The sequence below is a fragment of the Chitinophaga hostae genome (genome assembly GCF_018224885.1).
In the GTDB taxonomy this organism is placed as follows: domain Bacteria; phylum Bacteroidota; class Bacteroidia; order Chitinophagales; family Chitinophagaceae; genus Chitinophaga; species Chitinophaga hostae.
This window is the reverse complement of sequence record NZ_JAGTXB010000001.1, coordinates 230,686-461,371: the sequence shown is the minus strand read 5'-3', so window position 1 is coordinate 461,371 and position 230,686 is coordinate 230,686. Positions and strand designations below refer to the sequence as shown.

Here is a 230,686-nt window from a genome sequence, read left to right as displayed (position 1 = left end):
AGGAATGGTGCTGCCGGGGGTGAACAGGTTATTAAACCGGCCTGCCTTAAACAAAATTTGTTGCGCATCTATATAATCACTGGTGCTCATCAGGTGCAGCTGGCTGTAGTCCGGCTTTCTTCCAAAAACAATATTTGTTCTTGCCTCCACCGAAGGGCGCTGGTTGAATTTGCCCTGGCGGGTAGTGATCACAATTACGCCATTGGCTGCACGAACACCCCAAATAGACGCCGCTGCTGCATCTTTCAGGATCGTGATGCTCTCCACATCATCCGGATCGATGCTGTTCAGATCACCCTCTATCGGGAAACCGTTTACCACGATCAGGGGCTGATCTTCAGAGAAGAGCGTACTGCGGCCACGCAGGCTCAGCTTAGGTTTATCGGAAGTAACACTTCTTAAAAAAGATAAACCTGTACTAAGACCTTCCAGCTTATCGAGTATATTGGTGGAGATGCGTTTATCCAGCTGGGACTTGTCGACCTGCGAAAAAGAGCCGGTAGCGCGTTCCTTCGGCAGTGTGATATAGCCTGTAGTAACCACTACTTCGCTGAGTTTTTTCTTATCTTCCTCCAGATAAATAACCATGTCATCTTCTGCTCTGACTTCCTTACTAACATACCCCAGAAATGACACCTGCAACAGCGGATGCTGTACGCCTGTGGTGATCGAAAACGCACCGCTGCCATTACTGGCGGCGCCTTTATCGGTCCCTTTCACACGAATAGTAGCGCCCACAAGCGGCTGCCTGCTGTCGGAAGACAATACCCACCCGCTGATAGTATACTCTGCCGTTGCCGATACCGGCCGGGGACTCACCACAATCGTTTTATCCACCACCTTCCAGGTAAAAGGGATCTGGCTGAAACACTGCTGTAAAGCCGCTTCCAGCGTTGCCTGTTTTACCGACAGATTTATAGTGCCCGCCTTTCTTACCGACTCGTTATTATATAAAAACTCGTACCCGGTTTGTTGTTGAATAACGGCGAATGCTTTCTCTGCAGGCACATTCTGCAGACTCGCGGTGACTGACTGCGCACACAGCGGCACTATATACTGCATACAAAGCAGTAATATGAACAATCGTTTCATTGACTACAAGGGATTTTGGTTCAGCGAGCCTGACAATCATCTACCCGTAACGCTCCGGGTATCATTCTGGCATCACACTGGTTGGTTGTTGATTAAAATGCTACATTTATTTGTCGGCCACTCAGTTTAAAACTGGCGCCTCCAGTTTGATTTAACATCTCCAGTACCTGTTCTATATTATCGTAACGCTTAATAGCGCCGGTGAAATGCGGGTTACCTGCTTTTCCCGTTGGGTATACCGCCGTTACATCATACCAGCGCTCCAGCTGGTGCAAAACAGTACTCATATCATCGTTTCTAAATACAAACATGCCTCTTTTCCAGCCCGTCAATGCAGCAATATCCATTTGCTGCGTAGTGGTATTCCCGTTACGGCTAATACCTACCCATCCTGGCTGCAGCAGGGTTTCTTTCCCCCCCGTCTTTATTTTCACGCTGCCACTGACTAAAGCCGTTTGTATTGCCGGCTCATTGTCGTAGGCCATGATGTTAAACTCCGTTCCCAATACCGCCACCTCTATTTGTCCGGCAGTTACGCTGAAAGGCTTTGCTGCATTAGCCGCCACCGCAAAGTAAGCTTCTCCCGTAAGATATACTTTACGACTGCCTTCCGTAAAATGTACCGGGAAACGCAGAGATGATTCCGCATTCAGCCATACCTGGGTACCATCGCTCAACGTAAGACTGTAATCCGTACCCCGCGGTATTTGCAGGGTATTATATACCAGTGGCCCGCCAGCATCTTTATATGCCAGCTTATTGCCCTGCTGCCGGATTTCCGCGCCGCCCTGCTCCGTTAACAGCGTATCTTTAGCTTCATTAAGCACGACTTCCTCTCCATTACCCATGATCAACACCGGTTTACCCTTTGTTTGCTGCGTTTTGGCGATTACCGGCGTCAATTGCTCCATCCTGCTCGTATACCACCACTTCGCACCGATAGCCAGTATGATCAACGCCATGGCCGCTGCCACGCGCCCCCAGGGCACCATCCTCTTCACCATCACTTCTCCCTCAATACGATCCCAGGCCCGCTGCGGATGATACTTCCCCATCTCCCGCATCTCCTCCTTTAACACCTCTTCCTTACTCAATTCCTCAAACAACAACCTGTTACCCTCACTCGCAGCCGCCCATGCCTCCAGCTCCACGCGCTCTTCTTCAGATAACGTATTATCCCAATATTTCACTATTAACCGGGACGTGTGATACAGGTGGTTATATGATTCCATGTGCTGCTATATCTATAAACAATCTACTGATTGCAAATGGGTGAAAGACCTAAAAATATTTTTCTGAAACAAGGAGACATAATAGCAGGAAGGCCTCCGGCTTCAACCGGAGCTTTAATAACTCCAGCGCCCGGGCTTTCTGCGTTTTTACCGTATTAATGGAAATCTTCAGTTCATCAGCAATTTCCTGGTTTTTCAGTCCTTCCAGGTAGCTGAGCTTGAAAACATTACGGCAGCCTTCAGGCAAAGAAGCGATGGCCCGGTACACCTCTCCCCATACCTCCGCTTTGAGTACCGCCGCTTCCTCCGCCACCTCCGTTTGTGTTTGCGCGAATTTTTCCACCACCTTCCGGTGCTTAAGGTGGTTGAAGCAGGCGTTTCTCACCATTACATAGAGCAATGTTTTAATGGCTTGCAGGTCGGTGATATCAGCGTTACGTTGCCAGTATTTGATGAAGGCTTCCTGAACGATATCCTCTGCAGCAGCGGAATCAGCGATGATTTGGTCTGCAAAACGGCATAGGCGCAGGTATAGCAGGTCAAATAATGACTTTAGCTGGTGGTTGGAGTGGTGTGAATCGCCGGTATGCATGTGGGGTAAATTTAGGGAGAATAGGGGGGATTTGGAAATGTGGGCGAGAGCACAAGGAAATATGTATTATACTATCTAATCTACCTATATCTATCATAGTCGGGATCATCATAAAGCTTCATCTGATACGTATAGGCTAAATCATGAATTGGTTTCAATGACTGATTCAATTCAAGAAAAAAAGTAGGGGACTCTTCTAAGAATCTCATTGTTTCCATTCCCAATGCGATACAGGAATTGAAGCTATCACTTAACAATTTGATATAATGTCCAAATATCGCGATACTTTGTGCAACTTCTGGCCTCTGTTCCCGTTCTTTAATAATAAGAATACCTGTTTCGTCACCATGAGCAACATGACTAGCCATCCTATAAGAATGCAAAATCCCCACAATATGAGGTGCAGGGAGGCCATTGTAGCTTCCCATAAGCGAGGTTACAATCTCCGAGAAAGACCATTTTTGTTCCAATAAACCTCGCCTGCTTTTCGGCCATTTGCTTCGTAAAATACTTTCTTCTGTCTCGGTCAGTACTAATGGAGAAAATGCAAGTTTAATCATTTCATTATCTCTATACTGCCGGAGGTTCTTCTTGGCCTGGTCGGATTGTTTTAACCTGTTTATTTCAGATAAGTCATTCCAGTACTCATTAATTTTAATCAATCTTTCATCTGGAGTACTTGAAGTAATATAAATTAGTTTCAAAAGGGCTTCTAATACGGTTCTATAAACAATCTCTGCATCCCATACACTTTGCTGAATAGTTAATTCAGTAACTGTCGACATTCTGGCTAAAATAAACTCTATCAACGGCAAAATTGGTCTGACCTTATCAATATGAGGTTTCATTCTTCCAAATAATTCAATATTTGAAACATTAATCCCATCGAAATAAGCTTCTGTTATAATTCTTTTATCTTCAATAATATTCATATATCGGTTTATGATATTACTACCAGAATTACTTAATCCCTAATTATATTCTTACCCATTCAAAAGTGAAACATATACTGATGCATGTTTTAATTGTTGTATGGTTGGAAGTTGCCCTGCGCGAAGCATTTTACCAATTTCATCATAGACGGCCGTGTTGCTGGCTCCTTTTGCTGCCGCAAGCTGCCTTACTCCACTAAATTCTCCAATTATGTCTTGTCCATTCTCAATTGCTGTGTTGTATTTCGCAACAATAAAATCCAGCGTATCTTTTAGCAAAGATCCTGATTCAAATATGGTGGTATCAAAAAATTCGGGACTATCTACACGAATTTTATCCAGCAAAAAATGCTCAAAATCAATATGTTGCGGTTGTATATCCTGCCCTGAATTCACAGACCCGATGAGTTGTTCTAGTTTATAAATTTCGCCCGGCTTTAATGCATTGAAGAACTTTAAGTGTATCTGCTTGTAAAACTCAGGAGTGTTAGAATAAATCCGTACCATTTCATACAGCGGCCCAAAGCTAATTTCGTTCTTAAGTGACTTACGTCTTTGAGCAAGCTTAGCGTCCTCTCTGGATTGGGCATATTTCTTCAAAACTTTTTTGAAATTATCACTATCAACAAATTCTTTAATCTCCAGACACTCTTTTATCGCATTCCATAACTCAGCTCTTTTAGAATATTCCCCATAATCATCACTTGAAGCATACTTTTTAATAATGTTATTCATAAGTGTCATCAATGAAACCATTACTTGCGAAAGCTCCTCACTCAAACCTTCTTTCTTCCAGATCTCAAGCAGATTAAACGTATCTGTTCCCTTTGCACCGGCCGCTGATTTAAATAAAATTGAGATCGAGTAAGGTACGACGGCCGATCTTATCTGGCCGATTGCATTATTTCCGTTACCATATAGCTTCTCAAGCGACCTAAACAAAATTACCCTGGCAATCAATTCTTCATAGAATCCCCTGTCTATTGTGACAGGCTTTTTATTCTTGCCATCTCCGGAAATATTCTCAATAAATAAACGAAAGACCTTTTCTCCACCTTTTTTAACCAGGAAAGGGACATCTCCCCATGAAGTATAATACTTCGCAAGATCTTCTTTTGTAAACCTCCGTTCTTTAGGAAATTCCTTATTGATACTCGTCTTCTTATTCGGAGATTTACGAATAAGAGTATTAAATTCCCCCTTAGCTCTCTCAAAAAACCATTTTTTACCACTAGGAGTTATAATACTTTCTGTTAAGGATTTCAATTTTACCAGCTGCAAATTTCTTGACCGTAGATCAACAGGAGAAACTCGCGATTGAGCATTCGAAAATGCGCTTATATCGGAAATCAACTCATCAAGCTCGTCTTCAGAAGCATTCTTTGCTACGTTAATTTTAGCCATTACTTTTACTTTCCCAATATCAAGACCTGCCTTATGTGAGAAATAAATAGTCGCCGTTGTCTGGCCACCGTTTACAATCTGAAAATCGGAGAGGTTTTTAATATACAGTTTACCTTCTTCTTCAATAATTTCGCTACTTGTGGCCGTTATGGTCAGCCCATTATTGTAAGCGATAAATTTTTCAGGAGCTTTCCTTATTGTATCCTGTATACCTTTATTTACACTATTCTTAAGCTGTAAAAAGGATCTTACATTCTTCTCTAACATTCGAGAGCTATAATACTTATATAGATCTGAAATCAATACCGCAGGTAAAACACATAAATACGACTCATAGTTATCCTCAGAAGCAGCCTGTATACAATTTATTCTATAGTTGCTGAAATCGACTGTTAATGGCGCCCTGTTTCCTTGAGAAACGGTGACATTATATAAAAAATTAAGATCAATTAATTTCTTCAATACTACAATAGACTTTTGCTCTCTTACTTTACCCTCCGTCCATGTAACATCTAATTTCTCTTCCTCAAACTCAATACGTTTCGACTGAGGTTGTTCCCCTCTTGTTTCAATAGTAGCCGTGGGTGAAATAAGTAACACCTCTATTACATCTATTTGCTTAAGTCCCTCCACGGTACTCAATAAAGTATTCAATATCTTAGCGGGGCTTGAATCCTGGATATAGTCACCTAATTGCTTTTTGGATGATTTCTTGGCAAAATTAACTGCCCGTGCAAAAAGCTTATCATAAATTGCCTTTTGTGAGATCATTAACTGTTCATCAGACGCTGATGGAGATAATGCGTCCTCATTAATAACCAGCAACTGTAACCGCTCACCTGATTCGTTTATTATATACCCGTTTACTTTTACCTGCTGGCTCTCTATAAAACAATAGCATTCATTACATTCATCAGTATCAATTAGCTTAGTATCATTCAAATAAGGTAAACACGTCCCCAAAAAAGATGAATCAGAAATAAAGCCATCTTCATCTTTACTGTCATCCAGCAAATAGGATCTATGCAGCAAAAACTCCTTAATCTCCATTTATAGTAAAGATTTTAGAACCGATAATAAAGTCTTCAAGACCAGTAAGTACAAGATGATATTGCACATGGTTTAATAATCGGGAGATTCCAGAATAAATAATTCTGGGAAATCCATCTGCACAGCAATTATAATAATGAATTGACTCCGCTTTATACATAAACTGATTATAATCCCCCGCATTAAGTGCGTTGAGTCCCATACGATTCAATGCTTTCAATATGATAGTAAAATCTCCGAGCTTGGACGTTACCAGGTTCCTTGTGATAATAATTAAATCCTGGAGTGACAAACCTTGACTATCCCTTGATATGCTAACAACTGCAAGTTCCAGAGATTTTCCTGTAAGTTCTTCCAATTGGTATTCACTGGAAATTTTTACATATATCGAGGCAGCTTCCTTTGTTTTAACTTCGATACTTTTCTGTTGCATCTCAAAGTCATGGCGGTTATTATAGGGACCGTTCCATGAAGTTAACAGATCATTAATTTCAGCCGCCGCAGTACCTTCTATAAACTCGTTTAACACAACAAGCTCTCCAAATATCCCTTTTACTGCTTCTTCAGACAAATGTGCTGCTGATCGTTCCTCGAAAAACTCACTCCACTTATAAAACGTTTGTACAAATTCGTTACCGTATTCCTTTACATCACTCTTATAATGTATCTTGTTATATAGCGATAAAATGAGATTATTAAATAGATCACTAAAGCGATTATCAAGCAATTTTAAAATAATCCATCCTGGATCCGGATAAAGCTGAATTGATAAATTAATTTTTTCTATCGGTTGAAAATCGATTAAATGATGACTAGGTAACTTTAAAATCAGGCTTCGGGCTCTATTCTCCTGTAAACCAACAAACAAATCAGGCAAACATTCACCATCTATTCTTAGCGACGGATACTGTGTCTTAAGTTCTGTTAGATGAAGCCATTTTGTTTCAAGTGTCTGAATATTCATAACTGGGATTCTTCGTTTACTAATTCTTCATCAAACTCTTCGTCTTCGTCTTCATCAAGGTCATATCTACCCACAACATAAGTTTCACCCGGATCAGGATCAATCGGAGGAAAACCAAAGGCATAGCCTACTAATGGGATATCCAAATTGAACTTCTCCGCCATTTGCTTTATGTCTTCGTTCCCATCTTGTCCATCTAAAAAGACATATTTCAGATCAAGTAAATAAACAAGTAACAGTCCGTCTTGGTCCGACATTTTTTCTCTATAAATTCTTTCGGGAAATGTATCCGGAACTTTTACTTTTTCCTTAGCCTCCTCCACTGATATTTTCTCCTTCCTCATTAAAGCCTCTATTTTCTCCTTTCTAAACTCTTCTTTTGCATCAATTTTCTCTTTATCAGTTAGAAGAACAGATAAATCTGCTCCACCAGAAATTATATTAGCCGAACCTCCTGAGACGGAAAATATACCCTCATTAATGAAGTCATGTCGGTATTTATTAAATATCCCAGAATTAGTTTTGTCTTTACCCGGACCACTTCTTATAGTCATGCTAAGAGGTTTTAAGGGGAAATCACTTTGAGACCTAAGAACCTCTACCTTTCTGGCTCTTCCTGTAGCCTTAATCGCAATTGACCAATTTATAAGCTTATTGACATTGATAGCTTTTTCTATAAATTTTCTAATAGGGGTTAGGCTGAAGTCTTTATCATGAAAGGTGTTTTCAACCGATAATAATTCCTCTAGCATATCATAGCCTCCCTTCAAAACAAAAAAATCATCATTTCCACGAAATTTATGCTCATACTTTTTGATAAAGGACTTAAAGCCATTCCACGATCTTTCAATTTTTTCCGTATCCAGACGAAACTTCGTGGTTTGGACAAGCTTGTCCTGATATGACCACTTCACCTCGTTTGTATTTTTTAAAATAGCAGGTCTTGTAATCTTAAGTGTACCTGGGTCCTTACGTACTCTCAGTATAAAGTCCTGAGGCGTTTTACCAAGTCGTCCCATTTTAACAAATTCCGTTTCCAGTTCCTCTATCGTCCTAGTAGTTGAATCGAACTTTTCAATTGCGTCAGAAGTTGTAAATAGTTTGCAGCAGTCAAGAAATCCGGGGCGATAACCAAACCACCGGCCCATTTGCAGTAACGTGTCCGAGAAGTTTGTATTTCTAATAAAATAATTGATAGTTAATCCCTCCAATGTAAAGCCTCGTGAAAGGCGATTACCTCCAACTGCAATGAACTTCTTACCGTTTCCTCCAGAGTCTACAGAATAACTAAGTTTATCCTTTGCATCACTATTAACAGCTTTTACCTCAATCCCTTTAACTGCTTCCGTAATTAAAGACTTAATGTCAGTAAACCGAATTGCTGTCAAATATTCATCAACGTAACCCTGGGGAAGATAAGATCTAATATCAGTAACTATTGCAGCGTAATATCTGTCCCATGTACGTTCCAAAATTTTATGAATCGAATTCATACTCTCAGGAAAATCGTTCCCAATGCTTTCTGTAAGACTCGTAACATACTCGAGTATAAGAGCCTTAGTCCTATTTTGCCATGGAATAAATCGCGAAACGTGAATCAGCATTGTATGATGCGGATTATACAATCTGGAATTAACCATTGCTGGTTTACGGGATAACCGAACGGCGATGCTTAATATAAAACATTGTACCGCTTCTTTCAAAGAATCAGGTAATGCTAGAGGGAATAAATCTCCTCTGGTTGCGGATCTTGTATGTTCCTTCTCTATTTCTATTTTTGTCGCAGCACGCTCTGTTCCGTCATCCAATGTAATTAAACGTGTTGGGAAAGCTTCATCTGTATCCGTAACTTGAACTACCAGAGGAATTTTCCGTACATTCTCTTCTAAAACGGTTTCAAAAATTTGTTTGGCACCGATATAATTGGACGGCGGCACAAGCAATTCCAGAAAATCATCGGGAAAAATATTATCTACCTGGTCAAATTCCTTTTCAACAGGAACGCCATTTAGCTTGTAGGTTATTCTCCACTTTCCTTCTGCTGGCTCATTTCTGTCCTGTAATACATTCGCAAATGGAGTGGCTGTATATCCTAAATATGTTTTCCTGGAAAAAAGGTTAAGTAGGGCGCGAATATGACCATTTATCGTACTTGAATATTCTCTTCCCTTAAAGCCTAAGTTATTTAACGAAGCATTATCTGCTTCATCATCAATGATCAACAATGGAATATCGTGTTGCTCTCTGTTTTCACTTAAATAATCATTCAACCATATTAACAAGTTTTTTAAAACACCAGTATTCTTCTTACATACGAGAATATTTTTATTGTTAAGTGAAAAATCAGATTCCTTAACAGATTTTTTAAAATCCGACTTGTAAGAAGTTATTGAAATAACCTGTCGTACCGTCGTATCCCCACGCTCCCCAAATCGTCTAACAAGGCCTACTCCTTTCTCTCCTTTTTTATCCCTGTCTCTATCGATAACACCTTCACCGACAACATCCTCTTCTATTCTCTCCTGAGTCTGACTTCTTAAATCCTCCATAATTCCGGACAGAACAATAATCAAGCTATATCCGGCATCAATTGCTTTATTAATTACAGCATTAAAGTTACCTGTCTTTCCTGATTGTACATTTCCAACGACAAGGCCTTTAGAATAAAATTTAGTTGTCGATCTAGGATCTCCCAATTTCTCCAATATTTCTTCACTTGATTTATTAATCTCATCAACTACCTTTTCTGCACGCCCTTTCAATCTGAGGAAGGCCAAATATCTTTCTGTATAATCCCTCTGCATGGACTTCCTTCTCTCTTCGGTGAGCCAAACTTTATGCCCATTTTTAACAAGCGAACTTGCAGGATTGACGTCAATTGCATTTATCGAAAGAAATTCATTCTTTGCAGTTGTATAATAATTATTTAATGTTACCCCATCCAATTCCGTAGTTTCAGGAAGTACTATTCTTAATGTTGTTAATATCGCCTCTTTGTTGACATCAAAGAATTCATAAGTAAGGGCAGTTCCTTTTAACCTTGAACTAATTAATAACTTTATAGCTGATATGATGTCATAATTATTCATACAATTAATTTAACATTTCAAGAATCCGGGGGGGTATAGTGTCAATGCGAACTCCTAATGCTGGGAGTACATTATTCTTTATATACTCAGGTTTTATTCCTGCCTGTCTCAACGCCAAAATTGAAACAGTTAACTCGCTTAGCGAACTGTTATTATCTGTCAATATCAAATTATCATCTTCATGCACCTGCCTTATTTTATTGACCGATGCATTTATCATCCTCAACAATAATCGAAATAGATTCAATTGTTCCGCTGTTAGTTCTTTTTTGAGTAATTCAATAATAGCAAAATTCTCATTTAACTTCAATAGCATCCCCTTAGAAGAGGGAGTTCGTAGAAAAAGTGATTCTGTTGTTTTTTTCTTTCCTTCAGTTGAAATGTCTTTGATGCCACGGTTAAAATATTCTTTTTCGGCATTCGATTTTAGCACGCTCACATATCTCAGAAATGCCATCCTTAGCTCATAAGGAATTACAATTGACGACTTAGCAACATTCAGGTGAAAATAATCATCAATACTATTACCAATATCTACTTTTAATCTCGCCAGCTGTAATCTGGGCGATCTTTTAATAATTCCGTTCCATCCACCATATAAAATAATTCTATTCGCCCTATAAATATAAATGCCTTCCATATCCATGAGGCTTTTGTTTGGTAAAGTCCATTCCGTATTTCCGCTTTTACTTTCATCAATACTTCTGGCAGGTAGTATATAGCCCTCAATCTTTAATGAATCCGTTCTAAACTGTTTCTGACTGGTTTCCAATCTTCTGAAATCCGGTTGATTACTAGGAAACGGATTAAATGGAGAAATCCTATTATTGTTTATTCTTATTTTCAAAGGATTGATCTGTCCCTCCAGATACCTGTGGAATACAAGCGATAAATACTCAGATGTAATTTCAGTTATTTCCTTCTGTAACGCAGCTTGCTTATTATTATCGAGGTAATTTTCAAATTTATATAACCCTTTCCAGACAACTATCGTGTTTGGTATATAGTTATTATAATCGTTTAAAAATCCTTTACTGAGATGGCAGTATTGTTCAACCAGGCTATCAATTTCTTCTTTGGTGTTGCGGATAACCAGCCATCTCTTCTCCTTTTTTAAATATTCAACATCCCATGTCCTGGCGGAAAACTGCTGCGAACCTTTCTCCCGGGAGATCACTGTAAAAGCTCTTGTCTGAGAAAAGGAGGCCGTTTTCATTCCCAGTCCAAAACGCCCAAGGTCGTCAGTATTTCTTGCGTGCGTGACTGAAGAACTTGGAAACTTCATGTTCTTCTTCAGCACATCTTCGCTCATCCCATTCCCATTGTCTGCAAGAAACAGCACAAATGGCTCACTTGAGGTATCAATCAGAATCTCAACTTCAGTTGCCTCCGCGGTAATCGAATTATCAATAAGGTCCGCAAGAGAAGTTTCCAATGTATAACCTTGCTCTGCAATGGAAGTAATCAGGAATTCGGGGTCAGGAGTTGCATCTTCTGTCAATTCATGATTCTCGGTTTCGTTTTCATTTTCATTATTTTCATCGGACATTATAGAACACTTTTTAAAGCAATTGCGATCTTTTCAGCCATCAAAGGAGGTACCGCATTCCCAATTTGTTTAAAAGCAGCTGTTCGGCTTCCGCTTTCCTTGACACCTTCAAAATAGTAATCATCGGGAAATGATTGAAGGCGCGCCGCTTCTCTTACAGTAATAGAGCGATTTTGTTCAATACTGGGGTGAATATAGTAATGGCCATCTTTCGCAATATGAGCTACTACAGTATGAGAATAACATAAATCTTGCGCTACAACCTTGAATCGATCAAAAAAAGATCTACGGTTAGAATGAGTTTTTAGTCTTTCAGGTAAATCATTGTAATCCAAACGTTGTTGTCCATTATTCCATTTATTTACTGCAATTCTATATATTTCCATGTCCTGGCGGGTATGGGGGCGCGATACATGTTGAGTCAAAACATTAAGACTGTTACGTATATTATTATCCACCAAATACTTGCTTGGCAATCTTTCATAACGCTGATATTTATCTGTTCCTTCACCGGCATTCAGGAATGGTAAATCTCCTAATAGAGAACTAACTTTATATCTGCTCGTTTCGTCAATCTTTAAAAGATCGGGGATACTTGGGACAAAATCGTCTTTCCATCCTACTAAAATTATTCTTTTCCTATTCTGTAGTACGCCAAACTTATCTGCTTCTACCTTAAACAATTCCATTTTATAGCCTTTTTTTTCAAAAAGGTTTTTCATATTCCTCAGATAAAGCCCGTCCTTAGCTGATTCTAGCCCCCAAACATTTTCAAACACAAACATCTTAGGTTGATACTTCTCAAGATATTTTCCGTATTGTACATATAGATAATTCCTCGGATCTCCATTCATGTTGTTAGCACTTCTCGCTCGTCCAACCAGAGAATAAGCCTGACAGGGAGGACCACCTATTATCAGGTCGACTTCTCTGCTTTGCAAATGTTTATGTATTTCCTTATGAATTTTGTCATTATTTTCCCCTCCTATAGAGAGATTAATCGCACTATTAAGTAACTCCTCCGGAACTAAACCATATAATTCAGTTCTGGATATTTCTCCCTTTAAATAAGACAAGTACTCATCATATTGATTGTTACTTTTCAAATAATGACATGCAATTCTCGTTTTGAGAGAATAACAGGCCGCCTCATCCATTTCAACATGCGCCACAGGAGTATACCCTGCCCGAATAAATCCTTCCGATAAACCGCCAGCTCCTGCAAAGAGATCAATATAAATCATAATTCTTAAGACTCTAAAATACTAAGCAATTTAGTAAGAGTTTTGCTAAGAGCCTCACCTTTTAATTCACATTCCCAAAGAACAAGTACTTTCCATCCCATTTTTTGCAATAAATCGACTGATTTTATATCATTATTACGATTGATTAAAATTTTGTTCATCCACCATTCAGTTCTTGTCTTCGGAACAACGAAATATTTACAATTTTCATGACCGTGCCAAAAGCAGCCATGAATAAAAATTGCAGCGTGATATTTGGGCAATACGATATCAGGCTTACCAGGCAATTTTTTATCGTGAAGTCTAAATCTGAAACCGTGAGAGAACAAAAATTTTCTGACAATTATTTCAGGCTTAGTGTCTTTCGACTTAATCCTGCTCATATTGTAACTTCTAGTCTCTTTTGAATGCACATCAGCCATAATCACAAATATGGATACACAAAAACAATGCAACGACATACGGTTTAAACAATATACGAATTAATTCTCTCTCTTTATATGTTGCTGATATTTAAAGTATTACTAAGTAGCTATTTTTAATTATATATATAATTAAAATATTTTTATAAGATTAAAATCAAACAAAATAGCTACAGCGACACAAGTACGAACAACTTATAAAACGTGTATTAATCTAATTTATCAAGTCCCATTCTCAAGAGCTTAAACTGTTATAATGAGAGAATTATCACCCTTTGCCAGAAATTCGGCGACAGTTCGATATCTATTGGATCAACTATCCAGTAGTGCGACTTCTTCTGACGATTATAGGAGTGCCTTTTATAGCTTAGGTGCGATATTATCAACGGCCATTAATGAGGCGTTTGATCTGTCTACTTCTAAAGTAACCATTGCCTGTTCCTCTGAAGATGCCGATTGGCTAACAAAGGGAATCTTGGACAACCTCACAACGGCGCATACTTCATTGGCAGTTTTCTGGAATTTGCGCGCCAATCCATTTGATCAGGAAGACATCTCAATTGCACCCATAACTAAATCCTACATTGAAGAAATAGCTAATCCAGCATATCTAATTATTACAAAATCGATTATTTATACTTCTTGTGTAGTGCGAACCAATTTAACTTATCTTATCGAACATCTTAATCCGGAAAAGATCATCATCGCATCGCCAGTTATGTTTGCTAATGCAGAAGAAACACTTAAAGCGGAATTTTCACCTGAGATCAGCGACAAGTTTAACTTTTTATATTTCGCAACTGATAATGAGGTTAATGCAGAAGGAAAGGTGATGCCAGTGATTGGTGGATCGGTTTATGAACGACTGGGAATAGGAAATAGCGAGACGAAGAATAAATATATCCCTGATATTGTGAAGGCACGGAGAGCAACTCTCTAACCACCTACGAAAACTGCTCAATATTATTCACTACCAAATCATAAAGTCTATCTATAACAACCGGCCGGATTTTCCTAAATCCATCCTTACTGCTTATGTAAACTGGATTCTCATTCAATAATTTTGATACTATTGGAAATTTCTTCGCAGCGCTTTTTCTTTTATGTTGCTCAAACAATTCATTGCTTATCTTTCTCGCTGCCCGTAATCCATTAGCCAATTCTGGTAGTAGCAATTGCTCTTCAATTTGCTGAGCAGCAATATCTAAGTAGAAATAAACAGCACAGGAAAATCCTTCATAGTCTTCATAATCCAGCCATTCCTTTACCGCTAAAAGGCAATACTGTACTGGTGACAGCTGTTCAAGCTCATCCAACTTCAACCAATACTTCCGCTCTATTTTCTTTGCATCTTCGAGATTGTGCCCTATTAAATCTAAGGCTTTTTCTTTGTTATCCTTTGCTTTCCGCAATATTCGTTCTGATAATGTAAATCGTTCTTCATCAATACCAGCAATTGTTCTGGCAATATCATACTCACATGCCAATAAGTGTTTTTGGGCAACTTCCGGTGAAACGGAAGTTTTATGAATGATAACCTGGATCATCTCCTCTTCAAACCAACGACGGGCTTCATTTATATTACCATTGGATTTACTAAGTAGATTAAGCCCGTGACGAATAACAATGGGGATTTGTTGACGAAGGAGATCGAATTCTTCTTTGTATTGCATGTTGGGTTAATAATTTCGATAAGGGGTTATTTGTTTTTTCTTAGTACAAGAAGTTCTCTCGCTTCTACATCCAGGGCCTCAGCAATCTCGAACAATGTTTCCACTGAAGGCTGTATTTTATTAGTACACCATTTGGATACTGTGTTAATATTTACGTCCACGGCCTCAGCTAACCACTTATTAGCCCTCCCCTTTTCTGCCAATACTGCCTTTATTCTGTTGAATACTTTATCGCTCATAAAAACGCTTTTAAAGCATATTTTTCATCAATTTAGGCAGAATTGATTTCATAAATATTTTAAAAAGTATCCCTAATAAAGATATTTATATGCATATTATAGAGTTAAATATCCCTAATATGCATATTTTTATGTAAATTTATACTATAACCAAAACCTATTGTTATGCAAACCTCACAACCATTTTTCCACCACACTCACCTCTCTGAACAGGAATCCCTCGACCCTATGCTCGCCATTGATCGCTTCTGCGAGCTATTCCCTCCGGCCACAGCTCGGCAAACCCTCTGGCTTTGGCTTTCTGAAACCCTTGCTGCGGAAGACACGCAATACGAAGATGCGCAGCATCGTGCAGATCTTCTGTTGTTATACAATGAACTATTAAGACTCCTCGACGCCAATTACCTTCTCAGCCTTTCAAAATTATCCAGTCAGCAGTTAGCAACTCAAGCAGTAATTAGTATAGCCTCCTGATATCAATTCCACTTCAAAATGAGTAATGAATAAGCGTTGACCATTTAGGAAAGGCATTGGTCAATGCTTATCCATTCTATTATGGAATGGAGCCTATATACTCGCATCATAAATTTTACTATCTTATCTAAAAAAACAGGTGCCTATGCTATCTGACCTACCTGAAATAAAAGAAAATCTCCGCCTCACCCAACGCTATTGCAACATGCAAATGGCCAATTCTACGCAGGGCCCGGAAGCCATATTCCGTAGCATCAATCCAATATACGAAGGGCAGGAACTATTTTATTATGTGACCACTAGTGGAACACGGCTGGTACAATGGCGCAAAGATCCATACGACCAGGTAAATAAAGAACTGATAAACGATCTGTTTAACTATCAGATAAATTTCAAAATAACGGAAAAGGATAAACTCGATTCAAAATTCGCCGGATCAGAAGGTAAAATACTTGCCTTCCTCGTCGACTGGACACTATTTGACGGCGCCACCATAGGCGAATCTCACGGATTACTCGATGACTACGACTGTCCTCCCGTTGATACCTGGTTTCACCTATTGTCCGATTCACGGGGACCTATAATACTGGCCTGGATTCCGGCTCCCTTTATTCCATATATAAAAGAAGCCATCGCTGTGAATATGGCTAAGTGCATTCAATGGTTGGAGCATTCTCATCCTGACATCAATACCAACCTAACCGCATAACCTATGAAAAAACGCCTCCTCGAACTCCTCATTATCTACTTCATCTACTTCGCCACCTTACTCCTCTACATCCACGTCCATGTAGGTACTATCCGCATCGCGCTTGGCTCCGTCATCATCTGGCTTATTCCGTTGATAGCTATACTCCCCACCCAATTCATCGCTTTCATCATCGGAGTGGGATGGCCGGTGAATACCGATAAAATAGATACGCGTATTTACCGGATCACGCACCTGGTAGTTTACCTCCTCATTGTATTTTTCGCTTTTAAATAAAAAAGCCCGACAACCAAATGTCAGGCCCCGCCAGTAAACCCTTTTTATAATATTAAATGATCTTGTACCAGGGCAATGCATCCAGGCCTTTCGGATGGTGAATTGACGGGGTTATATTGTTTTCTTTAATTTCAAACCAGTGGAACGAGCTCCGGCCTTGCGGATGATGCATGGTAGGGTATAGCTTGTTCTCCCGTACTTCGTACCATGGCAGGGAACTGGAGCCTTTTGCATGGTGTATGGTTGTAAAAACATTATTTTCTCTGATTTCATATTCTGCTAACGAACGCCCACCATCAGGATGATGTAATGTTCTGTGGAGTTTCATGGTAATTGCTTTTTGGATTTTTAAAATATGGTTAACGTTTCTTCTTTTGGGTCTACTAAACAGTCACCGAATATAAGGAAATATTTAATCAGGAAAGCAAACTAACATTAAAAATAACGGACACATTCTTTTGGTGCTGTTAAGCAATAACCAATGCCTTGTATAGTTAGAATTTCCACGAAGGAGCTATCTCTGAAGTGGGCCCGCAAAATGGCAACAGATGGGTATAAGGAGCTTTCTTTTCCACCGCCGGCAATAAGTTGTTTCAGCTCGTCTCTGCTGACCGTTTTATTAAGCCGGCCAACCAATTCCTTCAACACTTTTACCTCGTTCAATTTCATAGAAAATGATACGCCGTCGTAGGTAAGGGTACAATCGCGTGTATTAAAAATGTATTTATCTAATGCTATTATATCAGATGCAGCTTTCTGTTCGTTGGCTCTTCTCACCAGTGCTTGTATTTTCGGCACCAGGACCGGTATTTGTATAGGTTTCTCGCAGTAGTCGTCGGCCTTTCCGATATCAAACCCTTTTATTTTTGTTTCCAGCTGTATGTCTGCCGAAATATATACAATCGGCACCACGGCATTTATGGTACGTATTTTTGCCGCCAGTTCCACACCATCCAGCTCCGGCATATGTACATCCAGCAAGCAAGCATCAAAATACCTGGCGTTAAAATATTCCCATGCTTCCTGACCATCGGCGGCAACAACTACCTCAAAATTACCCGCCCGCTCCAGGGATAATTTCAGCGTTCTGGCCGATAAAGCATCATCGTCTGCATAAAGGATGGTTACTGCGTTTCTCCTGCTGATAATCATTGCTATAGTTTTAAATATGATAAAACCGGTTTTTCATGGAGGCGTAAGCTTATCTGCCAGGGGAATAATTAGCTAATAAACCAGGACATATCCTTTTCCATATTTGCTCTCTATCGATAATGTTCCGTCAACTGCGCCAAGAATTCTCCGGAGCCGTGAAATATAAACGTATAGCTGGTTCTTATCTCCGGAAATCACGACCAGCTTCTCTTTTGAAACCAATGCGTTTGGCGTCTCCTGTAAACACATCAATAACAGGTGAATGTCCGGCGCCAGCTTCCGCTTCTTTCTTTCCGGACCAACTAATTCATGTGTAATAGGGTCATATCTGGATTTGCCTATAGGAATCATCATATATTTTTATTGGGTGAACATTAAAATATTGTAACAAACAGTCAGACAATTTTCTGATATTAAATGTCTTGTTAAAATATGCAGTACCTCCGCCACGACCAAACACCGCTGCCTGTACCAGGGCAGGTTCTTCTCCGGATAAATAATAAATGGGCATTTGACTGTTTGCATTCCGGATGCGCTCCCCCAAATCAATTCCATTTAGCCCGGGCATCATAATATCCAACAGGCAGTAGTCAAACTTCATTTCATTGAAAAGTAACCATGCATCCTTGCCATTGTATGCATTACTAACCTCAAAACCTTGCTGATGGAGAAGTTTCCTTACAATGGCAGCGAAAAACATATCATCTTCAGCATGAAGTATTCGAATTTTCATAGTCATTTTATTTTGATTAACACTTTTTACGATGAGAGAGGGGAATATTGATGGTGAGAAGGATGAAATATTGCCGTTCAGCGATTTTTTCAACATCATACGATGAGCAATAAAATTCATTTTCACGCTAAAATTTTAATTCTCCAAAGAAAAAAACTATTCCGGAAGATACCCGAAATCTTAACAGAAATATTTTAATATAATTCTCAAATTGAGATCAAATACACAATACCCCAAGCATCAGTACTATGCTGATTCAGCTATTAACAAAACACATGTTAATACGGTATTAACATATATTCGTTAACGTTAGTTAGATCATTGCTAATGAGCACTAATTAATGACTCAGCTTTCATTCCGAAATATCCTCACCTGCATCACAATACCAAACATTAAAAATCATCGCTCACTTATCTAGCCTAAAAATATTTTTGAAAAAAATTTGGAGATATTAAAAAATTATATCCATCTTTGCAGTGTTAAAAAAATCACAAAACATGTACCGCTCAATTTTAAACATACAAACAAAACGCTGGTTTAGTCACCTGGAGGACTATACAGTTGCGGGGCGTGTTATGCTAAAGAATAGTTGAAAAAACGAATTCGATATAACGTAAGCCCCGCAAGAGATTGCGGGGCTTTTTATTTGTATTTATAACGAAAAAACAAGCATGCAGAAACATATTCTTAACATACGATTTAGTGCGGATCATAACAAACCACTGTTATCGATATGTCCTGCCTATCAAAATATTTATCAACGACCGGCGTGTCAACGAACATAAGTTATTGCTTATGCACAACGTAAAACCGGTCGTTATAAACGCCCGGTTTTTTTGTGCAAAAAACTGGCCGGTAGCTCAACTGGTAGAGCGCCTGCCTTATATGCAGTAGGTTATCGGTTCGAATCCGGTCCGGCCAACTTTGTAAAAATGGTGCCTGTAGTTCAATGGTGAGAATATCCGGCTGTGAACCGGAAGATCAGGGTTCGAGCCCCGCCTGCACCCGAGAACCAATATGCGTTAACCCCAATTTTTGTTAACCCGTTTGTTCATCCATCGCGTTCACCAAAAGGGTGTTCACGAAAATTGTTAACCCGTTTTTTTCATCCCGGCGGCGCGCCAAAAGGGCGCCCTACCAGGATTTGTTGACCCAAATGTATTCATTCAAAAACAGCAGGTATCAAAAGGATATTTGCACTGGTTGTACCCAAAAGGCCTTCATCCCAAGTTGTTAACCTTATTTCCAAAACCATTGAACATCAAAATGGTGTTCATTAAAACTGTCAACCCCAAAGCAAGTGAGTACGGCGAAGCGGGAGTGTCGCAATGGTCTGTAAAACCATCGCCTTAACAGGCTTAGCAGGTTCAAATCCTGCTACTCACACCAAAAATGGTCGAATAGCTCCAATGGTAGAGCAGCGGCTTGAAGCACCGCCAGTGCAGGTTCGAGTCCTGCTTCGTCCACCAGGTAAATGGAAACATTTACTAAAGAACTTCCTCAACAGGAAGACGAGGAGCGATGTTCCTGATAGCAAACCAGGCGCGGGTTTCATAAAGCCCCGCAGTGCAGTCGTAGTAACGTCCTGTATGCTGTTGCATCGAAACACACTTCTCGCACAACCCATAGGTAATAGGTTCGAATCCTATCCGTCTATATAGATGGTAGCTCATTGGTAGAGCAATGGAAACTCCCTTTCAAGGAGCCAAACAAACAAGGACTGAAAATCCTTACAGTATGCTACGTTGAAAATAGCAACAAACAAACAAAAGCCAGGGCTGTAGGCCCGGCCGCATCATCAAAAGGACGACAGCGGCAGTTGGGTAAACACCAGCAAACAGGAATAAACATGCTACTATTACCATCACTTAGCACTTCCGCCCTAACTGATGACTAACGGTGAATTGACAACTGTTTCCGTGTATACCCGATGGACAACATCACTGGCTTTTTTTCATCAACAACCCCAAAAGAAAAATGACATGAAAAGAGTAACCATCAACGCCTACGAAAGAGGCCTGGTTTTTAAGAACGGCGTATATCAGCGCATGCTGCAGGAAGGCAGATATTGGCTGATCAATGAAGACGTGCAGATCTACGACATCAACAAACCTTTTATTGCTCCCATCGAGCTCAATATATTGCTGCAGGACGCCAATGTTACCGCTGCCTTGCACGTAGTGGAAGTAAGCGAAACAGAAATTGTTTTGCATTATGAAAACGGCTTGCTGAAGCAGGTACTGACCCCGGGAAGATATACCTTCTGGAAAAACATGATCGACTATAAGTTCGTGCGGGCCGATATCTCCAAGATAGCCATCACCGAAAATATAGACCGGTCCACCCTGTGCCACCGGCTGGTAGCCCCTTACGTGAGAACCTTCAACATAGAAAACTACGAACAGGCCATCATGCTCGTGGATGGAAAATATTCCATGACACTGTACCCGGGTATATACACCTGGTGGAGAAATAACATCTCCATCGCTATCAGTAAAATCGATACCAGGCAATTGCAGGCAGAAATCAATGGCCAGGAAATCCTGACCAAAGACAAAGCCGCGCTGAGAATCAACGCATGGGCACAGTATCGCATTGCGGATATCAATAAGGCCGTGTTGCAAAATAAGGACTACGAACGACAGCTACACATCCTATTTCAGCTGGCTTTGAGAGAATACATAGCCGTGCTGACCTTTGATGAATTGCTGGAAAAGAAGGAGTCTTTGGCGCCTTTTATCATGCAAACTGTTAGCCCGAAGGCCGAAAGCCTGGGTATCACCATCGCCGGCTTTGGTATCCGCGATATCATCCTGCCGGGTGATGTGAAGGAAATCATGAACCAGGTACTGGTAGCCGAAAAAAAGGCACAGGCCAATATCATCATGCGGAGAGAAGAAACCGCCAGCACCAGGAGTTTGCTGAACACGGCCAAGCTCATGGAAGACAACCCCATGCTGTTTAAGCTGAAAGAAATGGAGTATGTCGAAAAAATCGCGGAAAAGATCAACAGCATCAGCGTAAGCGGAAACGGTGTACTGATAGATCAATTGAGGCAAATATTTATCCCTAAATAGAAAAGGAAGGCTGTGCCAGGTTTTTGGTACGGCCTTTCCTGATTATTTCTATAAATCACTAGCTTTGCATATAGCTTCACCAAGCATATAAACATGGACGGACAATACAGAAAAGATATATACCCTGGCCTGGAAGTGGCCATCATACTGAAAAAGGACCAACGCAGCGGCAAAAAAACCTATGGCATTGTGAAAGATTTACTCACCTCTGCCGCTTTTCACTCCCGCGGTATTAAAGTACGTTTGGAAGACGGACAGGTAGGAAGGGTAGTAGAAACAGATGTAGTAGGAGATGAAGATTAAAGCAGCTTCAGGTCTTTTGTAATCCGGTCTATTTCCTCGTTTAAATTAGGCCCTATGGCGCAACAGGTTTTAGTAGGCACACCGCCAAACTCTGTTAACCCCGAGTCAGTGATCAGCGTGGCATTCAGCCCATCCTGCACCGCCTGCTGGTAAATACGGTCCAGGTCTTCCTCCGAATCTACCGACAAACAGATCTTTGTAAACCCTTTCGTCATCCATTCCGTTACTTCCTCCGGATTCCTCAGCTGCGTTTGCAACGTATGCCCTTCAATGGTAGCATGTCGCGTAAGGAATGCGATGGAAGCATGTGCTCCCTGTGCAATCATTTTTCCCTTGCGCATGTTCAGATCCTTGCGCATCACTATTACCTGCTTAATTATCCTGGATGACATATTTCTCCGTTTAAGCAGCAAATCTACAACATTACCAAATCACATATCCCACCTGCAAACGTGCCACAAGCGCGTTTACCGCACCCGTATTGTAGCTCCTGGGACTAAACATCCAGCCAAAACGGCCTTCAAAACTAAAATGCTTCCCCCAGCTACGTTGCATACCCCACGCCGGAATAATATAACCGTATGCACTTTCATAATAATCCTTTGCAACAATAGGCAGCGTTCTGTAACCAACCGCCACACTGAAAAAATTTCCGGCATTATTATCAATCCGCTTCCCCCTGGCCTCGCGGCGGGCGATACCATAATACTGTCTTGCTTCTCCCGAAAAATCAGGTAACATAGCATATGCCCAACGGGAACCCATATAGTCACTATAGGAATAGGCTAACCCCATATCAATACCCGCTTCCAGGTTAAGCGTTGCGTATTTTAACAATCGCAATTCGTAATTTGCATTCAATCCAAGCAGGGAAACATTTGCTTTTAGTTGACTCGGCTTTCTCGCGAGTTCATCCTGGGCATTAACATGCAAAAAGGCAGCTAACAACAGTGCACTTAGTACGTGCATTTTTTTAAACATAGTATACAGTGTATAGGTTATAATTGGAACCAATATAACGAAATATTATTGCCTTTAGGATGAAGCAGAAAAAGTCGTACTTTAATCTTTTCAAGTGTCCGGATAAGAATGCGAAACATACCCACACTAAATGATGTACATCAACAATTTGCCGAGTATTTCGATATACCGGCGCTGAAACCGTATGCTTATCTACTATCAAAAAAAGGGAGCGAAGGACACATCTGTATTCATCTCAATAAGATAAAAGAAGAACTGGATAACCTCCCGGAATCTTATCAGAAAATAGCAACCAGCAATAGCATCCTGGAAACAATACCACTCGTAGGGCTACACGGTAACGACCGCCAACCTTTCGTGGTTTACCAGGACCGGCTGTACCTGCAACGCTATTTCAGGTATGAAACCAATTTCTTAACCGGCATCAAACGCTTCCTGGCAACAGAAGCTGCGCTGTTGCCCGAAAGAATGGCGTTGCTGCAAAGCCAGCAACCGCTGATCAGTAAACTGTTTAACAGCCCCCTGGCTATCGACGGAAATGATCCGGCGGATTGGCAACTGGCTGCCGCCATTACAGGCGTGTTAAATAATTTTACCATCATCACCGGTGGACCCGGTACCGGTAAAACCACCACCGTAGCCAAAATACTCGCCATCCTGTTTGCTACCGATCCTACGCTGAAAGTAGCGCTGGCCGCTCCAACCGGTAAAGCCGCCGCCCGCATGGCAGAAAGTTTACGCAACACCACCATAGAAGTCGATGCCGCTACCACTGAAAAATTCCGGCTGCTGCAACCGGCTACCATACACCGTTTGCTGAAACCCATTAACGGAAGCCCTTATTTCAGACATCATAAAGACAATCCGCTCAACTACGACGTAGTAATCGTTGATGAGTGCTCCATGATAGATGTGGCCCTTTTTGCCAAATTGCTGGATGCCATCCATCCCAATACCCGCCTTATTTTGCTGGGGGATAAAGATCAGCTGGCTTCCGTAGAAGCAGGCAGCTTGTTTGGTGACCTCTGCCAGGCACAGGAACACCTGAATAACTTTACCGGCGACCGTCGCCGGTTTATCAATAGTTTTATTGCAGATGAACAACGCCATATTCCTTCCTCTCAGGAACGGGATAACGATCATCATCCGCTTTTCCAACACCTGGTGGAATTGAGGCGCAGTCACCGTTTCACCGGCAACACCGGTATCGGTAAATTCAGTAAGGCCATTATCGCCAATAATGTACCCGTTATCCAGTCTTTTTTTCCGCCTTCGGCAGATGAAGAGGTAGTCATTGACCCTGCCGCATCCGAAAAATTATTCGAAGACTTTATTGCCGGCTACGCGGCTTTCATTGCCGAAAAAGATATCGCCACCGCCTTAAAGCTGCTGAATGCACAACGTGTACTCACGGCCGTGAGAGAAGGGCCACAGGGCCTATATACCGTTAACAAACAAATTGAAAAATACTTACACGATAAACGGCTGATTACCGCCAACACGGAATTTTATCAAAACCGTCCGGTAATACTTACCCGTAACTATTATGAGCATGGCTTATTTAATGGCGACACCGGTATCATCCGCACAGATGCAAACGGCGTACTCATGGCCTGGTTTGAAGACAGCACCGGGGCCCTGAAATCAGTGCTGCCCGGTTACCTTACCCAGGCAGAAACCGCCTTCGCCATGACCATCCATAAAAGCCAGGGCTCTGAGTTCGGACAAGTACTGGTACTTTTGCCGGATACCACAGACGTACCCATTCTTACCCGCGAACTACTATATACCGCAGTAAGCCGCGCTAAACAGAAAGTGTACGTGCAAGGCACACCGGAAGTAATACTAATGGCAGCAGAACGATTTGTAGAAAGAGCATCGGGCATAGCCTCCCGGTTCAGAGAAGCAAATGCGCATGAACATTAATAACATGCTTCGGGAATGGCGGAGTGTAAACAAAGGAACTATCAATGGCATTGTTTTTAAAAGTCTCGAATTCACTTAACAGCTTATCATCCGGACTGGCCCAAAACCTACAGGATGCCGGCAATAGTGTGTTCCAGCCTCACTATATTATTACCCAAACGGAAGGCATGAACAACTGGCTCAAACTCCAGCTGGCAGACCGTTTGGGGATTGCAGCCAATTGCCGCTTCCTGAAGCCCAACGACCTGCTCTACCAGCTGTATGTACTCCTGGGCGGCCCCTTTTCAGAAGTACTCTCCCCTCAAAACCTTAGCTGGCTCGTATTTAAACTGTTGGGACAGGAGGAGTTTATGGCCAAATTTCCAAAGGTAGCTGCCTACTATACCGGCCAACACGCGGAAAGTGACCTGAAACGTATGGCACTGGCTGAAAAAGTAGCGGATCTGTTTGACCAATACCAGGTATACCGCCCGGAAATGATCCAGGCATGGACGCATACCAACACACCAGAACTGGCTTCCGCCGGCTGGCAACACTGGCTCTGGGTAAAAGTAAAACAACTCTCCGGTGGCTCCCTGCCGGATAAAACCATCGTTGGTAACTACATCCTCGATACCCTGCGTAATCCCGGGCATAACAAAGCAGGACTGGCATCCCGCATGCCCGTGATCCACTTGTTCGGATTATCGATCATCACCGCCTACCACGTAAAGATCCTGCATGAACTGTCTTCTTTTATAGATGTACATTTTCATATCATCAACCCGGCCCCGGTCATGTTCTGGTTCGACGACCGCAATGAAAAACAACTGGCCCGCTGGCGGCAAAAAGGACTCAAAGACCTGGAAGATGCCAAAGCCGGCAATGCCCTGCTAACCGGCTGGGGCAGGGTAATACAGGACAGCTTCGGCCTCTTCTTTGCCTACGACACATTTATTAATGCCTACGAAGAAATTGAAACAGTAGAACCGGATACCGACAGCCTGCTGCATAAAATCCAGCACGATATATTCATGGCCGCCACCACAGCCGACAGGGAGCACCTGTCTGCACAGGATATCAACGACGGATCTGTTACCATCAATGCCTGCTACACCATTGCCCGCGAAGTGGAAGTGCTCTACAACTACCTCGTACACCTGGTAGCCCGGCACCGCGAACAGTTATCTCCCCGCGATATAGTGGTAATGGTCAGCGACATCGATGCATATGCACCTTATATCAAGGCCGTATTCAACAACGCACCATATACCTTCCGGTACACCATCGCCGACGAAAGCTATACCGACAACGACAATCTCTTCAATGCCCTTCATGCCATCCTCACTATGAATGAGGAAAACTTCAAGGCCGAAGCAGTGATGCAGTTGCTGGACTTCTCCTATATCCGTAAACGTTTCAACCTGCAGGACCCGGTACTCATCCGCCGCATTATTGAAGCGGCCAATATCCGCTTCGGCATCAGCGGTCACAAGAAGGACGAAACACATTTTGTTAGCTGGCAATACGGCATTCAAAGGATCATGTACGGTATCTGTATGAGTGGAGAAGAAGAATATGGCAATGGGGAAGACAGCTTCTTCCCGCTCGATATCACCGAGGGCAGCGATGCCCATGACGTAATCCGCTTTTGTCATTTTGCCGAAGTGCTGATGTCATCCATCCTCGACAGACGCCGCCCGCGCACCATCGTAGAATGGGTAGCCTACACCGAAAGAGTATTGCATAACCTGGTGTTCGAACCCGTAGAAGACGTGGATGAAGATTACAACACCCTCATCAAACAACTCACCGCCTACAATGCGCTGAATGAATTTATGAGCGAAAAAGTAAGCTTCGAAGTATTTGGCCACAGCTTCCTCGATACCCTCACCGGCAGCACCCGCGCCGGCCTGTTTGTAAACGGCGGAATTACCTTCTGCTCGCTCATTCCCATGCGCAGTATCCCTTTCAAGGTAGTAGCGCTGATGGGATTGAACTATGACAAATTTCCCCGCCGGGAAAATAAATCCAGCTTTAATATCATGGAAGAAAACCGGCAAAAGGGCGATCGTAATGTGAAGGAAAACGACAAACACCTCTTCCTGGAAACGCTGCTTTCCGCCAGGGAATATTTATATATCAGCTATCTTGGTAAAAATGCTAAAGACAATGCCGACCTGCCACCATCTGCGCTGGTAGATGAACTGATAGACTATATTGAAGCCGGCGCCAGCGAACCGGAAAACGTACGTACACAACTGGTAACCCTGCAACCGCTGCAAAGCTTCAGCAGGAAATATGCAGGAACGGATGAGCGTCTTTTTTCCTACCTCAGCACAAGAGAAGCCTCCACCGCATCTTTTCTCAACGAAAATAAAATCACCACACCTTTAACCTTCGAGGAAATTTCCCTTGAAGAACTGATCAGCTTCTTCAAAAATCCTTTCCGGGCATACTATAATAAAGTATTAGGCATCCGCTATAACGACAGCCAGCTGCTGCTCAGCGAAACAGAAATTTTTGACCTGAATAAATTACAGCAATGGTCCGTTAAAAATGATTTGTTGCCGGTGCCCGCCGCGGAACAATCTTCCCTTCAAACCACCCTGGTGAAAAAAGGCCGCCTGCCGCTACGTAATATGGCCACAGTAGCCCTTCACCGCATGGAAGACCTGGTAGTACCCGTACGCAACCTGTATGAAGCCTGTACCCAGGGCACCACTGAAAGGAGGATACCGGTGGAGATAAGTGTGGATAACAGTATGCTCAAAGGTCATCTCCGGGTGTTTGACCATACCCTGTTACACGTGTCCTGGTCAAAACGGGAAAGCAAGTACCTGTTGGAAGCTTATATCCGCTACCTCGCCGGAAGAGCTGCCGGCCTGGTTACTAACCTCTGCTTTATTTCAGGTACTAAAAAAGAAGATGCATTCCAGGCTATTCCGTTAACACCTGCGGAAGCCGCCCAGCGGTTAACAGAAATCGTGCAAGTGTATAAAGCAGGATTTGACCAGATCATTTCTTTTTATCCGGACCTGGAGGTTACGGAGAAAGACGTGCTCACCATGGATCTGAAGAAATTCAAAAACAAATTTACGGTGATGATTGACCGGCAGGAATCGCCGGATCCTTATATCGCACAAGTATTTGAACAGGGATTTTTTGACAGGGAAGCAGCGCTGACCAGTTTCCTCGACATATACGAACTGCTGATAGCGCCATTGACAGCCTTACTGCCGGCGTATTTTGAAAAACCAGACAAGGAGAAATGATCGATAGCATTACATATAAACAATTCGATGCCGCCACAGTTCCGCTGGAAGGCAGCAACCTGATTGAAGCCAGCGCCGGAACGGGGAAAACCTATTCCATCGCTATTCTCGTGCTCCGGCTTATACTGGAGCAAAAGCTATCCGTCAAAGAAATACTGATGGTGACTTTCACCCGGGCTGCGGTGGCAGAACTGGAAGAAAGAATCCGGCTTTTTATCCGCCAGGCATACAAAGCCAGCATGGGTAAAGATATTCCCGATGAAAAAATACTTGACCTGGTGCTGGAAGTGATAGATCCGGAAGATCCGGCGCCGGTACAACAACGCCTGCGCGACGCCATCCTGTTACTGGACGAAACCTCCGTACTTACCATTCACGGATTTTGCCAGCAAACCCTTAATGAATACGCATTTGAAACCAACCAGCTGTTTGGTGCGCAAATGGTGCCCGACCTCACCCCGGTGGTGGAAAATGAACTGAATAAGTTCTGGCGCAGAAATATTACCACCCTGAAAACCACCTTGCTGGAAAATATATGGGAGGAAAAAATGAAAACCGATCTGCAACAGGTCATACAGGATCATCTCAGCGGCAAAAGATATATAGGGTACCTGGAAGATACGCCCGAGGTGATCGGCGAAGAGCTGCAGGACAGTTGGATACAGGAAATGGATCAGCTGCACGCCAATATCCAGTCGGCCATTGAAAAGCTGTATGAAGATATTGCTACCAACAGCGATCAGATTATTGCTGCCTGCACAGCCAATCGCTACACCAAAAAAGACTGGCCCGAACTGGTTTCCCAGCCCGAACTGTTGGTAAAAAGAATACTCGCTAAAAGAAAAGACGCTAAATACATTGAGGCCGTATTTCCGGGCATCGTGGAGGAATTGGATAAGGTAGAAGCAATCCGCGACCAGCTTACGGAGTATCAGCAATCTGTGCGCCGGCAGATCTTTTATACCGCCATCCGCCAGGTAGGAGAGCAGGTGCGCCTGTTCAAAGAACGGAGCAATATGATGGGGTATGATGACCTGATTAACAACCTGCATACGGCTGTGGTGAAAACGGAAAACCCGGAGCTTATTACCCGTTTGCAACAAAAATACAAGGCCGTGTTCGTGGATGAATTCCAGGATACCGACCGTGAACAATATGAAATATTTAACCGCGCCTTCGGCGAAAACACCATACTTTTTTATATCGGCGACCCCAAGCAAAGTATTTATGCCTGGCGGAAAGCGGATATCTTCACTTATTTCAACGCCAGAAATGGAGTACAGCAGGTGTATGACATGAACCAGAATTTCCGCTCCGCGGAAAACCTGATCCGTGCCATGAATATCTTCTTTGAACCCAGTCCGGGCTTTGATACATTCGATTTCAGCGGGGAAAGCGACAGCATTGATTATATCCAGGTAAACAGCCCGGAAAATAATACCAAAGGCTACCTGTTTAAAGAAGGGAGAAAGGAAGTACCGATCGAAATTATTGGCTGTGATAAAAAAGAAACGATCTGTGAAAGCGTGGCCGCTCAAATAGCGCAGCTGCTGCTCGATAAATCTTACCAGATAGAAAACAGCAGGGACAACCGGTCCATAAGGCCATCGGATATTGGGATACTGGTGCGCACAGGGCAGGAAGGAAAAGATATTAAACATGCTTTAGCCAAACTGGGCATTCCTGCCGTTACCATCGATGAAGCCAGGGTGCTGCGATCAGGCGAAGCCCAGCAATTGCTGCACCTGCTGGAAGCTATGGAAACACCGGACCGTTCCTCTATTAACCGTGCGTTGCTTGGTTCTTTCACAGGTTACAACACCCACACCATCCTGAAACTGGATGATGAAACCATGCTCGACCTGTTTGGCAAATACCGCAACCTGTGGCAGCGCGACGGCGCCTACACCGCCCTCATGGAGTTTATCACCGACTTCGGCGTACGCCAGGTACTGCTCGACGGACATACCGAAAACGGCGAGCGTATTATCACCAACCTGTACCAGCTCTCCGAACTGGTACACCAGGTGCAAAGCCGGAAAAACCTCTCGATGCGTGATCTTATTTCCTGGCTCAAACGTGGCATCGACGGCATGACCACTGAAGGCGACGAATATGCACAGCGCGTGGAAAGTGATGAAGAAGCCGTAAATATTGTCACCATCCATAAAAGTAAAGGGCTGGAGTATAAAATTGTACTGGCGCCATTTCTCGATTTCGTAGAACAACAAAACATCGATTTTGTCAGCTTCCGCGACCCGGCTACCGGCGATTACCTGAATACACAGCGTTCCCGTCTTTCGGAAGATCAGTTAAACGCTTACCGGCAACAACAGGAGCAGGAAAACCGCCGCCTTATTTATGTGGCGATCACCCGCGCAGTATATAAGTGCTACCTGTTTAAAAACAACTATTCCAAATTCAGGGATTCCTCGCTGGCAGTATTTCTGAAGGAGCTGGCGGTCACCCATCCCGATGCTTCACTGATACAGCTGCAGGGCAGTATCCCTGAGGCGCCGGAGCAAACTTACCGGCAACAAATAACCCAGGGTAAACTGGCGGTAAACCGCGGCCCTGTTGATTTTCGCCTGCGGGAACAAAACTGGCGGAAAATGAGCTATACCATGCTGGCCGCTAAAGCAGAACACAAGCCAAGGGTACGTTCATTTCAGCAAGCAGATCCCTACGATAATTTTATTTTCACCACGCTGCGCCGTGGCGCCAAAACCGGGAACCTCCTGCACTTCATTTTTGAAAGCATCAATTTTTCCGATAGCAGCAAATGGGAACACTGGCTGGAAGAATCTATCCGGCGCTTTGTGCCCGGTCAACGCGAAGCTTATCTCGAACGGCTAAACGAAATGCTGCAACATGTGATGTATACTACTATTCACATCGACGGCCACAGTTTTCAGCTGGCATCGGTAGGGCGTCATCAGCGGCTGGCCGAGTTTGAATTCGACTTCCCGGTACCGGTGTTTCAGTCCAACCTGCTCAACAATCTTTCGGACGACGAAGTCAGCGTAAGTGTAAAACGCTTCTCCGAATACAGCAGCCAGGAACTGGAAGGGATCATGAATGGAAAAGTAGACCTGTTCTTTGAATACCAGGGCAAGTACTATATACTTGACTGGAAATCGAACTACCTCGGCAACAGCGTTGCCGATTACGATAAGGCAGGTCTGGCCGCCGCCATGAATGAAAACAACTACCATCTTCAATATTTCATTTATACCGTAGCCGTAAAAAAATACCTGGAAAGCCGCATCCCCGGCTTCGACTACAATACCCAATTTGGCGGCATCATCTATTGCTTTGTTCGCGGGGTACGCAATACCAGCGGACAGGGCATTTTCACTACCAAACCCGATTTAAAGAAGGTGCAACTACTCGAATCATTGCTGACAAAATAAATATAGCCGTTAGTGCTATCACTAACGGCCAGGAATACACTAAATAAACCCGATACTTCCACAGCTAAAAAGCCAACAAGTTCCGCACTAAAAGCTAATGGCTAATAGCTAAAAGCTCCATTCATCATCGCTACACCGCAGGTAGTTTCAAAAGAGTTTACATAATTATCGGGGGTTCTGTGCCACCATTGTCCCCACATGAGGCCGTTGGAGTTCCTGTAGTTCCAGGCTTCGGCGGCGTTATAGTTCAACCAGGCGGCATAGGTACCCTGATAGCTGTGATCGTGCACAAATTTACAAGCCCAGCGGGCAAAAATGGCTTTGAAGCCCTGGCAATCGTCGTTATCATATTCATCCGGCAACAGGCCCTGGGCATTGCACATATTGTTTTTCGTATAGTCCATGGCTTTAGCGCCCATTGTTTTATACCCGGCAGAAGGATAGGCGTTGTGCAGCATACCGCAGGCGCCGATAAAGGTGCCCTGGGTATAGGTACGTGCCCCTTCTGTGATAACGCCGGCGGCGTTCATGGCCCCTTTTACTTCTCCACTGCCGGGGGTATACAGTTTGCTGACCATCCAGTCCACAATCAGTTTGGCCTTATCGCGATAACCAACATCGCCGGTAGCCTGGTACAGGTACATGGCGCAAATGGCTGCCGGGGCGTTTACACAGGCATTTTTGGTGTTGTTGGCGGTGGTCCACCAGAGGCCTCCGCCCAGGTTGGTATCCCAGGCGCGGTTCCACACCAGGTCAAAATTATTTTTGGCCATATCTTTCATGCCGCCATCGTTTGTGATAGCAAAAGCGCGGATACACATCAGCGCGCCCCAGATCACATCATCGTTATAGATGTTGGACGTCCACAGCAGCCCATAGTTATCCCGCATCCCGTTGTACAGGTATACCATTTTATTCTTCAGGTCTGCATCGTTGTTGATGCTATAGGCATCGATCAGTGTTTCGATGGCTTCCGCCTGGCGCCAGAAGTCCATACGACCGCTGTGAGTTACATCGGAATAATAATAGGCCTTGAAAGAAGGACCATAGGTGCCGTATTGATGGTAAAACGCGTTGTTATAGCACTGCATAGCCAGCAAGGCTTCTGCCTTTACCGGTTGCACTGAATTGATAGTAACAGCGGCAGACTTTATGCCGGTTAACGAGGTACTGTCTTTTGCGGTCATTTCGTTTTTCCGGCATCCGGAAAGTATCAATGCCAGGAAAAGAACCGCCATACCAGTGATGTGGGAAAACGCTTTTGCGCAGCGTGGAGTTTTCATGTTTTTCAATTTTTGTGGAATCAGGATTTTTCAATGCGCTCGGTCTGGACCAGTCTTTCTTTAAAGCCTTATCATTTACTAAGGGGGCTGCTGTTGCCTGCTGAGGCAATCATGCTAACTCAAAGCAGTGGAACCGGGTTTACGTGGGTATCCTATTTATGGGGACAGGTAAAACAGTGAGAATTCCTTACAAGGAATAAAAATATTTTTGTGGAGAAGGTATGGGAGGTGATCTCCCGGTGAAGACTAAACGACAAACCCGTTTTTCATCTCACTAAAAAAATAAAAAAGAGGGAGTGGAATCACTCCCCCTATATTCTTTTAAAACTTATAAGTATAATTGATATTAACGCGTGCACCTGATCCTTTTATAAAATTTTCGTTCCGGGCATTCCATTGGGAAGTTACGGTGTAGTAATCTTTGTTAAACAGATTGTCCACTCCGAGTTGCACGCTGCTATGGCCATCTATGTTATAATCTGAGAAGAAGCTAAACACGGTAAATTGTTTTACGGGTCCTTTTCCGTAGGTGTATAATCCCGTGGCAGCATCGGGTGCAAACCGGTCACGGGCGCCGGCCTGTAACATTTGTATGCGCAGGTTCAGCTGTTTTACTGGCTGATAGCGGATATAGGCGGTTAACTTGGGAGGTGCGATTTTGTCGCCCAGGATATAGGCGTCTTCTTTATCGTTATACTGCCCGTTTTTGTTAGCATCTATTTTTCCTTCTATGTAAGAATAGGAGGCACCGGCTCCCAGGTTTTTGAGGATACGGGCATCGGCAGCTATTTCAAATCCATGGATTTTGATAGGTTCCCGGGCTATTTCAAACCGGCCTTCTACCAGTGTATAGTTTGCGCCCAGTTTGGAGGTGCTGATATAATAGCTTCCTTCCAGGTCTATCCGCCCTAATGTGCTGTTGAAGCCTGCTTCATAGTTATTGGCGATGATTGCTTTTGTTTTCAGCAGGGATACCGTGCTTTCGTTAGCGCTGCGGAGCGTACGGCCCAACTCATTCACAGAAAAGCTCTGGGAGTAACTGATAAATGGTTTAAAATATTTCAGTTCGTTATAGCGTAAGCCTGCATTAAATACCAGCGCATTGTAATCGATAGTACCACCTTTTACATTTTTACCACCTTCCGTATACAGGCCTGTTTTATTATTCATAGAAATAATAGTGGTATAATCGGGTACGTCTATACTGATATTTTCGTAGCCTGCGCCGGCTTTGAATACCAGGTGTTTAAAGAAAGTTGTTTTCAGCTGTGCATAAGGGGCAAGGTTGCGCATACTCATTTCCGGGGCCCAGATCCTGCCATCGGTCAGCTTTTGAGCGGTTTTGTCGTTCAATATATCCAATCCATATACGAGGTCGCCGGCGATGTTATTGCCTGCCCGAAAGGAGGAAGATAAGTTGATACGAACACCTTTTTTATCGGAAGAAATGGTGGATTGTCCGCCGTCTTTAAAAGAATCTCCCCAGGAGAATACGGTATAAAATTGCTGGTAGTAAACGTTGACATCCAGGTCGGTATTACCGATAATTTTCTGGCTGCTGTAGTGTACGTTCACGTTGTGATTATAGGGTGTTCCTTCCGGATCGCCGGGGCGGGTACCGAAAACGCCGATAGCAGCGGTATCGGGATAGCGGCCTTTTTTAAGGATATAATCACTGCGTTGCTGGCTGCCAAAGAAGTTATACATTACTTCCACCCGGTTATTGGTGTTAATGCTGTATCCTGCTTTTGCATAGGCATTCCAGAGCTGTGTTTCGCCAAGACCATAATCGGGGGAGAGAACAACGCCTTTGGCATCTTTATATACACCGGTTTGTTCGTAGTGGCCGGAAACCACATAATCGATTTTTTTATAGGAACCGGATAGCAGCTGTCCTACCTGCCAGCCACCGGTATGCTGGGCATTTTTCAGCTGTGTATTGGCGCCAATGGTGGTTTGACCACTTAATGGCTGTCCTGGTGTGGCTTTCTTTGTAATATAGTTGATTAATCCTCCGTCGGAGCCGTTACCATAAATGGCAGTGGCGCCTTTGATTACTTCCACCCTTTCAATGGCGGAAGGGTCAATACTGCGGATATCACGACCTCCATTTCTCAGTGGGGTGGATTGGGGTACCCCATCAATCATGACCAGTACTTCCCTGCCCCTCAACGTTTGGCCTGCGTTACCGGTGGTATTGCTGCTAAAGCCCAAACCCGGTACGGCATTGGCGAGAATATTTGAAATATTATTGCTGATGCCCTGCTGGATAGCCAAATCTTTGGCGCCCACAATGGTAATAGAGGAGGGGACTTCATCAAGCGTTTCCCGTTTACGGCTTGCTGACACCACGAACTCCTGCAGGTCGCCGTTGCCCGTCAGCGTTATATCCTGGCGGGTGGTATCGTTAGGTAGCAGCGTGATCGTTTGCTCTGTTCCTTTGTAACCAACACTGGTTACTTTTATCTTGTAGGTACCCGCCTGGGCAAGTTTCAGGATAAAAGCACCTGTTCTGTCGGCTACGGCGCCTGTTTTGGCTCCTGCAACACTAATATTTGCGAAGGGAAGCTGATCACCTGTTTCGGTCTTTACTGAGCCTTTCAGTACAGCCTGCTGGGCGCTGGCGGTTAGTGCCATCCCTATTAAAGCAGGGGCTAAGAATATAATACTGCGCATATATAGGTCGATAAATGAGCCGCAAAGCTAATTTACACGCATTTGCCCCGATTACGCAAACGGGAAATATAATGATCGAAAGCGGAAATTCCGGTAATGGTTATAACTGCAGCCTGCTGTTGACCAGCTGCACAATTTCTGTATGAATTTCATCCATGGGCCTCATGTTTCCGGCCTCATTAAAACAGGCGATCCTGTTAATGCTGTCGTCGGCGGCCACCATGGCTTCATACTGTTTCTTTACTGCCTGTTGCAGCGAGGTATCTTTTTCGTGGATGTCATCTTTCCCCTGCAGGTAGTCGCGGTCTTCGTTGGCGCGTCTTCTCTCCAGTGCTGATGTTACAAAAGAAAAAGGCACATCCAGGTATATAGAAAATGTTGGCTTGGGGATCTGGTTGTAGTTATATTCGAAATCGAGTATCCAGTTTCTCAGGTATTCTTTTTCTTCTTCGTTGTTAAGTTTCGCGCATTGAAAGGCGATGTTGGAGAGTACATACCTGTCTACCAGCACAAAATAGCCATCGTGCAGCCATTCATTGATGGTGGCGGCAAATGCTTTCCGGTCTTCCGCAAACAATAAGGCCACCAGCTGGGGATGCACATTTTTCACCTCTCCAAATTCGCCGCGGAGAAATTTAGCAATGAGTTCTCCAAACACCCCCTCGTTGCTGCGTGGGAAGTGTACGAATTTGGTTTTCTCATTTTTTGATTCCAGGTATTTTGTCAGCAGTTCTATCTGCGTGGACTTCCCGGCGCCATCTAAACCTTCAACCGCTATAAATTTTGTCATTATGCTGCCTGAATTAAAGCTTGGAAATTAATAAAAATCTCCAGTTCTTTTTGGAGATCCTTGCTGGTAAATGCAAAAAGCCTGCTGTTATGCAGACTTTTTACCATTATGCCGGCGAAGTTAGTAAAGTTTTCTCAAATTCAGACCCGGCCTGCTGTGAGCGTTTCACCGAGGAAAATGGGCTCTTCAGAGAAGTTGCGGTATACGGTACCCTGGCCAAAACCGCTGCCATTGACCTCATTTCCTTTGGCTTTGTTATCGGAGAAGATTTTCTTTCCGACGTAAATGGCTCTTTTCAGCAGGAAGTTTTCCTTCAGCAGATGTGAAGTGACCCGGTTGAAATCCTGGTGGTCAGCTGTTACCAGCCGGTCTTTGCCCTGGTATCGAAGCGTCAGCAACAGGATCCCGTTTTCTTTATAAAGACGGAGTTCATCGCCCTCCTGCCTGAAGTGCCCGGTGTAGCGCTTTTTAGGCTGCAGTATACAATCGCTCAATTTTTCACTCACCAATGAATCGCCGGTTACATAAAATATCTCAAAGGCGTTGCTTTCCTGCAGATAAATGATTTGGGTTAACGGCGTATCTCCGGCGGAAATAAACAGGTCTTTTGTATTCCTTGACGAAAAGCCATCAGCGATACGAAGACTATCGTCGTGCTTAATGGCATTTAAAAATACCGGGTCGCCGATGACCGTCTTTTTGCGGCCGTAAGCCTCCAGCCTGGTTTTAAAGTCTTTATCCTCATAACCGTAGTCCATTACTTTTTCATCATATCCCCTTAAGGTATAAAAGTCTTTCTTTTTTACGCATACCCGTCCCTGCACATCCCACCATTTTTTATTAACGCCGACGCGGGGAGGCATCATGAAAATATCGGGATCCCTGTTGAAGATCTCGTTGATATAGGTTGCAAACCCCGGCCCGGTATAATTATCCGCATCAATGCTGCACAGGATATCGCCGGTGGCGAGCCGGAAGGCCATGTTCTTGGAATGGCTCATATGGAAAAAGGGGGGATCTGTAGTGCGATAGTAAACGAGAACACCGGTATCGATATGGTGTTGCAGCTCAGATTGCACCCAATCGTACAGGTCATCCCGGGAATTATAATCGAGTAATACGATTTCAAGGTTATTATACCCGGCATTATCTAGGATATTACGTTCCAGGGTTTGTTTCAGATGTATGGCCCTGTTCATACAAACGGTACAGAAGGATATGTGGTGTTGCATGCGTAGTTTTCGTTAATGGTGTTGAGAGGGTCTTGGGAGGAATAACAATGAAGGGGGAATATTGTTTGAAGCGGGGAATATTTGAGATGTACGGGGCCTGTTCCGGGTACTTAGGAACATGGGGCGTTCTTAACGTCAGGTTGGGGCTAAAAAAAATAAGATAATCAACTACGTCAACAAAGCTTGTATTTATTAAATACTATATTATTATAATATGATTATTAATGATAGTGAATGATAATTTTGGCATTTAAAAAATAAGATTCTTTACAACACAACTATTATTTGTTAATCAACTGTTATTCTCTGCTTGTTTGATTAATAGGTTATTAAGAATTTAGTTTTGTGTTGCACTTTCGCGTCAGTAACCGTTACATACTGAACCATCAGGTATAAACTTGACGAATAAACGAAATTGAGATAAATAACCAAAGCAAATAACGCCATTCAAGTCACACATAAAAACTTCATCCAGGTGGATCACCTTTAACCCCTAAAATGGCTGCAAATAATATTGTCTGAAAGTCTGGGCAGGCATCTGTCGGTTTTTTTATTGCGTTATATATTTTGGGGGCCGGGTCATCTTATCTGTTTTATAATACCATAAAAACGGGCATGCCCCATGATGTTGGAATCCATCAAAGGGCATGTTTAAATACAGGCAATTAAATTCAACTAAAAAATTACTTCCTGCGACTAAATAGAATAATAATTAGTTGAGCTATCAAGTGAATTGCAACAGTCCATTTTACCAGCAACTCCAGTGTGTGATTGATTTGGTCAAAGTTTTCCATCCGTTTAAGATTTTTCTTTTTTTAAATTGGTCCGTTCTGTCGAGCAAGGCAGGCGGATCTTTTATGATCCTCAAATTTATCGCTACCTGTGAGCGCATAGGATAGCATCAACCGAAATAAAATATGAATAACACACGGTTAACATATTGAAAACCTAAAACTCAATCTGAGAGGGGAGTCGCGAAAAAATGAAACGGCGGGAAATCTGTGATGTTAAAAAAAATTTTAACAACACATCAGGAATAATCGAAAATGCAAACGAGTGCAAAACATAGAAGAACAAAAACCTCTAGAGCCGTTATGGCCCGGAATAATACTGTAAAAAAACCGCCACACCTGTAATGGCACTAATTAACATCAGGACATATCCACTTCATTACCCGCCATTTTTTTAAAACAACGGGTAATTAAAGTGTCGATCATTATACATTAACCGGTATCTTTTGCCCAAACCGGCGCTCCTGCAGCTGATCATACTCCTTTACATAATCCGGGTGCTCGGTTCCCATCACCCTATCCCATACACGAAAATAGAGTCCGTAATTTCCCCTGAATTTTTTATGATGAAGATTATGATGTACAGAGGTATTCAGCACTTCAAACGCCCAGGTATTGCGGAAGCCCTTTGGCGCCAACTCATATCCCAGGTGCCCATACACATTAATCATAAAGCCGGTGACGGTGAATAACAGTATTGTTAATGGGTGCATCGGCATCAGCATAGTAATCACCACCAGTACACCACCTTCGGCGATGGCTTCGAGAAAATGAAAACTATAGGAGGTCCATGGCGACGGATTAACGCTCTGGTGATGCACCAGGTGGGTATGCTTGAAAAGTTTCTTGTGATGCAGCAACCGGTGCATCCAATAGAAATAGGTATCGTGTACAATAAGACTGAGCACCAGGCTGACGCCAATATACCATACCGGGAAATCCTGGATACCGGTGTAAATCATGGTATACTGCCTGATGGGGGTGAACAACAATACTATTGTAATCGCAGTAAATACCAGGGTACTTTGCATAGAGTACCAGATTTCTCGGAAAAAATCCTTCCTGGAAGCCAGCTTCTCCTGGATTTTAAACTGCTTAAACCTGGCAGGTAACAACAGGTAAAATAATGTAAACGGAACGCCTGCCAGCAAAAAATACCGGAGGACTGTCATGCTGAAAATCTTTACTGCCGCATCTATCATCGGTTCCATAGCTTTGAAATTTTATTCCCAAAACTAAGACCACCGTATCGCAGATATGATTAACAAAAGATAATTTCGCACATTAACAAAGGATAATTTCGTAGGTTAACAACGGCTCTTTTCAGCTTTTTCCCTTAGCATGCATCCGTTTCCGTATACGGCTCAATGATACCGGTGTAATGCCCAGCATGGAGGCAATATATTTATCCGGGACGCGGTTCACTATGTTAAAACGCTCTGCCAGCAGGCTGCGGTACCGCTCTTCCGGCGATAGCGTCACAAACGATTCGATCATAGCCAGCGACTCAGACAACATCCGCATCAGGAAAAAATTCCGCAACGGCTCGTATTCAGGGTGGGTTTTAAGCACGTCTTCCAGCACATCATAGTCTATTTCCATGAGGGTAGTGGGTTCCAGCGCCCTGTAAATAAAACGGGAAGGCTTCCGTTGTATGATCGTTTCATGGGAAGCGATAAACTGGTTTTCCCATCTCAGAAACAACGTTGCCTCATCTCCGTTAGGCTTTACCATATAGGCCCGCATAATGCCCTGTTCAATAAAAGCCAGCCGGCGCTCCCGGTCGCCCTCCCGGATATAGATGCCATTGGCATCGAGCTTTACCTGCCGCGTCATGGCAAATAAGGGAGCCGTATTGGCCGGTAATACACCCGCCAGGTCGAAGAGTAATTGTTGCAGTATGGTTACAGAGCCAGTCATATGATGTATTTGCCGGGAAGGGCAGGGGCTAATTTAAAGCTTATTATTTATTTGGAGAGCACTGGGGGCAGGAATTGTATAGCCAGCCAGTATGCAGCATAAACATGTAACCGACCAGGTTTTCAAGGACAATGTAAATGGCACCAACAACAAAGCATATGCAGCTGTTGTACTCCTTTGATTTCACAACTATTTAATCAAACCAGGAAGACTTGATTGCTTTTCGCAAGTTACCAGGCATAACCCTCCGTTAGAATACGGCTGTGGCGGCAACAGCACCTGGCCCCTGAGGCACAATCTTTGATTCACACACAAACATGAGCAGGCAAATTTTTAACAGAACAATTAAGGTTGATGGTATCGATATTTTTTATCGTGAGGCCGGAGAAAGGGAAAATCCATCCGTATTGCTCCTGCCGGGTTTTCCAACCTCGTCCATAATGTTTAAAAATCTGATGACCGCCTTATCAGACAGGCTTCACCTGGTTGCCCCCGATTTTCCCGGATTCGGATTCAGCGGTTTTCCCGCTAAAGATCAATTTGAATATACATTCCGTAATATATCGGCGTGTATAAACAAATTTACGGACGAGATAAACCTCAAGGCATTCACTATCTATCTTCACGATTATGGAGCTCCTGTTGGTCTTCAACTGTGCGTAAACCACCCTGAAAAGATCGAAGGAATAATTGTCCAGAATGGTAATGCATACGAAGAAGGTGTTTATAAGATATGGGATGAAATGAGAGCGTATTGGGATAACCCTACCCCTGAAAAAAAGAAAGAACTTTATGCATTCCTGAGCGAAGAAGGCGTGAAGTGGCAATATACCGCAGGCGTACCGGAAGAATTGCTACCAACAATAAGTCCTGAATTATGGATACTTGATTGGGACAGTATGAAAAGGCCTGGTAATATCGAGATCCAATATGAACTGAATTGTGATTATAAGCATCACATGAAAATGTTCCCTGTCTTCCAGGAATATTTCCGGGTTCATCAACCCCGTGCCCTCGTTATATGGGGAAAATATGACCCGTTTTTTAATCTGGAAGAGGCTGCATGTTATAAGAGGGACTTACCTGATGCGCAGGTTCATATTATCGATGGGAGCCATTGGGTGCTTGAAACAAATTTTGACGAAGTGTTGAAACTTATTGGTGATTTTTTACGGCAAGCATAATTTATCCATTGATCCAGGCAACCCCATACAATCTGATCCTCGTAAGAGAATTTGTTCTTCTATCTTTGATCACCTGTATTAGTTGCTACCTCAAGGATTTTATTCTTGATAGCCCCCCAATCTTTATTTTTATAACAAATCGGATCTGGCATTTGCTCTGCTTTTTTACGCCCGCCTCTCGAAATCGTATCCAGCTTCATTACTGCAATATCTTCAACAGTAGCCAGGCGTATTCCATCCTCTTACTATAGGCGGGAACAAAAATGGTGCATCCCAATAAAGTATATCTGTTTTAATTGCCGTTTCTTCATCTTCTCCTATAAACAGATTGAATCCACGATTATTAATCTGGTCAGTAGGGCCAATAAATGGATTCATCTCTTCAACATATCGGAATTTCAATTTTAGAACTTCCAATATATGATCAAAGGGAATCGTTCCATAAGGTCCGTCACAAAACAAATCTATGTCCACAGACTCTCTGTGTCCTCTTAACAAACTAAGAGCTGTTCCTCCAACTAACCTAAATTCAGATAGTTCAGGTAAGCTCATTAACCGACTTAAAACATTGAATAGTTCTTCGCTCGTTGTGTTCCGGTAGAGCATTTAAAATCACTATTGTGGAGGTGGAAAAGTCTGCGGGAAATTACTTGTGCTCGTGGCAGAAGACGTTCTGAGTTAGTAAGTACAGATTTTACTTTGTCTTTACCATAATAGCGAATAATCTCTCTGATATCATTTAAGTTACCCCTCTCCATTGCCCTGACAACAGTAAATTCCGGATAACGATCAAAATCTAATCGTTTCAGGTCTACATCCCAGAAAGCTCTCCTGGATAAAGATGGTTTCGCTATGTTAGCATCATTTTGCACATGCCAAATATACTAAAAACAGCGCATTCTAAAAACACAAAAGGCCTGCATTGCTGCAAGCCTTCTTTTTTCGCTCCCCCTGTTGGACTTGAACCAACGACCCTCTGATTAACAGTCAGATGCTCTAACCAACTGAGCTAAGGAGGAGTGTTTCCCGTATCGTTTGTGCGATTTGGGATTGCAAAAATAGGTAAATTTTTATTTTTGCAAAATCTTATTCCATTTTTTTTCAAAAAAACGAGCACGGCAAAAAAGACACTCTCTTAAAACCACCCACCACAAAGAATTTCCTTCAAAATAAAAAATTTCATTTTTTTACTTCAAGCAGTAATCTTTCACTCAAAGCACTTGCCCTCGTCACCTTCCGGACAAATGGCAAATCCAGTTTGCTCACGTAAAAATGCGGGAATGATTTGATCAACGTACAGCTGCGGCCCTGCTTTTCCAACATCGCCCGTCCTTCAGGCGTGGTAAAAACCACTGCCGGCGCCTGTAACGAGGCCGAATCGTAACGCAGCACCGGCGCTTTTAAGTAAAAATCGAACCCGTATGAATTGGCCTCATAAAAGCCAATGCGCTGGCCGGGAAGATGGGTATTGGCATAGGCTGCCGCCTCGCTCCCGCTCTGGTACTGCATCATATCGGGGTAAAGGATTGTATTGAGGTATAGGTTTAACAGGATGCTGATAGCAATAGTGCGATAAAACACCGCCTGCCGGCTGGATTTATCCAGCCAGTAGTGGAGCAGGAGATACAGGAGACAAAGGGCACCGGCCAGCAGCAGCCAGGCATAATGCATGGCGGGCTTATAAAGCAGGTCTATTACCACGCCAGCCACCGCCAGCAGTATAATGATCGTGTATTGTGTATTGCGGAAAAACTTCAATCCCTTTTCCGATTGCAGTGATAAAATATACTGTGCAGTGAGGATGGCAAAAAAAGGAAAGATGATATTCAGGTAATGTGGCAGCTGGAAACGGGAAAGCGAAAACAACGCAAAAGTGGCCAGGGCTGCGCTGATACAGTAGTATTCCTTTTGTTGCTTCCATTTTTTTATGAAGATGATAACTGCCGCATACAGCATCACGGACCAGGGCAGAAAGGCCCATAGCAGCGTATGAAAAAAGAAAAACGGGTCGCCGGCGCCTTTGATAGGTCCGGTGTTCATAAAGCGCCCAAACTGGCTGTCCCAGAAGAAAAAGCGCAACCCGGATACGCCGGTGGTGCCGAAAACAATTTTTTCGGGATGCTGGTCAAATTGCCGGTATAAGGCATATAGTTCCGGCGTAATGAACAGGGCCGTTAAAACCAGGGCCAGCAGCCAGCGGGGATGGAATAGTTCTTTCCAGTTGCGGGTAAACAGCAAATGCCCCCCTATAGCGGCCCCAATAGGCACCAGGGCAAACAAACCCTTGGTCATGATGGCGCAGGCCGTAAAAATGGCTCCTGCGAGGATATTGCGCCGGTAGAAATAGTATACCGCTGCAATGATCAGCCCCGTGAGATAAGGCTCTGCCCGTACGTCGTTGTTGGAAATTACCAGGTGTTCAGCGGTGAGTAAGATGCAAACTGCCCAGCAGGCAACCTTTTCGTCGTATAGCTGCAAGGCCAGCCGGTAAGTATACCAGGCGCCCATCAGCAAAAAAAGAATGGCAGGCAGTTTATAAGACCAGGTGTGGATACCGAAGAGCTGGAAGCTGATAGCGGCCATCCAGAAAGGGAAGTGGGGCTTGTCCAGCCAGTCATGACCATCGGCATAAAGGTTCCAGTAGTCGTGTTTGATCACCATGGTTTTGGCGATCCCGGCGTAAAGGGCGCCATCAGGCTCCAGGATTGGGACGAACAGGGCGCTGAATTGTAACAGTATTACCATGGCTGTTATCAGCAGCCATACCTGTTCTTCTGCCAGTATAAATCTGCGTGTTGTAGGTGTAGTCAGCATGACGAAAAGTTACAGGCATATACCGGTTACTTCAAATACACATCGCACTCTTAACAGAAAGATAATTGCCTACCAGAACCAGCCGCTTTTCTCCATTCCCAGCCATGGGCCGTCTTCGCGCTGTTCTATGGGGTAGGTTTTGAGGTAGTAGCCTTCCCCGCTGCTGTTGTAGCCGTTTTTAAGACTGAATTTATAACGGTGAAGCGGGCAAACCACGTTACCGGTGGCATCTATTACTCCATCGGCCATAATGCCACCGGCATGCGGACATTTATAGGCGAAGGCGAAAAGCTGCCCCTGGTGCAGGGTACAGCAAATCTTTTTCCCGTTTACCTCCATTACGCTGATTTCCTTCTCCACAAACGGCAAACGGCCTTCTTCCAGTTTATACCAGGAATATTCTTTGGCCATTAGTAGAAGAATTCGGTTTTGTAAGGAAAACGTTCCCTATAAAGCTGCGCCACCTTGTCCAGGATTGTTTTACGCAGTTCTTCGATATTCCGTTTTTCCAGCGCGGAAATGAATACGCAGTTGCCTTGGGTCTTTGTTTCCCAGTGCAGCTTCAGGTTGTTCAGGATATCCTGTTTTACCTCGGGCTCCAGCCACTGATCAAAGGTGTTGGCTTCATACAGATCCATTTTATTAAAGATCATGATGATGGGTTTCTCAAAGGCTTTCAGCTCCTGCAGCGTGCGGTTCACCACTTCAATCTGCTCTTCATACTGCGGATGCGAAACATCTACTACGTGGATCAGGATGTCGCTTTCACGTACCTCGTCCAGTGTGGATTTGAAGCTTTCCACGAGATGGTGGGGCAGCTTACGGATAAAACCTACCGTATCGCTGAGCAGGAAAGGAGTTTGGTCAAATACCACTTTACGCGTGGTGGTGTCGAGGGTGGCAAACAACTTATTTTCGGCAAATACCTCGCTTTTGCTGAGCAAATTCATGATGGTGCTTTTGCCTACGTTGGTATAACCTACCAGCGCCACGCGGATAAATTCGCCCCGTTCCTTACGCTGGGTAAGGGATTGACGGTCGATGTCCTCCAGCCTTTTACGTAACAGGGCTATCTTGTCTTTTACGATACGACGGTCCGTTTCAATTTCCGTTTCCCCCGGGCCCCTGCTACCAATACCGCCTCCCTGTCTTTCCAGGTGACTCCACATACCACGCAGGCGTGGCAGAATGTATTGGTACTGCGCCAGCTCTACCTGCACTCTTGCCTGGGCTGTACGGGCGCGGCGGGCAAAGATATCCAGGATAAGATCACTCCGGTCTATCACTTTTACCTTCAGCACTTTTTCAATATTGGCGATCTGTGAGCCGGTCAGCTCATCATCAAATATAACCAGTGATATATCCCTGCCTGCAATGAACTGATGTATTTCTTCCAGCTTTCCCTTACCCACAAAGGTGGCCCTGTCGGGATGCGCCAGTCGCTGTGTAAAACGCTTTACCGCCAGCGCCCCTGCTGTTTCTGCCAGGAACGTGAGCTCATCCAGGAACTCATTCACCTGGCGCTCGGTCTGGTCTTTGGTGATAACACCAACGATAACAGCTCTTTCCTCTTTCTTTTGTACTACTACTTGTTTTTTCTCAATCAAGCTATTCTGAATTTGCAGCAAATTTACAGAGAATTTACTCGCTATGCTCGTATAGATTTTCTTGAGTGGGATTTTTTCTTGCCCAGGATTTCAATGATTTTCAGGATTTACAGGATTTTTCCTGTGATGATTTTTAAAGATTAGGAAAGATAAAAGCAGATATATTTTTATCTCCTCCAATCTTTTAAATCAAAAAAATAAAAAATCCTGTAAATCCTGAAAATCATTGAAATCCTGGGCAAGAAAAAATCCCGCTCAAGAAAATTTACACCACCAAAGCGGGCACTCCTCATTTCTTCCTACATTTACCCGATCCAAAACAACCTTTCGATATCATGTATAAACCTTTTTTACTGACAGGACTATTAATATCAACTATGGCAGTAGCCCAGGATAAGATGACTCCCGAATTGCTATGGCAACTGGGGCGGGTGAGCGGGGAAGCTATCAGCGCTGACGGCAAAACCGTTATCTATGGCGTTTCCCAGATAAATATGACGGAAAACAAGGGAGAAAAAAACCTCTACGCTATTCCGCTGGCAGGTGGAACGCCCAGGCAACTCACCCAAACACCGGGCGCAGAAGGCGATGTAGCCGTATTACCCGGTAATAAAATTGGCTTCTCCCTGAAAGGACAATGGTATGAAATGAATGCCGATGGTTCCGATCCGGTACAAAAAACCAATGTGGAAGGCGGTATGCAAAACATCCGTATTTCCCCCGATGGAAAGCATATCCTGTTTTCGAAAGAAGTAAAAATAAAAAAGATCTCCGGCGCCGATCATTACACCGATCTCCCGAAATCCAACGTACAGATCTATGATAACCTGAACTACCGCCACTGGGATACCTGGGAAGACGGCAATTTCTCGCACGTTTTCTATGCTACCTACAACAATGGCGAAGTAGGCACCCCCGTGGATATTATGGCGGAAGAACCGCACGACTGTCCGCAGATGCCCTCCGGTGGCCCTGAAGACATGATCTGGAGCACGGATGGAAAAAGTATCCTGTATGTTTGTAAGAAGAAATTCGGGAAAGAATACGCCATCAGCACTAATACCGACATCTACGAATACCAGCTCGACACCAAAGCCACCCGCAACCTGTCTCAGGGCATGATGGGCTACGATGTGGCACCAGCCTTTAGCCAGGACGGCAAATACATCACCTGGTTAAGCATGGCCCGCGATGGCTACGAAGCAGATAAAAATGATGTGATCATCATGGATCGCACTACCGGCACCATCACCAATCTCACCAAAGGCTGGGACGGCACCGCCGGCGCCACCCGCTTCAGCAATGATGGCAAAAAAATATATTTCCTGGCCGTTATAAAAGGAACCGAACAACTGCTGGAAATTACCCTGCAGAAAAATATCGCCCAAACTACGGAAAAGCATATACGCCAGGTAACCACCGGCGATTTTGATATCAACGATATGCTGTCTCAAAGCGGCAACACCATGGTGGTAGCCCGTACTGATATGAACCATGCAGCGGAACTGTTTACCATAGACCTGCAAAAAGGCGCCATTACCGCCCTCACCAGCGTCAACAAAGCCGCCTATGATAAAATAGGCATGTGCAAAATCGAAAAACGCTGGGTAAAAACTACAGATGGTAAGGACATGCTTACCTGGGTCATCTTCCCGCCAGATTTCGATCCCGCCAAAAAATATCCAACCCTGCTGTATTGCCAGGGCGGTCCTCAATCGGCGGTATCCCAGTTTTACTCCTATCGCTGGAACTTCCAGCTGATGGCCTCACAGGGATATATCGTGGTAGCTCCCAACAGAAGAGGCATGCCTGGTCATGGAGTAGAGTGGAATGCCAGCATCAGTAAGGACTGGGGCGGACAACCCATCAAAGACTACCTCAGCGCCATTGATGATGTAAGCAAGGAAAGTTATGTAGACAAAGCCCGTTTAGGCGCCGTGGGTGCCAGTTACGGCGGCTATTCCGTATACATGCTGGCAGGCGTACACGAAAACCGCTTCAAATCCTTTATTGCGCACGATGGTTTATTTGATCTGAAAAGCTGGTATGGCACCACCGAAGAACTCTGGTTTGCCAACTGGGATATAGGCGCCTACTGGGATCCGGCAAATGCCAATGGTTACAAACATTTCAACCCCAGTGAATACGCCAACAAGTGGAATACGCCCATCCTCATTATACAGGGTGGTATCGACTTCCGCGTACCCATTGAGCAGGGCTTACAGGCGTTCCAGCTGGCACAGCTGAAAGGAATCAAGAGTAAATTGCTCTACTTCCCCGAAGAAAATCACTGGGTACTGAAACCGCAAAATGCCATTGCATGGCAACGCGAATTCTTTAACTGGCTGAAGGAAACCCTCTAAATAACCCATCAATACAGATATCATGGCTGCTTTATTAATGGATATCCAGGATGGTATTGCTACCATCACACTCAACAGACCTGAAGTATACAATGCCTTCAACGATCCGCTCAGCTATGAGTTGCAGGACGCGTTAAAAAAGGCCGAAAAGGATACATCCGTAAGGGTAGTGGTACTAACCGGCGCAGGCAAGGCATTCAGCAGTGGCCAGGACCTCAAAGCCTCTATGGAGTCAGGAAAACGCGATTTAAGCGAATCACTGCATAAACGCTATAATCCCATTATACGCGCCATCCGTAATATGCCTAAACCGGTCATCTGCCGGCTTAATGGTGTTGCGGCCGGCGCAGGCTGCTCCCTGGCGCTGGCCTGCGATCTGATCATTGCCAGCGAAGACGCTACCATGATCGAAATATTCGTGAACATAGCGCTGGTACTGGACTCCGGCTCTTCTTATTTCCTGCCCCGCACCGTAGGCTACCACCGCGCATTTGAACTGGCCACCAAAGCCACAAAAGTCACCGCTGCGGAAGCACTGCAAATGGGGCTGGTCAACAAAGTAGTGCCCGCTGCTGAACTGGATGCCGCCGTACAGGCCGAAGCCGCCTACTACGCTTCCGCACCTACGAAAGCCATAGCACTCATGAAAAAAATGCTGACAAAAGGCATGACGGAAGACCTCGATGCCGTACTCGACTACGAAGCCTACTGCCAGGAAATAGCCGGTAACTCGGCCGATAACGCAGAAGGGATACAGGCCTTCCTCGAAAAAAGAAAGCCCGTATTCAAGGGAGCGTAAAGCAGAAGGCATAAAGCATAAAGCTATAAAAGCGAATGACCAGAGCAAGTGGACTAATATCCGCTCTGGTCATTCGCTTTTATAGCTTTATGCTTTATGCCTTCTGCTTTATGCCTTCTGCTTTATGCGCTATTACAGTCCACTCAAACAGATACCGATAGAATACGGTCTGATATCAAGATTATTGGCGCTGTTGTCTTTCAGCAACGGATTCAGGGAGTAAGCGCCAAACAAGGCAAAGTTACCGTAACCTACGCGCGCAGTAGCTGAAAAGCGCCATGGGTTAAAGAATCCGCGGTTGGCATCCTTGTCAATATCCTTGCTGCCATTGGCGCCGGTATACTTGGCTTTGGTATGTGCATCCACCAGCGCACCCACTTTCACACCAATAGCTGCTTTGAAGCCTTTATTGGCATTATCCGGTACACTGCGATATCTTAATTCAATCGGAATTTCCAGGTAAGTAGTCGCTACCTTGTTCTTTTTGGCAGTAGAGGAAGGGAATGAAACCTGGTTCTTATTCAGCTTTCCCTGTATGTCCATGCTATGATCTTTCAGATATACCCCGCTGGTACTTACCCCTAAACCTGCTGCCAGGCTCATTTTGGATTTCTTAAACGGGAAATCATACATCAGGGCAATGTTAAAACCCCTGTTCAGGCCGGTCTTAATACTGTCTGGCGCACCTGCCCAGCCATCGTATGACAACTGTATCATCAAAAAGTCGTTGGAATGGGTAACTTTATTAACCGCCTTATTCATCGGTGAGCCGCCATCCTGCGCAAAAACTCCAATAGAAACAGCTATCAGACCAAGGGTAAAAATTATTTTCTTCATATAATATACATACTTAGGAAAAAGAATATTAGGCAAATATAATGGAATGATTGTAACACAATTGGTTAAAATATTGCAAAAACATGTTCCATATTATATCCGGCCACGCCGAAAGTTACAGAAAAAGTTATACCGACCATCATATTCTTTTCCTGATCGCCCGCCAGGATTGAACAAGATGAACAACAATATTGCCCCAAAAATCCCTAATTTGAATAAATAATCCATCACTAAGGTCATAACCCCTGCCAATGCTATTAATGAGTCGTTGAAAAACTACCCATGAAAAAAATAGTAAATACAGTTATGGTACTTGTACTGGTGGTGCTGATGGCACTCACCGGATTTAGTTACTATGCCTGGATAGTGCAGAAAAGGAGTAAAAGCGGCGCGGAAATGATGGTACAAACCAATCTTCTCATCGACCAGCTCAGAACCGTGGCCTCGCTGGACAATACCTATACCACCGCCATCCGCGATATGCTGCTCACCGATCAACCCAGCCTCGCACCCGCCAACTACAGTTTACCCGACAGCATGAAAAGTTTAATGACGGGTATCTATAACGTCTCCCGCACAGATACTCCCTCCCTGGGCATCCTGGCCCGCATCGACAGCGTTATCCGGGAAAAAACAGCCTATAATCAACAGGTGCTCTCCCTGGCAGCCACGCAACCCGCCCTCGCCAAACAACTCATTACAGCAGAAAAGGGAAACAAATTGCGGAACAGCCTACGGGAACTGCTCAATGACTATATCCGGATAAACCGCTCCAAACTGGCCGCCAGGGTAGACAAAGACAATCAATATACCTGGTACTCCTTCTGGACAGTTATCGTTATCAGCATCTTTACCCTTATCCTGTTATTAGGAGAATCACGCTACCTGTACCGCCTCTTCAGGAAACTAAAAAACAGCTCCAACCGCCTCTACAAACGCGAACAGTCGTTTATGCGCCTGGCAGAAGAAACTGAACTGATCCTGTTCAAATCACAGACCAACGGCATCTTTACTTCTGTCAGCAAACGCGCAGCCGACATGACCGGCTACACCAGCGCAGAGCTGATCGGCAGACACTACTCCCTTTTCCTCGATGAAGATACCCACAAACACCTGGAGGAATTTTATCAAAACCAGTTGAAAAACGGCGACGACTACACCTTCCAGGAGTTTGAAATCATCACTAAATCAGGCGCAAAAAAATGGGTGGAACAACTCGTATCACTTATCTATGGCGACGATGGTAAAGTGAAAGAATATCAATGCATCGTTCGCGATATCGATAAAGAAAAAAGAGAAATTGATCAGCCTTCCTATTTACAGGAACGCCTTGATGCAATTGTGGATTACATGCCCTCCATGATGTTCATAAAAGATATGCCAGGCAAATACCTGCTGGTCAATAACCGCTTTTCTGAAACCATGGGCATCAGTAAAAGAGATATCATCGGCAAAACAGATGCAGAACTGCCCTACGATTGGGTAAAGCGTTATGCAGCCCTCGATCGCCAGGTGATCGCTACCAAAACACGGGTAAAAGCAGAAGATATTATCATCGTAAACGGCACAGAAAATCATTTCCTGATCACAAAATTTCCATTACGCAACAAAGACGGCGAAATGATCGGCATCTGCGGCATAGGACAGGATTTCACCGAAAAAGCAAATTATATCAAAGCGGTTGAAAATGCCAGCAAACTGGCGCAGGAAGCCACCAACGCCCAGGAAATGTTTCTCGCCAACATGAGCCACGAAATTCGTACGCCCATGAACGGTATCATTGGCATGACCAACCTCCTCATGCAACAAAACCAGCTAACACCGTCCCAGCTGGAATATACCAGCGCCATCAAAACCTCCGCCAACCACCTGCTGGTGATCATCAACGAAATACTTGACTTCTCAAAAATAAAAGCCGGCAAATTACATCTGCAACATGAACCCTTCGATGTATACGAGGTGATCGACAACTCCCTGTTCCCGCTTAAACTGCAGGCACAACAAAAAGGGTTGTCTTTCTTTGATGAAATAGACAGCGCCGTTCCTACCTACCTGCTCGGCGATGAAATACGACTGAACCAGATACTGACCAACCTGGTGGAAAATGCCATCAAATTCACCCACCACGGAAAGGTAATGGTAAAAGTAGGCCTGGTGGAAGAAAATAAAGAACAAGGCACCCTGAAACTCGGCTTTGAAATAAAAGATACCGGCGTAGGTATCGCCCCAGAACAACACGATCTTATCTTCAAAAGCTTCTCCCAGACACATACCGATAACGCCCGAAAATTCGGCGGCACCGGCCTGGGACTAGCCATCAGCAAAGAACTGATAGAACTGCAGCATGGTACCATACGGGTAGACAGCCAGCTGGATGAAGGCGCCTGCTTCTATTTTGAACTTCCCTTTACCAGGAATAATGCGGCGCCCACCCATAAAAATGAGAAAGGACAATTGTCGCAGATCGATAAACCCCTGCACGGTAAAACCATGCTGGTGGTGGAAGACAATGAAATCAACCAGCAGGTGGTATTTCATACCCTGCGAAATGCCGGCGCCAGAACAGATGTGGTAAACAGCGGCAAAGCCGCGCTGGAAATGGTAGACTATAAACCCTACGATTGTATCATCATGGATATCCAGATGCCCGGTATGGATGGCTATCAAACCACCCAGGCCATCCGCCAGAAAGGTATTCAAACCTGCATCATCGCTATGACTGCATCCGCACTTAAAGGAGAAAAAGAGCGATGCCTGGAGGCCGGCATGAATGACTACGTATCCAAACCCTTTGACAGAGCCGATCTCTTTCATAAAATCCTGAAAGGGCTGGGAGAGGAGCTCCCGGAAAACAACGCGAAAGAGGACACGGCAGCAGCAACAGCCAATGCATTGAATTTCTCTACTGTTTATAAAATGATGTCCGGAGAAAGCGGACATGTAAAAATAATGCTGGAAGAACTACTTAACAGTATTCCTCAGAAATTCTCAGAAATGAATCGGTTAATCGAGGAAAAAAACTGGCAGCCGCTATACATGCTGGCACACCAGATGAAATTCAATCTTAATATGGCCGGTCTGCAGCAGGCCTCTGATATCGCCTATACTATAGAAAGAGATGCCCGCCTGGAAGAAAACCTGGATAGTGTTTTATCCCGGCTCACAGATATTATGACCATCTATTACAAACATGTTCACCTGATAAAAGAACATGTGGCGCAATGTTAAACAATGGCTTCAGGTAATGTAAAATAAAAACGGCTCCCTTTTCCCTCTTCACTTTCCACCCCGATAATACCGCCCTGCGCTTCAATAAACTCCTTTGAAATCGCCAGACCCAAACCGTTGCCCTTATGTCCTTTCATACCGGGCACCTGGAAGAAACGTTCAAAGATCTTGCTCCGGAATGCCTCCGGAATACCTTTCCCGTAATCCTGTACCATAAAAGAAACCATCTCTGTGCCGGTAGATGATACCAACAGGTCTATGGCGCCGCCATGATTGGAATACCGGATCGCATTGGTCAGCAGGTTCACCAATACCCAGGCCGTTTTTTCCACATCTGCCAGCACCCTGGGGAGCGTATCAGGTACGGATGTACGAATAGATATTTGTCGTTGTGCGGCCTGCTTCTGCACCGTATCCATGGCATATTGAACAATATTTACCGCGGTAACCGGTTGCGGTTGCAGCTGTATATTCCCGCTTTCTACCTGCGACAGGTCCAGCAGCTCGCTCACAATCTTGATCATGCGGCGGTTGTCTTGCTTCAGACTGTCGACCAGCTCTTTTTGTTCGGCACTCAATGTGCCGGTCCGTTCGTCTTCCAGCAGCTTAATACTGAAGTCAGATGCAGCCAGCGGCGTTTTCAGCTCATGCGAAATAGTGGCAATAAAATGCGTTTTGGCAATATCCTGCTCCTTGAAAGTGGTAATATTCCGGAGTATAACTACGTAGCCTATACGTTTTTCCTCATGTTGTATATCAGTTGTTTCCCTGGTAAAAAAGCATTCCTTCCCGTCTACCACAATTTTAAGCGGCGCATTTTCCTGGTTGTTCACCAGGAAGCGCAACAGGTCGTTCCGTTTTGATATAGCTTCTGCAGGCTGCCCCACCACTTCACGTTCCGGCAAATTCAGCAGCTGCAATGCCTGCGTATTGGCAAACAGGATAACGCTGTTCGTATCAAAACCAATAGTGGCATCCTTTAAACTTCCGATCACTGCTTCCGCGCGCTGTTTTTCAAACATAATACGCGCCAGGTTGCTGTGCTCATATTCATCGAGGCGCTGCGCCATAGTATTAAAAGCGGTGGCCAACTCCCCGAATTCATCGCCGGAAGTAAAGTAGAGCCGTTTGCTGTATTGCTTGTTGGCAATGCCTTTAATCCCTTCTGTTAAAGCATGAATAGGGTTGGCAATATATCCCGGGAAGTTATACACAAAAGTGAAGCCCAGTAAAAAACATACACCGCTGATAATGGCGATATACATCAGCGCATTGTCGGCGGTTTTCTTCACCTTCTCATTTTTCCCTACAATGGCCGCCATGTTGACATCCATGATGGTGTAAATACTTTTCTTAATGGCACGGGCGTCAACGGTAGAGTCTTTCCGGAGCAATTCAAATATCCGGGCCACCTCTGCGGTGGCATCTCTCTCACCCCTTTCTGTTACATTGGCCTGTTGCTTTTTCAGGTTGGCAGAAAATACTTCCATAGCGGCGGCACGATGTTGTTGCATATCTTCCAGTGCCACCAGCATATTTTTTGAGTACTCCAGCGATTCGTAATTATCTTTCAGGATAAATTTCGCCTTTTCGTTCAGCCGGTTCAGATAATAGTAGCCTAGTATGCTCACCAGCAGCAGCATAATGTAGAGAAACAATACCCCGAGCGTAATTTTCGTCTTTAATCTGAACGTACTCATGATAATATAATGATATCGATATCGTTGGATGAAAGCGTTTTCAGCAACTGGTTAAACAGGTTCGTACGCAATATGATCCGGAAAAGATTGATATGCGGCTTTCCCATACAAATCGTGGTAACCTGCTTCTGTAATGCAATGTTAATGATAGCTTCCGATACTTTGGCATTGTGTTCCTGTATTACTTCTGCACCGAGCTCTGTAGCCAGTTTCAGGTTATTTATAAGATGACGCTGGGCAGCCAGCGCTATTTTATCCGAGCTTTCGCCAGGTACCTGTACATATAACACAAACCAATCTGCATGATAATAAGCAGCCAACCTCGCCGTTTTACGGATTACCTTACGCGCTACTTCATCATTGGTGGATATACATGCCAGGAAGCTTTCATGCCGCATTTGCAGGTTGCGTGGTATTTCCGTTTCCACCTTTCTTTCCACCTGCGTGGTTACTTCTTTCAGGGCCAGTTCCCGCAGCTGCAGGATTTTATCGGCCTGGAAAAAATTGCTGAGCGCACTCTCTACTTTGGAGCGGTCGTAAATCTTCCCTTCTTTCAAACGGGTAATTAACTCGTCGGCGGTGAGATCGATGTTCACCACTTCATCGGCCATTTGCAGTACCAGGTCGGGGATGCGTTCCATTACTTCCACGCCGGTAATGGATTTCACTTCCTGGTTAATGCTTTCAATGTGCTGGATGTTTACGGCCGACAGTACATTAATACCTGCGTTCAGAAGGTCTACCACATCCTGCCAGCGCTTTTCATTTTTGGAACCGGGAATATTGCTATGCGCCAGTTCATCCACTACCACCCATTCCGGCGCCAGCAACAGGATCGTGGAAAGATCCATTTCATCCAGCATTTTTCCTTTGTAGAATACCTGCCGCCGCGGAATTTGCGGTACACCATCCAACAGCGCATGCGTTTCCGCACGCCCATGGGTTTCTATATAACCAATCTGGATATTTACTCCATTTCTTAACATAGCATGTGCCTCCTGCAGCATGCGGTACGTTTTTCCCACACCGGCACTCATGCCAATGTATATCTTAAACTTACCTCTGCCGGCGCGGTTTGCCAGGCTAAGAAAATGACGTACGGATTGTTCTTTTGAGTCCATTGTTTGAAATTAGAATGACGAATTGTGAATGACGAATTGCGGATTTGTGGGTAGATAGCTTTGGCCAGCCGTTGGGTTTATCTACCCACAAATCCGTAATTCGTCATTCACAATTCGTCATTTCATTAAAACCATACTGCTAAAGAAGCAGTCACTGATGTGTTGGTATTTTTCATATCAGTTCCTTTCATAAATATTTTGTTCTTCCCATCAAATGTTCTGCCTTCCAGTCGGAACATTACATTATTCACCGGGGTAAAATCAAGGTTAAGCGAGTAGCCGGTGGTCTGAAATCCATCAGGGGTACCTGTGCTTATAATAACGCCATGCTGATCATTGTAGTGCTCTACACGGCCTGCCATGGCGAATTTATCTGTAAATGCGTACCTGGCTATTACAACGGGACTGTACCAGCTATTCAGGTCCGAAGATCCTTTAGCCTTTTGCTGTAATCCAAAGTCAAATCCGGCTATGAAACTGAACTTTTCCGTAATACTAAAGGTACCATAAACATTATTAAAATAGCGCATCTGGCGAACACTATCCGGGAGATCATTACCTACATAAGTGCTCCAGTTCAGCAATATTTTATCGGAGGGCTTAAAGGTAATTTGTGTGCCAAAGGCCGGTGTCTGATTACCATCCACCTTCTTAATACGTTGCCAGCCGTTGAGATACATCGCAGCAAAAGACCATTTATCATTTGGCGTCCAGGTTACTTTGGCGCCGGTTTCATAATAAGGTGAATTTTCTGCCAGGATACTGCGGGTAAGCGTAGGACAATCTTTACCGATAGCGCTTTCAAAGCCTATATGCGCGGGCATTACGCCTGCATCAATCCAAACGTTTTTACCCACCCTGATACCTACATTGGCCTCGTATACATATTGCATCAACGTAGGCTCCGAAGCAAGATTGTACTGCGGATAGGTGCCAGCCATCAAACCTACGTTAGCACGCACACGATCCGATGTATAATTTGCTTTCACCATTGCCAGGTTAAGATTCAACTCATTATGACGATTGTAGTTATACAGGAAACCGGGCTTGGTATGATTAGCCGGCTGATTCAGATCATAACTGTAATAGGCCTCCGCATAACCGGAGAACGTAATTTTCCCCTTCTCCTTTTCTTTCTCCGTTTTCGGCGCATCCTGCGCAAACATCGTAATAGCCGCTGCCAGCGCACCCGCTAATAATAAAATTTTCTTCATTTTCAAATTGACTTTAATATAGGTAGTTGGTAGTCTAAATACTGGCAGTCTGTTTCGGCAGACTGCCAGTCAACAGGTTTTTCATGAGATATCCACAGGTCAAAGGAATAATAGGACTGCGCTCTACTTCAACTCATCGAGCGCTATGTTTAGTTTTAACACATTTACTGTAGCAACGCCCAGCATACCCAGCACCGGGCCTTTGGTATTGGCATCCACCAATTGTTTCAGGCGATCTGCTGCGATACCTCTGTGCTTAGCTACACGTGGTATCTGCGCATATGCTGCTTCCGGCGTAAGGTGCGGGTCAAGACCGCTTGCGGAAGCAGTAACCAGTTCTGCCGGGATATTTTCCTTCTTTATATCCGGGTTATGCACCATAAAAGTGTCGATTCTTTCCTGCACCGTTTTCAGGTAGTCAGGGTTAGCGGCGGCTTTATTGGAACCACCGGAACCGGCAGCATTATAGTCGACCGTAGAAGGGCGGGGTTGGAAATATTTATCATCAGAAAATTTCTGCGCAATATTTTCATAGCCTACCACTTTCCCATTGCGCATCACTTTTACACCGTCTCCTTTACCAGGAGCCATTTTAGCTACACCAGCCAGGAACAAAGGATATATACCGCCCAGCAATACCACCAGCAACAGGGTGAGTTTTACAGAAGGCCAAAGATATTTTTTCATCTCTTTAAAATTTTATTATTCAGAATTACATAAAAAGAGCTATCAGCATATCAATCAGCTTGATGCCTATAAAAGGTGCTATGATGCCACCCACACCGTATATCAATAAATTTCTGCGGAGCAGGGCGCTGGCGCCGATAGGTTTATAAGCTACACCGCGTAACGCCAGCGGTATCAGCATGGGTATGATGATAGCGTTGAAAATAACCGCACTCAGGATGGCCGTTTCAGGACTATGCAGTTTCATGATATTGATACCTTGCAATGCGGGTATAGAAGCCACAAACAAGGCAGGCACAATAGCGAAATACTTGGCTACGTCGTTGGCAATAGAGAAGGTGGTGAGCGTACCGCGTGTCATCAGCAACTGCTTACCGATTTCCACAATTTCAATCAGCTTGGTAGGATCGTTGTCAAGGTCCACCATGTTACCGGCTTCCTTCGCGGCCTGGGTACCACTGTTCATGGCCACGCCTACATCGGCCTGCGCCAGGGCAGGGGCATCGTTAGTACCATCTCCCATCATGGCAACCAGCCGGCCTTCGTTTTGTTCCTTGCGGATGTAACTCATTTTATCTTCCGGCTTGGCTTCTGCAATGAAGTCATCCACACCGGCCTTATTGGCAATATATTTCGCAGTGAGCGGGTTATCACCGGTCACCATCACTGTTTTTACCCCCATTTTACGCAGGCGGTCGAAACGCTCGCTGATACCGGGTTTAATGATATCCTGCAGTTCAATAACGCCCTGCACTTTGCTGTTAAGTGATACTACCAGCGGTGTACCGCCGTCATTGGAAATGGCTTCTACTTTTGCCAGCGTTTCTGCCGGGAAAGAAAACCCTTCTCTTTCAGCCAGCCGTTTGATGGCATCGTAGGCACCTTTGCGGATGCGGTTACCATCGGGCAGGTCGATACCGCTGCTACGGGTTTCGGCGGTAAACTTCACCATGCTGGCGCCGCTTACGGATAATTTATTAACGATGTCTTTACCGGCCAGTTCCACGATAGACTTACCTTCCGGTGTTTCATCGGATAAGGAGCTCAGTGCGCAGAGCCGGATAAACTCTTCGCTGGAGATACCATTGGTAGCGTAGAAATTGGTGGCTTTACGGTTACCGATAGTAATAGTACCAGTTTTATCCAGTAACAACACATCTATATCACCGGCGGTTTCCACGGCCTTACCTGATTTGGTAATAACGTTGGCGCGCAATGCCCGGTCCATACCCGCAATACCAATGGCCGATAACAAACCGCCGATGGTAGTGGGGATCAGGCATACGAACAGGGAAATAAATGCGGCAATGGTGATCGGCGTTTGTGCGTAGTCTGCAAAAGGTTTCAGTGTTACGCATACGATAATGAACACCAGGGTGAAGCTGGCCAGCAGGATGGTAAGCGCAATTTCATTAGGCGTTTTCTGTCTGCTGGCGCCTTCTACGAGGGCAATCATTTTGTCCAGGAAAGATTCACCAGGTTCTGTGCTTACCCGTACTTTAATATGATCGGACAATACCTTGGTACCGCCTACCACACTGGATTTATCGCCGCCGGCTTCACGGATCACCGGGGCGCTTTCTCCGGTGATGGCAGATTCATCGATGCTGGCCAGCCCCTGTACGATTTCTCCATCGGCGGGAATGATATCGCCCGGATCACATACAAAGATGTCACCTTTTCGCAGCGTTGCGGAAGAAACGATCTTTATTTCGTTGGTGAATATTTCACCGATCAGCTCTACTTTTTTAGCAGGGGTTTCTTCTCTTGTTTTACGCAAACTCTCTGCCTGGGCCTTACCTCTTGCTTCTGCAATCGCTTCTGCGAAGTTGGCAAAAAGTACAGTGAGGAAAAGGATCACGAATACGGCTATGTTATAGGCTGCGCTGCCCTGTTCCCGGTTGCCGGTAAAGAGCGCATACAATGCTACAATCAGCATTACGGCGGTGCCTATTTCCACGGTGAACATCACCGGATTTTTGATCATCAGTTTTGGATTCAGCTTCACGAAAGATTGCTTCAGGCTCTCCATCACCAGTTCTTTCGGAAACAATTTATTATCATGCTTCATGGTAGTCAGTCATTAAAAATTACAGGGAAAAATACTCTGCGATAGGACCCAGTGCCAGCGCCGGGAAATAAGACAGGGCAGTGAGTATAACGATCACGGCAAATGTCATGACGCCAAAAGTGAGTGAATCAGTTTTCAGCGTACCGGCAGATTCAGGAATGTATTTCTTGGATGCCATCAAACCTGCAATCGCCACTGGTCCGATAATAGGCAGGAACCTGCCCAGGATCAGTACAAAGCCGGTAGATACATTCCAGAACACATTTCCATCTCCCAAACCTTCAAAACCGGAACCGTTGTTAGCGTTAGCAGAGGTATACTCATACAGCATTTCAGAGAAGCCGTGGTAACCCGGGTTGTTGAGCCAGGCGGTGGGCTTCACTGCCCAGTTGGCGTCCGGATGATGTGTGAGTACCCACGATGACAATGCAGTGCCCGCCAGGATCAGGAAGGGCGACAGCAGTGTGATGATGGCCGCAATCTTTACTTCCCTTGCTTCCAGTTTATGACCCATGAATTCCGGGGTACGGCCTACCATGAGTCCTGATATAAATACGGCAATGATAATGTAGATGTAATAGTTGAGGATACCCACACCGCAACCGCCATATAAACAGTTCAGCATCATACCCAGCAACTGCATTAATCCTGTCATAGGCATGGTGCTGTCGTGCCAGCCACAAACCGAACCCGTGGAGATGATAGTGGTCACCGTACTCCAGTACCCGGTAGCAGCCGCTCCAAATCTCACCTCCTTACCTTCCATGGCCCCTGTGGCCTGTTGTATACCCATGTGCGCAATGGCCGGATTACCCGCTATTTCTGCCTGCATGGATGGGATCAGTAAACCAATCATCCCTATCGTCATGATCCCGAATATGACGTAGGCGAATTTCTTACGTTGTATAAACATGCCCAATGCAAATACCATGGCAATAGGTATCACTACCTGGGCTACCATTTCCGTCATCCAGGTAACATAGTTTGGATTTTCCAGCGGGTGGGCAGAGTTAGCCCCAAAGAAGCCACCACCGTTTGTTCCGAGGTGCTTGATGGCTACAAATCCAGCTACCGGACCACGGGATACATTAATAGTATCGCCCTGCATGGTTACAACAGTATCCTTGCCGGCAAAACTGGCGGGCATACCATTGAATATAAAGATGAGTGCAATAACAATACTGAGCGGTAAGAGGATACGGGTAATTGTTTTCAGGAAAATGTCCCAGAAGTTACCCAGCCTGGTTGTAGTTTTTTCCTTCATGGCCTTAAACACTACAATCAGTGCAGCAATACCGGTGGCGGCGCTCACAAACTGCAGGAAAGCCAGTACAAACAACTGTGTAAAATAAGTGACGCCTGTTTCGCCGGAATAGTGTTGCAGGTTACAGTTCACTACAAAACTAATGGCGGTATTAAACGCCAGATCAGCCGACTGGCCCGGGTTTCCATCCGGGTTCAGCGGCAGTTTATCCTGGAACATCAATGCAAAGAAGGCATATACAAACCAAACAAGATTGATGGTCAGCAATGCTTTCATATGCTGCTTCCAGTCCATTTCCTCTTTAGGATTGATCCCGGAAATTTTAAAGAAAAGGCGTTCCAGCGGCGCCATAAAATCGGACCAGGTCCGCTCGCCCCGGAATACTTTTACAATATACCTGGACAAGGGCCAGGCCAGTAGCAGCGTGATGCCGTAGGTGGCAATTACACCTGAAATTTCTGTTGTCATTTCTATAGTCAGTTAAAAAAGCTTTGCGTATAGGCGTGGGAGATAGTACTCCGATCAAAATTTCTCAGGTTTTAACAGTACATATATCATGTAGCCGAAAACGAAAAGTGATAAAACAAATAATGCGTTCATAATAAAGGATTAAATCTTTTCGAAATAGTCTACCGATTTAAAAAACACGGCAAAGCAGGCCAGTCCTGCGAGTACCAATAAAATAGTCATCATCATAAAAGGTTGTTTTATATAGCAATTGTTTGTAAATGCTGAATCCTTACGTTCCTTAGTGATAAAGGCAGTAACTCCTTATGCTTTCCGCAGATCAGGGGAGATAATGTGTACATAAACGCACTTTCGATAGCGTTACGCAGGGCACTGCTTCCATTATGATACAATACCCCTGCTATGGTAAAGCAACGTTTCACTTCATGTAATTGTTCGCTACGGATCATGCGACCGGTATAATCTGCAAACGTGTGAATCACTTTGCTAACGGATCCTTTGACAGGTGCGGGGACCTCAGCGGGAAATATAAACCCGGGGATCTGTAAACCGATTAGCTGGGAGATTTTTGAGTCTGGTAGCATATGGATCAATTGTTTTGATACAAAAGAGGTGATGCCATAGGAATGCCAGTATGCTCAAAAGGAGATTATTTACATTTGAATATATTGATAATCAATTATTTAATTAACGGTTCCGGGAGAAAGGGTATGCAGTGGGGTTACGCATACCATGCAGAAATGGTAGGGTGTGTGCAGAAATGAAAGGATATCATAGGGATTAAAGCACTAAATCGCGGCCAAAGCCTACGGTATTACGAAACATTTGCGGGGAAATATCCGTATTGGTTTTAAAGAAACGGCTGAAATAAAACTCATCTTCATAACCCAGTTCATATGCTATCTCTTTCACTGATTTATTGGTCATATACAGCTCCCGTTTAGCTTCCACGATGATACGTTCTGCAATGAGGTGGGTAATGGTTTTATTAAAATGAATTTTTGCAATACGGCCTAATGCTTTGGTAGAAATATTCAGCAGGGCTGCATAGTCGCCGGCGCTGTGCTTTATCTTGTAATTATTCTCAATGGCGTCCTTGAGATGTTGTAAAACAAGCGGTTCCTTATACTGACTTTCTGACAAAGCGTTTAATGCTTCCTGTTGCTGTATCTTCAGCCGGGAAGCCGTTACCAGGAATATCTTGAGGTAAGAAATCAGCGCGTCATACTGTGCCAGTTCCTTCTGCCTCATCTCCATTTTCATCTGCTCAATAATCATACGGAAAGTGACCGCACTGCTATCATCTACTTTTACATAAGGCGCCTGGTAAATATTATTAAACAACACCCCATTGCACGATACTTCCTTATGATGCATATGAATACAGAAAAAATCAGGGTGAAACTGCAGCGCCACGCCGCTCAACTGTGAGGAAGCACACAACATAAAAGGCTGATAGGGGGCAAAAGCCAACAGGTTATTATCGTCAAAATCATAGGAAGAAAAATCAGACTTTAATTTGCCGCTGCCCTGGTGCAGCCAGATCACTGAATAATAATTATTATGCTGTATATGGTCAAAATGATTATTATTCTCAAACGAGAATAGCTTCAGCGACAGGTTACCTGTAGCCGGATCTGTAAGTGTATAAGCAGAAGAGATGTCCATAAGGCTTATAATAATTTGTATATAAACAGGTGTGTGCACGTACACCTGTTTATATTCCCGTAAAATTAAGCTATTGTGGCGTTTGCTGTTACTACTGGAAAATCAATTGTTGTTTCAGCAGTATGATTAAAATAATTGGTGAGAATATTCAGCCCTACATGCCCTATTACTTCCCCGATTTCACCTTCCGTTAACCCTGCTGCTTTTGCGCTGTTAATATCCTCGTTACTCACATGGCCCTGTTTACTCACTAATGCTTTGGCGAATGTGAGGATAGCCTGTGTTTTAGGGTCTCCTGCATTACCTTCCCTGGCTGCGGCAATCGTGCCGGCGTCAATTTTTACGAGATTAGCGCCAATATAGGTATGGGCCGACAAACAATAATCGCAGCTATTACTTTCCGCTACAGCTAAGGCTATCAACTCGCCCACCTTTGCGCCAAGGCTACCGCCGCCAAGGGCTCCACTCAGATTAAGATATCCGCTCAGCAGGGCAGGAGAATTACCCATGGTGCGCATCATATTGGGAACTACCCCCAGCTTGCCTTGTATGGCATTAAACAGTTCTTTGGTTTTACCTGAAACGTTGTCGGGATTCAATGCAGTTAATCGTGCCATGTTATTAAGTTTTAAAAGTTTAAGAGGGTGATTGTTGATAGCACAAAATTGGCGCAAAGCTGCCGGCCAGGCCATGCAGAATTAACGCTTCTGCATGGACAATTTTCCCTACAGCAACATTTAGGCGCAAAAAAAGAGGTTACCGTAATGGCAACCTCTTTTAACTTATTTATAAACAGCTTGTTAGCTGAACAAATACAATACATCTTCCTTCGTCAGTTTCTTCACAAAACCACTGTCATCAGAAATAATCTCCTTCACCAACGATTTCTTGCGTTCCTGCAGCTGCAATATTTTTTCTTCCACAGTATCCTTACAGATCATGCGGTAAGCAAAAATGTTTTTCGTTTGCCCGATACGGTGAGTACGGTCAATCGCCTGTTGCTCTACAGCGGGGTTCCACCATGGATCCACGATGTACACATAATCTGCTGCAGTAAGGTTCAATCCCACACCACCGGCTTTCAGCGAAATGAGGAACACGCGGCATTCATCGTTATGCTGGAAATTCTGAATGGCTTTTTCACGATCTACGGTAGAAGTGCTGCCATCAAAATACTCGTAAGGAATTTTCAGGTGTTGCATCCGGTCGCGGATCAGGCCCAGCATTCCCAGGAACTGGGAGAAGATCAGCACCTTGTGGTTGCCGATGTTCTCGGATATTTCTCGGGTAAGTTCATGCAGTTTCACGGAGTGATTCGGGTACTGTTCCGTATCGTTGAGAATAGCAGGCGAGTCACAGATCTGCCGCAGCTTCATCAACCCTTGCAGGATGGTGAGCTGAGAACGTTCCATACCCTGATCTTCAATAACACCCAGGATCTTAGAGCGATAGGTGTTGCGGTAAGCATCATAAATATGCCGTTGTTCCGCATCCATTTCGCAGAAGATCACCGTTTCTATTTTCTCCGGCAGGTCTTTCGCCACCTGTTCTTTGGTACGGCGAAGAATAAACGGGTAGATCAGTTTACGCAGGTGTTCTTTTCTTTCTTCATCCTGGAATTTGTCGATCGGTGTGGCAAATTCATTGCGGAAAAAGTCAACGCTGCCCAGCATGCCCGGGTTCAGGAAGTTCATCTGCGCATAGATGTCAAACGTATTATTCTGCATCGGCGTACCGCTCAGGGCCAGCCTGTTTTTGGTTTGCAGCAGCTGTGCCGCCTTGGTTACTTTGGATTGCGGATTTTTGATCGCCTGTGATTCATCGAGAATAACATAGTCAAACTCCAGTTTCATCAGCAATTGAATATCGCTGCGCAAAGTACCGTAGGTGGTAATGATGGCATCAAATTTCCCCAGCTCTTCAGACGATTTCAGTCGTGCAGGGCCGTGGTGGATATGATGCCTGATATCCGGTGTGAATTTCTTTATTTCATTTTCCCAGTTGTAAATCAGCGTGGTAGGACAAACTATCAACGCCATGGTTTTACCACCGTTCTTGTTTTTGTAGTATTGCAGGAAGGTGAGGGCCTGGATGGTTTTACCCAAACCCATGTCATCCGCCAGGATACCGCCCCATTTGATATCGTCGAGATAGTTAAGCCACTGGAAACCGCTTTCCTGGTAAGGTCGTAAGGTAGCCTGCAGATTTTCAGGCAGTGCAATGTTACGGATCTCGTCAAACTGCAGGAGCTTGCGGCGCTTTTGTTCCAACTCCAGTACTACGGCTTCATCGTCTATAAACTCATACAGTTCATCAATTACGCTGAAGTTGTATTTGCTGAGCTTAAGCCCTTTATCGCGTTCTTCACCAACTTTAAAGAGCAGGGAATATTTACGCAGCCATTCTTCCGGCAACAGGCCCAGGGAGCCATCTGCCAGCTGCACATAGTTCTGTTTGTTGGCCAGCGCGTTTTTAATATCCTTGATGCTTACTTTCTGGTCGCCATACAATACTTCGATCTGTGCATCGAACCAGTCGATGCCGGAGCTGATCTGTAAGTTGGTAACCGGTTTATGCGAGCTGAATTTAAAGTTGCGCAGGTTATCGAATCCGAATACACGCACATTCATTTCTTTCAGCGCATCAAAGAAAAGGAAGAACCAATTGTTTTTCAGTGCTTCTTTGGCGCGCAGATAAAAATAGTTGTGGTTATCGTGTTGTGCAAAATTGGTATGCAGGGTGCGGAGTTTGGCCACAAATGCTTCTTCCGCCTCTTTATTACGATGAATGATGAGCACTTTATTTTCTTCCTGCACGGTGATCTTGCCTTCATCATTCCACTCTACTTCCTGGCCCCGGTATGCAAACCCTGGTTGTATGATAAATGTTTCGCCCAGTTCTTTCAGGAATACGCGGGGTTCAGGCATGATATCGTCTATCTCTGCCAGTAATCCTTTATCAAACTGTATATCGTACTGACGGCTTAACGGCAGGAGGTAATCTTTCAGGTAAGCCGGCCATTCCTTATTAACGATGCGCAGTTTACCGCTTTGTTTGAAAAGTTCTACGTGGAGGGCATCCTGCGGACTTTCAAACAGGTAAATTACCTGTTTATAGAGGAATAACAACGGGCTTTCCCATTCGTTATCTGCTACATCTATAAGTTCGCCTTCAATATTTACATAGCAGTTTACTTCCACATGGGTATCACCGGTGTGGGTTTTGATTACCAGCTTCAGGCGATCGGCGCCTATCTGGATCTGCTGTAAATTTTTTGTTTTGAAGGCCTGTCTGTTGAGCAGTTCAAACACCAATCCGTGTTCTGCCAGTTGCGGGAACAATTTGGCGAGTTTAGGATGCAGGTATTCCAGCATCAGCTCTTTTGTTTCCGTAGGCAGTTCTTCTGCATTTTCGTGGGTGATGTTCTCCCAGATACCGGCAAACGGAGAGTTTTTGCTAAGGAATTTGCTCACTTCAGAGCCTTGTACTTTTCGTACAGGCGCTATGAGTTCCCTGTCTTTTTCCTTGTACTGGTAAAAGTCTACGTATTTGGTAAGATCCAGTTTGCTGGCGAGTGAAACGAAGGCTGTTTGTTCTTCGTTTATTTCTCCGCTAACCAGGTCTACTTTAAAGTAAGGATACAGGTTTTCGTTGGCATTGAAAACCGCTGCCAGTCGTTGTGTAATGGTAATGGTTTCTTCCGGCGGCGGGGGAGCGGTAACGGGTTGTCTGCCGGCGGCGGCGCCGTCGACCCGTTTAATGCTCGGATCCAGTACCCGGAGAAACGGTTTGCCATCCATGTACGAAAAGGCAAATTTCCCGTTCAGGTCATCTGTCAGGGAGTAGCCGTATAACGACAACAGCTTATTTTTCTCTTTATCCCAATTGCGGAGGGTATCAAAATAAAACGGACCGTTTTTCTGCAGGAGTTGCAGGAACAGGGCTGTTTTATGTACACACAGGGCATGCTCTGTTTCATCGCAGGTGCAATGCGTATCGAAAAAGCGTTCTTCATTCCGTTGAATGATCAGCGGAAACTCGTCGCCATCCACCTTTAGCAGGGCTTCTACCTTTTCATCTTTGGCCAGTTTTATTTTGGCGGGATGTTTTTTGGCAATTTCTTCTGCTTGAGCGAGAATAGCGCCGGAAGTCAGCAGCTTGATTGATTTGATATCGATAGACTTCATTTTAATCAGCGTGTGTTGCTGATCAAACTGTGTGTCGAAGCTCTCGAAATGGTTTTTATCCAGCATTTCCTGCAGCTGGAAAAGTGCGGCTGCTTCGTGCCGGCAGATGTCGCCCAGGTTGTATGGGCATTGACACCGGATAGACATACCGGTTGTTTCTCCATACTTGCTGATGGAAACGCGGTAATAGTTGGCATGTGTGTCGCTCTTTACGCGGAAGGTAGCTGATTTCAGTACCGGGTCTGCCTCGATGAGTTCAACGCCCCCGGCAGAAAAAATACGCTTCCCCCTGCGGATCACTTCATCAGTGCCGTTGTTGTAAACATATTTTAGCAAATGGGGTAGCGACATACTATACGTTGTTGCCTGCTTTTATTATCAACAAAAGGGTTAATAGATATATCAAAAAAACTTAACAGCTGATAAAAAGGCAATCCACAAAAGTAAGCAGAAAATCTCTAATAACCTGCACGCAGCAGATTAAGAAGCGGCGAACAGCTCACCTTTTCCCATGGCGGGGTAGGGCGAATTTTTCAACTTATTTTTTTTCAAATATAGATGCCTGTTTATCAACCATTTAAAAAAGGATTAACGAATCCGCTGTAAGTATCTTTCAAAAGAAAAATCTACCGCGGCCTGCGCACCTGTTTTGATATATTTTCCAAAAGCGCCATACATCGAATCGTATGCAAGGGGTTTTACTGCGGCATGTAACACATTTATTTCCCGGGCAGATAACGGGATGTTATTAGGATAGCTGTACATCGCCGACACGGTTTTACGGTCGGCCGATACCTGTATTACATCGCCCACCAGCAGCATACCCTTACCGGCGGGGGAGTAGAGCACATTGCCACCTGGAAAATGCCCGCCACAAAGCACCAGTTTGATACCATCCCATAGCGGTAATTCGTTGCCCGGCCATAATTTGATCACGTCATCACGGCGTTGCAACCACTCTGCATCCAGCTGATGCACGTATACCGGCGCATTTCCAAACGCATGGCTCCATTCCACGATAGTGGAAAAATAATGCGGATGGGAGAGGGCAATGGCTTTGATACCTCCCAGTTGCTTAATAATATTAATCGTAGAGGCGTCGAGGTTAGCAATACAATCCCACAGGATATTGCCACCGGGAGTGATCAGCAAATGCGCCCGCTGTCCGATAGCAAAATCAGGAGTGGTATAGATAGCATATAAATTGGGCGCTACCAGCTCTATAATATTCCTGTGTGTATTTTGTACCTGCTCCAGCGTAGTCCAGCTTTGTCCGCCGGCGTTTACATACTGGCGGTCGTCTTCGCAAATCGGGCAATGTGCCGGCGCCTCAGCGCTGGCTTCATATTGCACCCCACAGGTGGTGCATAAATAGTGTGTCATAGCAGCAGCTTTATCGTTAACCGGCAGAATATAAGAATTTCTAAACAGGATTTTGTTTTTGCCCGGGAGTTTTTCTTGCCCAGGATTAAACTGATTTTGATGATTTTCAGGATTTTTACATTGATGATTAGAAAAGATTAGCGGAGACAGGAGCAGATGTTATTTTTAAAAAGATTAGGGAAGATAAAAGCGGATACCCGATTTTATCTTCCCTAATCTTTTTAAATCACTACAGAAAAATCCTGAAAATCATCAAAATCAGTTTAATCCTGGGCAAGAAAAACTCCCGGGCAAAAACGCCATCAACCAGCAATCAATTCCCCGTCTCTGAACAACGGCAATACATTAGCCCCATCCGGCGTCAGGCAGTAGTGAATATCTTTTTCCAGCCCATACCTGGCTAAGCGCTGGTAGTGGGAAGCCTGTTTCATGAAAGTATAGATATCATGTTTGGCGGATTCGTAAAGCGTTTCCGCTGCGATGGCCGAATCGCAGTTTACGTCAAAATGCTGTTTGATACGGCTTACCACGGCGCCGGCAAACAGGGTATCTTCCATGTTTATACGGTCTTTCCAGGCAGCACAGCCCAGTATTACATTTTGATTTTGGGAGATAAGATACTCGCACACTGCGCTGATATTCGGGAAAGAGCCGGTGATGATCTGAATGGCATCTTTGGCCATATGCAGCAACTTGGTGCCATTGGTAGTGGTGAGCACCAGCGTTTTATTTTCCACAAAATCACGGGGGTATTCAAAAGGCGAATTACCGTACGCCAGGCCTTCTGCTATTTTTCCATCACGTTCGCCGGCGGTGATGCCGCCTATAGCGCGACCAATGTTCACACATTCTTCCACACTGGACACCGGTATTACCCGGGAAGCACCATTGTAAAGGGCGGTGCAAATGGTAGAAGTAGCGCGCAATACGTCAATAATAACGACGATGCTGTTCTTTACATCAAATAAATGTAATAATGCCGGAGATAAACATACTTCCAGGCTGGGTTTGTTGCTTGCTGTCATTCAAATGCTTTTTACTTTAATCAAGGATTACTCTCCACTTTTCACTCTCTGCATAATCCTTAATAGTGCGATTACGCTCCTGCAGGAGTTTGGTCATATATTTATACAGATAAAATCTTTCAAATACCCGTCCGAACCAGCCATAGGGGGTGCCAAAATCCATGATATCAATCATCACCGTGCCGTTATCTATTTCTTTAAAATGATGCTCATGGTTCATATGCGTAAAATCGCCGGCAGTCATTTCATCACTGAAAAACTCGTTCTGGCGCATGGCGGTGATCTTTGTTGTCAGCTCCCTCATTTTCCCCAAATGCTTTGCTCTCCAGGTCACTGTTTCATTATAAGATATCAACCCGTTGGTACGGCCTTTTATGGCGTCTTCCTGTCGGTGCGACATACTTCGCTTATGCAGCGTAATGCTCCTGCTCAGGTCGAAGACCCGGTCCAGCGGGGCATGGATAACGGTAGTTAAATGAATAGTAGGCATAGATATGGTTATAAATATAAAAATTCCGGTGCTCAGAAAACCTTCCGGGCACCGAAATTAACAACTTTAACCGGCTATTCATATATACTAGCTCAGGAAAGGCACTTTTACCACTTTTGCTTTCAGCGCTTTGTCTCTTACGGCAATAAATATTTCGGTATCCTGTGCGGCAAAGGCAGTATTTACGTAGCCGAGACCAATAGCTTTCTGCATAGAAGGCGACTGGGTACCGGAAGTTACCCTGCCAATTACATTGCCTGCTGCATCTTTAATTTCGTAATCGTGACGGGGAATACCTTTATCCACCATTTCAAAACCTACCAATTTTTTGGTAACGCCTTCCGCTTTTTGTTTTGCAAATAACTCGCTGGATGTAAATGGCTTGGTAAATTTGGTGATCCAGCCCAAACCGGCTTCCAGTGGGGAAGTGGTGTCGTCGATATCGTTACCGTACAGGCAAAAACCCATTTCCAGGCGGAGTGTATCACGGGCGCCCAGACCGATAGGCTTCAGGCCTTTAGGACCGCCTTCTGCAAAAATCGCATCCCAGATCTTGTTCGCTGCGCCGTCCACATCTTCAAAATATATTTCTATGCCACCGGCGCCGGTGTAGCCGGTAGCGCTGATCACTACGTTAGGTACGCCTGCAAAGGTTCCTTTGGCAAAGGTGTAGTACTTCATGTTTACCAGGTCCACTTCCGTGAGAGGTTGGAGGATGCTGGTAGCATTGGGTCCCTGGATGGCCAGGAGACAGGTTTTATCGGAAATGTTGTGCATCTCCACGTTGTTGGTATTGAACTGGCTGATCCAATTCCAGTCTTTTTCAATATTGCTGGCATTTACCACCAGCATATATACCTTATTTTCTTCGATACAATATACCAGCAGATCGTCTACTATGCCACCTTCCTTATTGGGGAGACAGCTGTACTGAGCTTTGCCCGCAGTGAGTTTGGAGGCATCATTGCTGGTAACGCGCTGGATCAGGTCCAGTGCATGTTCGCCCTTTAAGATGAATTCGCCCATATGGCTTACATCAAACACACCGGCGTTGGTACGTACGGCCTGATGTTCATCGTTAATACCGGTGTAGGAAATAGGCATGTTGTAACCCGCAAAGGCAGCCATCTTGGCACCCAGCGCAATGTGTTTCTCTGTAAAAGGCGTGTTTTTCATACTTTGTTTTTAAAACGGGGCAAAAATAGCGATTTGAGAATTACGAACGGCCAACCACATTTGGCGAATGACTATTCTAAGACGAAAGCATTACATTACAAATAGTTGAAATACAACATAATCGTCAAAAGAACTTCCATCAATTTGACCATTCGCCCGCTGTAATTCGTAATTTTGCCGTAACACCCAAAAAACAGATTGCTGTGAAAAAGATAACCTGGCTGTTACCATTGGTATTTGTAACCATATACGTTCACGCACAGCGGAAAGAGGACAGAAAAACCATCGGTAACCTACAATTGCACATCGGCTACCTGAACAGCGATAAGCTGGCAGGCCGCAGTACCGGGGCTCCCGGCGAACAACTGGCCGCCGCCTATATTGCTAAACAGCTACAGCAAAGCGGATTAACCCCCATGGGAGAAGACGGCTTCCTGCAAACATTTACCGTAAAAGAAACCCGCGAACCGGCAGCCTCCTGCCACATGATCCTTAATGAAGACAAGCTGCAGGCCGGCAAACAATTTCTTCCCTTACCCTTCAGCGCAGAGGAACCCGTTAAAGGCGATGTTATACCAAACGTAAATGAACCAGACAATATCTGGCTCATCAATGTGGCTGAAATGGATACAGACAACCACAAAAGCATGCTGGAACAGTACCTGCAGCAAACACGGATAGCCGAAAAATCAGGCGCTTCCGGCGTAGTATTTTATAATGGGAAAGAATCTATCGCCGAAGTGAACCTGTGGCTCGAGCAACACCCAACGCCTGCCGGCATCCCGGCCGTTTGGGTGAGCAACGACATCAGCAAAAAACTGAATGCAGAAGACGCCGGCACCTTCACCATCAACCTGCAGGTAAGCTTTAAAGCCATCAAACGAAGCGGCACCAACGTGATCGGCTATATTGATAATAAAGCCCCCCGCACCATCATCATCGGCGCCCATTACGACTACCCCGGTTGGGAAACCACGGCCAAAGCGGAAGACAATGCCAGCGGCACGGCAGCCCTGCTGGAAGTAGCCCGCTTACTGGCGGCCTCCCGTCTCCATAACAATAACTATATTATTATCGCCTTTTCCGGTAAGGAACAGGGACTATCCGGCTCTAAATATTTTGCCGCCCACAGCACGGTGAACCTTTCACAGGTAAACTATATGATCAATATGGACGGCATCGGGCAACTCGATCCCGGCGCCTCCCTACAGATAGGCGGCACCGGTACCTCACCGGGATGGTCGGCCATTTTACAACAGGCCACCACCAAAGAGCTGCCACTGGTATATGATTCCACCGGCATCAGCAACTCTGATCACGCATCTTTCTACAAAAAAAATATACCCGTCCTGTATTTCTCCACCAGCAACACCAGCAGCAGCAACAAGATAAATTATAACGGTACCCTCAACGTGCTGAAACTGGTGTACAATATCATTGATAAAACAAATGATAAGGACAAGCTCGCCTTTACTACAATTACGAATTAAAAATTACGAATTACGGGATTTGCAGGTAGATGATAACCGATAATCTCCCCGGCAAATCCCGTAATTCGTAATTCTTAATTCGTAATTCTATATTTTCGTGCCAACACATGACTAATTTATCCCTATAAATGGACGAGAAACTGGCGCTTATATACCGGTATTTCCAGCTGCTGGAAAGCTTTTCAGCAGACCCAGTTGAATTTGCCAGGGTTTTTCATCCCAATATCATCCAGACTGAATATCCCAATCAGCTCTCGAATGAGATCAAACAACGAAACTTTGACATCATGCTGGAAAGCATGGCCACGAATAAAATAATTCTAAAATCCCAGCATTTCAGCGTGCTGAAAGTGGTGGAATCCGGCAATACCCTCGTGGTAGAAGCCAAATGGACCGGCGAAATAGGCGTGGATGCCGGACAGTTCCGCCGCGGACAAATAATGAAAGCATTCATTTGCACCATCATAGAATTCCGCGATGGCAAAATTTACCGCCAGCGCAACTATGATTGTTACGAACATTAAAGCAACAAGATCATGAATAAAATATTATCACTCCTTACCATTGCCGTGCTGCTGTTTGCGTGTAACCATACCCGTAATGAAGAACGCAGTACCGACAGATCGGCCTATGATGTGATCAGCGAAAAATGTTACGTTTACCGCGAATTCAAGCCAGCGGCCGGTCCGCTCACCGACTCGGTACTGGCGCTGAGAAAACAACTGACCGATTACCTGGATCAACACCAGTTTAAAGGACATATCGCCGGGAAAGACAGTCTCCTGTTTCACCGCGCCAACGGCCAGGAAGTGATCATAGAACTGCCCACACCCCAGGATATATGGGAACAAAGCACTATTATCGTTTTTGATCCGGTAAAAAATCCTTTGTTCGTAAATTTACACAAGGGAACCGCCCAGCTAGAACAATACATTCAAGTAAAATAATCAGATAAGAGTTTGCCCATAAAACAGAACATCAGACTAACCGTAGATGCGGTTGTATTTGGATATATTCCCAAAGAAGGTATTGTGGTACTGCTTATCAAGCGTACCATTCAACCCTATCTGCACAGCTGGGCCCTGCCCGGCGGCTTTGTACTCGACGAAGAATCGCTCGAAGAGGCCGTTACCCGCGAACTGCTGACAGAAGCCGGCGTGAATATCAATTACCTGGAACAACTGTATACTTTTGGGCTCCCGGGCCGCGATCCCCGCGGCAGGGTAGTGTCTATTGCCCACTTTGGCCTCGTAAACCCCACCAACTTCAAGCTGGCAGCCAGCTCCGATGCAGAAGACGCCAGTTGGTTCAATATCAAAGACCTGCCCGCGCTGGCCTTTGACCACGCCACTATTATCGATGTAGCGGTACAACGTCTGCGTAACAAAATCCGCTACGAACCCATCGGCTTCGAACTGCTCGACAAAAAATTCCCCATCGCCGACCTGGAAAAACTCTACGAAACCTTACTGGACCGGCCCATTGACCGTCGCAACTTCCAGAAAAAGATTAGTCACCTGGGAATATTGATTGCCCATAATGAAAAGCAGAAACAGGTGTCGCAGGGAAGACCGGCGAATTTGTTCAGTTTCGATGAGACCAGGTATTTTAAACTGAAGAAAGAAGGGATGACGTTTGAGATATAGGGGAGTAGGAGATCCCGCCGACTTTAGAGATCAAAGAAAACGCCTGGATGCACATCCAATATCTTTGCAATAGCCTTTAATGTAGAGTACGTCGGATTAACCTGCCCATCCAACAACCTCCAAACCTGTGCGTAGCCAATTTCCGCTCTGTCAGCAAAGTCTCTATCAGTAAGCCCCTTCGCTTCCTTTAATTCGCGGATTTTAGCCCCTAACTTTATTAAAGTATTTTCATCCCGATTACTTGCCATTGGATGAAATTCAATCAAAACAATAAAAAATTTGACATCATTTATGATGTCAAATAAAAATGATTCCATATCTTTGTAGCCAACCATCTTTGTTAAGCCTTAATTCTACATCATGCAAGCAATTCAAAAAAGACAAACAAATTCCTTGCGCAGCCTGTTTGAAGGCTTCGCCAACAGTGGGATAAAATTCCGTGAAAAAGTATGTGAAGAATGTGGTTGGAGCGAATCGACATTTTATAGAAAAATGAGACAAGAAAAAATTAACGATCCTGCTAATCCGGGTCACATGATCAATTCTCTCAGCAGGGCTGAAAGAGAAAAGATCAAAGACCTGGCCTGGGAGGTACAACAGGATTTAAAAGATCTGCTTTAAAATTACTAAGGGCTGGCTGCATAAAATGAGCAAATGAGCACCGCATCTTAAATTCTACCTTAGTTCATCTTTAGCCGGCCCTTTCCATTTCCCCCTACCAAAGCATCCTCGCTATAACCCACCACCGGTATACAACTTTCGGCTTTACTCCCTACATTTATCCCATCTCAGCCGCTTTCATATCGCGCTGAGTCTAATTTTCCGGTACTTTCTTTTTTAATTTGTGTATTTTTTACAAGAAATATTTTGCGGTTAAAAAATGGCGGCATATATTTGTGTAACAATTACACAAAATAGCTCGGATTATGCAAAACACAAAGCCCACAGGAGTTATTATAGCCCGCTTCCAAACGCCTTCCTTACATGAAGGCCACCTGGAACTGATCCGGCAGGTGAAACAGAAACACAACCGGGTGCTGATCATACTGGGCGTAAGCCCGGTACGCGGCAGCCGCAAAAACCCGCTCGACTATTACACCCGCGAGCGGATGATAAAGCAACAGTTCCCGGAAATCATTGTATTGCCGCTCAGCGATCAGAAAAGCGACGCCGTATGGTCACAAAAGATGGATGAACTGCTGTACAACAACTTTCCCCATGAAACCTTCCTGCTGTACGGCAGCCGCGATAGCTTTATGGGCGTTTACACCGGCCGGTATAAAACCGAAGCATTGCCACCGGTAAAGGACTATAACGCTACCGCTATGCGGGAAGCCTTATCAGACAAGGTATTTGATACAGAGGAATTCAGAGCCGGCATTATATATAATACCTACAACCTGTTCCCATCCGTATACGCTACCGTAGACATAGCGCTGTTCAGAAATAATAAACAAGAGCTGCTGTTAGGTCGCAAGCCGAATGAAAACGCATGGAGATTGCCTGGCGGATTTTCCGACCCAACAGACGATAACTTCGAGATGGCCGCTGCCAGAGAGTTACAGGAAGAATGTGGCCCGCTGGAAATAGGACCACTGGAGTACGTTGCCTCCATGCGGGTAGACGATTGGCGCTACCGCTCCGAAGTCAATAAAATTATCACCACCCTGTTCAGCATAGACCTGGTAGACGGCGAACCCGCAGCAGGCGATGATCTGGCAGAAGTGAAATGGGTAACGGTAAAGGATATACCGGGTATGATTACCCGGGAAGAAATTGTAGACACACATCTCCCTTTACTCGCCAAACTCATGAAAAAATATTCCAAATAAGATTAAAATATTGAGATATGACAAAGGAAAACCTCATCCTCCTGGCCGATGCTTACAAATACTCCCACCACAAACTTTATATTCCCGGCACCCAATACATCTACTCTTACCTCGAAAGCAGGGGCGGCAAATTTGACGAAACCGTTTTTTACGGGTTGCAATATTTCCTGAAAGAATATCTATCCGGAGTAGTATTCACCAAAGAAAAACTGGATGAAGCGGAAACCATGCTCGCTGAAGTATTTGGCCGCAAAGATGTATTTGACCGCAGTCGCTTTGAATACATCATCGAAAAACACGGCGGTAAATTACCTATCCGCATTAAAGCAGTGGCAGAAGGCACGGTAGTGCCTGTACGAAATGTGCTGATGACCATCGAAAACACCGACCCCGAATGCTTCTGGCTCACCAACTTCCTGGAAACGCTGCTTATGCAGGTGTGGTACCCTTGTACCGTAGCCTCCGTATCCCGGGAAATAAAAAAGGTGGTAAAAAAATATTATGAAGATACCGCCAGCGCAGCAGCTTTTGCCGGAATCGATTTTGTACTCAATGACTTTGGCTTCCGCGGCGCCAGCTCAGTAGAAAGTGCAGGTATTGGTGGCAGTGCCCACCTGGTCAGCTTCGCCGGCAGCGACACCATTCCCGGCTCCCTGTTTGCCAAAAGATATTATGACGCACCCACGGCACCGGGTTTATCGATCCCTGCTACCGAGCACTCCGTAGTCACCCTGCTGGGCGAGGCGGGAGAACTGGAAATTTTCAAACACATTCTCAATACTTACCCCACCGGCACCATTGCCTGTGTGTCCGACTCCTACAATATTTTCCGGGCCTGTGAAGAATACTGGGGCACTGCGCTGAAAGAACAGATACTTAAGAGAGATGGCACCCTCGTAATTCGCCCCGACAGCGGCGATCCGGTACAAACCCTCCTGAAAATCTTCAGCATCCTCATGGATAAATTCGGGTATACCACCAATGAAAAAGGTTTTAAGGTATTGCCTCCGCAGGTACGCGTTATCCAGGGCGATGGCATCAGCTACTCTTCTATACCCGGCATATTCGAAGCCTTAAAACAAGCCGGCATCAGCGCCGAAAACCTGGTGCTGGGTATGGGCGGCGCCCTCCTGCAACGCGTAAACCGCGATACACAGGAATTTGCACTGAAATGCGCCTTTGCCGTAGTAAACGGAGAAGCCATCAACGTACAAAAAATGCCGGTAGAACTGGATGCCACCGGCCAGCTACGGACTTCTTTCAAAAAATCAAAAGCCGGTAAACTCAGGCTCATAAAAGACAATAACACTTTTAAAACAGTGGGAGCCGGCGAAGCGACCGACACTGCAGACCTGCTGCATACCGTATTCGAAAACGGCGAAGTAACCCTCAGCTACACATTTGACGAGGTACGCAAAACCGCCGCGCTGTAAACTATTCCTATTTCTTCCAACAACGTTACCTCCATCTCAGGCCGTTTCACAAGCAGTGAAACGGCTTTCTTATACATCCTAAAACGGGAAAGGCGCCCCGCTAACGGAACGCCCTTCAAATTTATAACAAGCGATATTAGTCTCTGTCGTGTCCATGGCCATGGCCCTTATCTCCTTTATCCTTATAGCCCTTGTTCTTATACTTGCCATTACCGTTGTTGTCATCACCATAGTATTTCTTCTGATTACCCCTTCCATTCATAGGATGACCTTTTACCACATAATATCTTTCATCCCTGCTATCCCGGATTATCCGCTGCTGACCATACCTGCCCTTGTATTTGGCATACTTAACACGGTATACGTCCGGATGCAAATAAGGCCTTGGCTCATTAATAACCACCTTGTAACTCCTGTACGGATCGTAGTGATATCTCGCCGGTAAAGCAGGAGCAAATATCCAGCGTCCTGCATCCAGGTAAATGTATTGGTGCTCGGGCACATAATAGTAGGCATCTGCATCCGGCAAATAATAGTACTCTGCATAATCATAACCTACCGGTCCCCATACCGGTTGACTACCGATATTTACATTCACATTCACTCTCACCTGCGCGCTTGTCACATTTCCGTAAAGGAAGCCGCTAATAACTAAGCCGGTGATCAACAATATCTTTTTCATATGATTTTGTTTTTAATAACAGTGAAACAAAGGTTCGCGTACACTGCCGTTCACCCATATAAAAACAACAATCATGCTAACTCCGTATATCCCCGCCCAACAGGGCTTTTCCTCCCGGGAGGACAGCCGGCCATCTTATTTTTTTAACATATTTAGTGCTATGATAATTCATTGCATTCCTTAACTTCACCCTATGTACTTACTTATACCCGGTCGCCACCATCTTTTAACAGATTTCCAGTTCAAATACCTGAACCGCCTTATCAAATGCAAACTGGAAGGCGAAAAAGATGTATACGGCCACCCGTTACCCACACAGGAAATAGCCGGCGTTATTTTCGCCGTTACTTCGGCCAACCACCTGGGCACCAAGCGAAACCCGGTACCTTTCTATCTCCGGGCCATGATCATCCAGGAATTTTCCAACTCACTGGATGTACCTGCATTTGTGTATGGCATCGACGACGTAGGCGTTATCAATGATTTCACAGAATATACCATCAAAACCATCCGTCACTCCAGCGAAGGCGTACATGCGCTCAGCCCGGAAAACACCCTCGTTATCTGCTCTACGGCCGTAAAAGAAATGTACCTCCGGCACGGCTTTAAAGTACTACCCGCCGAATGGGATCCCATCAGCAAACAGTTTACGCAACCCATGCCATGGGATATTGTAAAACTGATTGCCCAAACCGACCAATGGCGTAAAAACAAAACCATCCTCGATCAGATGCACCCGGCCTCTTTCAAGATCTGGTCGCTGTATGGAGTGGGAGAGAAGGTACAGCATATCCTGAAAGACCCTATTATCGGGGCTGATGGTGATCTTACCGCTACGCGCGACTACAATGTGTATGTGAAACAAATGGATGATATCGCGGCCGACAAATACCGGGAAACCGCCCCCTACATCCAGCCCGGCAATATTGGCGACATCGGTTGCGCCGTTGGTTCCTGGATAAAAATGGCCTGTGAAGATGACCGCCTCCATGAGTGCGATTTCTACGGCATTGAAGTATCCAGGCATTTATACGATATTTGCCTGCAACGGAAACATAATGGCGAATTCGCCAACCCCTCCGTTTTTTTCTCACAAAAAAATGCCGTCACCAGCCTCGTATTTGAAGCCGGCAGCATGAATACCATTCATACTTCCTCGCTTACCCATGAAATAGAATCATATGGCAGCAGGAAAGATTTAATAGCGTTTATTCATAACCGTTATAACGAACTTGTTCCCGGCGGCGTGTGGATTAACCGTGATGTAGTAGGACCTGAAAATAAAGAGGAAATAATTTTACTCTGGCTCAACGATACCGACGGCGAAAACAATTTACCCATGCCGGAAAATGCCGGCACTCACGACCTTGCCACCTGGCTGGGCAAACTCTCCACCATGGCGCTGTTTAAACAATTCGCTAAAGACTTTCGCCACCAGGAAGGATTTCAACTGCCTCATGAATGGCTAACCATTGCGGGAAAAACCTATGCAAAATTGTCAATGCAAAACGCCTGCGAGTTCCTTTTCAAAAAAGATTATCACGATAACTGGCTCAGCGAAATGCATGAAACTTTTTGTTTCTGGAATTATAACGATTGGAAATCCGCACTGGAAGAAGCGGGGCTAAGATTAGATAATCTTTCCAACACCTGGCGCAACGAGTGGATTGTGAAAAACAGGCTGGAAGGAAAAGTACAGCTGTTGCGCGCAGGCGATGATCATACGCCTGTTCCCATCCCGTTTCCGGTATCGCATATGTTATTAATGGCAAGGAAATAATCCGGGGAAACATCAAAACAAAAAACAGGTTGGAAGGAAAGGTACAGCTGATGCGCCCGTGCAATAATGATGTACCCTTACCTATCCCACCCCGTTTTGATTGGCCGGTAACAATAATGCAGCAACCCGCTGCCGGCCGCAGCGCATTGCTACGTCCTGTCTTACAATCCTAATTTCTTCAGTGGTATAATAGCCAGTCTGTTATCCAGCAGTTGGGGAACCAGTAAACTATGCTTCCTTGTATCCAATGCTATATCTGCAGGAGCACGCTCCGTTGTTATTGTTTTGTATTGCTTTTTATCAAGGTCATAAACAAATAAATTCCCTGTTGCCGGATCCTTGATCTTTATCCAGTCAGACACCAATAAACGGTGGTCGTCTAATAAAACGATACCATCCAAAACCCCGGCAGGAGAACCTTCCAGCGGCTCAAAAGCGGCATTGTCGTCATGCAGCTTTTTGGCAAATAGTTTACCGGTACCGTCTAAATCAGGCCCCATAGAGCAAACATATACCTCGTCGTTATGCGCGTTGTATACTATCCCATTAGGCACTTTCATCTCTCCCTTTAATACTGACCATTTCCCGGTATGTACATTTACCATCAGCGCATGATCTTTAAAGGAATCCGTTACTACCAGCGAGCTATCATCTACCCGGCTCAAGTCGTTCAGCAGCACCGCTTTCCCCTCCAGGTTCAGATCAAATACTTTTTTGCGCGTAGTGATATTATACCCTTTCAGGTGGTCAATATCTGCTACGTATAAAATATTGCCGATGATATCCAGCCCCTTCGGCGCATTCAGTGTATCATCAAAATACCTGAGCGCTTCCAGTTTACCGCCATTGATATAAGAGATGGCGCCATCACCATCTTTGGCGACGGCATCGAGCTGAACGCCGATATCTGATACAAAATAGCCGCCTTTGTAAGCAACGGCACTCTCCGGCAAAGCGAGACCAGTAATGGTTTGCTGGGCCTGTGTAACAAATGGCGTAAATAACAAGGATAAAATGGGGATATACTTTTTCATAAGATGATATTATATCCGCAAAAGTAATACGCCGCAACACAGGATGGAATGTGAAAACGAAAGAATCACTTGTTAATTTCAAAGAAATAAGAAAGCCGGGATAGGATTATCCCGGCTATTACCTAAACCTACAACTGTTACACTGTTAGTAACATATCTTTAATTCGTATGAATTTCGTTTAACGGGACTTCCTCGTAAGAAGCCACCATACGCTGCCTGATATAGCGTTTGGTCGATAATTTACCGATCCCCAACTTCGCCATCACCTTATCCACCACCATGTATACCACCGGTACCACAATAAGTGTCAGGAACATGGAGCTGATCAAACCACCGATGATCGCCCAGGCCAAACCATTTTTGATGGCGCCTACACCACCCGTTGCCAACGCAATAGGCAACATACCAATCACCATGGCGATGGTCGTCATCAGGATCGGACGCAAACGCGCATTGTTGGCATGTATCAATGCATGATACGTGCTCTGGCCCTGCTCTTTCATCTGGTTGGTAAAGTCCACCAGGATGATCGCATTCTTCGCTACCAGGCCAATCAGCATAATGATACCCAATATCGTAAAGATGTTCAGCGTATTGTTGGTGAGTGCCAGTGCCAGCAGGGCGCCGATAATCGCCAACGGAATAGAGAACAGTACCACAAACGGATATATATAATTATCGTACAACGCCACCATGATCAGGTACACCAGCACAATGGAAATCAGCAACGCCGCTCCCAGTGTACCAAAGGAATCACCCTGGTTTTCGGCATCTCCGCCAAACACGTAACTGATGCCCGTCGGTTTACCCATTTTTGCCAGCTTGTCGGTAAACTCCTGTGTTACTGTACCGGAAGGACGGCCCATTACCTGCGCCTGTACAGATACGGATGTATTTTTATCCCTTCTTTCCAGGTGACTTGGACCGGACCCTTCTGTTATCGCAGCAAACTGCGACAGTTTAATCAGCTGGCCTTTGTCGTTGATGAATTGTATATTGGATACATCTTCCAGGTTCTTCCGGTTGAAATCATCAAAACGGATATTGATATCATATTCATAATCTCCCTGGCGGAATTTAACTTTAGAGTCGTCGGCAGTACCGCTGAATGCAGTTTGCATGGTTCCACCCACTGCATCGAGCGTAAGCCCCAGTGCCGCCATCTTATCACGATCTACCTGTACGTTGATTTCCGGGTTTCCGTCTTCCACCGACAGTTTTACTTCCGTAGCACCGCTGATGGTTTTAAGGGTATCCATAGCTCTCTTGGCGTAGTTCATTACGCTGTCCAACTCCGTACCCATAACAATCAGTTCTACCGGCGCTCTTTCAGCAGTACCCATAATACTTACCGCCGTTGTTTTCACTTTAACACCCGGTAAAATGTTTTTCAGTTCCTTTTTGATCTTCGCTGCATAAATATCTGAAGCGTCCGCCCGTTTCTCAGGATCCACCAGCATTACCGTGATCTCTGATTTATAAGCGGTAGACTGGGAGTTACCAAATCCATCTTCACTGGTTTGGCCTACCGTCGTGATCAGGCGGGTGATCTCCGGTTTTTTATTCAAATATTTTTCAGCCGTTCTGGTAGCCAGGTTTGTTTGTTCTACAGACGCATCTTTCGGCATTTCCAGCATCACGATAAACTGTCCGCGGTCGCCTTTGGGAATAAACTCGCCTCCAATATAACCTTTACCCAACAGCATGAAGGAGGCAAATAATAAACCTACCGCTGCGATCAGCGTAATAGCTTTATGCGCCAACGCCCATTTGAGGAGCCCTGTCATCCAGTTGGTGAACTTTGTGAGCTGCGCCTCAAACCAGAGGATAAATTTCCCGAACACATTCTTACCAGTGATATGTTCCAGTTTACCAAAACGGGACGATAGCAGTGGTACTATCATGAAGGACGACAACAAGCTCAACATGGTTGATATCATTACCACCACACAGAATTCACGCAGGATCTTCGATACCAGCTCGTTCGTTAAAGAGATCGGCAGGAACACCACCACAATTACCAGTGTAATGGAAGTAACAGTGAACCCGATTTCTTTTACGCCATCAAATGCAGCACGCACACGGTTTTTACCCATCTCCATATGGCGATAGATATTCTCCAGTACCACGATGGCATCATCCACCAGGATACCCACCACCAGTGATAAACCTAACAATGACATGAGGTTGAGAGAGAATCCCATCAGTTTCATACCAATGAAAGTAGCGATCAGGGAAGCCGGAATGGAGATCATTACGAACAAAGCGCTTCGAACGCTGTGCAGGAACAACAACATCACCACTGCCACCAGCACTACTGCAAGGATAAGGTCATGTATTACGGAATCAGCAGATTCCAGCGTAAAGTCGGACGAGTCATTTGCCACTAATATCTTGAGGTCGTTAACCGCGTAATCTTTTTCTATTTTGGCAATAGATTTTTTCATTTCCTCACTCACGGTTACGGCGTTCGCATCTGTTTGTTTCTGCACCTGCAAAGCAATGGCGCTTACTCCGTCCACACGGGCAATACGGTCCGCATCTTTCTGAGCATCCTGTACATCGGCTACGTCTGTAAGACGCACCTGTGTACCATCTTCCGTTGTTTTCAGTACCAGGTTACGGAGCTGATCAACATTCTTATACTTACCTGCCAAACGGATCAGGATCTGTTCGTTGGCCGTTTTCACTTTACCGGTAGGGAAATCCAGGTTGGCATTGGTGATCAGCTGGCGCAGCTGCAGAATAGATAAATTAAATGCCTGCAGTTTCTTTGGGTCTACGTTTACCTGTATTTCACGTTCCTGGCCACCAATCAGTGACACCTGGGCAACGCCCGGCAAACGGGATAATAAAGGCTGCAGTTTCTTATCTACCAGGTCATAAAACTGTTTGTCGTCCATTTTGGCGGTGGCCGACAGTGTCATGATCGGTAAGTCATCCAGCGAAAATTTATTAAGGGATGGCGGCTTTGCATCAGTCGGCAGGTCTGCCAGAATGGCATTTACCTTACGCTGTGCATCCTGCAGGGCAATATCCACATCGGCGTCGTTATTCAGCTCAACGGTAATAACAGACAGGCTTTCGGATGATTTGGAAGTGATCTTTTTGATCTTTTCCATAGAGGCCACCGCGTCTTCAATCTTCTTGGTAATACTGCTTTCCACCTCGTTAGGAGAGGCTCCCGGGTAAATGGTAGCAATAGTTACGATGGGGGAGCTGAACTTTGGCAACAGCTCATAGTTCAGCGATTTATAACTCATCACGCCCAACAGGGTGAGGATGGTAAACACCACCACCACGATCGTAGGTCGCTTAATCGATACTTCAGTAATCTTCATGTTGCAAAAATTTGTTCAGACACCAGATACATTTCCCGCTTACTTGGCGGCATTTTGAACCGTTACAGCGGCACCTTCTGTCAGGTTAATCTGGCCACTGGTGATAACGGTATCTCCTTCGTTCAGCCCTTCCCGTACTTCTACCTGGTCGCCCGCGATGCGGCCGGCTACCACTTTACGTTTCTTTGCTACGTTGCCTTCCATAACATATATTTCGTTGCTGTTTACACCCCCAATGAAAGCGGTGCGGGCAATGAAAATAGTTTTATCTGCTTTTGGATCTGTAAAGTGTGCAGTTCCGTACATGCCTGCTTTCAGGTCTTTTCCGGCTACATTGTTTACCTCCATTTCTACCGGGTAGTTGAGCGAGTTATCGCCTTTTGCCGCGATAAAAGTGATCGTCCCTTCATAATTTGTTTCCGGGAAAACGTTGCTGGTTACCGCTACCTTCTGACCCGTTTTCAGTGTTACCACCTGTCCTTCCGGAACAGATACCGCCAGTTTCAGCCTGGATACATCCACGATGTCAAACATTTTATTACCTACAGAGAGGTAGGCGCCCTGTTCAATGTATTTTTTATTGATGATACCGGAGATAGGCGCTTTCACATAAGTGTCACTTACACGGCGGCTGGCAGCCTCATAGCGTGTTTTCGCAACATCGTACTGCAGGCGGGCATCGTCCATTTGTTTCTGGGTAACGCCACCTGTCTGGAAAGCGCTTTCATATCTTTCCTTATCTACTTTCAGCTGGTTGAGGTTCGCCTTTGCAGATTCGAGGTCGGTGTTTACAATTTGGGCATCTATATAAGCGATAGGCTGTCCTTGTCTTACTACACTACCTTCATCTACCAGTAACCTGGTAATGCGGCCGGCAGTTTCCGCCAGGTAAGATAATTCACGCACAGGCGCAAAGTTTCCGTTTGCCAGGAAGCCCTGTGAGAAATCGTTGCGGGTTACTTTCTGTACCAGCACCGGGATATCGCCGATATTGCTTTGTTTTACGAATTCAGTTTTGGCCTCATTTGCCTTTTTATTTGCGTTGAGTTTCCACATGATCAGTACCACTGCACCTATTGTCACCACGCCCCAGATTATAAACTTTTTCATCTGCAAAATAGTTTGATTGTCTATCGTTATTTTCGTTTATACGTTTAGTTTAGAAGGTCCTTCAGACTTCCTTTGCTTTTTATAATTTCCAGCTCTGCCAGCTTATATTGCAGCAGTGCCTCGTTATAGCTGTTTTGTGCATCCGCCAGGGAGGTTTCTGCATTGAGCAGATCCGTTAAACCTGCCAGGCCGAGTTTGTAGTTATTCTGTGTAGAATAATATACTTCGTTGGCCAGGTCCATGTTCTCCTTTTGAGTGCTGATGGTAGACAGATTGCTGCGCACCATCAGTTTCGCATTTTCATAATCTACGTTGAGCGTTTGCTCTGTGTCTTCCATTTGTTTGCTCAGCTGGCGCAGGGTAACATTCTGTTGATTTACCTTGGAACGGCGGCCAAAACCATCGAAGATGGGCACTTTCAGTGTTATACCTACAGCGGCTGCACCGAACCAGCTGGTAGCGTTAGAAGGGTCTTTTGAGAAAGCGAACTGCTGACTCATCCCGTTGTAGGAATATCTTCCGAACAACGACAGTGATGGATAATATTCTGCGAGGTAGGCCTTTTTCTGGAACAGCTGCAGTTCCTGTTGTTTCTTCAGCAATTTATATTCTGTTCTGTTGGCGATGTTCATATCATCATACTGTAATACGCCTGCAGCTTTGTTTTCAATCTCTTTCAAAGAGGCAGGAGGGAGCAGGAACGCAGACTGCAATGGCATGCCCATTACCTTTTTCAGGTTATTGGTTTGCGTAGCATACTGGTTCATCAGCTGTGTGCGTTGGGTGAGATAGTTGGTAAGATTTACCCGGATACGGTCGAGGTCAATCTTTTTGGCAAGACCATTATCAAACTGTGATTTGGTAGCGCTCACCAGTTGGGTGAGTTTTTCAATATTACTGTTGATGGTAATAATTTTTTCCTGTGTAACCAGCAATTGATAATAGAGCTGAGATACGTTGTAGATCACATTTTCGACAGATTGCTCTGTTTGTATTTTATAATACTCTTCGCCGGATTTCGCCGCTTTCAGGCCGGTAAATACCGCCTGGTTAAAGATTTGCTGACTGAGTTCCGCGCCTACGGTAGCATTGTATTTTACACCAAAGGCCACGAGAATGGAGCTATCCGGTTTACCGAATACGGCACCCGGAATGAGTGATTTTTGCAGCATCAGGTTATCAGTATAAGATGCGTTACCATTCAGCTGTGGCAAAGCCTGGGAGCGGACTTCCTGGGTTTTGTATTTACCCATTTCCTCGTCCATCTTTGTCCGGGCCAGTTGTTTGTTGTTGTTCAATGCAAACTTCAGCGCTTCCTGTAAGGTCAGCTGCGTTTGGGCATAGCCGTTGTATACCCCTATCCCCAGCAGGAGGATAAGCGTTAACTTTAATCGCTTCATAAATTAAATCAGTTAGCGTAGTAGTTTATTCGTCTTCTTTTATTTGCAGGTACTGGTTAGCCAGTTTATGACCTTTAATGGTGGCAATTCCCAGTATAAAGTGGGCGGTTACCTGTTCCATTACTTCAGGCATCTCAAATTGATTTGCCGGGTACTGCATCTGGTCAAATGGTGCTTCCAGCTGCAGCTGGCGCATACGTGCTACGATATCGATGTGGAGGTTCTGACGATATAGGCCTTCCGTCATGCCCCTCTTTAAATTTTTCTTGATGTTACACAGCACCCCGTCTTCCTTAAAACTCTCAATGCTTTTCCAGGTATCCGGATGATACTTCTGGATTTCATACAACATCACCGGGTTCAGTGTTTTTGCCAGGTTGGTAACATATTTCATGTTACGCACCATTTCTTCAATAGCATTGTCTGTGGTTTGCAGACATTCTGTGAAATAGTTAATATGATTAGTTAACAACTGCTGCATCCCTTCGTCTATCAACGCCTGTTTGTCTACAAAATGCTCGTATACTGTTTTCTTTGAGATCCCGCAATCACGTGCTATGTCGAACATAGTTACTCCCTTCACACCGTAGGTTCTGAACATTTTCAGGGCCGTTTCCAGTATCCGTTCTCTCACCAGCATGGTTTCCGTTTGTTAAGCCTTTATTCCTTTAATGAAGATCTCCAGCAGTTGTTTTTGTTTGTCTATTACGTCATCCATCATTGCTTCGTCCATGTCCGTGTCTTCGCGGATATGATCCGGAACTGAAAAGCGCAGGCCCATGGTGGACAGTACTAACAGTTCTGCGGTATGTGCGGGATCTTTCACGATGAATTCTCCCAGGGCAATACCTGCTTCAATGATGCGTGTATGAATGGCTATATCCCTTTCTCTTGCTTTCTTTTTCTCTTCGAGAAATACCGCGGAGTTGTCCTGTAATATTTTGAATATTTCCAGCCGGCAAAATTTGCTGATAAATTCTCTTCTGAGCTCTATAATATTATACAATGCTTGGGCAGCTGATTCCGGTTGCAGGGCTTCTTTTTCCATTTGCTGGAAATAGATCTCCGCAATTTTTTGCAGCACCGCCATGTGCATGGCTTTCTTATCCGGGAAGTAGTAATACAAGGATGCTTTCGAGCAGTGAAGATCATCTGCTATTTCGTTCATCGTTGTTTTAGAAGCGCCATAATGAGTAAAACGCTTCAGAGCTGCTTCCAGGATTTTATCCCTCATTTCGTCTTTTGCTTCTGTGTGCATTAACTTTCTGACTTTTTTAGTTTCAAGGTCAAAATTAGGTACTTTTTTCGAAATAGTAACAATAGTTGACCTTTTAACAAGTATTTAACTTTTCGAAGGCAAAAGTCAAAAAGTCAAATGTCTTACCCGGGATTAGGATGATTATCCATGATTTAGATGATTTTTTCCGTTTCTATGAATATTATTAGGTTTTGGGAAGATAAGAAGAGAGGCTATAGCATAAAAAGATGAGCGAAGAAGGTAGCGTTACCGCTTCCATCTTCGCTCATCATATAAAATCAAAAAAAATAAAATCAGGACAATCAATTAAATCAGTCTAATCCTGGGCAAAACAATCCGGAATAAAACTATTTTAATTTTTCAAGAGCTGCCTGCAGTTTTTCAAACATAGCAGGGATCTCTTCTTTCACGCAGGTACCTACGCTAAGACGATACCAGGGTGAGTTTTTAGCAGATCCGAAAGCGTAAAACGGCACCAGGGCCAGTTTCGCCTCATTCAGGATGTAGGACGTAACAGCAGCCTGATCTGCCAGCGCAGTGCCATCAGCTGTCTTTTTACCTGTCAGGTCAAATTTAACGGTCAGGTAAATAGCGGCCTGCGGAGCAATGGCTTCTACCTGGTGACCTGCTTTTTTCAGTTTATCAAAGCCTTCGTAGATTTTCACCAGTCTTTCTTCGATTTCGCCTTTGAAGTGTTTCAGGTACTTATCCACATTTTCTTTCTGTGCGAGGTAGCGGGCAGCGGCTTTTTGTTCAGCCATTGGGCTCCAGGCGCCTACGTGAGAAAGGATGGATTTCATTTTTCCGATAACATGAGCAGGTCCTAAAGCCCAACCAACTCTTACGCCGGTAGCAGCAAAGGCTTTACTCATACCATCGATGAAAACGGTATAATTTCTCATTTCCGGACGGAGTGTAACCGGGTTATGGTGGTGAGTTTCACCAAAGGTCAACACCCAGTACATCTGGTCGAATAATACATAGAGCGGCTTTTCGTCGGCACCCCTGCTTTTATTTTCTGCCAGTACCAGGTCGCAGATCTCTTCCAGTTGTTGCTTACCAAAAGCGGTACCGGTTGGGTTTTGCGGGGAGCAAAGCGCCAGGAGGGTAGCACCTTTCAGGAGCGGTTTTAATTCTGCCGCAGTTGGCATGAAATCGTTTTCAGGCTTCGTTTCCAGCACTACGTGTTCCGCTTCCAGGAAGTGGGTGTAGTGGTTATTGTTCCAGGAGGGGGTAGCGTACACTACTTTTTCGCCGCGATCCAGGATGGTTCTGAAGGTAGCGTAAATGATCGGGCGACCACCGCAGGAAATCACGATTTCCTTGGCAGGATCGTAAGTGATGCCCTCACGTTCAGCTATAAAACCACCTACTTCCTGTCTTAACTCTGCGATACCATCGGCAGGAGGATAGTTGGTCAGGTGCTCCTTATAGGCTGTTATGATTTCCTGTTCAAATTCAACCGGGATAGGAAATACCTTCGGGTCAAAATCGCCAATCGTGAAATTATATATCTTCTCACCCTTGGCCTGTTTCTCCTTTATTTCAGCTGCTAACTTAATGATTTCGGATCCAATCAGTGTTTCGGCTAAATGAGACAGTTTCATAACCTGCTTTTTTTTGTTGGTTTGGAATAATTTTTCAGCGCGGCAAAAGTAACCGATTCGGGGATAATTTAAAAGAATAGGCTAATTCTTTTCACATTCATCAATAATAGCGGGCCGATATTACATCTCATCTAATTAAAAGGGACTTTTCACTCTTTCTGTTCAGTATTACATTAAAAACAAATGTATGAAAGCCTGCAAATCGTTGTGTAAAACCATGTTATCTTAGTGTATAAGATGTGATGAAATTAGAGAGAATGTCAAAACTTTCTATCTTTGTTTACAGTACATTTGAGCTTTTATGGGAGGTAACGATGGACATCGGGCGGCAGTCCCAGGTGGTTACCCAACAACAAAAAACGATAAGCAAACATTTATAGATCATGAAATTTATTGTTTCTTCCTCTACTTTATTAAAACAATTACAACAGATCAGCGGGGTTATCAATTCGAACACAGTATTGCCTATACTGGAGGATTTTCTATTCCTGATTGACAAAAACGAACTGACTGTAGTTGCTACTGACCTGGAAACTGTAATGCGGGTGAAGCTGGAGGTGGAAGCCAAGGAAAGCGGAAGAATCTGCATCCCGGCAAAGATCCTGATGGATTCCCTCAAAAATCTGCCTGACCAGCCACTTACTTTCCACATTGACCTGAACTCCTACGCTGTAGAGATTACTTCAGACAATGGTAAGTACAAGGTAATGGGTGAAAATCCAGAGAATTTTCCGAAGGAGCCAGCCGCCGACGATACTACTTCCTTTACCATGTCCGCTACCGGCCTGGTAACCGCTATCAACAAAACGCTGTTTGCCGTGAGCAACGATGACCTGCGCCCCGCTATGACCGGCGTATTCTTCGAAATCGCCCCGGAAAGCCTCACATTCGTAGCCACCGATGCACATCGCCTGGTGAAATATGTAAGAACAGACGTACAATGCCCGCAGGCCGATACTTTCATCGTGCCTAAAAAGCCGCTGAACCTGCTCAAAACAGCCCTGCCGGACAACGATACCCAGATCAAAATAGCTTATAGCCAGAACCACTTCTTCGTGCAGCACGAAGGCGCCCAGATGATCTGCCGCCTTATTGATGCCCGTTTCCCTGACTATAAGGTAGTAATACCAAAAGATAATCCATACCGCCTCACCGTTGTGAAAAGCGATTTCCAGAACGCCCTGAAACGCGTAGGCGTATTTGCCAACAAAAGCACCAACCAGGTAGCGCTGAGCATTACCGGCAGTGAACTACAGCTCTCCGCCCAGGATGTGGACTTCTCTTTTGAAGGTAATGAACGCATGAGTTGCCAGTATACCGGCGATGATATGCAGATTGCTTTTAATGCAAAGTTCCTGATCGAAATGCTGAACGCAGCAGAAGGCGACGAAATTTCCATTGACCTGGCTACTGCCACCAAAGCAGGTATCCTCAGACCTTCTGAAAAAGAAGAAAATGAAGATCTCCTGATGCTGGTCATGCCGCTGATGCTGAATAACTAGTTGACAGCTGTTAGCTAAATGCTAAAAGAAAAATACTTATATTTTAAAACTTATACATAAAGCAATCTCCCACAAAGAGGTTGCTTTTTTCTTTACCCATGGCCCAAAGAGGGCTTTATTTATTCCCCAAATAGTTGTAAATTTTACGTGGAATTATTTCCCCCCATATCCACTGCAGAGATTTTGTTGGCCTGGTTTGAAGAACCATGATAGCGCAGCATAAAATGAACTCTATATAATATATTACCATCATATGGTAACATTTTTTGAACATATTCCATCTGCGTACCGTACAATCATTTTAATGAGCGGACTCTTGCTTCTATGGATCATTGAGGGCATGGCGCCCCGGTTCCGTTTTCGCAACAACCGTTATAAACATGCCGGTACCAACCTGTTTTTCACACTTACCACGATAATTGTGAATACCGGGCTGGCATTCCTGATTGTAAAAGCATCGCGGTGGACCAGCGACCAGCAGTTTGGACTTCTCTACCTGGTGAAACTTCCATTATGGCTGCATACCCTCCTGGCACTGCTCATGCTGGATTTCATCGGCGCCTGGCTCATACACTGGGTACAGCACAAAACCGCCTGGATGTGGCAATTCCATAAAATTCATCATATAGATACGCAGATAGATGCTACCACCGCCCTTCGGCATCATCCGGTGGAAAGCCTGCTGCGGGTGATTGCCCTCTTCGTGGCCATTGTTACCATGGGAGTGCCTTTCTGGATGGTGATGTTTTACCAGAGCCTGTCGGCTTTTATGTCGCAGTTTAATCATGCTAATATCCACCTGCCCAAATGGCTCGATAATGCGCTTAGCTGGGTGATTGTGTCGCCAGATATGCACAAAGTGCATCATAGCCATTACCAACCTGAAACAGACGCTAATTATGCGAATATATTCTCTATCTGGGACCGGCTCTTCGGCACTTTTGTAAAAGTGCCCGATACGCTGGCCCTGCGTTATGGACTGGATGAATACCAGGATCCCCGATACCAGGAAATAGGCTCCCTGTTAAAGGTTCCCTGGCAAAATACAGTGATCAAAGAAAATCAGCAGTCAGCATAACACCTATAAGCAAACAATTATTCCTTCACCTGTTTTCAAAAACAACGAATATATATGCAACACTCAACAGCCTTAACAAAAACAGCCTGTATATCAGCGCTCATCATTGGTGTAATATCAGCAGCCTTTGCTTTTAGCACCAAAACGCCCAGCTATGCAGTCACCGCCGGTGCTGTAGCAATTGTAATTGGTCTGATATCCTTATTTATAGGAAGGAAAAATATCGACGATATGCAACTCGCCGCGGCCGGGGTATTCATGGCTGTAGTAGCCTGCCTGGTAGGCCTCTGGCAGCTGTATAACTGATGGATCTAGTTTTGCCTGCGGTACTTTTCCACATAGCCCTCGGCGGCTTTCACCGGGAACAGTACCAGTGAGGTGTCCGATAATTCTTTGATGATCGTAGTATCCACAATAGTGGAAGTATCTTTTACACCTTCGGAATGATTCCATAGTAACAAGGTGTCGTGCGTCAGCTTCCATTTCTCATACACCAGCGTGTACATGTTAATGGATTTGGCGGTTCCGTTCTTTCTGAGTTGAAAACCCTGCGTTTCTTTATCCAGGCCCGCTACGGGCTGTATCCACCTACCTATGAGTTTAGCTGCATCTACGTGCAGTGTATCCGCAACAGCAGCGATGCTGTCAGTAATGCCGGCATTACTGCTGTCTGCGATACTAACCAGGCTGCTGTCGTCCAGCACCACCTCCTCTTCTTTCACCACCTCCCGATGCTTTGCCCCATTACAGGCAACGGCCAGTATCAATAAACACACTAAATTGAATCTTACCATGATTTAAAATTACGAATTACGAATTATGAATTGCGGATTTGTGGGAAGATAATAACAGACAATCTTCCCACAAATCCGCAATTCATAATTCGTAATTCGTATTTCTTAAAAAATGTATTACTTTTATACCCACACTTTAGGGGTGTTTATTCCCTGTTTACAGGAGAATAAACTGAGATGATACCCTCAGTACCTGAAGCAGCTCATACTGCCGTAGGGAAAAGTAACTGAACCTTTCTCATCTTTCCACATCCTTAAAGTTTATTGTTTCACCAAAATTCCAATTTATTATGGAAGTGCATGTAAACAATAAACTTTATGCGGTGCAGCCAGGAACAACCATCGCTGCACTCTTACAGTTTATTCAGATCTCAGCTCAAAAAGGCATTGCTGTTGCCGTTAACAACCAGGTGATACCCAAAATACATTGGGAAAAACAATCCCTGTCGGCAGCAGATAACATTACCATTATCCGGGCAACCCAGGGTGGTTAATTCCTGTTTCACAAAATTCGTATAGCCTTTTCCGTAGCAACAGCTCCGGAACCAATATTTCTATCTGTAAAAATCCAGACATCATGCAACAACAGCCTGCGGCCATCAGCCGCACACCATTTCCTGCATCAGAAAAAATCTATGTAGACGGCAGCATACATCCTATCAGAGTAGCCATGCGCAAAATAACGCTCACGGATACACGTATGCACGGTAAAAACGGCGCGTCCGTTCCCAATGCACCGGTAATTACCTACGATACCAGCGGCGCATTCTCCGATCCCAACATCGCCATCGACGTAAGCACCGGCATTCCCCGCATCCGTGAAGAATGGATCAGCTCACGGAAAGATGTAGAACAGTTACCGGAATATAGCAGCCCTTTTGTGAGATCGCTGATGAAGGAAGGAGGCAAAATGCCGCTGATGAGCCATACACATAAACCCCTACGCGCAAAAGCCGGACAAAATGTAACGCAACTGTACTACGCCCAACAGGGTATTATCACCCCGGAAATGGAATACATTGCCATCCGTGAAAATCAATGCGCAGATAAATTATTTGAAGAAAATAACCCGCTGTGGGATCAACATAAAGGGCACAGCTTTGGCGCCAACACCCCGGTAAAATACATCACCCCGGAATTTGTTCGCCAGGAAGTGGCCGCCGGCAGAGCAATCATCCCTTCCAATATCAATCACCCGGAAAGCGAACCCATGATCATTGGCCGCAACTTCCTGGTAAAAATAAATGCTAACATCGGTAACTCAGCCGTAAGTTCCAGCATTGAAGAAGAAGTGGAAAAAGCCGTATGGTCATGCCGCTGGGGCGCCGATACCATCATGGACCTGAGCACCGGTAAAAATATCCACGAAACAAGAGAATGGATCATCCGCAACTCACCCGTGCCCATCGGTACCGTTCCCATTTACCAGGCCCTCGAAAAAGTAAACGGTAAAGCAGAAGCCCTGACCTGGGAAATTTTCAGGGATACACTCATAGAGCAGGCCCAGCAAGGCGTTGATTACTTTACCATCCACGCCGGCGTGTTATTAAGATATATACCGCTAACAGCTAAACGGGTAACCGGCATCGTTTCCCGCGGTGGCTCCATCATGGCAAAGTGGTGCCTGGCGCATCATAAGGAGAATTTTCTATATACCCATTTTGAAGAAATCTGTGAAATCATGAAAGCCTACGATGTAGCATTTTCATTGGGAGATGGATTACGCCCCGGCAGCATCGCCGATGCAAACGATGCCGCACAGTTTGCAGAACTCGAAACCCTGGGCGAACTTACCAAAATAGCCTGGAAACACCAGGTACAGGTGATGATAGAAGGTCCGGGCCACGTACCCATGCATCTCATCAAAACCAATATGGACAAGCAACTGGAACACTGCCACGAAGCGCCGTTTTATACGCTTGGTCCCTTAACCACCGACATTGCCCCCGGCTATGACCATATTACCTCCGGCATAGGCGCCGCCATGATAGGCTGGTTTGGTTGTGCTATGCTCTGTTATGTAACCCCTAAAGAGCACCTGGGATTACCCGATAAGGAAGACGTACGACAAGGCGTTATCACCTATAAAATAGCCGCTCACGCTGCCGATCTGGCTAAAGGGCATCCCGGTGCACAACACCGCGACAATGCTCTCAGCAAAGCCAGGTTTGAGTTCCGCTGGGAAGATCAGTTCAACCTGGCACTCGATCCGGAAACAGCCAGGTCCTATCATGATGAAACACTACCCGCCGAAGGCGCAAAAATTGCTCACTTCTGCTCCATGTGCGGACCGAATTTCTGTTCCATGAAAATCACACAGGAGGTAAGGGACTTTGCCGCGCAACAGGGACTGGAAGCCGATGAAGCAATGAATGCCGGCATGCAGGAAAAAGCCGCTGCCTTTGCAGAACAAGGCGGAGAGATATATTTATGATCTGGATTATCACATCACCTGAACGGATACACGAAGAAGAGCGGATAATAGCAGCGCTGCTATCTGCAGGCGCTTCGCGTGTGCTGCTGAGAAAGCCGGGCTGGAATACGGAAGCGTATGTTTCGCTGCTGGATAAAATAAATCCCGATTGCTACCGTCATATCCTGATCCGTGATCAACCCACGCTGGCAAACCAATACAGGCTTGCCGGCGTACACTGGAGTGGTGAGGCAAAAACATCAGGAGAAGCAGAACAGCATTCCCGTAGCAATTCAGCATCGCATCTTTACAGCGAAAGCAGCACCGGGATCCACTCATCGGCAGAAATACCGTCAACGCCTAAACGCTTTAGTACATTGCTGCTAAGCCCTGTGTTTGACAGCATCTCCAAACCAGGCTATCATGGCCTGTATGGAGGCCAGTTGGCAAATAAAGACGATCGGCCAGTGCTCGCTTTAGGTGGTGTGGACCACACTAATATCATCTTCCTGAAACAATGGCATTTTGATGGCGCCGCTTTACTCGGCGCCATCTGGAAAACACCGGCAAAGGCCATTGAAAATTATAATCGTATACAGCAATTATGGAACAAGAGCGACCATATGTAATGAGCTTTGCAGGACTGGACCCCAGTGGGGGAGCGGGTTTACTGGCAGATATAAAAACATTTGAACAGCACCGGGTATACGGGATGGGAGTGTGTACAGCCATTACGATACAAACACCCAACCAGTTTGTATCAGTGGAATGGCTACCGGTAACGCATATACTGGCGCAGGCAAAACCGTTATTGACCGCCTGTCAGCTGAAGTATTGCAAAATTGGTATCGTGGCGGATTTACAATCCTTACTGGAACTCGTGCGGCAAATAAAACTGCTGTCGCCCGGTATCCGCATTATCCTCGACCCCGTGCTGAAAGCATCTGCCGGATACACGTTTCATAATACCATACAGCTGCAGTCGTGGAAAGAACTGTTGTCTGAAATATACCTGCTCACGCCCAATTACGATGAGGCGCTGCTATTGGCCGGCGGCGCCGACGGCGAAGCCGCCGCCAGGCAATTATCCGACCACTGCGCCGTATTGCTCAAAGGAGGTCATCATAAAAGCAAACCAGGCTACGACACTTTATACACCGGCGATGTGATACATACTTTTGAGCCGGTACTGCGTAACGTGTATCCCAAGCATGGCTCCGGCTGTGTATTATCTGCCGCTGTTACCGCCGGCCTGGCACAAGGCCAGTCGCTCGAAGAGGCTTGTGCTAACGGAAAGGCATATACGGAAAAACTATTGGCCAGTCATTCATCTTTAACAGGTTATCATCACTTATGATCAGCACATTACATTATATATCGCAACCTCACCATACCGACAACATCCTTGCTGCCTGCGATGCCGGCTGTAAATGGATACAGCTGCGCATCAAAAATGAACCAGCGGAAACCATTTTACCGGTTGCGGAAGCAGTCAAAAAAATATGCGACCGTTACCAGGCTTCCCTGATCATCAACGATCACCCGCAAATAGCGGTTGCTGTAGGCGCAGCGGGCGTGCATGTAGGTAAACTGGATATGTCGGTAGCCGAAGCCCGGGTTATTACCGGTCCGGAAATGATAGTGGGAGGTACTGCCAACACCCTGGAAGATATCCTGCAACATGTTGCCGACGGCGCGAGTTATGTAGGTGTGGGGCCGTTCCGGTTTACCACCACCAAACAAAACCTTAGTCCCATTCTGGGATTGAGTGGCTACCAGTCTATTATTCAGGCTCTGCAGAAAAAAAATATAGCCATTCCCGTTATTGCCATCGGCGGTATTTTGCTGGAAGATATTCCGGCGTTGCTGGCAGCCGGGGTATACGGTGTGGCTGTAAGCGGGTTAATTACCCATGCGGCAAACAGGCAAACAGTGGTACATCATATTCATCAACAGTTAAATCAAACACCCACATGGAACCTTTAATCATAGCCGGCAGACAGTTCTCCTCCCGGTTGTTTACCGGTACCGGAAAATTTTCCTCTACCGCTGTCATGGAAAGCGCTTTACTGGCCTCCGGCAGCGAGCTCGTAACGGTAGCATTGAAGCGGGTAGAAATGGATAACAAGGCAGATGATATGCTGCAACACCTGGCGCATCCGCGGATACACCTGTTGCCCAATACTTCCGGTGTGCGTACCGCCAAAGAAGCCGTGTATGCGGCGCAACTGGCCCGGGAAGCCCTGGAAACCAACTGGATAAAACTCGAAATCCATCCGGATCCGCGCTACCTGATGCCGGATCCCATAGAAACCTTACAGGCCGCTGCCGAACTGGTGAAACTGGGCTTCGTGGTACTGCCTTATGTACATGCCGACCCGGTTTTATGCAAACGCCTGGAAGAAACAGGTACTGCGGCAGTGATGCCACTTGGATCACCCATTGGCAGCAATAAAGGTTTGAAAACATTCGACTTCCTGGAAATCATTATCGCACAAAGCAATATTCCGGTGATTGTAGACGCCGGTATTGGCAGCCCGTCCCATGCGGCACAAGCCATGGAAATGGGCGCCAGCGCCGTATTGGTAAATACCGCCATCGCGGTGGCCCGCAACCCGGTTCAAATGGCAGCAGCCTTCAAGGCAGGCGTAGAAGCCGGCAGGATGGCATATGAGGCCGGTTTACCCGGCAGCAGCCAGCAGGCAGTTGCTTCCAGCCCGCTGATTGCCTTTCTCGATGAGGCCTGATCATTTTATCATCTAACTAATTCTTCATCATGTTTAAAAGCATATTTGATCAGTATGAGTGGAATGAGGTAAAAACCGGTATTTATGCTAAAACATCCCGGGATGTGGAGCAGGCCCTGCATCAGCAGCGCCGCACGCTGGACGATTTTGCCGCCCTTATTTCACCTGCTGCAGCACCCTACCTCGGTCAAATGGCCGCTATCAGCAATGCCCTTACCCGGCAGCGATTTGGCAATACCATGCAGATGTATATCCCCATGTATTTGTCGAACGAATGTCAGAACATCTGCACCTATTGCGGGTTTAGTCTCGATAACAAAATCCGTCGCAAAACCCTGACCCCGGCAGAAATATTAATGGAAACAGCCGCTATCAAGGAAATGGGATTTGATCATGTACTGCTGGTAACCGGTGAGGCCCATCAGCAGGTGGGAACAGACTATTTCAAAAAGGTGCTGCAACTGCTGCGACCGCATTTCTCAAATATCTCCATGGAGGTGCAGCCCATGGATGAGCAGGACTACCGGGAGCTGACGGAAGAAGGACTACATGCCGTACTGGTATACCAGGAAACCTATCACCAGGACGACTATAAAAAGCATCACCCCAAAGGGCGCAAGTCAAATTTTGACTACCGGCTGGAAACGCCGGACCGCCTGGGCCGCGCAGGGATTCATAAAATGGGGCTGGGGGTATTGATAGGGCTGGAGGACTGGAGGACCGACAGCTTTTTCACAGCTCTGCACCTGTCTTACCTGGAAAAAACATACTGGCAAACAAAATACAGCATTTCATTCCCCCGGTTGCGTCCATTTTCCGGCGGACTAACCCCTAAAGTTGTCATGAGCGACCGCGAGCTGGTGCAACTGATCTGTGCCTACCGGCTATTTAACCAGGAAGTGGAGCTGAGTATTTCTACCCGGGAAGAAGAGAAATTCAGGGATCATATTGTTCACCTGGGCATCACAGCCATGAGTGCCGCCTCCAAAACCAACCCCGGAGGGTATACGGTAGATTTGCAGTCGCTGGAACAATTTGAAATTTCTGACGACAGAAGCGCGGCTGCGATTGCCGCTATGCTGAAAGGTCAGGGATACGAACCGGTTTGGAAAGATTGGGATCCTGCTTTTTCGGGACATTAAAAAAGGTGGCTGGTTAGGCCACCTGGTTCTTATTATTGTTTTTCATGGGGGAGGTTAAAAGGTATATATACAGAGTTACTTCTCTCAATCCAGATAAAGATAGTACAGCAGATAGACATTAGAAAGGGCAAAACTAAACTGAACAAAATGAACAGAATCCCCGACAATGAACAGCAACTAATTTATCCAGGTAATTTCAGGCACTGAACAGGTCGTTTCCAGGCTGTTTTTAACGGGCATAAAAAGGGCTGCTTCGTATCCGGGAAGCAGCCCTGTACCGAAAATCCCGTAGTTGCCATATTACTTATCAATATAAGTATGATTGGAATTTCATTACTTCAAAAATAACATGGCCATTGTGAATAACCCGCTTCTACCCCTATTTGAACAAAAAGAACAGACGAGGGCCGAATGCACGGAATATTGTTATTGGCTCACCACATCCCGATAGCTTTTGATAGTGTTATGCGCCTCTTTAAGATTGGCCTGTTGACGGGCAATCAATTCCCGCACACTGTACGGCATGGGGGTGTCGCTACCCAACGCATCTGCATAGGCGCGTTGTACCGCATCTTCCCGATACTCACAGGACGAAAAGAGCGTATACCTGTCGGTACCTGTAAAGATGGTTTTTATAGCCATCCAGGTACGATATAGTTTGCCGCTGATAGTTGTATCTGCTTCCACATCTGCGCCCTGCGCCACTAACAGCTTATTCAGTTCTGTCACATACTTTTCACTATCGTTGATCATATGCTGAAACAGTGCTTTGATATCCTGATCTTCCGTTGCCGCCTTTGCACTCGTATATCCTTCTATCCGGTCATTGTTAATTTTCACGAGATCGCTTAAAAGGGTTACCAATTTTTCTTCCTGTAGCATAATCAAAAATTTATGGTTAAAAAAATAGTCGCTGTTGCATACTAAATCTATTTTCAAAAATGCCTCCATTTTACTAAACCCTTTATGATAAAGTATTTCGGGAAGGTGAGCACGCTTAATCCCGTCCTTTTTTTTCACGGATGGTGGAGAAGCTTCCACACCAGCGCCATGTTTGCAACGCCGGGATAACTATAAACCGGGCTGTTAGCTGATTGGCATAAATTTTTTAGTACAATAAATGAATCAAATCCTTGAAATATGAACAGCCTACTTTATTTAATCGCCGTAATTCTCATTATAGGGTGGATACTAGGATTCTTTGTGTACTCAGCAGGAGGATTAATACATGCATTGCTTGTGTTAGCTATTATTGCTATTCTTGTTAATATAATCAGAGGCCGGTCCATATAGGATTGCACAGCTTCTTATTCCCTGTTTAGCGGGTTTTACTCACCTGCTAAGCGGGGAATTTTTATTTTTTTCAACCTCCACTTTTTGATTGAAATTATTTTACTCTTTTTGAAACCGCTTTTTACAACACCCCGTATATGACGATCAGGTGTCTGCGCGAGCGTACCTGCCGGCACTAATGAAAACCGCAGGGAATGTACAAAGCAATGCCACCATGTTAACTGCCGCCCTGGCGATTCATTCAGTAGAAGCACGGCATGCGTCGCATATCCGGTCCATGCGTCGCGCCATCGGGCAGTTCGGCGCCACCAATGCATTGAAGCCCTGGATCACGCTTAATCAGAGCGGTATTACCACAACGGCGGTGAACCCTGTATATGCAGGGGAGGAAGTCACTTCACAGGCGAATGCAGATATTGCCGCATTGGGTAACATTGGCGCCAACAGCGCTTCTGAATCTTTCGATGAACCTTTGACCATGGACCAGGTACTGGCCATCGCCAAATTATTTATAAAAGCTTAGTACGCTTATAGTTGGTCAGATGGAAATAAGGCTGGTTCTTCAGGACCGGCCTTCCCATGTTGTATGCAGGAGATTTCCTAACTTGGCGCCATGAAAAAATACCCGCTTTTTCTGGGCATACTTATGCTGTTTTTCATTTTCAGTTGCAGTACTACCCGTAAAACCGCCAATACCGGAAAGGATTTTGGCCAGCTGAAATTGATAGGTCAATATAATGTTCCGTTTAATTTTCCATACAAAGGCACGCTTACCGGTGGCCTATCCGGTATAGATTATGACGCGGCTGCCGGACAATATTATCTTATTTGTGATGACCGCTCCGCGTTGAACCCGGCACGTTTTTATACGGCTAAACTCTATTTTTCCGATAAATCGTTCGACAGTGTACAATTCACTGCGGTGACCACCCTGTTACAACCTAACGGCAACGCCTATCCTAATAGTAAAACCAATGCTGCACTTACCCCCGACCCGGAAGCATTAAGATATAATGCAAAAAAACATTGCCTCGTATGGAGCAGCGAAGGAGAGCGGATAGTGAATGAAAAAGATACCATCGTTACCAACCCCGGCGTATATGAAATCACGACTGACGGCCGGTATATTGACGCTTTTTCATTACCGGCACAGTTCCGGATGCAGGCCACAGAGAATGGCCCGCGGCGCAACGGTGTGTTTGAAGGACTTGGATTTACGCCCGGCTATAAATATACCTATGTGAGTTTGGAAGAACCCCGTTATGAAGATGGCCCCCGGGCAGATATTCGCGATACCACCGCCTATACCCGCATCATAAAATATAATAGCGCTACCCGGCAACCGGTGGCCCAATACGCTTACAAGCTGGAACCCGTAGCGTTCCCCGCTACACCACCCAATGCATTTAAGGTAAACGGCATCTCCGATATCATGGTGTTATCCGACAAAAAAATGCTGACAATAGAACGCTCTTTTTCCACCGGCGTAAAAGATTGCACCATTAAAGTATTTATAACAGACCTGACCGGGGCTACTGATATCAGTAGGGTTAATTCACTGCAAACAGATACCCACTTTAAACCGGCTACCAAATCGTTACTGCTGGATTTCAGCAGCCTGGGAAAATATATAGATAATATTGAGGGGGTTACTTTTGGTCCTGTTTTGCCCAACGGGCATCAAAGCCTGGTGTTTGTGGCCGACAATAATTTTTCGCCGCTGGAAGAAAACCAGTTTTTCGTATTTGAGATTGTTCCGTAAAAAAACAATAGAGAGCGTTTATTGTTATGAAACAGAAAACCTGCTTCATGAAATACCTGCCGCTATTGTTAATATGCACAGTGCTTGCCGCCTGCCAACATAAAGGATCTTCCGGTGTTGCCGATAACCCGGACAACGTTGCCGGAACCGATACTGCCACCTGGGTTACTTATTCGGGCACCTTACCCTGTGCAGACTGTGAGGGCATCATTACGGAGCTTTCCTTACACCGGCCACCGGATACCCAATTTAAAATGACAGAAACCTACCAGGGAAAAAACCAGACCTTGCGCAGTGAAGGCACTTACTCCATCGTACATGGCATTCCGTCCGATCCCGGAGCGACCATGATCCTGATCAATCCCGAAAAAGACAAAAACCTGCAACGTTACCTGCAGCAGGTAGATGAGCATGAGTTAAAGCTGCTTGATTCGGACCAGAAAACGATAGAGAGTAATCTTAATTACACCCTAAAAAAGGTTTTATAGCATTTTTACAACAAAATTGAATGATAAATAAGCGCCGGTTTAAAATAAACCGGCGCTTTGTGTTATATCAAAAAAGTCGCTTAAATTTAGCGCTGACCTGTGATCTTTTATCATTTCAATCATGCTATGAATCGAATTCTGGGCTATTGGTTTTTATTTTTACTATTTACAATCCAGGCCTCCGGCAAAACTCCTACAGACAGTTTATTGAAGGAGTTAAATAAGGCGATGGAGAAATCGGCTGTTTACGATTCTATTAAGTTAAGGGGTATTGAACGCATCAAGCAGGGTTTACCGGCTGCGGCCAATAACCCGGTGTTGCGGTTTAACATCTACCACCAGCTATATGATGCCTACAAGGTTTTTAATTTCGATTCCGCCTTTATATATGCACAACAGCTGGAGCTGTTAGCCGAACAGCTGCGCGATCCTGTGAAGATCACTGACTCAAAGGTAAAACTGGGTTATGTACTGTTGTCGTCCGGTATGTTTACGGAAACGATGGCTTTTGTCAATACCATTGATGCCACCGATGCGCCGGACAGTATAAAAATTGAGTTTTACCTGATGAAAAGCCGCCTTTATTTTGATCTGGCAGACTATAACCAGGATAAATATTATTCGCCTGCTTATATTAAACAGGCCAGCACTTATATTGACTCAGCGCTGCAGCTGATACCGGTTAATTCCTTTGAATACAGGTACAACAAGGGTTTGCAGCTGTTTAAGATGGGCGACATTCCCGGAGCGCTGGCGATATACCCCAACCTGGACCAGCCGGGTATCAGCGACCGAAAACTGGCGATATCTGCCTGTACACTGGGATCCATTTACGAAGCGATACACAATACAGACACAGCCATTGTACTGATGACGCGGTCCGCCATTGCCGATATCCATTCGTCCACCAAAGAAACGATGGCCAGCTACAGTTTGGCCACGCTATTATTTGAAAGGGGCGATATTAAAAATGCCTCTCACTGTATTGAACGGGCTATAGGGGAAGCGGTATTCTATGGCGCCCGGCAGCGGAAGGTGATGGTGAGCAGTATTTTACCGATTATTGAACATGAAAGAATTAATACGGCAGAAGAAAGAACCAAATCGTTGCTCATTTATGCCGCTATCGTTACCCTGTTGCTGGTTGCCCTGGTGGTGCTGGCCATTACGGTATTCCGGCAGGTACAAAAACTGAAAACCGCCCAACGCATAATAACGGCAGCCCATCTTAAACAACAGGAGATCAATAACCAGTTGCTGGAAGCCAATAAAATAAAGGAGGAGTATGTGGGCTATTGTTTTAATATCAATGCCACCTACATCGGGAAAATAGAAAAATTAAAACAAGGCCTGGAACAGAAATTATCGGATGGAAAGCCCGCAGAAGTAAGGTTTCTTGTTAATAATATCAATATCCGGCAGGAGCGGGAAGAACTCTTTACCAATTTTGACCGGGTGTTCCTTAAAATATTCCCCCATTTCGTGGGGGAGTTTAATGCCTTGTTTGATAAAGAGAACCAGGTGATGCTGAAAGAAAATGAGTTGTTGAATACCGATATCCGGATCTTTGCCCTGATCAGGATAGGGATCAGCGATAACGAGAAAATTGCCCGGATCCTCGAGTATTCCGTGAACACTATTTACGCCTATAAAACCAAGATCAAAAAGCGCTCTTTAGTTCCCAGTGAAGAGTTCGAAAACCATATTATGAGCATCAAAGCACTGTAAGAACCCTGCATTTTTTCTTTCATTCTATTAATATATAAATATTTTATATATAACAGTAATCGATTGATTACCAATATTGCCAGAAAGATAATTTTGGATTATTACCCTTTATTTTCTATATTTTAACTGTAATAGTTGTTGCCCTGCTGATAGTGTTTTTACTTTGATTTATCAGTAGAAAAGAGAAAACCAAATTCTAAATTCTAACTAACTAAAAAACCATTCAAGAAGACAAACGACACCGGTCGTTTCCAAAAAGCAATTTAATCCACGTTGATAAACTGCCGGGGTATCCTCTGCAAACAACGCCTTATTTCCGTTCACATAAATAATGAAAAACATTTAATCCACGTTGCAGGTCGTTACTGCACAAAAATCCACTTTATGTCTAAAACAAGATCCATCACGCATCTTTTTCTGTGCATGCTATTGTTCGCCTTCCAGGGCGTTGTCAACGCACAGACTAAGACCATTACAGGGAAAGTCACTGACAAAAGCGGCGTCGCAATCCCTGGCGCCACCGTTCAGATAAAAGGCACGCAAAGCGGTACCACCGCAGATGCCGACGGGGCTTTTAAGGTTACTGTCGGTTCCGGAGCTTCTGCGCTGATCATAAGCTTTATTGGTTATACTCCCCAGGAAGTAAGTATAGCCGGCAAAACAAGTGTAAACGTACAACTGGCGCAGGAAAACACGAACCTCACCGACGTGGTGGTAGTAGGTTACGGCACCTCGCGTAAAAAAGACCTTACCGGCGCCATTGCCCAGGTAAAGGCGGCTGATTTTAATAAAGGGATCACTTCAGCCCCTGACCAACTGATACAGGGTAAGGTATCCGGTTTGATGATATTGAATAATAACGGTGCACCGGGCGCCTCCGCCACGGTTAGGATCAGGGGGGTGTCTTCTGTTCGCACCGGCAACCAGCCACTGTATGTGGTTGATGGAGTTCCCCTCGATGGCCGTGTAGCACGTCCATCGCTGAGCCTCACCGGGCTGGGACAAACTCCCGATGCCAACCCCATGAACTTTATTAACAGCAACGATATTGCTACCATGGAGGTATTAAAAGATGCTTCCGCAACAGCGATCTATGGTTCCCGCGGTTCCAATGGTGTGATCATTATCAACACCAAAAAAGGATCAGTAGGCCCAACCGTGGTAGATGTTAACTACTCCGTAGGCATGAGCAACATCATGAGAAAACTGGATGTTTTGAATGCCGACGAATACCGTGCAGCCTTAAAAGAATACAATCTTGGCGGCGACGGCGGTGGTAGTGCCGATGGCCTGGGCTCTATCCTCAGAACAGGTGTTAGTCAGAACGTTCAGGTAGCCATGAGCGGTGGAAATGAAACCAGCCGTTACAGAGCCTCCTTTGGCTTACAGGACCAGCAGGGTATCGTAAAGAAAACCGGGATGAAGAAATATACCGCTGCCCTCAGCGGCCAGAATAAATTCCTGGAAAGCAAACAACTGGGTATCGACTATAACATTATGGCGGCACAAACCAGCGAACAGCTGGCGCCCATTTCCAACAACGCCGGATTTACCGGTAGCTTAATTGGCCAGGCCTTACAGTGGAACCCGACCGTACCTCTCTACAAGCCGGACGGATCGCTGAATATATTCCAGAAAAACCAGGCGATTAATCCCATCAACATGTCGCAGGGATACAACGACAAGGCCAATATCACCTACATCCTCGCCAGCATCTCGCCTTATTTCAAGTTCAACGACAACTGGGAATACCGCATGATGTACAGCGTAAATCACCAGGTAGGACAAAGACGGGCCAGCCTCGATTCCTCCATCAACATTGACCAGGTAATGGGCGTAGGTATCGCAGCTTACAATACCGCTGAGCTGAATACACAGTTATTCAACAACACCTTAAGCTACAACAAACAGCTCTCCGCCGGCTGGAACCTCAGCGCCATGGTGGGATATGAATACCAGAAGTTTGCCTACTCCGGCATCGGCATCGGCGCCAAAGGCTTTCCGACCAACGCCGTAGATTATACAGACATCTTACAAACACCTACCCAGGTAAACACCAACATCAGCTCTTTCCGTAATCCGAGTTCCGAACTGCAATCTTTCTTTGGCAGGGTAACCGTAAACGCAAAGGACAAATATATCCTCACTGCTACCATGAGAGCAGATGGCTCCAGTAAATTTGGCTCCAACAACCGCTATGGCTATTTCCCTTCCTTTGCCGCGAAATGGAATATTTCCAGCGAAGAATTCATGAAGAGTGGCTCGTTCTTCAATAACCTGGCATTAAGAGCTGGCTACGGTATCACCGGTAACCAGGAATTCCCTGCCGGCGCGGCCCAGGCACAATATGGGCTGGCTTCCGGCGGCAAAGCCAGCCTGATCAATGTGCCCAACCCGGATCTGAAATGGGAAGAATCCAAACAACTGAACGTAGGTATTGACTTCGCCATCCTGAAAAACAGGTTGAGCGGTACAGTAGACTACTTCCTGAAAAACACCACCAACCTGTTATTCAGCTTCCCGGCCATCCAGCCGGCGCCGGCATCCAGCTACTGGATCAACTTACCGGGTAAGGTAATGAACACCGGTGTGGAACTGTCGCTCAAAGGAAATATCGTTCAAACCAAAGACTGGCTGTGGGCACTGGGTGTAAACGGTACCTGGCTGAAAAACGAAATGTCCGGCTATTCCGGACCAACCGTGAATACCGGCTCCATCGACGGACAGGGCGTATCTGGTGTAACCTCCCAGCGCCTGGCCAACGGCTATCCGCTGAACACTTTCTACCTGCGTAAATTTGAAGGATTTGATGATAAAGGCATCAGCATTTATGCAGACGAAGGAAGGACCCTCTACTACATGACCAACCCGAATCCGAAAGTATTACTGGGTATCAATACAGAAGTAGTGTATAAAAAATGGAGCCTCACCGCCAGCTCCCATGGCGCCTTCGGTTTCCAGGTGTACAACAATACCGCCAACACTGTGTTGCCTATCGGTAACCTGGGCTCCGCCAATATCGCCAAAGCACTGGTGGGTAACGGAGAAGCGCAAACGAATTCACCCGCAGCATCTTCCCGTTATCTCGAAAATGGCAGCTTCCTGAAACTGGACAACCTGACCATCGGCTACAACTTCGGCGCCGTAGGAAAAGTATTCAGAGCCGCCAATGTATATGTAACCGGCCAGAACCTGTTTGTGATTACCAAGTATACAGGATTTGATCCGGAAGTAAATACAGACAAAAACATCAATGGTGTAAGCTCCTTCGGTATCGAGTACTCTCCATATCCGACTGCCAGAACCTTCATGCTTGGCGTACAGTTTACCTTATAATCTATTGCTAAAAAAAGATCACAATGACGACTCAACATATATTTAAAACAGCATTGGTAATCGCCTGCAGCCTGGGTTTTACGGCCTGCAGTCTGAAAGAAGACCTCGGCAGTAACCTGAACCAGTCGCAGGCAGATTCACTCATCAAAGCCTCCCAGCTGCTGGGAACAGCTTATGATAACCTGCAGAATGCCTACCAGGACTTTTCCCAAACCTGGGGTATGTGCGAAATCACTACCGACGAAGCGCTCGGCCCCACACGTGGTAAAGACTGGGATGATAACGGTGTATGGCGCGCCCTGCACCAGCACCAATGGACAGCCGACCACGCGCATATACAGAATACTTTCAGCGCACTGCTGCTGGAACAATTCAGCGCCACCAACGTACTGGCCTTTCATCCAACGCCAAGACAAGAAGCTGAAGCCCGTTTTCTGCGTGCATTTTCCATGTTTGCCGTAATTGATCTTTATGGCCAGGTACCTTTCCGTCAGCCAGGCGATAACCTGCTGGAAGCACCAAAAGTTTATAAAGCTGCCGAAGGCCTGGATTTCATCGTATCCGAACTGAACGCCATTATGGCCAACCTCCCGGATAGAGTAACCGCCAAGGACGCATTTGTAGCCAGCAAAGATGCTGCACGCTTCCTGCTGATGAAAATATATCTTAATAAAGGCGCCTTCCTTAACAGGAAAGCACCCACCTTTGATGCAGCCGACATGCAAAAAGTAATTTCGCTGGCAGATGAACTGACCGCCAGTGGTTACAGCATCCAGACGAATTACTTTGAGAACTTCGCAAAAGATAATGACGCAAAATCTCACGAAAACATTTTCACGCAGCAGAATGGACCTGGCATCAGCAACATCCGCAACGGCAACAACGTATACTGCCGCTGGATGTGTACTCTGCACTACAGCCAGAACCCAAGCGGATGGAATGGCTTCACCACTTTATCTAATTTTTATAATTCATTCGAAGCCACGGATACCCGCAAAGGCGGCGCTTACCCCGGTGTTACCAACGTTTCCGGTTTAAGAGTAGGTTTCCTGGTTGGGCAACAGTTTGATCAAAATGGTAACAAGATCCTGGACAGAAGCAAACGTCCCCTGATCTTTACGCCGGAAGTGGAGCTGAGAGCCACCGGCGACCAGGTGGAAATGTCCGGCATCAGGGTAGTAAAATATCCGCCTGATATGGGTTCCGCAGGTAGCGAAGCCACCAATGACTTTGTATTTTTCCGTTATGCAGATGCGTTGCTGATGAAAGCAGAAGCGCAGATCAGGACAAGCAACACCGCCGGCGCATTACTCATCGTAAACGACCTTCGTGCCAAACGTGGGGCCACTCCGCTCCCCAGCATAGACCTCACCAAAATGCTGGCAGAAAGAGGCCGCGAATTGTATTGGGAAGGCTGGAGAAGACAAGACCTGATCCGCTTTGGTAAATTCCTGGATGCATGGCAGCTGAAAGATGCCAGCGATCCGAAATATCTGTTATTTCCGATTCCTACCAGCGATCTCGCTGTAAATAAAAACCTGGTACAGAACCCGGGCTACTAATACTTTTCTTTTTGTCGCAGGCAGGATCTACGGATCCTGCTATTGCGGCTAACCCATCTCCCTGACCACCTACTTTTCCAGGTTACGCACCAGGCAACTGATGCGACAGGGGAGCCTTTTGCGTAGACAATCAATCATTCATATGAATACAAAAGCTTTGCTGAGGCCCACAGGATGGCTGTTATTGCTGTTCTGTCTGCCGGCCGCGGCACAAAACCAGGTAAAAACGATTGGTAAAATAAATACCGTGAAAATTTCGGGACAACAGGTCAGTATCGGTGCTGAAAATGCGTTCGCAGAAATTACGGTCTACAGTCCTGCCGTGATCCGTGTAAGAGTGGACCAGCATCCGCTCAATACCAGTTTTTCCTATGCGGTTGTTGCCAAACCCATAGCCACCAAAGTGCAGACTACACAAAACAGCAACGAAATCAACATTGTTACCGATTCACTGCAACTGCGCATCACCAAAAATCCTTTTTCCATCCGCTTCCTTACACCTGGCGGAGAGGTGATCAACGAAGATGAAACCGGCCTCACCACTTCCTGGATCGGAGACGAAGTAACCACCTATAAAAAAATGCAGGAAGGCGAACGGTTTATTGGTCTCGGGGAAAAAACCGGTAACCTCGATCGTAAAGGTGAGGGCTATACGAACTGGAATTCGGATAAATTCGGCTATGCCGCCAACCAGGACCCCATTTATGCTACCATCCCTTTTTACGTAGGCATCCATCATCATATCAACTACGGCATTTTCTTCGATAATACCTTCCAGAGCGATTTTAATTTCGGCGCCAGCAATAACCGGTTTTCTTCCTTTGGCGCCAAAGGAGGGGAGATGAATTACTATTTCATCTATCATCCGCAAATGGCAGATATCATTGCTTCTTATACTACCCTGACCGGTCGCATGCCGATGCCGCCGCTATGGAGCCTGGGATATCAGCAAAACCGCTACAGCTACTACCCCGATACAGAAGTGCTGCGTATTGGGCAAACCTTACGCGAGAAAAAAATACCGACAGATGGCATTACGCTCGACATCCACTACATGGATGCTTACAAACTTTTTACCTGGAACAAAAATCGTTTTCCCAACCCCGCCCAGCTCAGTAAACAGCTGGATAACATGGGATTCAAACTCACCGTGATCGTAGATCCCGGCATTAAGGTAGAAGAAGGTTATGCGGCCTATGAAAATGGGAAAAAGGAAAACATCTTTATCAAATACAGCGATGGGCAAAATTATACCGGACAGGTATGGCCCGGCTGGTGCCACTTTCCGGACTTTACCAGTGTAAAGGGCCGCGACTGGTGGAAAGGGCAAATCAAATCGTATATGCGTGACGGTATCCGCGGCATATGGAACGATATGAATGAAATTGCCACCTGGGGACAAAAGATGCCCAACAATGTCATCTTTGACTTTGAGGGCCATCCGGTTACACACCAGCAGGCGCACAACATATACGGACTGGAAATGGTAAGGGCCAGTTATGAAGGCAGCCGCGAAGAACTGAAGAAACGTCCCTTCCTGTTAACCAGGGCAGCTTATGCAGGCTCGCAGCGTTACAGCGCCATCTGGACCGGCGATAACCGCGCCGAAGAGGATCATATGCTGCTGGGAGTAAGGCTGCTGAATAGTTTAGGCATTAGCGGCATGCCCTTCGCCGGCATGGATATTGGCGGCTTCACCGGCAATCCTACGGTAAGCCTGTATGCCCGCTGGATGCAGATAGGTGCCTTTATTCCCTACTTCCGTAATCATACCGGCGTTAACACCAAATCATCCGAGCCATGGGCCTATGGAGAAGAAGTACTGGAAATTACCCGCAATTACGTGAACCTGCGCTACCGGCTGCTTCCCTACCTGTATAGTTCCATGTATGAAGCAACGCGTACGGGCATGCCCGTTATGCGCACATTGGCGCTCGATCATACCTTTGATTCCAATGTATACGATACCCGGTTTCAGAATCAATATGGTTACGGCAGCGCCTTTATGATAGCCCCCCTCGAGAGTACTAAAGAATTTGGCTCCATTTATTTTCCCGAAGGAAAATGGTATAATCTCTATAACGATACGGTGATCAACGGCAACCAGGAGGTAATTACCCCGCTGAATCTGAAAACATTACCGGTGTATGTAAAAGAAAGCAGCATCATACCCATGCAATCGCTTATACAATCTACCGCAGAAAAGCCATCAGACACCCTGTTTCTCCATATCTACAAAGGAAACAAAGCACATTCCTTTGTTTATTATGAAGATGACGGAGAAAGCTTCGATAATGAAAAGGGTGTTTTCTACCAACGCACCATCAGCTACGATCCTGCAGGTAAGAAAATTGTACTGGAAAAAAGCAACGGCAGTTATGCTTCCAAATTTCACCACATACAGCTATTACTTCACGGTTTTAATGAGCAAAAAAGTATAACCGTTAACGGTAGTCCGCTATCGTTACAAACAGACGGCTATGCTTTCCTTTCACCTATTTCCCGTTTTGACCCGCAAGGGTTTTCGATTCCGGCAGAGCGTTGCTCCGTCCGGCGGGCAACCTTCAACAATGGTAACGAGCTCATTAACGTGGATTTGTAATAAAAGAACGGCCCCCCTTGGATTTTCCGGGGGGTCTTCTTTATATTTGGCAGATGAAACGCTTATCCCTTATCCTGTTAACCGGATTATCTGCCTGCCACTTTTCTTCCGGCAACAATAACATAAAGGCTACCACACCAGATACAATGGCAACAGCTGTCAACAGGATAGACGATCTTTTAAAGCTCTACACGGAATTAAAACATGATACCGTAGAGATAGCAACAGCCGGAAATGACAGCACCAATACCTGGCAATATCAAGGCACACTGATCGACACCTCCCTGTTACATTTACTAACACCTGATTACATAGATCGTGATCCGCTCTATTATGCCTGTTATAAATTTTACCTGGATAACAATACCATTGGACTGATTACACGAACACCCGCCGAATATGAGTCCTCATCCATCAAACTATTTGCCTATCACAAAAAAACGAATACTGTCACTTTTGAAACTGAACTGGCCGATCATTGGGGCGATGCCGGCGATGCCCTCACTAAAAGTTCCTGGTTGTTCCGTTCCGCCGGCAGCAATTGGCTGGGAATTACCGAACAATATAATTACAGTGAAGATCCGGAAGATTCGACCGTTCCCATTACTGAAACTTATGACTACTACCACTTTAAGTGGAGTGGCAGCAAAATAGATACTACCAGCACAGATAGTTCCGCGCTGGTGGAAATCTTCAAAAAAATGGCGCCCGTAAGGATAAAGCCGAAAGCATAAAGCAAAAAGCTATTGTGGCGAATGACCTACGCGGATAAAAATATTCCGCATTAATTATTCGCCACAATAGCTTTTTGCTTTATGCCTTCAGCTTATTCTTTTTTACATCCTTATTAACTTGGCGCTGCCTATTTTCCTTGTTTTCTGACTGGTTACCCTGATAATCCAGGTACCGGTATGTACTTTACCGATGTTAACGGTAACCTGCTGTATTCCTTTGCCTGATGGCATATACATCTGCTGTATAACAGGTGCATTTCCCTGCAGGTCCATTATCTCAATCAGCAACTTATCGCCCGGATTTCCGTCTACCCGCAACTGGATTTCGTTGCCGTTTACCGGGTTGGGATAGGTAAACAAAGCAGCCGGCACTGGTGATGTAGCTGTCAGCGCCATCTCTGCTGCAGCTGCGCCGGTACAGTCTCTTACATATTCCCATGGCTTGCCGGAGCCGGTATTTTGATCCGGCTGATTACCTTGTGTCCACCATTTGGCTTTATATACTTTACCGCCATATACCGCCTGATCGCCGGCTACAAAAATACCGGAGCTGGTCCAGGCAGGGATACCGTTACAGCTGCCGCCGCCGGAGGTATTTACCGATACATTAATGGCTGCGGAAGTAGCAGATGCGCCACCATTATCCGTTGCCTTAGCCGTGATCACGTAGCTGCCAGTGGCTACATTGTTCCAATTGTAAGTATAAGGCGCGCTGCTGTCAACGTTTAATACGCTGGCGCCATTATAGAATGTAACATAGGCGATACTGCCGTCCGCATCGGATGCTGTAACGGCAACGGCTATATTAGCCGGAGCAGTAAATGTGGCATTGTTAGCAGGAGCAGTGATACTTACAACAGGAGGAGTGTTACCACTGCCGCTGCAATCTCTCACATATTCCCATGGCTTGCCGGAGCCGGTATTCAGATCGGGTTGGTCGCCTTGCGTCCACCATTTGGCATTATATACTTTGCCTGCATATACCACCTGGGCGCCGCCGCTATAAGCAGTGGCAGATACCCATGCGGCAATACCATCGCAACCGCCGCCACCAGCGGGGTTTACAATAATGTTTACTACTGCGGAAGTGGTAGACGCACCGCCATTGTCTGTTGCTTTGGCTGTAATAGCGTAATTACCTGCCGCCACATTGGTCCAATTATAACCATAGGGCGCAACAGAATCTATTGCCAGCAAGGCTGCGCCGTTGTAGAATTCAACCTTCACAATGCTGCCTGCGCTATCGGTGGCAGTAGCGGTAATATTCACTGCGGCAGGGGCAGTATAAGTAGTATTGTTAGCCGGAGCAGTAATGTTTACCACCGGTGGCTTATTACCCGGTGTGTTTACTTTTACCGTAACAACAACAGACCTGGTGCTATCGCCCTTATTATCTTTTGCCAACGCGGTGAGATTATATGTTCCGGCAGGCACATTATTCCAGGTAAAGCTATAAGGTGCAACGGTGTCCGTAGCCAGCAAAGCATTACCGTTGTAAAACTTAACAAAGGACACCGTACCATCTGCATCAGTAGCGGTAGCCTGTATATTAATACTGGCCGGGGCATTATAACTGGCATTATTGGCCGGAGCAGTAATGTTCACTACGGGTGGGATATTTACCGGCGCGGTGCCAAAGAAATATTCATAATAGTTGTTGGCAAACTCATCGCCATGTACTTTATCCCAGTTAACCGACCAGGTCATGATGCCTCTGAAATTTGGATACCCGGCGGGTTTTCGCAACGTATAGGCGCCACCGTATGCTTGTCCTTTTATCAGGTAGTCCAGTGCTTTTTTCACATTGGCAGGCGTGGTATATCCTCCGCCGGCCGCACTGGCTGATGCCGGTACGCCAAATGCAACCTGGTCTTCCCGGAGGGCCGGGAACACTTTTCCGGTGCCGGATACCGGGAATCCCTGCAACAGGATTTCCGACATTGCTACAATGAAATCGGAGGTCGCCTGGTTGTAAACACCATTATCCAGCCCCATTACGGAACCGGTGTTATAATATTGCGGATGGATGAAAGTCAGCTCGGATCGCAATCCGTAGATCACCGGTAAATACGCACCTACCAGCGGGCCGTAGGCCGAGCCATAGGCTGTTTGGACATAATAGGTTTCGGGGGCCATGGTGAGCCAGCAATCCTTACCCAGTCCTTTGCGATAATTGATCACCTCTTTAATAGCAGCAACCAGGTTTATCACTTTCGGGGTAGTAGGATTGGTGAAATCATTGTCACCACTGTTGAGCTGTAAATTGGCGCCGCCTTCTATATCTATGTCAAATCCATCAAAATTATACTGATCCAGCAAAGCTTTCATCGATGTAACAAACGCCTGTTTTTGTGTAGTGGTAGTCAGATCCAGCGTACCGGTTTCGCCGCCGATCGACAACAACACCTTTCGGCCTTGCGACTGCAAATAAGCTACATCGGAGGCAAATGCCGCCGGGGTGGTATTTTCCGGAACAAAGCTCATCGTAGCCTTATCTGTTCCGCTCATGGCAAACGCAATTTCAATAACATTATATTTCGGGTTCACATTACGGAGAGGGATATACGGAGATGCATCCGTAGGAGTGCCCCAGTTTTGCCAGTAGCCTACAATCACTTTGCCGGTGTTTACCACCGGTCCGCTGCTCACAACCACATTGGCGATGGCAGATGTGGTGCTGGCGCCTTTATCATCCGTAGCAATTGCTTTGATAGCATAGGTGCCCGCGGCGGCGCTGGTCCAGCTGTAACTATACGGGGCGGTACTGTCAATCACCAGCAGCGTTGTATCTCTATAAAAGGCCACGCGCTTTACTACACCATCTGTATCACTGGCGCTTGCCTGGATATTGATAGTAGCGGGTAAAGTATAGGTAGTATTATTAACCGGCGCGATCAGATTTATCCGGGGAGGAATGTTGCCTGCTACATTACCGGCAAATACAGCGTTGATCTTGTTGACTAGGGGAGAGGTAGTATTGGGGCAATAGATCAGCTTTCCCTTGGCTTGTGTGGAAGCGGTCATATTTAACATATCTCCGAATACCTGCCAGATAATAACGCCGGCCAGTCCGTTATCTTTAATATACTGTGCCTTTTCACCAATGGAGCGTTCGTTGTCATAGCTCAGGAAAAAGCTGCCATTGGTTTTATAAGGCACTTTGGCTACATCATCCCAATGGTCCGTCCAGCCCGACCCTGCACCTGTTTTATTGAGTATGAAACTGTAGTTAGGAGTGCCGTCCCACTGATCTTTCGGCCAGTTGGTATAATCCGCGCAGGTTTGAATAGGCCCATCGGGCTGTACTGTTTCCGCGCGTTTAACCGTAGCGCCATTTAATGCGGCAGCACCGCTGGTGATTACGCCCCGGCCATAAAAAGGAGCACCCAGGTTTACCTTACTCATATTTACACCGAGTGCACGCAACGCCTTTGTGGTGGCATCGAGGGAGAAACCGCTGTATTCTGCGCCGGGGTAATCATACAATGGCGCGTTATGTCCTGCTTTGTTGGACCATCCGCCATTATAGTCGTAGGTCATCATATCAAAGTAGTTCATAGAATTGTTGAGTCTTGCCCAGTCGAAGCCTTGCAGTTTAGCGGGAGCGGCAGCAAAGCAGGAGGTAATGAGTTTATTAGGTCCGATGGCGGCTCTCAGCTGTTCTATCAGCGTAGCGAAGTTGGCAAAATCAGCCGGGCCATAGTGTTCTATATTCATACCGGGATCGTTGGGGTATTCCCAGTCAAAATCAATTCCATCAAACCCCATACTGATCAGCTCCTGGCAGCCGGCGATGAAGCGGGCCCTTTTAGTAGCATCTGCGGCCATTTCCGGGTAATGTTTACACATGCTCCAGCCACCGATGGAAGCCAATACCTTTACCCCTTTCTGATGGGCCAGGTCAATTACGCCCGGGGCGCCGCCCTGTTTCGGAACAGATAAAGGAAAGGAGCCGGTTTTACCGGTATTTACATTACTCCAGCCACCGCCTGCATTACGATAGCCGAGGGAGTAGGCGTAGCTGCCATCCGATATATTATAAAGAATATCGAGTTCGCCGTAGAGAAGATACATATCCCAGCTGCTGTATATGTCGGTGTTTACCAGGGCAGCAGGGGCTTGCGTGGCGCCTGCCTGGTAAATATTTTTGTTCCGGTAGTCGCCACTGTGCAGGGAGCCGTCTACCGCCACGCCAAAGAAGGAAAAATTAAGAATGGTGTACTGGGAGTAGTCCACATTTAAATGATTATAACCTCCGGCGGGGACAACGCCTGCTATATTTTTCCAGGCATCCCATTGGGTGATATAACCTATCACCTGCTTATTGTGCTGTTGGGTGGTGGCGGTTACAGGCGGGTTTACCTGCGCCATGAGCTGGCTGTGCAGAAGGCCTGGCAGCAGCCAGCATGCAAGCAGCACCCGGCATAATATGCCGTTTTTTAATGTAAAGAGGGAATTCATACTATTGCTTTTATTGGTTGAAAAAAAATTACCAGAATGATATGGTTATCAGGTACACGCTACAGGTATATCTATGCTCTTCGGACGGCCCGGGTATTATTACAGGTTCAACAACATTGCTTTTCAATCGGCGGAATTAAATAACGGTACGCACGCCTACAGCTGCTCTCAAAAACGATGTCGGAAAGGCGTCAGGATAGTACCATCGTAAGAGATAAAATATTTTTATCCCCGGGCACTCTTCCCGCGATGGCTGGAATCATCAAATATTTGGCTTATTAAGGAAAATGACCCAGCCGGAGTGGTGATACCTTTGCGTTCAAATAAAACATGCAGTATAGCCGGAGATGATTATGTGTTATTGGTGTTTTTGCTCTGAGAATCAATAATTTAACGGTACCAAACAAACCAGACGCCACCATCGTAACATTATCCCTACGTGAAATCCGGCAAAGACAGATGCCTCCAGTCTATAGGGTATCAGCGTATTTCGGCGTTTAGTAATACGTTTTATCAGTTTACTGATTTCCGGCCATCGGATTTCAGGCATCATAAAGATTAGGAGAAAATAAAGAGGCATTGAAGAAATGTTGTGGGCCCTTTACATCCCGCGAGTGAGAACGATTTCGGGAATTTTCCGAAAACGAGTGCTCTTTTTTTAGGTTTAACTACAAGATTTCCATCGCATTGTTCTCTACATTGTATACCTGAAGACCTTTTATGCACGCGTATCTGTCGGCTCCCGACAGGTAGTTCTGCTGCCCGTTTTTATCCCTGCTTTCCCTGAAATGGGACATTACATATCCTTCTTCAGCACTAACTGCTTTCAGGGCGCCCAGTCGTTCTTTTTTAACAAAGTAGGCATTGTTTCCATAGGAGTTTGAACCTACAAAGTAGTATCCTTTTTCTTCTGCCAGCGCACACAATGCCTTTAGGGAAGCGCCAAAATAAAGGTGGCTGTAGTGTTCTTTTTCCCTGACAAAATCGGCTTTATAAGGTACGGTAACAGCCCGGTCTTTCCCCATGACGCTGTTATATTCAATCACTACGATAACAGGTTGCACGACCTGGATTGCTTTCCAGATCCAGTAATCGTTACCGTCTATGTCAATCGATAACAGGCCGATTTCCCCGGATAATCCGCCTGCGGTGATCAGGTTGTTGATATTTTCTGCGGTGATAAATGAATGTGCCACTTCCAGTTGGTGCTGGTAATAGATGTCATCGGATTTAATATAGTCAATGCTTCTAAGGTCACCATCGATCAGTAACCCGCTCCAGTTATCATTTTGAAGCAGGAACCTGGTGTTCGATTCAACATAATTTTCCACGCCAAACTCTATAAATGTTTTGTTGGAAATTTCTACTTTATGAATGAGATATTGAATAATCCCATCATCTCCTGCCTGGGAAAATATTTTAAATTCAGCCTCCGCAAGATCATTCAGAATGGGTAATTGTTTGTTCTGCCGTGCAAGCAGCTTTCCGAGGAGCAGGATGTCTGTTTGCTGGGTTTTCCTTGTTGTATATAAAGAATGGTATAAAACATTTGCGAGTTTCCTTAGTCGTTTCATCAGGACTGGTATGAGTTAGTAGGTATTCGTTAAAAAATCCCCGGTTCTCCTTCTCAACATAATAATATAAATTATTGTTCATTTTATCACATACACATAATCTGCAATGTGAATTTACCATTACAGCTGCTGCTATCTTTTTAGTTTTGCTAATAATGTCAATTTTTATTAACTTTCTATAGGTTAAACTTATTGGCAATTAATGAGTTCTACCCCTCTTTTTCTCTGGTATATTTCCCATTTTATTGACCTGAATAATATCCTATGACCCCTAACACGTCGGTCCCTAAATATTTTTTCAGCCTGGATGCAATCAGGGGCTTTGCTGCGCTTATTGTTGTTTTATGTCACTGGCAATTCTTTTTTTATAAGGATTACACCGTAATGACCTCCACCATAGCGGAGATGCCGTTACCGCTGTATTCCTGGTTGTCTATGTTTTACAATCATGCTTTTTTTGCGGTAGACCTGTTCTTCCTTCTTTCCGGTTTTATTTTTTTCTGGTTTTATGCAGATAAGATAAGCAGCCGGGAAACATCCTTCAATAATTTCATCTGTTACCGGGTAACGAGGTTATACCCCGTGCATTTTATCACGTTGGTAGCGCTTGTTTTCCTGCAGGCAATGATGATAAAGGTAAATGGCCGCCCTTTTATTATACAGAATAACGATGCCTGGCACTTCGTGCTAAACCTGCTGATGATCCATAGCTGGGGATTTGAAAGCCATCCTATGTTTAATGGATTCAATGGTCCGTCCTGGTCTGTATCGGTAGAGTTTCTTCTTTACCTGCTGTTTTTTATTGTCAGCTTTAAGCGGCTGCAACATAAGAAAGTATGGCTGATCGGCTTTGTTATAGCCGGCGCTGTGTTACAACATTTCTATTCCATGATTGGCCAGGGTATCTATTCTTTCTTCCTCGGCGGACTGGTATTTCATTTATACAAATGGCTGATTACCCGGAAAAATACCGGCAGGATCACAATGATTGTTACAGGTATTGCCGTATTCATCTGGTTGATTGTGTTAACAGAGTATGCATTTTCGTATATCCGTAATGCCAGCATGGTTGTATTTCAACATTTGCTGCCGGGAAAAAGTGTCGCTTTTGATACCGCCCTTTTCGATCTTTCCAGGAACACCTTCTTCCGTACCTTCGTTTCCCCGGCCACCGTTCTTTCGCTGGCCATGCTGGAAACCACCAAAGGAAGTTTAAAAATAAAGTGGCTACAGGTATTGGGCAACGCCAGCTATGCCATATACCTCATTCACTTCCCGCTGATGGTACTTTTTGCATTGGTGACCTCCGTGCTTGGTATTGACCGGCACGTATTCCAATCGCCCTTTATGTTACTGCTTTTTAATGCTATCCTGATTCCGGTGAGTATTGCTACACACTATTATTTTGAACTGCCTGTTCAGAAATTATTCAGGGGCCGGCTGCTTAAAAAAACGCAGCCGGTTACGGTGGTGTTAAAAGATTTGTAGGAAGGATTTTTACTATTTGGATTTCCTTCGCTTTGTAGTATTCTCTTTCAGAAGATCCACCTGGTGTTGTAGGTCAATAATATAGAGTGTCAATTCCTCTATCTTCTGGAGGTATAATCTATTGATTTCTCCCAGATCGGTACCTTTTCGATTACTTCTTTTTCTGATGGAATATCCGGCAGATGCCCGTTGTCTTTAATAAATTGTTCTACAGTGGCCAGTGACGGGAGTTTATAATTAGGGTGAAATACATAATCAGCCCATTGCTCCTGGGTAACCTTCACCCGTCTTGCTCCGATAGTTCCGTTAACTGCAAGTTTATACGTTGGATTATCCACACCGATGCCCACATTTTTATTACCGTCAATTACCATAGAAGATCCTATCGATGTACCTGTTCTTCCATTCTCGAAAATAATACTACTGCCGATATTTGCAGCCCCTATATGGAGATCCCTGTAGCTTTCGATGATATTGGCACTCCGTTGTGAAGTTACAATGTAACTGGAAGATGTATTTCCGATATAAAGTTGAGTGTTTGGCCAACCACTGTGGTTAATCGCCATTATATTTGAGTAAGTAGTGTCACTTCCCGCAAGCACCAGGCGACTGGAGCTGGCTGCATTCTTTATCACCACTGTTCCCTGGATTCCGACTTCTTCTGAAGCGTTGAAGATGTTTACATCTGTAACCTCATCACCCCGCACTAGTTTAAATGCATCATTTTGAGCGTATCCGGTAAAAGAGAAATTGAAAAGAGTTGATGCCTTGGGAATGGAAACTGCCAGGTATTGGATAGAATTATATGTAAGCGACACCAGCGTAGCTCGATCACTAAAAGATACCAGGTTACCGGTATTTCTATTGTATGCAGAGGCTGTGTTTACATCAACGATCCATTTCCTGTTTGATCCAACCTGGCTGCCCCGCACAGCACTAAAACGTCCCATTACATTATAATCGGTTGGCAGAGTAGTACCTACATACATAACATGGAGCAGAATGTAATTTTCAGTTATATTATCGTCTGACTGTCCCGGAATCCCTCTGTCCACATAATAGTTTCGATTATTATCCAGTACATGAAGGCGACTCGTGGGAGTAGAAGTTCCGATGCCTACATAGCCATTGGCAGCTGGCAGGGCATTTTGGGCTGTTACGATACTACTGGCTAACACGCAAAAAAGGGCTACAAATAATGATTTCATAAATAATAGTTAGGTATGGGTGAAAATAATATCTTTTGCTTAAAGATAGAAAAACAGGGATTTTCTTATGATATTCTCATTCATCTCCATAGTAGCTATGGATTTACGCTCCGGTTTTACTAATAAAAAGGACGAACGCCTTACAAACATTGGATACTGATAAGGCGTTGTTATTTTATGTTCACAATCCTGGAGGCAGAGCATAGATAAATTATGATCAAATCATGTTTACAACTTTGGCTGTTATCCAAAAACCAGTGGAGATATTCCTGGCAAGCTGAATATTTCCATCGGGGGTAACACTATAGGTATTCACGACATTTGCATAACTATTGCTATCGTTGAGTAGCGACTTCACCTTCACGATCCCGCTGGTCCGAGACCTTGATATTACCAGATAATCGATAAAATAAGAGGTACCATCTACCTGTGAAAAACCCCGCACAGCAATCATGCAAGAAGCACGTGTGGTTGGGATGGTTAAAATTGTAACCGGAGCTATACCAACAACTGAGGTAACTAAGCCATTTACCTCCATGGCATCGAAATGTATGCTGTTATAATTCCTATTCAGCAGATGTACCTGAGAGGGTTGTATTGAATTAGATAAATTTATCTGCGACCTCTTATTGGTGACATCATCCCCGTCCAGCAGATTACTGAGGGTAATAATATAAACAGGCGTATTGTCTGCAGAACCAATGTGATTGTCGTTATAGGTGCCAAAATTAAAAACGCCTCCGCCAAATAAAAGAAACCAGGCACCGGCTGCTGTCGGCCCACCGCAGTTCATAAACGATTCCAGTATTATCACGTTTTTAATATCGAGAAAACCAGTGCTGTTAATCCGGAATGGAGCCACGAGATTATTGGCATTTAGGGTATTGGTCAAGGCTTCGCTGTGAAATCCATCAATATGAACATTTTTTGAGAATATATCCATCACCTGACCATTTTGAGTCAGCTGGATGGTTGTATCCAGATAACCATCATAGGAAGAGTCAACAATATAAACATCCGTGGAATAGTAAATTCTATATCCCTTGTAACCAATGCGTTTCGGATAAAGGGATTCGCCCTGGCTGTTTTTTCTGCCGACCATAAAGCTTTGAACACAACATTTTGAAATCCTTATTGTGGTACTGCCACCCTGATTAAAGCCACTGGCAATATCGAACCCTATTGCCTGTGTTGAGGCAACTCCTTCATAAAGATCGAAGTAAATAGATTTGAAATCCAATTGCCATATCAGGCCAGTATCCGGTACTGATTTGATGCCAGTATGAGCACCAATAATAGAAAAACACTCAAAAGTGGTGTTATTCACCTGATCTTGTGCGGAGTGCCCATCTTTATGAAGCCAGATAGCAACACAGTTCTCATTGATCTCATCACGCGTCAAGGATTCAAAGCTAATATTCAATCCAGTATATGTGGATCGGCTGCCTTGTATATTGATAGCTGTAATAGCTTTATCAGGAGCAATAGTTGCACCTTCACCAATAATTTGCCAAAAAAGGAGATTGGTCATATTCAGCGTTTCGGAAATGCGATAACGCCCGCGGGGAAACGCCAATTTCCCTCCGTTAGTAAATAACTCTCTGGCGTAGTCAAGGCACTTATTGATTGCAGGCCCATCATCAACAGAATTATCACCTTTTGCCCCGAACCACTTCACATTTAATTCTCCATCATACAATCTTTTCCAGCAGCCCGTAGAGGCGATAAAAATGGTACCTCCGTTTTCCGGTGCGGTATTAACGTTGTCCCAATAGAACTCTCCACCGCCACCGTCGTTGGCTGTTTTATAACCTAAAACACGATAAATGGTGTTTGTTTGAGGACTGGTCAGGCTTTTAAGGTCATTAATGGACGTAACTGTCATTAAATAATGTTTATGGTTAACAAGAAGATTTAGTTGAATTAAAATACGAAGGGAGTACGCTCTCTATTTGCGCAATAAATGCCGATAAAAAATACTAATGAAGTTGTGTAATATTTGGGAAGAGCCAATAAATTAGCGGCTAGTCCTGAAAGCGTTATTGAAGGGGATTAACTTCGTTCAACGGGGAGTATATTCTTCTCTTCTCAATAAATACTTATCTCCGTATCGGTTTGAGAGGCGGGAGTTATTTCAAAATAATATAAAATCCCTTCTGGTAACAGCACCTCGATCAAAAGGTTGAAATTCCTGGCGGCTGTAAATAATTCAATTGGATGCAAATCAACTATTTTTCATCCATTCCCGCCAACGTTTCAACTTGATCCAAAGCAACATGTATCAAAACATGTATCAAATGAAAAAAGGCTTTCCGCGTCAGTCCGCTGAAAGCCTTTACTGTCTTGTGGTCCCACCAGGGCATGATCCTGGGACCCCCTGATTATGAGTCAGGTGCTCTAACCAACTGAGCTATAGGACCCGTTCCGAAGAACAAAATTCCCCTTTTCAAGGGACGGCAAAAGTAATTATTTTCTCGAATTAACCTAAAAAAATTTTTTAATCCCAACGCTTACGCCTACACTTTAATAAATTTGCACTCAACATCTGACCATATGCAAGGCATCAAAAATATCATTTTCGACCTGGGTGGCGTAATCCTGAATATTAACTACCAGTTGACCAACGACGCGTTTACCAGCCTGGGCGTCCGGAATTTCAATGAACTGTATTCACAGTTTCATGGCTCCAGCTTATTCAATGGACTGGAAACCGGTCATGTGTCTACAGAGGAGTTCCTGGCGGAAATGCATAAACACGTTCCGGAAAACGTAACTGACAAACAGATAGTGGCTGCCTGGAATGCCATGTTGCTGGACTTCCCCGTGCAACGGCTGCAGCTATTACAGCAATTGCGTCAGCATTACAATCTCTATTTACTCAGTAATACCAATGCTATTCACCTGGACGAATTTAACAGGTTATTGCAGGAAAGCCGTGGCATCCCTTCCCTCGGCACTTTTTTCGACAGGGCGTATTATTCCCATGAAATGGGACAGCGCAAGCCGGATAAGGAATGTTACCAGATGGTATTGGATGAAAACGGGCTGAATGCCGGGGAAACACTGTTTATTGATGATTTATTGCAGAATATAGAAGGAGCTAAAGCGGTGGGCTTACAAACCATTCACCTACAGGCGCCAAAAACGATTCTCGATATTTTTCGTCCTGCGAATGCAGTATAAAAAAGGCCGGTTAATAAACCGGCCCCTTTTTATTTAATTTCTTCGAAGTCAAGATAGTCTCCTTTATCCACCTTTTTGGATTCGGGAGGAGATGACGGACCCTGAGGTTGTCCCTGCTGCGCACCTTGCTGGCTTTCATACTGTTGACGCATATGCTCCTGCATATCGCTCATCTGTCTGCGTACCTGCTTGGTTACTTTATAACCCGGTATGAGCAGATCAAACACCAGTTTGTACAGCAGCCATGCAATAAATATGGAAAAGAGAAATTTCAACATAATGGTGCGAAGTTAGCGGAATATCCTTTCCGACGTCTTGAAAATCACCTCATTTTAGGTTTTTTTTAACGTTCCATAGGAATTAAAGTCCCAGTAGTGCGGCGGAGGCAAGGGCTTCCTTTTTGTTGTATTGCCAGGTCATTTTGCGGTAGTTAACGGCATCGATGATGGTGCCTACAAAGCAAAAGCCCAGTGTTACCACGTATACGATACCCATCGCGATCTGGTTCAGCAGGAAACGCTGAACGCCGGCTACTGCTACAAATCCAATCAGGCTGCAAATAAGGATTGTCTGCGGATCTTTGCGCCGGCTCTGGTATACAGAGAGAAAGCGCTGTTTATTCTCTGCCGAGTAGCTTTTGGTAAGTTCCTGTAACCAGATCATTTCCTCTGTTTCGATACCGGGAAGCATGGCAAATGAAAAATCACTCATAGTTATTGGGTTTATGGTTGTTTATAGTCAGCGTATTGAAGCCGGGCCAGCTGGACAGTGCGATAGAGCAGTACAACTGCCACCAGCGGCGATAACCAGTGATGCTGGATGGCAGCGGACCATTGTCCATGTAAAAAATAATGAATACCGTGGCCTAGTCCGCAACCGGGGCAAAAGGGGATGCCTATTTTTTTTAGTAAACATAAGCTGCCTGCCTTTTCATCGGGGTTCATCATATATAAGAGGATAAGCCCCAGGGGCCAGGCAATCAGTTCTATATTTATTTTTCGCAGGAAAGCGGTGCTCACGTCAAATATTTTAAAAATACATATGAATGATGGCAGAGCTTCTCACATAAATATTTATATACAAGTTAAAGAAATAGTTTTTCAATCAAAATAAAATCATAATTTTGTGTGAGGAAAAAATGATTCAACGAAGGGGACGAGATATTGTCCCCTTCGCGCTTTTTGTATGGCAAACGAACACGTGATAAAAGCTATCCGGGAAATAGCAGAAGGACTGCTGGCTAACGATCCCGACAATTTTTTGGTAGACATCAGAATTAAGCCCACTAACAATATTAAGCTCTTTCTGGACGGAGATAAAGGAGTACCGGTGGCTACGCTGGTGTCATTTAACCGTCAGTTATATCCTTTGCTGGAAGCGGCAGAACTGTTCCCTAACAACGATTTCTCGCTTGAAGTCTCGTCCCCGGGCCTGGATGAACCGCTCAAACTGCACAGACAATACCTTAAAAATATTGGACGCAAAGTGGAAGTAACCCTGCTGGATGGCTCCGTAAAGGAAGGCACCCTGCAATCGGTCACCGAAGAAGGGATTAACATTGAAGAGCTGGTAGGCAAGAAGAAAGAAAAAAAAGCAACCGATTTAAAACTTAATGAAATAAAGCACACAAAGGTGTGCATCGTGTTTTAAAATATAACAACTAAACATGGCTAGTATTAACTTGATTGAGTCATTTACCGAGTTCAAGGAGGCGGAAAACATTGACCGTCCTACATTGATGAAGGTCCTGGAGGATGTGTTCAAAACACTGCTGCGGAAAAAATATGGCTCAGATGAGAATTTTGACGTGATTGTAAATACCGAAAAAGGTGACCTTGAAATATTACGCCGTCGCACCATCGTTAATGATGGGGAAGTAGAAGATGACAATGCCCAGATCGCCTATTCTGAAGCAATCCTGGTTGAACCGGATTATCAGGTGGGAGAAGATTTATATGAAGAGGTAGAGATCATGGACTTCGGTCGCAGGGCCATCCTGGCGGCTAAGCAGACTTTATCAGCCCGTATCGGCGACCTGAAAAAGAATATCCTGGTAAAGAAATATGCTGACAAAGCCGGTGAAATTGTAAATGGTGAAGTATACCAGGTTTGGAAAAAAGAAGTTTTATTGCTTGATGATGAAGGGAATGAGTTAATTTTGCCTAAATCTGAACAAATCCCCACTGATTATTTCAAAAAAGGGGAGAACGTAAGAGCGGTGGTGAAGAAAGTGGAAATGAAAAACAATGCACCACTCATCATTCTCTCCCGCACACATCCATCCTTCCTGGCTAAATTGCTGGAAATTGAGGTGCCTGAGATCTTTGACGGGCTTATTGTTATCAAGAAAATTGTTCGCGAACCAGGTGAAAGAGCCAAAGTGGCTGTTGAATCCTACGATGACCGTATAGATCCGGTAGGTGCCTGCGTTGGTATGAAAGGTAGCCGTATACATGGCATCGTACGCGAATTGAGAAATGAAAATATCGATATCATTAACTTTACCACCAACATTCAACTGTTGATTCAGCGTTCCTTAACACCCGCCAGGATCAGCCGCATGGAAGTGGATAACGAAAACAAATACGCTTCCGTTTACCTCAACCCTGACCAGGTATCACTGGCCATCGGTAAAAAAGGTGTAAACATTAAGCTGGCTTGCGAACTGACTGGTTACGAGATCGATGTATTCCGTGATGAAGCACAGGAACAGTCTGAATTTGATATCGATCTGGAAGAATTCTCGGATGAAATCGAAGAATGGATAATAGATGAACTGAAGCGAATAGGTTGTGACACTGCCCGCAGCGTATTGGAGCTGACTGTTGAAGAACTGGTACGCCGTTCTGATCTGGAAGAAGAGACAGTGCAGGATGTAAGAAGAATATTACAGGAAGAGTTTGACAAAGAATAAAGCCGAGCCACAACCCTTCCCAGGTAAAGGCCTTATTAGAAAGGGAATTGATTTTTTCGAGTTATTGTTTAAACGTAAAAAAACATCCCGTTTTGAAGAAACGGGAAACAGGGGAGGCCCGAAATACGATATGCCTGAAACAACAAACAACACACCACGATTGCTGGCTGCAGCCAAGGAGTTTAATATTGGTAAGGAAACCCTCATCGATTTCCTTGGCAATAAAGGCTTTGACATGGGTGGCTTTGGTTCTCCCAATGCCCGCCTTACGGCTGTTATGTACGCAGCACTGCAGTCGGAATTCCAGCAGGACAAGGCTAATAAGCGCAAAAGCGACCAGATAGCCCTGCCTAAAGGAAGCGTGTTAGAAACGATGAAGAAGAAAGAAAAAGAGGAAGCGGAAGCGGCGGCTAAAAAGAATACCAATAAAGAAAATGAGGCATCTCCAACTCCGGCAGCGGAAACTCCTAAACAGGAAGAAAAAAGAGAACCTCAACCGGAACCAGTGAAGGAAGCCCCTAAACCGGAACCACAACCACAGGCGAATGTTGCTCCGGCAACTCCTCCGCCTCCCGCAAAGGAAAAAGCTGAACCGAAGCCTGAACCACCCGTTGTTACAGCTCCCCCTGTTGCGGAAGTTCCTAAAGCGCCGGCAACGCCTCCTCCGGCTGATCCAGAAGTAGTGAAAACCGAATCACCGAAAATCAACGGTCCTAAAGTAATTACTACCATCGATCTGGATGCACTAAACCGCAATAAAAAACCAGTTGCAAAGAAAGCAGACCAGGAAGAAACCCCGGCTCCGCAACCAGAAGCAGTTAAACCACCGGTGAAGGAAGAAAAACCCACCCCGGTTACCCCTGCTCCTCCCGTTGCCGAAAAACAACCGGAACCTAAACCTGTTCCCGCTCCTCCCGTACAGGAAGCAACTACAACACCAACTGAAAAACCAGTTGAAAAAGCTGATAAAACCGAAAAAGTGGAACAAGCCCCTAAAGCTGAAACCACCCCACCGGTAGAGAAAGTAGCGAAAACAGAAAAAACCGATACGACAGAACAAACGGAAAAAGCCGCACCGGTTGAAGATAAACCTGTAGTTAAAAAAGTGGAAGAAGTATTACAAGAGGCAAAACCGGCTGCAGTCAAAGAACCGGCGCACATTCCTGTTAAACATGTCGTAAAGACTGAAAATCGCAAACCCACTACTGCCGAAAACACGCCACCAACACCTCCTCCCGCTGCCACACAGGCACAGGATGATGTCGCAGGTCCGGCTGTAATCGAAAATATCCAGGCCGAAAAATTAACCGGCCCTAAAGTAATCGGCAAAATTGAGCTGCCAGTTCAATCTGACAGACGCGATAACAATAAGAACAACAACTTTAGCAGGGACGAGAAACGCAAACGCAAGCGTATCATCGTTGAAAAGAAACCTGAACCTGTTCAGCCTAAAGACTTTAAGGAAGGTGATCGCAAAGAAGGCGGCGCTCCGGGCGAACACCGTCCGCATCAGCATGGCGGACAAGGCGGCAATCGTCCCCACCATAACGATAACCGCGGTGGACACCAGGGTCAGGGACATCAGGGCAATCGCCAGCAAGGCGATAACCGCAATAACAACCGTCCAGGCGGCGGCACCAACACCGGAACCGGTGGCGGTGGCTACAACAGAGCCGGCGGACAAGGTCAGGGCGGTGGCTATAACAGGCCAGCCGGACAAGGCGGTACTGGTGCCGGTGGCAACAGACCAGCTGGACAAGGTGGCGGTTATAACCGTCAGGGCGGCGGCCAGGGCCAGGGTGGTAACAGACCCGGTCAGGGCGGTGGCTACAACAGGCCAGGCCAGGGCGGTGGTTATAACAGACCAGGCCAGGGTAACCGTGGTGAAGATAAACGCACTACCGAAGAGAAAGAAATCGATAAGAACGAGATCCAAAATAAGATCAAGGAAACAATGGCCAAACTCGGTGGCGGTCGCGGTAAAAACGTGAAAGCTAAACACCGTAGAGATAAACGTGAAGAAAGAGCCCAACAGAAAGCAAAAGAAGGAGATGGAGACAACAAACTCCAGGTAACAGAATTCGTTTCTGTTTCCGAACTGGCTAACCTGATGGACGTAAGCTTCGCAGAAGTGATCTCTAAATGTATGGGCCTCGGTATCATGGTATCTATCAACCAACGCCTCGATGCGGAAGTAATAGAACTGGTAGCCGGCGAATTTGGATACGAAGTGGAATTCATCGGTCTGGAAGATGCTGAAGAAACCGATGAGGATGATGAAGTAGATGATCCTGCAGACCTGGTGCCACGTGCACCGATTGTGACCATCATGGGTCACGTCGATCACGGTAAAACCTCCCTGCTCGATTATATCCGCAGTGCAAACGTGGTAGCCGGTGAAGCCGGTGGTATCACCCAGCATATCGGTGCTTACCAGGTAACCACCGCCAGTGGTAAGAAAATCACCTTCCTCGATACGCCTGGTCACGAAGCGTTTACCGCGATGCGTGCCCGTGGTGCCAAAGCAGCGGATATCGCTGTTATCGTGGTAGCCGCTGATGATGCCATCATGCCACAAACAAGGGAAGCGATCTCCCACTCACAGGCCGCTGGTCTGCCAATGGTATTCGCCATCAATAAGGTGGATAAAGAAGGCGCCAACCCTGAAAAAATTAAAGAACAACTGGCTGGCATGAACCTCCTGGTAGAAGACTGGGGCGGTAAATACCAAAGCCAGGAAATATCTGCCAAAAACGGGTTAAACATAGACGTCCTCCTCGAAAAAATACTGCTGGAAGCGGAACTGCTGGAATTGAAAGCAAATCCTGACCGCGAAGCATCCGGTAGCATCGTGGAAGCGACACTGGACAAAGGCCGCGGTTACGTAGCCTCCCTGCTGGTACAAAATGGTACTCTCCGTCAGGGCGATACCATCGTATCCGGCTCCTTCTTCGGTAAAATCAAAGCCATGTTTAACGAACGTGGTCAGAAAATGGAAGAAGCAGGTCCTTCTATGCCGGTTCAGGTGCTCGGCTTAAACGGTGCTCCACAGGCTGGTGAGAAATTCAAAATGTTCGAAGACGAATCTGAAGCAAAAGATGTGGCTAACCGCAGAGCACAGATCGTTCGTGAACAAGGTATCCGTACGAAGAAACATATCACACTGGATGAAATCGGCCGTCGTTTGGCACTGGGTAACTTCAAACAGCTGAACCTGATCATCAAAGCCGACTTTGATGGTTCCGTGGAAGCATTGAGCGACTCCCTGCAAAAACTCTCTACCGAAGAAATTGTCATCAGTATCGTTCACAAAGCAGTAGGTCAGATTACAGAATCCGACGTATTGCTGGCTACCGCTTCTGATGCCATCATCCTCGGATTCCAGGTACGTCCTTCTTCCCAGGCTGCTAAGCTGGCGGAAAAAGAAAATATTGAAATCCGTAACTACTCCATCATCTATGACGCGATCGATGAAATCAAGAGCGCCATGGAAGGTATGTTGGAACCAAAAATCGAAAAGAAAGTGGTGTGCAACGTTCAGGTGCGCGAAACTTACAAATTCGAAAAAGTTACCGTGGCAGGTTGCTTCGTTACCGATGGCAAGCTGACAAGAAACACCCGTATCAATGTGGTACGCGACGGTATCGTGGTATTCACCGGCGAACTCGGCTCCCTGAAACGTTATAAAGATGACGTGAAGGAAGTTGCCGCCAACATGGAGTGCGGTTTGAGTGTAAGAGGCTATAGCGACCTCAGACCTAATGATAACATCGAAGGGTTTGAAGAAGTAGAAGTTAAAAGAACACTTTAAGAAAGCTTAAAGCGTAATACATAAAGCAAAAAGCTATCGTAGCGAATGACCCGGCATAATTTTTAAAGTCGCTTGGATCATTCATCACGATAGCTTTTTGCTTTCTATTTTATCGCTTTAGCTTCAAAAAAACGGCACTGGCGCCGATTCATCTAAACTTTTGTTAAATCCATCGACTTTCCCTATGCTGCTCACTTTTAAATGGTTATTTTTGGTTTTTACCGCTTTTGTATGAAGAAACTTTTAGCATTATCCGCAGGGGCTTTGCTGTTATGGCAAGCCTCTTCGGCCCAGCAAAAACTGATTGCAGACAAGATTATCGGCGTTGTAGGGGATAAAATTATCCTCAAATCCGATATGGACGGGGCGCTCAGCGATCAGCAGCATAACTCGCCCGACGGCAACCTGATGCCCGACGCAGCCTGCAAAACCCTGGAAATGCTGATTTCCCAGAAGGTAATGGTGTTACAAGCGGAAAGAGACAGCTTACCCGTAAGCGACGGCGACGTGGAAGCCCAAATGGAAAACCGTATCCGCTACTTTGAGCAGATGTATGGCAGCAAGGAAAAAATGAAGGAAGTAACCGGATACTCCATTTACCAGCTCCGCGAACGCTTCCGCCAACCAATCAAAGAAGGATTGCTTGCACAGGCAATGCGTAATAAAATCATCGAACCGGTAAAAGTAACCCCCTCAGAAGTAAAACGCTTCTTCGACGCTATCCCAAAAGATAGCCTCAAATTCTACGAGTCAGAACTGGAAATAGGTACCCTCGTACTAACGCCCAAAGCGACCCGCGAAATGGACCAATATGCCATTGACCGCCTCCTCGACTTCAAAAAACGCGTGCTCAACAAGGAATCAGACTTTAGCTCCCTGGCTATACTCTACTCCGAAGATCCAAGCGTAAAAGATAACAAAGGTATTTTATCACTCAACCGCAACGATAAGAACTCCTGGGACCCCGACTTCGTGGCAGCCGCCTTCCGTTTAAAAGAAGGTGAAATCTCCTCACCGGTGAAATCCCAGTTCGGCTATCATATTATCCAGATGCTGAAACGTTCCGGCGATAATATCACCGTTCAACACATCATCCTCAGGGCAGCTGTAACCAAGTCCGACCTGGCAAGCAATATCGCCAAACTGGACTCCATTCGCACCAGCATCTTGTCCGGCAGAATCAACTTTGCAGAAGCCGTTGCCAAATACAGCGACGCGCCAAGCGCCAAATTTGATGGCGGTATGCTCCAGTCCAAAACCGGCGACGGCAGCACCCTCATCACCATCGACCAACTCGATGATCCGGGCGAACGAGAAATCGTAATGATGCTCGATACCCTGAAAGCAGGCCAGATATCCGCTCCGGCACAATTTACCGATGAAAGCGGCCGCACATCCGTACGCATCGTTTACCTGAAAACACGCTCACAACCACATAGGGAAAATCTTACTGACGACTACTCCCGTATACAACAACGTACACTGGATATCAAACGCGCAGAAGCCATCAACAAATGGTTAATCGAAAAGATCCCAACTTTCTATGTACACGTGGATGATGAGTACAAAAACTGTAATCGTATCAGCCAGTGGATGTCGTCCCTGGCGAAACAGTGATATAGCTGTTAGCTTTTAGCTTTTAGCAGTTAGTGAAGCGGAGATAGGAGCGATGTGCTTTTATCTCCGCTTTTTTTACGCCCACCGGTGAAATATGGTCGCAGCTTTCAGCTTGATTTCGGGACATTTATCTCCCCGCTGCTAAAGGCTAACAGCCAAAAGCTAATAGCTAAACCGCGTTTCCTGATCCTATTACCTCCTGCTGACTGGTTTTCTCCTTTTTTGGCGTACCTTTGCGACTTCAATTTTCTGCCATGAGTGATGCGATCAAACATGAATGCGGTCTGGCATTTATAAGATTAAGAAAACCGTTTTCCTACTACCAACAAAAATATGGGAGCGTTTTCTATGGGCTAAACAAACTGTACCTGCTCATGGAAAAACAACATAACAGGGGCCAGGATGGCGCCGGTTTGGCTACCGTAAAACTGAATACCGAACCCGGTGTTCCCTTTATGCACCGCATCCGCAGTGCCGCCCCGCAGGCGATTGGTGATATTTTCGCAAAAGTACGTGACGAGATACAGGAGATAGAAAAATATCAGCCGGAAATTACCAAATATCCCGGGCTGATGAAAGGCCATGTACGCTTCCTCGGAGAACTCATGATGGGACATATCCGTTATGCAACCCAGGGTAAAAACAACGTGGAACTGTGCCACCCTTTTGTGCGCTACAATACCATTCCTGCCCGTAACCTCGCGATGGCAGGCAACTTCAACCTGATCAACACCGACGAACTGTTTGAGTTCTCCAAGGCACAGCCAGGTGAGGTTCACAAAAACAGCGATCTCGCCGCCATGCTGGAAGTGGTACACCATTTCCTGGCAAAAGAAGATAATGAAGGCAGCAACGAACTTGATATAAAAAAGATCCTGCAACAGGCCTTTTCTATGTTCGACGGAGGATACCATACCTGCGGCCTTATCGGCTCCGGAGATGCCTTCGTTATCCGTGATGCACACGGTATCCGTCCTTCTTATTACTACATTAACGATGATGTAATTGTAGCCGCTTCTGAAAGAGCCGCTATCCGCACCACCTTTAACGTTGGAGAAAATGAAGTACTGGAACTGATGCCAGGTAATGCGCTGATCGTTAAAAACAACGGCGATTACTCCATCGAACAAATTCTCGAACCTAAGGAACGCAAAGCCTGCAGCTTTGAAAGAATCTACTTCTCCCGTGGTAACGACGAAAAAATATACAAGGAACGTACTGACCTGGGCCGTAACTTATCCGGCACCGTATTAAAGGCCATTGATAATGACCTGCGTAATACCATCTTCTCCTTTATTCCAAATACCGCTGAAGTAGCCTTCTACGGCCTGTTAAAAGGACTGGAAGAATATCTCAACAAAATAAAAGTAGAACGCATTCTCTCCTGGGGGAAAGACTTCGACGAGGAAAAGCTCACTGAAATGGTGAATCGCCGCATCCGCATCGATAAAATTGCCACCAAAGATGTGAAAATGCGTACGTTCATTACGGAAGATTCCAGCCGCAATGAAATGGTACAACACGTATACGATATTACCTATGGAAAGGTAAGACCCGGAATCGACTCTCTTGTGGTGATCGACGACTCCATTGTACGCGGTACCACCCTGAAAGAAAGTATCGTGAAGATGCTGGATCGTCTGGGTCCTAAAAAGATCATCATCGTATCTTCCGCCCCGCAGATCCGCTACCCGGACTGCTATGGTATCGATATGAGCAAAATGGGCGACTTCGTAGCCTTCCAGGCGGCTATTGCCCTTCTGAAAGACCATGGCAAAGAGCACATCCTACACGAAGCCTATGGCCTCTGCAAGGAACTGTCGCGTACCAATACCCTCCACGCACAAAACGTGGTGAAAAACATCTATAAACCGTTTACACCGGAACAGATTTCTGCAAAAATCGCTGAAATCCTCAACCCCGGCGGTATCAAGGCTGAAATAGAAGTTATCTACCAATCTATCGAAAACCTGCATGCTGCCTGTCCCAATAACCTGGGCGACTGGTACTTTACCGGTAATTACCCCACTCCGGGTGGCAACCGCGTAGTAAATAAAGCATTTATGAACTACATGGAAGGCAAAAACGAAAGAGGATATTAATATAGCTTTTAGCTGTTAGCTATTAGCTGTTAATAAAGCGGAGATAGGAGCGAAGTGCTTTTATCTCCGCTTTATTAACAGCTAATAGCTAAAAGCTATATCAACCCATGTTAATTTTATCTTAAATAACCAGGCCCCCGCTGACTGTATAAGTCTAACAAGTTAACTTCCTGTAAAATCAGTATTTTCGTTACAGTTAACTATTGGTTTTCAGCCCATGAAAACATTACTCCTCATACGTCATGCTAAATCCAGCTGGACCGATCCGGACATGGATGACTTTGACCGGCCACTCAACAAAAGGGGGAAACAAAACGCCCCGGAAATGGCACAACGCCTTATTACACGCGGTATGGTGCCTGAGCTAATCATTTCCAGCCCGGCAAAAAGAGCAAGAACAACCGCTAAAATGATGGCCGGCGAATGGAAATATCCGAAACAGGCAATTCTCCTGGAAGAAGAACTCTATCTCTGCTATGCCGCTACCTTCCTCAAAGTAATCACCAAAATTGACGACGATTTTGGCGCTGTAGCCATATTTGCCCACAATCCCGGTATTACCGATTTCGCCAATTACCTCACCGAAGAAATAAGGATCGATAACGTCCCCACCACCGGTATTTTTGGCATACAGGCAGATACAGACAGCTGGAAAGATTTTGACCTGGCAAAGAAAAAGTTCCTCTTCTTCGAATATCCCCGGAAAGACTAGTCTTTTACTATTTTGTCGTAAGACGCAGTAATCCCCTTTATCAGTGAAGAACTGAAACCCTGATGTTCCATTTCATTCAAGCCCGCAATCGTGCAGCCCTTGGGGGTGGTTACCTTGTCAATTTCTTCCTCCGGATGCCGGTTTTCACGGATCAGCAGCTCAGCAGCACCTTTTACAGTTTGGGCCGCAATAAGACTGGCTGTACGTACGTCAAAGCCAATTTCAATACCACCCTGGATATTGGCGCGGATGTAACGCAGTGCAAACGCAATACCACAGGCGCCCAGTACCGTAGCGGCATCCATCAGCTTTTCATCAATACTCACCGTGGCGCCCAGCTGGTCAAACATGGTTTTGATATACCGGACCTGCTCTTCCGTAGCATGTTTATGCGAAATACAGGTAATAGACTCCTGGATGGCAATGGCCGTATTGGGCATGGCACGCACTACCGGCATCCCGGGCACCACGTGCTCCAGGTCATCGATACTTACACCGGTTACAACGCTGATCAGGATATGCTTCCCGGGGTCAAACGACGATTTGAACTCCTGCAATACTTCCCGCACATTGTAGGGTTTTAAAGCCACCACAATCACTTCCGATTCACGGATCGCTACCGCGTTGTCCGTTTCTATCCGTACTCCTGCCTCCTTCAAACCAGCTAACGTGCTGGTATTACGCTTGGTAATAGTGATATCACCGGCCTTCGAAAAACCGCTCTTCAGCAATCCCTGGGCAATGGCCGATCCCAGATTTCCTCCACCTATAATGGCTATTTTTTTGGCTGACATAAGAAAATTATGTTTACACTATAAATCCTACGGAAGGTATAACAAATGCTGCAACCATGCAAGCAGCAGAAGGCATAAAGCGGAAAGCACAAAGCTATTTAAGCGGATGACCGAAGCGACCCGGTGTTGAATACTTGCTAATAACATTCGCTTAAATAGCTTTCCGCTTTATGCTTTCCGCTTTATGCTTTCCGCTTTATGCTTACCTTGCAGCAATGCTCGTATCACATACCGCTGCTGCGTTTTACGCCAGGATTAAGGAAGCTCACAGCATTGAACATACGGAAGAAAAAACCCGTCACTACAAACAGATACTGGAAATCCTCTTCCGGGAATTAACCAGGAAAGAAACCCGCTCATTCGGGAACCTGTTTGCACGCATGCAGTTCTTTTTTGACCGGCAAACAGTCCCCCCGGATATTCATCAGCAACTTACCGCTCTCCGCATACTAACGAACAAGGCTACACGTGGAATGTTCCCGTTGCAGGAAACAGAACACCTCCTGTGTATCAAAGCACTCACCGAATCTGTATCCTGGTGCTACCAGGCAACACCTCCGGCCGACCTCACCAACATATACGCCCCCTCCGGCGTGCATAAACTATCGCTGGCCTACCAGCACCGCCCTGGCAGCCTGAGCCTGCTGAAATGTATGGTAACGGCCGTAGGGCCTCTCACTACCGGCGCTCAGGGAAAATATACCCTGCAGCTGGAGGTGAAAAACGATGAGCAGGGCGACTTCAGTTTACAACTGGAACACATGGAATCCATGGCGGTTGTATCGCTGCATGGCCTGCTGCGCCCTTATGATACCATCAATGTATTGCATTGCCGCCAGGGCGCCGAAGGACACGAATACGCCACCACCAGCGAAAGCCAGGTGGTATTGGAACCCGACCTCCTCATTGACATCAGCGACCTGGCAGAGTGCTTTACCCATAAAGGACCCAACAGGTTATTATATCTCGTTAAAAAACTAACACCCCAGCAATCCAGCCCCGCCGCGTTCAAAGGAAACCTGGTCAATGCCCTGCTCGACGAAATGTTGCGCAACCGGGACATCGATTTCAAAAGCTCCTTTGTGGAAGCCGTGGCCGACAATGTACTGCAGGCCGCTGCCTATGGCCGGGAAAAGATCAACGAAATGTTCCGCGATATCCGGCAGCAGCACTGGGGCAATCTCCATCATACTGTAAAAGAACTGCAAAACAAGCCGGTACGTATTGAACCGACTTTCCTTTCTGCCCAATACGGACTGCAGGGGCGCCTGGACCTGATGGCAGAAGACGATACCGACGAGTCGCGCAAAGAAATATTCGAGCTGAAAAGCGGAAAATGCCCGGACTTCAACACCTGGAAAAACCATGAAATGCAGGTAGTAGGGTACAATCTGTTGCTACGCTCTGCTTTTGGCCGCCACCGAAAAGGCAGCTCTGCCATCCTGTATTCCGCCGCTGCTGCCGACCCATTGAGGAATGTAAGCAGTACACATCTCACAGAAAATGATTTACTGTTACTCCGCAATGAAGTAGTGGCCATGCTGCTCCGGCTGGCCGGCGGCGAATCTGAAGTACTTTCCACTATTACTGCCGCTGCCGCTATCGGCCTGCCCTCCTTCAGCGCTGCACATTTTACCGCATTTGAACAGGCCTGGCAAACGGCGCCACCGGTGGCAAAAGCCTACTACCATGAGTTCCTGGCATTTATGCTGCGCGAATACCTGCAGGCAAAATGTGGTATGTTTTCAGAAATTAACCGGGAAGACGATGCCGACGGCTTTGCCGGGCTATGGCTGCAACAGGAAAAAGACAAGCTTTCCCGCTTCAATATTATACCGGGACTGCGTTTCCGTGAATTCGACACCGTAAACAGCTCTGTGTTATTTGATATAGTCGTGCCCGTTAGCCATAACTTCCGCCGGGGCGATACCGCTATCATCTATCCCCGCACCAGCACAGAACTGCAGCCCATGCAGCAACAGCTGCTGAAGGGCAGGATAGAAGACCTCGGAAAAGACCAGCTGAGCTTTTCGCTGAACAACCGGCAGATGACCCTGGATTTTTTCCGGCAGTTCGACGAATGGATCATTGAACATGATATCTATGAATCCAATTACTGGATCGCCACAGCCTCCCTGTTTCATGTAATATCTCCCCGCTACCGGGAGCGTACCAATATGCTGCTGGGACTGGCCACTCCGCGTTGGTATCCATTACAGTGCACCACGCCTGCAATGTTTAATCCCAACCAGGAACAGATTGTAAAACAGGCCCTGGAAGCGCAGGACTACTACCTGTTACAGGGGCCTCCCGGCACCGGTAAAACTTCTTCCATGCTCACCACCATCGTGGGGGAAATGGTTAAGCAGGATACCTATGTAATTATTGTGGCCTTTACCAATAAGGCTGTCGATGAAATATGCCATAAACTCGCCGCCAAAAACATTACCCATCTGCGCATGGGAGGCCGCAGCTCAGAAGCTTCGCTGACCCTGAAACAATATTGCCTCGAGGGCTCGCTCGATGAGGCCAGGAACTACGTTACCGGCCACCGCGTATTTGTAGCTACGGTAGCTACAATGGCTACCCGTTTGGAGCAATTGGTAATGATGGGGATTCCTACCGATACCCTGATCGTGGATGAAGCCTCCCAGCTTACAGAACCCCAGCTGCTGGGGCTATTGATGCCTTTCCGCAAATTTATCCTGATAGGCGACCAGAACCAGTTACCACCCGTGGTAGCGCAGGAAGAATATTTCTGCCGCGTAAAAGCGCCTTGTTTGCTGGATCTGGGTATCCGGGACTTACGTACTTCTATATTTGAACGCCTGATACACCGCTGCAAAACCAGCCACTGGCGCCATGCCTGGGGCATGCTAAACACCCATTTCCGGATGCACGACAGCATCGCCGCCATGGTAAACCACTATTACGCCGGCCAGCTTTGCTCCGGAAGAACAGCGCAAAAGGAGGACTTTGATCTTTACCGGGATCATGAAAATGTAGGGTGGGAGCGGATCCTCTCTTTGGGGAGAAAGGTTTTTGTAGCCAGTCCGTATGAGGCTACTTCTAAAATGAACAAAACAGAGGCACAGTGGGTGGTATCATTGTTACAACACCTGAAAAGTCGTTATGGCGCCAACTTCAGCAAAGACACTGTAGGCGTGGTTACGCCCTGGCGTACACAAATCAGTCTTATCCGGGAGCTGATAGCAGAAGATCCTGTTTTACAGGACATCAATATAGATACGGTGGAACGCTTTCAGGGCTCCGAAAATGATATTATCATCGTTTCCCTGGCGGTGTACCATGCGGCACAGGTACAAACCTTACAATGCCTGGGGCAGTTTAACTGGGAAGAGGAGGAGATAGAGGTAGACCGTAAGCTGCTGGTAACGTTATCGCGTGCACGAAAACAGGTAATTATCCTGGGGCATGAGCCTGTGTTGCAGGACAGTGCCCACTACCGGAAGATGCTGGGGGCAATGGCCAGGGGCGTGTTATAGTACCGGCTATAAACAACTATGGCCATACTGGTAGTATGGCCACAGTTCAGACAACATCATATATGATCAGTCCTGGGAAACCAGGCTTTAATCCAATGTTACATGCCCCCAGTTTTCACCGCTTTTGATGCGGTAAAGCTGCATTTCGCTGATATCAAACTGTTCGGCAATCTGCTTCATAGTTTTCTTACCAGGCTTGTTCAGCAGGCGCTTGATACTCTTTACTTTGGTAACATTCAGCTTCAGGCCTTTTACACGATTACGCTGCTTTTCCTTATAAGCCAGCTTTGCAGGGCTTTTTTGCTGATGCTCTTCCATTTCCTCTTTGGTAGCCCATTGAAGGTTGGAAGCTTTATTATTCTTCTTATCGTAGTCCAGGTGAATCACATACTTATGTGCCCGGCCTCCTTTTTTACTGAAAAGTTTGGCCACCTCACGGTGCAGGTAGAGTGACTGGTAGCTGTCGGCCGGCTTTACGTTTAATACCGTATAGCCTTCTACGGTAGACCCTGTGAGCAGCTTACCATCTTCGGTACTTTCATGATAACTGATCACTCTCCCCATGTTTGATACAGCGTATTTTTTACGCAGGGCAGATTTGTTTTTAATCTGTAAGTCTTTCCAGACTTCATTTTTCAGATTTTTAATTGTGGTCATGTGAAAGCAATTTTTGTTTTTTTATACTCTGGGGTTTATCCGTTTATCCGTAAACGTTACAACCGGCCATTTCAGTATCAGCCGGCAGAAAATCGTGTGCAGCTAATTGGGGAGCAGCCCTTTCGAATATATGGTCCTTATATTGTAACACTACCGCGTCTAGTACTTCCTCTATTTCAGCTAATGTATTGTAAGTTACTAATTGTTGTCTGAATTCTTTTATATGCGGTAACCCTTTGAGATAATTTGTGTAATGACGGCGCATTTCCAATATACCTACTACTTCTCCTTTCCAGGCAACTGATTGGCGAAGGTGTTTTTTACAAACCTCCACTCTTTCTAAAACAGTTGGTAGCGGCAAATGTTCGCCAGTCTTCATAAAATGCTTAATCTCCCTGAAAATCCAGGGGTAGCCAATGGCGGCGCGGCCAATCATCACGCCATCCACGCCATATTTCTGTCTTGCAGCAATTACCTGCTCCGGCGTACATATGTCACCGTTACCAAAGATAGGAATTTGTATGCGTGGATTGTTTTTTACTTTTCCGATCAGCGTCCAGTCGGCACTGCCTTTATACATTTGTGTACGGGTACGGCCGTGGATGGTAAGCGCTTTGATGCCTACATCCTGCAACCTTTCCGCTACGTCTTCAATATTCTTGGTGTTGTCGTCCCAACCCAGGCGGGTTTTAATGGTTACCGGCAGCCTGGTGGCTTTTACTACGGCTGCTGTAAGCTTCACCATTTTGGGTATATCTTTCAGGATGCCTGCGCCGGCGCCTTTACAGGCGACTTTCTTTACCGGGCAACCGAAATTGATATCCAGCAGGTCGGGGTTGGTAGTTTCCACAATCTGCGCAGCCAGCGATAAAGACTCCTCATCACCTCCGAAGATCTGTATGCCTACCGGGCGCTCATACTCGAAAATATCCAGCTTTTTGCGGCTTTTGATGGCATCGCGTATCAGTCCCTCCGAAGATATGAACTCTGTATACATGAGGTCTGCTCCATTATCCTTGCACACCGCGCGGAATGGCGGATCGCTCACATCTTCCATGGGCGCCAGTAACAAAGGGAATTCTCCCAATTCAATATTTCCTATCTTCACCATAATTTACATAACCACAGCAGGTTTTGCCGCAGTTATTATTTTAATATTTTATATACTATTTCTTTTACAAGCAGGATTTCTTTGCAGTGACAGCTATAAATAACGCAGCTGTGATGATTATAAAGCAACTGCAAAAACTGATTTTCGCGCTGTAAATTTACGCAAAATTTAATACAGTATTTTCTTATGACCGGTTATCTGAAGCAGTCCTCTACTTTATTACAATTTGTTACCTTCCTTGGCTTTTTCTTTGGGTTCTTCGCGGTATACATAGCAGCGCTGCAGATGATCACGCCTGCCATGACGGGCCAGAGCCTGGAGGCTATTCAGAATGGCGCCTTTAGCGATCCTAACCTCGTCGGCTATCTGAAAATAACACAATTCTTTTATACCATCGTCGCATTCTTTGTGCCATCTGCAATTTTTGCCTACCTGTGGCAGCCTTATCCTGCCACTTATCTTGGTTTGAAACCGGCGCCTAAGGGCTTACAGATCCTGATTGCCCTGCTGGCAATGTATGGTACCTTTCCCCTGGCAGGTTTGATGGGCGAATGGAATCAACACTTTCCGATCTCACAGTCGGCAAGAGATATGCAGGCCCTCGCGGAGAAACTGCTCACTGTAATGCTGCGCATGCCTGCTATCAAAGATCTTTTAATCAATCTCGTGCTGGTAGCCATTGTACCTGCTATCGGTGAAGAGCTTTTTTTCAGGGGCATCCTCCAGCGCCTGATCATCAAAAGCACCCGCAAGGTTTGGTTAAGCGTATTTATCACCGCTATTTTGTTCAGCGCCATCCATGGTGAAATGCTGGGATTTTTACCCCGGGTGGTACTGGGATTTGCACTGGGCGCTATCTATGTTATCAGCGGCAACCTCTGGTTAAGTATCTTCGCACATATACTGAACAATGGCGCACAGATCATTATGCTCTACCTTTTCCAGCACGGCATGGTAAAGGACGATCCGATGAAAGACACGCCGGTAGCCTGGTATCTGATCGCTTTGAGCATTCCCGTAACCATTGGACTGTTTTGGGCGTTAAGTAAAAAATCAACCCCCATGCAAATGATTGATCCGGTGGAACCCAAAAAAGATAAAGATGGGATAGACGACATCGGAGTGGACGAAAATTTGTAATCTTGACAAGACATTAAAGCGATAATTATGGAAAAAGACTGGGTAAAAATCTTTTCGAGCGACAGGCCATTTGAGGCGGAAATTGTGAAAGGCATGCTGCTGGATAACGGGATAGAGGCTGTATTACTGAACAGGCAATCTTCTTCCTACAATATTACCCTGCCAGGTCAGGCAGAACTATATGTTCATCAAACACAGGAAGAAATGGCCAAAAGCCTGGTGCATCATCACAACAATCTGCCCACCGGCGATCCAAATGAGGTAGATCCGGCATAGGGGTATGAATCCTGTAAGGCGTCTTTCCATCAGTAACACCTGACAGGAATTTGCTCCACAAGGTTATTTTATCCACTTTTGCGGGCAGAATTTAATCACCAGATTTAAGCATAATGAAGACTTTTTTCACCCGCACTGCCTCTGCGCTTGTGTTTGTGGCAGTAATGCTGGGAGGTATCCTGTGGACGGACTATACCTTTTTCCTGCTTTTCTTCCTGATAGGCTGTTTTGCCCTGCAGGAATACTTTAAGCTCATCCGCCACATCGATCCCGACTACGCTGGTGTACCTACCCCGCATAAATGGGGCGCCACTATTGCCGGGGCAGCCATACTGCTCACTTTTACCGGCAGCAACTTCCAGGTGGCACATATCCCCACAGGCCTTATTGGCTGGTGGGTAGCGGTTATTTTCCTGCTGGTAATGCCATTGGGAGAAGTGTTAATGAGCAAGGACTTTTCTTTAAAAAACATAGGTTATTCGGCCATCGGACTGCTATACATTACCATTCCCTTCGGCTTACTGATACATATCCGGCTTAATGCCATCGATATCCAGTATACACCCGGTAATGTAGGTACTGCACCGGGATGGCTGATACCGTTACTGCTCATCATTTTTATCTGGATTAACGATACTATGGCCTACATTGTGGGCTCTCTCATTGGACGGACTCCCTTTGCACCGGCTATTTCCCCGAAAAAAACCATCGAAGGCACTGTTGGCGGCATGATCCTCGCCGTTGCCACTGCCGGTATTTATGGCCATTTCTGGGGATACCAGTACCTTGCTCTCCAGCATTGGATCGCATTGGCCCTGATCGCTGCCGTATTTGGCACTATCGGCGACCTGATCGAATCCAAACTGAAAAGGATGGCAGGAGTGAAGGACTCCGGCAACATCATGCCCGGCCACGGCGGATTCATGGACCGTTTCGACTCATTGCTCCTGGCCGCTCCTTTCGCCTGGATCTATGTTCAATTCTTTATGATGGCTTAATGATAATTTCGTATGCCAAAAAAATTGAATTGAAGTACCTTTGCACAACGATTAAATAATAAATCAAACAACTAATAAAAAAACAATGAAGATCCATCGTGAAGGATTTGCTACCATTTCCCTTGTATTCCTGGTACTGGCGTTAATTAACGGAGCCGTCGTTTATTGGTTCGGCTGCGCATCCGGTCTCTGCTGGACCGTATCCATTATATCCCTGGCCTTCTTCCTGTTCATCGTATCATTCTTCCGGATTCCGGCCAGACAATATACAACAGGCGACTCACTGGTGATTTCTCCCTGCGATGGTAAGGTAGTGGTAATTGAAGAAGTATATGAGCCTGAATACTTTAAAGACAAACGTTTACAGGTGTCTATCTTTATGAGCCCTGCCAATGTACACGTAAACCGCAATCCTATTAGTGGGGTGGTTAAGCTGTCGCAATACCATGCCGGTAAATACCTGGTGGCCTGGCACCCGAAATCATCTACTGAAAACGAAAGACATTCTGTTGTTATAGGCAACGGCAAAACCGATATCCTGGTAAGACAAATCGCCGGCGCCCTCGCCCGCAGAATTGTCAACTACCTGAAACCCGGCATGGACGTGAAACAGAATGACGAAATGGGCTTTATCAAATTCGGCTCCCGCGTTGACCTCTATCTTCCCATCGGCACAGAAGTGGCCGTGAAACTGGAAGAAGTGGTAAAAGGCGGCGTTTCCGTAATTGCTAAAATCTAGTATCTTTAGAAGCTAAACGGCATTTTTATGATAAAGAAAGCTTTTACCGGCGCAGCAGCCATCCTGTTACTGGCAGGCGTTGCTTTTGCCCAGGAAAAAACAACCGGTAAAGCAACAGATAAATCCGCTAAAAAGGAATGTTCTGCTGCTACCTGTAAAACAGCTGCAAAAGGTAAAAGCTGCTGTCAGCAGCCATCTAAAACCGGCAGCCTGAGATTGGCAGCCGCTAAAACGAAAGCTAAAGGCTAAACGCATAAAGCATAAAGCTATTGAGGCGAATGATCTAAGCGAGTATTACACTATGCTTAAATCATTCGCCTCAATAGCTTTATGCTTTATGCGTTTTGCTTTATGCTATCTACAGTATGCTTCTCAGCTCCTTCAGGTGATGGATAACATACGTAGGTTGAAAATCGACGGGAGGCTTAGCAGGGTTAAAATAAACCTGGTCCATGCCCACACCATGCGCCCCTTTGATATCCAGCTCCATCGCGTCACCGATCATAATGCTTTCCGTGGCGCTGGTACCGGCTTTACTGATAGCATAATCAAAGATTTCCCGGTAAGGCTTTAAGCTGCCTGCCACTTCCGACGTAACAATATGTGTGAAGTAATGGTCAATACCGGCATTTTTCATTTTCAGCAACTGGGTTTCCTCAAAACCGTTGGTGATCATATGCATCGGGTATTCCTTTGTGGCCAAGTATTCCAGCGTTTCCTTGGTTTCCGGGAACAGGCCTGTTTTGTAAGGCAGTATTTCCAGGAATTCTTCGCTGATCTTTTGGGTCAGCTTTTCGTCGCCGATCTTGAAGTCAACCAGCGTAAGACGGAAACGCTTATCCCTCAACTCACGGCGGGTTATAAATCCGCGGCGGAAACGATCCCACAAACGCTCATTATGATCCACATAAGACACGGAAAACGCCTCAAAAGACGGTATTCCTCTGCTCTCCAAAGCATGGCTGTTGTACAGCTCGCGCAAGGTTTCCTGTTCATTTGTTTCAAAGTCCCAGAGTGTATGATCCAGGTCAAAGAAAAGATGTTTGTATTTCATGACTGCGCAAAGGTACAAAATACCACAGAGATGGGTTTGCAGATACCTGTCCATTCAAAGTAAATTCCTTATTTTACTGCATCAATAAAAGAAACTATGAACGCAGTTATTACGGGCGCCAGCAAAGGCATTGGAAAGGCCATTGCTGAAAAACTGGCGCTGGAAGGCTTTAATGTAGCGATTTGTGCCAGAAATGCAGATCCGCTGGCCACGGCAAAAGCGGCCATACAGCAAAAGAACCCGGCAGTAACAGTACTGGCAGAAATGGTAGATATGGGAGATAAAGCGCAGGTACTGGCTTTCGGCGAAAAAATCAAATCTGCCTTTGCCCGTGTAGATATACTGGTAAATAATGCCGGGATATTTATTCCGGGCGCCCTCTATGAAGAAGAAGATGGGCTACTGGAGAAGTTGATGGCAGTAAATGTTTACAGCGCCTATCATCTCACCCGGAACCTGTTACCCGCCATGATCCCACATCGTAACGGGCATATATTTAACCTGTGCTCTACCGCCAGCTACAAGGCTTACCCTAACGGCGGATCCTATGGCATTACCAAACATGCCCTGCTGGGCTTCAGCAAAAATCTGCGGGAAGAGTTACAACCCCATCATATCAGGGTTACATCGGTAAGTCCCGGCCCCACCTTAACCGCCTCCTGGGATGGCTTTGAAGCGGCCCCAGACAGGATGATGCCCCCGGAAGATATCGCTGCGGTGGTGTGGTCCGCCTGGACAATGGCCAAACAAACCGTGGTCGAGGAAATCATACTCCGGCCCATGCTGGGCGACATCTGACGCATCGGCGCTGTTGCCGGTCAACAATCCGGGAAATGGTCGCCGGCATAGATTAGCCAAATAACTAAATTAGAACATATTAGAATGTTTTAACTAACTTTTAACGGGGCCTTACAGCGCTTCCAGTGCGGCTTTGGTTAAATTTGTTGACATAATTATGAAGTACAGAATTTGCATAAGGAAGTGTATTTACTCCGTTTTGTTTTGTTTAGGACTGGTAGCCTGTGCCTCCGCACAGGAGTTCCGCTTTACTACTACTGTGAGCAATAACACCGTGACGCAGGATGAACCTTTCCAGATTCAGTTTATGCTGGAAAACGGGGTGAATGTGGCCAGCTTTACGCCTCCCAGTTTCAAAGACTTTGAAGTGTTGCAGGGCCCCTCACAAATGCAGGGACAATCTATTTTCAACGGCAAACGATCCGAATACATTGCACTCAGCTATCTGCTGCAGGCAAAACATGTAGGCAACTTTACCATCGCCGGCGCACAGGCCCGCGTAAATGGCAACATCGTCAAATCAAACCCGGTTTTAATCGAAGTAAGAAAAGGTAATGCCCAGCAACAGCAACAGCAGGCGGCGCCGCCTTCGGCCGGCGTTCCTTCACACCGCGGACAAGGCGGCGAAGACCTCCCCGAAGGATTCCTCAAAAAAGGAGAAGACATCAATGAAAAACTGAAGAAAAATATTTTCCTCAAAGTAGATGTGGACAAAACCTCCATGTACGAGGGAGAACAACTAACGGCCACGTATAAACTTTATACACGCCTCCCAACAAATTCCAGTGTTACCAAAGTCCCTGCTTTCAAAGGATTTTCCGCTAAAGATATAGAACTGCCCAACCCTCCGCAAGCCACGGAAGAAAGAGTGAACGGCGTTCCCTATAAAGTATTTACCATTCGTAAAACACTGCTGTTCCCTCTGCAATCCGGCGCGCTGGAACTTGACCCCGTGGAGGTCGACAACCAGGTACGGCTTGTAAAAATGGTTGCCAACAAACGTGGAGGCGCCAACCGGAACAAAGATCCGTTTGAAGATTTTTTTAACGACCCTGCGTTTAAAGATCCTTTCTTTGACGACTTTTTTAACCGGCCGGAAGTAGAGTACCAGGACGTTCCATACAAAATACAAAGCAACCCGATCAAAATAAATGTAAAGCCCGTACCGGTTGACGGACGACCTATCAGCTATAATGGCGCAGTAGGTAAATTTAACATGACGGCCGTTTTGGATAAAAAGAAAATCACTACCGACGATGCGCTTACGCTCAAAGTAACCATCAGCGGCCAGGGTAACGTAAACCTGCTGAACTCCCCTAAAATAGAGGTCCCCACCGGGTTTGACAGGTATGATCCTAAAGTGACCGACGACATAGAAAAGAACAGCAATCCGCTTTCCGGCAGCAGAACCTTTGAATATGTACTAATGCCGCAGGAAGCAGGCGACCATACCATACCCGCCGTTGAGTTTTCCTACTTTGATCCTGCCGCCAACAGCTTTAAAACATTACGTTCCGAACCGTTCAGTGTACACATTGAGCAAGGCAAACATATTAAACAGGATAAGCAGGACTATGGCACCGGCAAAAATGACCTGGTGAAAAATGAAACCGGCATTCTCAACTGGACGCGGAACCACAGCTGGTTTATAGTAAGCGCGTGGTTCTATATACTGTTGTTACTGCCTTTGCTGATAGCCGCCGGCATTATTTTCTACAAACGCAAAAAGGATTATAATACCACCAACGCCGCTGTACTCAAACACCGCTATGCTAATAAAGTAGCCTTGAAACGGCTCGAACTCGCGGCCCGCTATCTGAAAGAAGGAAAGGATAAAGCGTTTTATGAAGAAACTTCCCGTGCGGTATGGGGCTATCTCAGCTCTAAGCTGAAAATACCAATGGCCGATCTGAGTAAGCAACTGGTGCAGGATAAACTGAGCGCCCGCAGCATAAACGGCAGCAATACGCACGAGCTGTTTAACCTGATTGATAACTGCGAAGTAGCATTGTATGCACCCGGTCAGGATGACCGGAAAATGCAGGGCACCTACGAAAAAGCAGTCACCATTATCAGTAACCTGGAAGACGCATTGAAGAACTAACCATTAACGAAAGGCGAAAATGCTGAACAACAGAAATATTAAACTGGTCTTTTTTGCAATAGCATGGTTGCTGCCGGCGTTTACTACCGCCAACGCACAAACGCCGCAAAGCAATCCGCAGCAGCGGTTTGAACAGGCGAATGTTCTTTTTAGTCAAAGCAAATACACAGAAGCTGCCAGGACTTACCAGCAGCTGCTGGATGAAGGTCATACGCAAAAAGCACTCTTCTTTAATGCAGGCAATGCCTGGTACAAAGCAGGTAAAACAGGACAGGCAATATATAGTTATGAAAAAGCATTACAGCTGTCTCCTAACGATGCTGCGATAAAACATAACCTCGCCATTGCTAATCAGAAAGTAAGTGGCTTTGTAGAAGAATTGCCGTTGGTATTTTTTCAGCAGTGGTGGTTACAGCTGCAGCATCTTCATAAAGCAAATGGCTGGGCAGTGGGTACAGTGGTGCTTTTCTGGTTGCTGATAGCAGGTATATTAGTAAATAGCTTTCTGCCGGGATGGAAAAATAAATTTCTTCGCTGGGGCAACTATGTCATCGGCGCATTATGCGTGTTATACCTGCTGATGGCGATAGATACCTATCTGTCTTCCAACAATCATCAATCAGGCATTGTGATGAACAGCAATATCAAGGCAAAAACATCTCCGGATGAAAATAGCCGCGATGCGTTTGAGATAGGAGAGGGCATGAAAGTACATATTGTGGATGCTACTGCAGAATTCTGCAAAGTAGAACTGGCCGATGGTAAAAATGGCTGGATCAGTTGTGCCTATATCAAGCGGCTATAAGCGTTCTATACGAAGGAGAAAATCATGTTTCTTTTCACGTGCTACCGGTACGCTGTTACCATCACACATGATAATTTCGCCGCCATCTCCTTTAATATATTTCTCCATAAAAGACAGGTTAATCAGGAAGCTGTTGTGTACCCGGAAGAAGCCTTTATCAGTAAGCCATTCTTCCATTTCAAGGAGTGTGCGGTATACCACCACCGGCTTTTCCGGTTCCTGCAAATGCAGCCTGGTTTGGATACCCGCCGATTTGCAATAGATAATGTTTTTGGCGGTCACCATACGCAGTCCTTCCAGGGTAGGCAGCGCCATGCGCTCGTCCTGGTAAAGATGCTGCTGCAGGAATAACAACAGGTTATCTACCTTTTCGTTCATATCAGCCCTGGACTGCGATCCGGCTTTTTCCACGGCATCGCGCAGTTCCTTTATATCAATAGGCTTGAGCAGGTAGTCCAATGCGCTGTGATGAATAGCCTGAAGGGCGTATTGGTCGTAGGCGGTAATAAAAATAACGACAAAATCGCGGTGGCCGCAGGCTTCGAGCACTTCGAAACCATCCATTCCCGGCATTTCCACATCCAGGAAGATCAGTTGAGGATGAAATTCATTTATAGCATTAAGGGCATCCCTTCCGTTACCACAAACGGCCTGTACAGTAACTTGCGGGCAATACCTCTCCAACATCATTTGCAGTGCATCCCGACTATGTTTCTCGTCGTCCACTATAATGGTACGCATTAGTTCAGATTGTTTTGTAAAGTCCGGGTGTTACAGGTTGCTGTGAGATTTGTGAAATATGGTCGTCGATTCAAAAAATCCATGTAGAAATTAAGCTATTTATGGCATATTTCCAATAAAAGACTCAGCCTGCCAGTGATTGACGGGTGCCTATATGTTGCATGCTGATAATGAGGCGGTTACCCGTAGGGAGCTGTTCCGCATCGTATACTTGCAGCGCTTTTATGCTGGCCTGCATATGGTATTTTTCACTCATCATATATAATCGTTCGGAAGCGATGTCGATGCCGGTGGCCTGGCGCTCACCGGTACCATCCAGCACTTCGGTGATCAGTACGCCATTATCTTCCAGTTGTATAAACAGCCGGTCTTTTTCCTTACAGATCGTAATCAGCAGCTGGCCGCCGGATTTTTGCGGCCTCAGCAGTATCCGGTGCCAGATGGCATATTGCACATATGGCTGGATGATCAGGGGAGGAACCAGGGTGAACTGCTTGTTTACCTCGGGCAGCACCTTCAGCTGGTAGTCGAACTGCTCGTCAAAACGGAGCTGTTCCAGCTGTATATATAATTCCAGGGCGTCCAGCTCGTCCTGCAGTGAAATCCATTCCTTATTGAAGTTGCCTATCATGAGCCGCATTAAACGGGAGAAGCGGGTGAGGTACAGGGAGGCCATATCTGTACTTGTAGTAAGAATATAATGGTGAATAGCATTGAGGCTATTAAAAATAAAATGAGGGTCCATTTGCGCCTGGAAAGCATGGAGCTCCAGGTTAATTTGCGTATGGTGCTTGGTTATTTCTTTCGCCGAGACTCTCCTGATTTTTCTTTCCCGCAGGGTAAAAAATACTATTAGGGTAACGAGACTTAACAAAAAAAACAGCCAGAAGGGCCACTCCGCAGCAAAGACTATTTCTGTGTAATAATGTGCCACATATTAGGTTTACAGGAGGATGTTCTTCATCTCTTATAAGCGAAATAAATATCGGCTAATTAATCACTACAGGAAAGTGAGATTTATTATGAGGTCGAATTTTAACGGAAAACGGAGAGAATGGGGTGAAAAGTGGCGAACCGGCTCTTAGTCATTAGCAGTTAGCTTTTAACCAATGCAGCGAACCAGCTGTTAGCCTTTAGCTACCAGCTGTTAGCGAATGCAGCACCGGGTGATGGGTGGGGCTGAGACAATCAGGCTTTCAGCCATTGGCTGCCGGCAGTTAGTTAAGGGCTAACCGCTCACCCAGCCAATCGCTTACGCTTCAGTAAATTTATAGCCTACTCCTCTTACTGAATGGAAGTAACGGGAGTTACGGCTGTCTTCCTCAAAGTATTTACGGAAATTGAGTATAAAGTTATCGATGGTACGGGTGGTAGGATATACGTTATACCCCCAAACTACCTGTAATATCTTTTCCCGGGTAACTACCTCTCCTTTGTTTTCGATGAGTAGTTTGAGCAGCATGGCTTCTTTCTTACTCAGCTCATAATGTTTACCATCTTTCCCTACGCATTCCTGTGCCGCAAAGTCGATCATGTTTTCTCCGAAGCGGTATACATTGGGAACGCTGTCTTTATCCTGGATCTTTTTGTTTTTTACGATGAGCTTCTCTACCCGCAGCAACAGTTCTTCCAGGTTAAAGGGTTTGGTCATGTAGTCGTCGCCGCCCTTTTTGAGGCCCAGTACGCGATCCGCGCTGCTATTTTTAGCACTCAGGAAAAGAATCGGTATCTCGTTGTTCTGAATACGGATGTTTTCGCATACCGCGATGCCATCCATTTCGGGCAACATGATATCCAGTATAATGAGATCGAAATATTCGTTTTTTACTGCTTTCAGCGCAGCTGTGCCGTTGTCCACTGCGGTAACCTCATATCCTTCCAGCTCCAGGTTCAGCTTCAGCGCTTCCTGGAGATTTTCTTCGTCTTCCACCAGCAGTATTGATGCCTTTGTCGCTTCCTTCATGTGTTATTGTTTGATTTTACATCGAATCCGGATCCTGGTATTCATCAATCCGTTATCTAATTTACGCCGTTTGCACGGAATATTCAGGGAAGGTTATTTCAAAGCAGCTACCGGAAGGTATATTATCTCTTACTTCTATTTCTCCTCCGTGTTGTTCCACAATTTTGGCGGTCAGGAACAAACCGAGGCCGGAGCCTTTTGCTTTGCGGGTGTTTTCGTTCCCTACGCGGTAAAATTTCAGGAAGATCCTGCCTTTCTCCTCCTGGGGAATCCCGGGCCCCTGGTCAATTACCTGGAGCTTCAGTTCCTCATCCTGTTCAAATAGTTTTACAAAGATGGTGGTATTCTTTGGTGCATATTTGGCGGCGTTTTCCACCAGGTTGCTCAGTACAATCTGCAAGGTTAGCTTATCGCCGTCCAGCCATACATCCGGCAACAGGTCGGCTTCAATCTGGTGGGTGCCTATGCGGCCATCCAGTTCCCGGATGCTGCCTGATATCAATGCTGAAAAATCCAGCGGTTCTTTATACAGCTGATATTTATGTGTTTCCAGTTGCGCAGCCAGGAGTATGTTGTTACACAGCTGGTCCAGGCGATTGGTTTCACGAATGGTATTGTTAATCAGCTTCAACTGCTTCTCCTCATCCAGCCGGTGTTTACGGATGGTTTCGAGATTTAGTTTGGCGGCGGCAATAGGAGATTTCAATTCATGGGTAACCGCCATCATAAAATTCTGCTGCTGCCTGCTGAGCTTCATATATTTCCACACCGCCCTGTATACAAAGAGTGCGCCGAGTAAAATGATTCCTAAAAAAATGAGGCCTTCGCCCAGGTATTTAAAAGAGCGCATATGCTCTTCTTTGTTGATCCGCTGCAATTCCAGCTGATGCGCCACCGGCTGTGCAAGGCTATCTACACGTAAATAAAGATTTTGCCGTTCAAAGCCGCTGATCTGCTCACTTTGTCTGAACAGCAGAATGCCCCACCACACGAGCGCTGCTATCGTATATCCCAGTACTAAAAAATAAACGAAGGAAACAGATTTTCCTTCCTGCATTTTATTGAAAATCTTTTTCATCATTGCCTGGTACCGGCTTTCTCAATCCGCAAGCCAACATTCATCACATGGGGTAGCGGATTTTGCCGCATATTTTGTTCGAAGGTGAATTTATAGGTACCGGGTTTATCAAAGGTGGCGCGCTGCTGGATAAAGATACGGTGCTCATAAATATCATCCAGCCCGGAACCAGACCATTTGCCCGTTACATCGGCAAGCGGCAGTTCTACCCGTTGTTCCCTGGAGGTACTGTCGCCGGGCGACTGTGTTCCTATCAGCAACCAGATATTGCTGTAAGGGTAAGCATCTGTATGCCGTACGTTTACGCAGATATTATACAGATACGCGGTATCTTCCGGTTGTATTTTTACTTCAAAAGATGGTTTATAATCATAAGCCCACTCATGCCCCGGGATCTCCAGGTTCTTCTCGTAAGTGTCTAATTTAGGTGGCTTGCAGGCTGCAGCCAACAATAAAAAGCCTGCTGTTGCCAGGAAAATTCTCTTCATACGGTATGCGCCTTACTATAAAACGTTTAAAACTTGTTCTTTAGCTTTTTCCAGTTCATCCTTCATCAATACCACCCATTGCTGAATACCGGCATCATTGGCTTTGGAGCCGGTTGTATTTATTTCGCGGCCTATTTCCTGTAACACAAATCCCAGTTTCTTGCCTTTGGCCGAATCAGTATCTTTCAGTATTTCCATGAAATAACGCAGGTGATTCTCCAGGCGGGACAGTTCTTCGGAGATATCCAGTTTTTCCAGGTAGAAAATCAGTTCCTGTTCCAACCGGTTACTATCTACATTTTCCTTTCCAACATGTTCGGCGAGCAAACCTTCAAGGCGCTGACGGATACGGTCTTTACGCAACGGATCCAGTTCGCGTACCTTTTGCATGGAGGCGTCAATATTTTCTATCCGCTGCTGCAGATCTGCTTCCAGCATTTGTCCTTCGTCGATACGATGTGTATCCAGGTCGATCAATGCCTCGCGCAGCGTGTCTTCTACGTCTTTCCATTCTTCATCTGTCATTTGCTCTGTAGCCGGACTTACCACCTCGGGCAGTTTCATCAGCACATTGAGCATATCGCCCTGCGGCAGCTCCAGCTGGTTGGCCAGCATGGTGATTGACTGGTAATAATATTTTGCGAGATCTGTGTTAATTACAACCGGTCGGGTAGCGCCATTCTGGCGGATATTGATGGTTGCATCAAGCGTTCCCCGTTGCAAGGTTTGCTGCATAAGGGTACGGATGTCGAACTCATAGGGTCTTAACAAAGGAGAAAACTTCAGATTCACTTCAAACTGCTTACCATTCAGCGATTTGATCTCCACTACGATACTAGTTTCGCCTCTTGTGCTTTCTGCCCTTCCGAAGCCGGTCATTGATTTCAGCATAATAGAAATTTGTAGGTGACAAACCTAGTTAAAAAAGCTGAAAGCATAAAGCATAAAGCAAAAAGCCGTTGGCTGCTTACCAGGGCTGAGGGCCAACAACCATCAGCGCCTGTTTGCCACCGCTGGACCTTGTACCGCCAAAGCGTTAGCAGCACGAACAAAGCGCCGTAGTGCCGCAACCGGGACCAGTGCCATCACGCAACGTTATCATGGTACCAGTTTCAGCTTCCGGTACAGTTCCTCCCTGCCCAGCTGCAATAATTCTCCTGATTGCATACCGGCTACGGTAATATCCTCCAGCCGGTAACGGACAAGCCTCAACGTAGGAAACCCTACCGCGGCAGTCATGCGTCTTACCTGCCGGTTCTTTCCTTCGGTCAGGATCATCCTGATCCACGGCGCCGGGATACTTTTACGGAAACGGATAGGAGGGTTCCGCAGAGGCAGCAGGGGTTCTTCCGTGAATAACTCCGCCTTACAGCGTCTCGTCCGGTATAATTTGCCATCTACATTGATCTGTACACCTGCCTGTAACTGCTGCACAGCTTGGGGGGTCACGGCGCCGTCCACCTGTACCCAGTACTCCCGCTCATGCGCATGCTGCGGTAACAACAGTTTTTGATTCAGCGCCTTATCGTTGGTTAATATCAGCAACCCCTCACTATCATAGTCCAGCCTGCCAACAGGATATACGTCCGGCGGCACTTTAAAATAATCCGCCAAACAGGCTTTGTTGCCCTCCGGAGTAAAGCGGGTCAACACCTCATATGGTTTATAAATAATATAATAATTAAGCGCCACGAATACTTTTGCTTTGGTTAAGGAGCCGTAAATTAGTACTTTTGCAAATTGATTATGGCTACATCGTTCCACAATCCTTCGTGCCAACACTGTAAGGATCGCTTCTCTTCAATATTCTGCAAGGCGGAACAATGCAATCTTGAACAGATTTCAGATGCAAAAGTGTGCTCCGTATATAAAAAAGGACAGGTGATTTTCCATGAAGGCGCCTACCCATTCGGTGTATACTGCATCAACGATGGTAAAATAAAGCTTTCCCATAGCGGCGACGATGGCCGCGAACAAATCATTCGCCTCGTTAAAGCCGGCGATATCATGGGCTATAAAGCCCTCCTGAGCAATGAACGGTATACCGCCACCGCTACCGCACTGGAAGATTCTTCGATTTGCTTTATACCTAAAGACCTGTTTCTCAGCATTCTGCAAAAAGATGCAGCGCTTTCTTTTGAAATGATGCGCATCTTGTCAAGCGAACTTCGTAAAGCCGAACTCAAAATTACCCACCTGGCCCAAAAGCCGGTAAGAGAACGGCTCGCGGAAACATTACTCTTTATCAAAGAAACCTATGGCCTCGAAGAAGATGGTCATACCCTCAGCGTACGCCTCTCCCGGGAAGAAATTGCCAACCTCGTAGGCACCGCCACCGAATCTGCTATACGCCTGCTTTCCGAATTCAAGAAAGACGGCATGATTGAACTCGAAGGCAAAAAGATCCGCCTCCTCGACCTCACCGAAATTATCCGGACCGCCAACCTGCAGGACTAAATCCTGATAATAATCATATTCTGCCTTGATACATGTCATTGCCCCCCGGCAACACTACCGGTACTTTTGCCCTGTATCAAACAATCGGTTCATGTTCGCGTATTCCATCATTAATTTTCATGAATTAACACCCGGGAACCTCTGTAACGTTATTTCCAACAAATTCCATCTCCCAATCCAACATACAATGGAACAGGTAATGTCCTATTTTAACCTGGACCTGCAGGAAGACCGCAGCGCCCCGGCTGTGGCCGATCTCCAACACCTCCTGTTCGGGAGAATGCAAACGGAAACCATACAACTGATCCGCAGAGAATCCAACCTGCTGTTTCCCGTTATCAGGAATACCTCCGCGCGCAATAAAGCTCTGAAGCCGGCAGCTTACGACAGCGTACAGCAATCGTTTCAGAAAATACAACTGCTGCTCCAGAAAGTCCGGCAGGTATCCGGTAACTACCAGCTACAGGAACAATGGAGCGCCGAATACAAACTGTGCACCGGCGATCTGTTTATAACAGAACAGCTGCTGCAGCAATGGATATATGTAGCGCAGAATATTCTTTACCCAGCTGTCATACCCGGTCACACGGCCATCATCTCCCAAGATGATATTGATAACGTAATTATTGACTAATGCCCGTTTCTTCGCACGCCAACACCCATACTGCCTGCTACCATTGCGGGGAAGACTGTACTGACAATGACATTGTCCTGCAGGATAAAATATTTTGTTGCCAGGGCTGCAAAATGGTATACGAAATACTCCATCAATATGACCTCTGTGAGTATTATCACCTTAACACCCAACCTGGCATTAACCAGCGGATCACCGTGCGGAGCGACAAGTTCGCTTTTCTTGAAGATGAAAAAATTGCACAGCAGCTGCACCGGTACAAAGACGATGCACAAACGCATGTGAACTTCTATATTCCGCAAATTCACTGTAGCTCCTGCTTATGGCTGCTCGAAAACCTGCACCGGCTGGAAAAAGGCATACAACGTGTAACCGTTAACTTTAGCAGGAAAGAGGTGTTGGTCATCTTCTCACATCATGAAACCGACTTAAGAAGAGTAGCTGAAATATTGACTGCCATTGGGTATGAACCTTATATCAGCCTGCAGGACCTACAATATAAAAAACCACGCGCCAACCGTAAACTCATCTACCAGCTGGGCGTTGCCGGGTTCTGTTTTGGCAACATCATGCTGCTTAGCTTCCCGGATTATTTTGCCGGCGCCGGCGCGCTCGACGAAACATTCAACCGCCTGTTCCGCTACATGAACCTCATACTGGCATTGCCCGTACTTTTCTATAGCGCACAGGCCTTTTATAAATCCGCCTGGAGTGGGCTGAAACATGGATTTCTGAATATAGACGTACCTATTGTGCTCGCCATTGTTGTTACATTTATCCGCAGTTTCGCAGAAGTAATGCAGGGCCATGCAGGATATTTCGATTCCATGACCGGCATCGTTTTCTTTATGCTGACAGGAAGAATACTGCAAGACAAAACCTACCAGGGGCTTTCATTTGACCGTGACTATACCGCCTACTTCCCTATAGCCGTAAGCGTTATCAAAGAAGATAAAGAGGTGCCCACAGCACTGCCCGACATTAAAACCGGCGATACCATCCGCATTCATAATAATGAACTGATCCCGGCAGACGGCATCATTGTTAGAGGCAAAGCGCTGATCGACTATAGCTTTGTTACCGGCGAATCAGCACCGGTAAGCAAAGCCACCGGCGAAATTATTTATGCCGGCGGACGGCAGCTCGACGGCAACCTGGAAATCCTTACCGTGAAAGAAGTAGCACAAAGCTACCTCACCAGCTTGTGGAATAGAGATGAGCTAAAAAACAAGGCGCCTGAAAAGGTATCTTTTGTGCATTTGTTAAGCCGCTATTTTACATGGGGGGTATTAGGCATTGCCGCTATCACTGCGGGTTACTGGGCATTACACGAACCTGCCCGCATATGGCCTGCCGTTACTGCTATCCTGATCATTGCCTGCCCATGTGCCCTGTTACTGGCATCTTCCTTTACCAACGGACATATACTCCGTATCCTCAGCAGGCATCAGCTATACCTGCGCAACGCCCAGGCTATTGAAAACATGGCCGACGCCACACATATTGTGTTTGATAAAACAGGTACGCTCACCGGTAAAACCGGCAGCTCCGTTATTTATTATGGCACCGTTTTAACACCGCGGCAGGAAGTGCTGATAGCGGCCCTGGCGGCCCAATCCACACATCCGCTCAGCAGGGCCATTGTGCAATACTGCGGCAGCCCGGCTCCGCAGGGCGTTCACGATTTCCAGCATTTCGCCGGCAAAGGCGTATGCGGATGGGTAGACGGACTTTTTATCCGGTTAGGCAACGCGGACTTCACTGGCGCCCATCGCAAAAATGAACAAACAGGAAGCGTGGTGTATGTATCGATCAACGAAAAACTGAGCGGCCTTTTTACCATCCGGAATACCTACCGCAATGGGTTAAGACCATTGATGCAACAGCTGCAAACGCATTATCCGCTGTCCGTACTTTCGGGCGATAACAACCACACCGCCACACAACTCCGCAAACTCATGGGCAGTGATGCCACCTTACTATTTGATCAGCAACCAGCCGATAAACTCGCTTATATCATTTCCCTGCAACAACAAGGGAAAAAAGTAATGATGATAGGTGATGGGCTGAATGATGCAGGCGCACTGAAACAAAGTGATATCGGCATTTCCCTGACGGAAGACAGTAACAATTTTACACCCGCCAGTGACGGTATCATGGCTGCGCAACAACTGCACCTGTTGTTTCGGTTCATACAATTGTGTAAAGCAAACAAACGCATCATCCTGGTTAGTTTTGCATTGTCGCTGCTGTATAATATTACCGGTTTATATTTCGCTGTGCAGGGAATTTTATCGCCATTGGTTGCCGCCATACTGATGCCGGCAAGTTCCATCAGTATTATACTAATCACATTTGGCTGCAGCGAATGGCAGGGCAAAAAGCTTTACTACAAAGCATTACAGCAAATGACTGATAAAAATCATATTCCTGATTGAGTAATGTCATTGTAGCCACAGCACAGTGATGCTATCTTTGCTATCACACGAAACATACATAGCATCATCTAAGCAAACCTCTATTTAAGTCCGCATGAAATGAGCGTGTAAACAGTCGCAAAAAACTGTTTACACGCAGCGGGTGAGGCATGCCTGAAATGCAGCATCGTATTACATCTCAACAAAGAGCAAATGAAAGGTATGAACGTAATGCAGGTAACAGGGAATGAAAGAGTGAAGAGCTGGTCTATCCTGAAAACCAAACGCTTTGATGCCACGCTGCTTATCATGCAGCAGGGACAACAGATTCCGCCACATACATCACCGGCAAACGCGATGGTACTGATACTGGAAGGAAGGATCGCGTTTATGCTGAACGAAGAAATAACGATCCTGGAAACGGGAGACGTTTTTTCTTTTGGTGCTAATGAAATACACGCTTTACAAGCATTGGAAACAGCAAGATTTATTCTCATTAAATAACTATCCGCATGGGGGTGATCATCATTTTACTCGGAGCAAGTTTACTGGTAGCCATCGGCTTCCTGGTGGCATTTATCTGGTCCGTGAAAAACGGGCAGTTTGAAGACGATTTTTCCCCGGCACACCGCATCCTGTTTGATGAACAGCACGATAACGTAAAAGATTAAACGCATTTATCAACACCTTTAAATACCACTATGTCACTCGAAAAATTTTATTACGACAACCGCACGGTAAAATGGTTTGCTTACGCTTGTGTATTCTGGGGGCTGATAGGCATGCTGGCCGGTTTGTGGGCAGCCCTGGAGCTGGTGCTCCCCGGTCTTAACAATGGTTTTGCACCCATTACTTTTGGCAGGTTAAGGCCCGTGCATACCAATGCAGTCATCTTCGCTTTTGTGGGCAATGGTATCTTCATGGGTGTTTACTATTCGCTGCAACGCCTCTGTAAGGCCAGGATGTTCAGTGACCTGCTGAGTAAAATACATTTCTGGGGTTGGCAGGCCATTATCGCCGGCGGTGCATTGACCCTGTTTATGGGCTACACCACCGGTAAAGAATATGCAGAGCTGGAATGGCCTTTTGATATTGCGATTACGGTTATCTGGGTGGTATTTGGCGCCAATATGCTGGGAACTATCCTGCGCCGGCGCGAGTCTCATTTATATGTAGCCATCTGGTTTTACATCGGTACATGGGTGGCCATTGCCATGTTACACATTATTAACTCTTTCGAATTCCCTTTATCCCTGTTCAAAAGTTACAGCTGGTATGCGGGCGTGCAGGATGCACTGGTACAGTGGTGGTACGGACATAACGCCGTAGCATTTTTCCTTACCACCCCGTACCTCGGACTGATGTATTATTTTGTTCCCAAAGCGGCGAACAGACCGGTTTATTCCTATCGCTGGTCTATTATCCACTTCTGGTCACTGATCTTTATTTACATCTGGGCCGGTCCGCATCACCTGCTGTATACAGCATTACCGGAATGGGCACAGTCGCTGGGAACAGCCTTTAGTATTATGCTCATAGCTCCTTCCTGGGGAGGTATGCTCAACGGCCTGCTAACCCTTCGTGGTGCGTGGGACCGGGTAAGGGAAGACGCTATCCTTAAATTTTTTGTAGTAGCGCTGACCTGTTATGGCATGGCCACTTTTGAAGGCCCTATGTTATCATTAAAAAACGTAAATGCCATCAGTCATTATACCGACTGGACCATTGCCCATGTGCATATTGGCGCGCTGGGCTGGAACGGCTTCCTCACTTTTGGTATCCTGTACTGGCTGATTCCACGCCTGTTCGACACGCAGCTATATTCCCGCAAATGGGCTAATACGCATTTCTGGATTGGTACACTGGGTATTATCTTTTATGTAATTCCGCTTTACTGGGCCGCTTTCACCCAGAGCATGATGTGGAAACAGTTTACCGAAGAAGGGCAACTGAAATACCAGTTCCTGGAAACAGTTACCACCATAGTGCCTATGTATGCGCTGCGTGCGGTAGGAGGATTATTATACATCAGCGGTTTAATACTGGCCATCGTTAATCTCACCAAAACAATCCGCCAGGGTTCATTTATTGCCAATGAAGCAGCAGAAGCCCCGCCACTTCCAACCGTGATCGCCACTCACGGAAAAGCGCACTGGCATAACTGGATAGAGCGCAGACCCATACAGCTGGTGGTGTTCAGCCTGGTAGTAGTAGCTATCGGTGGGTTGCTCGAAATGATGCCGACCTTCCTGATACGGAGTAATATTCCCACTATCAGTAGTGTAAAACCTTATACGCCGCTTGAATTACATGGCCGCGATATCTATCTCAGGGAAGGTTGCTATACCTGTCATTCCCAGATGATCCGTCCTTTCCGCGATGAAGTAGCGCGCTATGGAGAATACTCCAAAGCCGGAGAATTTGTATACGATCATCCTTTCCAGTGGGGCTCAAAACGTACAGGCCCGGACCTGGCGCGTATAGGCGGCAAATACCCTGACTCCTGGCACTTCAATCATATGCTGGACCCTACGTCTATGTCGCCGGGATCCATCATGCCTGCTTACCCCTGGTTATTTGAGGAACGGGTCGATAAAAGTAAAACGCCGGCAATGATCAACGTAATGCGTAAGCTGGGAGTGCCCTATGCGATGGGATATGAAAGACAGGCTAACGCCGATCTTGAAAAACAGGCACAGGATATTGCCGCTTCACTCCAAAAAGACAAACTGCCCATTAAGCCTGACCGGGAAATCATTGCCCTGATAGCTTATCTGCAAAGAATGGGAAAAGATATTAAATCGGCGCCTAAACCAGCACCGGAAACTGGTAAAGCAGCATTTTAAATAACACATCATGAAGTTCATTAATTACCTCGAATCCATCGCCGGCATCAGTGTTTATCCAATGGCAGCGCTGCTGTTGTTATTCACCTTCTTTATCGGCGCTTCGCTATGGGCTTTTAAAGCGGATAAAAAACTGATGGATCATATCAGCCGGATTCCTTTAGACAATGATGAAACTAATCCCCTGTAAAAGAAAAACGATGAATAAACAGTTTATACGGCTACTTACCGGCAGCTTACTATGCAGCCTCCCTGCCTTCGCGGATAGTGGCGCGAACGGACCTTCGGAACTATACGATCCGGCGGCGCTGCTGCTACTGGCTGTAACAGGAGGGTTATTGCTGGCCATCATTATTCTTGGCAATGCTGTAATTGGCGCCATGGATATTTTCAGAGAGAAGATGAAGAAAGATGCCGGCAAAGCCGCGGCCATCATAGTAATTGTTTCACTGACACTTTCCGGCAGCCGCTCCTTTGCAACAACAATAGACGACACTCACTCGCCTTACTATACCCACTTGTCACAAACATCTTTTTACCTGCTGATATCCGTGATCCTAGTGGAAATTGCCGTTATCATCAGCCTGTTGTTTGTACTGCGGTTCCTGGCAGGTATTAAGCGCAAGCGCAAACCGGCCAAAATACCTGTACCTGGTAAACCGCGTGTGTCATGGCTGGAAAAGATCAACAATACCAAAACGGTGGATGCTTCCGCAGAAGCGGAAGAAGACATGGGCCACGATTTTGACGGTATCCATGAGCTGAACAATCCAACGCCGCCCTGGTGGAAATGGGGATTTGTTTTCACGGTGTGCTTCGGCATCGTATACTTCTGGCGTACAGAAATATCCCATTCTGCTCCCGGCCAGCTGGAAGAGCTGGCGGATGCTGAACAAAAAGCAGCGGTGGCCAAACAGGAATACCTGAAAAAGGCTGCCGGCAATATCGATGAAAACAACGTGACACTGCTCACAGATCCAAACGATATCGCCGCCGGGCAAAAGATGTTTATCTCCAACTGCGCACCCTGTCACGGGCCGCAGGGACAGGGTGTGGTAGGACCCAATCTTACAGACGACTACTGGCTCCACGGCGGCAAAGTAGACGAGGTATTTAAAACCATTAAATATGGCGTTGCCGATAAAGGAATGAAAGCCTGGCAGGAAGATTTTTCTCCCAAACAACTGGCCCAGCTGGCCAGCTTCATTAAATCGATACACGGCAGTAATCCACCCAACGCCAAAGAAGCACAGGGACAAAAGGAGTAACCGTATCGCCTAAATAATACATCATGACCAACAGCACATTCAGAGATACAATAGCCACAGTTGACAAACAGGGCAAGCGCAACTGGATTTTTGCAAAGCAGCCAAAAGGTCGCTGGTACAATATCCGCAGTTGGGTAAGCCTCTTTTATTTTAGTGTTTTTTTCAGCCTGCCGTTTATTTCTATAAATGGCAGGCCTTTATTCATGCTGAATGTATTGGAGGGTAAGTTTATATTATTTGGCGCCATCTTCTGGCCGCAGGACTTCTTCATTTTCGGTCTGGCCATGCTGGCCTTCATTCTTTTCATCGTAGTTTTCACCATGGCTTTCGGACGGCTCTTCTGCGGATGGATGTGTCCACAAACCATTTTTATGGAAATGTTGTTCCGCCGGCTGGAGTACTGGATAGAAGGCGATGCCGCCGCTCAGAAAATGTTGCAGCAGGCGCCATGGAATACCAATAAAATAGTACGTAAAACAGGAAAGCACCTTGCTTTTTATGCCCTGTCTTTTTTGATTGCCAATATATTCCTGGCATATATCATCGGCGCCAAAGCGTTGGGAGAAATTATTACTGCGCCATTATCCGAACATACCGGGGGATTTATTGCCATCCTGGTATTTTCCGGGGTATTCTATGGCGTATTCGCTTTTATGCGGGAGCAGATCTGTACGATTGTATGTCCGTATGGCCGCTTACAGGGCGTATTACTGGATAAAAACTCCATCCTGGTAGCATATGATTACGAAAGGGGAGAGCCCCGTGGAAAGTTCCGTAAAGACGAATCCCGGGCACATGGCGACTGTATTGACTGTATGCAATGCGTAAAGGTTTGCCCCACGGGAATAGATATACGGAATGGCACCCAGCTGGAATGCGTAAACTGCACCGCCTGTATCGATGCCTGCGACTTCATGATGGAGCAAACCGGTCGCCCGAAAGGACTCATACGCTATGCTTCTGAAAACGGCATTGCCCAAAAACAAAAATTACGTTTTACACCCCGCCTCAAAGTTTACGCTTCCCTACTGGCGCTGCTGCTCACCGCCATCAGCTTTATGCTGGGCAGCCGCAAACCGGTAAGCGGTACTATTATGCGTACAGCAGGCATGTTGTACCAGGAACGGGGAACCGATAGCGTGTCTAACCTGTACCGGATAAAACTGGTCAATAAAACCGGCAGAAATATTCCGCTCGAGCTGAAGCTGGAAAATGAAGCCGGAGTATTATCTATGATCGGGAATGGTGTAATACATGTAAAGGCAGAAGGACAGGGAGAAGGTACCTTCTTTATTGTACTCCCCAAAACGATGGTGCACCAGCGCAAGTCGGCACTGTATGTTGGCCTGTATGAACACAATAAAAGAATCTCCCGCTTACGCACCACTTTTTTAGGTCCGGTGCAGTAAACGGGGTTTGCTATATACATCTTTTAAAAAGATTATCATGAACTGGGGACACAAGATTATTATTGTATTTGCTGTGTTTGCTGCCGGCATGCTTACACTCGTCACCAAAAGCATGCGTACCAAAATAGATATGGTAACGCAGGACTATTACGGCGAGGAATTAAAATATCAGCAGGTAATTGATGGGAAACAAAATGCAGCAGGACTTTCTGCTCCCATCATGGTGGCGCAACCGGAAGAAGGCATCATGATCACTTATCCAAGGGAACTGCTGGGCAAAACAATTAACGGCAGACTCACCTTTTACCGCCCTTCCGATGCAGGAAAGGATATCCACTTATCGCTGCAGCCGGATCCATCCGGTCATCAGCTGATAAACAGGCAGTTATTCATCAAAGGACAATACCGGATGAAGGTGCAGTGGACTATAAATGATCAGCCCTTTTACCAGGAACAACCCATCCATATCCATTAATAATGGGATTATCTGACATCAAAACCAAGGAATCATGATCGCTTCATTTATGCTGGGCTTCGTAGGAAGCTTTCATTGCATTGGCATGTGCGGCCCCATTGCCTTAACGCTGCCTGTACAACATCTGGGCGGCAGTAAAAAGATGGCGGGCATACTACTGTATAATGCAGGACGCATTACTGCTTACGCGATACTGGGACTCATTTTTGGATGGCTGGGTAAACAACTTTACCTCGGCGGATTACAACAATGGTTGTCGATTATTACCGGCAGCTTATTACTACTGGTAATGATGTTGAAGTACCTGGGCATCCGGTGGACAAAAGGCGGGCATCTCCCCAATGCATTTACCACAAAAATAAAATCCATGCTGGGCAGGTTATTACAACAACAGCGCTTCCGTACGTTATATGCCATTGGCTTTCTGAACGGACTCCTGCCATGCGGACTTGTATACCTGGGTGTAGCAGGCGCTGTTGCCACCGGCGATGTAATAAAAGGCATGCTGTTCATGGCGGCCTTTGGCGCCGGTACGCTTCCTGCCATGGCAGGCGTTACCTGGTTCAGTCACCTGATCAACCTCTCCCTGCGAAACAAAATGCGCCGGATGATACCTGTTGTTGTAAGCATCATGGGGGTATTACTGATTCTCCGGGGCCTTAACCTGGGGATTCCTTATGTGAGTCCTGTGTTGGTTCCACACAGTGAACATGTCGTTGAAAATTGTTGTCATAAACCATAAACTATCATGAGTCTTATCACTAAATATAACGTTGCCGCTCCACGGTATACCAGCTATCCTACCGTTCCTTACTGGGAAGAAGCGGGCTTTAACCCGGACAGCTGGAAAACATTGCTCAAAAAATCTTTCACCGCATCCAACAGCAGGGAAGGCATCAGTATCTACATCCATCTGCCTTTCTGTGAAAGCATGTGTACCTATTGCGGGTGTAATAAGTACATCACCGTTAACCATGGGGTGGAAGGCCCCTACATCAATGCACTGCTGAAAGAGTGGGAGCTATATGTAAATACGTTTGGCAGCAAACCCCGGATCCGTGAATTACATCTCGGCGGAGGGACTCCTACTTTTTTCAGCGCCGAAAACTTAACTGCGTTGCTGAAAGGGATATACAGCCAGGCCGAACTGTTGCCTGATGCCAGCCTGAGTTTTGAAGGTCATCCGGGAAATACCACACCGGAGCACCTGCAAACATTATACAATCTCGGCTTCCGCAGGATCAGTTTAGGAATACAGGATTTCGACAGGCGGGTACAGGAAATCATCAACCGCCTCCAGCCATTTGAAATGGTAGCCTCAGTAGTAGAGAACGCCAGGAAAACAGGTTTTACATCTATCAACTTTGACCTGATCTATGGTTTACCGCTGCAAACAACCGGTAGCATGCAAAACACCATCGACAAGGTGGTGAGATTACGTCCCGACAGGATCTCTTTTTACAGTTATGCACATGTTCCCTGGATCAAAGGCACCGGTCAGCGTCGTTATACCGAAGCAGACCTCCCCGGCGATGAAGAGAAAAGACAGCTGTATGAACTGGGCAAGTTGCTGTTCGACAGCAATGGCTATACTGAAATAGGAATGGATCATTTTGCATTGCCCGGAGAAGCCCTCCATACTGCTTTTCTGCAGGGCAGGTTACACCGGAACTTTATGGGTTATACCGTTTCACATACCTCGTTGCTGGTAGGCCTGGGCGCCTCTTCCATCGGCGACAGCTGGTATGCCTATGCGCAAAATGAGAAACAGATCAGTGTATACCAGGAGCTGGTAAACAAAGGAGAATTTCCGTTGGTGCGCGGACATATCCTCAGTGAAGAAGACCTGTTGCTGAGGAAACATATTCACGACCTGATGTGCCACTTTGAAACCACCTGGCATAAGGCAGACACACAATGTGATGCAGTGATAGAAGGACTACAGCGATTGCAGGAGCTGGAGCGTGATGAACTGGTGCAGGTACTTCCTCAAAAAGTGTTGGTGACAACCAAAGGAAAGCCTTTTATACGCAATATATGTATGGCATTTGATGCCCGTCTATGGCGACAAGTGCCACATTCACAATTATTTAGCAAAAGTATCTGAACTATGATGCGTGTGATTATTTTTGATTCACCTGATGGGCGAAGATAATCGTGCAGACAGATGGTGATCTTTCAAGAATATCTTCGCCCATCAGGTGAATCAAAAATAATCTCGCTAATCACAGTTTTTTTTCCTCTTTGAGGGGTATAATTTCCTAAAAACACAAAAAATGAGGGGAGCACCCGTTTCTCCTTCCTGCCGGAAAAAAGGTAAAAAAGTAATGAGGCAGTAGCAGGAGTTTTTAGTGATGTAAAATAGCGATCAGCTGTAACGCTTTATTCATGCGGGTTTCGAAGGCAATAAAAAAAGTCTGACCGTTTAAACAATCAGACTTTCTTGTTATGTGAATGGGTTAGTAAGTACAGGGAAACAAAATTCCCTACACAATATTAAAAAGAATTTCATCACAAAAGAAAAAATTTACAAAAAATTTTATTCACACTACTAAAATAATTGTGGATAACAGCAGATTGAAACTTTCTTATCGTTGTTTTCAACCCGGCATATTTTGATTATTGCAATCGTTGATTTACTACCTTTGTTACTCTTTAACATTATTTAATAATTCAGAGTATATGAAGTTCGAAGCACCTGTTGCAGTAACTGAAATAGCAGCATATATAGGCGCAGAGCTGGTTGGCAACAGTCAATTGATGGCCACCGGCATCAATGAAATACATAAGGTAACGCCGGGAGATATTTCCTTTGTTGACTTTGAGAAATACTATAACGCCAGTCTGCAATCGGCAGCTACAATTATCATCATTAACAAAAAGGTGGATTGTCCGGAAGGAAAGGCGCTTTTAGTACTCGACGACCCGTTTAGTGCCTATGTAAAACTGGTAAAAAGGTTCAGACCATTTGAGCCGGCAACCAAAGCCATCAGCGACAGCGCTGTTATCGGAGAAGGCACCGTTATTCAGCCCAACGTATTCATTGGCAACCATGTGCGTATTGGCAGCAATTGCGTCATTCATCCTAACGTAACCATCTACGATCATTGCATCATCGGCAACAACGTGGTGATACATGCAGGTACAGTACTTGGTGCAGACGCTTTCTACTTTAAGAAAAGAGCAGAGCGGGAAGTAATGTATGATAAGTTACTCAGCTGCGGCAGGGTGATCATAGAAGACGATGTGGAACTCGGCGCCGGCTGTACCATCGACAAAGGCGTAAGCGGCGATACCATCATTGGTCGCGGCACCAAACTGGATAACATGATCCACGTAGGTCACGGCACCGTTATTGGCAAAAATGTACTGATTGCCGCACAGGTAGGTATTGCCGGTAAAGCCCACATTGAAGACAATGTAATCCTCTGGGGCCAGGTAGGAGTGAATAAAGATCTAACCATCGGTAAAGGAGCTGTAGTACTCGCACAAAGCGGAGTACCCGGCAACCTGGAAGCGGGTAAAGTATACTTCGGCACACCTTCGGAAGAAGCCCGGAACCGCAAGAAAGAAATTACCTGGATCAAACGTATTCCGGAAATCTGGGAAAAGGTAAAAGATCTTAAATAAGATTTTCAACAGCGGTTTGTTATGCTGCTGTAGCCTGCAGCATAACAAACCGCTTTCTTAAAAGCCTCTCTGTTCAAAAAACCCGCTTCATGAAGCAAATACTTGCCGCTTTAATCCCCCTGCTGCTATGGAGTTGCAGCACCCCAAAAAAGACACAGACATCCGCTTCTCTTTATACCAACGACCAGGAACTGGCCGCAAAGGTGAAAGATGGCTGGCTTACCGCAAAAACTGTCTCTTTTGGCCCTTATTCCACCTCTTCCCGCAAAAACGGAGTAGCGGAGACCACCTTCATCAAAGACCCTAAAAACGCCTTTAATTTCTTTCTGAACGGCAATAATGAGCATCTGTTGATTCAAACCATGAACACAACAGCCATTGCCTTTGCCAATCGTAATTTACCGTCTTATTTAAGCAGCCTGGCAGGTGCTACGGATCTTCGCTACACGCTCATCAACGGCACGCAAAATGAGCCCCTTAAACGCTGGGAAATGATCGTTAAATCGCCCCACTACCTGGAGCTGAACGACAATAAACCGGTAGGCGTACTCAGGTCTACGGATACAGATATACGCATAACCGCGCATAACCGCTTCGGTAAAGTTAATTCCTACGAAAATATTTGCTATGAATTCCAGTATCGCGGACAACCGGTAGCGGCTGTGGTACCGGGCGATAAACCCAAAGTGTGGGTGAGCAGGGAAGCAGATCCCGAAATGTCGAAGACATTATCTGCAGCCATCGCCGCTTTTTTATTATAGAAAAAGCAATGAGGGGGGTAATATCGTCCATGGCATAACGTCCCTAACGCTTTTCGCCACGCTCCTCAAGGAAGGCGCCTGCAATCCGTTGTATAGTCTGTTCCAGCGGCCGGAACTGAAATTGCGGCAAAGCTGTCAACAGCTTCCTGTTTTCGTAATAAACTTTCATCTGGGCAGTACGGGCAGTTTCTTTGGTTACCAAAGGACGTTTTCCCGTTATCATTCCCTTCACCTTTTCCAGGCGCCATACTACCTCGGCCATCCAGGGCTTCGCGGCAATATGTGGCGGCTTCTTACTCAGGGCTGTTGCCATCGTGGTAAAAAGGCGCTGGTAATCCCAGTTGTCGGCCGACAGAATGAACCGCTCAGCATTGATATCACTGTCCATCAGTTGTATCATGGCAAGTACCACATCTTCCACATCCACAAAACCATTTACGCCCTGGGTATAATAAGGGAATTCCTTCCAGGCATTTTTTAACAGGGCGCCTGACCCGTCGTCCCAGAAACCAGCACCCAGGATGATAGACGGATTTACAATCACCGCATCCAGTCCTTCTGCAATGCCCCGCCAAACTTCCATTTCGCTCTGGAATTTACTGACGCTGTAGCGGGAATTATTTTTGCTGTCTTCCCACTCACACTCCTCGTTCACCGCAGCATTTTCCCTCGCCCTTCCAATAGCAGCCACCGAGCTTACATACAGTAATTTCTTAACGCCGGCATCGAGCGACATGTTCACCACATTAGCTGTTCCTTCCACATTGATCTTGAGTAACCGGTTCCGGTCTTCCGCCTGAAAAGAAACAATGGCTGCACAATGGTACACCTGGGTAACACCCACCAGGGCATCTTCCAGGCTGAAGATATCCATGATGTCGCCGGGAACCCATTCTATTTTATCGGAAATGTCCTGCAACCGGGGAGAAGGCTGTTGACGGTATAGTGCCCTCACGGGTTTCCCCGCTGCAACTAATGCGCGAATTAAATGACTACCCAAAAAACCTGTACCACCGGTTACTAAAATCATGAAGACTAAATTCTTTAACTATAGGGCAAAAATAACTAAAACTATTGTTCGTACCGGTAAAAACCCAATCCTGTTTTGCGTCCCAGCTTACCATCCTTTACCCTTTGTTCCTGGAGTATGTTAGGTTTAAAACGGGGAGCATGGCCAAATGCGTCGTATAAGGATTGTGTTACCGCCAGGTTTACATCATTGCCGATGAGGTCCATTAAAGCGAAAGGTCCCATTTTGAAACCAGCGCTTTCCAGCAGCTGGTCTATGGTGCTGAAGTCGGCCTGGCCTTGTTCCGCTATCTGCATTGCTTCGAGGTAGTAATGCCGCGCTACCCTGTTAACAATAAAACCTGGCGAATCTTTTACCCTTACCGGTACCTTGTTCATTTTCTGCGCCAGCGCGTACACTGCTTCTGCCACTTCCGGCGCGGTATCTTTTCCGCTTACCACTTCCACCAGTTTCATCAGGTGCGCCGGGTTAAAAAAATGCATACCCACCACCCGGTCAGAACGGCTGCTTACCGCTGCTGCTATTTCAGAAACAGACAAAGAGGAGGTGTTGGTGGCAAAAATGGTTTCGGACGGATTGATGCCCGCCAGTTGATTAAACAAGGCTGTTTTGGCGGCAATTTTCTCTACAATAGCCTCGATCACTACGTCGGCTATACAGTCTTCTATTTCAGCGGTAAAACGGATCCGCTGCAGGATAAGATCCTTTTCTTCAGCAGTCAGCTTCCCTTTTTCCACCGCTACGGCCAGACTCTTCTCAATTTGTGCTTTCGCCCTATCCAAACCATCCTGCCGTATATCGAACAACAGTGTATTGAATCCGCTATAGGCCGCTATCTGTGCTATTCCGGCACCCATGGTACCTGCGCCGCATACGGCGATAGATTGAATCACTATTTGAGGATTTTTCAGGATAATTAATAAGCTAAAGGCGGAAAGCGGAAAGTAAAAAGCTATTGCAGCGAATGATAACAGCGTCCAACTATACTCTTCCGCTATTATCATTCGCTGCAATAGCTTTTTGCTTTCTGCTTTTTGCTTTGAGCCCCATACAGCTATACCGCATCTTCAAACTGCTCCAGGAAACGTGTATCGTTTTCAGAGAACAGCCGTAAATCTTTAATCTGGTATTTCAGCATGGTAATACGTTCTATTCCCATACCAAAGGCGAAGCCGGTATATTTTTCCGGGTCAATACCACAGTTGGCGAGTACTTTCGGATGTACCATTCCACAACCCAGAATTTCTACCCAACCGGTTTGTTTACATACCGGGCAACCGGTGCCCCCGCAAATGAAACAAACGATGTCCATTTCAGCGCTGGGCTCTGTAAACGGGAAATAGGAGGGACGGAAACGGATCCCGGTGTTTTCGCCAAACATCTCCTTCACAAAATGATACAGTGTTTGCTTCAGATCTGCAAACGATACGTTTTCGTCAATATACAACCCTTCTACCTGGTGGAAGAAGCAGTGTGCACGGGCGGAAATAGTTTCGTTGCGGTATACCCTTCCCGGGCTGATGATACGGATAGGCAGCTTACCTTCTTCCATCACCCTTACCTGGGCGGAGGAGGTTTGGGTACGCAGCAACCAGTCAGGATTTTTGCTGATGAAAAAGGTATCCTGCATATCACGGGCCGGGTGGTTTTCCGGCAAATTCAATGCAGTAAAGTTGTGCCAGTCGTCTTCGATTTCAGGCCCCTCAGCGATAGCAAAGCCCAGTCGTTCAAATATGCTGATGATTTTATTCCGCACCAGACTGATGGGGTGGCGGGTACCCAGCCGGTGAGGCGCTGCAGGAAGCGTATAGTCGATATCGCCGGTAGCCGCGCCGCCAGCATCCTTCAGCTCACTGAACTGCTCGTAACGGGATTCCGCGAGTTGTTTAAATTCGTTTAATATCTGCCCAAATTCTTTCTTACGGTCATTCGGTACCTGCTTCATCTCCCCGAAAAGAGCTTTCACGATACCCTTTGTACCCAGGAATTTTATGCGGTACTGTTCCAGATCCGCTGCGCCGGCAGGCGTAAAAGCCGCTATTTCTTCTTTGTAGGCTGCTATTTGCTGTACTAACTGTTCCATAAACGACAAAGATAAGCGATTAGGAGTAATAAACTGTGGTGGCGAAACACCGTGTATATTTCCGGAAAATGACGTATATTTTCATCAGCAAATCAGAGGGGGTATGACTGTAACGATACACAATACTTCGCTGTTATTCGCCACAGCCGGGTCTATCGCATTTTTCCTGCTTTTCCTCCATTACAGATCCCGCTACCTTGTACTTAAAAACAATGAAGCGGTGATGACCCGCCATAGTAATCTACAGGAAAAAGAACTCCTGCTGTTGCGCAAACAATTTTCCGAGCTGAAGCTGGGTACGCTTAAATCTCAGATCAATCCGCATTTCCAGTTCAATTGCCTGAACGGAATTTATACGGCCCTGCTTACCGGGGAAACAGCCCTTGCCCAGCAATATGTGTCAGGGTTTGCCCTGCTGCTACGGAAGGTATTAACCCTGTCCGATAAAAATTTCGTTTCCCTTCAGGAAGAGTCAGATATGCTGGAACTATACCTTAAACTGGAGCAACTCCGCACCAATAACGGGTTCGAATATACCCTCACCACAGATCCGCGTATCTCGCCACGCGCATTGCAGGTTCCCTGTATGCTGGTACAACCTTTTGTGGAAAATGCTATCTGGCACGGATTGATGCATAAGACTGCCGACAGGCAGCTGCATATCGGGTGGACACAGCTTTCCCCGCAGCTTTATGCCTGCGAGGTGACCGACAACGGCATAGGCCGTGTACAAGCCCTACAGTACCATCACGATGGATTAAAAAGCAATAACCATCATTCAAGGGGCATGGAAATATGCATGGAAAGGGCCTCACTTTACAGAGCCATGTATCATACCCAGTTTAACATAGAAATTACAGACCTGCCGGGAGCAGAAAATACGGTACTGGGCACACGTGTATATATCACTTTTGAGGTAGCAGCAGCCATGGGCAGCACCGGCTAAAAAATCAGTTTATAACCCACCCCCCTGATGTTTACGATCTGTACCCTGGAATCATCTTTCAGGTACCGGCGAAGTTTGGTGATAAATACGTCCATACTGCGGGCATTAAAAAAGTTATCATCTCCCCAAAGATCCAGCAATACTGTTTTCCGCTCCATTACTTCATTCTTGTTATCGTACAACCGGCGTAAAATAGCGGCCTCGCGGTGAGAAAGAAACTCAATGGTATTGTTACGGGCAAGGGTTTGCTTGGTGTAATTAAAAATATATTGCCCGATAGACACCGCTCCTTCTTCCATTTCACGGGTACCGGGATGGTCGCTGAAGCGTTTCAGTAAGGCCGTAATACGGACAATCAGCTCGTCCATACTAAACGGTTTCTTCAGGTAGTCGTTGCCGCCGAGCTCAAACCCCTTCACCACATCCGCCGTCTGGGATTTGGCGGTAAGGAAAATGATCGGCGTAAATTTATCCTGTTTACGGATCTCTGCGGTGACGGTAAACCCGTCCATATTGGGCATCATTATATCCAGTACCACTACATCCGGATGCTCCTGCTGATACAAACGTAATCCCTCCCTGCCATCGGCAGCATACAGCATTTCAAAGCCACGCATTTCAAGGCTGTCTTTCACAATCTGCCCAAGCTGTACTTCATCTTCTATCAATAATACTTTTGCCATAAATCGCTTTATTTATTGTTCCTAAGCGGAAGGGATGATAATAGTAAATTCGCTGCCTTTGTCCGGCTCACTCTGCACCTGTATGGTGCCTCCATGCATTTCCACAATCTTCTGCACATAACTTAATCCTAAACCAAATCCCTTCACATTATGCAGGTTGCCGGTGGGCACCCTGAAAAACTTATCAAAGATACTTCCCTGGTATACTTTGGGAATACCGATGCCATTGTCTTTCACCCGGATCTTTAAGATGCCGTTTTCCAGGCTGGTTTGAATATATAACTGTACCTGCTCGCCGGAATACTTGATGGCATTATCCACCAGGTTGTTAATGGCATTGGCCAGGTGGGTTTTATCCACATACACTGTTTTGCCCGCCAGGTTATTGTCGTAGCGGAGCTGCAGCTGTTTGCCCGCCTTCAGCTGATGGTTGGAAAGAATGTTATCTATTACTTCATTCAGGTCCGTTTCTTCCCGGAATAACTCAATATCCTCTTTTTCTTCGGCAGCAATATGCAGTACTTTTTCCACCAGGTCGGATAGACGCTGCAATTCATTTTTGGAGATATCGAGATAGGTTTGTGTTTTCCGCTGGTCATTCAGCGCATTAAAATTCTGCAATGCCTCCACCGCCGCAGACACAGTAGCAATGGGTGTTTTAAGCTCATGCGTCATGTTGTTGATGAAATCATTTTTTACTTCCGACAGCTTCTTTTGTTTGAGAATAGTTCTCAGCATGTACACAAAAGACAAGGTTGTTAACACCAGTAACACCAGGGAGCTGAGCAGGGTCCAGATCATTTTCTGCAAAATAAATTGCAGCGGCGAATCAAAACTGGCCTGCACAAAAAGATTGCTGGCGGGGTTAAAAGGAATTTTGGCCGTTTGCCTTGGTTCGCGGCGACGGATACTATCCCTGAAACTCTCGCGGTCAAACCCGCTGTAGCTGAGATGAATGGTATCCAGCCGGTAAGGGGTGGCAATTTGCCGGTTAGCTAGTTCCACTTTAAATACGGAATCCAGTTTTACAAGATTGGTGCTATCGTTATGTAAGTTGCTGGTAATGAGGAATTCAGAGATCTGCCGGGCCAAAGTATCCACGTAAACGTGAGAAGGAGAGTCCCCCCGGGTATACTCCGGCGGAGGCGGACCAGGATAGTGGTCAAACTCACGCTGCCCCCGGAATTTCCTTCCCTTCGGCATCCCTATTTCTTCCAGCTGGTTTGCCAACCCACGCCTGGATTGATTCAGGGAGTCTTTATCTTTTCCGTAATACCGGATGTACCTGCGCACATCGGAAAACTGTTTATTGAAAACCGCCATCCTCAGCGATTCATTGATTTCCTTGCTGAATTGCTCCTCCCTTAGCTTGTAGGAATTATACAGCCAGTAGCCCTGGAATAGAAATATACCCAGTATACAAACAGACATGAGGATGAGGATATTTCTGATTCGTTGTCTCATGGAAGATTTTAAGGTCCTTACAAAACTATCTATTCCCGCCCTAATACCCGTCAATCCCTTAACAGTAATTAACAGTAAATAAGGAAGATTAACGCTTACCGACAGCCCTTAACAGTAAATAACAGTAAATAAAGCTTTTTAACCCAAATAATGAAAGCTAAACGGGACTTTTGTGCTAACAAAAACAACCAGGTATGAATCGAACTATCCGCATCTTCTTTGCAGCTGCTGCACTGCTGTCGGCTACCAGTCCGCTATTTGCACAACAATCCGGTGTTATCGAATATGAAGTAACTGCTAAAACAGACCCCGAGCGCATGCGCGGCTTTCAGCGCGGAGGCGGGGATGATGCCCCTGAAATTCCGGACGTTATCACCTTTAAACAAACCTTTACCTTCAGTAACAACATGGGCAAAATTACCACCGAACGCCCGGATTTCGGCGGAGCCAGAAGACAACGCCCTGAAGGAGACACCAGCAACCGCAATCAACGCAGACCGGGAATGGGCGGTGGTTTCGGAGGACGCGGCAATAACGCGCAATATGTAGACCTGGCCAACAAAAAATATGACCAGGTATTCAGCACCTTTGGCGACGATAAGAAAACATACTACACAGAAGAAGCCTTTATCTTTACCGCTAGTACCAAACAGTCTGACAAGACAAAGAAAATTGCCGGATACAACTGTAAAAAGGCCACCATTCAGCTGAAAGACGATACCTATACCGTTTGGTATACCACAGAGTTACCCTTCACCTTTTCCCCGTTAAATGGCTTATTCCCCGATAGCAGCAACGTTGTAGTACTGTCGGCAGAAGGCAGCAGGCGCTCTTTCACTGCTAAAAGCGTAAACCTGAAAGCTATAACAGACACGGATCTCAGCATTCCTGCCGGCGCAGAAAAAGTAAGCCAGGAACAAATGAGAGAAATCAGGAAACAGGAGATGGATAAATTACGTAAGCGGCAACAACAATAATAAATTTCATCCTAACTTTCCCCTTCCTGTTAAATTCATTTATGAAGAAACTTTTACAACTCTTGCTGATACTGGGTTTGGGCATGTTGCATGCTCAAGCCCAGGCACAACAAGGAAAGATTAAAGGCCAGCTGACCGATTCCACCACCAGGGAAGCCATGCCGGCTGCCACCGTAGTGCTGCTCAACGCAAAAGACTCCAGCGTTGCCTCCACCACGATGACAGATACCAAAGGTAATTTTGAACTCACCAGTGTGGCAGATGGCGCCTACCGCCTCTATGTAAGCTTTCTCGGCTATAAACCCCTCAACAAAGCATTACAGGTAAATCCTGAACACCGGGAAATTGCACTGGGAAACATCCTGATGGGCCATAAGGGAGTAGATCTTAATACCGTAGAAATAATAGATGAAAAACCACCGATTGTGGTAAAAAAAGATACCCTTGAATTTAATGCTGACGCCTTCAAAACCCGTGAAAATGCGGTAGTGGAAGACCTGTTAAAAAAACTGCCGGGCGTTACCGTAGATAAAGACGGCGCCATTACCGCGCAGGGAGAAACCGTTACCAAAGTGTTGGTAGATGGCAAACCATTTTTTGGCAACGACCCTAAACTGGCCACCAAAAACCTGCCTGCCAATATAATCGATAAAGTACAGCTGATAGATAAGAAGTCCGACCAGGCGCAATTCACCGGGATTGACGACGGACAAACAGAAAAAACGATCAATATCACCATTAAAAAAGATAAGAAAAAAGGCATGTTCGGCCGCGCTACCGCCGGATATGGAACAGATGACCGGTATGGTATGTCGCTCAGCTTAAACCGCTTCCGCGAAAACCAACAGATGTCATTACTGGGTGGCGGTAACAACGTTAACAACATGGGCTATACGCAACAGGACCAGATGAGCTTTAGTTCTGCCGGTGGCGGAAGAGGCGGTGGTGGTCGTGGTGGCGGCGGCGGCATGCGGGGCGTTTCTATGAACCAGGGTGGCGGCAATAACGCCGGCATTACCCGTAACTGGAATACTGGTTTAAACTTTAACCAGGATTTTGGTAAGAAGCTGATCGTAAACGGCAGCTACTTTTTTAACGATACAAAAAAAGATGTAGAACAGAAGCAGGAAACACAATCGTTCGCACAGGATATAGATAAAAATCCTACCACCAACTACACCAACTCAGATTCCAAATCACAAACAGACAACAGCAACAACCGCTTTGCTGCGCGTATTGAGTATACGATCGATTCCATGCATTCCCTGATCTTTTCTCCTTCGCTTTCCCTCACTAATGGTAACAGCTACAGCGTTACCAACAACGTGTCGCTGAATACAACGAGAGACACGATCAACAAAGGTGTTACCGTTAACGACGGAGCAGGCAATAATACAAATATTGGCGGCTCCCTGTTGTTCCGCAAAAGATTTAAAAAACAAGGCCGTTCCCTGAGTGCCAATTTCAATTACAGCAACAGTAATAACGACCAGCAAAATTATGTGAAGTCCAGCTTCTTTTACTTCAAGGAAGACAGCCTCAACGCGTTTAACCAACGCAACCAGATTAATACCGACAGCCGCAATGAAGGCGTGAACCTCACCTACACCGAGCCTGTAGGGAGAGACCGCTACCTTGAAGCAAACTATGGTGTCACCAAGTACAACAGCACCAGCACCAAGTATACCTACGATTATGATGATGGCAAGGGCGAGTATAATATTATGAACGATTCGCTGAGTAATATTTTTTCCAACAGCACGCTCAATCAACAGGCAGGGCTGTCGCTCCGTACTACGAAACTGAAATATGATTACTCCTTCGGGTTGAATGTGCTGTTCAATCATCTCGATAATACCACGCATTCCTTCCTAACGGGAAAGGATACACTAATTCAGCAACGTACCGTAAACTTTGCGCCACAGGCGTCTTTCAACTACATGTTTTCAAAAAGCAAGCGGTTACGTATCAACTATAACGGAAGTACTCAACAGCCAACCGTACAGCAACTGGCGCCTGTGCCGGACAACAGTAACCAGCTGTATGTGCAACTGGGTAATCCTGATCTGAAGCCATCGTTCAACAATAATCTGAACATTAATTTCAACCAGTTTAACAATATCACCTTCCGTGGTATGTTTGCTTCGCTGAACGGGTCGTATTCCATTAATAAAATCATCAACGCCACCACACTGGATAATACCACCGGTAAACAAACGGTGCGGCCTGTCAATGTGAATGGCTTTTACAATTTGCGGGGGATGGTGCATAACTCTATCCCGTTATCGAAAACACCCGGACAAAACCTGAACACCGGTACTACCGTAGGTTACAGCCGGGATGTGATTATGGTAAATGGCAACACCAGTTACTCAGGTACACTTCAGTTATCACAATCAGCCAACGTAAACTACATGTACAAAGAGTTGCTGGATGTATCGGTGGGAGGTAGTGTGAACTATAACGCCGTGCATTATACGCAGGCTACCAATGCAAACCAGACAGATACCCGGTACCTGGATTACAACATCAATACAGACTTTAATATCAACCTGCCGCTGGGCTTTATGATAGGCAGTGATATTACCTGCACCATGAACCGTGGCCGGCCGGTTGGCTATAACCTTACCTCTACCATGTGGAATGCCAACGTTTCCAAGTATGTATTCCCTAAAAAGCAGGGGATGATCAAGGTACAGGGTTTTGATCTGCTGAGGCAGTATGTGAGCATATCCCGCTCTGTGGCCGACAACTACATACAGGATACGCAAAGCAACGTACTACAACAATATTTCATGGTGAGCTTCACCTACTTCCTGAACAGGTTTGGTGGCAACACCAAGGGGGGAGAGCGGGGTAACCGTATGGGCTTCCCCGGTGGCCGGGGTGGCGGAGGCGGATTCCGCCCGGGAAGAGGGTTTTAAGGGCTCCGGAGGTTTTCCGGCAAACCACCTCATCTTACTAAAAAGACTAAACGCTTTTGTTCAGCAAAATGACTGCCGAACAAAAGCGTTTAGTCTTTAAATATAGTTATACAGATACTGTGCTTCTTCTTCCGGCCATCACCCGTTTCAATACCCAGGAAAGTGTAAAGGTGGGAATGAAATCTGTTCCGGGAAATAACTCTTCCATGAAGTTAAAAACACTGCCAAAAGTGCCGAGGGTACCGCCAAACATACGATAAAAGATGAGGGCGGAAACGGGGGCCCAGATAAAATCACTGACCTCTCCTAAAACTGGCACGGCGTAACTGGCGCATCCTATCACGTCCATCAGGATGCAGATCCATAAACTGGGGGTATATTTTTTTTCCATATCAACCTCCGCTTTTCAATACTTAAACAAATTACTTACCAAATTTGGAATACTAACTGCAAGTTACAATATAAACGAAGCTGGAGCGCAGATAGATCTACGTGAAAGATAAAATCCGTATTTCCACGCCTTTTTTTCGCCCCAACAAATGGCGGGATCTTGCAAGTAAGCATAATTTCAACTACATTGATCTCTGTTTAAAGCAAACTATTTTATGCATCAGGAAAACTCACGCCGCGATATGATCAAAAAAGTAGCCACTATGGCCCTGGCATCCACAGCGCTATCTTCTCTTACCAATAGGGTTTCTGCACATGAAGCCGCAGTAGACCAGCCTTTGAAGGGCAAAATTAACCACTCGGTATGCGCCTGGTGTTATAATATGCCCCTGGATGAACTGTGCAAGGCCTCAAAAGCTATCGGGATTCCATCTATTGACCTGGTAGATCCGAAAGATTTCTCCATACTGAAGAAACACGACATGATCACTGCCATGGTGGCCAGCAACGGACCAGAGTGGGGTATCTCCAAAGGATTCAATACCGTAGCCCACCACGATAAACTGGAAGAATATTTCAAACACTATATAGACGAAACCGCCAAAGCCGGCTTCACGAACCTCATCTGCTTTTCCGGTAACCGCAACGGTATGAGCGACCAGGAAGGAATTGACAACTGTACCAAGGGCCTGCAACGCATTATCGGCTACGCAGAAAAGAAAAAAGTAACCCTGGTAATGGAACTGCTGAACAGTAAGGTAGACCACCACGACTATCAGTGCGACCACACTGCCTGGGGCGTAGAACTCTGTAAATCAGTTGGTTCTTCCAACTTCAAGCTACTGTATGATATCTACCATATGCAGATTATGGAGGGAGATGTAATCCGCAACATCCGTGATCATCACGAATATATAGCACATTACCACACTGGTGGTGTTCCGGGCCGTCATGAAATCGATGAAACCCAGGAATTATTCTACCCGGCTATTATGAAAGCGATCTTTGACATCGGCTTTAAAGGCCATGTGGCTCAGGAGTTTATACCTGCCCACAAAGATCAGATCGCCTCTCTCACACAAGCCATCGGTATTTGCGATATCGCTTAAATTCATAAATATATCCTACTTTCGCACACTAGTCCACAAAAACAGTAGGGTATACTAATGAAGCAATATTACAAAAAGCCTTTATCATGGCTGCTGAACGAGTCGGCCGATGAAAACAAGCATACCCTAAAACGTACGCTGAATGGCTTTCAACTCCTCATGCTGGGTCTGGGCGTTATTATCGGCGCAGGTTTATTTTCCTTAACAGGACCTGCGGCCGGCAATAATGCCGGACCCGCTGTTACACTTTCCTTTATCGTAGCGGGTGTGGGCTGTGCCTTTGCAGGGCTTTGCTACGCCGAATTTGCCTCCATGATACCCGTGGCAGGGAGCGCGTATACCTACGCCTATACTACCATGGGAGAGCAGCTGGCCTGGATCATAGGCTGGGACCTGGTGCTGGAGTTTTCCGTTGGTGCGGCCACGGTAGCCATCAGCTGGTCCAACTACCTGGTAGAGTTCCTCGCCGGTTATAAAATATACATTCCCGCACAATTTGTGCATTCCCCTTTTGAAACCGTTACCCTGGCCAATGGCGTTACTACGCATGGTTACTTTAATCTGCCTGCCGCACTGGTAATTGTGCTGATGTCGGCTATATTGATGCGCGGTACCAAAGGATCGGCCCTCTGGAACGCAGTGGTGGTATCCCTGAAAGTAGGCGTGGTGCTCGTTTTCATTGCCCTTGGCTGGAAGTACATACAGCCGGCCAATCTCACGCCATATATCCCAAAAAATACAGGCACTTTCGGCGAATATGGTATATCCGGTATTCTCCGGGGAGCCGGCGTTATTTTCTTTGTGTACCTGGGCTTTGATATTGTAAGCACGGCAGCGCAGGAAACCAAAAATCCCCGCCGTAACATGCCTATCGGCATATTGGGGTCCCTGGCGGTATGTACGGTATTATTCATCCTTTTTTCGCACGTATTAACAGGGCTGGCGCCTTACCAGGAGTTGAAAAACAGCGCTGCGCCGGTGGCCATTGCCATTGCACACACGCCTTATCAGTGGCTGGGACAAATGATTATACTGGCCATCATCGTAGGTTACACCTCGGTGATCCTCGTGGACCTATGGGGGCAGTCGAGGGTATTTTACGCTATGTCGAAAGACGGCCTGCTGCCAAAAATATTTTCGGATGTACATCCCCGTTACCGTACCCCCTGGAAAAGTAATATCCTGTTTTGTGTATTCGTAAGCCTGTTTGCGGCTTTGGTACCGATAAGGGTGGTAGGGGAGATGACCAGCATAGGTACCCTGCTGGCCTTCGTAATTGTGTGCGCAGGCGTATGGATGATGCGGCATTCTATGCCGGATGCTCCCCGGGCATTTAGAACCCCCTGGGTCCCGTTTGTTCCCATCATGGGCATTATTACCTGCGCTGTTATGATGGCCTTTCTGCCATGGGATACCTGGCTTCGCCTTATCGTTTGGATGGGGATAGGTATGCTGATCTATCAGTTCTATGGTAAAAAACACAGTAAGGTCAGGAAAACATTACAAAACTAATGTTTCCAGTCCTGCCGCAATATTCCCATCACCACCATATCCACATATTGCCCGTGTAGTTTGGCGCTATGGCGCAACGTACCTTCCCTGGCAAATCCCAGCTTAATCGGGATTTGCCCGCTCCGTTCATTCTGCAATACAAAGCGGATCTCTATCTTATTCAGGTGTAATTTCTTAAATGCAAAGGAGATAAGGCCTTTACAGGCCGCGGTAGCAATGCCTCTCCGCTGAAAAGACTCGCCAATCCAATAGCCTATTTCTGCCTTCTGTAACTGGTGATCCCAGCCATGCAGGTCAATAACACCACAAAACTGCTGCTGGTACCATACGCCTAGTGCAATGGCCTCCTGCTCTTCGGCTTTACGTAACATCAATTGTATAAAACGCAGGGAATGTTCCTCATTGGTATTGTAGTCTACCCAGGGAAGAAATTTTCGCAGGCTCTTTCGTGATACGTCCAGCTGTTTATAAACCAGTGGTGCATCCTGCACCTGTAACTGTCGCAGGTATATGTTTTCATTAACGGTTATCTCAAACATCAACTGGATTTAAAAGGGCGTTAAACTTACATCGATTTCACGTAAAATCCAACCGACCCTCTTAAAGGATTGAACCAGCAGTTTGCTATTAGCATTTAGCAAAAAATGCAGGGAAGATCACATCATCTCCCCTGCATTTTTATAATCGCTTGCTAAAAGCTAACGGCTAAAAGCCAAAAGCTGATGTTTCGCCATATCTTTCACTACCTGTTGCGCATATAAAACGGCCATTCTTTCTGTTGTTGGGGGATCAAAAGATTGTGACTGCACAGAGTACAACATCTGTCCGCTCTTCAGATCATACAAATTACCTTCCCATTGATACTTCGTATTGTAGGTATAGTATCCGGGAGCATACATCCGGGAAGACCACATAGAGTAATAAGGCCAGAAACCATAATAGCCATAGGGTGAATAATTAGGTACAAAGTTCCTTTCCCTGCCTTTATCCAGCATTACAATGGTCATTACCTGGTTTACATCACTACCCTGTAGCTGTTTTACCACCTGCTTTTCCGTCATTTTTCCAAACTCCTGAGGTCCATACGTCTGCAGCGCAGACACGGCATTATATCCCTTTTTTCTCAGCTCTGATACTGTATAATTCTCCATCTGGCTGCGCAGTGTACGATCTTTCTGAGGTACGAGCGCCATCACCATTATTTTGTTATCCTTTTGCAGCTGTTGTGCATCGTTAGAACGCCAGGAAGACGTTACCTTGGTGCTTGAACAGGCTGCCATGGCTATGATTGCAAATCCTGCCATGATAAGACCCAGCTTTTTCATATTCCCTCCTTTAGTTTAATTAGTTTGTACCTGTTAGACGTAGGAACGGGCATTTTGTAACATGTACCAGGCAGTTTTAACAATTCTTTCTCACTTGTTAATGATTTGCTAATGAATGATTTATGCACAATAAAAAAGGCATTCCGAAAAACCGGAATGCCCTTATCTATCGTGATTATCTTTCTTAGTAATTGATCACCTGTTCTTCTATGCTGGCAGGTAATTCCCTGAATCTATAAAGCTGTGTACGCAGCTGTGGTTCAAAACCAGCTTCGCGGATAGCTTCCTGCATAGACAGGTAGGTAAAACGATGCGGAGCACCGGCAGCGCTTACCACATTTTCTTCGATCATGATGGAGCCGAAGTCGTTGGCGCCGGCATGTAAACAAAGCTGCGCCACCTGCTTACCAACAGTCAACCAGGATGCCTGGATATTTTTAACATTCGGCAGCATGATACGGCTCATGGCAATCATGCGGATATACTCTTCGGCGGTAGTCATGTTATGCACGCCACGGATCTTTGCCAGCAGGGTATCCACGTCCTGGAAAGTCCAGGGTATAAATGCCGTGAAACCATAGTGACCTTCCGGTTTTTCGCTCTGTACCTGGCGGATATCCACGAGGTGTTCAAAGCGTTCCAGCACTGTTTCCACATGACCAAACATCATGGTGGCAGACGATGCGATGTTGAGCTTATGTGCTGCGCGCATTACATCCAGCCATTCCTGTGCACCACATTTTCCTTTGGAGATGAGGCGGCGAACCCGATCGTTCAGGATTTCAGCACCAGCGCCGGGAAGGCTGTCCATACCAGCTTCCTGCAGCGCGCGTAATACTTCAATATGCGTGCTTTTTTCCAGCTTGGTAATATGCGCTACTTCGGGGGGACCGAGGGTATGCAGTCTTAATTCAGGATATAATTGCTTCAGCTCCCGGAAGAGGTTTACATAAAAGCTGAGGCCCAGCTCCGGATGGTGACCACCCTGTAACAGCAGCTGATCGCCGCCATACTTCAGCGTTTCGTCGATTTTCCGTTTATATTCTTCTATCGGCGTAATGTAGGCCTCTTTGTGACCGGGGATGCGGTAAAAATTGCAGAACTTACAGTTGGCTGTACACACATTCGTTGTGTTCACATTTCTGTCTATCTGCCAGGTCACCTTTCCATGGGGTACCTGTTGCTTTCTTAACTCGTTGGCTATTTCCATTAATTCCGCCAGCGGTGCATTCTCAAACAGGTAAACACCCTCTGCCGCTGTCAGAAATCCGAAATCCTGCGCCTTTTTGTATAAATCCTGAAGTTCCATTTGCTATGTTTCTAACCGGGAATAAACTTAGGCAAAGGTAGTATTTAGCTAATTAACCGCCTGTAATAAAAATATTTTATACGAACGCTTTTTAATGTTAAATTTAGATTCATATACATCCCTGCATCCTCAGTATGCTCAGTATGCTTAGACCAATTCTGTTACAAGTTATGCTGCTCCTGGCAGCCATAGCCGGTACATCAACCAGAGCACAAGCCGAAAACGCCACGTCCTACACTGATAGTACCAGAGAAGCTATGCTCGTTACCCGTTTCCACTTTAAACAGTACTACGGCGGGGTAGTGATCATCCAGGCGCTTGTAGGCGACTACCCGGATACGCTGCAGTTTATCCTCGATACCGGCAGCGCAGGTATTTCCCTCGATACCACCACCTGTTTGAGACTGGGTATCAAAATGGAACCTTCGGACCGGATCATTAAAGGACTTGGCAGCTCTAAACCTGTATCATTTGCCCGCAATCATCCGCTGAAATTACCGGGGCTTACGGTAGACAGTCTCGATTTTCACATCAATGACTATGAGCTGATCAGCCAGGTATATGGTATACAGGTAGATGGTATTATCGGATACAGCCTGCTAAGCAGGTTTATTGTAACGATAGACTATGATACAGAAGATATCATTATTTATTCCAAGGGTAAATATACCTATCCGAAAGGCGGACAGTTGCTGAGGCCCTCACTCACCCAGATACCGCTCATATCAGCACCTTTAAAAAACGCCATCAGAACCATCAACAACCGGTATTACTTTGATACCGGCGCCGGTATGTGCCTCTTGCTGTCTTCCCAGTTTGTAAACGACAGTGCTGTATTGCAGGGAAAAAAACGCCGTACCAAAAGGATGATTCAAACCGAAGCCCAGGGCCTGGGAGGCAAAATGACCATGTCGCTGACCACCGTTACTGAATTTCGCATCGGCAACTACAGCTTCCGGAATGTGCCAACCTATATTTTCGATGATCAAACTAACGTGACCGCCTATCCCTTCCTGGGAGGTATGATCGGCAACGATCTGCTGAGGCGCTTTAATATTACACTGAACTATGGCAAAAAGGAAATTTATATGATTCCCAACTCCCATTTCCGCGATATGTTTGACTACTCCTATACAGGTTTGATCATATACCTGATCAATGGCAGGGTAGAAGTAACCGATATTATCAAAGGATCACCGGCGGAAAAAGCGGGCTTCAAAAAAGGGGATATCATTATGGCCATCAATAATAACCTGGGGCCTAATCTCCAGCTGTTCCGTGAAATTTTAAAAAATATCGGCACCCGGGCTACCTGCCTGATAAGCCGTGATAAAGACCTGCTCATCAAAAAGTTGCCAATAAAAAGTATTCTTTGACGTTATTTGTGTCATGTGGCGTTTTTTTTGGATAGTAACCGTATTTTCTTGTAATGTCCTCATGCCTGCCTACGCACAGCGTAAAAGCACGCCATCAGCGGAAGCAAATGAAAATAAAAAACCGGTAGCGGTCATTCCTTTCCAGCTGGTGGATAAACATGTGGTCATTCCTGTACTGGTTTCCGGCAGTACAGATACCCTCCATTTTATTTTTGACAGCGGGGCAGAAGTAACGGTATTAAACACTACCACCGCCGCCAAACTGCACCTCACGAGCGCATCCCAGGCCTTTATGAGCGGTACTAATAACGCCATGGCCAAAACCTCCGTTACTACACTCAACGTATTGTATATTCAGGAGCAACGTTTACCTTACGTAAAAGCATACCTGGAAAACCTGGATGACCTGGGTCCTGTAGACGGAATCATTGGTATAGCCCTGATGAAAACCTTCATTGTAAAAATTGACCACCGCAACCAGCAGCTCGTATTGTACAAAGCAGGGAAAACACCCATAGGCAATACCGGCCGCCTGCTGCATTTCCAGCTTAATTTCACAACTCCTGTTATCGATGCCTCCATACAATTGCCCAACGGCACCAGGTTGGCCGGTCATTATCATATTACTACCGGTGGCGACTATGGGATTCTTTTTAACTGGCCCTATGTGGATAAAAACCGGCTCAATACCCTGTTGCCTACTATCAATACTGACCGCGTACAGGACATGCTGAAAGTATTGTACTATATCAATAGTTCGGTTCCCTCACTGGAAGTAGGTGGCCACAGCCTGAAAAATGTACCTGTGAGCTACAGCAAGGATATCGACGACCTCGGGGTATTCACTGAGGTAGCCGGTTCCATCGGGTACGATGTATGGAAGGATTTTACCCTGACCATCAATTACGACCGGAAAGAACTTTACCTGGAGTAGGCTGTTAAACCCTTCAAACGCTCTTATCCATCACGACATCTTCAAGGCATTTTTGCTAAAAGCTAACGGCTAAACGCTGAAAGCTATCCTTAATTCCCTATTTTTACTGTATTGACCAATAAAAAGATATGATCCATTATAATAAGTTTACGCTGGCGAACGGACTGAGAGTAATAGTTCACGAAGATCACACCACGCCGATGGCGGTTGTTAATGTGCTGTACGATGTAGGCGCCAGGGATGAAAACCCGGCACAAACGGGATTTGCGCATTTATTTGAACACCTGATGTTTGGAGGTTCCATCAATATTCCCACTTACGATGAGCCCCTGCAAATGGCTGGAGGAGAAAATAATGCCTATACTACCAGCGACCTGACCAATTACTATATTCAGCTGCCCGCAGAAAATATTGAAACCGGCTTCTGGCTGGAAAGCGATCGCATGCTCTCCCTGGCTTTCGATGAAAAAAGCCTGGATGTACAACGCAAAGTGGTTTCCGAAGAGTTTAAAGAACATTATATCAATAAACCCTATGGCGATGTATGGCATAAAATGCGTGAGCTGGCCTACACTACGCATCCCTATCGCTGGATGACCATCGGCAAGGAATTATCACATATTGAAAATGCTAAACTGGAAGATGTAAAAGCATTTTTCTTTAAATATTACCGGCCGGTAAATGCGATCCTGGCCGTTGGCGGTAATGTTACGGTAGAACAGGTAAAGGCCCTGGCCGAGAAATGGTTCGGTGATATTCCTTCCGGGGAAAAATACCAGCGGAACCTGCCGGCAGAGCCACCACAACCAGCTGCCCACAAACTCGAAATAAAGGCCAACGTACCCCTGGATGCGTTATATAAATGCTATCATATGTACGCCCGCACCGATAAGCGTTATTATGCCGCAGACCTTATTTCGGATATTCTCGGCGGAGGTAGCTCCTCCCGTTTACACCAGGTATTGGTAAAAGAGAAAAAACTTTTCAGCAATATTGAGTGTTATCATTTTGGAAGCCTTGATGCCGGCCTAATGACCATCGAAGGTAAACTGGTGAAGGGCATAAAGATGAAAGACGCCGAAAAAGCCATCCAACAGGAGCTGGAAAAACTGCAAAATGAAGTAATTTCAGAAAGAGAACTGCAAAAAGTAAAGAACCGCGTAGAAAGCCTGCTGGCTTTCGAAGATATGAGTTTATTAAACCGCGCCAACAACCTGGCATTTTATGAATTGCTTGGAGATGCTGCACTGATGAACCGCGAATTTGAAAATTACGAAGTCGTAACTGCTGCAGAACTACACGAAGAGGCTAAACTGCTTTTCGATGAAAAGAATTCCAACACCATTTACTATTACGCTGCAAACTAAATCCATGGCTTGTTTTCGGCCATAACAGTTTAAATAAGACATGATGAACAGAACGATAGCCCCTCCCATTAAAGATGCGGTGGATTTTGACATAAAACTAAAGCCATACGAACAGTTTACGCTGGACAATGGCATTCCTGTTTATGTCATGAAATCCGAAGAACAGGATACCTTACAACTGGAACTGGTATTTCCGGCAGGAAGCTGGTATGAGAGCGAAGTGCTGGAAGCCACTGCTACCAACTTTCTCATGAAAAACGGTACCAGTAAACACACCGCCCAGGAAATCAACGAAAATATCGATTATCATGGCGCTTACCTGAACCGTAACGCTTACCATGAAAACGCTACTTATACCCTCCACTGCCTGACCAAGCACACAGAAGTGCTGTTGCCGATGCTGCAGGAGGTAATTCTCGATCCGATATTTCCGGAAGAAGAATTGAGCCTTTATAAACAGAATCAAAAACAAAAACTCGCTGTAAATCTGCTGAAATGTGATTTCGTCGGCAATCGCTTTATCGACAAATACCTGTTCGGAGATTTTCATCCTTACGGCCGTGTAAGCACTATGATGGCATACGACGCCCTGCAAACAGAGGGATTACAGGCGTTTTATAAAAAGCATTATACCTATAACAATTGCAAAATTTTTGTTGCCGGGAACCTGCCTCCCAACACAATTGCACTGCTGAATACATATTTTGGCAGCACAAAGTGGAATGGTGAAACCAACCTGGTAAAACTGGATTTGCCGATACAACCCGCAGAGGAAAAGAAGTTCAGGATCTTCAACGATGAAAATGGCGTACAGGGTGCGGTGCGTGTAGCCCGGCACTTCCCTAACCGCTATCATCCTGATTTTCCAAAGATGCTGGTGTTAAATACCATTTTCGGCGGCTACTTTGGCTCCCGCCTGATGAGCAATATCCGGGAAGAAAAAGGATATACCTATGGCATCTATTCCCAGCTGTATAACTTCCGCCAAACCAGCGCGCTGAATATTCAGACAGAAGCAGGCCGCGATGTTTGCGAAGCGACTATCGATGAAATATATAAAGAATTACTGCGCCTGCAGAACGAACCGGTTCCGAAAGAAGAACTGGACCTGGTGCGTAATTACATGATAGGTTCCATCCTTGGCGACCTCGATGGCGCATTCCAGTTGATCCAACGCTGGAAAAACCTGATACTCAATGATCTGGACGAAAACTATTTTTATAATAACATCAAAACAATTAAAACAATCACGGCCGAAGAACTGCAGCAACTGGCCAAACAATACTTTACACCAGGTGATTTCTATGAACTGGTCGTGATTTAATCATAAAAGTGATTTGAAAACAGCAAAAGTTTCCTCCATTGGAAACTTTTGCTATTTTGGGATCATCCATATACACCAACATTTATCCGCATTATGGACATTTCTGATAACTACATATCAACAAACAGGGAGCTGTGGAATAAACGTACAGCGGTACACGTTACATCTGATTTCTATGATGTACCAGGCTTCCTCAGCGGGCAAACTTCCCTGAAAGACATAGAACTCGCCCTGCTGGAGAGCGTAGACCAACTGGATATCCTTCATCTGCAATGTCATTTCGGGCAGGATACCCTGTCGCTCGCAAGGATGGGAGCAAACGTAACAGGACTGGATCTTTCCGATGCTGCCATACAACAGGCCAATGCACTCACAAAGCAATTAGCGTTGGAAAATCGGGCCCGTTTTGTTTGCTGTGACCTCTATAGCGCCCCCGCGCATTTAACCGGTGCTTTTGACCGTGTATTTACGTCGTATGGCACTATAGGCTGGCTACCGGACCTCGATAAATGGGCAACCGTAATTAATCATTTTCTGAAGCCAGGCGGGTATTTTATTATGGCAGATTTCCACCCGGTATTATGGATGCTTGACGACAATTTTAAAGCAATCACATACGATTACTTTAACACGGAAACCATCATAGAGCAAACAACCGGTACTTACACCGACCGCAACAGCGATATTCAAAATACCTCCTATTCCTGGAATCATCCGCTGAGTGAAATCATTACCGCATTGACCGCGCAGGGATTGCAGCTTGAGGTATTCCGGGAGTTTGATTATTCTCCATACAATTGTTTTAATAATACCATCGAAAAAGATGGCCGGTTCTATATCAAAGGATTGGAAGGAAAACTACCGATGGTATATGCGTTTAAATTTTTCAAACCGTAATTACATGAAATCTGTTTTTATTTTTCTTTTACTGATGACCGGCAGCATGGCCGTATTCTCGCAAACGCAGTCAGAACTCAATAAAACGGCAGGGCAGGAGTATAAGAATGCGGATAAAAAACTAAATGAAATTTATCAGCTGATCCTGAAAGACTACGCCGCTAATAAACCATTTATTAAAAATCTGAAAGAAGCACAACGCATCTGGATTCAGTTCAGAGATGCACAGGTAGATGCCATGTTTCCCGGCTCCGCTAAAAGTTATGGCAGCATGTTTCCTATGTGTAAAGGCAACTATCTTACAGAACTCACCCATCAGCGCACCGAAGCCCTACGGGTATGGCTGAACGGCCTGCCACAGGGAGAAGCCTGCACCGGGTCAATAGGAGATAAACAAGGTAATTGATATTATTATTATTTTAAATATATATTTTGTATATTTGGGTCTCACACAGACCCTATGCGAAATCTTATCCTGATCCCGGTGGTTTTTCTGTGTACCAATGCGTATTCCCAATCACACAAAACAGCGCTGGACACACTCGAAAACCACTACCAGCAATGCCTTGGCAATAGCCACAGTATGTATAACTGCGCGGCAACTTACTATAAGCAGCTGGACAGTTTACTGCACCATACCTTACAGCAACTTTACTCCAGTCTCGCACCCGGCCAGCAACAACAACTACGGATCGAACAGGGCGCCTGGGAAGAAAAGAAAGATGAATATTTTAAAAAGATAGACGAACGTGTTGAAAAGATGCACAAACGCACCATGGATGGGCTGGACGATGACATGATATCAACAGATAACAAAGCCGCCTTTCTGAAAGCCAGGGTAGCAACGCTACTGAATATCTAACCGGGCGGCTTGTTGTGATATTTTTTTAAGCCCTGGTCTTCGGAGTATAAATAAGTTGCACCACACCCGATTTGAATACTTTTGTTTCAGCCAGTACCAGGTCCAGTCGCGCAGGTATATCAAACAAAGGCTTGCCTGCGCCTAATGCCGTTGGATGAACCGAGATCATATATTCGTCTACCAGGCCGTTTTCTATAAACGTGGTGATCAGTTTGGCACCTCCATACAGCCAGATATCTTTTCCTGGTTGTTTCCTTATTTTTTCTACCATGGCTGCCACATCGGTGCTAATGAAAGTAGCCTTATCATCCGCTCTTGACTGGCTGGAAAAAACGAATTTTTCTTTAGACTGTATAGCTGCGTAAATCTGCTTTTCCATATCGGGTGCAGCTGCATCAGGCTGGTAATTACCCCATAGATCATAACTTACACGTCCATAAAAAATGGTGTCAACAGATTCCAGGAAGCGATCAAAATGCATATCTTCCTCCAGTATGCACCAATCCAATTCACCATTGGCTCCTTCAATAAAACCATCTAATGTGGTAGCTAAATTCAGTATTATCTTTCTCATAGGGCAAAGATAATAGAGGAAGAAGGAACTGGTTTGGAAAAAGGCGACAAAATTAAAACCCGGAAGGGGGATGTCCCGTGTAGCGCTTTACTGCATTTGTCAGATGCGCGTGATCATAATACCCATGTTCAATAGCAATATCCAATAAGCTTTTGTCTTTTTTATTATGGGTGATGTCCGGGAAAACATGCTGAAACCTCGTGATATTAATAAACTCTTTAGGAGTGATGCCGATATATTTATGAAAACTTCTTTCCAGTTGCCGACGGGTGGTGTGATTCTTTTGGGCCAGTGCATCCACGGTGATTTGTCCTCCCGTTTCTTTAATACATCGTACAATAGGGGAAAGATCTTCTTTAGGTATGATAAGTCGTTTGAGAAAAAATGTGTTTAATTCCGCAAACGACAACTTCTCCATTTTGCTGATATCTGGTGCAAGCGCTTTTTCCAGTTCTACTGTTTGCTCTGTAATTTCGGCCAGCGGCAAATAGTTATAAAACCGGGAGAAGGCGCCTGGTTTAAAGCACACGCCGACCAGGTGATTTCTTTCGTTAAGATAGGTTTCTTTATACGAAGTCATAGCGCCTGCCAAATAAGAGCGCCTGGGCTGCATGGTTAGCGCCCCGTTGTCGGTAATGCATTTTTCACCTACATTCAATACGAGGCCAGGGCTCCCGTCCGGAAAAATGCGTTCTGTATGCATTTCGCTTCCGGCGCCTTCTATTGACCAAAAACAATCAATATAATCCGCCAATGCATGATGTGGTATGACCTGTTTATAAATCATGAAGCTTACCCGGTTTTAGAGAAAGACGGCTACTGCTCAGAGTCTTTCCTGGTGCCGTAACCAGCGTTCCGGCATTTCATTATTACTGGCCATGAGGTAGTCGTTATAGGCGCAGGGTACAAATTCCCTGTCAGGTAACTGCATCCACCAGCGGCCGGTTTTCTTGCTCTTCAGAAAAACGGTTTCTATATCGGAGAAGGCTATATGAAATTCCCAGAAAGCATCGCGGTCATCCAGCAGGGCTTCCTTATTTTTTACGGCGCGGCCATCCATAAAATACCACATCATCTGTGCTATCTGCCGTGCAGTAAGTTGTTCTTTATCTTTTTCAGGGCGATACCCATAAATACCGAAAGAGGAGAGGCGGCTGCTCATGCCCGCATACCTGGCCAGGGAGCAGGCTTCTTCGCCACTGAATCCGTTTGGCGACAACTGGTTGGCGGGAGCATCAGTATGGCGGATGATATTGATATCAAGGCTGAATAAATCGGAGTGGCGCAACACTGGTTCTGCTTCCTCCATGTTTTCGCGGATACGTCCCAACCGGAAACAATCGAAGCGCAGTTTATCCAGCGTTTCTAACATGCGCGGATGTACGAAATAACTTTGGAATCCGAGGTGATTGTAATGCCGCAGGTAGTTGGGTTGTTCTGTAAGTATATCCATTAAGAAACGCTCGCTGCGCACATTAGAGTCTTCTTTCAGATCTATCAGCGCATCTGCCACAGTGGCTTCAATAATTAGCTGCTGGGAAGCATACGCTTTATATTGCGGGTAGGTGAGGTCGTGAGAGCCTCCGAGTATAATCACTGTTTTATTGGCGGCCAGTAATTCCGCCACCACTGTTTTCATCGCAGCATACGCATCAGCGAGAAATGCGCCGGGTAAAAGGTTCCCTACATCTGCCAGTTTAATATCACGGTGCCAGTTATACAACCGGAAAAATTCACGGCGAATAGCATCCGGACCACCTGTTTCTGTTTTGCCGGACAAGCTTCCTCTTTCTTCTCCCACTCCCAGCAAAACGATATCGGCGGCATCAATATCAGGCTGGTGCCCGTCTTCATACGCATCAATCACACCGCCCACCTGGTACGGATCATACTCCTGGTCATCATTAAGCAATGCCTTGGAAACAGGATTCAGAAAATCCTGCAGGTGCGAAAAATCTGCCATCATTAAATCGTATTTAATTGATGGCAAACGTACAACAAGAATTTAAAAAAAAGCAAAACAAAGCAGATAAGGCAGCGGGTCAAAGCTACTATAACGGGAATTTTGTAGAGGTAAAGCTACTAGTTCTTGTGAATAATAAATTCGAAAGGCTTATGCGACTTGCGTGAAATTGCTTTTTCCAGCACCGATCGTTTGCTGGTAATCCGACTCTTGTTACAATCCATAACTTCCATAACTGCACAGAGATAATCCATCGTCTCAATCAACGAAAGCATTTCGCTGATTTGTCTAACCGCAGATTGTATCTGCTGCTCCGTGTACCTATCTTCATGTAGCAAGATTAATAAATCTCTATCTACAGGTTTCATGAATAAAAAATTTGACTGTTCCCCGAAATATTGTTTGGCCAGGTATCAAGGATAATTCAACAAAAAGATAAGGCAAAATTGTTAGTTGTCAGTTGTTGCTAAAGTCTTCGTTCGTCAAACACATTTCTATTAGTGCATCCTTTTTTTATTCATGGTAGGACAACCGCAATCGTTCTTCTTAAAAACTTTACAACCCTCCATCGCCAAACTTCCACAAAGAAAAATGACTACGATCCATTTTATACTTTTCATACTGCAGTTTATATACTTAGCTATTATTTAAAACCTGTCTAAAAGAGTTCACCTTTTCTTAACAATGCCCATTTGTAATTTAAGCTAAATTCGTAAAAAATTTTAAATTATTTGTCCACAATCCGAACCGCCCGTAAAATTCTTGTAATTCCCCTGGATTGGGGTCTTGGCCATGCCACCCGGGACATTCCGCTCATCCATGAAATGCTAAACGCAGGTTGTCAGGTTTTTATTGCTGCTGAAGGCAAACATGCCGCCCTGTTACAGCAGGAATTCCCCCAGCTGACTATATTTCCCCTTCCCGGCTACCGCATTCAGTACGCACAAAAAGGGCAGCATTTTGGACTGAAAATCATACAACAGATTCCCAAAATATACCGCACCGTGCAATACGAACAACGGTGGCTGAAGAAGATAGTCGCTGAGTATCAAATCGATGCAGTTATTTCAGATAATCGTTTTGGCTTATACCATAAAAAAATCCCCACTGTTTTTATCACACATCAGCTGCTGATAAAAACACCTTTCGGCGGATGGATAGAGCGGACGCTGCAAAAAATAAATTATCGTTTTATTAACAAATACAGTGCATGCTGGATCCCGGATTTCACCGGTAATAATAACCTTTCAGGAGAACTGGCGCACCCCGCACAATTACCTGCGCATACCACCTACATCGGGTGTTTGAGCCGTTTTGAGCCCAAACCGGATGTTACAAAAAAATATGACCTCCTGGTGCTGATCTCCGGACCGGAGCCGCAACGCTCCAACCTGGAAAAACTGATCCTGGACCAGATCAAGCCACTGAAGATCACCGCCCTGATTGTAAGCGGTAAACCTGGCATCCCCCACCACGCAGAAGTGGCTCCCGGTGTTACACAGGTTAACCACCTGAACGCCAGCGAACTGAATGAAGCCATGCTGGCTTCGGATATGGTGCTGAGCCGCTCCGGTTATACCACGCTGATGGACCTTGCCAAACTGAATAAAAAAGCCATCCTCATTCCCACTCCCGGACAATCAGAACAGGTGTACCTGGGAGAATACCTGATGGAGAAAGGATATTTTTATTCCCTTTCACAGGAACAGTTTAACCTGAAAACGGCACTGGACGAAGCGTCCCGCTTCCCTTTCCGGTCATTTCACCATGACCAGGATATGAACCAGTATAAACAGGTGGTACAACAGTTCATTGCTTCGCTGTAATATATAACACAACAAACGGCTGCCCGCGAAAACAGGCAGCCGTTTATTATCTGAACCAGCAATGGTGTTCAGCAACCCTGGCTAAATATTTTTCACATCCGCCCCGATAAAGATCTTCTTACCCACTATCGCCACCGGGCGTTTCAGGAAAGAATACTCCTGCAAAATCAGATCGCGGTAGTCCGTTTCCTTCAGCTCCTTTTCGTGAAGTCCCATTGGCCTGTACTGCTGGGACCTGCGGCTAAACAGTGATTCATAACTACCGGAAAGGGTATGCATTTCATCGAGTTGAGCGGGGGTGATTTTATCTTTTTTTATGTCCTGTAAAACAAAGCCCCGCTCTTTTGCATTGGTTTCTTCCAGTATCTTTTTGCAGGTACTGCAGGTAGACAAATAATAAATTTTATTCATTCTTTACTTTTTTTTCAACGTTAAAGTTACACCCTCACCGTATATTGTGGTACTATCTTAATTTTGCAGATTCAAATTAAATCTTGTAGGTTTAGCGATGGAAAAGAAATTATTTTTACTGGACGCCATGGCACTGATTTACAGGGCTTACTACGCCCTGATCAGGAATCCCCGCATCACCACTGCGGGTCGGAATACCAATGCGCAGTTTGGTTTTACCACTACTTTACTGGATCTCATCAATAAAGAAAAGCCCACTCATATGGCGGTTGCGTTTGACACGCACGCGCCAACAGAGCGTCATACCACGTATACCGACTATAAAGCCAACAGGGAAGATGCGCCGGAAGATCTCCTGGATGCATTACCGGATATAAAACGCATCATTGAAGGCTTCAATATTCCCGTGGTGGAACTGGATGGCTACGAAGCAGACGATGTGATCGGCACACTGGCCTGGCAGGCTGCAGATGCAGGTTATACCGTATACATGGTTACCCCGGATAAAGATTACGGACAGCTGGTCAGGGATAATGTCTTCATATACAAACCTCCCTATATGGGCAACAAGGAGGAGATCATGGGGCCTAAGGAAATATGTGAGAAATGGCAGATCAAAGATGTACACCAGGTAATTGATATCCTCGGCCTCATGGGCGATGCCGTGGATAACATTCCGGGCATTGCCGGCATCGGTGAAAAAACCGCGATGAAATTACTGGCGCAATATCATTCCCTCGAAAATGTGCTGGATAATGCCGACGCCATTGGCGGTAAAATGGGAGAGAAGATCAAAGCCGGTCGCGACAACGCGATTCTTTCCAAAGAGCTGGCGACCATTATCACCAATGTACCGGTCAGCTTTCATGAAGAAGATTTCTGTATCAAAGATTGTGATAAAGAAAAACTTACCGGCATCTTTACAGAGCTTGAATTTAAAACACTCGGCAAAAGAATACTGGGAGAGGGCTTTGGTGGCAGTGCCGGCGCCGATATCAAACCCAAAGTAGTGCAAACAGATTTGTTCGGCACCGCTGTTGTAACAGAAGAAATAACCGTAGCCACCGAAGTAATTGAATCCGTTAACATCCTGATGGCGGATAAAAATATCCACAACACACCACATCAGTATGAAGTGGTGGATACCGCAGAAAAAAGAACCGCCCTTTTGCAACAATTACTGCAACAGGAAGAAGTTTCATTTGATACGGAAACCACCGGCACAGATGCCAATGAAGCTGATATAGTGGGAATGAGCTTTGCCTTTAAAAAAGGAGAAGCTTATTACATTCCGCTGCCGGCTGACAATACCGCTGCCCGTGCTATTATCCACGAATTTATACCGCTGTTTCAGCATAAAAGCATTTTACTGGTAGGACAGAATGTGAAGTACGACATGCTGATCCTGAAGTGGTATGGTGTGGATGTTACTACCGCAGTGTTTGATACCATGCTGGCGCATTACCTGATAGAACCGGAAGGCCGCAGGAGCATGGATGTATTAAGCGCCCAATACCTTGGCTACGAGCCCGTTTCCATTGAGTCGCTGATCGGCAAAAAAGGGAAGGGACAAGGTAATATGCGGGATGTGGAAATAGAAAAAATAAAAGAATATGCTGCGGAAGATGCTGATGTAACACTGCAACTGAAAGAAGTATTTTTACCTATACTCCCTGAAAAGGCAGTGGACAAAGTGTTTTACGATATAGAGAATCCATTGGTACAGGTGCTGACCGACATGGAGTATGAAGGCATTGCCCTGGATACCCAGGCACTGGCAGATTATTCGCGCGAGCTGGAAAAAGAAATCAAACGGGCCGAAGAAAGCGTATATGAACAGGCTGGCGTGCGCTTTAAACTGGCATCCCCCAAGCAACTGGGAGAAGTGCTGTTTGAAAAACTGCAGCTGGATCCTAAAGCAAAGAAAACACGCACAGGCCAGTACGCCACCGGGGAAGATGTGCTGCAAAAGCTTTCCAATAAACACCAGATCGTAGAAGACATTCTCATTTTCCGAGAGCTGAGCAAGCTGAAGTCTACCTACGTAGATTCATTACCGTTACTGCTTAATAAACGCACCAACCGGATTCATACTTCGTATAACCAGGCGGTGGCTGTAACAGGCCGGTTAAGCTCCAATAATCCTAACCTGCAAAACATTCCCATCCGTACCGACAGAGGCCGTGAAATACGCAAGGCCTTTATTCCCCGCAATGAGGAGTACGTGTTGCTGTCGGCGGATTATTCGCAGATAGAACTGCGTATTATTGCGGCCATCAGTGAAGACAAAGAAATGTCGGCGGCTTTCAGATCCGGTACCGACATTCACGCAGCCACTGCCGCCAAAGTATACAATGTGGAACTGGATGCCGTAACGCCTGATATGCGCCGGAATTCGAAGAGCGTAAACTTCGGTATTATCTACGGTGTAAGTGCATTTGGTTTGTCCGAAAACCTGGGCATTCCGCGCGCGGAAGCAAAGATGCTGATCGATAACTATTTTGCACAATACCCTTCCATCAAACAGTACATGGAAGACCAGGTGAAATTTGCGCAGGAAAACGGTTATGTGCAAACACTGCTGGGTAGAAAAAGATGGCTGAAAGATATTAATTCCTCCAACGCAGTAGTACGTGGCTTTGCCGAAAGGAATGCGATTAATATGCCTATTCAGGGTACCGCGGCCGATATGATTAAGTTGGCCATGATATCGATCCATAAAGCATTTAAAGAACGAAATCTCAAATCCCGCATGCTTTTGCAGGTGCATGATGAATTGGTTTTTGATGCCCATCGTTCCGAATTAGAAATTATTAAACCCCTTATATTAGATCTGATGCGTAGCGCCCTGCCATTGTCTGTTCCCGTAGAAGCGGAAATGGGCATTGGTAATAACTGGCTGGAAGCACATTGATCCGGCTTTCAGGAATTAACTTTTAGCTGTTAGTAAATGCTGCGAAGACCACATAACGTCATCTTCGCAGCATTTACCAACAGCTAAAAGCTAAAAGCTTACCGCTTACCTCTTGTATTTCCCAAAACAGTTTACTAGTTTTCAAACATGATCCAAACACCTCGACTACAATTGTTGCCGTGCTCACTTGAGCATTTCGAATTGCTATTACAGGGCAACGATCACCTGGCCGACCTGCTTGGCATATCTATTCAGGAAGGGTGGACAGAGTATCCCGAAATGGTCCTGGTAGCATATGATAAGTTACGTAATGATCCTGCCATGCTGGGCTGGTTCTTTTACCTGGTGATTCACCGCGCCGACAAGCGCCTGATTGGTGCTGGTGGCTTCAAAGGCAAACCCAATGGCGATGGACTGGTAGAAATAGGTTATGAAATAACCTCGGATTACCGGGAAAAAGGCCTGGGTACCGAAATGGCCGAATCCCTGATCCGCTTTGCTTTCGGACATTCTTATGTAAAACGCGTAATAGCACATACAGAGGAAGAATATAATGCATCCGTTAAAATATTACAAAAAGCAGGAATGCGATTTGTAGGTACAATTAAAAATAAAGAAGGAGAAGACCTCTGGGAGTGGGAAATTACCCGGAGTCAATACCAGGAAAGATAACCGTAATTCGCAGGAACAATGTAAAACAAGTAGCTGTAGCAAGCTCCGTTCATCCATCTTTTCATCTGTCAAGTAGCCGCTTTCCCTTATTTTTGGTCCTTGTTTTTAAAAACTTATCATTATACACCATGAAGAAATGGATAATGTGTGCCGCCATGCTCAGCAGCATAGGAGCGTTTGCACAAAACAATACCAACGTAGAGGGAAGCAAATACCAATTCACCGTTTTGAAGAACCTGGATGCAGGCGATGTACAGAACCAGGGACGTACCGGCACCTGCTGGTCATTCTCCGGCCTGTCTTTCTTTGAATCAGAATTACTCCGCAGCGGTAAAAACAAAGGCCTGAACCTTAGCGAAATGTACGTAGTGCGTAAAATGTACCCGCTAAAAGCAGCCAACTATGTACGCATGCACGGAAAAGCCAACTTCGGTGAAGGTGGCGGATTCCCTGACGATCTGCTATGCCTCCGCGAATATGGCCTTGTACCACAGGGCGTGTACGATGGCAACAAAGGAAAAATGTATAACCACGCCGAAATGGAAAGTCTCCTGGAAGGTATGGTCAACAAAATAGGTAATGCTACCGGCACCATCAATCCAGACTGGTCAAAAGCTTTCGACGGCGTATTGAATGCTTATATGGGAGATGCCCCCGAAAAGTTCCAGTATAACGGTAAAAGCTACACGCCGCAGTCTTTTGCAAAAGATCTGGGCCTCAATGCCGACGACTATGTGCTGATCTCTTCTTTTACACACCACCCTTACAACTCCCAGTTTGTACTGGAGGTTCCGGACAACTGGAACTGGGAAAAAGTGTATAACGTAAACCTCAATGACTTTACCGGCATCGCTGAAAATGCGATCCTCAATGGCTACTCCATTGCATGGGCTGCCGATGTAAGCGAAAAAGGATTCAATTTCAAAGACGGACTGGCAATCGTTCCGGAAAAAGACTGGGCCGATATGTCTGCTGAAGAGAGAAGAAACGCTTTCCTGGAACCCGGCAAAGAAAAAACCATCACTCCTGAATTGCGTCAGCAAGCCTTCGATAACTTCGAAACACAGGATGATCACGGTATGCACATTGTAGGGCTGGCAAAAGATCAGAACGGCAATAAATACTTCCGCGTTAAAAATTCCTGGGGAACCGATAATCCGGGCCAGGGATATTTCTACGCTTCTGAACCTTACTTCGCTTATAAAACCACCTGCTTCATGGTAAACAAAAAAGCATTACCGGCAGATATCGCGAAAAAACTGGGAATTAAATAGCTTTTAGCCGTTAGCTTTTAGTAAATGCAGCGAAGATCAACATAGTGTCGTTTTCGCTGCATTTACTAAAAGCTAAAAGCTAACGGCTAAAAGCTAAAAAGCTATTCCCATCTCCTTGCCTGTGGCAACTATATTTTGTTGATTAAATCAACTATTATCCACCAATATCAGTGTAGTAAACGGTTTTAATGTTTCCCTTCGAGCTGCTGTGTATAAGAATAGTTCCCTAACCGTACTTTTACCGGTAGACCCGTGCGTTTTTGCCACGTCCATTCCTGTTTACAGAAAAAACCAAAGTGTTGCCGGTAATAGGTATCCGGCGCCATCATATAAACCGGGGATACAGCCCGCTGGGTGGGAGGAGGATAAGTAGTTTTAACAGCCGGTAATAACTTCACCGGTTTCAATTTAAATGTTTGGGCGAAAGCCATATTACTGACCAACACAATACCCGCTGCAAATACCATCCATCTCCATATCATACAATTGATTTATCAGGTTATTTCCTCAAAGCTGCCCATCCCTTCACGGATTAATATCGGTTCCGGGCCAGTACAATCTATTACCGTCGAAAAGCCCATTCCACCAGGACCACCATCTATTACAATGTCTACCTGGTTACCAAACTTCTCATAAATAATCTCCGGGTCAGTATATTCTTCCACATAATCTTCTATGGGAAGAGTAGTACTCATCAGCGGATTGTCCAGTTCCTTTACTATAGTGCGGCAGATATTATTATCCGGCACCCTGATACCAACCGTATCCTTTTTTGTTTTCAGTAACTTAGGTACCATCTTACTGGCCGGTAAAATAAAGGTATACGGACCAGGCAGCGCTTTTTTCAACATCCTGAATATGGGCGTATCCACGCTTTTAGCGTAATCAGATAAATGACTCAGGTCGTAACAGATAAAAGAAAACTGTGCCTTTTTCGGATCAATATGCTTGATCCTTGCTACCCGTTCTATGGCTTTGTGTTGGGTAATATCGCAACCTAAACCATATACCGTATCAGTAGGGTAGATAATGATCCCTCCATCTTTCAAACATTCTATGATCGTTTTTATATGGCGCGGATTCGGGTTATCTGGATGTACATTTAATAGCATATATTAAAATTACGGTTTTTGGACGGAAGCCGAAAGCAAAAAGCAGAACGCAAAAAGCTATTATGTAGATCAGCTACTATTATTATTCTACATAATAGCTTTTTGCCTTCTGCTTTTTGCTTTCAGCTTTTTAATCTACCTTTCGTCCCGATTTTTGTAAACCTACGCGATGAATTTAAAAGGCATTGTACCCAGAACGTGGAGGAGATTGAAGAGAGTACTACTGGTTTTAATTGTTGCACAATTTGTATATATCATCCTGTTAAAATGGGTGAATCCGCCTATTACCATCACTGAAATCTCCAGCTGGTGCAGCCTCTGGGGAACGGATAAAAAGCTCCAGAAAACATGGGCAAGCTATAATGAAATTTCACAGCATGCCAAACTCGCAGTGATCGCCAGCGAAGACCAGCTCTTCACTGATCATAACGGTTTTGACTTCAAGTCTATTGAAAAAGCGATGAAACATAACCAGCAGAGTAAAAAAATAAAAGGCGCCAGCACCATCAGTCAGCAGGTAGCCAAAAACGTTTTTCTCTGGCAGGGTCGCAGCTGGTTCCGGAAAGGCCTCGAAGTATATTTTACTTTCATGATCGAAAAAATATGGGGCAAGCAACGTATCCTCGAAGTATACCTGAATGTTGCTGAAATGGGAGAGGGCGTATTTGGTGTAGAAGCAGCCGCCCAGGTTAATTACCATAAAAATGCCGCCAGTCTTAACCGTGAAGAAGCCGCGATGATTGCCGCCTGTTTGCCTAACCCGGTTAAATACACGATCAATCCGCCTGCAAGGATCACTAGCTACCGGCAGCGGAAAATCCTGGTACAAATGCGTAACCTTGCGCCTGATGCCGATATTATGGAACTGGTTACCGGGAGAGAATAATTATGCTTGCAACAGTTGTTCCACGGCCGCTATGGCCAATGCCTCACGTTCCTGGTAGTTGCCCCTGATATCTACCCAGTTTACTCCGGACGCCATCACAATGTCTTTATAAATATTGTAGAAATAGGTTCGCATGGCCGGGTCAGGGTATTCCCGCTGAGGATCTTCCTCCCAGGGCAAATCAATATAAGTAAGCAGGTACAGATCACAATGCTGCTGAGCAACCTGGTTTAAAATACGGGGATCGCAATGACCATATTTATGTTCGCTCCAAACCTTTATCACATAGAGATCGGTATCACATATAAGCACCTTATTCGCTTTACCGGCCTGCCGGCGTTCCAGCGCTACCTGACCGGTTGCAATTTCCAACAGGTCATGCTCCCCGTAAGGGCGATTCAGCTGATCGAGGTATTCACGGGCATACTCCGGCGTCCATACGGTATTAAAGTGTGCTGCCAGCTTTTCACTGAGTGTACTTTTACCTGTTGATTCAGGTCCTATAACAACGACTTTCTTCATTTGCGGGAAATTTCTCTTTGCTGCACCTCAGCTCTCCAGTCAAGATATCCGAATATGGCAATGATAAATAAAAAGATGGTAAGAAAGGCTGTCAGGTAAAGATGCTTGTAAAACAACAGCGGTATGGCTGCCAGGTTGGAGATGTTCAGCAATATCCAGTTTTCCAGTTTACGTTTGGCCAGTAACCACATGCCGGCACAGGCAACAGCAGAAACAAAGGCATCCATTACCGGCACATTGGAATCTGAAAACCTCGTTAGCAGGAAATAGAAAACGCCCCAGCCCACCAATGCAATGGAAGTGGCGGTGATTAATTCATTACGGCTGCTTCGCATGATAGGTGTAGATGGCGTAGTGGGGCCTTTCTTTGCCCAATATACCCAGCCATACACACTCATTACAAGATAGTAAGCATTCAGGGTGGCGTCGGCATACAGCTTAAAATGCTCGCGCGACAGCAGGTAGGTGTAAATACCAGTACTGATGATACCGGTAGGATATACCAGGATATTATTATTTTTTTGAAAGATAACCGACAAGACAGCAAAGCATACCGCCATTCCTTCCAGCCAGGTCATCTGATGTAGCCCTTCTAAAAAGCCCTGGTATAAATCATTCATGGTGCAAAAATGGGTGATTATGCGCAGATTACTGCCATGACTGCTGCGAATGGTTTTTCGCTGTAGTCATGGCAGCAGGAATTATTTCTTTTCTCCGATCAGCGTTCCGGATACATTCCAGAAGCTCTGGCTGCTGCCTTCAGGTTTGCCTTGCGGAATGGCTACCTGTATGGTATGTACCCCTGGCGTAATATCCGGCAGGGAAATGTATACCGGCGAAGTAAGCGTGCCCGGACACCAGTTGGAACGGCTCAGGTCTGAAGAGGATAACCCGTTGCCAAAGTTGCCCGAAGCCGGGTTAGACAAGCGATAGGTAGCGCAGTCCGTGCGCCATGGAATAAAATGATATACCCGTTTGCCATCTACAAAAATTTCATTCTGCTTAGGATTGAACTCGTCGCCGCCACCCCAGCCACCATGGCCGGTGGTCAGGAAACGCAACTGTACATTTTTAAGTCCTTCGGGAATATTCACCGTTACTTTCAGAGAGTCTTTGTCGAACAGGGTTGCATATTCCTGTCCGGCCATTTCCATCAGGTTGGTGGTGTTAAAAACCGGGGATATCCAGTTGGGCCCTGGCCTGTTTTCATCTTCCGGATCACCTGGATAATATTTAAAGCTCAGGCTTACCTTATGACCGCCCTTATCATAATTACCAATATATACACCTATCCACACATCGCCCTGGAGGCGGCTATGCAGCTCTGTAATATCCTGTTTATAGATCACGGAATCTGCCCAGTTGTAACCGGCTATCTTCACCTGGTTATTAAATTGCCGTACACCAAAGGGTGTAAAAAAGCGCAATATTTCTAATGCAGGAAGGTAATTGTCGGTGGCCACCATGCCATGATACGGTTTACCGTTGTTGGCTGTGAATAACGGCAACGCCTGTACGCCCTTTTGCAATCCGTCCAGGAAAGAAACCGCTTTATCGGCCGGGATCATAAATACCGACCCGGTGCGGTCGTATGCATCTCCATTGGAGTATTGGGCAAGTTCCGCAAAAAGGGTTTGTCCTTTTTTAACCGCGGGCAGCGATACTTTTTTTAATATCACTGTGCCACCGGCGTAATGATAGGTTTGATTAAGCTGTTCGCCTGCGGGGTTGACGGGATTGTTACCCCAACTGATCTGCTCCTGGTTAAAGACAGGCAGGGTAGTATAACGGCTGTCTATTATTTGCCGCATATAGGCGGCATCATCTACCATTTTGCCGGTGTTGACAGGCCAGTTGAGTTCTGCATCGGTTATGCTGCGCCAGGTTATTTTCTTTGCCAGTGTTTCACTATTGCCGTTGCGCACTATTTTCAGCACCAGTCCTAATCCCGGTGCAATAGTAAGATTAGGTGTTCCTTTCAGCGGGAGGGCATTGGTATACCACACCTCGATGGTATTGGAGCGGATAAACAGTTTTGCCTTTTTACAAACATGTCCCAGGATGGTGGCGGTATCCGGGAGAAGTTCAGGGGTGGTGTATTCGCTGAACGCTTTCTTTAACGTATATACGTCGTTGTTAGGTATACTTAATACCTGTAAGGTGGTTTGTTCCTGTAGCTGCAGGTACTGCTGTTCTTTTTGTTTGTTCCCGCCGGCAACGATATGGGCGCGCTGATGGTCAATAAACAGCTGCGTTTCGTTGCCCGTAACGGGCTTCCCGTTGCTGCTGAAGCCGTAGGTAATAACGGCTGATGCACTGTCCACTTTTTTTTGTTTCTGGGCTTGTGCCGGCTGCATGGCCACAGCCATGCCGGCGAACAGCAGTAAAAATCTCATGCTGATTTTTTGTTTTAATACGAAAATATCTCCTTCGCTGCTGCGAACAGCTGGAAGCTGATCGCTAACCGCTAAAAAAAAGCACAGCCATAAAGACTGTGCTTTCGTTTAACACTATCATTCACTCAACTATGGCTTATTCTGCTTCTGCCACAACTTCCTTCACTTCAGGAATCATACGCTTCATCATGCCTTCAATACCGGCTTTGAGCGTAATCATGGAGGAGGGGCAGCCTGAGCAGGAACCTTGTAACATCAGTGTTACCGTGCCGTTGTCGTAATCTTTGAACTGAATGGCGCCGCCATCCATTTCTACAGCCGGTTTCACATAGTTTTCAAGTAATTCCTTGATACGTTTTACCACGTCTGTATCGTCTGCATTCACTTCGTTGCTGCCGGTAGCTTTGGTGATCACTACTTCATCTTCGTTGATAACAGGACGGGAGTCTTCCAGGTATTCTTTCAGGAAGGCTTTTACCGTAGGAATTATATCGTTCCAGTCAGTTTCGCTGGTTTTGGTAAGCGTAATAAAGTTAGCCATGATAAACACCCCTCTAATGAAAGGGAAGCTAAACAGCTCAATAGCTAATGGCGACGGTTTAGCACTGGCTTCATCCGGGAAATCAATGCTTTTGCCAGGATACAGAAGCTTGTTTGCCACAAACTTCATCGTTTCCGGGTTAGGCGTCATTTCTGTGTATATGCTGATGATTGGATTTCCTGTTTTGATCATTTTATCCTAATTTACTTACGCAAAGGTAACGTTTTTCGGGCAGATTTTCGGGATGCATCTAAATGTACTCCATCGAAATTAACAATCCGGTTATAGGCATTAGTGATATCCCCGTCCCATCTGAATCTTCATAATTATACAAATTTTTCGCCATGTTATTAAAAGAACTTTCGCCGAAAATCCAGTCTGCGCTCAACCAGCAGGTCGAAATGGAAGCAGCCTCCTCCCAATATTATCTTGCAATGGCCTCCTGGTCGGAGGTAGAGGGCTATAATGGGGTTGCCCAGTTTTTGTACCGACATTCCGATGAGGAAAGAACCCACATGCTTAAACTGTTGAAATTCATTAATGAACGGGGTGGACATGGGCTCGTTCCGGCGTTAAAGCAGCCTGCCGTTAAGTTTAAAAATATCCATGAGATTTTTGAACAGGTGTTTAGCCATGAGCTGGCCGTTTCCAAGGAAATCAATAACCTGGTAGATATGTGCCTCAGCGAAAAAGACTATGCCACCCACAACTTCCTGCAATGGTATGTAACGGAACAGATCGAAGAAGAGCGCCTGGCCCGGCATATCCTCGACAAATTAAAACTGATCGGGGAGGATAAAGGCGGAATTTATATTTTCGACCGCGACCTGGCTACACTCGACACCAACGACAGACATTAACACATTAATATCATTCCACATTTATTTATTGCGTGTCACTTATTACTTTTGTAACAGATATGCAAACAACGAAAGTATTAAAAGCACGTAAGAGGATAGCACTGATTGCTCACGACCATAAAAAGGCAGAGCTGATCGAATGGGCTACTTATAATAAAACGGTATTAAGCCGCCACGAACTATATGCCACCGGCACCACCGGGCTGCTGATAGAGCAGGCGCTGGATGTATCCGTAAGAAAGTTACTGAGTGGCCCCCTGGGCGGCGATCAGCAGATCGGCGCCCTGGTAGCCACCGGGGAACTGGACGTTATTATCTTCTTCTGGGACCCCATGGAAGCATTGCCACATGATCCGGATATTAAAGCCCTGCTCCGTTTGGGAGTGGTGTGGAATATCCCGATGGCCAGCAACCGCGCATCCGCCGACTTCCTGTTAACATCCCCCCTGATGCACCAGGAATATGAAGCCACCCTGCCCGATTACAGCCAGTATACCAAAAGGAAGATATAGCGCCCATCTGTTTATTTTCCTTCCTTATCAGTTTTCATCGCTGCTGTGGGTAACTCCTAGCTGAATTTTCCGTATTTTAAATAAAAGCTTCGGGAATGAAAGTTGTTTTTACCCTTTACTTGAGCATCCTGCTGGTGAATATCGCCCTGTCATGCAACGCACAAACCGACACCGGCAAAATCTCCCGCGACTCGCTGACAAATACGCAACTGGTATTGACCACCCGGCTGCTCCGGCAAAACGATTCGCTGCAAAAAGCAGACGACGCTCAGAAACAAGCATTGGAGCAACAGCTGGCCCTCAGCAACGATAACGATAGCCGCAAAAAAGAACTGCAACAAAAACTCGCCGCCTTCGAACAGGCCGACTCCCTGAAAAAAGTAGCCGCCAGGCTACGCATCAACCAGCTCAAAGCCACCCATGCCGGGCTGCCCGTAGCGCCTTTCGGCGATACCCTTTTTTATGTTTATAATAAACTCGGCCCGCTGCAACCCAGCGACAGGGTACAGCATATTAACCGCAAACTGGCAACCCTCGCCGATGATCCCTTCTTCAGCCCCGATTCTATTCGGCCTATACCAAACGAAAACAATATAGACGTTGCCTATAATGAACTGGTGCTGCTGAGCGTTACCGACGACGACGCACTATGGCTCGACCAGGATAAAGCCCAGGTAGCCAAAAACTATGCGGACATTATCGGAAAAGCCATACTCCGGGAAAAGAAAGATAACAGCCTGCAAAGTATCCTGGTAAGAATAGGTTGGCTGCTGTTGATCATCGTGGTATTTTCTGCTATAGTATACGGTATTAACCGGTTGTTTAAACGGCTCCGCAAAAAAATTGTGCGGGAAAAAGACCGCTATTTCAAAGGTGTGAAAGTAAAAGAGTATGCCTTGCTGAACCAGCAAAAGCAGATCGGCATTGTGTTTAACGCACTTCGTATTGCGAGGATCATTTTTATCCTCTTCATCTTTTACATCACCCTGCCGTTTGTATTCAGCATATTTCCCTGGACAAAAGGTATCGCTGATAAACTCATCGACTGGACACTTTCCCCCGTTAAATCAATATTCCTGGGCTTCGTTCACTATCTCCCTAAATTGCTCACCATACTGGTGATCTACTTTATAACACGTTACCTGGTAAAACTGGTCAATTACCTGGCGGAGGAAATCGCTGGCGGCAATCTTACAATTAAAGGCTTTTATTCCGACTGGGCGCGGCCTACGGGCAGCGGCATCAAGTTCCTGCTGTATGCATTCATGTTTGTAGTTATTTTTCCTTACCTCCCGGGATCCGACTCGAAAATATTCCAGGGAGTATCCGTTTTCCTCGGGATCCTGTTTTCACTGGGATCTTCTTCGGCTATTTCAAATGTTATTGCAGGCTTTGTAATTACGTATATGCGTCCCTTTAAAATAGGCGACCGGGTAAAAATAGGAGAGATCACCGGCGATGTAATTGAAAAAAACCTGTTGGTGACCCGGTTACGCACTATAAAAAATGAAGAAATCACGGTACCCAATGCCAGTATACTAAGCGGCCACACCATCAACTTCACCACGTCCAGCAAGGATCTTGGGCTGATACTGCATACAACCGTTACTATTGGTTATGACGTGCCGTGGAAACAAGTACATGAACAGCTGATCAATGCCGCCCTGGCAACAGAAGGTGTTATGAAAGAGAAGCCACCATTTGTGCTGCAAACCAGCCTGGATGATTTTTCGGTTGCCTATGAAATCAATATGTATACTGACCACTCACATAAAATGGCCCTGATATATTCTGATCTGCACAAAAATATACAGGACTGCTTTAATGCTGCCGGTATAGAAATTATGTCGCCACATTTTATTGCCCACAGGGATGGCAATGCCACTACTATTCCAGCCAACTACCTGCCGGAAAACTACAAGGCGCCGGTATTTAACGTAAAGCTGGAAAAAGAATAAGTGATCTATCTTCATAAGAATCACAGATTTGTATCACATCAGCCCCGGTTTTTGCTATTTTCGCATCTTACGGTAAAAAGTAAGGCAGATGTTGAAGCAATTTATAGCAGGTATTGTTCTATCGATCATTCTGATACAGCAGGCGTGGGCGCAGCTACCTCCCAAACGCGAATTAAGAGCCGTTTGGATCGCCACTGTGGAAAATATTGACTGGCCATCCCGGCGGGGACTTAGTACAGAACAGCAAAAACAGGAGTTCATTACTATCCTAGACCAGCAGCAACGCAACGGCATGAATGCTGTGGTGGTACAGGTACGCCCGGCAACAGATGCATTTTATCCTTCTCCATACGAGCCATGGTCGGAATACCTGACCGGGGTACAGGGACAAGCCCCTAATCCTTACTACGACCCTTTGCAGTTTATGATAGAAGAAACGCATAAACGCGGGATGGAATTCCATGCCTGGTTTAATCCCTACCGCGCGGTATTCAATGCGAGCCGTAGCAGCATAGCCGCCAACCATATTACGCGGCTTAAACCACAATGGTTTCTTACCTACGATAACAAAAAATATTTTGATCCCGGTATTCCCGAAGTGCGTGAATATGTAACCATGGTGATCCGCGATGTAGTAAAACGATATGACATCGATGCCGTACATTTCGACGATTATTTTTATCCCTATCGCGCTCCCGGAAAAGAATTCCCGGATAATGCATCCTATCGTTTATATGGCGGTAATATGATGAAGGACGATTGGCGCCGCGCCAACGTAGATGCTATTATCAAGCTGCTAAGCGTAGCCATCAAGGCCGAAAAGCCATGGGTAAAATTCGGTATCAGCCCGTTTGGCGTATGGCGGAATAAAGACAAGGACGCCGAAGGCTCTTACACCAAGGGCGGGCAAACAAACTATGACGATCTGTATGCCGACATCCTTAAATGGCTGAAGATGGGCTGGATCGACTATGTAGCGCCACAGCTATACTGGGAGCGCGGCCACCGGCTGGTAGACTATGAAATCCTGCTGAACTGGTGGAGTCAGCACGGCTATGGCCGGCAAGTGTATATTGGTCATGGCGTATACCGTATTGGCAGCAACGCCGCCTGGAAAAACCCCGGCGAAATTCCCGCACAGATTGAAGAAGCCCGGACATTAAGTACTATCCAGGGAAGTATTTTCTATAGCGCCGCTTCTTTCAGGGGCAACCCCCTCGGCATAGAAACGGCCCTGCGCAATGGCGTTTACAAATACCCGGCCCTGCGCCCTGTTATGTCGTGGCTGCCGAAAGAAACACCGGAAGCGCCTTATTTCATTGATGCTTTTGAACGTCCCGGCGGCCTTGAAATACACTGGACCGACGATGATACCAGCGGCCATACAAAACAGTATGTCCTTTATCGCTTTGAGCAAAATGAAGCGATTAACGTCAGCGACCCTACGAAAATATTAAGCATTCTGCAGCAATCATCTGATCCGGAGTATAAGGATGTTACCTATGTAAAAGGGAAAACTTATACGTATGTGCTGACAGCACTGGACCGGTTGCAGAATGAAAGTCATGTAAGCGAACCCCTGCGGATGCAGATAAAAAATGGCAAAACATTATTCCTGTTTGAATAAGCGCCGGAAACAGGTGCATTAAAAAATAAATGCGCCTGTTTCCATATCTATGGCGGTAGCCTCCGGCTGTGGCTTCAATGCCGGAAAAGCGTCAGCATATTGCAGGTTACCTGACGTGCCGTGCATAATAGCAGCGCCGGCAATACCTCCCAAAAATGCTCCTGCCAGTATCGCACTTTGTTTTCTTTCGTAAGCGGCTAAATAAGTGGAAATAACATAGCCGTAATTACTCCGCTCCAGTGGTATCAACGAGGAATTCCTGAATTTAAGCGCGGCGCCGTTCTTTACCACACCCCATAAACCCGTTACCGGCAAGTCTTTCCCTTCTTTGGCAAGGATCTTTATTTTGCCGGCCTTTCCCGTAATTTCATAGGATACAATATCTGGTTTATTTTGCAGAAAGCTGGCAAAGGAAAGATATACGCCATCTTTCAGCAAACTATCTTTTAATGCGGGTACTTCCCGCTTGCGAAAATGATTCTCCAGCACCGCTCCGTAGGAGAAGGCCGGGCTTACGCCAGCGGCGGCAACTGAGTCAACGGCGGCGGCCGCCGCCAGGAAAAACTCCTTAAAGGCATTGGAGATATTGTTTTTATGTTTGTGCGTTACATCCATTCCTCCGTTCGAATGCACAATATCCATTGCTTTTAACTCCTTATACATCCCATTTACACTGATGTAGGCGGTAGCCTTTAAGCGGACAAATGCCTTTTCGCTCGTGAATCCCGTGCGTTCCCCGATCCTTAAATCTTCTACCAGCCACAGCATGGTGGGATTTCCCGGCTGGTACAGGGCGCCAAAGGTTTTGTCGGCATACTCCTGCAGAAAGGTGGTAATGTCCTTATCAGGCACCGCGGCCACTTTATTATTGAACAGTCCCGTTTGCAGAAACCCCAGGCGGGCCGTATCCCAAAGGGCGTTGACCACGGTAATCCCCGAAATGCGGATGGGTTGCTCTGTCTCGATGGAAGAGGCCTTGTCGAGACTGATCTTTTTACTGCGGGATACGTTGGCGGTGGTGTCATCTGTAGGATATTGGGCAGCGGCAGACATGGCGGCTCCAAATGAAAAAGCGAAAATTGCAGAAAAAATTAGCTTCATTGACATAGAGATGGGTATAGGTATGAATATTGGGAACGGGCTAAAACAGCTTCGGGCTTTAAGTAAATGTGACAACGACCATTATAGTGAATTTAGTCTCCTAAACTAATAAAAAAATATCAGTATCCCACCGCGTTAACATCGGATGAGTTAGTTTGAAAAAAGCGAACGCTGCCTTAAAACGGCTCCAAATTATCCTGCCGGCCCTTTCATTTTTTTAAATATTCTAAGAAAGAACATTAACTTTTTATTTTTTTCTAAATTTTAACCGTCTAACAAAAGTTTATACAAAAAATACCGCATTCCTTTAGTATCTTTAAACCGTTCCCGAATTATATCGTACACCATCACCCGCGGCGCAAGTCAGAGGGAGAGAGTGTGCCAAAGCAAAAAATCTAAACCAAATGGATGAAGTGAAGCAAACGCAAGGTTTATACCGTCCGGAATTTGAACATGATGCCTGCGGAACAGGTTTTACTGCCCACATCAAGGGTCGTAAATCCCACCATATTATTCGTGATGCCTTAACCATGCTGGAAAACATGGAACACCGCGGAGCCTGCGGCTGTGAGCAAAACACGGGTGATGGTGCAGGGATACTGTTTCAAACACCACACGAGTTTCTGTATGACGAGTGCCTGAAACTGGGTATCCGTCTGCCGGAATTTGGAAAATACGGTGTAGGCATGGTCTTCTTTCCGAAAGAACCACGCTGGCGCGAAGAATGTCGTGAGATATTCCAACGCAGCGCAGAAAAATTAGGCCTGGAGATCCTGGGCTATCGCAAAGTGCCGGTACGTCCGGATGGCATTGGTGAAACCGCCCTTTCTGTAGAACCGGAAATTGAACAGGTATTTATCGCCTGTCCTTATCATATAAGTGATCCGGAAATTTTCGAGCGCAAATTATTTGTGCTCCGTAACTACGTTTCCAAAACCGTTCGCAATACAGTGCCAAAAGAAAAGTCACTGTTCTATATTGCGTCGCTCTCTTATAAAACAATTGTATACAAGGGTCAGCTGACCACCTACCAGGTGCGTCATTATTATACCGACCTGAGTGATGAGAAGATGGTATCTGCCTTCGCCCTCATCCACTCCCGGTTTGCTACCAATACTTTCCCCAGCTGGAGATTGGCTCACCCTTACCGGTACATTGCCCATAATGGTGAAATCAACACGCTCAAGGGTAACCTCAACTGGCTGCGTGCCGGCGAAAGGGACTTTGTATCCAAATACTTCACCACTGAGGAGATGGAAATGCTGCTTCCTATTGTGGAAGAAGGCCAGTCCGATTCTGCCAGTCTTGATAACGTGATCGAACTCCTCACCATGACAGGCCGCTCTTTGCCGCATGTAATGATGATGCTGGTGCCTGAAGCATGGGATGGCAATGAAGACATGGGTGAAGAAAAGAAAGCGTTCTACGAATACCATGCTTCCCTGATGGAGCCATGGGATGGTCCCGCTTCCATTTCTTTCACAGATGGCAAAATCATTGGCGCTACCCTGGATCGTAACGGGTTACGTCCCAGCCGCTTTGTAGTTACCAAAGATGACCGTGTGATCATGGCTTCAGAAGCCGGTGTATTACCGATCGATCCGAAAAATATTAAAGAAAAAGGCCGTTTGCAACCTGGTAAAATGTTTATCGTAGACATGGAACAGGGCCGCATTATCGGTGACGAAGAGCTGAAACAACAGATCTGCTCCCAGCAACCGTATGGCGAATGGCTGAATAAATATAAGATCCGCCTAGCAGAACTGCCTGAACCAAGGGTAACTTTCAGTCACCTGGAACATGAGCAGATCTTTAAATACCAGCGCGCATTTGGTTACAGCACAGAAGACCTGGATCACATCATTGCGCCAATGGCCATTGATGGAAAAGAACCGGTTGGCTCCATGGGTACCGATACCCCGCTGGCAGTACTGAGCAACCAGCCACAACATTTGTGCAACTACTTCAAACAACTGTTTGCACAGGTAACCAATCCGCCGATCGATCCTATCAGGGAAAGACTGGTAATGTCGCTGGCTACATTTGTAGGTAACAATGGTAACCTGCTGAATGAAGATCCGCTCCACTGCCATGGACTGGCGCTGCATCACCCGATCCTCAACAACCATGAACTGGAAAAGATACGCAGTATCGATACCGGTTTATTCCAGGCCAAAACATTACATACCTATTTCAAGGCCGACGGTAAACCCGGCTCCCTGGAAAAAGGATTGGCCCGTCTTTGCCGCTATGCGGTAGATGCAGTGGAAGACGGTTTTGAAGTAATCATTCTTTCTGATCGTGCCATTGACTCCGAACACGCTGCGATGCCATCTATACTGGCTGCTTCCGCTGTTCACCACCACCTGATCCGCAAGGGTTACCGTGGCCAGGTTGGACTGATCGTAGAAGCCGGTGATATTTGGGAAGTACACCACTTTGCCTGCCTGCTGGGCTTTGGCGTAACCGCCATCAACCCTTACCTGGCGCTCAGCACCATCCGTGATATGAAGCTGAACAATAAGCTGGATACTTCGCTGGATGTAGATAAACTCAAAAAGAATTATATCAAGGCAATCTGTGATGGTCTCCTGAAGGTATTCTCCAAGATGGGCATCTCTACCCTGCAATCATACCAGGGTGCACAGATCTTTGAAATATTGGGTATCAACCAGGCCACCGTGGATAAATATTTTACCGGCGCGGTTTCCCGTATACAGGGACTCGGACTGGATGATATTGCCCGCGAAACACTGGCCAAACACTGGATGGGCTATGGCCGCAAGGAAACGCCTATTCAGCGTTTAACAGAAGGTGGTGTTTACCAGTGGAAACGCAAAGGAGAATTCCATCTCTTTAACCCAACTACCATTCACTATCTGCAGCTGGCTACCCGCATGGGCGATTATGCTGCATTTAAGAAATATTCTAAAGCGGTAAATGACCAGAGCGAAAAAGCAGCCACCCTACGGAGCCTGTTTTCGTTCAAGCCAAACCGTCCTTCTGTTTCCATCGATGAAGTAGAACCAGCTACCAGCATCTTCAAGCGTTTCGCTACCGGTGCTATGAGCTTCGGATCTATTTCTCATGAAGCACACTCCACACTGGCCATTGCCATGAACCGCATCGGCGCTAAAAGCAATACCGGTGAGGGTGGGGAAGATGAGATGCGCTATGAGCAACTGCCTAACGGCGACTCCATGCGTTCTGCTATCAAACAGGTGGCCAGCGCCCGTTTCGGGGTTACCAGCTACTACCTGACCAATGCCGATGAGTTACAGATCAAGATGGCACAGGGTGCTAAACCCGGTGAAGGCGGACAGTTACCAGGTCATAAAGTAGATGAATGGATCGCGAAAACAAGGCACTCCACTCCGGGTGTGGGCCTGATTTCACCGCCTCCGCACCACGATATTTATTCTATCGAGGATCTGGCGCAGCTGATCTACGACCTGAAAAATGCGAACCGCGCTGCCCGTATCAGTGTGAAACTGGTATCCAAGGCTGGTGTAGGTACTATTGCCGCCGGTGTGGCAAAAGCCCATGCCGATGTTGTACTGGTGTCCGGCTTCGATGGCGGTACCGGTGCATCTCCGGAAAGCTCTATCAAACACGCAGGGTTGCCATGGGAACTCGGTTTGGCCGAAACTCATCAAACCCTCGTAAAAAATAAACTCCGCACCCGTGTAGTGCTGCAAACAGATGGTCAGCTGAAAACCGGCCGTGACATTGCTATTGCTACTTTACTCGGAGCAGAAGAATGGGGTGTGGCTACCGCAGCGCTGGTAGTTGAAGGTTGTATTATGATGCGCAAGTGCCATGTTAATACCTGCCCTGTTGGCGTTGCTACCCAGGATCCGGAACTGCGCAAACGCTTTACCGGCGATCCGCAACACGTAGTAAACCTGTTCACCTATCTCGTGGAAGAACTTCGCGAAATCATGGCTGAACTGGGCTTCCGTACCATTAATGAAATGGTGGGCCAGGTTGGTTGCTTACAGGTACGTGATAACATCACCAACTGGAAGTCACAAAAACTGGATCTCTCACCAATATTATTTAATGAAGCGCCAGCCAATGAAACCGGTCTTTACAAACAGGAAGAACAGGATCATGGCATCAGCGAAGTAATAGACTGGCAACTGCTGAAAGCAGCACAGCCTGCACTGGAAAAGAAAGCCAGGGTATACCAGCAGTTCCCTGTAAAAAATACTGATCGTACCATCGGTACCATCCTTTCCAACGAAATATCCAAGCGCTACAAGAGCGAAGGATTACCGGAAGACACCCTGCACTTCAAATTTATAGGATCCGCAGGCCAGAGCTTCGGCGCTTTCACCACCAAAGGTGTTACACTGGAACTGGAAGGAGAGGCTAATGACTACTTTGGTAAAGGGTTGTCTGGCTCCAAACTGATCCTTTATCCACAGGGAGAAGCAGGATTCAAGGCAGAAGAAAATATTATCGCAGGTAACGTTTGCTTCTATGGAGCTACTTCCGGAGAAGCCTACATCCGCGGTAAAGCAGGTGAACGTTTCTGTGTACGTAACTCCGGTGCCACGGTAGTGGTAGAAGGAGTAGGAGATCACGGTTGCGAGTACATGACCAACGGTAAAGCGGTGATACTGGGTGAAACCGGTCGCAACTTTGGTGCAGGTATGAGCGGTGGTATCGCCTATGTATACGATGTGAAAGGCACATTCGCCAATCACTGCAACCGGGAAATGATTGACCTGGATCCGCTGGCACAGGAAGATGTAGCATTGCTGCAGGACCTGATCACTAAACACCACGCCTACACGAACAGTACCGTGGCGAAGTTTATCCTGAAAGACTGGGAAAACCAACTGCGCCACTTCGTAAAAGTATTCCCGAAAGAATACAAGGCTGTGTTGAAAGCAGGGATAGCTCAGGGCCAGAAAGTGGGTCACTAAAAGAAACAATAACATTCATCATCAAAATATCCCTTTCAGGTAAGGGACTTGTGGAGGAAAATTATGGGTAAACCTACAGGATTCCTGGAATTTACACGCGAGCTGCCCGGGAAAACAGACCCCCGGGAAAGGGTTGGCCACTATAATGAATTTGTAGAGCGGTTCCCGGATACAAAGTTAAATCAGCAGGCTGCGCGCTGCATGAACTGCGGTGTGCCCTTTTGCCACAGCGGATGCCCGCTGGGCAACGTGATACCGGAATTTAACGATGCCGTATATCGTCAGGACTGGAAGGAAGCATATGATGTGCTTACTTCTACCAATAACTTCCCGGAATTCACCGGGCGTATTTGTCCGGCGCCCTGTGAAAGCGCTTGCGTACTGGGTATCAACCAGCCGCCGGTAGCTATCGAGGAAATAGAAAAACATATCATTGAAGTTGCTTTCGATAAAGGTTTAGTACAGGCCAAAGCGCCACGTATGCGTACCGGCAAGAAAATTGCCGTTATCGGCTCCGGTCCTGCCGGACTGGCTGCTGCTGCCCAGTTAAACTATGCTGGTCATACGGTTACCGTATTTGAACGTGACGACGCTCCAGGCGGCCTTTTACGCTATGGTATCCCGGATTTCAAACTGGAAAAATGGGTGATAGACCGTCGTATAAAACTGATGGAAGAAGAAGGCGTAACTTTCCAATGCAATGCCAACGTAGGCGTTAACGTTAGTACCAACGACCTGTTGAGAGAATACAATGCTATCGTACTCGCTGGTGGTTCCACCATTCCCCGCGACCTGCCAATTGCCGGCCGCGAGCTGAAAGGAATACACTACGCGATGGACTTCCTCAAACAACAGAACAAAAGGGTAAGTAACACTCCCGTAGATGGCAACGACATCTGGGCAACCGGAAAAAACGTAATTGTTATAGGTGGTGGTGATACCGGCTCCGATTGTGTGGGTACCAGCAACCGTCATGGTGCTGCCAGCGTTACACAACTGGAACTGTTACCAAAGCCACCGGGCGAACGTACGGCCTACATGCCATGGCCTACTTACCCCATGTTGTTAAAAACATCTTCTTCCCACGAAGAAGGAGCTGACCGTCACTGGGCGATCGCGACCAAATCCTTTATAGGAGATGATAACGGCCACCTGAAAGCCTTACGCCTGGTAGACCTGCAATGGACCGCCAGCGCCGACGGCAGACCAGCGAAATTTACAGAAGTACCGGGATCAGAAAGAGATGTACCCTGCGAACTGGCCTTACTGGCTATGGGCTTCGTACATCCCCAGCATACCGGCCTGCTGGATCAGCTGGAAGTAGAAAAAGATGAACGCGGTAACGTAAAAGCTACCGAAAAAGATTACCTGACATCCATCCCTAAAGTGTTTACTGCCGGTGATATGCGCCGCGGACAATCACTGGTGGTATGGGCAATAAGCGAAGGTCGTGAGTGTGCCAGAAAAGTGGACGAATTCCTGATGGGTAGCTCCCAACTGGAAAGCAAAGACCATTCCTTACAGGCAATGGCGTTATAAAAAATACTAATTAAAATTTTTCTCATAAGCAGGTTTAGATTTTGTTGTAACCTTCAGCCGGGCCGGGTTTTTACCCGGCCTATATTTTTTTATTTAGTGAAATGAAAAACGCAGCGCTTCCCCTTTTCCCCGGATGCCGGCCCAAACCCGCCCTGCTATTCAGGCCCGCAAATCCCGTTTAAAGACATAATTCCAACGTCAGCAGAAACAAAGCCCCCGTTCAGCTATTTCCAGCCAATGCCACCTCCGAAACACGATAAATTTGTTCCTGATGAAACAAATGTGGTGTTTTTGGAGCTTATTACTGATGGCGCTTGCAGCAACAGCACAGCAGGCGCAACAGGCTGCATTGATCATAGATGCACCACAACTCAAAAAGGGCTTGTATAAAACCTTCGAAGAATTCCAGCACAACAACCCGTCCGAAGAAGGCGACCTGGTGATTAAAAACCGTAGCTCCGCTGCCCAGATCTATCTCCTCGCCAACAGGAACGAACTGGTACTCCGCGATGGCGCCGGCCAGGAACATAAAGTGAAAAATTACTGGGGCCTGTGCGATGGCAAAAACATTTTTATCAGGGATAATGGCCTGAATAAACTGGAAGAAATCGGCTACTACTGCATCTACACACTTCACGGTATTCAACCTTCCCGGGGATATTTAAATCAGGCCGATATGACCGTTAACAGCATCAGCACACCCGTGGCCCTTAAAAAAGTACTGAACGTGGTAACCGGCCAGGTACTGGACTTATCTGCCTATAATCTCAAAAAATATATACTCCCGCAAGACAGCGCATTACTGGAAGAGTTCCGGTACGACAAGGAAAAGAAGGACCAGCTCGAGTATTATATTTACCGGTTTAACCAGCGGAATAAGCCGGCGATAGAGTAGGCCTGATCACTCAAAATAGCGACTCACTAAAGAAGACAAACAATTTTCGCCAATCTGTGCATTTTACTACTCACCCCATTTTTATATTCTTCCCCGGAAATAGTGTGTCCGTTACCGTATTTGATGTATTCTTGCAATAACTATTTATTCCCTGTACCGCGCAGGTATGGATTTTGTTGCCCCGAAGACCAGATCTCCGGTAAAACTATCCTGCCGGTGAAGTAAACCATAAACGCGCTATTACGTTTATATTCAGTAATTTATTATAGTAATATATTATAGTGACAGAACCAGCAGAAACCGGAGAAAAACACCGCCGCCCCTGGTGGCGATGGCTAATATGGATAATTGTTGCGGTGCTCCTTTTGCCCGTAATGGCTGTTTTATTGTTGCAACTCGACGGCGTACAGAATTACCTGAGAGAACAGGGTGAAATATACCTGCGAAAAAAACTGCACACCAAAGTACAGATTGGTTATCTCCGGGCAAGAGGATGGCAGTACCTCGAACTCCGCAATGTATATGTAGGAGATACTTCCAATCAGGCGCTTTTTTACTCCGGCTCCCTGAGAGTGCATTATAACCTCCTGTCATTTATCAACAATGAACTTAGAATTGATAAACTCGAATGGGATACAGTGCTGATCAACGTATACCGGCATCCCGGCGACTCCGCCTTTAACTACCAGTTCGCAATAGACGCCTTTGTCAGCCCAAAAACAATACCCGATACCATTGCACCGGAAACCGGCACTACCCTGCAATTCCGGTTGAAAGATATTTCCCTCAAAAGGGCAAAATTAAGCTACCACGATGCCTCCGGCGGCATGAACGCCGTATTAACCTGGGATAGCCTGCATGTAGATCCCGACGATCTGCTGATCGACGATGGGGTTTATTCCTTCAGAGGCATTACGCTCGATGGACTAAAAGGCTTTTTTCGCCAAAGCTATGTTGGACCGGCAGTTACCTCCGCAGCGCCGCCACCGCCACCAGCAGACACGAACAGTTCCTCCTTACACCTGCTGCTGAAAAAGCTCCAGATCAGCAACAGCAGCTTTACGTACACTGATGAAGGCAGCGGTATTTCCACCAGCTGGAAAATCGGCGCCCTCCAGTTACGTAACAGCAGCATGGACCAGGACTCCACCCGCATACAGGTGGGCGATCTCAGCATCGACAATACTACCGGGTTGGTAATGATGGTACCCGGCAAAGACACCTTGCCTGCGCCTCCAAAAGATACCACGCCCAATACCTGGCAGGTTTTCGCCACCCAGGTAAACCTCGATAAACTGACACTTCGCTATGATAACGGCGGCCCGGCACCAAAAGCGGCGGGCCCTGATCCGGACTATAATCACCTGTTGCTGACCCACTTCTCCGGAAAAATCAACAACATCAGGTACAAACCCGATAGCATCAGCGTTGCCGTAAAATCACTTACCGCACAGGATAAATCCGGTTTTGCCATCCGCAAAGCCAATATGGATGTGCTGTTTACACCACACACCCTGGCGTTACGCAATTTCCTGCTGCAAACAAATAAAAGCATTCTCCGCAAACAGATATTGGTAACCGTTCCTTCCTGGTCAGGGATTTCAGATAAACTGGACCAGCTGGGCCTGGATGCTAACCTCGACTCGGTGCATATCGCCCTGGGAGAATGGCTTCCCTTTGTTCCGGATGCCCGCAAAAACAAATCGTTTGCGCCACTGTGGAAAAAAGAACTAACGCTGGCGGCTATACTAAAGGGATCACTCGGAGAACTGAATATTAAAGAATTATACGTCGATGACCATGAAGGGAACCTGATTAAAACAGACAATGGAAAAGTACTCCATGCCACCAATCCCGATCTGCTCAGCGCCGATTTACCCAACCTCTATATTCAATCCGGCAACAAGCCGGTACGCTCCTGGCTACCTGCCGGTACGCTGCCGGATACGCCCCGCCTTCCGGAACATATGATTATTACCGGTATGTTGAAAGGAGGAATGCAGGACCTGCTGACACAACTGCAGCTAAAAAGCGATTACGCCAACGCTAACATCAACGCGCACCTGGTAAACATAACCGACAGCATCCGCAGCAGCTACACCGTAAGTATTCCCTACTTCCGTGCCAACCCGGGCATCATGCTTTATGATACCACCTATGGCTGGATGTCGGGAAGACTCAATGCTACCGGTCAGGGCTATACGATTAAACAAATGGTGGCAAAGGCCGGTATTCAACTGGATGAAGCTACCTACAACACCTATACGTATCATGACGTAAGCCTGAACGCCGATCTAAACAAAGGCGGGTTCCAGGCGCAGGGCGAAAGCGCCGACAGCAGTATTACGACGACTTTCGACATAAGCGGTCAGCTGGCAGATACTACTATCCACAGTCTTAAGCTAAACATGGATCTGGCTAAAGCAGATCTGTATGCCACTCATTGGTATACAGAGCCGCTTACCATACAGGGAAACGTTATAGCAGATTTCAATAGTATCGAGCCACAACGCATTGAAGGAAATGCCTTTTTTACCAACTGGCAAATTGCTGCCAATGAACAGGTATTTCCCCTCGACAGCATTTCCCTGTTGGCGAAATACGAGGATCAGCAATACATCACCTTAAAAACTCCTTTCGGCCTGGTTAATGCTTATGGCCACATAGATTACAGAAAAGTAGGCGGCGCATTTTCGGGCGTTATCAACAAACCTTTATTACCACCTGATTCCACTAACATCATAAAAATACCGACCGGTCAGCTTCTTGCATGGAATGCCAGCCTGATATGGCCTAAAAGCCTGCAGGCTATGTTACCGGAACTCCGCATGGAAGTACCGTTGGTAATGGATGGCCGTCTCAACAGCGACAGCAGCCTGTTAATCATGCATGCCAGTCTCCCGAAAATTAATTACGACTCATTACAGGTCGATAGTCTGCGGATATTTGCCAGTATTAAAGATACCTCGCTGCAAACCAATATCTCCCTGGCTCGCATGCAGCACCCCTCATTTCCACTATATCATACTTTGCTGACAGCAAAAGCAAATACCGGTGTGGTAGATTTTGACCTGCTGTTAGATGATGTTAAAAAACAACCCAAATACAAACTTGGCGGCATATTCACATTCCTGAAAGATAATGCCATGCAACTGTCACTGAAACCCGGGTTGCTGCTTAATAAACAACCCTGGACCGTCGCAGAAAGTAATATCCTGCGCATGAAAAATGGCGCACCGGATACTGCAAATATTAAACTGTCGCACGGGGAGCAGTCCATACAACTCTCTACACTTCGCGACACCAGTGCTATACCAGCGCTACAGGCTAACATCAGTAACTTCCAGCTCTCCACCATCACCGGCCTGCTGGCTACTGATACGTTGCTTGCCAACGGACTCCTGAATGCCGATGCCACCGTTCGTAACTGGAACCAGTCTCCGCTGATCCACGCTACCCTGAAAGTAGACAGTCTAACGGTAAAGAATGCACGAATGGGCACCCTCGATGCCAATGTGGAAAACAGCGGCCCCGGGCAATATAAGCTCACCGCCGCACTCACTGGCAACGACAATGATGTGAAGGTAGACGGTACCTACGACTCTACTATCAATGCGCAGCTGAACATCAACAAACTCAGTATGGCTTCCCTGGAACCTTTTACCATGGGGAACGTAACAAAAATGTCCGGTAGCGCAAATGGTCAGTTTAACATCACCGGTACCCCCTCCGCGCCAAAAGTGCTTGGCAGCCTGCATTTCGATAATGCAACCGGTATGGTCACCATGATTGGCAGCACCCTCCATTTGCCGGATGAAGATATCGTAATAGACGAAAGAGGTATACAGCTTAATAACCTGGTGGTAGCCGACAGCGCTAACAACGAACTGGTGGTAGACGGGCGCATCAACACAAAAGATTTTACCAAATACAATTTTAACCTGGATGTAACCGCCGACAATTTCATGGCGCTGGGCCGTCAGCAGAATCCGGACCAGTGGATCTATGGACCTGCATATATCGACAGCAAAGTAAAAATCCGTGGCTCACTCAGTTTGCCCAGGATTGATGCTACGGTAAAGCTCCGGGATAAATCCAGCATTACCATGACCTTGCCCCAGGAAGAACCAGGCATTGCCAACAGGGAAGGCGTGGTGGAATTTGTGGACATGTCTAACCCCATTGACTCTGCATTACTGGCAAAACAAGACAGCCTCAAATACAAGACCACCCGTTTAAAAGGGATGTTCCTTTCCGGCAACCTGGAAATCACCCCGGAATCTGTTATCAAAATCATTATCGATTCGCAGAACGGCGACTATGTTCAGGCAAAAGGTACCGCCAATATCAACGCCACGCTGGATCCCAGCAGCAAGATGAGCTTAACCGGCCGCTACGAAATAACAGAAGGTAAATATGAAATGTCGCTGAACCAGCTGATCAAACGCTCCTTCGATATAGAAAAAGGAAGTTTCATTTCCTTCAATGGCGATGCAACCAATGCCGACCTGGATATCACCGCCAAATACACCGTGAACGCACCGGCTTATGACCTGGTAGCTGCCCGGTTGCAGGATATGAGTCCCCAACAGCGCAATATGTATAAACAGCGGCTGCCCTTCCAGGTATATCTCATGATCAGGGGCAGCCTCCTGAAACCTGATATCAGCTTCCGCCTGGACCTGCCGGAGAAAGAAAGGAATACGCTGAATGGTACGCCATATAACCAGTTGAAACAAATTAACCAGATACCCTCTGAATTAAACAAACAGGTAATGGGACTGCTGGTACTGAATACATTTATTCCCGATGATCCGATGAGTACGCTGGACGGTGGCTCTGGCGGCGGAGTGGGGCAGGCCGCAAAAAACAGTGTAAGTAAGATCCTTTCCCAACAGCTCAATAATCTCGCCGGCAACCTGATAAAAGGAGTAGATCTGAATTTTGATCTGCAAAACCAGGAGGATTATTCTACCGGATCGGCACAGGAAACGACCAACTTAAAAGTAGGCGCCTCTAAACAATTATTCAATGATCGTTTAACCGTTTCCGTGGGTTCAAATATTATGTTGCAGGGTAACCAACAAAACGCCAGCTCACTGATCGGAGATATCTCTGTGGAATATAAACTTACACGCGATGGCCGTTACAGAATCCGGGTATATCAGAACAATGATAATACTACCGTAATAGATGGCCAGATAGTGGAAACAGGTGTGGCGTTTGCCCTAATCATGGACTACGATGAGTTCCGTGAAATTTTGCAGCGCGCCAAAAAAACGTCCCAGAAACAGAAAGTCAGCGACAAGAAAAAAAAGGATAAAAATACGACAACAACAGATGCGAAAAGCAAATAACCATATCATCTTCTGCTGTATACTGTTTTGCCTGGGATACCTGGTAATCAGCTCCTGTAGTACTACCCGCACAGTACCCGAGGGCGATCGCCTATATACCGGCAGCGATGTAAAGTGGATACCAGATACGGTTACAAAGAAAAAACCGAAAGACTACAGTACCCTGCTCGAAGGTATGAATAAGAGAGTCAGACCCAACAGGAACAGAAAATTCCTGGGGATGCCAATAAAACTATGGCTCTACAACTTAGGAAATGAACCTAAAGGGAAAGGACTCAATTACATCCTCCGTAAAAAATGGGGAGAGCCTCCTGTTTTACTCAGTCAGGCCAAACCAGACTATACGGCACAGGTGCTGGAAGAGTACCTTGTAGACAATGGATACTTCCAGGCCGGTGTTGTTTCTGCCGTTAAAAATTCAGGGAAGAAAAAAGCATCTATCAACTATACCGCTACCCCCAATCACCGCTATACGATTAAAAGTGTTACCTACATTACTGATACCAGTGCCATTGGAGTGTCGGTTAAAAATACAAAACCGGAAAGCTCACTTATACCCGGCAAACCATATTCACTGGATTCCATCAGGGCCGAACGGGAACGCATACACGCAAATCTGAAAGAACAGGGCTACTATTATTTTATCCCCGATTATTTGCTGGTACAGGCAGACAGCACCAATAACGGACAGGTAGACCTGTTTGTAAAAATAAAAGACAATACACCCCTGCTGGCTTTACGGCCGTACAGGATGCACGATATCACCCTGTTCCCGGATTACTCGCTGGACAATGATTCCGCTTCTACCCAGGGTACGCCGGTGAGATACAAAGGAATTTATCTCGTTGATTCTGCCAAACGTTTCAAATCTTCCGCATTTGACCGCTCCGTATTTTTACGTCCGGATAGTTTGTATCGGCTCAGCTCCCATAATATCACCTTACAGCGCCTGATTAACCTCGGCGTATTCAAGTTTGTAAAAGGACAGTTTTCGCCCGTGAGAGATACGTCCATTCACAACATCCTTGGCGGCGACCCGAATTTACCCGGCAGGAGAGATTCTTCCGCCAGGAGAGACTATGCCGGCAGGAGAGACACCACTGGCAGAGGCGCAAAAAGAGACGCCACCTATACAAGAGATACTTCTCTGGCCAACAACTACAGGGCTATGGTAAACAATCGCATTTCCCTTGATAGCGGATGGCTGGATGCGAAATTTTATTTAACCCCCTATAAACGTCGTTCCCTGCAGGCCGAGTTAAGAGGAACGTCTAAATCAAATGGTTTTATCGGATCAGAGGTACGCCTCACCGCGAAAAACCGCAACTGGTTGCATTCTGCAGCACTGTTGGAAATCGGACTCAGGGGAGGCCTCGAATGGCAAACCGGTAACAAGAGCGCCGGAGGTTCCAACTCATACGGGTTTGGAGCAGAAGTAGCTGTTACATTCCCCCGGTTTATTACGCCTTTCAGAGGACTTAATATCCGTACGCCCTATGTTCCTAAAACCCGTATAAGCGCGGGCTATGAATTATACAGCCGTGCCGATCTTTATAACCTTAACGCCTACACGCTGCAATTGCAATACCTCTGGCAGCGGACACAGTTCCTTAGTCATATTTTTTCACCGGTGGCGGTAACCTATGTGTTACCCACCAAAACCACCGCTGCCTACGACAGCATCCTGAAAAATGATCCCAGTCAGCGCGCTGCAATTGAGAAACAATTTATACTCGGTGGCAATTATTCCATCACGTATAATAATCAGCAACCCAACCGTGTGCATAGCTTTTATGCAAGCGCGAACCTGGATATTTCGGGTAACCTCGCCGGCCTGGTGGTACCAAGAAATGATACAGGACAAAGAACTATACTCGGAAACTCTTTTGCGCAATATGAACGACTCACCCTGGAAGGCCGCCATTACTGGAACATTGGTAAAGGCAAACAGTGGATCAACCGCCTGTTGCTGGGTTATGGCTTACCTTATGGCAATTCCAGCACCCTTCCTTTTGTAAAACAGTTTTTCACCGGAGGGAGCAGCAGCATCAGGGCTTTCAGGGCACGTACGCTCGGCCCCGGATCGTTCCATAATAAAGCAGTAGATACTTCTGCATTGCTGGCCAATGAAGCCGGCGATATAAAACTCGAATTCAACTCCGAAGTACGTATACACGTGGCCAGCGTGTTTAATGTCGCTGCTTTTATTGATGCCGGTAATATATGGCTGCAGAAAGATGTACCGGACAAACCCGGAAGCAAATTTGAATTCAGTTCTTTCTACAAACAAATAGCTGTAGGCGGCGGCGTAGGCTTACGTATCGATGCCTCCATTGTGGTGGTACGACTGGATCTTGCAATGCCTTTCCGCGTTCCATACCTGCCGGAAAACGAGCGATGGGTGCTGAATAAAATTAACTTCGGAGATCCCGAATGGCGTAAAAAGAACCTGATACTCAACATTGCCATCGGATATCCATTCTAATAATTTTTTTATGGGGAGACAACGGTAAACTCGTGTGCTCCCCATCTTCATTTTTATAACACATCTTTCAGATGTTTGTAGTTAGATTTCACGGCATCAAATACATCTTCATATCTTCCTCCTAATATCAGTTTACCCATCCATAGCGCAAACCCCTTCATCTGCGCAAACTCCACTTTAGGCGGCATGGCCAGCGATTCCGGGTTGGTAAACACATTCACCAGTACCGGCCCTTTCGTTTCGCCAGCTTGGGTAAGCACGGCTTCCACTTCCTCCGGTTTATGAATAGTATACGCCGTGAAACCCATGGCTGCTGCAACGGCGGCAAAATCTGGATTTACCATATTGGTTTGCCAATCCGGAAGACCCGCAACTTCCATTTCGAGTTTCACCATTCCCAGTGCCCGGTTGTTAAATACGATTACTTTCACGGGCAGCCGGTATTGGCTGATCGTCATCAGGTCGCCCAGCAACATAGTCAAACCTCCATCTCCGCATAACGCAAATACCTCGCGCCCAGGTTGAGCCAGCGCCGCCCCTATGGCCTGTGGCATGGCATTGGCCATGGAGCCGTGGTTGAAAGACCCCAACAGGGTGCGCTGTCCCGTTCCTTCCAGGTAGCGCGCCGTCCATACATTCGTCATGCCCGTATCAACAGTAAATATTGCATCATGCGCCGCAATTTTATTCAGCGTTGCCGCTACAAATTCAGGGCTGATGGCATCTTCCTCACCGGTGTCTTCAACATAGGTCTGCATTTTATTTTTTACTTCCTGGTAAAATTCCAGCATGGAATCCAGGAAATCCCGGTCGGTGTTCTCTTTTAGTGACGGCAGCAGGGCTTTGAGCGTATCCCTGATATCACCACATAATCCCATTTCCAGCGAAGCCCGGCGTCCCAGCCGTTCCGGCTGAATATCAATCTGCACTATTTTTGCTTTCTCCGGTATAAAAGGGCTATAGGGAAAGTCTGTTCCCAACAACAGTAAAATATCTGCTTCATGCATGCTTTTATAGGCCGATGCCAATCCCAGCAAACCGG

193 protein-coding genes, 5 tRNA genes and 1 riboswitch (2 of these 199 running past the window's edge) are annotated in these 230,686 nt (G+C 45.8%); of the genes, 100 read left to right on the top strand and 98 right to left on the bottom strand.

Annotated elements, in window-relative coordinates; all coding sequences use genetic code 11:
- The 10 genes from KE626_RS01970 to KE626_RS01925 form a co-directional block, all read right to left on the bottom strand.
- Positions 1–1,092 carry the start of a SusC/RagA family TonB-linked outer membrane protein gene (locus KE626_RS01970; protein WP_211971202.1) on the bottom strand. 2,439 nt of this gene lie to the left of the window's left edge, so 1,092 of the gene's 3,531 nt are visible here — the first part of the coding sequence; its start codon is at positions 1,090–1,092; its stop codon lies off the left edge, out of view.
- A 92-nt stretch (positions 1,093–1,184) separates the two neighbouring features.
- A complete protein-coding gene (locus KE626_RS01965) occupies positions 1,185–2,324 on the bottom strand; it encodes a FecR family protein (protein ID WP_211971201.1) in 1,140 nt (379 codons plus the stop codon).
- Positions 2,325–2,373: 49 nt separating this feature from the next.
- Positions 2,374–2,916: an RNA polymerase sigma-70 factor gene (locus KE626_RS01960; RefSeq protein ID WP_211971200.1), complete on the bottom strand. Its 543-nt coding sequence runs from the start codon at positions 2,914–2,916 to the stop codon at positions 2,374–2,376.
- An 80-nt stretch (positions 2,917–2,996) separates the two neighbouring features.
- A complete protein-coding gene (locus KE626_RS01955) occupies positions 2,997–3,848 on the bottom strand; it encodes a DUF5677 domain-containing protein (protein WP_211971199.1) in 852 nt (283 codons plus the stop codon).
- A 51-nt stretch (positions 3,849–3,899) separates the two neighbouring features.
- Entirely contained in the window at positions 3,900–6,302 is a 2,403-nt protein-coding gene (locus KE626_RS01950; RefSeq protein WP_211971198.1) for an AIPR family protein, read from the bottom strand.
- Positions 6,292–7,266: a PD-(D/E)XK motif protein gene (locus KE626_RS01945; protein WP_211971197.1), complete on the bottom strand. Its 975-nt coding sequence runs from the start codon at positions 7,264–7,266 to the stop codon at positions 6,292–6,294. Before KE626_RS01945 ends, KE626_RS01950 begins: the two co-directional genes overlap by 11 nt.
- The gene (locus tag KE626_RS01940) at positions 7,263–10,355 is read right to left on the bottom strand and encodes a Z1 domain-containing protein (RefSeq protein WP_211971196.1); all 3,093 of its coding nucleotides are present in this window, start codon (positions 10,353–10,355) and stop codon (positions 7,263–7,265) included. The genes KE626_RS01945 and KE626_RS01940 overlap by 4 nt, the downstream gene beginning before the upstream one ends.
- A 4-nt stretch (positions 10,356–10,359) precedes the next feature.
- Positions 10,360–11,904, bottom strand: a complete 1,545-nt coding sequence (locus KE626_RS01935) for an ATP-binding protein (protein WP_211971195.1) — start codon at positions 11,902–11,904, stop codon at positions 10,360–10,362.
- On the bottom strand, positions 11,904–13,148 hold the full coding sequence (locus tag KE626_RS01930; RefSeq protein WP_211971194.1) for a DNA cytosine methyltransferase: 1,245 nt from the start codon (positions 13,146–13,148) through the stop codon (positions 11,904–11,906). Before KE626_RS01930 ends, KE626_RS01935 begins: the two co-directional genes overlap by 1 nt.
- 5 nt (positions 13,149–13,153) lie before the next feature.
- On the bottom strand, positions 13,154–13,570 hold the full coding sequence (locus KE626_RS01925; protein WP_211971193.1) for a very short patch repair endonuclease: 417 nt from the start codon (positions 13,568–13,570) through the stop codon (positions 13,154–13,156).
- Between the two features lie 256 nt (positions 13,571–13,826).
- On the opposite strand from KE626_RS01925, the gene KE626_RS01920 reads away from it, so the two are divergent.
- Complete coding sequence (locus KE626_RS01920; RefSeq protein ID WP_211971192.1) at positions 13,827–14,510, top strand: hypothetical protein; 684 nt, start codon at positions 13,827–13,829, stop codon at positions 14,508–14,510.
- A 4-nt stretch (positions 14,511–14,514) separates the two neighbouring features.
- Here KE626_RS01920 and KE626_RS01915 read toward each other — a convergent pair whose 3' ends face one another.
- Both KE626_RS01915 and KE626_RS01910 read right to left on the bottom strand, forming a co-directional pair.
- Positions 14,515–15,243 (bottom strand): hypothetical protein, encoded by a 729-nt coding sequence (locus KE626_RS01915; protein ID WP_211971191.1) that lies wholly within the window; start codon positions 15,241–15,243, stop codon positions 14,515–14,517.
- A gap of 26 nt (positions 15,244–15,269) precedes the next feature.
- Positions 15,270–15,482: a helix-turn-helix transcriptional regulator gene (locus KE626_RS01910; protein WP_249207202.1), complete on the bottom strand. Its 213-nt coding sequence runs from the start codon at positions 15,480–15,482 to the stop codon at positions 15,270–15,272.
- A gap of 165 nt (positions 15,483–15,647) precedes the next feature.
- Between KE626_RS01910 and KE626_RS01905 the strand changes: the two genes are divergently transcribed.
- From KE626_RS01905 to KE626_RS01895, 3 genes are all read left to right on the top strand, one after another.
- Positions 15,648–15,956, top strand: coding sequence for a hypothetical protein (locus KE626_RS01905; RefSeq protein ID WP_211971190.1), 309 nt, complete (start codon positions 15,648–15,650; stop codon positions 15,954–15,956).
- Between the two features lie 145 nt (positions 15,957–16,101).
- Entirely contained in the window at positions 16,102–16,665 is a 564-nt protein-coding gene (locus KE626_RS01900) for a hypothetical protein (protein ID WP_211971189.1), read from the top strand.
- Positions 16,666–16,668: 3 nt separating this feature from the next.
- Positions 16,669–16,941 (top strand): hypothetical protein, encoded by a 273-nt coding sequence (locus KE626_RS01895; RefSeq protein WP_211971188.1) that lies wholly within the window; start codon positions 16,669–16,671, stop codon positions 16,939–16,941.
- A gap of 52 nt (positions 16,942–16,993) precedes the next feature.
- On the opposite strand, the gene KE626_RS01890 is transcribed toward KE626_RS01895, so the two are convergent.
- The 4 genes from KE626_RS01890 to KE626_RS01875 form a co-directional block, all read right to left on the bottom strand.
- On the bottom strand, positions 16,994–17,269 hold the full coding sequence (locus KE626_RS01890) for a hypothetical protein (RefSeq protein WP_211971187.1): 276 nt from the start codon (positions 17,267–17,269) through the stop codon (positions 16,994–16,996).
- Between the two features lie 107 nt (positions 17,270–17,376).
- Positions 17,377–18,093, bottom strand: a complete 717-nt coding sequence (locus KE626_RS01885) for a response regulator transcription factor (RefSeq protein ID WP_211971186.1) — start codon at positions 18,091–18,093, stop codon at positions 17,377–17,379.
- Between the two features lie 72 nt (positions 18,094–18,165).
- Entirely contained in the window at positions 18,166–18,447 is a 282-nt protein-coding gene (locus KE626_RS01880) for a winged helix-turn-helix domain-containing protein (RefSeq protein ID WP_211971185.1), read from the bottom strand.
- On the bottom strand, positions 18,416–18,946 hold the full coding sequence (locus KE626_RS01875) for a response regulator (RefSeq protein ID WP_249207248.1): 531 nt from the start codon (positions 18,944–18,946) through the stop codon (positions 18,416–18,418). Before KE626_RS01875 ends, KE626_RS01880 begins: the two co-directional genes overlap by 32 nt.
- Before the next feature lie 730 nt (positions 18,947–19,676).
- Here KE626_RS01875 and KE626_RS01870 point away from each other — a divergent pair.
- The 5 genes from KE626_RS01870 to KE626_RS01850 all read left to right on the top strand — a co-directional run bounded on the left by KE626_RS01870 (position 19,677) and on the right by KE626_RS01850 (position 22,207).
- Positions 19,677–19,749 (top strand) — tRNA-Ile (locus KE626_RS01870).
- A 378-nt stretch (positions 19,750–20,127) separates the two neighbouring features.
- A tRNA-Tyr gene (locus tag KE626_RS01865) sits at positions 20,128–20,216 on the top strand.
- Positions 20,217–20,221: 5 nt separating this feature from the next.
- Positions 20,222–20,296 (top strand) — tRNA-Phe (locus KE626_RS01860).
- A 513-nt stretch (positions 20,297–20,809) separates the two neighbouring features.
- Positions 20,810–21,904 carry a slipin family protein gene (locus tag KE626_RS01855; protein WP_211971183.1) on the top strand — a complete coding sequence of 365 codons (1,095 nt, stop codon included), beginning with the start codon at positions 20,810–20,812 and terminating at the stop codon, positions 21,902–21,904.
- A gap of 93 nt (positions 21,905–21,997) precedes the next feature.
- Entirely contained in the window at positions 21,998–22,207 is a 210-nt protein-coding gene (locus KE626_RS01850; RefSeq protein ID WP_211971182.1) for a YwbE family protein, read from the top strand.
- Here the strand turns inward: KE626_RS01850 and pth2 are convergent.
- Both pth2 and KE626_RS01840 read right to left on the bottom strand, forming a co-directional pair.
- A complete protein-coding gene (gene pth2 / locus KE626_RS01845) occupies positions 22,204–22,599 on the bottom strand; it encodes an aminoacyl-tRNA hydrolase (RefSeq protein WP_211971181.1) in 396 nt (131 codons plus the stop codon). The genes KE626_RS01850 and pth2 overlap by 4 nt on opposite strands.
- Positions 22,600–22,630: 31 nt before the next feature.
- Positions 22,631–23,176, bottom strand: a complete 546-nt coding sequence (locus tag KE626_RS01840) for a hypothetical protein (RefSeq protein WP_211971180.1) — start codon at positions 23,174–23,176, stop codon at positions 22,631–22,633.
- Positions 23,177–23,296: 120 nt separating this feature from the next.
- On the opposite strand from KE626_RS01840, the gene recD reads away from it, so the two are divergent.
- Genes recD through recB form a run of 3 tightly spaced genes read left to right on the top strand, consistent with a single transcriptional unit; the run spans position 23,297 to position 31,781 of the window.
- Positions 23,297–25,114 (top strand): exodeoxyribonuclease V subunit alpha, encoded by a 1,818-nt coding sequence (gene recD, locus KE626_RS01835; RefSeq protein ID WP_249207201.1) that lies wholly within the window; start codon positions 23,297–23,299, stop codon positions 25,112–25,114.
- A 44-nt stretch (positions 25,115–25,158) separates the two neighbouring features.
- Positions 25,159–28,368: an exodeoxyribonuclease V subunit gamma gene (recC, locus tag KE626_RS01830; protein WP_211971179.1), complete on the top strand. Its 3,210-nt coding sequence runs from the start codon at positions 25,159–25,161 to the stop codon at positions 28,366–28,368.
- Positions 28,365–31,781 (top strand): exodeoxyribonuclease V subunit beta, encoded by a 3,417-nt coding sequence (recB, locus tag KE626_RS01825; protein WP_211971178.1) that lies wholly within the window; start codon positions 28,365–28,367, stop codon positions 31,779–31,781. The genes recC and recB overlap by 4 nt, the downstream gene beginning before the upstream one ends.
- 101 nt (positions 31,782–31,882) lie before the next feature.
- Here recB and KE626_RS01820 read toward each other — a convergent pair whose 3' ends face one another.
- The 6 genes from KE626_RS01820 to KE626_RS01795 all read right to left on the bottom strand — a co-directional run bounded on the left by KE626_RS01820 (position 31,883) and on the right by KE626_RS01795 (position 40,473).
- Positions 31,883–33,064 (bottom strand): glycoside hydrolase family 76 protein, encoded by a 1,182-nt coding sequence (locus tag KE626_RS01820; RefSeq protein WP_249207199.1) that lies wholly within the window; start codon positions 33,062–33,064, stop codon positions 31,883–31,885.
- A gap of 321 nt (positions 33,065–33,385) precedes the next feature.
- Complete coding sequence (locus KE626_RS01815; protein WP_211971177.1) at positions 33,386–35,740, bottom strand: TonB-dependent receptor; 2,355 nt, start codon at positions 35,738–35,740, stop codon at positions 33,386–33,388.
- Positions 35,741–35,840: 100 nt separating this feature from the next.
- The gene (gene tmk / locus KE626_RS01810; protein ID WP_211971176.1) at positions 35,841–36,530 is read right to left on the bottom strand and encodes a dTMP kinase; all 690 of its coding nucleotides are present in this window, start codon (positions 36,528–36,530) and stop codon (positions 35,841–35,843) included.
- A gap of 140 nt (positions 36,531–36,670) precedes the next feature.
- Positions 36,671–37,762, bottom strand: coding sequence for a glycosyltransferase family 2 protein (locus KE626_RS01805; RefSeq protein ID WP_211971175.1), 1,092 nt, complete (start codon positions 37,760–37,762; stop codon positions 36,671–36,673).
- 1,216 nt (positions 37,763–38,978) lie between these two features.
- The gene (locus KE626_RS01800; RefSeq protein ID WP_211971174.1) at positions 38,979–39,764 is read right to left on the bottom strand and encodes a sterol desaturase family protein; all 786 of its coding nucleotides are present in this window, start codon (positions 39,762–39,764) and stop codon (positions 38,979–38,981) included.
- Between the two features lie 112 nt (positions 39,765–39,876).
- A complete protein-coding gene (locus KE626_RS01795) occupies positions 39,877–40,473 on the bottom strand; it encodes a Crp/Fnr family transcriptional regulator (RefSeq protein ID WP_211971173.1) in 597 nt (198 codons plus the stop codon).
- Positions 40,474–40,790: 317 nt separating this feature from the next.
- On the opposite strand from KE626_RS01795, the gene KE626_RS01790 reads away from it, so the two are divergent.
- Positions 40,791–41,657, top strand: a complete 867-nt coding sequence (locus KE626_RS01790; RefSeq protein WP_211971172.1) for an alpha/beta fold hydrolase — start codon at positions 40,791–40,793, stop codon at positions 41,655–41,657.
- Between the two features lie 213 nt (positions 41,658–41,870).
- Here KE626_RS01790 and KE626_RS01785 read toward each other — a convergent pair whose 3' ends face one another.
- The 6 genes from KE626_RS01785 to hflX all read right to left on the bottom strand — a co-directional run bounded on the left by KE626_RS01785 (position 41,871) and on the right by hflX (position 46,078).
- The gene (locus tag KE626_RS01785; RefSeq protein WP_211971171.1) at positions 41,871–42,209 is read right to left on the bottom strand and encodes a nucleotidyl transferase AbiEii/AbiGii toxin family protein; all 339 of its coding nucleotides are present in this window, start codon (positions 42,207–42,209) and stop codon (positions 41,871–41,873) included.
- An 8-nt stretch (positions 42,210–42,217) separates the two neighbouring features.
- Positions 42,218–42,529, bottom strand: a complete 312-nt coding sequence (locus KE626_RS35145) for a DUF6922 domain-containing protein (protein ID WP_428845019.1) — start codon at positions 42,527–42,529, stop codon at positions 42,218–42,220.
- Positions 42,530–42,602: 73 nt separating this feature from the next.
- Positions 42,603–42,676 (bottom strand) — tRNA-Asn (locus tag KE626_RS01780).
- A gap of 160 nt (positions 42,677–42,836) precedes the next feature.
- The gene (locus tag KE626_RS01775; protein ID WP_249207197.1) at positions 42,837–44,471 is read right to left on the bottom strand and encodes an ArnT family glycosyltransferase; all 1,635 of its coding nucleotides are present in this window, start codon (positions 44,469–44,471) and stop codon (positions 42,837–42,839) included.
- A 69-nt stretch (positions 44,472–44,540) separates the two neighbouring features.
- Positions 44,541–44,882 (bottom strand): Rieske (2Fe-2S) protein, encoded by a 342-nt coding sequence (locus KE626_RS01770; protein WP_211971170.1) that lies wholly within the window; start codon positions 44,880–44,882, stop codon positions 44,541–44,543.
- Entirely contained in the window at positions 44,882–46,078 is a 1,197-nt protein-coding gene (gene hflX, locus KE626_RS01765; RefSeq protein WP_211971169.1) for a GTPase HflX, read from the bottom strand. The genes KE626_RS01770 and hflX overlap by 1 nt, the downstream gene beginning before the upstream one ends.
- Before the next feature lie 377 nt (positions 46,079–46,455).
- On the opposite strand from hflX, the gene KE626_RS01760 reads away from it, so the two are divergent.
- Together KE626_RS01760 and KE626_RS01755 are read left to right on the top strand one after the other, a co-directional pair.
- Entirely contained in the window at positions 46,456–48,441 is a 1,986-nt protein-coding gene (locus KE626_RS01760) for a S9 family peptidase (RefSeq protein ID WP_249207195.1), read from the top strand.
- A gap of 22 nt (positions 48,442–48,463) precedes the next feature.
- Positions 48,464–49,240 (top strand): enoyl-CoA hydratase-related protein, encoded by a 777-nt coding sequence (locus KE626_RS01755; protein WP_249207193.1) that lies wholly within the window; start codon positions 48,464–48,466, stop codon positions 49,238–49,240.
- 132 nt (positions 49,241–49,372) lie between these two features.
- Here KE626_RS01755 and KE626_RS01750 read toward each other — a convergent pair whose 3' ends face one another.
- On the bottom strand, positions 49,373–50,077 hold the full coding sequence (locus tag KE626_RS01750; protein WP_211971167.1) for a porin family protein: 705 nt from the start codon (positions 50,075–50,077) through the stop codon (positions 49,373–49,375).
- 282 nt (positions 50,078–50,359) lie between these two features.
- Between KE626_RS01750 and KE626_RS01745 the strand changes: the two genes are divergently transcribed.
- The gene (locus tag KE626_RS01745; protein ID WP_211971166.1) at positions 50,360–53,305 is read left to right on the top strand and encodes a PAS domain S-box protein; all 2,946 of its coding nucleotides are present in this window, start codon (positions 50,360–50,362) and stop codon (positions 53,303–53,305) included.
- On the opposite strand, the gene KE626_RS01740 is transcribed toward KE626_RS01745, so the two are convergent.
- The 15 genes from KE626_RS01740 to gcvT all read right to left on the bottom strand — a co-directional run bounded on the left by KE626_RS01740 (position 53,302) and on the right by gcvT (position 71,759).
- Positions 53,302–55,005: an ATP-binding protein gene (locus KE626_RS01740; protein WP_211971165.1), complete on the bottom strand. Its 1,704-nt coding sequence runs from the start codon at positions 55,003–55,005 to the stop codon at positions 53,302–53,304. The genes KE626_RS01745 and KE626_RS01740 overlap by 4 nt on opposite strands.
- A complete protein-coding gene (locus KE626_RS01735) occupies positions 55,002–56,126 on the bottom strand; it encodes a sensor protein KdpD (protein WP_211971164.1) in 1,125 nt (374 codons plus the stop codon). The genes KE626_RS01740 and KE626_RS01735 overlap by 4 nt, the downstream gene beginning before the upstream one ends.
- 125 nt (positions 56,127–56,251) lie before the next feature.
- Positions 56,252–57,340: a porin gene (locus KE626_RS01730; RefSeq protein ID WP_211971163.1), complete on the bottom strand. Its 1,089-nt coding sequence runs from the start codon at positions 57,338–57,340 to the stop codon at positions 56,252–56,254.
- Between the two features lie 123 nt (positions 57,341–57,463).
- Positions 57,464–58,027: a potassium-transporting ATPase subunit KdpC gene (kdpC, locus tag KE626_RS01725; protein WP_211971162.1), complete on the bottom strand. Its 564-nt coding sequence runs from the start codon at positions 58,025–58,027 to the stop codon at positions 57,464–57,466.
- Positions 58,028–58,052: 25 nt separating this feature from the next.
- Entirely contained in the window at positions 58,053–60,098 is a 2,046-nt protein-coding gene (gene kdpB / locus KE626_RS01720; RefSeq protein WP_211971161.1) for a potassium-transporting ATPase subunit KdpB, read from the bottom strand.
- Positions 60,099–60,117: 19 nt separating this feature from the next.
- Positions 60,118–61,830, bottom strand: a complete 1,713-nt coding sequence (gene kdpA, locus KE626_RS01715; protein ID WP_211971160.1) for a potassium-transporting ATPase subunit KdpA — start codon at positions 61,828–61,830, stop codon at positions 60,118–60,120.
- Positions 61,831–61,884: 54 nt separating this feature from the next.
- The gene (locus KE626_RS35140; protein ID WP_079471795.1) at positions 61,885–61,962 is read right to left on the bottom strand and encodes a potassium-transporting ATPase subunit F; all 78 of its coding nucleotides are present in this window, start codon (positions 61,960–61,962) and stop codon (positions 61,885–61,887) included.
- A gap of 107 nt (positions 61,963–62,069) precedes the next feature.
- A complete protein-coding gene (locus tag KE626_RS01705) occupies positions 62,070–62,414 on the bottom strand; it encodes a DUF7674 family protein (RefSeq protein ID WP_211971159.1) in 345 nt (114 codons plus the stop codon).
- A gap of 196 nt (positions 62,415–62,610) precedes the next feature.
- Positions 62,611–63,498 carry a helix-turn-helix domain-containing protein gene (locus KE626_RS01700; RefSeq protein ID WP_211971158.1) on the bottom strand — a complete coding sequence of 296 codons (888 nt, stop codon included), beginning with the start codon at positions 63,496–63,498 and terminating at the stop codon, positions 62,611–62,613.
- A gap of 65 nt (positions 63,499–63,563) precedes the next feature.
- The gene (locus tag KE626_RS01695; protein ID WP_211971157.1) at positions 63,564–64,115 is read right to left on the bottom strand and encodes a carboxymuconolactone decarboxylase family protein; all 552 of its coding nucleotides are present in this window, start codon (positions 64,113–64,115) and stop codon (positions 63,564–63,566) included.
- A gap of 183 nt (positions 64,116–64,298) precedes the next feature.
- Positions 64,299–68,036 carry a DEAD/DEAH box helicase gene (locus tag KE626_RS01690; protein WP_211971156.1) on the bottom strand — a complete coding sequence of 1,246 codons (3,738 nt, stop codon included), beginning with the start codon at positions 68,034–68,036 and terminating at the stop codon, positions 64,299–64,301.
- 237 nt (positions 68,037–68,273) lie between these two features.
- Positions 68,274–69,068 carry an MBL fold metallo-hydrolase gene (locus tag KE626_RS01685; protein ID WP_211971155.1) on the bottom strand — a complete coding sequence of 265 codons (795 nt, stop codon included), beginning with the start codon at positions 69,066–69,068 and terminating at the stop codon, positions 68,274–68,276.
- A 302-nt stretch (positions 69,069–69,370) separates the two neighbouring features.
- Complete coding sequence (locus KE626_RS01680) at positions 69,371–70,093, bottom strand: 2-phosphosulfolactate phosphatase (RefSeq protein ID WP_211971154.1); 723 nt, start codon at positions 70,091–70,093, stop codon at positions 69,371–69,373.
- 16 nt (positions 70,094–70,109) lie between these two features.
- On the bottom strand, positions 70,110–70,583 hold the full coding sequence (locus KE626_RS01675; RefSeq protein ID WP_211971153.1) for an SRPBCC family protein: 474 nt from the start codon (positions 70,581–70,583) through the stop codon (positions 70,110–70,112).
- Positions 70,584–70,670: 87 nt separating this feature from the next.
- Complete coding sequence (gene gcvT / locus KE626_RS01670) at positions 70,671–71,759, bottom strand: glycine cleavage system aminomethyltransferase GcvT (RefSeq protein WP_211971152.1); 1,089 nt, start codon at positions 71,757–71,759, stop codon at positions 70,671–70,673.
- A 203-nt stretch (positions 71,760–71,962) separates the two neighbouring features.
- On the opposite strand from gcvT, the gene KE626_RS01665 reads away from it, so the two are divergent.
- The 4 genes from KE626_RS01665 to KE626_RS01650 all read left to right on the top strand — a co-directional run bounded on the left by KE626_RS01665 (position 71,963) and on the right by KE626_RS01650 (position 74,895).
- Positions 71,963–73,249, top strand: coding sequence for a M28 family peptidase (locus KE626_RS01665; RefSeq protein WP_211971151.1), 1,287 nt, complete (start codon positions 71,963–71,965; stop codon positions 73,247–73,249).
- Between the two features lie 128 nt (positions 73,250–73,377).
- Entirely contained in the window at positions 73,378–73,773 is a 396-nt protein-coding gene (locus KE626_RS01660) for a nuclear transport factor 2 family protein (RefSeq protein ID WP_211971150.1), read from the top strand.
- 12 nt (positions 73,774–73,785) lie between these two features.
- On the top strand, positions 73,786–74,196 hold the full coding sequence (locus KE626_RS01655; RefSeq protein WP_211971149.1) for a hypothetical protein: 411 nt from the start codon (positions 73,786–73,788) through the stop codon (positions 74,194–74,196).
- 12 nt (positions 74,197–74,208) lie between these two features.
- Positions 74,209–74,895, top strand: coding sequence for an NUDIX hydrolase (locus KE626_RS01650; RefSeq protein WP_211971148.1), 687 nt, complete (start codon positions 74,209–74,211; stop codon positions 74,893–74,895).
- Positions 74,896–74,918: 23 nt separating this feature from the next.
- On the opposite strand, the gene KE626_RS01645 is transcribed toward KE626_RS01650, so the two are convergent.
- Positions 74,919–75,230 (bottom strand): helix-turn-helix domain-containing protein, encoded by a 312-nt coding sequence (locus KE626_RS01645; RefSeq protein WP_211971147.1) that lies wholly within the window; start codon positions 75,228–75,230, stop codon positions 74,919–74,921.
- A gap of 25 nt (positions 75,231–75,255) precedes the next feature.
- Between KE626_RS01645 and KE626_RS01640 the strand changes: the two genes are divergently transcribed.
- From KE626_RS01640 to KE626_RS01630, 3 genes are all read left to right on the top strand, one after another.
- Positions 75,256–75,516, top strand: a complete 261-nt coding sequence (locus KE626_RS01640) for a hypothetical protein (RefSeq protein ID WP_211971146.1) — start codon at positions 75,256–75,258, stop codon at positions 75,514–75,516.
- Between the two features lie 305 nt (positions 75,517–75,821).
- Positions 75,822–76,727, top strand: coding sequence for an NUDIX domain-containing protein (locus KE626_RS01635; protein ID WP_211971145.1), 906 nt, complete (start codon positions 75,822–75,824; stop codon positions 76,725–76,727).
- Between the two features lie 17 nt (positions 76,728–76,744).
- A complete protein-coding gene (locus KE626_RS01630) occupies positions 76,745–78,160 on the top strand; it encodes a nicotinate phosphoribosyltransferase (protein ID WP_211971144.1) in 1,416 nt (471 codons plus the stop codon).
- 136 nt (positions 78,161–78,296) lie between these two features.
- On the opposite strand, the gene KE626_RS01625 is transcribed toward KE626_RS01630, so the two are convergent.
- The gene (locus tag KE626_RS01625) at positions 78,297–78,842 is read right to left on the bottom strand and encodes a hypothetical protein (protein WP_211971143.1); all 546 of its coding nucleotides are present in this window, start codon (positions 78,840–78,842) and stop codon (positions 78,297–78,299) included.
- Between the two features lie 193 nt (positions 78,843–79,035).
- On the opposite strand from KE626_RS01625, the gene KE626_RS01620 reads away from it, so the two are divergent.
- A complete protein-coding gene (locus KE626_RS01620; protein ID WP_211971142.1) occupies positions 79,036–80,622 on the top strand; it encodes a class I SAM-dependent methyltransferase in 1,587 nt (528 codons plus the stop codon).
- A gap of 161 nt (positions 80,623–80,783) precedes the next feature.
- Here KE626_RS01620 and KE626_RS01615 read toward each other — a convergent pair whose 3' ends face one another.
- The 7 genes from KE626_RS01615 to KE626_RS01585 form a co-directional block, all read right to left on the bottom strand.
- Positions 80,784–81,656 (bottom strand): SMP-30/gluconolactonase/LRE family protein, encoded by an 873-nt coding sequence (locus KE626_RS01615; RefSeq protein ID WP_211971141.1) that lies wholly within the window; start codon positions 81,654–81,656, stop codon positions 80,784–80,786.
- A gap of 159 nt (positions 81,657–81,815) precedes the next feature.
- A complete protein-coding gene (locus KE626_RS01610) occupies positions 81,816–84,998 on the bottom strand; it encodes an efflux RND transporter permease subunit (RefSeq protein WP_211971140.1) in 3,183 nt (1,060 codons plus the stop codon).
- 39 nt (positions 84,999–85,037) lie between these two features.
- The gene (locus KE626_RS01605) at positions 85,038–86,108 is read right to left on the bottom strand and encodes an efflux RND transporter periplasmic adaptor subunit (RefSeq protein ID WP_211971139.1); all 1,071 of its coding nucleotides are present in this window, start codon (positions 86,106–86,108) and stop codon (positions 85,038–85,040) included.
- 44 nt (positions 86,109–86,152) lie between these two features.
- The gene (locus KE626_RS01600; protein ID WP_211971138.1) at positions 86,153–87,508 is read right to left on the bottom strand and encodes a TolC family protein; all 1,356 of its coding nucleotides are present in this window, start codon (positions 87,506–87,508) and stop codon (positions 86,153–86,155) included.
- Between the two features lie 25 nt (positions 87,509–87,533).
- Positions 87,534–88,148: a TetR/AcrR family transcriptional regulator gene (locus KE626_RS01595; protein WP_211971137.1), complete on the bottom strand. Its 615-nt coding sequence runs from the start codon at positions 88,146–88,148 to the stop codon at positions 87,534–87,536.
- Positions 88,149–88,160: 12 nt separating this feature from the next.
- Positions 88,161–88,766 (bottom strand): TetR/AcrR family transcriptional regulator, encoded by a 606-nt coding sequence (locus KE626_RS01590; protein ID WP_211971136.1) that lies wholly within the window; start codon positions 88,764–88,766, stop codon positions 88,161–88,163.
- 347 nt (positions 88,767–89,113) lie between these two features.
- Positions 89,114–90,373, bottom strand: coding sequence for a pyridoxal phosphate-dependent aminotransferase (locus KE626_RS01585; RefSeq protein ID WP_211971135.1), 1,260 nt, complete (start codon positions 90,371–90,373; stop codon positions 89,114–89,116).
- A 383-nt stretch (positions 90,374–90,756) separates the two neighbouring features.
- Between KE626_RS01585 and dnaN the strand changes: the two genes are divergently transcribed.
- The 3 genes from dnaN (at position 90,757) to KE626_RS01570 (ending at position 93,259) form a co-directional block, all read left to right on the top strand.
- Positions 90,757–91,875 (top strand): DNA polymerase III subunit beta, encoded by a 1,119-nt coding sequence (dnaN, locus tag KE626_RS01580; protein WP_211971134.1) that lies wholly within the window; start codon positions 90,757–90,759, stop codon positions 91,873–91,875.
- Between the two features lie 304 nt (positions 91,876–92,179).
- Entirely contained in the window at positions 92,180–92,953 is a 774-nt protein-coding gene (locus tag KE626_RS01575; protein WP_249207191.1) for a sterol desaturase family protein, read from the top strand.
- Between the two features lie 54 nt (positions 92,954–93,007).
- Positions 93,008–93,259, top strand: coding sequence for a hypothetical protein (locus KE626_RS01570; RefSeq protein WP_211971132.1), 252 nt, complete (start codon positions 93,008–93,010; stop codon positions 93,257–93,259).
- A 5-nt stretch (positions 93,260–93,264) separates the two neighbouring features.
- Here KE626_RS01570 and KE626_RS01565 read toward each other — a convergent pair whose 3' ends face one another.
- Complete coding sequence (locus KE626_RS01565; RefSeq protein ID WP_211971131.1) at positions 93,265–93,747, bottom strand: lipocalin-like domain-containing protein; 483 nt, start codon at positions 93,745–93,747, stop codon at positions 93,265–93,267.
- 128 nt (positions 93,748–93,875) lie between these two features.
- Positions 93,876–93,984, top strand: a riboswitch (TPP riboswitch).
- A gap of 53 nt (positions 93,985–94,037) precedes the next feature.
- On the opposite strand from KE626_RS01565, the gene thiS reads away from it, so the two are divergent.
- From thiS to thiH, 7 genes are all read left to right on the top strand, one after another.
- Positions 94,038–94,241, top strand: coding sequence for a sulfur carrier protein ThiS (gene thiS, locus KE626_RS01560; RefSeq protein WP_211971130.1), 204 nt, complete (start codon positions 94,038–94,040; stop codon positions 94,239–94,241).
- Positions 94,242–94,324: 83 nt separating this feature from the next.
- Positions 94,325–96,181, top strand: a complete 1,857-nt coding sequence (gene thiC, locus KE626_RS01555; RefSeq protein ID WP_211971129.1) for a phosphomethylpyrimidine synthase ThiC — start codon at positions 94,325–94,327, stop codon at positions 96,179–96,181.
- Entirely contained in the window at positions 96,178–96,789 is a 612-nt protein-coding gene (locus KE626_RS01550) for a thiamine phosphate synthase (protein WP_211971128.1), read from the top strand. Before thiC ends, KE626_RS01550 begins: the two co-directional genes overlap by 4 nt.
- A complete protein-coding gene (locus KE626_RS01545) occupies positions 96,765–97,517 on the top strand; it encodes a hydroxymethylpyrimidine/phosphomethylpyrimidine kinase (protein WP_211971127.1) in 753 nt (250 codons plus the stop codon). Before KE626_RS01550 ends, KE626_RS01545 begins: the two co-directional genes overlap by 25 nt.
- On the top strand, positions 97,514–98,146 hold the full coding sequence (locus KE626_RS01540) for a thiamine phosphate synthase (RefSeq protein ID WP_211971126.1): 633 nt from the start codon (positions 97,514–97,516) through the stop codon (positions 98,144–98,146). Before KE626_RS01545 ends, KE626_RS01540 begins: the two co-directional genes overlap by 4 nt.
- Positions 98,134–98,907, top strand: coding sequence for a thiazole synthase (locus KE626_RS01535; protein ID WP_211971125.1), 774 nt, complete (start codon positions 98,134–98,136; stop codon positions 98,905–98,907). The genes KE626_RS01540 and KE626_RS01535 overlap by 13 nt, the downstream gene beginning before the upstream one ends.
- A 29-nt stretch (positions 98,908–98,936) precedes the next feature.
- Complete coding sequence (thiH, locus tag KE626_RS01530; RefSeq protein WP_211971124.1) at positions 98,937–100,049, top strand: 2-iminoacetate synthase ThiH; 1,113 nt, start codon at positions 98,937–98,939, stop codon at positions 100,047–100,049.
- Positions 100,050–100,475: 426 nt separating this feature from the next.
- On the opposite strand, the gene KE626_RS01525 is transcribed toward thiH, so the two are convergent.
- On the bottom strand, positions 100,476–100,931 hold the full coding sequence (locus KE626_RS01525; RefSeq protein WP_211971123.1) for a PA2169 family four-helix-bundle protein: 456 nt from the start codon (positions 100,929–100,931) through the stop codon (positions 100,476–100,478).
- 258 nt (positions 100,932–101,189) lie between these two features.
- Between KE626_RS01525 and KE626_RS01520 the strand changes: the two genes are divergently transcribed.
- From KE626_RS01520 to KE626_RS01480, 9 genes are all read left to right on the top strand, one after another.
- Positions 101,190–101,342, top strand: coding sequence for a lmo0937 family membrane protein (locus KE626_RS01520; RefSeq protein WP_211971122.1), 153 nt, complete (start codon positions 101,190–101,192; stop codon positions 101,340–101,342).
- A gap of 148 nt (positions 101,343–101,490) precedes the next feature.
- Complete coding sequence (locus KE626_RS01515) at positions 101,491–101,865, top strand: ferritin-like domain-containing protein (RefSeq protein ID WP_346344325.1); 375 nt, start codon at positions 101,491–101,493, stop codon at positions 101,863–101,865.
- A gap of 90 nt (positions 101,866–101,955) precedes the next feature.
- Positions 101,956–103,104 (top strand): esterase-like activity of phytase family protein, encoded by a 1,149-nt coding sequence (locus KE626_RS01510; protein ID WP_211971121.1) that lies wholly within the window; start codon positions 101,956–101,958, stop codon positions 103,102–103,104.
- Positions 103,105–103,151: 47 nt separating this feature from the next.
- Positions 103,152–103,592, top strand: coding sequence for a copper resistance protein NlpE (locus tag KE626_RS01505; protein WP_211971120.1), 441 nt, complete (start codon positions 103,152–103,154; stop codon positions 103,590–103,592).
- 126 nt (positions 103,593–103,718) lie between these two features.
- The gene (gene susR / locus KE626_RS01500) at positions 103,719–105,320 is read left to right on the top strand and encodes a SusR family glycan utilization regulator (protein ID WP_211971119.1); all 1,602 of its coding nucleotides are present in this window, start codon (positions 103,719–103,721) and stop codon (positions 105,318–105,320) included.
- A gap of 384 nt (positions 105,321–105,704) precedes the next feature.
- A complete protein-coding gene (locus tag KE626_RS01495) occupies positions 105,705–108,656 on the top strand; it encodes a SusC/RagA family TonB-linked outer membrane protein (protein WP_211971118.1) in 2,952 nt (983 codons plus the stop codon).
- 23 nt (positions 108,657–108,679) lie between these two features.
- Positions 108,680–110,218: a RagB/SusD family nutrient uptake outer membrane protein gene (locus tag KE626_RS01490; protein WP_211971117.1), complete on the top strand. Its 1,539-nt coding sequence runs from the start codon at positions 108,680–108,682 to the stop codon at positions 110,216–110,218.
- A 142-nt stretch (positions 110,219–110,360) separates the two neighbouring features.
- A complete protein-coding gene (locus tag KE626_RS01485; protein ID WP_211971115.1) occupies positions 110,361–112,820 on the top strand; it encodes a glycoside hydrolase family 31 protein in 2,460 nt (819 codons plus the stop codon).
- Positions 112,821–112,873: 53 nt separating this feature from the next.
- The gene (locus KE626_RS01480) at positions 112,874–113,554 is read left to right on the top strand and encodes a hypothetical protein (RefSeq protein WP_211971113.1); all 681 of its coding nucleotides are present in this window, start codon (positions 112,874–112,876) and stop codon (positions 113,552–113,554) included.
- A 102-nt stretch (positions 113,555–113,656) separates the two neighbouring features.
- Here the strand turns inward: KE626_RS01480 and KE626_RS01475 are convergent, their stop codons facing one another.
- Complete coding sequence (locus KE626_RS01475; protein ID WP_211971111.1) at positions 113,657–118,015, bottom strand: glycosyl hydrolase family 18 protein; 4,359 nt, start codon at positions 118,013–118,015, stop codon at positions 113,657–113,659.
- A 668-nt stretch (positions 118,016–118,683) separates the two neighbouring features.
- The gene (locus KE626_RS01470; protein ID WP_211971109.1) at positions 118,684–119,589 is read right to left on the bottom strand and encodes a hypothetical protein; all 906 of its coding nucleotides are present in this window, start codon (positions 119,587–119,589) and stop codon (positions 118,684–118,686) included.
- A 264-nt stretch (positions 119,590–119,853) separates the two neighbouring features.
- Between KE626_RS01470 and KE626_RS01465 the strand changes: the two genes are divergently transcribed.
- Positions 119,854–121,077 carry an acyltransferase family protein gene (locus tag KE626_RS01465; RefSeq protein WP_211971107.1) on the top strand — a complete coding sequence of 408 codons (1,224 nt, stop codon included), beginning with the start codon at positions 119,854–119,856 and terminating at the stop codon, positions 121,075–121,077.
- Between the two features lie 98 nt (positions 121,078–121,175).
- Here KE626_RS01465 and KE626_RS01460 read toward each other — a convergent pair whose 3' ends face one another.
- From KE626_RS01460 to KE626_RS01450, 3 genes are all read right to left on the bottom strand, one after another.
- A complete protein-coding gene (locus KE626_RS01460; protein ID WP_211971105.1) occupies positions 121,176–122,285 on the bottom strand; it encodes a hypothetical protein in 1,110 nt (369 codons plus the stop codon).
- 217 nt (positions 122,286–122,502) lie between these two features.
- Positions 122,503–124,170 carry a glycosyl hydrolase family 28-related protein gene (locus KE626_RS01455; RefSeq protein ID WP_211971103.1) on the bottom strand — a complete coding sequence of 556 codons (1,668 nt, stop codon included), beginning with the start codon at positions 124,168–124,170 and terminating at the stop codon, positions 122,503–122,505.
- 461 nt (positions 124,171–124,631) lie between these two features.
- Positions 124,632–124,705: transfer RNA gene (locus KE626_RS01450), tRNA-Ile, on the bottom strand.
- A gap of 133 nt (positions 124,706–124,838) precedes the next feature.
- Between KE626_RS01450 and KE626_RS01445 the strand changes: the two genes are divergently transcribed.
- Positions 124,839–125,468, top strand: coding sequence for an HAD family hydrolase (locus KE626_RS01445; RefSeq protein ID WP_211971102.1), 630 nt, complete (start codon positions 124,839–124,841; stop codon positions 125,466–125,468).
- Between the two features lie 29 nt (positions 125,469–125,497).
- Here the strand turns inward: KE626_RS01445 and KE626_RS01440 are convergent, their stop codons facing one another.
- From KE626_RS01440 to KE626_RS01430, 3 genes are all read right to left on the bottom strand, one after another.
- The gene (locus KE626_RS01440) at positions 125,498–125,746 is read right to left on the bottom strand and encodes a hypothetical protein (protein WP_211971101.1); all 249 of its coding nucleotides are present in this window, start codon (positions 125,744–125,746) and stop codon (positions 125,498–125,500) included.
- 82 nt (positions 125,747–125,828) lie between these two features.
- Complete coding sequence (locus tag KE626_RS01435) at positions 125,829–126,179, bottom strand: TM2 domain-containing protein (protein WP_211971100.1); 351 nt, start codon at positions 126,177–126,179, stop codon at positions 125,829–125,831.
- Positions 126,180–126,190: 11 nt separating this feature from the next.
- On the bottom strand, positions 126,191–126,487 hold the full coding sequence (locus tag KE626_RS01430) for a DUF2752 domain-containing protein (RefSeq protein ID WP_211971099.1): 297 nt from the start codon (positions 126,485–126,487) through the stop codon (positions 126,191–126,193).
- A gap of 166 nt (positions 126,488–126,653) precedes the next feature.
- Between KE626_RS01430 and KE626_RS01425 the strand changes: the two genes are divergently transcribed.
- The 6 genes from KE626_RS01425 (at position 126,654) to KE626_RS01400 (ending at position 136,624) form a co-directional block, all read left to right on the top strand.
- A complete protein-coding gene (locus KE626_RS01425) occupies positions 126,654–127,118 on the top strand; it encodes a ribosome maturation factor RimP (protein ID WP_211971098.1) in 465 nt (154 codons plus the stop codon).
- A gap of 16 nt (positions 127,119–127,134) precedes the next feature.
- Positions 127,135–128,382 (top strand): transcription termination factor NusA, encoded by a 1,248-nt coding sequence (gene nusA / locus KE626_RS01420; protein WP_211971097.1) that lies wholly within the window; start codon positions 127,135–127,137, stop codon positions 128,380–128,382.
- Positions 128,369–132,193 (top strand): translation initiation factor IF-2, encoded by a 3,825-nt coding sequence (gene infB / locus KE626_RS01415; RefSeq protein WP_249207190.1) that lies wholly within the window; start codon positions 128,369–128,371, stop codon positions 132,191–132,193. The genes nusA and infB overlap by 14 nt, the downstream gene beginning before the upstream one ends.
- A 231-nt stretch (positions 132,194–132,424) precedes the next feature.
- Entirely contained in the window at positions 132,425–133,810 is a 1,386-nt protein-coding gene (locus KE626_RS01410; protein ID WP_211971096.1) for a peptidylprolyl isomerase, read from the top strand.
- 374 nt (positions 133,811–134,184) lie between these two features.
- Positions 134,185–135,912, top strand: a complete 1,728-nt coding sequence (locus KE626_RS01405) for an amidophosphoribosyltransferase (protein WP_249207189.1) — start codon at positions 134,185–134,187, stop codon at positions 135,910–135,912.
- A gap of 217 nt (positions 135,913–136,129) precedes the next feature.
- Positions 136,130–136,624 carry a SixA phosphatase family protein gene (locus KE626_RS01400; RefSeq protein WP_211971094.1) on the top strand — a complete coding sequence of 165 codons (495 nt, stop codon included), beginning with the start codon at positions 136,130–136,132 and terminating at the stop codon, positions 136,622–136,624.
- Here KE626_RS01400 and proC read toward each other — a convergent pair.
- Positions 136,621–137,418 (bottom strand): pyrroline-5-carboxylate reductase, encoded by a 798-nt coding sequence (gene proC / locus KE626_RS01395; protein WP_211971093.1) that lies wholly within the window; start codon positions 137,416–137,418, stop codon positions 136,621–136,623. The genes KE626_RS01400 and proC overlap by 4 nt on opposite strands.
- Before the next feature lie 215 nt (positions 137,419–137,633).
- Between proC and KE626_RS01390 the strand changes: the two genes are divergently transcribed.
- Positions 137,634–140,924, top strand: a complete 3,291-nt coding sequence (locus KE626_RS01390; protein WP_211971092.1) for an AAA domain-containing protein — start codon at positions 137,634–137,636, stop codon at positions 140,922–140,924.
- 87 nt (positions 140,925–141,011) lie between these two features.
- Here KE626_RS01390 and KE626_RS01385 read toward each other — a convergent pair whose 3' ends face one another.
- Both KE626_RS01385 and dusB read right to left on the bottom strand, forming a co-directional pair.
- On the bottom strand, positions 141,012–141,581 hold the full coding sequence (locus KE626_RS01385) for an NUMOD4 domain-containing protein (RefSeq protein ID WP_079471790.1): 570 nt from the start codon (positions 141,579–141,581) through the stop codon (positions 141,012–141,014).
- Between the two features lie 43 nt (positions 141,582–141,624).
- The gene (gene dusB / locus KE626_RS01380; RefSeq protein ID WP_211971091.1) at positions 141,625–142,692 is read right to left on the bottom strand and encodes a tRNA dihydrouridine synthase DusB; all 1,068 of its coding nucleotides are present in this window, start codon (positions 142,690–142,692) and stop codon (positions 141,625–141,627) included.
- 186 nt (positions 142,693–142,878) lie between these two features.
- Here dusB and KE626_RS01375 point away from each other — a divergent pair, with 186 nt between their 5' ends.
- The 5 genes from KE626_RS01375 (at position 142,879) to KE626_RS01355 (ending at position 146,094) form a co-directional block, all read left to right on the top strand.
- A complete protein-coding gene (locus KE626_RS01375) occupies positions 142,879–143,832 on the top strand; it encodes a CPBP family intramembrane glutamic endopeptidase (RefSeq protein WP_211971090.1) in 954 nt (317 codons plus the stop codon).
- Positions 143,833–143,859: 27 nt separating this feature from the next.
- A complete protein-coding gene (locus KE626_RS01370) occupies positions 143,860–144,108 on the top strand; it encodes a putative signal transducing protein (protein ID WP_211971088.1) in 249 nt (82 codons plus the stop codon).
- A gap of 113 nt (positions 144,109–144,221) precedes the next feature.
- Positions 144,222–145,106, top strand: coding sequence for a phosphatidate cytidylyltransferase (locus tag KE626_RS01365; protein WP_211971086.1), 885 nt, complete (start codon positions 144,222–144,224; stop codon positions 145,104–145,106).
- An 85-nt stretch (positions 145,107–145,191) separates the two neighbouring features.
- The gene (locus KE626_RS01360) at positions 145,192–145,845 is read left to right on the top strand and encodes a phosphatidylserine decarboxylase family protein (protein WP_211971085.1); all 654 of its coding nucleotides are present in this window, start codon (positions 145,192–145,194) and stop codon (positions 145,843–145,845) included.
- Between the two features lie 27 nt (positions 145,846–145,872).
- Positions 145,873–146,094, top strand: a complete 222-nt coding sequence (locus KE626_RS01355; RefSeq protein WP_211971083.1) for a hypothetical protein — start codon at positions 145,873–145,875, stop codon at positions 146,092–146,094.
- A 109-nt stretch (positions 146,095–146,203) separates the two neighbouring features.
- Here the strand turns inward: KE626_RS01355 and KE626_RS01350 are convergent, their stop codons facing one another.
- Complete coding sequence (locus KE626_RS01350; RefSeq protein WP_211971081.1) at positions 146,204–146,899, bottom strand: YjjG family noncanonical pyrimidine nucleotidase; 696 nt, start codon at positions 146,897–146,899, stop codon at positions 146,204–146,206.
- A 96-nt stretch (positions 146,900–146,995) separates the two neighbouring features.
- Here KE626_RS01350 and KE626_RS01345 point away from each other — a divergent pair, with 96 nt between their 5' ends.
- The 3 genes from KE626_RS01345 to KE626_RS01335 all read left to right on the top strand — a co-directional run bounded on the left by KE626_RS01345 (position 146,996) and on the right by KE626_RS01335 (position 150,606).
- Positions 146,996–147,697 carry an SDR family oxidoreductase gene (locus KE626_RS01345; protein WP_211971079.1) on the top strand — a complete coding sequence of 234 codons (702 nt, stop codon included), beginning with the start codon at positions 146,996–146,998 and terminating at the stop codon, positions 147,695–147,697.
- 157 nt (positions 147,698–147,854) lie between these two features.
- Positions 147,855–149,801 carry a BatD family protein gene (locus KE626_RS01340; RefSeq protein WP_211971077.1) on the top strand — a complete coding sequence of 649 codons (1,947 nt, stop codon included), beginning with the start codon at positions 147,855–147,857 and terminating at the stop codon, positions 149,799–149,801.
- A gap of 19 nt (positions 149,802–149,820) precedes the next feature.
- On the top strand, positions 149,821–150,606 hold the full coding sequence (locus KE626_RS01335) for a tetratricopeptide repeat protein (RefSeq protein ID WP_211971076.1): 786 nt from the start codon (positions 149,821–149,823) through the stop codon (positions 150,604–150,606).
- Here KE626_RS01335 and KE626_RS01330 read toward each other — a convergent pair.
- The 7 genes from KE626_RS01330 to KE626_RS01300 form a co-directional block, all read right to left on the bottom strand.
- The gene (locus KE626_RS01330; RefSeq protein ID WP_211971075.1) at positions 150,601–151,347 is read right to left on the bottom strand and encodes a LytR/AlgR family response regulator transcription factor; all 747 of its coding nucleotides are present in this window, start codon (positions 151,345–151,347) and stop codon (positions 150,601–150,603) included. The genes KE626_RS01335 and KE626_RS01330 overlap by 6 nt on opposite strands.
- A 124-nt stretch (positions 151,348–151,471) precedes the next feature.
- The gene (locus KE626_RS01325; protein WP_211971074.1) at positions 151,472–152,281 is read right to left on the bottom strand and encodes a sensor histidine kinase; all 810 of its coding nucleotides are present in this window, start codon (positions 152,279–152,281) and stop codon (positions 151,472–151,474) included.
- A gap of 318 nt (positions 152,282–152,599) precedes the next feature.
- Positions 152,600–153,310 carry a response regulator transcription factor gene (locus KE626_RS01320; protein ID WP_211971073.1) on the bottom strand — a complete coding sequence of 237 codons (711 nt, stop codon included), beginning with the start codon at positions 153,308–153,310 and terminating at the stop codon, positions 152,600–152,602.
- A 61-nt stretch (positions 153,311–153,371) separates the two neighbouring features.
- The gene (locus KE626_RS01315) at positions 153,372–154,391 is read right to left on the bottom strand and encodes a sensor histidine kinase (RefSeq protein ID WP_211971072.1); all 1,020 of its coding nucleotides are present in this window, start codon (positions 154,389–154,391) and stop codon (positions 153,372–153,374) included.
- The gene (locus KE626_RS01310; RefSeq protein WP_211971071.1) at positions 154,388–154,876 is read right to left on the bottom strand and encodes a gliding motility lipoprotein GldH; all 489 of its coding nucleotides are present in this window, start codon (positions 154,874–154,876) and stop codon (positions 154,388–154,390) included. The genes KE626_RS01315 and KE626_RS01310 overlap by 4 nt, the downstream gene beginning before the upstream one ends.
- Before the next feature lie 15 nt (positions 154,877–154,891).
- Positions 154,892–155,767: a YicC/YloC family endoribonuclease gene (locus tag KE626_RS01305; RefSeq protein ID WP_211971070.1), complete on the bottom strand. Its 876-nt coding sequence runs from the start codon at positions 155,765–155,767 to the stop codon at positions 154,892–154,894.
- 207 nt (positions 155,768–155,974) lie between these two features.
- A complete protein-coding gene (locus KE626_RS01300) occupies positions 155,975–156,568 on the bottom strand; it encodes a pseudouridine synthase (protein WP_211971067.1) in 594 nt (197 codons plus the stop codon).
- A gap of 54 nt (positions 156,569–156,622) precedes the next feature.
- Here KE626_RS01300 and KE626_RS01295 point away from each other — a divergent pair, with 54 nt between their 5' ends.
- From KE626_RS01295 to KE626_RS01230, 14 genes are all read left to right on the top strand, one after another.
- On the top strand, positions 156,623–157,333 hold the full coding sequence (locus tag KE626_RS01295; protein ID WP_211971065.1) for a Crp/Fnr family transcriptional regulator: 711 nt from the start codon (positions 156,623–156,625) through the stop codon (positions 157,331–157,333).
- A gap of 187 nt (positions 157,334–157,520) precedes the next feature.
- On the top strand, positions 157,521–157,967 hold the full coding sequence (locus KE626_RS01290) for a hypothetical protein (protein WP_211971063.1): 447 nt from the start codon (positions 157,521–157,523) through the stop codon (positions 157,965–157,967).
- Positions 157,967–160,405 carry a heavy metal translocating P-type ATPase gene (locus tag KE626_RS01285; protein WP_211971062.1) on the top strand — a complete coding sequence of 813 codons (2,439 nt, stop codon included), beginning with the start codon at positions 157,967–157,969 and terminating at the stop codon, positions 160,403–160,405. Before KE626_RS01290 ends, KE626_RS01285 begins: the two co-directional genes overlap by 1 nt.
- A gap of 192 nt (positions 160,406–160,597) precedes the next feature.
- A complete protein-coding gene (locus tag KE626_RS01280) occupies positions 160,598–160,888 on the top strand; it encodes a cupin domain-containing protein (protein WP_211971061.1) in 291 nt (96 codons plus the stop codon).
- 8 nt (positions 160,889–160,896) lie between these two features.
- Positions 160,897–161,055: a cbb3-type cytochrome oxidase assembly protein CcoS gene (ccoS, locus tag KE626_RS01275; RefSeq protein WP_211971060.1), complete on the top strand. Its 159-nt coding sequence runs from the start codon at positions 160,897–160,899 to the stop codon at positions 161,053–161,055.
- Between the two features lie 30 nt (positions 161,056–161,085).
- Positions 161,086–163,230, top strand: coding sequence for a cytochrome-c oxidase, cbb3-type subunit I (ccoN, locus tag KE626_RS01270; RefSeq protein ID WP_211971059.1), 2,145 nt, complete (start codon positions 161,086–161,088; stop codon positions 163,228–163,230).
- A gap of 10 nt (positions 163,231–163,240) precedes the next feature.
- A complete protein-coding gene (locus KE626_RS01265; protein ID WP_211971058.1) occupies positions 163,241–163,420 on the top strand; it encodes a CcoQ/FixQ family Cbb3-type cytochrome c oxidase assembly chaperone in 180 nt (59 codons plus the stop codon).
- A 10-nt stretch (positions 163,421–163,430) separates the two neighbouring features.
- Positions 163,431–164,498, top strand: a complete 1,068-nt coding sequence (locus KE626_RS01260) for a cbb3-type cytochrome c oxidase N-terminal domain-containing protein (RefSeq protein ID WP_211971057.1) — start codon at positions 163,431–163,433, stop codon at positions 164,496–164,498.
- A gap of 23 nt (positions 164,499–164,521) precedes the next feature.
- On the top strand, positions 164,522–165,907 hold the full coding sequence (gene ccoG / locus KE626_RS01255) for a cytochrome c oxidase accessory protein CcoG (protein WP_211971055.1): 1,386 nt from the start codon (positions 164,522–164,524) through the stop codon (positions 165,905–165,907).
- Positions 165,908–165,944: 37 nt separating this feature from the next.
- Positions 165,945–166,382, top strand: a complete 438-nt coding sequence (locus tag KE626_RS01250) for a FixH family protein (protein ID WP_211971052.1) — start codon at positions 165,945–165,947, stop codon at positions 166,380–166,382.
- A gap of 34 nt (positions 166,383–166,416) precedes the next feature.
- Complete coding sequence (locus KE626_RS01245) at positions 166,417–167,124, top strand: sulfite exporter TauE/SafE family protein (protein WP_211971050.1); 708 nt, start codon at positions 166,417–166,419, stop codon at positions 167,122–167,124.
- Between the two features lie 6 nt (positions 167,125–167,130).
- Entirely contained in the window at positions 167,131–168,489 is a 1,359-nt protein-coding gene (hemN, locus tag KE626_RS01240) for an oxygen-independent coproporphyrinogen III oxidase (protein ID WP_211971048.1), read from the top strand.
- A 575-nt stretch (positions 168,490–169,064) separates the two neighbouring features.
- Positions 169,065–170,012, top strand: coding sequence for a UDP-3-O-(3-hydroxymyristoyl)glucosamine N-acyltransferase (locus KE626_RS01235; RefSeq protein WP_211971046.1), 948 nt, complete (start codon positions 169,065–169,067; stop codon positions 170,010–170,012).
- Between the two features lie 89 nt (positions 170,013–170,101).
- Positions 170,102–170,773 carry a hypothetical protein gene (locus KE626_RS01230; protein ID WP_211971044.1) on the top strand — a complete coding sequence of 224 codons (672 nt, stop codon included), beginning with the start codon at positions 170,102–170,104 and terminating at the stop codon, positions 170,771–170,773.
- 43 nt (positions 170,774–170,816) lie between these two features.
- Here the strand turns inward: KE626_RS01230 and KE626_RS01225 are convergent, their stop codons facing one another.
- The 3 genes from KE626_RS01225 to KE626_RS01215 form a co-directional block, all read right to left on the bottom strand.
- Positions 170,817–171,803, bottom strand: coding sequence for an NAD-dependent epimerase/dehydratase family protein (locus KE626_RS01225; RefSeq protein ID WP_211971042.1), 987 nt, complete (start codon positions 171,801–171,803; stop codon positions 170,817–170,819).
- 41 nt (positions 171,804–171,844) lie between these two features.
- A complete protein-coding gene (locus KE626_RS01220) occupies positions 171,845–172,696 on the bottom strand; it encodes a 3-hydroxyacyl-CoA dehydrogenase family protein (RefSeq protein WP_346344324.1) in 852 nt (283 codons plus the stop codon).
- A 161-nt stretch (positions 172,697–172,857) separates the two neighbouring features.
- Positions 172,858–173,886: a phenylalanine--tRNA ligase subunit alpha gene (locus KE626_RS01215; RefSeq protein WP_211971038.1), complete on the bottom strand. Its 1,029-nt coding sequence runs from the start codon at positions 173,884–173,886 to the stop codon at positions 172,858–172,860.
- 103 nt (positions 173,887–173,989) lie between these two features.
- Here KE626_RS01215 and KE626_RS01210 point away from each other — a divergent pair, with 103 nt between their 5' ends.
- Entirely contained in the window at positions 173,990–174,832 is an 843-nt protein-coding gene (locus KE626_RS01210; protein WP_211971036.1) for a sensor histidine kinase, read from the top strand.
- On the opposite strand, the gene KE626_RS01205 is transcribed toward KE626_RS01210, so the two are convergent.
- Positions 174,829–175,515: a response regulator transcription factor gene (locus tag KE626_RS01205; RefSeq protein WP_211971035.1), complete on the bottom strand. Its 687-nt coding sequence runs from the start codon at positions 175,513–175,515 to the stop codon at positions 174,829–174,831. The genes KE626_RS01210 and KE626_RS01205 overlap by 4 nt on opposite strands.
- Before the next feature lie 21 nt (positions 175,516–175,536).
- Positions 175,537–176,979 carry a sensor histidine kinase gene (locus tag KE626_RS01200; protein WP_211971034.1) on the bottom strand — a complete coding sequence of 481 codons (1,443 nt, stop codon included), beginning with the start codon at positions 176,977–176,979 and terminating at the stop codon, positions 175,537–175,539.
- 194 nt (positions 176,980–177,173) lie between these two features.
- On the opposite strand from KE626_RS01200, the gene KE626_RS01195 reads away from it, so the two are divergent.
- Positions 177,174–177,956: a hypothetical protein gene (locus KE626_RS01195; RefSeq protein ID WP_211971033.1), complete on the top strand. Its 783-nt coding sequence runs from the start codon at positions 177,174–177,176 to the stop codon at positions 177,954–177,956.
- Between the two features lie 41 nt (positions 177,957–177,997).
- Positions 177,998–180,880 (top strand): outer membrane beta-barrel protein, encoded by a 2,883-nt coding sequence (locus KE626_RS34815; protein WP_211971032.1) that lies wholly within the window; start codon positions 177,998–178,000, stop codon positions 180,878–180,880.
- 106 nt (positions 180,881–180,986) lie between these two features.
- Here KE626_RS34815 and KE626_RS01185 read toward each other — a convergent pair whose 3' ends face one another.
- Entirely contained in the window at positions 180,987–181,271 is a 285-nt protein-coding gene (locus KE626_RS01185; RefSeq protein WP_211971031.1) for a hypothetical protein, read from the bottom strand.
- A 214-nt stretch (positions 181,272–181,485) separates the two neighbouring features.
- Here KE626_RS01185 and KE626_RS01180 point away from each other — a divergent pair, with 214 nt between their 5' ends.
- Positions 181,486–182,379, top strand: a complete 894-nt coding sequence (locus tag KE626_RS01180; RefSeq protein ID WP_211971030.1) for a hydroxypyruvate isomerase family protein — start codon at positions 181,486–181,488, stop codon at positions 182,377–182,379.
- Positions 182,380–182,436: 57 nt separating this feature from the next.
- On the top strand, positions 182,437–183,891 hold the full coding sequence (locus tag KE626_RS01175) for an amino acid permease (RefSeq protein ID WP_211971028.1): 1,455 nt from the start codon (positions 182,437–182,439) through the stop codon (positions 183,889–183,891).
- Here KE626_RS01175 and KE626_RS01170 read toward each other — a convergent pair.
- From KE626_RS01170 to mqnC, 3 genes are all read right to left on the bottom strand, one after another.
- The gene (locus KE626_RS01170) at positions 183,888–184,430 is read right to left on the bottom strand and encodes a GNAT family N-acetyltransferase (protein ID WP_211971026.1); all 543 of its coding nucleotides are present in this window, start codon (positions 184,428–184,430) and stop codon (positions 183,888–183,890) included. The two genes, KE626_RS01175 and KE626_RS01170, sit on opposite strands and share 4 nt — an antisense overlap.
- Positions 184,431–184,589: 159 nt before the next feature.
- Positions 184,590–185,216 (bottom strand): hypothetical protein, encoded by a 627-nt coding sequence (locus KE626_RS01165; RefSeq protein WP_211971024.1) that lies wholly within the window; start codon positions 185,214–185,216, stop codon positions 184,590–184,592.
- A 184-nt stretch (positions 185,217–185,400) separates the two neighbouring features.
- The gene (mqnC, locus tag KE626_RS01160; protein ID WP_211971022.1) at positions 185,401–186,525 is read right to left on the bottom strand and encodes a cyclic dehypoxanthinyl futalosine synthase; all 1,125 of its coding nucleotides are present in this window, start codon (positions 186,523–186,525) and stop codon (positions 185,401–185,403) included.
- 170 nt (positions 186,526–186,695) lie between these two features.
- Here mqnC and KE626_RS01155 point away from each other — a divergent pair, with 170 nt between their 5' ends.
- The 7 genes from KE626_RS01155 to KE626_RS01125 all read left to right on the top strand — a co-directional run bounded on the left by KE626_RS01155 (position 186,696) and on the right by KE626_RS01125 (position 193,285).
- Complete coding sequence (locus KE626_RS01155; RefSeq protein WP_249207188.1) at positions 186,696–187,901, top strand: aspartyl protease family protein; 1,206 nt, start codon at positions 186,696–186,698, stop codon at positions 187,899–187,901.
- A gap of 61 nt (positions 187,902–187,962) precedes the next feature.
- The gene (locus tag KE626_RS01150; protein ID WP_211971020.1) at positions 187,963–188,835 is read left to right on the top strand and encodes an aspartyl protease family protein; all 873 of its coding nucleotides are present in this window, start codon (positions 187,963–187,965) and stop codon (positions 188,833–188,835) included.
- A gap of 128 nt (positions 188,836–188,963) precedes the next feature.
- Positions 188,964–190,202 (top strand): M16 family metallopeptidase, encoded by a 1,239-nt coding sequence (locus KE626_RS01145; protein ID WP_211971019.1) that lies wholly within the window; start codon positions 188,964–188,966, stop codon positions 190,200–190,202.
- A 43-nt stretch (positions 190,203–190,245) separates the two neighbouring features.
- The gene (locus KE626_RS01140; protein ID WP_249207187.1) at positions 190,246–191,526 is read left to right on the top strand and encodes a M16 family metallopeptidase; all 1,281 of its coding nucleotides are present in this window, start codon (positions 190,246–190,248) and stop codon (positions 191,524–191,526) included.
- Between the two features lie 93 nt (positions 191,527–191,619).
- Positions 191,620–192,423 carry a class I SAM-dependent methyltransferase gene (locus KE626_RS01135; RefSeq protein ID WP_211971015.1) on the top strand — a complete coding sequence of 268 codons (804 nt, stop codon included), beginning with the start codon at positions 191,620–191,622 and terminating at the stop codon, positions 192,421–192,423.
- A 4-nt stretch (positions 192,424–192,427) separates the two neighbouring features.
- Entirely contained in the window at positions 192,428–192,829 is a 402-nt protein-coding gene (locus KE626_RS01130) for a lysozyme inhibitor LprI family protein (protein WP_211971013.1), read from the top strand.
- 54 nt (positions 192,830–192,883) lie between these two features.
- Entirely contained in the window at positions 192,884–193,285 is a 402-nt protein-coding gene (locus tag KE626_RS01125) for a lysozyme inhibitor LprI family protein (protein ID WP_211971011.1), read from the top strand.
- Positions 193,286–193,310: 25 nt separating this feature from the next.
- Here KE626_RS01125 and KE626_RS01120 read toward each other — a convergent pair whose 3' ends face one another.
- The 4 genes from KE626_RS01120 to KE626_RS01105 all read right to left on the bottom strand — a co-directional run bounded on the left by KE626_RS01120 (position 193,311) and on the right by KE626_RS01105 (position 196,190).
- Positions 193,311–193,859 carry a dihydrofolate reductase family protein gene (locus tag KE626_RS01120; protein ID WP_211971009.1) on the bottom strand — a complete coding sequence of 183 codons (549 nt, stop codon included), beginning with the start codon at positions 193,857–193,859 and terminating at the stop codon, positions 193,311–193,313.
- 52 nt (positions 193,860–193,911) lie between these two features.
- Complete coding sequence (locus tag KE626_RS01115; protein ID WP_211971006.1) at positions 193,912–194,646, bottom strand: helix-turn-helix domain-containing protein; 735 nt, start codon at positions 194,644–194,646, stop codon at positions 193,912–193,914.
- Between the two features lie 36 nt (positions 194,647–194,682).
- The gene (locus KE626_RS01110) at positions 194,683–195,825 is read right to left on the bottom strand and encodes a formimidoylglutamase (protein WP_249207186.1); all 1,143 of its coding nucleotides are present in this window, start codon (positions 195,823–195,825) and stop codon (positions 194,683–194,685) included.
- 116 nt (positions 195,826–195,941) lie between these two features.
- Complete coding sequence (locus tag KE626_RS01105) at positions 195,942–196,190, bottom strand: hypothetical protein (protein WP_089764628.1); 249 nt, start codon at positions 196,188–196,190, stop codon at positions 195,942–195,944.
- A gap of 363 nt (positions 196,191–196,553) precedes the next feature.
- Here KE626_RS01105 and KE626_RS01100 point away from each other — a divergent pair, with 363 nt between their 5' ends.
- A complete protein-coding gene (locus tag KE626_RS01100) occupies positions 196,554–197,648 on the top strand; it encodes a glycosyltransferase (protein ID WP_211971005.1) in 1,095 nt (364 codons plus the stop codon).
- Between the two features lie 81 nt (positions 197,649–197,729).
- On the opposite strand, the gene KE626_RS01095 is transcribed toward KE626_RS01100, so the two are convergent.
- On the bottom strand, positions 197,730–198,059 hold the full coding sequence (locus KE626_RS01095) for an arsenate reductase family protein (RefSeq protein WP_211971004.1): 330 nt from the start codon (positions 198,057–198,059) through the stop codon (positions 197,730–197,732).
- 97 nt (positions 198,060–198,156) lie between these two features.
- On the opposite strand from KE626_RS01095, the gene polA reads away from it, so the two are divergent.
- The 3 genes from polA (at position 198,157) to KE626_RS01080 (ending at position 202,919) form a co-directional block, all read left to right on the top strand.
- Entirely contained in the window at positions 198,157–200,973 is a 2,817-nt protein-coding gene (polA, locus tag KE626_RS01090) for a DNA polymerase I (protein ID WP_211971002.1), read from the top strand.
- Positions 200,974–201,120: 147 nt separating this feature from the next.
- The gene (locus tag KE626_RS01085) at positions 201,121–201,645 is read left to right on the top strand and encodes a GNAT family N-acetyltransferase (protein ID WP_211971000.1); all 525 of its coding nucleotides are present in this window, start codon (positions 201,121–201,123) and stop codon (positions 201,643–201,645) included.
- Between the two features lie 128 nt (positions 201,646–201,773).
- On the top strand, positions 201,774–202,919 hold the full coding sequence (locus KE626_RS01080) for a C1 family peptidase (RefSeq protein WP_211970998.1): 1,146 nt from the start codon (positions 201,774–201,776) through the stop codon (positions 202,917–202,919).
- A 185-nt stretch (positions 202,920–203,104) separates the two neighbouring features.
- On the opposite strand, the gene KE626_RS01075 is transcribed toward KE626_RS01080, so the two are convergent.
- Together KE626_RS01075 and KE626_RS01070 are read right to left on the bottom strand one after the other, a co-directional pair.
- Positions 203,105–203,401, bottom strand: a complete 297-nt coding sequence (locus KE626_RS01075) for a hypothetical protein (protein WP_211970996.1) — start codon at positions 203,399–203,401, stop codon at positions 203,105–203,107.
- 12 nt (positions 203,402–203,413) lie between these two features.
- Positions 203,414–204,031, bottom strand: a complete 618-nt coding sequence (locus KE626_RS01070) for an L-threonylcarbamoyladenylate synthase (RefSeq protein WP_211970994.1) — start codon at positions 204,029–204,031, stop codon at positions 203,414–203,416.
- 169 nt (positions 204,032–204,200) lie between these two features.
- On the opposite strand from KE626_RS01070, the gene mtgA reads away from it, so the two are divergent.
- Positions 204,201–204,917 (top strand): monofunctional biosynthetic peptidoglycan transglycosylase, encoded by a 717-nt coding sequence (gene mtgA, locus KE626_RS01065; RefSeq protein WP_211970992.1) that lies wholly within the window; start codon positions 204,201–204,203, stop codon positions 204,915–204,917.
- Here mtgA and KE626_RS01060 read toward each other — a convergent pair whose 3' ends face one another.
- From KE626_RS01060 to KE626_RS01045, 4 genes are all read right to left on the bottom strand, one after another.
- A complete protein-coding gene (locus KE626_RS01060; RefSeq protein WP_211970990.1) occupies positions 204,918–205,439 on the bottom strand; it encodes an AAA family ATPase in 522 nt (173 codons plus the stop codon).
- Positions 205,436–206,059, bottom strand: a complete 624-nt coding sequence (pnuC, locus tag KE626_RS01055; protein ID WP_211970988.1) for a nicotinamide riboside transporter PnuC — start codon at positions 206,057–206,059, stop codon at positions 205,436–205,438. Before pnuC ends, KE626_RS01060 begins: the two co-directional genes overlap by 4 nt.
- A gap of 81 nt (positions 206,060–206,140) precedes the next feature.
- Entirely contained in the window at positions 206,141–207,835 is a 1,695-nt protein-coding gene (locus tag KE626_RS01050; RefSeq protein ID WP_249207184.1) for a PNGase F N-terminal domain-containing protein, read from the bottom strand.
- A 136-nt stretch (positions 207,836–207,971) separates the two neighbouring features.
- On the bottom strand, positions 207,972–208,568 hold the full coding sequence (locus KE626_RS01045; protein WP_211970986.1) for a NifU family protein: 597 nt from the start codon (positions 208,566–208,568) through the stop codon (positions 207,972–207,974).
- Positions 208,569–208,720: 152 nt separating this feature from the next.
- Between KE626_RS01045 and KE626_RS01040 the strand changes: the two genes are divergently transcribed.
- The 4 genes from KE626_RS01040 to KE626_RS01025 all read left to right on the top strand — a co-directional run bounded on the left by KE626_RS01040 (position 208,721) and on the right by KE626_RS01025 (position 213,333).
- Complete coding sequence (locus KE626_RS01040) at positions 208,721–209,236, top strand: ferritin (protein WP_211970984.1); 516 nt, start codon at positions 208,721–208,723, stop codon at positions 209,234–209,236.
- 59 nt (positions 209,237–209,295) lie between these two features.
- Positions 209,296–209,748 carry a methylglyoxal synthase gene (locus KE626_RS01035; RefSeq protein ID WP_211970983.1) on the top strand — a complete coding sequence of 151 codons (453 nt, stop codon included), beginning with the start codon at positions 209,296–209,298 and terminating at the stop codon, positions 209,746–209,748.
- A gap of 95 nt (positions 209,749–209,843) precedes the next feature.
- Complete coding sequence (locus tag KE626_RS01030) at positions 209,844–211,706, top strand: mechanosensitive ion channel family protein (protein ID WP_211970982.1); 1,863 nt, start codon at positions 209,844–209,846, stop codon at positions 211,704–211,706.
- A gap of 88 nt (positions 211,707–211,794) precedes the next feature.
- Entirely contained in the window at positions 211,795–213,333 is a 1,539-nt protein-coding gene (locus KE626_RS01025) for a glycoside hydrolase family 10-like protein (RefSeq protein ID WP_211970981.1), read from the top strand.
- Between the two features lie 18 nt (positions 213,334–213,351).
- Here the strand turns inward: KE626_RS01025 and KE626_RS01020 are convergent, their stop codons facing one another.
- Positions 213,352–214,440 carry a hypothetical protein gene (locus KE626_RS01020; RefSeq protein WP_211970980.1) on the bottom strand — a complete coding sequence of 363 codons (1,089 nt, stop codon included), beginning with the start codon at positions 214,438–214,440 and terminating at the stop codon, positions 213,352–213,354.
- Between the two features lie 398 nt (positions 214,441–214,838).
- On the opposite strand from KE626_RS01020, the gene gltB reads away from it, so the two are divergent.
- The 5 genes from gltB (at position 214,839) to tamL (ending at position 229,644) form a co-directional block, all read left to right on the top strand.
- Entirely contained in the window at positions 214,839–219,368 is a 4,530-nt protein-coding gene (gltB, locus tag KE626_RS01015) for a glutamate synthase large subunit (RefSeq protein ID WP_211970979.1), read from the top strand.
- A 63-nt stretch (positions 219,369–219,431) separates the two neighbouring features.
- Positions 219,432–220,907 (top strand): glutamate synthase subunit beta, encoded by a 1,476-nt coding sequence (locus KE626_RS01010; RefSeq protein WP_211970977.1) that lies wholly within the window; start codon positions 219,432–219,434, stop codon positions 220,905–220,907.
- 271 nt (positions 220,908–221,178) lie between these two features.
- On the top strand, positions 221,179–221,802 hold the full coding sequence (locus KE626_RS01005) for a hypothetical protein (RefSeq protein ID WP_211970975.1): 624 nt from the start codon (positions 221,179–221,181) through the stop codon (positions 221,800–221,802).
- Positions 221,803–222,083: 281 nt separating this feature from the next.
- Positions 222,084–227,159 carry a translocation/assembly module TamB domain-containing protein gene (locus tag KE626_RS34985; RefSeq protein ID WP_211970973.1) on the top strand — a complete coding sequence of 1,692 codons (5,076 nt, stop codon included), beginning with the start codon at positions 222,084–222,086 and terminating at the stop codon, positions 227,157–227,159.
- A complete protein-coding gene (gene tamL / locus KE626_RS00995) occupies positions 227,143–229,644 on the top strand; it encodes a translocation and assembly module lipoprotein TamL (protein ID WP_211970970.1) in 2,502 nt (833 codons plus the stop codon). The genes KE626_RS34985 and tamL overlap by 17 nt, the downstream gene beginning before the upstream one ends.
- A gap of 53 nt (positions 229,645–229,697) precedes the next feature.
- Here tamL and KE626_RS00990 read toward each other — a convergent pair whose 3' ends face one another.
- On the bottom strand, positions 229,698–230,686 hold the 3' portion of the coding sequence (locus tag KE626_RS00990; protein ID WP_211970968.1) for a thiamine pyrophosphate-dependent enzyme. The gene runs 748 nt beyond the window's last position; the window shows 989 of its 1,737 coding nt (coding positions 749–1,737); its start codon lies off the right edge, out of view — the gene reads right to left on this strand; it ends in the stop codon at positions 229,698–229,700.

Bases quoted from the DNA above. Each gene is read 5' to 3' on its own strand.
- KE626_RS01965 (WP_211971201.1), bottom strand. From the start codon at position 2,324: ATGGAATCATATAACCACCTGTATCACACGTCCCGGTTAATAGTGAAA.
- KE626_RS01960 (WP_211971200.1), bottom strand. From the start codon at position 2,916: ATGCATACCGGCGATTCACACCACTCCAACCACCAGCTAAAGTCATTA.
- KE626_RS01955 (WP_211971199.1), bottom strand. From the start codon at position 3,848: ATGAATATTATTGAAGATAAAAGAATTATAACAGAAGCTTATTTCGAT.
- KE626_RS01950 (WP_211971198.1), bottom strand. From the start codon at position 6,302: ATGGAGATTAAGGAGTTTTTGCTGCATAGATCCTATTTGCTGGATGAC.
- KE626_RS01945 (WP_211971197.1), bottom strand. From the start codon at position 7,266: ATGAATATTCAGACACTTGAAACAAAATGGCTTCATCTAACAGAACTT.
- KE626_RS01940 (WP_211971196.1), bottom strand. From the start codon at position 10,355: ATGAATAATTATGACATCATATCAGCTATAAAGTTATTAATTAGTTCA.
- KE626_RS01935 (WP_211971195.1), bottom strand. From the start codon at position 11,904: ATGTCCGATGAAAATAATGAAAATGAAAACGAAACCGAGAATCATGAA.
- KE626_RS01930 (WP_211971194.1), bottom strand. From the start codon at position 13,148: ATGATTTATATTGATCTCTTTGCAGGAGCTGGCGGTTTATCGGAAGGA.
- KE626_RS01925 (WP_211971193.1), bottom strand. From the start codon at position 13,570: ATGGCTGATGTGCATTCAAAAGAGACTAGAAGTTACAATATGAGCAGG.
- KE626_RS01920 (WP_211971192.1), top strand. From the start codon at position 13,827: ATGAGAGAATTATCACCCTTTGCCAGAAATTCGGCGACAGTTCGATAT.
- KE626_RS01915 (WP_211971191.1), bottom strand. From the start codon at position 15,243: ATGCAATACAAAGAAGAATTCGATCTCCTTCGTCAACAAATCCCCATT.
- KE626_RS01910 (WP_249207202.1), bottom strand. From the start codon at position 15,482: ATGAGCGATAAAGTATTCAACAGAATAAAGGCAGTATTGGCAGAAAAG.
- KE626_RS01905 (WP_211971190.1), top strand. From the start codon at position 15,648: ATGCAAACCTCACAACCATTTTTCCACCACACTCACCTCTCTGAACAG.
- KE626_RS01900 (WP_211971189.1), top strand. From the start codon at position 16,102: ATGCTATCTGACCTACCTGAAATAAAAGAAAATCTCCGCCTCACCCAA.
- KE626_RS01895 (WP_211971188.1), top strand. From the start codon at position 16,669: ATGAAAAAACGCCTCCTCGAACTCCTCATTATCTACTTCATCTACTTC.
- KE626_RS01890 (WP_211971187.1), bottom strand. From the start codon at position 17,269: ATGAAACTCCACAGAACATTACATCATCCTGATGGTGGGCGTTCGTTA.
- KE626_RS01885 (WP_211971186.1), bottom strand. From the start codon at position 18,093: ATGATTATCAGCAGGAGAAACGCAGTAACCATCCTTTATGCAGACGAT.
- KE626_RS01880 (WP_211971185.1), bottom strand. From the start codon at position 18,447: ATGATGATTCCTATAGGCAAATCCAGATATGACCCTATTACACATGAA.
- KE626_RS01875 (WP_249207248.1), bottom strand. From the start codon at position 18,946: ATGAATTTTATTGCTCATCGTATGATGTTGAAAAAATCGCTGAACGGC.
- KE626_RS01855 (WP_211971183.1), top strand. From the start codon at position 20,810: ATGAAAAGAGTAACCATCAACGCCTACGAAAGAGGCCTGGTTTTTAAG.
- KE626_RS01850 (WP_211971182.1), top strand. From the start codon at position 21,998: ATGGACGGACAATACAGAAAAGATATATACCCTGGCCTGGAAGTGGCC.
- pth2 (WP_211971181.1), bottom strand. From the start codon at position 22,599: ATGTCATCCAGGATAATTAAGCAGGTAATAGTGATGCGCAAGGATCTG.
- KE626_RS01840 (WP_211971180.1), bottom strand. From the start codon at position 23,176: ATGCACGTACTAAGTGCACTGTTGTTAGCTGCCTTTTTGCATGTTAAT.
- recD (WP_249207201.1), top strand. From the start codon at position 23,297: ATGCGAAACATACCCACACTAAATGATGTACATCAACAATTTGCCGAG.
- recC (WP_211971179.1), top strand. From the start codon at position 25,159: ATGGCATTGTTTTTAAAAGTCTCGAATTCACTTAACAGCTTATCATCC.
- recB (WP_211971178.1), top strand. From the start codon at position 28,365: ATGATCGATAGCATTACATATAAACAATTCGATGCCGCCACAGTTCCG.
- KE626_RS01820 (WP_249207199.1), bottom strand. From the start codon at position 33,064: ATGAAAACTCCACGCTGCGCAAAAGCGTTTTCCCACATCACTGGTATG.
- KE626_RS01815 (WP_211971177.1), bottom strand. From the start codon at position 35,740: ATGCGCAGTATTATATTCTTAGCCCCTGCTTTAATAGGGATGGCACTA.
- tmk (WP_211971176.1), bottom strand. From the start codon at position 36,530: ATGACAAAATTTATAGCGGTTGAAGGTTTAGATGGCGCCGGGAAGTCC.
- KE626_RS01805 (WP_211971175.1), bottom strand. From the start codon at position 37,762: ATGCAACACCACATATCCTTCTGTACCGTTTGTATGAACAGGGCCATA.
- KE626_RS01800 (WP_211971174.1), bottom strand. From the start codon at position 39,764: ATGGAACCGATGATAGATGCGGCAGTAAAGATTTTCAGCATGACAGTC.
- KE626_RS01795 (WP_211971173.1), bottom strand. From the start codon at position 40,473: ATGACTGGCTCTGTAACCATACTGCAACAATTACTCTTCGACCTGGCG.
- KE626_RS01790 (WP_211971172.1), top strand. From the start codon at position 40,791: ATGAGCAGGCAAATTTTTAACAGAACAATTAAGGTTGATGGTATCGAT.
- KE626_RS01785 (WP_211971171.1), bottom strand. From the start codon at position 42,209: ATGAGCTTACCTGAACTATCTGAATTTAGGTTAGTTGGAGGAACAGCT.
- KE626_RS01775 (WP_249207197.1), bottom strand. From the start codon at position 44,471: ATGCTGACTACACCTACAACACGCAGATTTATACTGGCAGAAGAACAG.
- KE626_RS01770 (WP_211971170.1), bottom strand. From the start codon at position 44,882: ATGGCCAAAGAATATTCCTGGTATAAACTGGAAGAAGGCCGTTTGCCG.
- KE626_RS01760 (WP_249207195.1), top strand. From the start codon at position 46,456: ATGGCAGTAGCCCAGGATAAGATGACTCCCGAATTGCTATGGCAACTG.
- KE626_RS01755 (WP_249207193.1), top strand. From the start codon at position 48,464: ATGGCTGCTTTATTAATGGATATCCAGGATGGTATTGCTACCATCACA.
- KE626_RS01750 (WP_211971167.1), bottom strand. From the start codon at position 50,077: ATGAAGAAAATAATTTTTACCCTTGGTCTGATAGCTGTTTCTATTGGA.
- KE626_RS01745 (WP_211971166.1), top strand. From the start codon at position 50,360: ATGAAAAAAATAGTAAATACAGTTATGGTACTTGTACTGGTGGTGCTG.
- KE626_RS01740 (WP_211971165.1), bottom strand. From the start codon at position 55,005: ATGAGTACGTTCAGATTAAAGACGAAAATTACGCTCGGGGTATTGTTT.
- KE626_RS01735 (WP_211971164.1), bottom strand. From the start codon at position 56,126: ATGGACTCAAAAGAACAATCCGTACGTCATTTTCTTAGCCTGGCAAAC.
- KE626_RS01730 (WP_211971163.1), bottom strand. From the start codon at position 57,340: ATGAAGAAAATTTTATTATTAGCGGGTGCGCTGGCAGCGGCTATTACG.
- kdpC (WP_211971162.1), bottom strand. From the start codon at position 58,027: ATGAAAAAATATCTTTGGCCTTCTGTAAAACTCACCCTGTTGCTGGTG.
- kdpB (WP_211971161.1), bottom strand. From the start codon at position 60,098: ATGAAGCATGATAATAAATTGTTTCCGAAAGAACTGGTGATGGAGAGC.
- kdpA (WP_211971160.1), bottom strand. From the start codon at position 61,830: ATGACAACAGAAATTTCAGGTGTAATTGCCACCTACGGCATCACGCTG.
- KE626_RS35140 (WP_079471795.1), bottom strand. From the start codon at position 61,962: ATGAACGCATTATTTGTTTTATCACTTTTCGTTTTCGGCTACATGATA.
- KE626_RS01705 (WP_211971159.1), bottom strand. From the start codon at position 62,414: ATGCTACCAGACTCAAAAATCTCCCAGCTAATCGGTTTACAGATCCCC.
- KE626_RS01700 (WP_211971158.1), bottom strand. From the start codon at position 63,498: ATGGACATCTCTTCTGCTTATACACTTACAGATCCGGCTACAGGTAAC.
- KE626_RS01695 (WP_211971157.1), bottom strand. From the start codon at position 64,115: ATGGCACGATTAACTGCATTGAATCCCGACAACGTTTCAGGTAAAACC.
- KE626_RS01690 (WP_211971156.1), bottom strand. From the start codon at position 68,036: ATGTCGCTACCCCATTTGCTAAAATATGTTTACAACAACGGCACTGAT.
- KE626_RS01685 (WP_211971155.1), bottom strand. From the start codon at position 69,068: ATGACACACTATTTATGCACCACCTGTGGGGTGCAATATGAAGCCAGC.
- KE626_RS01680 (WP_211971154.1), bottom strand. From the start codon at position 70,093: ATGACAGCAAGCAACAAACCCAGCCTGGAAGTATGTTTATCTCCGGCA.
- KE626_RS01675 (WP_211971153.1), bottom strand. From the start codon at position 70,583: ATGCCTACTATTCATTTAACTACCGTTATCCATGCCCCGCTGGACCGG.
- gcvT (WP_211971152.1), bottom strand. From the start codon at position 71,759: ATGAAAAACACGCCTTTTACAGAGAAACACATTGCGCTGGGTGCCAAG.
- KE626_RS01660 (WP_211971150.1), top strand. From the start codon at position 73,378: ATGGACGAGAAACTGGCGCTTATATACCGGTATTTCCAGCTGCTGGAA.
- KE626_RS01655 (WP_211971149.1), top strand. From the start codon at position 73,786: ATGAATAAAATATTATCACTCCTTACCATTGCCGTGCTGCTGTTTGCG.
- KE626_RS01645 (WP_211971147.1), bottom strand. From the start codon at position 75,230: ATGGTTGGCTACAAAGATATGGAATCATTTTTATTTGACATCATAAAT.
- KE626_RS01640 (WP_211971146.1), top strand. From the start codon at position 75,256: ATGCAAGCAATTCAAAAAAGACAAACAAATTCCTTGCGCAGCCTGTTT.
- KE626_RS01635 (WP_211971145.1), top strand. From the start codon at position 75,822: ATGCAAAACACAAAGCCCACAGGAGTTATTATAGCCCGCTTCCAAACG.
- KE626_RS01630 (WP_211971144.1), top strand. From the start codon at position 76,745: ATGACAAAGGAAAACCTCATCCTCCTGGCCGATGCTTACAAATACTCC.
- KE626_RS01625 (WP_211971143.1), bottom strand. From the start codon at position 78,842: ATGAAAAAGATATTGTTGATCACCGGCTTAGTTATTAGCGGCTTCCTT.
- KE626_RS01620 (WP_211971142.1), top strand. From the start codon at position 79,036: ATGTACTTACTTATACCCGGTCGCCACCATCTTTTAACAGATTTCCAG.
- KE626_RS01615 (WP_211971141.1), bottom strand. From the start codon at position 81,656: ATGAAAAAGTATATCCCCATTTTATCCTTGTTATTTACGCCATTTGTT.
- KE626_RS01610 (WP_211971140.1), bottom strand. From the start codon at position 84,998: ATGAAGATTACTGAAGTATCGATTAAGCGACCTACGATCGTGGTGGTG.
- KE626_RS01605 (WP_211971139.1), bottom strand. From the start codon at position 86,108: ATGAAAAAGTTTATAATCTGGGGCGTGGTGACAATAGGTGCAGTGGTA.
- KE626_RS01600 (WP_211971138.1), bottom strand. From the start codon at position 87,508: ATGAAGCGATTAAAGTTAACGCTTATCCTCCTGCTGGGGATAGGGGTA.
- KE626_RS01595 (WP_211971137.1), bottom strand. From the start codon at position 88,148: ATGCTGGTGAGAGAACGGATACTGGAAACGGCCCTGAAAATGTTCAGA.
- KE626_RS01590 (WP_211971136.1), bottom strand. From the start codon at position 88,766: ATGCACACAGAAGCAAAAGACGAAATGAGGGATAAAATCCTGGAAGCA.
- KE626_RS01585 (WP_211971135.1), bottom strand. From the start codon at position 90,373: ATGAAACTGTCTCATTTAGCCGAAACACTGATTGGATCCGAAATCATT.
- dnaN (WP_211971134.1), top strand. From the start codon at position 90,757: ATGAAATTTATTGTTTCTTCCTCTACTTTATTAAAACAATTACAACAG.
- KE626_RS01575 (WP_249207191.1), top strand. From the start codon at position 92,180: ATGAGCGGACTCTTGCTTCTATGGATCATTGAGGGCATGGCGCCCCGG.
- KE626_RS01570 (WP_211971132.1), top strand. From the start codon at position 93,008: ATGCAACACTCAACAGCCTTAACAAAAACAGCCTGTATATCAGCGCTC.
- KE626_RS01565 (WP_211971131.1), bottom strand. From the start codon at position 93,747: ATGGTAAGATTCAATTTAGTGTGTTTATTGATACTGGCCGTTGCCTGT.
- thiS (WP_211971130.1), top strand. From the start codon at position 94,038: ATGGAAGTGCATGTAAACAATAAACTTTATGCGGTGCAGCCAGGAACA.
- thiC (WP_211971129.1), top strand. From the start codon at position 94,325: ATGCAACAACAGCCTGCGGCCATCAGCCGCACACCATTTCCTGCATCA.
- KE626_RS01550 (WP_211971128.1), top strand. From the start codon at position 96,178: ATGATCTGGATTATCACATCACCTGAACGGATACACGAAGAAGAGCGG.
- KE626_RS01545 (WP_211971127.1), top strand. From the start codon at position 96,765: ATGGAACAAGAGCGACCATATGTAATGAGCTTTGCAGGACTGGACCCC.
- KE626_RS01540 (WP_211971126.1), top strand. From the start codon at position 97,514: ATGATCAGCACATTACATTATATATCGCAACCTCACCATACCGACAAC.
- KE626_RS01535 (WP_211971125.1), top strand. From the start codon at position 98,134: ATGGAACCTTTAATCATAGCCGGCAGACAGTTCTCCTCCCGGTTGTTT.
- thiH (WP_211971124.1), top strand. From the start codon at position 98,937: ATGTTTAAAAGCATATTTGATCAGTATGAGTGGAATGAGGTAAAAACC.
- KE626_RS01525 (WP_211971123.1), bottom strand. From the start codon at position 100,931: ATGCTACAGGAAGAAAAATTGGTAACCCTTTTAAGCGATCTCGTGAAA.
- KE626_RS01520 (WP_211971122.1), top strand. From the start codon at position 101,190: ATGAACAGCCTACTTTATTTAATCGCCGTAATTCTCATTATAGGGTGG.
- KE626_RS01510 (WP_211971121.1), top strand. From the start codon at position 101,956: ATGAAAAAATACCCGCTTTTTCTGGGCATACTTATGCTGTTTTTCATT.
- KE626_RS01505 (WP_211971120.1), top strand. From the start codon at position 103,152: ATGAAATACCTGCCGCTATTGTTAATATGCACAGTGCTTGCCGCCTGC.
- susR (WP_211971119.1), top strand. From the start codon at position 103,719: ATGAATCGAATTCTGGGCTATTGGTTTTTATTTTTACTATTTACAATC.
- KE626_RS01495 (WP_211971118.1), top strand. From the start codon at position 105,705: ATGTCTAAAACAAGATCCATCACGCATCTTTTTCTGTGCATGCTATTG.
- KE626_RS01490 (WP_211971117.1), top strand. From the start codon at position 108,680: ATGACGACTCAACATATATTTAAAACAGCATTGGTAATCGCCTGCAGC.
- KE626_RS01485 (WP_211971115.1), top strand. From the start codon at position 110,361: ATGAATACAAAAGCTTTGCTGAGGCCCACAGGATGGCTGTTATTGCTG.
- KE626_RS01480 (WP_211971113.1), top strand. From the start codon at position 112,874: ATGAAACGCTTATCCCTTATCCTGTTAACCGGATTATCTGCCTGCCAC.
- KE626_RS01475 (WP_211971111.1), bottom strand. From the start codon at position 118,015: ATGAATTCCCTCTTTACATTAAAAAACGGCATATTATGCCGGGTGCTG.
- KE626_RS01470 (WP_211971109.1), bottom strand. From the start codon at position 119,589: ATGAAACGACTAAGGAAACTCGCAAATGTTTTATACCATTCTTTATAT.
- KE626_RS01465 (WP_211971107.1), top strand. From the start codon at position 119,854: ATGACCCCTAACACGTCGGTCCCTAAATATTTTTTCAGCCTGGATGCA.
- KE626_RS01460 (WP_211971105.1), bottom strand. From the start codon at position 122,285: ATGAAATCATTATTTGTAGCCCTTTTTTGCGTGTTAGCCAGTAGTATC.
- KE626_RS01455 (WP_211971103.1), bottom strand. From the start codon at position 124,170: ATGACAGTTACGTCCATTAATGACCTTAAAAGCCTGACCAGTCCTCAA.
- KE626_RS01445 (WP_211971102.1), top strand. From the start codon at position 124,839: ATGCAAGGCATCAAAAATATCATTTTCGACCTGGGTGGCGTAATCCTG.
- KE626_RS01440 (WP_211971101.1), bottom strand. From the start codon at position 125,746: ATGTTGAAATTTCTCTTTTCCATATTTATTGCATGGCTGCTGTACAAA.
- KE626_RS01435 (WP_211971100.1), bottom strand. From the start codon at position 126,179: ATGAGTGATTTTTCATTTGCCATGCTTCCCGGTATCGAAACAGAGGAA.
- KE626_RS01425 (WP_211971098.1), top strand. From the start codon at position 126,654: ATGGCAAACGAACACGTGATAAAAGCTATCCGGGAAATAGCAGAAGGA.
- nusA (WP_211971097.1), top strand. From the start codon at position 127,135: ATGGCTAGTATTAACTTGATTGAGTCATTTACCGAGTTCAAGGAGGCG.
- KE626_RS01410 (WP_211971096.1), top strand. From the start codon at position 132,425: ATGAAGAAACTTTTAGCATTATCCGCAGGGGCTTTGCTGTTATGGCAA.
- KE626_RS01405 (WP_249207189.1), top strand. From the start codon at position 134,185: ATGGAAAAACAACATAACAGGGGCCAGGATGGCGCCGGTTTGGCTACC.
- KE626_RS01400 (WP_211971094.1), top strand. From the start codon at position 136,130: ATGAAAACATTACTCCTCATACGTCATGCTAAATCCAGCTGGACCGAT.
- proC (WP_211971093.1), bottom strand. From the start codon at position 137,418: ATGTCAGCCAAAAAAATAGCCATTATAGGTGGAGGAAATCTGGGATCG.
- KE626_RS01390 (WP_211971092.1), top strand. From the start codon at position 137,634: ATGCTCGTATCACATACCGCTGCTGCGTTTTACGCCAGGATTAAGGAA.
- KE626_RS01385 (WP_079471790.1), bottom strand. From the start codon at position 141,581: ATGACCACAATTAAAAATCTGAAAAATGAAGTCTGGAAAGACTTACAG.
- dusB (WP_211971091.1), bottom strand. From the start codon at position 142,692: ATGGTGAAGATAGGAAATATTGAATTGGGAGAATTCCCTTTGTTACTG.
- KE626_RS01375 (WP_211971090.1), top strand. From the start codon at position 142,879: ATGACCGGTTATCTGAAGCAGTCCTCTACTTTATTACAATTTGTTACC.
- KE626_RS01370 (WP_211971088.1), top strand. From the start codon at position 143,860: ATGGAAAAAGACTGGGTAAAAATCTTTTCGAGCGACAGGCCATTTGAG.
- KE626_RS01365 (WP_211971086.1), top strand. From the start codon at position 144,222: ATGAAGACTTTTTTCACCCGCACTGCCTCTGCGCTTGTGTTTGTGGCA.
- KE626_RS01360 (WP_211971085.1), top strand. From the start codon at position 145,192: ATGAAGATCCATCGTGAAGGATTTGCTACCATTTCCCTTGTATTCCTG.
- KE626_RS01355 (WP_211971083.1), top strand. From the start codon at position 145,873: ATGATAAAGAAAGCTTTTACCGGCGCAGCAGCCATCCTGTTACTGGCA.
- KE626_RS01350 (WP_211971081.1), bottom strand. From the start codon at position 146,899: ATGAAATACAAACATCTTTTCTTTGACCTGGATCATACACTCTGGGAC.
- KE626_RS01345 (WP_211971079.1), top strand. From the start codon at position 146,996: ATGAACGCAGTTATTACGGGCGCCAGCAAAGGCATTGGAAAGGCCATT.
- KE626_RS01340 (WP_211971077.1), top strand. From the start codon at position 147,855: ATGAAGTACAGAATTTGCATAAGGAAGTGTATTTACTCCGTTTTGTTT.
- KE626_RS01335 (WP_211971076.1), top strand. From the start codon at position 149,821: ATGCTGAACAACAGAAATATTAAACTGGTCTTTTTTGCAATAGCATGG.
- KE626_RS01330 (WP_211971075.1), bottom strand. From the start codon at position 151,347: ATGCGTACCATTATAGTGGACGACGAGAAACATAGTCGGGATGCACTG.
- KE626_RS01320 (WP_211971073.1), bottom strand. From the start codon at position 153,310: ATGAAGGAAGCGACAAAGGCATCAATACTGCTGGTGGAAGACGAAGAA.
- KE626_RS01315 (WP_211971072.1), bottom strand. From the start codon at position 154,391: ATGATGAAAAAGATTTTCAATAAAATGCAGGAAGGAAAATCTGTTTCC.
- KE626_RS01310 (WP_211971071.1), bottom strand. From the start codon at position 154,876: ATGAAGAGAATTTTCCTGGCAACAGCAGGCTTTTTATTGTTGGCTGCA.
- KE626_RS01305 (WP_211971070.1), bottom strand. From the start codon at position 155,767: ATGCTGAAATCAATGACCGGCTTCGGAAGGGCAGAAAGCACAAGAGGC.
- KE626_RS01295 (WP_211971065.1), top strand. From the start codon at position 156,623: ATGGCTACATCGTTCCACAATCCTTCGTGCCAACACTGTAAGGATCGC.
- KE626_RS01290 (WP_211971063.1), top strand. From the start codon at position 157,521: ATGGAACAGGTAATGTCCTATTTTAACCTGGACCTGCAGGAAGACCGC.
- KE626_RS01285 (WP_211971062.1), top strand. From the start codon at position 157,967: ATGCCCGTTTCTTCGCACGCCAACACCCATACTGCCTGCTACCATTGC.
- KE626_RS01280 (WP_211971061.1), top strand. From the start codon at position 160,598: ATGAAAGGTATGAACGTAATGCAGGTAACAGGGAATGAAAGAGTGAAG.
- ccoS (WP_211971060.1), top strand. From the start codon at position 160,897: ATGGGGGTGATCATCATTTTACTCGGAGCAAGTTTACTGGTAGCCATC.
- ccoN (WP_211971059.1), top strand. From the start codon at position 161,086: ATGTCACTCGAAAAATTTTATTACGACAACCGCACGGTAAAATGGTTT.
- KE626_RS01265 (WP_211971058.1), top strand. From the start codon at position 163,241: ATGAAGTTCATTAATTACCTCGAATCCATCGCCGGCATCAGTGTTTAT.
- KE626_RS01260 (WP_211971057.1), top strand. From the start codon at position 163,431: ATGAATAAACAGTTTATACGGCTACTTACCGGCAGCTTACTATGCAGC.
- ccoG (WP_211971055.1), top strand. From the start codon at position 164,522: ATGACCAACAGCACATTCAGAGATACAATAGCCACAGTTGACAAACAG.
- KE626_RS01250 (WP_211971052.1), top strand. From the start codon at position 165,945: ATGAACTGGGGACACAAGATTATTATTGTATTTGCTGTGTTTGCTGCC.
- KE626_RS01245 (WP_211971050.1), top strand. From the start codon at position 166,417: ATGATCGCTTCATTTATGCTGGGCTTCGTAGGAAGCTTTCATTGCATT.
- hemN (WP_211971048.1), top strand. From the start codon at position 167,131: ATGAGTCTTATCACTAAATATAACGTTGCCGCTCCACGGTATACCAGC.
- KE626_RS01235 (WP_211971046.1), top strand. From the start codon at position 169,065: ATGAAGTTCGAAGCACCTGTTGCAGTAACTGAAATAGCAGCATATATA.
- KE626_RS01230 (WP_211971044.1), top strand. From the start codon at position 170,102: ATGAAGCAAATACTTGCCGCTTTAATCCCCCTGCTGCTATGGAGTTGC.
- KE626_RS01225 (WP_211971042.1), bottom strand. From the start codon at position 171,803: ATGATTTTAGTAACCGGTGGTACAGGTTTTTTGGGTAGTCATTTAATT.
- KE626_RS01215 (WP_211971038.1), bottom strand. From the start codon at position 173,886: ATGGAACAGTTAGTACAGCAAATAGCAGCCTACAAAGAAGAAATAGCG.
- KE626_RS01210 (WP_211971036.1), top strand. From the start codon at position 173,990: ATGACTGTAACGATACACAATACTTCGCTGTTATTCGCCACAGCCGGG.
- KE626_RS01205 (WP_211971035.1), bottom strand. From the start codon at position 175,515: ATGGCAAAAGTATTATTGATAGAAGATGAAGTACAGCTTGGGCAGATT.
- KE626_RS01200 (WP_211971034.1), bottom strand. From the start codon at position 176,979: ATGAGACAACGAATCAGAAATATCCTCATCCTCATGTCTGTTTGTATA.
- KE626_RS01195 (WP_211971033.1), top strand. From the start codon at position 177,174: ATGAATCGAACTATCCGCATCTTCTTTGCAGCTGCTGCACTGCTGTCG.
- KE626_RS34815 (WP_211971032.1), top strand. From the start codon at position 177,998: ATGAAGAAACTTTTACAACTCTTGCTGATACTGGGTTTGGGCATGTTG.
- KE626_RS01185 (WP_211971031.1), bottom strand. From the start codon at position 181,271: ATGGAAAAAAAATATACCCCCAGTTTATGGATCTGCATCCTGATGGAC.
- KE626_RS01180 (WP_211971030.1), top strand. From the start codon at position 181,486: ATGCATCAGGAAAACTCACGCCGCGATATGATCAAAAAAGTAGCCACT.
- KE626_RS01175 (WP_211971028.1), top strand. From the start codon at position 182,437: ATGAAGCAATATTACAAAAAGCCTTTATCATGGCTGCTGAACGAGTCG.
- KE626_RS01170 (WP_211971026.1), bottom strand. From the start codon at position 184,430: ATGTTTGAGATAACCGTTAATGAAAACATATACCTGCGACAGTTACAG.
- KE626_RS01165 (WP_211971024.1), bottom strand. From the start codon at position 185,216: ATGAAAAAGCTGGGTCTTATCATGGCAGGATTTGCAATCATAGCCATG.
- mqnC (WP_211971022.1), bottom strand. From the start codon at position 186,525: ATGGAACTTCAGGATTTATACAAAAAGGCGCAGGATTTCGGATTTCTG.
- KE626_RS01155 (WP_249207188.1), top strand. From the start codon at position 186,696: ATGCTGCTCCTGGCAGCCATAGCCGGTACATCAACCAGAGCACAAGCC.
- KE626_RS01150 (WP_211971020.1), top strand. From the start codon at position 187,963: ATGCCTGCCTACGCACAGCGTAAAAGCACGCCATCAGCGGAAGCAAAT.
- KE626_RS01145 (WP_211971019.1), top strand. From the start codon at position 188,964: ATGATCCATTATAATAAGTTTACGCTGGCGAACGGACTGAGAGTAATA.
- KE626_RS01140 (WP_249207187.1), top strand. From the start codon at position 190,246: ATGAACAGAACGATAGCCCCTCCCATTAAAGATGCGGTGGATTTTGAC.
- KE626_RS01135 (WP_211971015.1), top strand. From the start codon at position 191,620: ATGGACATTTCTGATAACTACATATCAACAAACAGGGAGCTGTGGAAT.
- KE626_RS01130 (WP_211971013.1), top strand. From the start codon at position 192,428: ATGAAATCTGTTTTTATTTTTCTTTTACTGATGACCGGCAGCATGGCC.
- KE626_RS01125 (WP_211971011.1), top strand. From the start codon at position 192,884: ATGCGAAATCTTATCCTGATCCCGGTGGTTTTTCTGTGTACCAATGCG.
- KE626_RS01120 (WP_211971009.1), bottom strand. From the start codon at position 193,859: ATGAGAAAGATAATACTGAATTTAGCTACCACATTAGATGGTTTTATT.
- KE626_RS01115 (WP_211971006.1), bottom strand. From the start codon at position 194,646: ATGATTTATAAACAGGTCATACCACATCATGCATTGGCGGATTATATT.
- KE626_RS01110 (WP_249207186.1), bottom strand. From the start codon at position 195,825: ATGATGGCAGATTTTTCGCACCTGCAGGATTTTCTGAATCCTGTTTCC.
- KE626_RS01105 (WP_089764628.1), bottom strand. From the start codon at position 196,190: ATGAAACCTGTAGATAGAGATTTATTAATCTTGCTACATGAAGATAGG.
- KE626_RS01095 (WP_211971004.1), bottom strand. From the start codon at position 198,059: ATGAATAAAATTTATTATTTGTCTACCTGCAGTACCTGCAAAAAGATA.
- polA (WP_211971002.1), top strand. From the start codon at position 198,157: ATGGAAAAGAAATTATTTTTACTGGACGCCATGGCACTGATTTACAGG.
- KE626_RS01085 (WP_211971000.1), top strand. From the start codon at position 201,121: ATGATCCAAACACCTCGACTACAATTGTTGCCGTGCTCACTTGAGCAT.
- KE626_RS01080 (WP_211970998.1), top strand. From the start codon at position 201,774: ATGAAGAAATGGATAATGTGTGCCGCCATGCTCAGCAGCATAGGAGCG.
- KE626_RS01075 (WP_211970996.1), bottom strand. From the start codon at position 203,401: ATGATATGGAGATGGATGGTATTTGCAGCGGGTATTGTGTTGGTCAGT.
- KE626_RS01070 (WP_211970994.1), bottom strand. From the start codon at position 204,031: ATGCTATTAAATGTACATCCAGATAACCCGAATCCGCGCCATATAAAA.
- mtgA (WP_211970992.1), top strand. From the start codon at position 204,201: ATGAATTTAAAAGGCATTGTACCCAGAACGTGGAGGAGATTGAAGAGA.
- KE626_RS01060 (WP_211970990.1), bottom strand. From the start codon at position 205,439: ATGAAGAAAGTCGTTGTTATAGGACCTGAATCAACAGGTAAAAGTACA.
- pnuC (WP_211970988.1), bottom strand. From the start codon at position 206,059: ATGAATGATTTATACCAGGGCTTTTTAGAAGGGCTACATCAGATGACC.
- KE626_RS01050 (WP_249207184.1), bottom strand. From the start codon at position 207,835: ATGAGATTTTTACTGCTGTTCGCCGGCATGGCTGTGGCCATGCAGCCG.
- KE626_RS01045 (WP_211970986.1), bottom strand. From the start codon at position 208,568: ATGATCAAAACAGGAAATCCAATCATCAGCATATACACAGAAATGACG.
- KE626_RS01040 (WP_211970984.1), top strand. From the start codon at position 208,721: ATGTTATTAAAAGAACTTTCGCCGAAAATCCAGTCTGCGCTCAACCAG.
- KE626_RS01035 (WP_211970983.1), top strand. From the start codon at position 209,296: ATGCAAACAACGAAAGTATTAAAAGCACGTAAGAGGATAGCACTGATT.
- KE626_RS01030 (WP_211970982.1), top strand. From the start codon at position 209,844: ATGAAAGTTGTTTTTACCCTTTACTTGAGCATCCTGCTGGTGAATATC.
- KE626_RS01025 (WP_211970981.1), top strand. From the start codon at position 211,795: ATGTTGAAGCAATTTATAGCAGGTATTGTTCTATCGATCATTCTGATA.
- KE626_RS01020 (WP_211970980.1), bottom strand. From the start codon at position 214,440: ATGTCAATGAAGCTAATTTTTTCTGCAATTTTCGCTTTTTCATTTGGA.
- gltB (WP_211970979.1), top strand. From the start codon at position 214,839: ATGGATGAAGTGAAGCAAACGCAAGGTTTATACCGTCCGGAATTTGAA.
- KE626_RS01010 (WP_211970977.1), top strand. From the start codon at position 219,432: ATGGGTAAACCTACAGGATTCCTGGAATTTACACGCGAGCTGCCCGGG.
- KE626_RS01005 (WP_211970975.1), top strand. From the start codon at position 221,179: ATGAAACAAATGTGGTGTTTTTGGAGCTTATTACTGATGGCGCTTGCA.
- tamL (WP_211970970.1), top strand. From the start codon at position 227,143: ATGCGAAAAGCAAATAACCATATCATCTTCTGCTGTATACTGTTTTGC.